Consider the following 227046-nt stretch of genomic DNA (forward strand, 5'->3'; position numbering starts at 1 on the left):
TGCTTCAAAGCCGCGAATCCGCCCGTCGGCAATGGCCACCTGTGGCTGATAGACCAGGTTGAAATCGCGGTTCTCGATAGCATCGCGCACGCTTTCTTCAAGCATCAGCCGTGAGCGGGCCCGGCCATTCATTTCATGATCGTAAAAACGATACTGCTGGCGACCGGCGCGCTTGGCTTCGTACATCGCGATGTCAGAAGCCCGCAGCAAACCGTCCAGATTGGCACCGCAATCCGGAAACGTGGCAATGCCGATGCTCGCGCCCAGCGCGATATCCAGACCGTCGATCTGCTGGCAGATCGATACCCGCTCAATCAACTTCTCGGCAATCTTGGCCGCTTGCTCGGGGAACTCCAGATCCAGCAACGCGGTGAATTCGTCGCCGCCCATGCGCGCCAGGATGTCAAAGGGCCGCAAGCAGGCCTTCAGCTGCTCGGATACCCAGCGCAACACCCGATCACCGGCATCGTGGCCGAGGGAATCATTGACCCGTTTGAAACCATCGAGATCGAGGTACATCAGGACCCATGCACTGTCGGTTCGCTCGCCACGCAACAGCAGGTTTTCCACCGTCTGATAGAAACCCCGGCGGTTGAGCAACCCGGTCAGCGGATCGGTGACCGCCTGGAATTCAAGTTGCTGGTGCAAGTGGCGCACCACGGACATGTCCAGCACGGTGACCACCATTGCATGCTGCTCGGCAGACAAGGGTGCGCAGGACAAAGCTACCGGCACCTGTTGGCCGGGGGCGGTTCGCAACAACGCGTCGTGCAGGCGCAATGTCTCACCGCGTTTGTAGCCGGCCAGCAAGTCCGAATCGGCCCACACCGGAATGTGCGGTTTTTGCAGGTAATCCAGAAACTCCTTGCCTTGCAGCTCCTGCACCGTGGCACTGAGCAGGCGCGACATCGCCGGGTTGGCGAAGCGGATCAGACCGTCCTCGTCCACCACCAGAATGCCTTCGGCGGCGTTGTCCAGCACCGAGGCGTTGAAGGCGCGCGCGACCTCCAGATCGTGGCTCAGGCGCTGCAAGGCCCGACGATTGCGCTGGTGCTCCAGCAACGCCTGGACCTTGGGCTTGAGAATCTGCGGATCGAACGGTTTGAACAGGTAATCCACGGCGCCACTGGCATAGCCCTTGATCACGGCGTCCTGGGACTGTTCGTTGGCGGTCAGGAAAATAATCGGCGTCAGCCGTGTCCGTTGGCTGCCGCGCATCAGGCGCGCGACTTCGAAACCGTCCATGCCCGGCATCTGCACATCCAGCAGCACCAGGTCGACATCGTGTTCAAGCAACAGACTTAGCGCCTCGAAACCCGAGGCCGCCGTGATGACGTGCCAGTCCTGGCGCTGCAACAATGCGCGCATGCTGATCAGGTTTTCAGGATAATCGTCGACGATTAATAACGTTGAGTTGCCTTCAATTGGCGGGGTGCGCGCGCATTCCATGCTGCTTCTCTATTCGGGACGTCAGGCCGGTTTCTCGTGAAAACCGGACAAATACTGTGCCTTCACTCTAGACCGGGATCAACAAAATCAGAAGCTGTCAGTACGCCATCATCTAACCAAAGGGTTAATTCGCCGACTAACGGTCGTCTCTGCAGGCCGCTAAAAACGGGAAAGATGGCCTTTTAACAGGATTTTGACGTCATCCATTTGTCGGTCCGACATTAACAAAGCGTCCACCTACGATTATAAAGACCGCCCTCCAAGGCACGTGCTAGAGCTTCTGGCACGTGCGTGCAGCACAATTTGTGGAAGCTATTTTATGATCGACCTCGCAACGTGGAACCTCAGCGTACCCGTCGGCAGCCCGCCGTACACTGTTGAAACCTCCAAACTGGTGAACGGCTTCAAGGATCAATACTTCCATTCAAATACTGGTGTGCTGTTTTTCTGGTCGCCCGTGACCGGCTCCAAAACCGAAAACGCAATCTACCCACGCACCGAACTGCGCGAAACCTACAGCAACGGCACGCTGCGCAACTGGTATTACCCGGACGCCGACAACTTGCTGCGCGCCACCCTCACGGTGAACCAGGTGCCGAGTTCCGGAAAAATCGTCATCGGCCAGATCCATGCTTACAACAGCCAGAAACCGATGGTCAAACTCGAATACCAATACAAAACCAGCACCGAAACCGGCAACCTTGTCATTAAAGTCAGAATGCACCCGACCGACTCAGAAAGCCGGGTCATCACCCTCGCCACCGGCATCAAGCTCAACCGTGAATTCAATTACCTTATTCACTTGAGCCCCGGCGGCGCGCTCGGTGTCAGTGGCGCGGGCTACCAGTGGGACACCAAAATCAGCGCTACATGGCGGGACAAACCGCTGTATTTCAAAGCCGGGGTGTACGTTCAGGATAACACCGGGTACACCAGTGAAGGCGGGAAAGTGACATTTAGCAAGCTGGATATCGATCACGATAAATAGGCAGACCTGCGCCCACAAAAAAACCCGCCTCTCGGCGGGTTTTAATGCAACTCAAACGTCGAAGTCTTAGTTGACCTTGGCGTTCAACTCACCTTTGAGGTAACGCTGATACATACCTTCCAGCGAGATCGCCTTGATCTTCGAAGCGTTGCCGGCGGTGCCGAAGGCTTCGTAGCGAGCGATGCACACGTCGCGCATGGCGGTGACGGTGGCGCCGAAGAATTTACGTGGGTCGAATTCGCTCGGGTTGGTGGCCATCAGACGACGCATTGCGCCAGTGGACGCCAGACGCAGGTCGGTGTCGATGTTGACCTTGCGCACGCCGTGCTTGATGCCTTCAACGATTTCTTCAACCGGCACGCCATAGGTTTCTTTGATGTCGCCGCCGTACTGGTTGATGATCGCCAGCCACTCTTGCGGGACCGAAGACGAACCGTGCATCACCAGGTGAGTGTTCGGAATGCGCTTGTGGATCTCTTTGATGCGGTCGATCGCCAGCACGTCGCCGGTAGGCGGCTTGGTGAACTTGTAAGCGCCATGGCTGGTGCCGATGGCGATGGCCAGGGCATCCACCTGGGTACGTTTTACGAAGTCAGCGGCTTCTTCCGGGTCGGTCAGCATCTGGCTGTGATCCAGAACGCCTTCGGCGCCGATACCGTCTTCTTCACCGGCCATGCCGGTTTCCAGCGAACCCAGGCAGCCCAGCTCGCCTTCTACCGAAACGCCGCAGGCGTGAGCCATCGCAACGGTTTGCTGGGTAACGCGGACGTTGTAGTCGTAATCGGTCGGGGTCTTGCCATCTTCGCCCAGGGAACCGTCCATCATCACCGAGCTGAAGCCCAGTTGAATGGAGCGCTGGCAAACGTCAGGGCTGGTGCCGTGGTCCTGGTGCATGCACACCGGGATGTGCGGGAATTCTTCGATGGCTGCCAGGATCAGGTGACGCAGGAACGGCGCGCCGGCGTATTTGCGAGCACCGGCCGAAGCCTGGACGATCACCGGGGAGTCAGTCTTGTCAGCGGCTTCCATGATGGCGCGCATCTGCTCAAGGTTGTTGACGTTGAAAGCTGGAACGCCGTAGCCGAACTCGGCTGCGTGATCCAACATCTGGCGCATGCTGATAAGTGCCATTGTGTGTGTCTCTCCCGGTTGAGGGTCGTTAATCGTGCCAGCCTGCCGGAGCGGCGGCGGCTATTCAAGTTATTGCAGATCGGGGGTTAAACCCGGCTGCGAATCCGGTGGTGCAAAATCTCAAGAACAACGCAGGTCCCCGTGGGAGCGAGCCTGCTCGCGAAAGCAATCTTGCGGCCAACATTGCAGCGCCTGTCAGACCGCTATCGCGAGCAGGCTCGCTCCCACATCAGGCCTGCGGTGTGTCAATTACTGCGCTTTACAGCCACGCCCAATCAAATCATTGGTGGCGACCCAGTAAACCAGGCCTTCCTCACCTTTAATGTGAAACGCCAGCATGTTGTCGCTGTACAGCGAACCCGAAGCACCCGGTTCTTCCTTCAGGCGATAGACCTGATCGGCGCCACCCAGGCGCACATCGACTTGCGTGCGGCTGTCATCGGTATAACGCCAGAGCACTTTGGCCTGACTGTCGCAGGTCCACGTGGTCCAGTTATCCGCCGGAGCGGATGACTGGAACGGGTTCAAGTTGGCGCATCCTGCCAGCAGTGCCAGCGCCGCAACGGCGATAAAACCTTTCATCCGTGTTCCTCGGCTGACGGCGCACGCCAACAGCCCTGAGTAAAGAGTCAGACCCATCAAGGACAACCATGTTCCTTGGCGGGGGTCTGTGTCTCGTATTTGTCCAGACCATCAGGCCCTGAGCGCTTGTTGAGCACCGGATTGGTTTCCGCCTGCCAGTCGGCCTGGTAGCAACCGTTCCGGGGCGCGGCCGGCACAGGCTCCGGGGTAGCTTTCGGGTTACTCCCGCAAGCCGCCAGCGAACCCGCGACGATCAACAACGCTAACGACTTGACCATAAGAACACTCCCTTGCCTGGCCAAACGGGCGACCTCAGGCCTTGGCCCGGCTTTCCAGGACTTCAACGGCCGGCAACACTTTGCCTTCGACGAATTCGAGGAACGCGCCGCCACCGGTAGAAATGTAGGAGATCTGCTCAGCAACGCCATACTTATCAATGGCGGCCAGGGTGTCGCCGCCACCAGCGATGGAGAACGCCGCGCTGTCGGCAATGGCCTGGGCCAACACTTTGGTGCCGTTACCGAACTGGTCGAACTCGAACACGCCGACCGGGCCGTTCCACAGGATGGTTTTCGACGATTTGAGCAGCTCGGCGAAATTCGCTGCGGTCTGCGGGCCGATGTCGAGGATCATGTCGTCGGCGGCGACGTCAGCGATCAGCTTCACCGTGGCTGTAGCGCTTTCGGCGAATTCCTTGGCAACCACCACGTCGACCGGCAGCGGCACGCTGACTTTGGCGGCGATGGCGCGAGCGGTGTCCAGCAGGTCCGGCTCGTACAGCGATTTGCCGACCGGGTGACCGGCAGCGGCCAGGAAGGTGTTGGCAATGCCGCCGCCGACGATCAACTGGTTGCAGATCTGGCTCAGGCTGTTCAGCACGTCGAGTTTGGTCGACACCTTGGAGCCGGCAACGATGGCAGCCATAGGCTGGGCCGGGGCGCCGAGGGCCTTGCCCAGTGCGTCCAGCTCGGCCGCCAGCAGCGGACCTGCCGCAGCGACTTTGGCGAACTTGGCCACGCCGTGGGTCGAACCCTCGGCACGGTGAGCGGTACCGAAAGCGTCCATCACGAATACGTCGCACAGGGCGGCATATTGCTTGGCCAGGTCGTCGGCGTTCTTCTTCTCGCCCTTATTGAAGCGCACGTTTTCAAACAGCACGATGTCGCCGGCCTTGACGTCGACGCCACCGAGGTAGTCGGCCACCAGCGGTACTTCACGGCCCAGGGCCTTGCTCAGGTAGTCGGCGACTGGCTTGAGACTGTTCTCGGCCGAGAACTCGCCTTCGGTCGGACGGCCAAGGTGCGAGCAGACCATCACGGCTGCACCTTTTTCCAGGGCCAGCTTGATGGTCGGCAGCGAAGCCAGGATTCGCGCATCGCTGGTGACAACACCGTCCTTGACAGGGACGTTGAGGTCTTCGCGGATCAATACGCGCTTACCTTGCAGATCGAGGTCGGACATCTTCAACACGGTCATGGGTCGCATTTCCTGAGTAGCTGATCTTAGAGAGCAGGTTTTTTTGAAGTCGCTGTTTGCAGATAGTGATCTGCAACGTCCAGCATTCGGTTGGCAAAACCCCATTCGTTGTCGAACCAGGCCAGGATGTTCACCAGCCTTGGGCCGGAAACACGGGTCTGACTGGCATCGACGATCGCCGAATGTGGGTCATGGTTGAAATCACAGCTTGCATGGGGAAGCTCGGTGTAGGCCAACAGGCCTTTGAGCGGGCCGCTGGTAGCCGCCTCGCGCAGGATCCGGTTGACCTCGGCGGCGTCGGTATCGCTCACCGTCTGCATCGTAATGTCGAGGCAAGACACGTTCACCGTCGGCACACGTACCGCTTTGGCCTGAATCCGCCCGGCAAGTTCCGGCAGCAGACGCTCGATGCCACGCGCCAGACCAGTGGACACCGGGATCACCGATTGGAACGCCGAACGGGTACGGCGCAGGTCTTCGTGGTGATAGGCATCGATCACCGGCTGATCGTTCATCGCCGAGTGGATGGTGGTGATCGACACATATTCCAGGCCAATCGCCTGGTCCAGCAGACGCAACAGCGGCACGCCGCAGTTGGTGGTGCAGGACGCGTTGGAGACCAGCAGTTCGTCGCCCGTCAGGCAATCCTGGTTCACACCGTAGACGATGGTGGCGTCGACATCCGCCTCGCTGGCCATCGGCTGGGAAAACAGCACTCGCGGGGCACCAGCGTCGAGGAAGCGCTGGCCGTCTTCGCGGGTGTGGTAGGCGCCTGAGCACTCCAGCACCAGATCGACGTTCAACGACGCCCAATCGATGCCTTCGGGAGTGGCGCTGCGCAGGACCTTCACGCAGTCGCCATTAATATGCAGACAATCGCCGTCGACCTTCACCTCTCCGGGGAAACGCCCGTGAGTGGAGTCGAAGCGTGTCAGGTATTCGATGCTGGCCATGTCGGCCAGATCGTTGATCGCGACAATTTCAAACCCGGCCGACGAGCCTCGCTCGAACAACGCACGCAAGACGCAACGACCAATCCGGCCGTAGCCGTTGAGTGCAACTTTGTAGGGACGCGGTTGAGGCATGGGGTTCTCGATTACCGTGGTGAATCTGTCATTGCAGCGTTGTCTGAACCACCGCTTTCGCAAGCAGGCTCGCCCCCACATGGACAATGTAGATCCCTGTGGGAGCGAGCCTGCTCGCGAAGGCGGAAGTCCAGACGACGCGACTTCTGGATCAGTCTTCCAGCAGCTCTTCAGCCTGACCCAGGATGTTTTCCAGGGTGAAGCCGAACTCTTCGAACAAGGCAGGCGCAGGCGCCGACTCGCCGTAGGTGGTCATGCCGATGACGCGACCTTCCAGGCCCACGTACTTGTACCAGTAGTCCGCGTGAGCGGCTTCGATGGCGATACGGGCGCTGACCTGCAACGGCAGAACCGATTGCTTGTAGCCGGCATCCTGGGCATCGAACACGCTGGTGCACGGCATGGAAACCACACGTACCTTGCGGCCTTGCTCGGTCAGCTTGTCGAAAGCCTGAACAGCCAGACCCACTTCCGAACCGGTGGCAATCAGGATCAGCTCAGGCTCGCCTGCGCAGTCCTTGAGCACATAACCGCCACGGCTGATGTCGGCGATCTGGCCAGCGTCACGGGTCTGGTGCTGCAGGTTCTGGCGCGAGAAGATCAGGGCCGAAGGACCGTCCTTGCGCTCGATCGCGTGTTTCCAGGCCACGGCCGATTCGACCGCATCCGCTGGACGCCAGCAATCCAGGTTCGGTGTGGTGCGCAGGCTGGTCAGTTGCTCGACCGGCTGGTGCGTCGGGCCGTCTTCGCCCAGACCGATGGAGTCGTGGGTGTAGACGTGGATCACACGCTGCTTCATCAGCGCCGCCATGCGTACCGCGTTGCGGGCATATTCCATGAACATCAGGAAGGTCGCGCCGTAAGGCACCAGGCCACCGTGCAGTGCGACACCATTCATGATGGCGCTCATGCCGAACTCGCGCACGCCGTAGTACATGTAGTTGCCGCTGGCATCTTCGGCGGTGACGCCCTTGCACCCTTTCCACAGGGTCAGGTTGGAGCCGGCCAGGTCAGCCGAACCGCCCAGTAGCTCAGGCAGCAACGGACCGTAGGCATTCAGGGCATTCTGGCTGGCTTTGCGGCTGGCAATGGTTTCGCCCTTGGCGGCCACTTCGGCGATGTACTCGTCGGCCTTGGCCGAGAAGTCCAGCGGCAGATCACCGTTGAGGCGGCTCATCAGCTCAATGGCCAATGCCGGGAATTCGGCGGAGTAGGCTTCAAAACGCTGGTCCCACTCGGCTTCTGCGGCACGGCCGGCTTCCTTGGCGTCCCACTCGGCGTAGATGTCGGCCGGGATTTCGAACGGGCCGTGGTTCCAGTTCAGCGCAGCGCGGGTCAGGGCGATTTCCGCGTCACCCAATGGGGCGCCGTGGCAGTCTTCCTTGCCTTGCTTGTTCGGCGAACCGAAGCCGATGGTGGTCTTGCAGCAGATCAGGGTCGGCAGCTCGCTCTTGCGCGCGGTCTCGATGGCGGTCTTGATCTCTTCCGGGTCGTGACCGTCGACATTGCGGATCACTTGCCAGTTGTAGGCTTCGAAACGCTTCGGCGTGTCGTCGGTGAACCAGCCTTCGACTTCGCCGTCGATGGAAATGCCGTTGTCATCGTAGAAGGCAATCAGCTTGCCCAGGCCCAAGGTACCGGCCAGGGAAGCGACTTCGTGGGAAATGCCTTCCATCATGCAGCCATCACCCAGGAACACGTAGGTGTGGTGGTCGACGATGTTGTGGCCAGGACGGTTGAACTGCGCCGCCAGGATTTTTTCTGCCAGCGCAAAGCCCACGGCGTTGGCCAGGCCTTGGCCCAGGGGACCGGTGGTGGTCTCGACACCTGGGGTGTAACCGAACTCCGGGTGACCAGGGGTACGGCTGTGCAGTTGGCGGAATTGCTTCAGGTCTTCGATCGACAGGTCGTAGCCGGTCAGGTGCAGCAGTGAATAGATCAACATCGAGCCGTGACCGTTGGACAGCACGAAGCGGTCACGGTCGGCGAACGATGGATTGCTCGGGTTGTGCTTGAGGTAGTCGCGCCAAAGCACTTCGGCGATATCTGCCATACCCATAGGGGCACCGGGATGGCCGCTGTTGGCTTTTTGCACGGCATCCATGCTGAGGGCACGAATGGCGTTGGCACGCTCACGACGGCTAGGCATCGCTGTTCTCCTGCGGGTTCTGAATCGAGAGTGATAAAAATGAAACGGAAAAAAGGCGAGCATTTTCCCTCACACGGACGCCTCGGGGCAATGACAGATAGTCATCTGGAGACGTTTTTCCAATGGATTGCCAGGGTTTCGCTTGGTGAAACCTTTCCGCCGTTCGTTTGTTGACTGGAGCTAACGCTAAGAAGTGCCATCTATCGTGCAATATCAAAACTTTTTGATATTGCACTTGCGATGCGTCAAGTGCGTGACTAGACTGCCGGCCTTATGAACTTACGCATGCCTTCCATCCGACATGACGACTGCGATGAGCTGGCGGCCCTGTGCAAGGCCGGCGGCGATCCTCTGCGTCTGAATGTTTTGCGCGCGCTGGCCAACGATTCGTTTGGCGTGCTGGAACTGGCTCAAATCTTTGGCATTGGCCAGTCGGGCATGAGTCACCACCTCAAGGTACTGGCCCAGGCCGACCTGGTGGCGACCCGCCGTGAAGGCAACGCGATTTTTTACCGGCGTGCCCTGCCCCACACCGAGCTGCTGGGGGGCAAATTGCACGCGGCGTTGCTCGAAGAAGTGGATGAGCTGAGCCTGCCGATCGAAGTGCAGGCACGGATCGCCCAGGTACATGGGCAACGAGCGGCGGCCAGCCAGGACTTTTTCGCCCGGGTTGCGGAGAAATTTCGCGCCCAACAAGATTTGATCGCCGGCCTGCCACAGTACCGCGACAGCGTGCTGGCGTTGCTCGACAAGCTGGGTTTCGGTGAAGGCAGCACGGCCATCGAAGTCGGCCCCGGCGACGGTGCATTTCTACCGGAACTGGCGCGTCGCTTCTTCCAGGTCACCGCTGTGGATAACAGCCCGGCGATGCTTGAGCTGGCACGCGAGGTTTGTGAGCGCGAATTGCTGACGAACGTCAACCTGCAACTCGCCGATGCATTGAACGGTGTCAGCCTCAAGGCTGATTGCGTTGTATTGAACATGGTGCTGCATCATTTTGCCGCACCGGCCGATGCGCTCAAGCACATGGCCAAATTGCTGCAACCAGGCGGCAGCCTGTTAGTGACAGAGTTATGTAGCCACAACCAGAGTTGGGCCAAGGAGGCCTGCGGTGATCTCTGGCTGGGGTTTGAACAGGACGATCTGGCCCGCTGGGCCACCGCTGCGGGACTCGTTCCCGGGGAAAGCCTGTATGTAGGCTTACGTAATGGTTTCCAGATTCAGGTCCGCCATTTTCAGCGACCGCCTGGCGACACTCACCATCGGTAAATTCAGGAAAACATCGAGATGAGCGAATACTCCCTCTTCACCTCCGAGTCCGTGTCTGAAGGGCATCCGGACAAAATCGCCGACCAGATTTCTGATGCGGTGCTGGACGCCATCATTGCTGAAGACAAGTTCGCCCGTGTGGCGTGCGAGACTCTGGTGAAAACGGGCGTTGCCATCATCGCCGGCGAAGTCACTACCACGGCCTGGGTCGACCTGGAGCAGATCGTTCGTGACGTGATCACCGACATCGGCTACAACAGCTCCGACGTTGGTTTCGACGGCGCGACCTGCGGCGTGATGAACATCATCGGCAAGCAGTCCCCTGACATCAACCAGGGTGTCGACCGTGCCAAGCCTGAAGATCAGGGCGCCGGCGACCAGGGCCTGATGTTCGGCTACGCCAGCAACGAAACCGACGTGCTGATGCCTGCACCGATCACCTTCTCGCACCAGCTTGTTCAAAGGCAAGCCGAAGCCCGCAAATCCGGCCTGCTGCCATGGCTGCGTCCGGACGCCAAGTCGCAAGTGACCTGCCGTTACGAAGGCGGCAAGGTGGTCGGTATCGACGCCGTTGTTCTGTCGACCCAGCACAACCCGGACGTGTCGTACAACGACCTGCGCGAAGGCGTGATGGAGCTGATCGTCAAGCACGTGCTGCCTGCCGAACTGCTGTCCAAGGACACCCAGTTCCACATCAACCCGACTGGCCAGTTCATCATCGGCGGCCCGGTGGGCGACTGCGGCCTGACCGGTCGCAAGATCATCGTCGACAGCTACGGCGGCATGGCTCGCCATGGTGGTGGCGCGTTCTCCGGTAAAGACCCATCGAAGGTTGACCGTTCGGCCGCCTACGCCGGTCGTTACGTGGCCAAGAACATCGTCGCTGCGGGCCTGGCCGAGCGTTGCGAGATCCAGGTTTCCTACGCGATCGGTGTTGCTCAGCCGACTTCGATCTCGCTGAACACCTTCGGTACCGGCAAGATCAGCGACGACAAGATCATCAAACTGGTCCGCGAAGTGTTTGACCTGCGTCCATACGCGATCACCACCATGCTCGACCTGCTGCACCCGATGTACCAGGAAACCGCTGCGTACGGCCACTTCGGTCGCACCCCGGCTACCAAGACCGTGGGTGACGACACGTTCACCACGTTCACCTGGGAAAAAACCGACCGCGCCGAAGACCTGCGCTCCGCAGCCGGCCTGTAAGTCTTCCCTGGCGGTACCAAAAGCCCCGCACGGTTCGCCGTGCGGGGCTTTTTTCTCGGCGACGCCTACCTGTAAGAGCAGTCGAAGGCTTTGACCGCGTCCGGACGATCTTTCGGCCCTCCAGCATCGAAACACACTGAAAAACACCTGTACGAGCAACCTCGCAAATCCTTCCTAATCTTCAGGCAACTCATTGAGCAAGGAAGCTCGCGATGCCTTTAAACCTGCCCCTGTTCTGCACTTCTGTACTGGTCTTTGCCAGCTTGGGTGCGGACGCCGCTGTATGCCCCGACTGGCTTCCCGAACGCGCCTCAAACGAAATCACCGCACTGCAAAAGCAAATAGACCTCTGGGACGACAACTATCACCGCCAAGGTCGCTCCCTGGTCGCCGACGAACTCTACGATCAGTCCCGTGCACGGCTGAATGACTGGCGCCAATGCTTCGATGCGAGCGCCACTGCAAACCCGCTAAGCACTGCGCGCGGAACGCTGGCGCACCCCGTCGCCCATACCGGCCTGAACAAATTGCACGATACGCAAGCTGTCGAAAACTGGCTGCGCGGCCGTAAGGATGTCTGGGCACAGCCCAAGGTAGACGGCGTGGCAGTGACCCTGATTTATCGCCAGGGCTTGCTGACCCAAGCCATCAGTCGCGGCGACGGTACGCAGGGCCAGGACTGGACCTCTTCAGTACGCCAGATGCCTGCTATCCCCCAACAATTGGCCCAACCGCTGGATCTGTTGGTACAAGGCGAACTCTACTGGCGCCTGACTGATCACGTGCAGTCCCGGGCCGGCAGCCTCAACGCACGTGCCACGGTCGCCGGGTTGATGGCTCGCAAACGGTTGAGCGCTGAACAAGCCGCCGGGGTCGGTCTGTTTGTCTGGGAGTGGCCTGAAGGCCCTGCGCACTTGCCGGATCGAATCACGAAGCTCCATGAGCTGGGTTTTGCGGATATCGCGGTTTTTAATCAGGTGATCGGCGCCTTCTCCGACGCCGAACGCTGGCGAGAGCACTGGTACCGCTCGCCCCTGCCCTTTGCCAGCGATGGAATCGTCTTGCGCCAGGGCAAACGCCCGTCTGCTGATCGTTGGCAGGCCAAACCGCCTGACTGGAGCGTCGCCTGGAAATATCCCTTCGCCCAGGCCTTGGCTGAGGTCCGCAAGGTGAACTTCAAAATTGGCCGGACCGGGCGGATCACCCCCGTGCTGGAGCTTTCGCCAGTGATGCTCGATGACCGACAAATCCAGCGAGTCAGCGTGAGTTCTTTGCAACGCTGGCAGGCAATGGACATCCGCCCCGGGGATCAGGTCGCCATCAGCCTGGCAGGCCTGACCATCCCGAGGCTCGACAGTGTGGTGTTACGCAGCAGCGAACGGCTGGAAATCCGCGTGCCGCAGGCGCAGGACTTTCACTCGTTGAGTTGCTGGTTGCCGTCACCAGACTGTGAGCAACAGTTTCTCGCACGCCTCACCTGGCTCAGCGGCAAACAGGGTCTGGCCCTGCCCCATGTCGGTCCTGGTACTTGGGAAAAACTTCTTGCAACAGGTCGCCTGAACAGTCTTCTGGATTGGTTGACCCTCGATGTTCAAGAGCTTGCTAACATTGACGGTTTCGGCGAGCGCAGCGCTGCTCGACTGATGGACAGTTTTCACACTGCCCGGCAACGTCCATTTGCCCGCTGGCTGAAGGCCTTGGGGCTTCCGCCTACAGGGCAGGCGCAATTGGGCGGCTCATGGCAGGCACTGGCACAACGGGACATTCAACAATGGCAGGCCGAACCGGGCATCGGCCCGGGGCGTGCGGCGCAGTTAAGTGCGTTTTTTCGCGATCCGCAGGTCCTGGCGTTGAGCGCAACACTGGGTGAGGCAGGCATTGAAGGGTTCAGGCAGCCGCCGACACCAGCCGACCCGGGAACCCAATAGTACCGATGGGCTCAAACAAGCCATCGCCGCATCGACAAGATTGCCTTTTCACATGGAGCTTTTATGAAATTTCTTTCACCGCTGGCCCTGTTGACCCTTTGCAGCGTAATGGCCGCTCCATTGATGGCCGCCGAAGACGCGCCAGGCCTGACCGGCTGCGCGGCCAAGAAACAAGGCATCATCAACCAGATCGAGCTGGCCAAATCCCACGGCAATGCCGATCAGCAGGCCGGCCTGGAAAAAGCCCTCAGCGAAGTCACTGCCCACTGCACCGATGCCTCGCTGAAAAAGGAACGGGAAAACAAGGTGCTCGAAGCCAAGCACGAAGTCAGCCAGCGTCAGGCCGACCTCGACAAGGCCATGAAAAAAGGCGACCCCGAGAAGATCAACAAGCGCAAGGACAAGCTCGCCGAGTCCCGTAAGGAGTTGCAGGAAGCCGTGGACGAGCTGGATAAGTAAGACGCTCCGGGCTGATGGCGTGAAGCGCATTTTGTGGCGAGGGAGCCAGCTCCCTCGCCACACTTGTGTCAATCAATGATCCCGAAACTCTTTATGACAGGCACTACAGGCGTCTTCGACCTTCTGCACCGCCGGCCCCAGGTTACTGGCCTTGTAGGGCTGGACCTTGCTGGCAATCACCAATTCACCGGTGGCGGCTTCGAGGGTGCGAGCCATCTCCTGAAAGCGGGCCTGTTTTTCCCAGACATCGCTTGTGGCGCTGGTATGGTCTTCTTCACGCACTTGTGGAAAGTGCTTCCACGGCTCATGGGACAACGCGTCGAGCTTCACCGCGCCGTCCGCGAATTTCGCCCCGTCGAACGGAATACGGCCACGCAACATGCCACCCAGGTCTTCGCCGGTCTTGAGCATTTGCTTGAAAATGGCCTTGCGCTGACCCAGCGGCGAATTCGGGTCGACACCGCCACAAGCGGACAACGTCAGGCAGGCCAGCAATACAACAGAAAGTCTTTTAAGAGTCATGGTGGCTTCAGGTCACGGGAAACGGCGGCCAGTATCCCCGCGTCCTCGGCAAACACCAATAGCCCTATTATCAATATGGGTTGTATGAGCGCATGGAGCACTCACGCAACCGGCAAAGGAATCACTCCATGAACAGCCGTTTCAAGGCATGGCGCCACAGCTTGACCTGGACCCTGCCGATGGTGGCCCTGCTCGCAGGCTGCACCGGTGGCGACAAGCAACAACCGAAAACCCATGCGTTGGCCACTTACTCCAGTGCCACATGGGACGCCCTGCCGGCGGTGTCCGATAGCGACCTCGTCGCCGGTTTCGGTTCGTGGCGCAGCGCGTGCAACCGGCTCAAGGCCGACCCGGTCTGGGGCGGCACCTGCGCCGCGGCCGCCAATGTGCCGCAAACCGCCAGTGAGATTCGCGGCTTTCTCAAGCAGAACCTCGATGTCTACGGCCTGCGCGCTGCCAATGACAATCCCGACGGTTTGATCACCGGTTACTACGAACCGGTCTACCCCGGCAGCCTGACCCAAACCAGCGTTGCCAATGTGCCGGTGTATGGCGTCCCGGAAGACATGATCATCGTCTCCCTCGACAGCATTTACCCGGAACTCAAAGGCAAGCGCCTGCGCGGTCGACTCGAAGGCCGCGTGCTCAAGCCGTACGACGATGCCGCGACAATCGAATCCAAAGGGGTCAAGGCCCCCGTAGTGGCCTGGCTGACCGATCCGATGAACCTGCAATTTCTGCAAATCCAGGGTTCCGGTCGCATCCAGCTCGACAGTGGCCGCCAACTGCGCATCGCTTACGCCGACCAGAATGGCCACCCGTATCGCCCCATCGGCCGCTGGCTGGTGGAACAAGGCGAACTGAAGAAAGAAGACGTGACCATGGGTACGATCAGCGACTGGGCGAAAGCCAATCCTTCGCGCATTCCGGAACTGCTCGGCAGCAACCCGAGCTACGTGTTCTTCACCCGTAATCCGGACAGCAATGAAGGCCCTCGCGGCTCGCTCAACGTACCGCTGACGGCTGGCTACAGCGCCGCCGTGGATCGCAAAGTGATTCCGCTGGGCAGCCTGCTGTGGTTATCGACCACCAAGCCGGACGGTACCGCGCTGGTTCGGCCGGTGGCGGCACAGGACACCGGCGGTGCGATTGCCGGCGAAGTGCGCGCGGATCTGTTCTGGGGCACTGGCGAGGCCGCCGGGCAACTGGCTGGGGACATGAAGCAACAGGGGCAGATCTGGATGCTGTGGCCAAAGGGCGCGGCGTTGCCACAAGTGCCGCAGGTCCCGGATGCAGAAAAATAACCCGTGAACCCGTGAGATTTGCAGGAGCCGGCAAGCCGGCTCCTACGGGTCTACTTTTTCAGCGCCGCTCTTTCAGACCGACACCACAAAAAAGCTGACGATCAAGCCCATCCCCACAAACCACACCAACGAGCGCAAAATCGCCCAGTCCGCCAGATAGCAAATGATGTACAACAGCCGACTGGTGATGAACAGCACCGCCAACACATTGATCGTCACCAATTCCGCATTGCCCACCAGGTGCGCAACGATCACTGCCGCCGCGAACGCCGGAGTCACTTCAAAACTGTTCAGTTGCGCCGCATGCGCGCGCCGGGCCAAACCATTGAGCGACTCGAGAAAGTCCCGGGGATCATGGTTGTCACTCAGACGATATCCGCCACTGGCCTTGGCGATGCCCGTGCAGATGTAGGGCAGGAAAATCGCGATCAAAATGCACCACAGAGCAACATTCATAAAACAGTCCCTTTTCCACGTTTCAGAACAGTCAAAACTTCATGACCAATAGGCCGATCAACACCAGCCCACAAGCTAAGAGGCGCGGTCCGCCAAAAGGTTCTTTCAGGTAGCGCATGCCAAACAACACGACCAGTATCACGCTGATCTCGCGCAGCGCCGCCGCTTCTGCAATCGACCCCAACTGCATGGCCCACAGCACCAGAGCGTAGCTGAACAACACGCAAAAACCGACAGCCAACCCCAGCCGCCACTGCTCGCGCCAGAACAACCTGAACGCCGGCCGTTTCCGCACCCAGGCCAGCAAAGGAAACGGCCAGACGCTGAGCAGCGTCACCCAGACCAGATAATCGAGCGGGTGTGACCAGCGCCGCAACGCCTGACCGTCGATGAAGGTGTAGCAACCGATGCACAGGCCGATCAACGCCACCAACGGCAGCATCGACCACGGCAGGCGGGGCCCGCCGCCGCCCTGCCAAAGCAGGCACAGCATGCCGAGCGGGATCAACAGAATTCCGAAGATCTGCTGGTTGGTCAGCACCTCACCCGCAAAGATCAGCGTCAGCGCCAGCACCACCAGGGGGGACAGCCCGCGCATCAGCGGATAGACCAGCCCGAGGTCACCGACCCGATACGCCTGGATAAGCAAATAGCGGTAGAGCAACTCGAATGCCGCCGAGGCCAGAATCCACGGCCACATATCCAGCGGCGGCAACGCCACGAACGGCAGCATCACCACGACAAACAGCAGAGCCACGCTGTCCATGCAGGCCACGACCAACAGCCGTTCGGCACTGAATTTGATCAGGGTATTCCACGCCGCATGCAACAGCGCCGCCACCAACACCAACGCCGTCGCAAGCACGGCACACTCCTTATTGACAGGAAATTGATTCGCCATATGTCAGTGGCTGTTTATAGTGCAAGCGAGCGCGCCGCACTCAGTTGCACACAGACTCATTCCAATAAAATAAAAACCGCCTTGGCCTGCTCTCATCGAGAACGGCCCCCTGCATGCGTATGCCTGATCAAAGCATCAAGACTAACGACAGAGACCTTGCGCATGCCACTCGCTTTGCTCGCCCTCGCTGTTGCCGCGTTCGGCATCGGCACCACTGAATTCGTCATCATGGGCCTGTTCCCCGATGTCGCCCGCGACCTTGCCGTGAGCATTCCCCACGCCGGGCAGCTGATCACCGGCTATGCCCTGGGCGTAGTGTTCGGGGCGCCGATCCTCGCGGTCGGCACCGCCAACATGCCACGCAAAGCAAGGCCAACGTGCTGTTGGCCCTGTTTTTCATTTATCCGCAGCGGCGCAATGCCGCTGCGCCAGAAATGGCCGGTGAAATAGCGACGAGAAAACCGGAATGAGAGGCCCGGGCAATTCAGACGCGAGTCGTATGAAGTTTCCTCAGCCCCTGACACCGACTTTTTATCCCCAACTAGAAGGCTCATTCCAGAGCCTTTTCAGTCTTTCCCCGTCGATTCGACACGCATCTTCAGATCTTTGTCTCAGGCCGTTAACCCGCGCCCTTCCCCCCTCGAATCTCGTAAAGTGCCTCTTCTGCAATCGTTCTCAAAGGAAGAGACGGCCATGATCAGTATCAACTCTGCAATGCCCACACCCAGTTCTCCAGCCATCCCGGGAAGTCACACACCGACAGAAACGAACGACATTGATTGGGGTGATTTCAAGCGGGATAACATTCGAATCGGCCAAGGCAAATCTGAAACGCTGGTGCAATCCCTCGGCGACCGGGGCCTGACGATCCGTCGCTTTGAAAATGCGGTGGTCGAAATGGACCTCAACCTCCCCGACATCGAACATCTGGTGCTTAGCGGCGGTGGAGCAAAGGGCGTGGCGTTCTCAGGGATGGTGAAAGCCATGGAAGATCATGGGGCGCTGGGCAAAGTAAAAAGCATTTCCGGTTCATCGGCCGGCGCTATTTCGGCAGCGTTCCTGGCCAGCGGCATGACTCACGCGGACTTCGACAAGATGTCCGACGAGACCAACCTCGTAGCGCTGCTCGACAGCCACAACAAGGTTCTGGGACCGATACAGCATGTCAGTTCCGCGATTGGCAAAGGCATCGCCAGGATCCCGGGAAAGACGGGCACCATAGGACGGCTGTTGTTCGATCTGATGCCTCGCCTTCAGTCCAAAGCCGTGCCGCTGGAACAACTGCTTCAAGAGAAAATGGTGGAATCGATTCAGTCGCGCGCCAAACAGGCTCCTGGCGACCCACAACGACAGCTTTCGCAGGAAAGCAGAGACTGCGTAGAACACATAAAAACCAAAGGCTTCGTGACATTCGGTGATCTGGCGACACTGAGCAAGGAAATGCCGGAAATCAAGCTACTGCATATCACCGGAACGGCCATGTTCGACGGCCGGCCACAAATGGTGGTGTTCAACGCCAGCCTGACTCCGGACAGGGACGTGGCCCGCGCCGCCCATATTTCAGGCTCGCTGCCCGTCGTTTTCCAACAGCCTTCGGAACAGGGATTGCCCTTCCAGACTGACGCAGAGCTGACCGCCTTCCAGGACGGCGGAATCATGCTCAACACCCCGGTCGCGGATCTTTACGAACTGCAATTTCCGATGAGCCCGATTCCCGAACGCGATCAATTGATTCTCATATTCGAGGGCGGGAATGACGGCACAAAAAAAGCTCGCGGAACCTTTGGCTCGAAACTGGCCGATAAATTCGTCGGCGTGGACTACTCAGCTCGATATGCCTATGAAACGAGCGGCATCAAACGCTTTGAAGAGCAGACCGTCATCGTTCCATTGAATACTGTGAAAGGTGACTTTACCGGGACACTCAACGGCACCGTCAACTTCAGCATGCCGCTGAAACATAAAAACCACCTGCAACAAAAACTGGAGGTTGCAGTGGGTGATCACCTGAGGCGCCATGAACACAGCGAAACCTACACGTTCAATTCAATCGGCGGTGCCCTGCTCGCCCTCGATGACCGATTGTTCGACGCAGTGGCAACCGAGTTGAACAGTGATCCGGGTTGCGCGCAGGCCATTGAGTTTCGCCAGACGGCGCAACAGACATTGGCCGAGTTGCGCAAGGCGCTGATCGAAGCGAAAGCCATTGGCTCTGAAAGGCTCGAACTCACTGCGCCACTGAAAGATGCCATTGGCCGTCTCGATCAACTCGCCGACAGGCCGGGGAAAATTGAATGGCTGGCAAAGAAACTCAACCATGGCAACGCTGCAGATTTCATGGAGCTGCTACAAGCCGTTAAACGCATGGATGCCCAGCTGGCAGGACCAAAATCCGTGGTGATGACGCCGGCGATCGAGGAAATGGGTGTGCGCGACATCAAGACCAAGGCCGAAAACTTCATCCGTGAAGTGATCTATCCTTCCCTATACCGTCAGGGCCAGCCTGATTCGAACGTCAAGCTGCTAAACAAGGCAATACTCGAATTGCGCGAGTCGACGAATCCCGCGGGCTTTAACGCTGTACTCAATCGGATTGCTGAACGATATATCTCGCGCAGCCTTCTGAATTCGTCGATCCCATTCAATTCGATCACCATCACTCAAGCACGGGCATGGCTGATTCCGGCCCAGTAAACGTCACACAGGACCGAGTCGGGCGAGCAATAACCTATTACCTCGCTCGACCTTACAGCCCATGGGTTTCATCGGGAGAGTCCGGGGCAGTCTTGGTGCCGTCGTCTTTCGGTGCACCGCTTTCACTGCGAATCTGCGCGTGACTGATCAACGCGAAGATAAAGCTGCCACCCACAATGTTCCCCGCCAGAGTCGGCCCGGCAAACACCAGCCAAAAATCTTTCCACGGCAGCTCGCCGGCAAACACCAGATAACCGACCTCCAGCGAACCGACCACGATGTGCGTGAAATCCCCTAAAGCCATGAGATAGGTGATGAGGATGATAATCCACATCTTTGCACTCTCCATGGACGGGATCATCCAGACCATGGTGGCGATCATCCAGCCCGAGATGATGCCCTTGGCGAACATCTGACTGAGATCGTTTTCCATGACCTTGCGACCGATGTCGAGAAAGGCCACGTCGGTCTTGCTGTCGAAAATCGGCAACTCCAGCATGACGTAAGCCACCAACAAGGTGCCGCAGAGGTTGCCCACCAGAACAACCCCCCACAGCCGCAGCAAACGACCGAAGTTTCCAAGCGTGGGCTTGCTCATGATCGGCAGCACGGCGGTCAGGGTGTTTTCGGTGAAGAGTTGCTGACGCGCAAGAATCACCGCGAGAAATCCGGCGCAATAGCCGAAACTGGCGATCACCTTGAACCCTTCGCCGTCCGGCAGTCGGGAGTTGAGCAACCCCATGCCCATGAGCGAAAGCCCCATGGTCAGACCGGCGGCCAATGCTGACCACCAAAGCGCAGCGACGCTACGCTCCAGTTCCTGATCACCCTGGGTACGGATGATTTCGTGCAACACCGCCGCCCGTGGCGGCTGGTTTTTTTCGACCTCGTGCTGTTCTTTGGCCGAGAGGTCGGGGGTCTTGCCGTCTTTTTTAGTGTCCATGGAACTCCTGAACCGCTGGTGTGCGATGTAGTTACGACCCGCGCGGCTCAGATTCCGTTCGTCGTCCTCACATTATTCGACGGCGCCTTCATCCTTGAACTGGTCTTTGACGTATTTGATCTCGGTCCGACCGTGTGCCGCCGGCAGTCCGTCCTCACCCAGATTGACGAAGACAATCTTCTCCACCGTCAGGATGCTTTTGCGGGTGATCTTGTTCCTCACTTCGCACTTGAGGGTGATCGAGGTGCGACCGAACTCGGTGGCGGTGATGCCCAGCTCGATGATGTCGCCCTGGCGCGAGGCGCTGACAAAGTTGATTTCGGAAATGTACTTGGTCACCACACGCTGGTTACCCAACTGGACGATGGCGTAGATCGCCGCTTCCTCGTCGAGCCAGCGCAACAGGCTGCCACCGAACAGCGTACCGTTGGGGTTGAGGTCTTCGGGTTTAACCCATTTGCGGGTGTGGAAATTCATGGTCACTCCTGAGCGTCTTGCCGAATGATGCTGACCATCATGTCAGAGCCCGACCTGGAGCTCTATCAGACATCGTCTATGACCTCGATTACCGTTCGGACAATGACCAACAGAAAGGCTTTGGAAGATCAGCATAGCCCGCTATAATCGCCTCCGTTTCAAAACGGTAACGATCCATTGATACCGTTTTCCCGCCACCTGTCCGAGGGGCGCTGCAGCAGGCTAGACCTGTCAGGCTCGGATGGGGCGTTGCCCGGCTTTTCATGGCCGGACACTAAACGCACAACGGCGCCCATTCGCATACATTACGAATGGAGGCTCTTCATGAGCGCTGTTATCACGCCTGCAGATTTTAACGACTACAAAGTTGCCGACATGTCCCTGGCTGCCTGGGGCCGTCGCGAGACCATCATCGCCGAATCCGAAATGCCGGCACTGATGGGCCTGCGCAACAAGTATTCCGCCGAGCAGCCGCTCAAGGGCGCGAAGATCCTCGGCTGTATCCACATGACCATTCAGACTGCCGTGCTGATCGAAACCCTGGTTGCCCTGGGTGCCGAAGTACGCTGGTCGTCCTGCAACATTTTCTCGACTCAAGACCAGGCTGCTGCTGCCATCGCCGCTGCCGGCATCCCGGTTTTCGCCTGGAAAGGTGAAACCGAAGAAGAGTACGAGTGGTGCCTGGAGCAAACCATCCTCAAAGATGGCGCGCCTTGGGATGCCAACATGATCCTCGACGACGGCGGCGACCTGACCGAGCTGCTGCACAAGAAATACCCGCAGGTTCTGGATCGCGTCCACGGCGTGACCGAAGAAACCACCACCGGCGTACACCGTTTGCTGGACATGCTGGCCAAGGGCGAGTTGAAAATCCCGGCCATCAACGTCAACGACTCGGTCACCAAGAGCAAGAACGACAACAAGTACGGCTGCCGTCACAGCCTGAACGATGCGATCAAGCGTGGTACTGACCACCTGCTGTCCGGCAAGCAAGCGCTGGTCATCGGTTACGGCGACGTGGGCAAGGGCTCGGCTCAGTCCCTGCGTCAGGAAGGCATGATCGTTAAAGTCTCCGAAGTCGACCCGATCTGCGCCATGCAAGCCTGCATGGACGGTTTCGAAGTGGTTTCGCCGTTCATCGACGGTATCAACAACGGCACCGAAGCCAGCATCGACAAGGCACTGCTGGGCAAGATCGACCTGATCGTGACCACCACCGGCAACGTCAATGTTTGCGACTCGAACATGCTCAAAGCCCTGAAGAAGCGTGCTGTTGTCTGCAACATCGGCCACTTCGACAACGAAATCGACACCGCTTTCATGCGCAAGAACTGGGCATGGGAAGAAGTGAAGCCTCAGGTTCACAAGATCCACCGTACCGGCGCTGGCGCATTCGATGCCCAGAACGACGACTACCTGATCCTGTTGGCTGAAGGCCGTCTGGTTAACCTGGGCAACGCCACTGGCCACCCAAGCCGCATCATGGACGGTTCGTTCGCCAACCAGGTTCTGGCACAGATCTTCCTGTTCGGCCAGAAGTACGCCGACCTGTCGCCAGCCCAGAAAGCCGAGCGCCTGACCGTTGAAGTACTGCCGAAGAAACTCGACGAAGAAGTGGCCCTGGAAATGGTCCGTGGCTTCGGCGGCGTTGTGACTCAACTGACCAAGACCCAGGCCGACTACATCGGCGTGACCGTCGAAGGTCCGTTCAAGCCGCACGCTTACCGCTACTGATTCGCGGACCGGGGATGCGGTGTTCTGATACACCGCGTCGCCTGTTTCGCCAGCGAGCCGGCTCCTACAAGGGAGCGGTCGTATGCGAATAACCCGTACGACGTCAATCTTGTAGGAGCCGGCTTGCTGGCAATTGCGGACAACATGGCCCCACAGGCTTACGCGTTTCCAAGGATATGACCATGTCCCAAGATCGTCGCTACAGCTTCGAGTTCTTCCCTACGAAGACCGACGCTGGGCATGAAAAGCTGCTTGCCACTGCTCGCCAGTTGGCCACTTACAACCCTGATTTCTTCTCCTGCACCTACGGCGCTGGCGGTTCGACCCGTGATCGCACGCTGAACACCGTTTTGCAGCTGGAAAGCGAAGTCAAAGTTCCTGCCGCTCCACATCTGTCTTGCGTAGGCGACAGCAAGGACGACCTGCGCGGCCTGCTGAGCCAGTACAAGGCGGCCGGCATCAAGCGTATCGTTGCCCTGCGCGGTGACCTGCCTTCCGGCATGGGCATGGCCAGCGGCGAAATGCGCCACGCCAATGACCTGGTTGAATTCATTCGTGAAGAGACCGCCGACCATTTCCACATTGAAGTCGCCGCTTACCCGGAAATGCATCCGCAGGCGCGCAATTTCGAAGACGATATCGCCAATTTCGTGCGTAAGGCCAACGCCGGCGCCGACAGTGCGATCACCCAGTACTTCTTCAACGCCGACAGCTATTTTTATTTCGTCGAGCGTGTGCGGGCGCTGGGCGTGAATATCCCGATCGTGCCGGGGATCATGCCGATCACCAACTACAGCAAGCTGGCGCGCTTTTCCGATGCCTGCGGCGCGGAAATCCCGCGCTGGATCCGCAAGCAACTGGAAGCGTACGGCGACGACACCCAGAGCATTCAGCGCTTTGGTGAGCAGGTCATCACCGAAATGTGTGAGCGCTTGTTGCAAGGTGGCGCACCAGGCCTGCATTTCTATACTCTGAACCAGGCAGAAGCCAGCCTGGCCGTGTGGAACAACCTGAAGCTACCACGCTGATTGTCTCCACACAGGTACACAGGCCCTCTTCGGAGGGCTTTTTACATTTAAACGAATCCACGGAACGCTGTAGTTCAATGATGACCGCGCCCTCGACGTCACGCCCACAACTCGTCTACCTGGTTTTCGGCTCCGAAACTTACCATCAGGAAGCCGTGTTCAGTATCTCCAGTGCCCTGAGCTGGTTGCGTGAAACACCCGATGCGGCGCTCGATATCCAAGTTTTCAGCGACAACCCGCAGCCCTATAAACACCTGCCTGTGCGCGTGCGAGCCCTCGACGAGGAGACACGCCGACGCTGGAACGAACCCCACGGCTATCATTTCCGCGCCAAGCACGTCGCTCTGCGCACGGTGCTCGAAGAGGCCGAAACGGCGCTGCTGATCGACACCGACACGTTCTTCCACTGCTCGCCGCTCAAGCTGTTTGAACGCGTGCATCCTGGCACGCTGCTATGTAATGACTACTACACCCACTACGGCAACAATAAAGAAAACGTGCTCTACAGCGCACTGTCGGCCACGCTCATGGAAAAAGGCCTGGCTGACGACCAGATGATGCTGCTCAACTCAGGCGTCATCGGTTTGCATCGCCAGGATGCTCATGTGCTGGATCGCTCGATCGCGCTGATCGACGAGTTGTTCCCGTCCGCGCAAGGTGCCTACACCCTCGAAGAGTTCTGCCTGTCGGTGGCGGCCTATCGGACACTGGAGGTCAAGAAGTGTCCGGACCTGATCCATCACTACTGGAGCCGCAAGCAGTTGTTCAGGGCCAAGATCAAGGCCTGGGGGGTCAAACACGCCGCGCAACCGATCAGCCAGGAAGCGTTGGATGACACCCGTCACGTATCGGCCCAGCTTCCTCGGCCACCACGATCCCAGCGGATGCTTTACAAGATCATCACCCTGGCACTGCCCGCACACCTGCGTCAGTTCATTCGTGAAATTCTCTATGGCTGCTACGAGCATCCCAACGAATTCGACAGAGCCTGCGGGCCGGTCTGGTGGGAAAAAGCCCTGCAAAACCAGCAGGAACGCCTTGGCACCCCGGTTTGCCAACATTTGCTTGAGCAGTGGCTCACCAATGGCCTGGTCAAACTGATTCTTGGGCAGCGGCGCACAGCGATACACGAACATTTGCTCAACTTACCAAGCAAATAGAGAAATCGCGCGCAATCTGCTCAACACAGCGGTTAAACATGCACGCCAGAGCTTCTCATTAGGCGATAGGCATACTAACCTCAGGCCATGCCCGTCATTGCCCAGTTGCTCACCGTTGTGCTTTTTACTTGCCTGAGCTTCGCCGCTCGAGGCGAGAAGCTGCGCATTGTCACTGAACCCTGGGCTCCTTACGTGTACGAGGAAAACGGCAAATCCCTGGGCCTGGACTACGAAACCACAGCCATTGTCTTCAAGCGCCTGGGCATCGAAGTGGAATGGCAATTCCTGCCATGGAAGCGCTGCCTGTCGATGCTGGAAACGGGTCAGGCGGATGGTGCGCTGGACATTTTCCACAGCGATGAGCGCGATGCGACCCTGCTCTACCCTAGCGAACCGTTGTCGCAAGTGCAGTTCGTGATGTTCTACGCCAACGACCGACCTCATCCATTTAGCACCCTCGACGAACTGCGCGGCCTGACCATCGGCACCTCGCCGGGTTACCTGTACAGCCAGGACTTCCGGGAGTCGACGCTGTTCACTCGCGAACCGGCCCCCAGTCATGAAGCGAATTTCGGCAAGCTGGTACGCGGCCGGATCGACCTGTTGATCACCGACCGCCGGGTCGGCCAGCATTTGCTCGATGAACTGAACATCCGCGACAAGATCACCGAAAACCCGGCCATCATCAGTCAGCAGAGCCAGTTTCTGGCGGTACGCCGCAATGCCGGCATGGACTTGCTGGTGCAGCGCTTTGGCGCCGAACTCAAGCGCTTCAAGCGCGAACCGGCCTACGCGGAGCTGAGTGCCCGCTATGGCGCGGCGCCGCCGAACGCCTTGAACTCCGCAAGGTCCACGGCCACCACCGCCAAAACCGTTGAGCAGCAGGAAAGCGGCGCGCAGTGATTGCTCTGTTATACTCCGGCGTTCCCGCCAGGCTCACGCCCGGACGCTCGGAATCGTAAAGGTATCTCGGCCCCGCTACAGCGCAGCTTTTCAGCCCGCGCGAGCGCTCCAGACGAGCCTTCGTGACCGAAGCAGGACCGGACGGGATTGCGTTCCTCTTAAACGCTATTCGCGCCAGGCAAGACTCCCATTGGGCCAAGCCCTAACTTAGAACAGGATTACTCATGTCCTTTGCTTCCCTCGGTCTCTCCGAGGCTTTAGTCCGCGCCATCGAGGCAGCGGGCTATACCGAGCCTACTCCGGTGCAACAGCGGGCCATTCCCGCCGTGTTGCAAGGTCGCGACCTGATGGTTGCGGCACAGACAGGTACCGGTAAAACCGGCGGTTTCGCCCTTCCGATCCTGGAGCGGTTGTTCCCCAACGGTCATCCGGACAAATCCCAGCGTCACGGCCCGCGCCAACCGCGTGTACTGGTCCTGACCCCTACTCGCGAACTCGCGGCGCAAGTGCATGAGAGCTTCAAGGTCTATGCCCGTGACCTGAAGTTCGTCAGCGCCTGCATCTTCGGCGGCGTCGGCATGAACCCGCAGGTTCAGGCCATGTCCCGTGGCGTAGACGTACTCGTCGCTTGCCCTGGCCGTTTGCTCGACCTGGCCGGCCAAGGCAGCGTCGACCTGTCCCACGTGGAAATCCTCGTGCTGGACGAAGCTGACCGCATGCTCGACATGGGCTTTGTCCATGACGTGAAGAAAGTCCTGGCCCGTCTGCCGGCCAAGCGCCAGAACCTGTTGTTCTCGGCGACCTTCTCCAAAGACATCACCGACCTCGCCGGCAAGCTGCTGCACAACCCGGAGCGCATCGAAGTCACGCCGCCGAACACCACGGTCGAGCGAATCGAACAGCGCGTGTTCCGCCTGCCGGCCAGCCACAAGCGTTCGCTGCTGGCGCATCTGATCACCGCAGGCGCCTGGGAACAGGTGCTGGTGTTCACCCGCACCAAACACGGCGCCAACCGCCTGGCCGAGTACCTGGACAAACACGGCCTGAGCGCCGTCGCGATCCACGGCAACAAGAGCCAGAACGCCCGCACCAAAGCCCTGGCCGACTTCAAGGCCGGCACCGTGCGCATCCTGGTTGCCACCGACATCGCCGCTCGCGGCCTGGACATCGACCAGCTGCCTCACGTGGTCAACTTCGAGCTGCCGAACGTCGATGAAGACTACGTGCACCGCATCGGCCGTACCGGCCGTGCCGGTCGTTCGGGCGAGGCGATTTCGCTGGTCGCCCCGGACGAAGAAAAACTGCTGAAAAGCATCGAACGCATGACCAGGCAGAAAATCGCCGACGGCGACCTGATGGGCTTCGATGCCAGCGCCGTAGAAGCCGAGAAGCCTGAAGCACGCGAGCGTCCGGACATGCGCAACCCGCGCAATCCACGTGGCCCGCGCGGCGACGGTCCGAACGGCGGTGGCGGCGGTGGCGGTCGTAAAGACAAGGGCAAGGACAAGGGCAAGGAAAAACCGGCGTCGGGCGAACGCGGCGAGCGTCCAGCCCGTCAGCAAAAGCCACGCGAAGGCACCCCGGCCCGTGATCAGCGTCAGCCAAGCCAGCCGCCGCGCGCTGCCGCTGACCGTGCTCCAGACGAGTTCCTGGACGACGATATCGATAACTTCGGTAACCGCGTCGACTATGTGCCGCAGCAAAAACCGGCTCAAGGCCGTGGCCGCCGTCCGGGTGCTCCGGCACAAGGCGCGGCAGCGGGCTCCGGCGCACCACGCGGCGGCAAGCCACAGGGCCGTCAGAACGGTCCACGCAACAGCGATGGCGCCAGCACCGGCACACCACCTGCCAAGCGCAGTGGCCCACGCAATGGTGCGCCACGTGACGGCCAGGCCCGTCGCGAAGACTCGCGCAACCGTCGCCCGGCCCGTGACGACCAGCCGCGTTCCGAACCGGCCGTGCAGAACCCGCGTGGTCCGGCGCCGAAGATCATGCACAAGGAGTCGAAGGCTGACCGCTTCCCGACCCCTGAGCAGCTCGATCAACTGCCAAGCCGTCCTCGTGGTGAAAAGCCGGCGTTGCTGACCCGCAATCGCTAAGTAATTGCTGCAATAAAAAATGCCCCGGTTCGTGAGAACCGGGGCATTTTTTTATGGGCTGTAGGAGCCGGTTTGCTGGTGATTGGGGCGACTCGGTTTCTGCTGTGTTGCAAAAAACGCTATCGCCAGCAAGCCGGCTCCTACATTCTCAGTATTACTTCGCCTTCACACCTTCAAAGGATACGTACAGCTCAACTGCATCGGACGCTGGGCCCAGGTCTTTCTGCTTGCCGAAATCGGCGCGCTTGATGGTGGTGGTGCCTTCGAAACCGGCACGGTAGCCGCCCCATGGATCCTTGCCTTCACCCAGGAAAGTGGCCTTGACCACGACTGGCTTGGTCACGCCTGCGATGGTCAGGTCGCCAGCCACGTCGGCAGTGTCTTTACCAGCGGCGTTCTTGCCGGTGGATTTGACGCTGGTGGAAACGAAGGTGGCTTTGGCGAACTTGCCCGCGTTGAGGAAATCACCGCTGGCGATGTGCTTATCGCGCTCGGCATGATTGGTGAACACGCTGGCGGTGTTGACGTTGAACTCGATCTTGCTGTCTTCAGGCTTGGCAGCGTCGAAGCTGAACTTGCCGTCGATGTCCTTGAAAGTACCGGTGATGTAGCTGTAGCCCAGGTGGCTGATTTTGAAGTCAACGAAGGCGTGCTGGCCCTCTTTGTCGACGACGTAGTCAGCGGCCATAACGTTACCGGCGGACAACAGGGCGGAGCCGATTGCCAGAGCGGCCAGAGTCTTTTTCAACATGCTTTGTTTTCCTTTGGAGTCGAGGTTGAACTTCAGGCTTTGCGACCCAGCATGCGCTTGAGGGTCACATCACGGTCAATAAAGTGGTGCTTCAATGCTGCCAACGCATGGAGGCCGGAAAAAATTACCAACACCCACGCCAGGTAGAAGTGAATCACGCCAGCGGTATCTGCCTGGTCCGGCAGTCCGGAGACCAGCGCAGGTACTTCAAACAAGCCAAACACCGGAATACCGACACCGTCCGCGGTGGAAATCAGGTAGCCGGCAACCATCACAGCAAACAGACTGAGATACAGAAAGCCATGGCCGAACTTGGCGCCGAGGCGCGTCATGCGGCTGTAGCTGGACAGGGTCGGTGGCGGCGGACTGATAAAACGCCACAACACCCGCAGCACCATCACACCCAGCAACACCAGGCCAATACTCTTGTGCAGGTCCGGCGCGTCTTTACGCCAGGTGCTGTAGTAGTCGAGCCCGACCATCCACAGTCCAAGCGCGAACAGACCAACGACCACCAGCGCCACGCCCCAGTGCATGAAAATGCTGACCCAGCCGTAGCGGGAAGTAGAGTTACGTAGCTGCATTGCCTAGATCCTGTAAGTGCTGGCCCAAGACTATCGATTTATCTATCGAATTAAAGCGGAAAATTTCGCTCTGAAATATCGATAAATACGATCAAGAGCCTGGAGCAAGCAAGTTAAGGAAAGATTAAAACTCAAATTGTGAAAAAAAGTGAATACAAAACGGTGAACACCTGTATCGAAAGGTTTATTCGATTTCGCTCTCGATTTTTTCAGGCGTAAAAAAACGCGGTCCTGAGCCGCGTTTTTTTTACGCCTGTACGTTAACGATCCCCGGGACCATTGTCTTGCACACTGCCTAGTTGTGGTACACGGGGGGTGGCTGTAGACAGTCAGGATCGTACGGATTGATCTGGCATGTATAGGCCAGGCCATGGGTGTACCCCCTACCCCATCCAGGAAACAGCTCGGCATTTGCACAACCGAACAGGCTTATCAAAAGGATGATCACTATCAGTTTTTTCATGTTCTCTCCCGTTTCTGAAGAGCATAGAACTCAAGGCCAAGCGTTACCTATCATTACCTTCCGATTCGCTTGTGGGAACGCTCTGATGTATCGCTGAGGCCTGTAGGACCTGACAGATTTGGTCGCAATGTCTCATGTCTGACGGCAAAAAAAAGCGCGACCCTCGGGCCGCGCTTTTTTACACCGGGGCTTTACTGAGCCTTGGTCTCAGTAGTCGCCGCCGGTTTGGCCGCTGGCTTCTTCGCCGGCTCGGCCTTCTTTGCCGGAGCCTTGGCCGGCGCTTTTTTGGCCTCGGCTTTGGCCGCCGGTTTGGCTGGGGTTTTAGCCGGGGCCTTCTTCGCAGGCTCGGCTTTTACCGGGGTTGCAGGCTTCGGCGCTGCAACCGGTGCCGGGGCAGCGACCGGGGCTGGAGCAGGCGCCGGAGCTGGCGGTGCAACAGGCTCTGGCGCCTTGACCGGTTCTGGCTTTTTCTCGTCATCCGAGCCGCCGAACAGGTTGGTGAAGAAGTTACCCTTCTTCGCCGCCACCGCACCGGCTGCAGCGGCAGCGGCTACCGGAGCGGCCTTCGCCGGTTCAAAGGATTTGCCCGCCGCCAGATCTTCAACCTGGCTGGCCGCGCGCTGACCGGAACGCAACGCACCTTCCAGAGTGCCCGGGTACAGGGCGTCAGTGTGTTCGCCAGCAAAGGCTACGCGTTGAATCGGGCGTTCCCACAGGCGCCAGAACTTGCTGATCTGGCCCGGGCCAAAGGCCAGGTAAGCGCCGCCCATCGAGGGGTCGGTGCTGTAGCGACGGATTTCATAACCGGTGAACGAGCCACGCGCCTGTGGATAAAACGCGTGCAGGCGAATCAGCACCTGGTCAACCATCTGCTTGTCGCCGAACGCCTGCATCACCCGCGCGTTGTCGCCGGACAGGTTGATCACCACGTTGGCGCCACCCTTCAAGGCCGGTTCGATCCACAGCATGCCCAGACCGGTGTTGCTGTAGATTTCACCGGACATGCGAGCCTTGGGCTCCCATACCGGCGTTTTGAACTTCAGCATGATCTGGTCGCGCCAACCGTAGTTGGTGCCCTTGATTGCCGCCAGGTGCTGGGCGTCCAGCGCCGGAGTCATCTGGATCTTGTTCAGGGCGCGTAATGGCACGGCCAGCACCACGTAGTCCGCCTGATAACCGACGCTGCCGACTTTGACGGTGACGCTGTCCTTGTCCTGGACAATCGCCGAGACAGGCGAGCTGGTCTTGATGGTTTTCAGTTGTTTGACGAAGGCCTGGGCCAGCACCGGACTGCCACCGACCAGACGCGACGCACGCAGGTCACGGTCGGACACGCCACGATACACGCGGCTCTGCTGCGCGAAGTACAACAGCGAGATGCGCGAAGGTTCGTCGTAACGGGTACGAATCTGCTGGTTCACCAGCTGACGGGCAGTGGCCGGCAGGCTCAGGCGATCCAGCCAGTTGGAGACGTTGATCTGGTCCAGAGCGTGCAGGGTGCTGTTGGCCGACGGGTTCGTCGGATCGTCGATCGAGCGCGCGAGGTCGTCAACGGTCTTTTCGTAGCGTTTGAGCGCTTCGGCAGTGGTCGGATCCTTGGTGGCCAGGTCGGCAGCGGTGTAATACACGCCGTCGATCAAGTAGCCGGGAGTCCGCACGAACTCAGGGGCCGGTGTGGTGCTCAGCTTGAACGTCGAGACGTACTTGTTCAGGACCGGTTGAGCCTTGTCGTTGCCGATCCACTCGCTGGTGGCCATGCCGGAACGACCGCCCAGGCTCGATTTGGCTTCCAGCAGCGTGACCTGCCAGCCTTTGTTCTGCAGCTCATACGCCGCCGTGAGGCCCGAGACCCCGCCGCCGATCACGATCGCGGTTTTATCCTTGGCCAGCGCAGACACGCTGAACAGCCCCAACATCACCAGCGCACAGGCGCGCAGCCAACCGACAGACATTCAGCGAACTCCGGAAATACACGAAAAATAGCGATTTGTGCGAGCCAGACGACTCAAGAGCCGTGAAGGATACGTCAGGCTTCAGACGCCCGCCAGCAACGTCTATCGGCCTGTACAAAGTAGCTCAATCGACACAATGGGTTGTCCCGGTGGCGTGCATTGCATAGGCTTGCGCGATTGTTTGTTCGCGCCTGCCGCGGACCGCCTCGAGGAGAGAAGAAATGGGCCTGAATAACCAGTGGATGCAACGCGATCTCGCGGTGTTATGGCATCCCTGCACCCAGATGAAAGATCACGAGCAACTGCCGCTGATCCCGATCAAGCGCGGTGAAGGCGTCTGGCTGGAGGATTTCGAAGGCAAGCGCTACCTCGACGCGGTCAGTTCCTGGTGGGTCAACGTGTTCGGCCACACCAATCCGCGGATCAACCAGCGCATCAAGGACCAGGTCGATCAACTGGAACACGTGATCCTTGCCGGTTTCAGTCATCAACCGGTGATCGAGCTGTCCGAACGCCTGGTGAAGATGACGCCGGAAGGCCTGACCCGATGCTTCTACGCCGATAACGGGTCGTCCTGCATCGAAGTCGCGCTGAAAATGAGCTTTCACTACTGGCTCAACCGCGGCCAGCCGAACAAGAAACGTTTTGTCACCCTGACCAACAGCTACCACGGCGAAACCATGGCGGCGATGTCGGTGGGCGACGTGCCGCTGTTCACCGAAACCTACAAGGCGCTGTTGCTGGACACCATCAAGGTGCCGAGTCCGGATTGCTACCTGCGTCCCGACGGCATGAGCTGGGAAGAACACTCGCGCAACATGTTCGCGGCGATGGAACAGACCCTGGCAGAGAACCACGACAGCGTCGCTGCCGTCATTGTCGAGCCGTTGATCCAGGGCGCCGGCGGCATGCGCATGTACCACCCGGTGTACCTCAAGCTGCTGCGCGATGCCTGCGATCGCTACGGCGTGCACCTGATTCACGACGAAATCGCCGTCGGCTTCGGTCGCACCGGGACCATGTTCGCCTGCGAACAGGCCGGCATCCGCCCGGATTTTCTCTGCCTGTCCAAGGCCCTGACCGGCGGCTACCTGCCGCTGGCAGCGTGCATCACCACCGACGAGGTCTACAGCGCCTTCTACGACGACTACCCGACCCTTCGCGCGTTCCTGCACTCGCACAGCTACACCGGCAACCCGCTGGCGTGCGCGGCGGCGTTGGCGACGCTGGACATCTTCGAAGAAGACAACGTCATCGAGAACAACAAGGCTCTGGCCCAGCGCATGGCCTCCTCCACCGCGCATCTGGTCGATCACCCGAACGTCTCGGAAGTGCGCCAGACCGGCATGGTGCTGGCAATCGAGATGGTCAAGGACAAGGCGACCAAAGAAGCTTATCCGTGGCAGGAACGTCGCGGTCTGAAGGTGTTTCAGCATGCGCTGGGGCGTGGTGCCTTGCTGCGGCCGTTGGGCAGCGTGGTGTATTTCCTTCCGCCGTACGTGATCACCCCGGAACAGATCGACTTTCTGGCCGAAGTGGCAAGCGAAGGGATCGACATCGCGACCCACGACAGCATGAGTGTTTCAGTGCCCAAGGATTTCCATCCGGGGTTCCGTGATCCGGGCTGACAGTCATTGCACAACCCCTGTGGCGAGGGAGCAAGCTCCCTCGCCACAAAAAGCGACTCCGATCGAATTGAGTAGAGACCCAACATGAGACTGTCCCGCTTCTTCATCGATGCCCCCCTGAGCACCGGCGAACACGAATTGCCCGAAGCCCAGGCCCACTACATCAGCCGCGTGCTGCGTATGGCCGAGGGCGATGCGTTGCAGTTGTTCGACGGCTCGGGCCAGGAGTTTCGCGCCCGGCTGCTCGAAGTCGGCAAGAAGCGCGTGGTGGTGCAGATCGATGAAAGCTTCGCCGGCCAGGTCGAATCGCCTTTGCAGATCCACCTCGGCCAGGGCTTGTCCCGTGGCGAGCGTATGGATTGGGCGATTCAGAAAGCCACTGAACTGGGTGTCACTGAAATCACGCCGATTTTCAGCGATCGCTGCGAAGTCCGGCTCAAGGACGAGCGCGCCGACAAGCGTCTGCTGCATTGGCGGCAGGTGGCGATCAGCGCGTGCGAACAGTGCGGGCGTTCGCGAGTGCCTTTAATTCATCCGCCGCTGTTGTTGGCGGATTGGTTGAAGCAGACGCAGGCTGAGTTGAAGCTCGTCTTGCATCCGGTGGCTGAGCCGCTGGTGAGTCATGCCAAGCCTGCGACATTGGCCTTCCTGATCGGCCCTGAAGGCGGATTGTCGGATGCCGAAGTCGAACAGGCCAAGGCCAACGGTTTTCATGCCGCCCGCCTTGGTCCGCGGGTGTTGCGGACCGAGACCGCGCCGGTAGTGGCGTTGGCGGTGGCCCAGCAACTTTGGGGTGACTTCTAAGGCCCCATCGCTGGCAAGCCAGCTCCCACAGTTTTTTTGTCGAACACATTATCCGTGTTCCAACCACAATCCTGGGGGAGCTGGCTTGCCAGCGATTGGCCGCGACTCGGTTTACAAAACGTAGAAGAAAATCGCTACAAAGTGCAGCAAACTCCCCGCGATCACAAACAAATGCCAGATCCCATGGGCATGGCGCAGGCGATGATCGAGGGCAAAAAAGATAATCCCCACGGTGTACAACACACCACCCGAAGCCAGCCAGGCAAACCCGGCGCTGCCCAATGCCGCCAGCAATGGCTTGACCGCCACCAACACGATCCAGCCCATCACCGCGTAAATCACGATCGACAGAATCCGTGCCTCCGAACGTGGCTTGATCTCTTGCAGGATGCCGATCAGCGCCAGCCCCCAGACGATCCCGAACAACGTCCAGCCCCAAGGCCCACGCAGCGTTACCAGACAGAACGGCGTATAGCTGCCGGCAATCAGCAGGTAGATCGAAAAGTGATCGACCTTCTGCATGATCGCTTTCTTGCGCCCGCGCACACTGTGGTACACGGTCGAAGCGCTGTAGAGCGACATCAAAGTAAAACCGTAAATCGCCACGCTGACGATTTTCCATGGGCTGCCGTCCATGCTGGCGATCACCAACATCCATACCACCCCGACCATCGCCGCCAGCGCCCCGACCAAATGCGTCCAGGCGTTCAATCTTTCCCCGTGATACATGTCTCGCTTACCTCAAGATGCTTTACCGCCATGCGCAAGGCTCAGGCTTCAAGCGTAAAAGCGCAATGTTTCCGAACGACGCGCCCAGTTGAATTGGGCACAATCGGGTCATTCCAAAAAGAGTCCGCCCCCATGCTGATCGATGAAGAGTTGACCCTGAAAAAACTAGAGGTGTTCCTGGCCTTCATGCGCACCGGTAACCTGGCCCGGGCCGCCGTCGAGTTGCAGACCAGCAACGTCAGCGTTCACCGCGCCATCCACTCTTTGGAAAGTGCCCTGCGCTGCCCGCTGTTCAAGCACGAAGGCCGCAACCTGACGCCGCTGGAGAGTGCCTATGTGCTGGAAGAGCGGGCGCAAAAGCTGATTCAGGACGTCGTCGAAAGTGTGCGCCTGACCCGCGAAGCCGCCGGCTTTTCCGCCGAGCGCTTCAAATTGGGTTCGCTGTATTCGCTGACGGTGAAGACCGTGCCGCAACTGATCATGGGCCTGAAAATCCGCCGCAGCGAGCTGAACATCGATCTGATTCTCGGCTCGAATTTCGACCTGCTGTACAAACTCAAGAACATGGAAGTCGACGCGATCCTGGTGTCGCTGGACGACAGCATCATCGACCCGGACCTGGAACACATCCCGCTGTTCTCCGACGACATTTTCCTCGCCACACCGGCCGATTCGAAGTTCGCACAACGGACTGAAGTCGACCTCGCCGAGGTCCGCGATGAAACCTTCATCACCCTGACCCAGGGCTTTGCCACGCATCAGGATGGCAAGCGGGTATTCGAGCAGGCGGGGTTCGAGCCGAAGGTGGCCATGCAGGTCAACGACATCTTCACGCTGTTGAGCATGGTCAGCTCGGGCGTGGGTTATGCGCTGCTGCCGGGGAGGATTGCGGCGGTGTACGAGAACCGGGTGAAGCTGATTGCGTTGCAGGAAAAGTATCGGTTGCAGCAGCACATTGGCGTGGTGTTCCTCAAAGCCAAGGAGCGCGACCCGAACCTGCTGGCGTTGCTGGCGGAATGTCGGATGTATGCCAATCGGCAGGTCTGAGACCTTGTGGCGAGGGAGCTTGCTCCCTCGCCACAAAAGCATTAGCTCATCAACCAACAATCCCGCGAATAATCAAGTACAGCAGCGATGGCCCGAGCAGGCAACCCAGCGCGGTGTAGAACGCCGCCGTCAGGCAACCATAAGGCACCAGTTTCGGATCAGTCGCCGCCAACCCGCCGGCCACACCACTGGAAGTCCCCATCAATCCGCCGAAGATCACTGCGCTGCGCGGATTGTTCAAGCCGATCAGCGGCGCCACGAACGGTGTCATCACCATCACCAGAATCGCCTTGATCAAGCCCGCCGCAATCGACAGCGCCATGACTTCGGAACTGGCACCGATGGCCGCGCCGGTCACCGGCCCGACAATGTAGGTCACCGCACCGGCACCGATGGTGGTCAGGCTCACCGCATCGGTGTAACCGAACGCCATCGCCACTGCGACACCCGCGATGAATGAAGTGCCCACACCGACGAACAGTGCCAGCACGCCGACAAACCCGGCACGCTTGAGCTCATCGACACTGACGCCAAATGCCGTTGCCACGATGGCAAAATCCCGCAACATCGCCCCGCCGAGCAGGCCGATCCCGGACAATAACGGAATGTCCACCACGCCTTTTTGACCCCCTGTCAGCGCACCACCAACATAGGACAGCAGCAGCCCCAAAAGAATGGCAATGGCCGAGCCGTGCAGGCGACCTTTGGTGAACGTATTGGAAATCCAGTAGGACACCCACATGGTCACGCCGACAATCAGAAAGCCACTGATCAGCCCGTAACCGGTAATCACCTTCATCATCGATTCGTACATGGCGATTACCCCACTGTCTTCGCAGGATTGATCGCAGACGGCTCTTTGTTACCGATACGCACCAGCACCGGCACCAGGGCGAAGGCAATCACCACCGCCGCCGTCCCCGCCAGGATCGCCATCGGCCCACCCTTGAGCGCGCCATACACGTTTTGCTGGGCCGCCATGGCGACGACAATCGGAATATAGACCGCACTCCAGAACTCCACGCCCTGTTCGGTCTTGCCTTTGAACCAACCGTTTTTATTGAGATAGCTGCCCAGGCCAATCAGCAGCAGCATCGCAATCCCGACGCCGCCGACGTTGGCCGGTACGCCAATCAGTTTGCCGAGCAGTTCGCCAATGAAAATACCCACTAGGGTACAAAAGCCGAGAAATGCCACACCGTAGATAATCATTGTTGTTGTCCTCAAAGTGCATCGTCGAATGTTGTTTTTGTTGTTCGAAGCCTTAAGTCGGGTGGTCTAGGATTGGCGGCTTCCCTCCTCACGCATCAGCGCCTGCAGGGTATCGAGGCGTGCACCGTCGAAGGCCATCACGGTGCCTTGCTCGAACACCCGGCGCGCCAGCCCGGTCAGCACCGCACCGGGCGGCAGTTCGATCTGTAGACGTACGCCACGCTCGTAGGCGCTTTGCACGGTGCCGCGCCAATCCACCACGCGGCACATGTTAAAGGCGAGGTCGTCGCGCAGGGCATCGACGCGGGCCACTGGCCGCGCGCGACTGCCGCTCAGGTAGCCGATCCGGGGTGTTTGCAGCGGCACCTTGGCGAAGGCTTCGGCAAGGGTTTTCGCTGGCGCGTCCAGCAGCGGACAATGCGACGGCACGCTCACTGCCAGACGCTTGGCCAGCCCTGCCCCGCAAGCTCGTGCCAACTCGGCCACGGCTTTCATTGCGCCCTCACTGCCGGCAATCACCAGTTGGTTATCGGCGTTGATGTTGGCCAGGTAAACCGGCGTGTCGACACTGTGAACCTGCGCCAGCAAACCTTCCACGGTGGCCAGGTCGAGACCGATGATCGCGGTCATGCCGTAGCCCTGTGGATACGCCCGCTGCATCAGTTCACCGCGCAGGCTGACCAGCTGCAGTGCATCGCTGAATTCCAGTGCACCAGCCACCACCGCTGCCGGATAGGCGCCGATGGAAAGCCCTGCGACGTAATCCGGAGCCATCGCCAACTGCCGTGAAGCCGCCACGCCAGCGATCAACAGGCAAAGCTGCACCGCCCTTGTCGACTGCAGTGCCTCGGCGCAATCGAGCAGCAAAACGTCTTCACCGAGTACGTCGCTCGCCTCGCTCAAGGTATGCGCAGGCAAACGCTGAAGCATGCCCGGCTGCTGCGCGCCCTGCCCCGGGAACACCAGCAAGCTGCTCACGCCGCTTGCTCCTGCGGGTTCCACGGATCCGTCACCAGAAGGGCTTCGCAGGTGTTTTTCAGCAGTACCCGATGCGAAGTGCCAGCCCATTCGCGCAAGGCAACACCGCCCAACGGCGTCTGCAGTTGCATGTCGACCACGCAGGGCGCCGCGTCCAGCAACGCCAACAGTTCACGAGCCTGATCCCGCGCCAGCGGTTGCGGCGTGCGCAGGATCAGGTCCAGGTCGCTGCCCTGATGAAGGGCTGCAAAACCGCTGGCCAGTTCGAACCCGGCGCTGCCGCTGACACCCCAGACCCAACCGCAGGCATCCAGTGCAGGCCGCAATTGAGCCAAGGCTTCAAGGGCCGGCAAATGACGCTCAGCGTCGAGGTGACAGAGTTCTTCCGGCGTGACGCGACGGGTGATCGCGGCAATCGCCATCGACGTCGCAAAACGCTGCTCACGCAAACGGCCACGCACGCCAACCGCGATCCGACCCGCCGTCGACATCGCGCGCCGCACCACCACCGGTTGCCCGGCACTGAGCGACTCGACCGCCCACGCAGGCGCGTCCGCGGGCAACTGCGCCGGGGTCATGCCCCAGAGCAGGTCGTGGGCCGGAAACGTGTTCACCACTGCTCTCTCAGCAATTGGCGAACCTTGCTCGAAGCCGCACGGTTCGTCGCACCGAGACGACCGCTGAGATCGGCCCCCTTCTGCGCCACATCGCCAATCGCTTGTGTCAGGCAGTCAGTCACCCGCGCCAGATCCGCCGAAGTCGGCTGTTCGATCTGCTCCACCGACAAGATTTCCCACAGCAACCCAAGGCTGGCATAGCTGTCGATGTCATAGGCCATTGGCGGCACGCTGGCGGCCAGGGTTTCCAGCTCTTCGACGCTGCGCAAGGTTACCCGCGCCGCCGAGGCCTTGCCCATGGCATGCACCATCACCCCCGGATCACGCAGGGCAATCAAACGGTTGGCTTGATAACCGTGAGCGAGAAATGCCCCGGACATCGCCTTGCCCACCAGCAGACCGATCACCGCATGACCCGCCAGACGTGCACGGGCATAGCTGTCCGCCGCGCCGGCCAGGGCCTGATGGATACCGAGGGCTTCTTCGCGCCGACCATAGGCCTGACTCGGCACATCGACGATAGCGATCAAGGCGCGTTTCTGCGGTTTGTCCTGGTCAGCGGCGATGACTTCATCCACCGCCCTGGCCAGACCCCAGCCTTCGAGCAGACCGACCTCACCATGACGAGCGCGGACGAAACGGTTTTCCGCGTCGGCCACCACGGCGATAAACCGCACCGGTTGCCCGGCCAATAAACCATCGGCGACTTTCAGCGAGGCCGGCAAACCGGCGACCGGTCCGGCATCGGCGCTCAAGGCGTTGAACCAGTTCAAGCCTCTGAGGGAATTCGCACTCATGAGCGCTCTCCTTGGTACAGGTCGCGAACCACGGAGGGTTCGATTTGCGGTTCAGCATTCAGACGCGCCAAGCGTTGCAGGAACAGGTCGGCCTGTCGGCTGCGCGGCTGCGCCGGCAAGCCTTGCTTGAGCAACTCACCGACCTGCTGCTGGATCTGCGCAACGTCATCCGCGACATAACGATCCACCAATCCACTGGCGAAGCGCTGTTCGCCACCGGTCAGGCTCCAGATGAACGGACGATCCCGGGAGTCGTACTCCTCAAGCCCGGCCTCCTGCTCGATCACCTGCGGACCGTTGAGGCCAAGCCGCGCTTCCTGGGTCACCAGCAAGTAGCTGCACAACCCGGCGGCAATCGACATGCCGCCGAAGCAACCGACGCTGCCCGCCACCACTGCAACCACCGGTTGGTACTGCTGCAAGTCGACAATCGCCGCGTGGATATCGGCAATCGCCGCCAGGCCCAGGTTGGCCTCCTGCAAACGCACGCCGCCGGTTTCCAGCAGCAACACGGCGCGGGTCGGGATGCCTTTGCGGTTATCTTCGGCGGCCAGTTCCAGCGCACCGGCAATTTTTGCCCCGCCGACTTCACCGAGGCTGCCGCCCTGGAAAGCGCCTTCGATGGCGGCGATCACCACCGGCAGGCCATCGAGGCTGCCTTTGGCGATCACCACACCGTCATCGGCTTGCGGCACCACGCCCTGGCGGGACAACCACGGCGACATGATCCGCTGAAACGGGTCGAGCAACTCGCGAAAGGTGCCGGCATCGAGCAAGGCTTTTGCCCGCTGCCGCGCCCCGAGTTCGACGAAGCTGTGTTTGGTCAGCAACGCTGCGCTGTCAGTCATGGCCGATCTCCTCGAAGCCTTGTTCCAGACGCAGGCGGACTACGCCGGGGGTGGCGCCGAAATCGTGGATGTCGATGTGCATGGCCGCTGGCGTCTGGCCGTCGAACATCCGTGCAAACAGATGCTGCCAGCGCTGTTCACTGCCGTTGACCGAGGTCTGCACGGTGATGGTCAATTTGCCCGCCTGCCCCGGTTCGATCATGACTTCGAGATCGCCGGAGCCGACACAACCCACCAGCGTGCGACCGCGTGGTGGCTGCCCGGCCGGGAATTCAAAGGATAAGGTTTCCATCAGAAAGCTCCCTGTATAAGGCTTTCGCCCGACTCGACACGGTCGATAAACAGGCAGGCTGCGAGCAAGTCGGCAGCACCGCCGGGCGAGGCGTTCAATGCGATGAGTTGCTGGTCCAGCTCGTGCAGGCGACGACGTCCGGCGAGGCTGGCACTGCCACCGGCATCGAGCACCGCTTGGGCGCCGAGTTGCATGGTGCGCAAGCCTTCTTCTCCGGCGCGGTACAGCACGCAGGTGTCGGCCAGATTCGTCATGATCGCGAGCAAGGCATCGAGCCGTGCGTTCTGTTCGCCATGCCCGTCGGTGCGGCTGCGTTTGAGCTGCGGCAGCGCGCGCTGGGTCACGGCCGGGAAAGCCAATTGCGCTTCTTCACGAGCACCCCGCGCACCGTAGCGTTGGGCGACTTGCGCGCCGTGGCTGAGTGGTCGCGGTGCGTAGCGATCGTCGAGCAAGGCCAGCCTCGCCGCGCGCACCGCGATGGCACTGGCGGCGCTGGAGTCCGGCTCCAGGGCGGCGGCAGCGACCAACAGGCCCAACGCCCAGATCGCCCCGCGATGGGTATTCACGCCATGGGTGGTGGCGAGCATCGCTTGCTCGCCGTCACGGCCGATACGGCCAACGGCTTCGCGCAGCGGCAATCCGATTTCACCGAGTTCGATCGCCACTTCAGCCATTTCCTTGAACGCCGGCCACAAGGCCAGCGCCGAGGCGTGCATCAGCCCGAGGTGCAAATCGGTATGGGCACCATTGCCGCGACGGTCGACCAGTGCCGGTTTCGGCGACAGGTCCGCTTCGTCGATCAGTGCGTCCACTGCCAGGTCCGCCAGCCTTTCGGCCAGACTCAGGGTTTTCGGTTGCAGGTTGAGTGCGTGCATTACCAGCTCCTGAACTTGGCGGGCGGGTTGTAGAGGCCACCCGACCACTCGACCAGATCGGCCACGCTTTTCGCGGCGAGCAGTTCACGGGTGGCATCGGTGCGGCGGATACCAAGGTCTTCGGGCAAGGCGATCAGGCCTTCGCGGCGCATACGCGCAGTGTCTTTGGGGTTGTGACGCAGGCCGATGGCGGTCACGCCCGCGACGGCAGCAATCATTGCCTGCCGCTCCTCAAGCGAGCGCGCCTTGTACAGATAGGCGATGCCTTCTTCAGTCAGCAGGTGGGTAACGTCGTCGCCGTAGATCATGATCGGCGCCAGCGGCATACCGCTTTTCTTCGCCACTTCAACGGCGTCCAAGGTTTCGACAAAGGTTGGTTTGCCACCCTCCTGGAAGGTCTCGACCATTTGCACCACCAGTTTTTTGCCGCGTTCGAGCATCGGTTCGGCGGCGTCGGCGTGGCGCATATCCAGCCAGGCGGGCGTGCCGTGACGACGACCGCGCGGGTCGTGGCCCATGTTCGGCGCCCCGCCGAAACCGGCCAGCCGCCCGCGGGTCACGGTGGAAGAATGCCCATCGCCATCGACCTGGAGCGTGGCGCCGATGAACAGATCGACCGCGTACTGCCCAGCCAACTGACTGAACATCCGGTTGGAACGCAGGGAGCCGTCGCGCCCGGTAAAGAACACATCGGGTCGGGCGGCGATGTAATTTTCCATCCCCAGTTCGGTGCCGAAGCAATGCACGCTTTCAACCCAGCCGCTTTCGATGGCGGGGATCAACGTCGGGTGCGGATTGAGTGTCCAGTTGCGGCAGATCTTGCCCTTGAGGCCGAGGGATTCACCGTACGTGGGCAAGATCAACTCGATGGCGGCCGTGTTGAAACCGATGCCGTGGTTGAGCGACTGCACGTTGTGTTTTTCGTAGATGCCGCGGATCGCCATCATCGCCATCAACACGTGCACAGGCTTGATGTGCCGTGGGTCGCGAGTGAACAACGGTTCGATGTAGAACGGCTTGTCGGCCACCACCACAAAATCGACCCACGACGCGGGAATGTCGACCCGAGGCAGATCGCTGACGTCGTCCACCAACTGGTTGACCTGAACAATCACGATGCCGTCGCTGAACGCCGCCGGCTCGATCAGCGCCGGGGTGTCTTCGGTGCTTGGCCCGGTATAGATGTTGCCGGCGCGGTCGGCCATGAATCCGGCCGAGAGCACGACGTTGGGAATCAGGTCCACCACCAGCCGTGCGTAGAGTTCGATGTAGGTGTGAATCGCGCCGATTTCCAGCAGGCCGTCTTCAAGCAGCTGGCTGATGCGCAGGCTCTGGGTGCCGGCGAAAGAGAAATCGAGCTTGCGGGCGATGCCGCGTTCGAACAGGTCCAGGTGCTCAGAGCGGCCGACGCTGGGCATGATCATGTGCAGGTCGTGGAGCTTGGCCGGGTCAACCTTGGCCAGGGACCGGGAAAGGAAATCCGCCTGTTTCTGGTTGTTGCCCTCCAGCACCACGCGATCGCCCGGCAGGATCAACGCCTCGAGCGCCGCGACGATGTTGTCGGTAGGCAACACCACACCGTCGGCAAGACCTCGCACCTGTTCGAGACGCCGCTGCTTTTCGCTGCGTCGCCGCGTCCAACGCGCGTCGGGGGATATTGTTGTAGTCATGACCACTCCACGGGTTCGCTGTCGTGGAGCTACCTTAGGAGTGTTGGGTGTGGGGCATCAATCAAGCAGAGTGGTGGATAGTTACGGTCACCGTAACGAACAACCCCAATGTAGCGAGGGAGCTCGCTCCCGCTCGGCTGCGACGCAGTCGTCAATCTGCCCCATGAGGTGTCTCTGAAGCAACCCGGTCGCCTGGATTTAGGGCCGCTCCGCGCCCCAGCGGGAGCAAGCTTCCTCGCCACGGGGGCCAGTCAGGACAACCCGGCAGTCACAAGCAACTCCTCCAGCGCCAGCAAGTCCGGCACTTTGGCCACTTGATCCGCCACCTGCACCGCCGCTTTTTCCAGTGCACACAGCGGCACGTCGACATAGCTCAATTGACTGTCGAGCTTGTATGAGCGTGGAATCCCCTGCACCAGCATCGCAATGAATTTAAGCCCCGGCCGCCCGCCCAGCGCATTGAGAATGACGATCCGCGCCCGCTCGCCAATGACGATTTTCTGCCCGCAGGCCGACTCGAAACTGAGCAGTGGAATCTGCCGGTTGCGCCACGTCACCCGGCCCAGATACCACGGCGGCGTGTCCAGATCGAACGCCGCAGGCTGGTAGTCAATCAGCTCGGCGACCGCGACGTTGGGCAAGATCAGGTTACGGTCGGCCAGAGGCAGCAACAGGCCGGTAAGGTGGCTGGTGCGCTGGCTGATCAGCCGCTCAAGCATGGGTTTTGCTCCATAGGGCAATGCTTTCAAGCAATACCGATTCCTGGTACGGCTTGCCGAGGTAGTCGTTGACGCCGATGGCCATCGCCCGGTCGCGGTGTTTCTGGCCGGTGCGCGAGGTGATCATGATGATCGGCAAGTGCTGCAAGCGCTCATCGTTGCGCACCTGGGTCGCCACTTCGAAGCCGTCCATGCGCGGCATTTCGATGTCCAGCAGCATCAGGTCCGGCATGTGTTCTTCCAGCAGCAGCATGGCGTCGACGCCGTCCTTGGCGGTCAGCACGTTCATGCCGTGACGTTCGAGCAAACGGCTGGTGACCTTGCGCACCGTGACCGAGTCGTCGACCACCATCACCAGTAACGGACGCTGCGGCTCGGCCTCGACTTCATGACTTCCCGGACGTTGTGGCACCCGGGCCTGCAGGGCGCGGATCGGCGCCAACAGATCCAGAATCAACACCACCCGGCCATCCCCCAGAATCGTCGCCCCGGACACCCCCTGCACGGCAGCGAATTGCGGCCCAAGGCTCTTCACCACGATCTCGCGGGTGCCGGCCATGGCGTCGACCTGCACCGCGATGTGCCGATCGTTGCATTGCACCAGCAACACCGGCAGCGGCAGGCCCTGGCCCAGGAGTTTGGGGCGGGGACTGGTTTTCAGCAGCTCGCCCAGATAGCACAGTTCGTAGCGTTGCCCGGCGTACTCGTAGGTGGGCGGATCGAGACGGAAATGCCCTTCGAGCTCGTTGGGCAAGACGCGGACGATGCCGTCGATGGTGTTCAGCGGGATCGCATATTGATCTTCAGCGCATTGCACCATCAGCGCGCGGTTGACCGACACCGTGAATGGCAGGCGAATGCGGAAATGCACACCCTGCCCCGGCACCGAATCGATGCTCATGGTGCCGCCCAGTTGCCGCACCTCTTCGTGCACCACGTCCATGCCGACACCACGACCGGAAATCTGGGTGATTTTCTCAGCCGTGGAAAACCCCGGTTGCAGGATAAATTGCAGGACGTCGCGGTCGCTGATGTCGCTGTCCGGATCGAGCAGGCCGCGCTTGATCGCCTTGCGCCGCACCGCGTCCAGCGGCACACCGGCACCGTCGTCACGAATATCGAAAATGATGTCTCCGCCTTCGCGCAACAAGTCCAGAGTGATTCGCCCTTGCGCCGGTTTCCCCGCCGCGACACGCACTTCGGCGGATTCAAGGCCATGGTCCACGGCATTGCGCAGCATGTGTTCGAGCGGTGCGGCCATGCGCTCAAGCACGTTGCGATCCATCTCGCCTTCGGCGTTGCCGACGATGAACTCGACGTCCTTGCCCAACTCGCCGGCCACCTGACGGACAATGCGCTTCAAGCGCGGCAGCATCCGCTCGAACGGAACCATGCGCGTGCGCATCAGGCCTTCCTGCAACTCGGTGTTGATGCGGCCCTGCTGTTGCAGCAGGTTTTGCGCATCATGGTTGCGCCGGTCGAGGGTTTCCTTGAGATCCAGCAAGTCAGAGGCGGACTCGAACAGTGCCCGCGACAGTTGCTGCAATTGCGAGTGACGGTCCATCTCCAGCGGGTCGAATTCTTCGTAGCCCTGGCGTTCGCCGTCGACTTGCTGACGGCTGAGGATCCGGCCCTGGGTTTCGGTGTCGAGGCGGCGCAATTGATCACGCATCCGCTCGATGGTGGTTTCCATTTCGTTGAGCGCTATCTGCGCATCGCTGACCTGCTGTTCGATCCGGCCACGGAAAATCGAGGTTTCGCCGGCCAGGTTGACCAGGTCGTCGAGCAGTTCTGCCGAGACCTTGACCATGTCCGCGCCAGCATCGGGCGGCAGCACTGGCGCTTCGGTTTTTGCAGCAGGCAGAGCGACCGGTGCGGGGGGCTCAGGCACGGCCGGATGGCTGAAGTTCTTGATCGCGTCCAGCAGTCGGTCGGCGGGCGGCAGCGGCTCACCGGCACGGGCGGCATCCAGCATTTGCGCCAGCCGGTCGTGGCTGCGCTGCAGCAATTCAAACAACGCCCCGGTGGGTTTCAGGTCGCCGCTCGCCACGCCTTCGTAAAGAAACTCCAGCTCATGGGCCAAGTCACCGATCGGCGCGATTTCGACCATGCGCGCACCGCCCTTGAGGGTGTGCAAGTCGCGCAGCAGGGTTTCCACTTCCTGACGATTCGAAGGCTCAGCCTGCCAGCGCACCAGTGCCGCGCTGGAGCTTTCGATGATGTCGAAACCTTCCTCGAGGAAGATGTCCAGCAGTTCGCTGTCGTGATGGGCAGAGTCGTTGCTGGCCGCAGGTTCGATCACCTCGGCGTGAGCGGCATGACCTTGGCGGAACGCGCGAATCGCCTCGATCAACTCCCCCGGGTCGCCCAGTGCTTGATGGTTCTGCAATTGCTCAAGCAGTTGCGCCAAGCGGTCATGACTGTTTTGCAGCAATTGCACCAGCACATCGCTGTGGCTGTAGCGGCGATCCACCAACCCTTCGTAAAGGCTTTCCAGCTCATGGGCCAGGTCACCGACCGGTTCGACCTCGGCCATCCGTGCGCCGCCCTTGAGGGTGTGCAAGTCGCGTTGCAGCGATGACAGCGGTGCGGCGTTTTGCGGGTCGTTCAGCCATCGCTGCAAGGCTTGGTTCGCGCTGTCGAGGATGTCCACCGCCTCTTCGAGGAAGATGGAGACAATTTCGTCGTCCAGCGCCACTGTGGTCGGTGCCAGGTCTGCCAAAGTGCTCTGTGCCAGTTCGGCGGTGGCATCGGACAAGTCGCGAATGCTCAAGGTGCGGCTGCCGTCACTGCGAATCAGGCCCATGGCCGATGGATCGAGGCTCTGGTCGAGCAAGGCGTGCAAGGCGCGAATCCGCTCCGGCTGCGGGCTCACTTCCTGGCCGGCGGCCAGTTCATCGAGCATGTTGATCAACGCTTCGTGGGCACTTTGCGCCTCGTGAAAAAACGTCTCGCTGACCGCCAGACTGCTTTCTTCCACCGCGCCATAAAGATCAAGCAACGCCTCGCAGAGTTCGTCCACCGGATGCAGGTCAGCCAGGTGCGCGCCTTCGCCGAGGGTGGTCAACTCGTCCAGCAGCGCGCTGAGTTCCTGGCGTTCGCCGGGATGATGCTGCCAGCGCTGCAACAGGCTTTCAGCATCCAGGAGGATGTCCATGCCCTGGGCCAGGAAGTTGTTGATCAGCTGCGGATCACGCTTGATCCGCAGCCCGGCGCTCGGCGCATTCGAGAGGTTTTGCAGACGCTCGGCCAGCATCGCCTGAGCCCGCTCGATCAATGCTTTGGCGTTTGGAATTTCCCCCAGCGGATCAGTTCTCAGTTGACGCAAACCCAGTCGGAACAAGCCTTCGGCTTCGAGCAACAGGTCGACTTCATCCAGATCCAGCGCCACCTGATGCGCCTTGTACTCGCGCGCCAGTTGATCCAGCGGCGCGGCCAGTTCGGCTATCGGCAACACCCCCGCCATCGACGCGCTGCCCTTGAGGGTATGCAAGGCTCGCTGCAACTCGTCACTGGCTGGGAGCGGCAGGTGCTCGGCTGCCTGATCCAGATAGCGATTGAGACTGCTCAAATGGCTTTCGGCTTCTTTGCGAAAGATCTCCAGCAACAGCGGGTCGAGGGCCGAGACGTCCTGGGTGTCTTCGTCGCTGGCCGGTTCCTCCCCCTTGGCCAAGGCATGGGCACGCGCGGCCAATTGGTCGACATCGTAGCGCTGACGCTGCGCATTGGCGGCGTATTCGGCCACCAGTTCCGGCAACAGGTTGAGCACATCGCCGAGCAATTGCTGCACCGTGGCACCAGGCTCAACACTGTGTTCGAGCACACGGTTGAGCAGGTTTTCCATCGCCCAGGCCAGTTCGCCCAAGACCAATGCGCGAACCATGCGACCACTGCCCTTGAGGGTATGAAATGCCCGGCGCAATTCACTCAGAGCCGAACGGTTGTCGGGGTTGATCGACCAGCGCGGCAGGTATTCGCGAAGCACTTCCAGGACTTCATCGGTTTCTTCGAGGAAGACTTCCCGCAACTCATCGTCCACCGGTTCTTCGCCAGACGGCGGCGGCAACAGGCTGCCGGGGGTACTGAGGGCGGGCGGGTTAAGGGCCGACACCGGGCTGGCCAGCACATCGGCGAGGGTCTGGACGATGGCCGGCGCATCCCGCTCCTGGCGTTGTTGCATGAGCTGCGCTTCGCCGGGGCTCAGCACATCGTCAAGCACCGGCACCTGCTGCTCACTGGAATGTTCATTAGGATAGAAACCGAGCGATGCCAGGCTTTTTTCCGCGATGTCGAGCAGCTGTTCGCCAAGCGCTTGCGGATCATCGCTCAGGCGTTCCAGATAGTATTCGAGACTGGTGATGACGTCGGCCAGGCTATCGAGCTTTTGCCAGCCCGGCTGTCCCGGATCAAGCAGCAGGTGTTCGCGGATGAAGTGATTGCAGGTTTCGATCAGGCTCGCCGCCCGGCTCAACGGAATCATCGCCAACGCGCCACGCACCTGGGTCAGCAGCGCCGGCAGAGGTTGTAAGTGCTGACGGTCCCAGTCGGCGTCGATGTAGTCGACGATCATGTCCTTGGCCTGTTGCAGGCAGATGCGGGCTTCCTTGATCACGATCTGGTGGATCTGCGTCAGGTCGGTGGTCGGCAGGCGGCTGTCTTCCTGGCTTTCGGGCTCCACCGTGCCGACCATGCCGGCCAGCGTGGCTTCCACATAAAGCAAGGCGCCGGCGACATCCATGAGGATCGCATCGTCAGGTTCGCGCTGGCCCTGGGCGAGGCTCAGCACCACCGCCAGTTGATCAATGATGACCTTGCGCGGCTGCCCAAACCCCAGCACCGCCAGGGTATCGGCGATTTGCCGCAAGGGTGCCAACAGGCTTTCGAGATCGGAGGCGTGTTGCCGGTCGCTGCGCACGAACAGATCAAGGCGCTCCTTGACCCGCACCAGTTCTTCGCACAACGCGGCCAATACCGAACGCATCGCATCGCGGTCGGGACCGGCCAGCCGTGCGCGTTCTTCATCGACCATCGCGCTGTCGGGCAGCGCGTCGTCCAGTCCGTAGCGATCTTTCATGGTCAGCATCTGCCCGGTGGGGTGTTCGGCCTTGGCAATGTAGAACAGCAAACTCTTGAACAACTCGGCGGGCGGTGGCTGATTGACGCCGTGCATGCCCTGTTCGAGCAGGCGCTTGAGTTCTTTGTCGGCCTGCTTGAACAGGCTGCGCAAGGCCGGACTGTTGGCGATGGCACCACCGCGCATGCCTTCGACCAGTGCCGAAGTGACCTGCCACAGCGGGCTCAGCGGCGCGTTACCGCACAAGCTTTCGAGACGGCTGAAGACTTTGGCCAGATAACCGAGATGGGTGTCGTCATCCTGCTCGCGCAACAGACCGACCAGCGCCATCTGCAACATCTGCCGCAACTTGCGCAGCACGCTTGGCAATTCAGCCGGTTCCAGCAGTGCCAGGGTGTCTTCAGACAGGGGCGGCAGGTCTGGCAACTGCGGGCTGAACAGACTGGTTTCCGACAACAGACTCTCGCCCCGGGCACTGCGCAAATCATTGATCAACGGCAGCACCACTAAAGGCAAATCACGGCGGGCGCCTTGCACGCGGTCCAGGTAAATCGGCAGTTGCCCCAGTGCCTGCAGCATCAGGTGCAGCGCTTCGTCGAGATGACTGACGCGACCCTCTTGCAATGCAATGACCAGTTGCTCCATTTCTTCGGCGAGCAGGGCCGCGCCGTAGAATTCGACCATCTGCAGACTGCCATGCACCTGGTGGATGCACGCCAGGCATTCGCTCAGGGCGTGTGTCGCCTGCGGGTCATCAAGCCGGGTTTCGATCGCGTGATGAGCCTGCTTCAGCGTTTCGGCAATTTCGCCTTTGACCCACTCGAGGGCCACGTAGTCGTGCCGATCACCCATAACCACTCCAGTCACCACTTCTTTCAAGATGCCCTGCCCCTTGGGCCGGTTCACGCTTTGTCCGCCACCTGCGCCCTGGTGGCGGGCAAGGTGAACCCGGACACCGAGCGCCGCAACTGGCTGGCCATTTTCGCCAGGTTGCCGATGCTCTCGGCCGTGGCGGTAGAACCGGACGAGGTCTGCGTGGTGATCTGCTGGATCACGTTCATCGTCAGGGAAATCTGACCGGCAGACGACGTCTGTTGTTGTGCCGCGTTGGAAATACTCTGGATCAGTGCCGCCAGGGTTTTCGAGACCCCTTCGATTTCTTCCAGGGCCACACCGGCATCCTGCGCCAGACGGGCACCACGCACCACTTCGGTGGTGGTCTGCTCCATGGAAATCACCGCTTCATTGGTGTCGGTCTGAATCGCCCGCACCAGGGTTTCAATCTGGCGTGTGGCCGCCGATGAGCGTTCGGCCAGGCGCTGCACCTCGTCCGCGACCACTGCGAAACCGCGCCCGGCATCACCGGCCATGGACGCCTGGATCGCCGCGTTGAGCGCGAGGATGTTGGTCTGGTCGGCAATGTCATCGATCAGGCTGACGATGTCGCCGATTTCCTGGGACGACTCGCCCAGGCGTTTGATCCGCTTGGCGGTGTCCTGGATCTGTTCACGGATGTTGTCCATGCCGTGGATGGTGTTGTGCACCACCTCGTTGCCCTTGTTGGCGATTTCCACCGAACGCTCGGCCACCGCCGAAGATTCAGCGGCGTTGGCCGACACCTGATCGATGGACTGGGCCATGTCGTTGATCGCGGTGGACGCTTCGGAAATCTGCTGCGCCTGATGCTCGGAAGCCTGCGCCAGGTGCATGGCGGTGGCCTGGGTTTCCTGTACGGCGGCGGCGACCTGTCCGGCAGTGAGGTTGATCGTGGCCACCAGATCACGCAGCTGGTCCACGGAATAGTTGATCGAGTCGGCGATGGTGCCGGTGAAATCCTCAGTCACCGAAGCGCTCACGGTCAGGTCGCCGTCGGCCAGGTCCTCGATCTCATCGAGCAAACGCATGATCGCGTTCTGGTTACGTTCGTTTTTCTCGGCGGTTTCCCGCAGCTGCCGATTGGTTTCCCGCACCATCACCAGGCCGATGAGGATGATCGACATCAGTGCCGCCAGGCCCAGTACATAGCCGCCGATGGTATCGGTGTCGCGCCCACCGGCGAGGTTTTCGAAACCGCTGGCCAGGTGCGAAGCTTCATCGAGCAGGGTTTGCGACAGGCTGAAAATATGGGTGGCCGACTCTCTGACCTTGAACAGTTCGGGCGAGGTTTCGAGGATTTCATCGACGGAACCGGAGACAAATTCGAACAGCTCGGAAATCTCGATCAGCCGCGCGCGCGCATCACGGTCCTCGACCTGACTGACTTTCAGCGCCGGGTTGCCCTGGAGCATGCCATTGAGCACCTGGCCGAAACGCGCGGCATCGCGACCGAACGCGTCGGCCGCCTGCTGCGAATTTTCATCGCCCGACAGCACCGTGTTGACGGCGCCGAGAATTCGCTCGGCCAGCAACGATTGACGCTGGGCCATCGCCACCTGTGCCGCAGGCGCGCCGCGCTGCAGGAGAATTTCCACCACTTTCTCGTACTCGACCTGCAACTGCGGGACGGTTTCGGCCAGCGTCGCGGCGACCTGATGCAGTGACAGCACGGTCTGTTCGCTCGAGAGAATGGCATCGGTGTTTTTCAGCAGGCGTTCCCAGTCCAGCTGCACGGCGCGCATTTCCGGGCGCACGGTAGCCGGTGCAGGAGGCAGGCCGGTGGACGGGTCGCCTTTCTTCAGATAGCCCCAGCGCTGGGCAAAATCGTTGCGCGCATCGCTGAGCAACTTGAATGCCGCAGCCTTGCCGGCGGCGGCTTCGGTGGCGTTCTTGGCAATGCGCTGGGACAGCACGCGCAGCTCACCGGCGTGGCCGATGTACTGTTTGTCGTAGGTGGCCTGGGTGTTGAGGTACGCGAAGTTGGCGAACAACAGCATGATGAAGATGATCAGTGCGATGAACAGCACGATGATCTGCGACCGACTGCGCGACCCTTCCATTGGCTTGCCTGTTTTTGCTTTTATCATCGGTCTTCGCCTGTTAAACCACACCATTCAGCATTACCGAAGAACCACTGGGAGTGAGTTTGCTCGCGATAGCGGTGTATCAGTCGACATCAGTGCTGGCTGTCAGTCCGTCACCGCGAGCCAGCTCGCTCCCACAGGGTTCTTTGCTGTTACCGTTACACCGCGATATTCATGAACCCCTGCGACCGCACCAGCGCAAACGGGCTGAACACCCACCAGTTCTGCTCGCCCTCAAAGCAGCCTTCGACAAACGCCGCCATGGGGCCTTGAACCGCATTGGCCGCAACGGGTTCCAGACTCCCCTGGGCGAAGTGCTGAAGGCCGAACACCTCATCGACCATCAGCCCGGCGAACACGTCCTGATGCTCCACCACCAGCACCCGCCGCTGGCGGCGCGCCACCGACAGTTCGTGGCCAAGGAAGGCACACAGGTCCATGATCGGCAGCAGGCGTCCACGCAGATTGGCGACGCCCTTGACCCAAGGCTTGACCCCCGGCACCTGGGTGAAGCGCGGCTCATGCAACACTTCACTGACCTCGCCCATCGGCGCGACATACCCGTATTCACCCAGGCGAAAACCGATGCCGCTCCAACTGTTCTGCCGGGTCGGCTGGGACGGCAGGTCCGCCGCCAGCAAGCGACAGCGCTGGTCGATCTGCAGCAGCAATTCAAAAGCCGTCAGCGACTCGGTCATGGCCGGACGATCAACCGGCCAGCACGTTGTTCAGGGTTTTAAGCAGGGTTTCTTCATCCACCGGTTTGGTCAGGTAATCCTTGGCCCCTTGGCGCGTGCCCCAGACCTTGTCGGTGTCCTGATCCTTGGTGGTGATGATGATCACCGGGATGTGCCCGGTTTCCGGATCTTTGGTCAGCTGACGGGTGGCCTGGAATCCGTTGAGGCCGGGCATGACGATATCCATCAGCACGGCGTCGGGTTTTTCCTGGCGGGCCAGGGCCACGCCGTCGGCGCCATTTTCAGCTTTCAATACTTCATGGCCGTGCTTTTCCAGCATGCCGGTCAATTTGTACATTTCAGTCGGCGAATCATCGACGATCAGAATACGTGCCATGGTCTTCCCCATTCTTGTCGACGCAAGGCCCGTTGGCCGAGCGTCACTGTAGGTGTCTTACTGCGGCAAAACGGCGGCGAAGCCCGGTACATGGGCCTGGATCGCGTTCAGCAGTTCTTCCTTGCTGAAAGGCTTGGTCAAAAACTGGTCGGAGCCGACGATGCGCCCCTTGGCCTTGTCGAACAGCCCGTCCTTGGACGACAGCATTATCACTGGCGTGGACTTGAAAGCACTGTTGTTCTTGATTAAAGCGCAGGTCTGATAGCCATCCAGACGCGGCATCATGATATCGACAAAGATGATGCCGGGATGATTGTCGGCGATCTTGGCCAGAGCATCGAAACCGTCGATGGCCGTGATGACTTCACAACCCACGTTTTTCAGCAGCGTTTCGGCGGTGCGGCGAATCGTCTTCGAATCGTCGATCACCATGACCTTCAAGGCGCTGGGGTGCTGTTCCATAAATGCTCTACCGTCGCCTTTGTGAATCAATTTGTCCGTTTGCCGGTTAACGGCGGCTCGAAACCCTTGATACGCAAGGGCCAGCATCACTAGGCAGTCTTTTTAGCACAGTCTCCAGCACCAATCTATCGGCCGACCGGCGCGGTGGTTTTTCCTTGACCGGGAACCCGCTCAGCGCCACTCTGACGCCACTTTTTGATCGCTATCAAGCCACCCCCATTTCGAGGAAAACCCCATGAGCGTTCGCGTCGGGATTGTCATGGACCCTATCGCCAGCATCTCCTATAAAAAGGATAGCTCGCTGGCCATGCTGCTGGCTGCGCAGAAGCGTGGCTGGGAACTGTTCTATATGGAGCAGCGTGACCTGTACCAGGCCGAAGGCCAGGCTCGGGCGCGGATGCGTCCGTTGAAAGTGTTCGCCAACCCGGAAAAATGGTTCGAGCTGGATGCCGAGCAGGACGCCCTGCTGAGCGATCTGGATGTGATCCTGATGCGCAAGGATCCGCCATTCGACATGGAATTCATCTATTCCACCTATCTGCTGGAACAGGCCGAAAGCGCTGGCGTGCTGGTGGTCAACAAACCGCAGAGCCTGCGCGACTGCAACGAAAAACTGTTCGCCACGCTGTTCCCGCAGTGCACGCCGCCAACCATCGTCAGCCGCCGCCCGGACGTACTGCGTGAATTCGCCGACCATCACGGCGACGTGATCCTCAAGCCGCTGGATGGCATGGGCGGCTCCTCGATCTTCCGTCATACCGCCGGTCATCCGAACCTGTCGGTCATTCTCGAAACCCTGACCCTGCACGGTCAGCAGCAGATCATGATCCAGGGCTACCTGCCGGCCATCGTCGATGGCGACAAGCGCATCCTGATGATCGACGGCGAGCCGGTGGACTATTGCCTGGCGCGTATTCCCGCTGCCGGCGAAACCCGTGGCAACCTCGCTGCCGGGGGGCGCGGCGAAGCCCGTCCGCTGACCGAAAAGGATCGCTGGATTGCGGCGCAAGTCGGCCCGACCCTGCGCGAAAAAGGCCTGCTGTTTGTCGGCCTCGACGTAATTGGCGAGCACTTGACGGAAATCAACGTCACCAGCCCGACCTGCATCCGCGAGATCGACAATGCCTTCGGCACCGACATTGGCGGCATGCTGATGGATGCCATCGATCAGAAGCTCAAGGCACGTTGATTAGCCAAACCAACATTGCGTTATCATGCCCGGCCTGTAAAAACGCGATGTTGGTTTTTTTGCCATGACCCTCCCGTCCGATCTGCCTGCAGAGCTCGCCCACCGTGGCGTGCGCCCGGCCGATCGCCTCGGTTTTACCCTGTTTCTGGCGGCTTTGATTCACTTGGCCCTGCTGCTGGGCGTCGGGTTCGCCGTAGTCGAGCCCAAGCAGATCAGCAAAACCCTGGAAATCACCCTCGCCACGTTCAAAAGCGAAAAGAAACCTGAAAAGGCTGACTTCCTCGCCCAGGAGAATCAGCAGGGCAGCGGCACACTGGATAAAAAGGCGATTCCCAAGACCACCGAGGTCGCGCCTTTCCAGGACAACAAGGTGCAAAAAGTCACGCCACCGCCAGCAGCCAAGCCTGAACAGCAGGAAGCCCCACCCAAGGCTGCCGTGACCACCGTCGCGCCGAAGCCGAAGAAAGCCCCAGCCAAAACCGAAGAACCCAAGCCTGTCACCAAACCTGCGGTGGCCGCGCCGACGTTCGACACCGAACAGCTGTCCAGCGACATCGCCAGCCTGGAAGCGGAACTGGCCCAGGAACAACAGCTGTACGCCAAACGCCCGCGCATCCACCGCCTGAGCGCCGCCTCGACGATGAAAGACAAAGGCGCCTGGTACAAGGACGAATGGCGCAAGAAGGTCGAGCGCATCGGCAACCTCAATTACCCCGACGAAGCCCGGCGCAAGCAGATTTATGGCAACTTGCGCCTGATGGTGTCGATCAACCGCGATGGGTCGCTTTATGAAGTGCTGGTGCTGGAGTCTTCCGGCCAGCCGCTGCTAGATCAGGCAGCCCAGCGCATCGTGCGGCTGGCAGCGCCGTTCGCACCGTTTACCGGGGATCTGTCGGATATTGACCGGCTGGAAATCATTCGCACCTGGAAGTTTGCCCGAGGGGACAGGCTTTCCAGTAATTGACCACCACAAATCCCCTGTGGGAGCGAGCCTGCTGGCGAAGGCATCAGGCCAGTCGACATTAATGCTGGATGTGCCGACGTCTTCGCGAGCAGGCTCACTCCCACAAGGTTGCGCATCGATTCCAGACATTTGCGGCATTTCCTACACATCCCCAGCTTGTCAGTTCGCCCCTCCAACGCCACACTAGCGCTCATGAAAAACGTCAGCCCCAGCTACCTCAAGCATCAATTTCTGATCGCCATGCCTCACATGGCCGACCCGAACTTTGCGCACACCCTGACCTACATCGTCGAGCACACGGCCAACGGTGCCATGGGGCTGGTGATCAACCGTCCGCAAGACCTGAACCTGGCCGACATCCTCGAGCAATTACGCCCCGATATCGAACCGCCGGTCCTCTGCCAGCATGTGCCAATCTTCATCGGTGGGCCGGTGCAGACCGATCGCGGCTTTGTCCTGCATCCGTCGGGAAAGACCTTTCAGGCGACCGTTGATCTGGAAGGCGAGCTCTCGCTGTCGACGTCACAGGACGTGCTGTTCGCCATCGCCGATGGCGTCGGCCCGGCGAAAAGCCTGATCGCCCTCGGTTATGCCGGCTGGGAAGCCGGGCAGCTGGAAGCCGAACTGGCGCAAAACGCCTGGCTGACCTGCCCGTTCGACGCCGACATCCTGTTCAACACCAGCAGTGAACTGCGCCTGGAGGCCGCCGCCAGGCACCTGGGCGTCAACCTCAGCCTGTTGACCAGCCAGGCGGGGCACGCCTGATGGCCCTGCGGCTGATTCTCGGCTTCGACTACGGCACCAAACAGATCGGCGTCGCGGTCGGCCAGGTGATTACCGGCCAGGCCCGCGAGTTGTGCACATTGAAAGCGCAGAATGGCATTCCCGACTGGGATCAGGTCGAAGCCCTGATCAAAGAGTGGAAGCCCGACGCCGTGGTGGTCGGCCTGCCGTTGAACATGGACGGCACCCCCAGCGACATGTGCGTACGCGCGGAAAAATTCGCCCGCCGCCTCAACGGCCGCTTCAACCTGCCCTTCTATACCCACGATGAGCGCCTGACCACTTTCGAAGCCAAAGGTGAACGACGTGATCGCGGAGGACAAAAAGGCAGTTACCGCGACAACCCGGTCGATGCCATCGCCGCCGCCCTGCTACTGCAAGGCTGGCTCGACGAAAATGCCGCGCTGTTCGAATCCTGACATACCCAATCCTGAAGAGTCGCGAAGCGGCTCTTTTAGTAACAACCCGAGCCACCTCAAGCAAAAGCCGCCTCGGGCCCAAGAAGGAGCAACCATGAGCCTGCCCAATCCCGCCGAACTGATCAGCCAGATGGCATCTGATCTCAAGGCACACCTGGAACACCGTGGTATCAGCGAACCGCGCTACATCGGTATCCGTACCGGCGGCGTCTGGGTCGCCCAAGCCTTGCTCAAAGAGCTGGGCAGCGCGGAACCTCTTGGCACACTCGACGTTTCCTTCTACCGCGACGATTTCAGCCAGAACGGCCTGCACCCACAGGTGCGCCCATCGGCCCTGCCCTTCGAAATCGAAGGCCAGCATCTGGTGCTGATCGATGACGTACTGATGAGCGGCCGCACCATCCGCGCCGCCATGAACGAACTGTTCGACTACGGCCGCCCGGCCAGTGTGACGCTGGTGTGCCTGCTGGACCTGGACGCCGGCGAGCTGCCGATCCGCCCGAACGTGGTCGGCGCAACCCTGTCCCTGGCCGCCCACGAGCGCGTGAAACTGTCCGGCCCGGAGCTTGCGCTCGAACTGCAAGATCTCGCCCTTTAATCCGCCCTATTGAGAGTCCCCCTCGCGATGACGCCTCTAGACACCAAGCGCCCGCTGCAGCTCAATGATCAGGGCCAGCTGCGCCACTTCCTCTCGCTCGACGGTCTGCGCCGCGAGTTGCTGACGGAAATCCTCGACACCGCCGATTCCTTCCTCGAAGTCGGCGCCCGGGCCGTGAAAAAAGTCCCGTTGCTGCGCGGCAAGACCGTGTGCAACGTGTTCTTCGAGAACTCGACCCGCACCCGCACCACCTTCGAACTGGCGGCCCAGCGCTTGTCGGCAGACGTGATCACCCTGAACGTGTCGACATCGTCGGCGAGCAAGGGGGAAACCCTGCTCGACACCCTGCGCAACCTCGAAGCCATGGCTGCCGACATGTTCGTCGTGCGTCACGGTGATTCCGGTGCCGCGCACTTCATCGCCGAGCATGTCTGCCCGCAAGTGGCGATCATCAACGGCGGCGACGGCCGTCACGCGCACCCGACCCAGGGCATGCTCGACATGCTGACCATCCGCCGGCACAAGGGCGGCTTCGAAAACCTTTCGGTGGCCATCGTCGGCGACATCCTGCACTCGCGGGTCGCACGCTCGAACATGCTGGCCCTGAAAACCCTGGGCTGCCCGGACATCCGCGTGATCGCCCCCAAAACCCTGCTGCCGATCGGCATCGAGCAATACGGCGTGAAGGTCTACACCGACATGACCGAAGGCTTGAAGGACGTGGACGTGGTGATCATGTTGCGCCTGCAGCGTGAACGCATGACCGGCGGCCTGTTGCCAAGCGAAGGCGAGTTCTATCGCCTGTTCGGCCTGACCACCGCACGCCTGGCCGGCGCCAAACCCGATGCCATCGTCATGCACCCGGGGCCGATCAATCGGGGGGTGGAGATCGAGTCAGCGGTGGCCGACGGTCCGCATTCGGTGATTCTCAATCAAGTGACCTACGGCATCGCGATTCGCATGGCCGTGCTGTCCATGGCCATGAGCGGGCAGACGGCCCAGCGCCAATTCGAGCAGGAGAACGTTCAGTGAAGCTCAGCATTCTCGGCGCACGCGTCATCGACCCGGCCAGCGGCCTGGATCAAGTCACCGATATTCATATTGAAGCCTGCAAGATCGTCGCCCTTGGCGCCGCACCGGCTGGTTTTGTCGCAGTCGACACCATCGATGCCACAGGCCTGGTGGCCGCTCCGGGCCTGGTCGACCTCAACGTCGCCCTGCGCGAGCCGGGCTACAGCCGCAAAGGCTCGATCATCAGCGAAACCCGTGCCGCAGCGGCCGGCGGTGTCACTAGCCTGTGCTGCCCTCCGAAAACCAGACCGGTGCTGGACACCTCGGCCGTGGCCGAACTGATCCTCGACCGCGCCCGCGAAGCCGGAAACGCTAAAGTGTTCCCGATTGGTGCACTGAGCAAAGGCCTGGACGGCGAACAACTGGCCGAGCTGGTCGCGTTGCGCGATGCCGGTTGCGTCGCCTTCGGCAATGGCCTGGAGAGCTTCCGCAACACCCGCACCCTGTGCCGGGCGCTGGAGTATGCGGCGACCTTCGACCTGACAGTGATTTTCAACTCCCAGGATCATGACCTGGCCGAAGGGGGCCTGGCCCATGAAGGCCCGACCGCCAGCTTCCTCGGTCTCCCGGGCATTCCGGAAACCGCCGAAACCGTGGCCCTGGCCCGCGACCTGTTGCTGGTCGAGCAAAGCGGCGTGCGCGCACACTTCAGCCAGCTGACCAGCGCGCGCGGTGTGGCCTTGATCGCCCAGGCGCAGGCACGTGGCCTGAAAGTCACGGCGGATGTGGCGTTGTATCAGCTGATCCTGACCGACGAAGCGCTGATCGACTTCAGCAGCCTCTATCACGTCCAGCCACCCCTGCGCACCCGGGCCGACCGCGAGGGTCTGCGTGCGGCCGTGAAGTCGGGCGTGGTTTCAGCCATTTCCAGCCATCACCAACCCCACGAACGCGATGCCAAACTGGCGCCGTTCGGCGCGACCGAGCCGGGCATCAGCAGTGTTGAATTGCTGCTGCCGCTGGCGATGACACTGGTGGAAGATGGTTTGCTGGACTTGCCGACGCTACTGGCGCGCTTGAGTGCTGGCCCTGCCGAGGTCTTGCGCCTGCCAGCGGGCAAGCTGGCAGTCGGTGGCGCAGCGGACATCGTGCTGTTCGACCCGGCGGCCTCGACCGTGGCCGGTGAAACCTGGTTGTCCAAAGGCGAGAACTGCCCGTTCATTGGGCATAGCCTGCCGGGCGTAGTGCGTTACACCTTGGTGGATGGTCGGATCAGCCACCAGGCTTAAGACCCTGTGGCGAGGGAGCTTGCTCCCGCTAGGGCGCGCAGCGGCCTCAAGATGGGCCTGCTACGCAGTCCAGCGGGAGCAAGCTCCCTCGCCACAACTTACTGAAAGGCGCCTCTGTTTTGCGCGTTACGCACCGACACTTGATCGTTCAGCGTCCAGAAGTCATAGAGCACCCCAAGAAAGAACAACCCGCCCGTCAACAAGTACAGCAAACCGCTGATCCACTTGCCCTGATACATCCGGTGCACACCGAACACACCCAGGAACGTCAGCAGAATCCACGCCACGTTGTATTCGATTGGCCCGGCGGCAAAACGCAGATCCGCTTCACGGTCCATGGCCGGGATCAGGAACAGGTCGATCAACCAGCCGATGCCCAGCAACCCGAAGGTGAAAAACCAGATCGTACCGGTCACCGGCTTGCCGTAATAAAACCGGTGAGCGCCGGTAAAACCGAAAATCCACAGCAGGTAACCGATCACTTTGCTGTGGGTGTCCTGATGCGGAACGGGGGGGTGATAGGTGTTCATGGATGACCTCGATTCATACGATAGATAAATATTCTTGAATTCTTTGTGACTTTTTTACGGGCGCCCGACATTCGGCAAATGCTACCTTCACTCCCGTCAAAGCCTTATTACACCTGACTTCTGTCCGACAATTGCGTGCAATTGCCGCTTATTTGGTTCCGTTGACCCCCAGGTTGAATCGACCAACGGCCTCGGAACGACAAAAAAAGCTGTTATAAAGTTGCGCGTTCACCTATTCGAGCCTTGCCTAATGCGTTCATTTTTCAAGACATGGCTAACCATTTGCCTTTTGATGCCACTGGCCGCCCACGCCACCAATCGTGAGCAACGTCTTCCAAACGTTAATGGTTACACCCCAAAATCCCATGCTTCTGCTCCTTCGAGCAAAAGCAAAAAAGCAGTCAGAACCGCTCCTGAACTGGCCAGCAAAAGCAGCCTGGTGCCGCCAATGGCCACCAAGGAAAGCAGCAATGTGCTGAGCCGCGCCGTCAACGTCCTCGGTACACCGTACCGTTGGGGCGGCAGCAGCCCGAGCAAAGGCTTCGACTGCAGCGGCCTGGTGAAATACGCGTTCAACGACGCTACCTTTGACCTGCCACGCACGTCCAATGCCATGGCCAGTGGTCATGGCGAGAAAGTCGATCGCAAGGACCTCAAGCCCGGCGACCTGATTTTCTTCAACATCAAGAGCCGTCGAGTCAACCACGTTGCCATCTACCTGGGCAACGACCGCTTCATCCACGCACCGCGCCGTGGCAAGTCGGTGACCATCGACACCCTGAAGAAACCGTACTGGGAAAACCACTACGTGGTTGCCAAGCGGGTTCTGCCGAAAGAACAGAATGCGTTGCGGGTTGTTCAGCGCTGATCTGAAACCGCCCGTCCTCTGAGGGTACTTGTGGCGAGGGAGCTTGCGCCCTCGCCACAGGCAGCATTTCAATCCTCAAAACCCATCCGGTGACCGCGCCTTCTCCCGCGCATGCTCCCGACTGACCAAGCCCTTGGTCACCAAATCCTTCAAGCCCATATCCAGCGTCTGCATCCCCAGCGACCCACCCGACTGGATGGACGAATACATCTGCGCCACCTTGTCTTCGCGGATCAGGTTACGGATCGCCGATGTCCCCAGCATGATTTCGTGAGCGGCAATGCGCCCGCCGCCGATCTTCTTCACCAGTGTCTGCGACACCACTGCCAGCAACGACTCGGACAACATCGAGCGCACCATGGATTTCTCGTCCCCCGGAAATACGTCGACGATCCGGTCGATGGTCTTCGCCGCCGAGGTGGTGTGCAGCGTGCCGAACACCAGGTGGCCGGTTTCGGCAGCGGTCAGTGCGAGGCGAATGGTTTCAAGATCTCGCATCTCCCCCACCAGAATCACGTCCGGGTCTTCACGCAGCGCCGAACGCAGCGCCGTGGCGAAGCTGCGGGTGTCGCGGTGCACTTCCCGCTGATTGATCAGGCATTTGCGCGATTCGTGGATGAACTCGATCGGGTCTTCGATGGTGAGGATGTGGTGATGGCGATGGTTGTTCAGGTAATCGATCATCGCCGCCAGCGTGGTGGACTTGCCGGAACCGGTCGGGCCGGTGACCAGCACCAGGCCGCGAGGCGCATCGGTCATCTTGCGGAACACCTCGCCCATGCCCAGTTCATCCATGGTAAGAACTCTGGACGGGATCGTGCGGAAGACCGCGCCGGCACCGCGACTCTGATTGAACGCGTTGACCCGGAAACGCGCCACGCCGGGTACGTCAAAGGAAAAGTCGGTTTCCAGGTGTTTTTCGAAGTCGACGCGCTGGGTGTCGTTCATGATGTCGTAGATGAGCGCCTGTACTTGCTTATGATCCAGCGCCGGCAGGTTGATGCGTCGCACGTCGCCATCAACGCGGATCATCGGCGGCAGGCCAGCGGACAGGTGCAGATCGGATGCGCCCTGTTTGGCGCTGAACGCGAGCAATTCAGTGATATCCATAGCGTCTCTCAATTCCAGTAGAATGCCGCGAACCTTCAGACCGCTGGCGCCTCTTGATGTCCACCATAGCAGACAACATTCTCGACGTTAGTTCTCGCATACATGCCGCAACACTCGCCGCCAACCGCGCCGAAAACAGCGTCCAGTTGCTGGCCGTGAGCAAGACCAAACCCGCACAAGCCCTGCGCGACGCCTATGCCGCCGGCCTGCGCGATTTTGGCGAGAACTATCTGCAAGAGGCCTTGGGCAAACAGCTCGAACTGGCCGACCTGCCCTTGATCTGGCACTTCATCGGCCCCATTCAATCGAACAAGACTCGCGCTATTGCCGAGCATTTCGATTGGGTGCATTCCGTGGACCGTCTGAAAATCGCACAACGCTTGTCCGAACAGCGCCCTGCCGATTTGCCGCCGCTGAACATCTGCATCCAGGTCAACGTCAGTGGTGAAGCCAGTAAATCCGGCTGCACCCCGGCCGATCTGCCAGCCTTGGCCAACGCCATCAGCGCCCTGCCGCGCCTGACGTTGCGCGGGCTGATGGCGATCCCCGAGCCGACTGAAGATCGCGCCGCCCAGGATGCCGCTTTTGCTGCCGTGCAACGCCTGCAAGCCAGCCTGAACCTGCCACTCGACACACTATCCATGGGCATGAGCCATGACCTTGAGTCGGCCATCGCCCAAGGCGCCACCTGGGTGCGGATCGGTACCGCACTGTTTGGCGCCCGCGACTACGATCGGCCATAACCCATGGCTGACTCTCTTCTTTATAAGGACCTGACATGAGCAAGACGCGTATTGCCTTTATCGGTGCCGGCAACATGGCCGCCAGCCTGATCGGCGGCCTGCGGGCCAAAGGTCTGGACGCGGCGCAGATCCGCGCCAGCGATCCGGGCGAAGAAACCCGCGCCCGCGTGAGCGCCGAGCACGGCATCGAAGTGTTCGCCGACAATGCCCAGGCCGTCGAAGGTGCCGACGTCATCGTGCTGGCGGTCAAGCCACAGGCAATGAAAGCCGTGTGCGAAGCCCTTCGCCCGAACCTGAAGCTAGGGCAACTGGTGGTTTCGATTGCTGCCGGCATCACCTGCGCCAGCATGAACAACTGGCTCGGTGCCCAGCCAATCGTACGTTGCATGCCCAACACGCCAGCCCTGTTGCGCCAGGGTGTGAGCGGCCTGTTTGCCACCGCCGAAGTGACGGCCGAACAGCGCCAGCAAGCCCAGGAGTTGTTATCTGCGGTCGGCATCGCCCTGTGGCTGAACGAAGAGCAGCAACTGGATGCGGTCACTGCCGTTTCCGGTTCCGGCCCGGCGTACTTCTTCCTGCTGATCGAGGCGATGACCGCCGCTGGCGTGAAACTCGGCCTGCCAGCCGACATCGCCGCGCAGTTGACCCTGCAAACCGCTCTGGGCGCCGCGCACATGGCCGTATCCAGTGACGTCGACGCCGCTGAACTGCGCCGCCGCGTGACCTCGCCCGCGGGCACCACGGAAGCCGCCATCAAATCTTTCCAGGCCAACGGCTTCGAAGCTCTGGTAGAACAAGCACTGGGCGCCGCCGCACACCGCTCCGCCGAGATGGCTGAGCAACTTGGCCGCTAATCAGCACTAAATAAGGAATCAATAATGCTCGGACTCAATGACGCTGCCATTTTTGTGATTCAAACCCTGGGCAGCCTGTATCTGCTGATCGTGCTGTTGCGCTTCATCCTGCAACTGGTGCGCGCCAACTTCTACAACCCGCTCTGCCAGTTCGCCGTGAAGGCCACTCAGCCGCTGCTCAAGCCACTACGCCGGGTAATCCCGAGCATGTTCGGCCTGGACATGTCGTCGCTGGTGCTGGCGCTGCTGGTGCAAATGGTGCTGTTCGCCGTCATCCTGCTGCTCAGCGGCTACTCGGTCGACGTTTTGTTCCTGGTGCCTTGGGCACTGATCGGTATCTTCGCGCTGTTTTTGAAGATCCTGTTCTGGGCGATGATCATCAGTGTGATCCTTTCCTGGGTTGCTCCTGGCAGCCACAACCCGGGCGCGGAACTGGTCCAGCAGATCACCGAGCCGGTCCTCGCGCCATTCCGCCGGATCATCCCGAACCTGGGCGGCCTGGATATCTCGCCGATCTTCGCGTTCATTGTGCTGCAATTGCTGCAAAGCTGGCTGATCCCGCGCCTGGCTTACTACGCGCTGATGCCGAAGGAACTGTTTGGGCTGATCTAAACCGCATCATCGTTCTTCGCGAGCAGGCTCGCTCCCCCATTGGAATGCGTTCCCCCTGTGGGAACGAGCCTGCTCGCGATGGCTGCGCCTCGGTCTGACTGAATGAAAATCAGGCCGGACCTTTGCTTGCCGCTAAACCCACCGGTCTTTAGACTTACGCCTCATTTCAACGAGAGCAGGGTCGATGCCAGCTGCCTTTCCCCCCGATTCTGTTGGTCTGGTGACGCCGCAAGTGGCGCACTTCAGCGAACCCCTGGCATTGGCCTGCGGTCGTTCGCTTCCAGCCTATGACCTGATTTACGAAACCTACGGCACGCTGAACGCCACGGCGAGCAACGCCGTGCTGATCTGCCACGCCTTGTCCGGCCACCACCACGCGGCTGGCTATCACAGCGTCGACGACCGCAAACCCGGTTGGTGGGACAGCTGCATCGGCCCCGGCAAGCCCATCGATACCAGCAAATTCTTCGTGGTCAGCCTGAACAACCTCGGCGGTTGCAATGGCTCTACCGGCCCTAGCAGCATCAACCCGGACACCGGCAAGCCGTTCGGTGCCGACTTCCCGGTGCTGACCGTGGAAGACTGGGTGCACAGCCAGGCGCGTCTGGCCGATCGCCTCGGCATCGCCCAATTCGCAGCCGTGATCGGCGGCAGCCTCGGCGGCATGCAGGCGATGCAATGGAGCATCACCTACCCTGACCGCATCCGTCATTGCCTGGCCATCGCCTCGGCTCCCAAACTGTCGGCGCAGAACATCGCCTTCAACGAAGTGGCACGCCAGGCGATTCTCACTGACCCTGAGTTCCACGGCGGTTCATTCCAGGAACATGGCGTGATCCCCAAGCGCGGGCTGATGCTGGCGCGAATGGTCGGGCACATTACGTACCTGTCCGACGACTCCATGGGCGAAAAATTCGGTCGCGGCCTGAAAAGCGAGAAGCTCAACTACGACTTCCACAGCGTCGAGTTCCAGGTCGAGAGCTACCTGCGTTATCAGGGCGAAGAGTTCTCCGGACGCTTTGATGCCAACACCTATCTGTTGATGACCAAAGCGCTGGACTACTTCGATCCAGCGGCCAACTTCGACGATAACCTGGCAAAAACCTTCGAACACGCCACAGCAAAATTCTGCGTGATGTCGTTCACCACCGATTGGCGCTTCTCGCCTGCCCGCTCGCGGGAACTGGTGGACGCGCTGATGGCCGCGCGCAAAGACGTCTGCTATCTGGAAATCGACGCGCCGCAAGGCCACGACGCCTTCCTGATTCCGATCCCGCGTTACTTGCAGGCATTCGGCAACTACATGAACCGCATTACGTTGTGAGAGAGCCATGAGAGCTGATCTGGAAATCATCCAGGAATGGATCCCCGCCGGTAGCCGCGTGCTCGACCTCGGTTGCGGCGACGGCGAACTGCTGACCTGGCTGCGCGACAACAAGCAAGTCACCGGCTACGGCCTGGAAAACGACGCGGACAACATCGCCGAGTGCGTGGCCAAGGGCATCAACGTCATCGAACAGGACCTGGACAAGGGCCTGGGCAACTTCGCCAGCAACAGCTTTGATGTCGTGGTCATGACCCAGGCGCTGCAAGCAGTGCATTACCCGGACAAGATCCTCGATGAAATGCTGCGGGTTGGCCGCCAGTGCATCATCACCTTTCCCAACTTCGGTCACTGGCGTTGCCGCTGGTACCTGGCGAGCAAAGGACGGATGCCGGTCTCCGAGTTCCTGCCCTACACCTGGTACAACACGCCGAACATCCACTTCTGCACCTTCGCAGACTTTGAAGCCTTGTGTCGCGAACGTGAAGCCAAGGTCATTGATCGGCTAGCCGTGGATCAACAGCATCGGCACGGGTGGGCCAGTAAGCTATGGCCTAATCTGTTAGGTGAGATCGGTATTTACCGCGTCAGCAGCCCGGGGCTTGCAGACCATAAGGTCGCGGTCTGATTCAGCACATTTCCAGGAGAACAATCATGGGTCGTCTAGCGCTGTTTTTACTCACTGCCTGCCTCAGCGTCACCGCCGTGGCCGCCGACGCCATCAAAGGCGAGCGCAAGGAAACGTTTGGCGACGTCACCGTGCACTACAACACCTTCAACTCCACCTTCCTGACGCCGGACATCGCCAAGTCGGCTGAACTGATCCGCAGCAAGCATCAGGGGGTGATCAACATTTCGGTGATCAAGGACGGCAAGCCGCTGATCGCGCAGGTCAGCGGTACAGTCAAAGACCTGACCAGCCAAAGCGTGCCGCTGAACTTCAAACAGGTCACCGAGCAAGGCGCGATTTACTACATCGCCCAGTACCCGGTGCCCCAGCAGGAAACCCGCACCTTCGAAATCAAGGTGCAGACCGGTGACAAAATCAACACCATCAACTTCAACCAAGAGCTTTTCCCCGGCCAATGATCAACTTCACGCAACTCGTATTGGCCAGCCATAACGCCGGCAAACTCAAGGAACTCCAGGCCATGCTCGGCCAATCGGTGCATCTGCGCTCGATCGGCGAATTCAGCAGCATCGAGCCTGAAGAAACCGGTCTGTCGTTCGTCGAGAACGCCATCCTCAAGGCCCGTAATGCCTCGCGCATTTCCGGCCTGCCGGCGCTGGCCGACGATTCCGGGCTGGCGGTGGATTTCCTCGGTGGCGCGCCGGGTATCTACTCGGCCCGTTATGCCGACGGCAAAGGCGATGCAGCAAACAACGCCAAGCTGCTGGACGCGCTGAAAGACTTGCCGGAAGCCGAACGCGGCGCTCAGTTTGTCTGCGTGCTGGCGCTGGTGCGTCACGCCGATGATCCACTGCCGATCCTCTGCGAAGGCTTATGGCACGGGCGCATCCTGACCCAGGCCAGCGGCGAACACGGTTTTGGCTACGACCCGCTGTTCTGGGTGCCGGAGCGCGATTGCTCCAGCGCCGAGTTGACCCCGGCCGACAAGAATCAGATCAGCCACCGCGCCCGTGCAATGGATCTGCTGCGCCAGCGCCTGGGCTTGAAATGACCCGTGAATCGTCTGCATCGCCCCTGATTTTCGGCGGCGATGCGCAATCGCCTCGGGCGGCCCTGCCGGTGCTGCCGCCCCTGGCGCTCTACATCCACATTCCGTGGTGCGTACGCAAATGCCCTTATTGCGACTTCAACTCCCACACCGCCAGCCCCGTGCTGCCGGAAGAGGCGTATGTCGAGGCGTTGCTGGCCGACCTCGATCAGGACCTGCATGCCGTTTACGGGCGAGAGCTGAGCTCGATTTTTTTCGGCGGCGGTACGCCGAGCCTGTTCAGCGCCCAGGCCTTGGGCCGATTGCTCAAGGGCGTGGAACAGCGCATTGCGTTTGCCAGCGATATCGAAATCACGCTTGAAGCCAACCCCGGCACGTTTGAACAAGACAAGTTCGTGGCGTATCGGAAACTGGGGATCAATCGCCTGTCGATCGGCATCCAGAGCTTCCAGCAGGAAAAACTCCAGGCTTTGGGCCGCATCCACAACGGTGACGAAGCGGTGCGCGCCGCCGGCATGGCACGTCAGGCCGGGTTCGATAATTTCAACCTGGACTTGATGCACGGTCTGCCGGATCAGTCCCTGGACGACGCCCTCGCGGACCTGCGCACCGCGATTGCCCTGAAACCGACGCACCTGTCCTGGTATCAGCTGACCCTGGAGCCGAACACCGTGTTCTGGAACCAGCCGCCGACGCTGCCCGAAGACGACACGCTGTGGGACATTCAGGAAGCGGGTCAGGCGCTGCTCGCCGAACACGGTTACGCACAATACGAAGTCTCGGCCTATGCCCTGCCCGGTCGCCCGGCGCGGCATAACCTCAATTACTGGAGTTTTGGCGACTTCATCGGCATTGGCGCCGGCGCCCACGGCAAGCTCAGTCATCCGGACGGGCGCATTGTCCGCACCTGGAAGACGCGCTTGCCGAAGGACTATCTGAATCCGGCGAAAAGCTTCAAGGCCGGCGAGAAAGCGCTGGGCAACGATGAGATGCCGTTCGAGTTCCTGATGAACGCACTGCGACTGACCGAAGGCGTCGAATCACGACTGTACCCGGAACGTACCGGCATGACCCTGGAAAGCCTTGCCGAAGGCCGCCGTGAAGCCGAACAAAGCGGCCTGTTGCAGGTCGAACCGTCACGTCTGGTAGCCACGACGCGCGGACAACTTTTCCTCAACGACTTGCTGCAGAAATTTCTGACATAAGGAAATCGAATGGATTTGGTACTCGACCTGCTTGCCACCGTGTCTCGCTGGAGCCGCAGCAACCTCTCGGAAATCGCCCTGGCCCTGGTGGGTTGTCTGCTGGTGCTGTTCGGTGCAGATTTCAAAGGTTGGGTCGAGCAACGCCTGGGCAGCATCGCCGGCGCCCTGCGCGTTCCCCTGATGGCCCTGCTGTGCATGATCGGCAGCGGCGCTGCGCTGATCTACGCTACGCCATGGATCGTCAAAGGCTTGAGCCAGTTCAACAACTACAGCCTGGCGCCGGTGTTGCTGGTGGTGTTGGTGCTCATCGGTGTAGTTGCTGACCGCCGCTGATCTCAGCAACCCCCACAGTTTGCAGGGTGTGAGCTTAGGACTGTTTTTCGAACTTCAAATCCCACACGCCATGCCCAAGACGCTCGCCGCGGCGTTCGAACTTGGTGATCGGCCGCTCGGCCGGGCGTGGCACGCACTGGCCGTCTTCGGCGAGGTTGCGATAACCCGGCGCAACATTCATCACTTCCAGCATGTATTCCGCGTACGGCTCCCAGTCGGTGGCCATGTGCAAAATGCCGCCGACCTTCAGCTTGCTGCGCACCAGCTCGGCAAACGATGCCTGAACGATACGACGCTTGTGGTGACGGCTCTTGTGCCAAGGGTCCGGGAAAAACAGCATCAGGCGATCAAGGCTGTTGTCGGCGATGCAGCGGTTGAGCACTTCGATCGCATCGCAATCGTAGACTCGCAGGTTGGTCAAACCCTGGGTCAGCACGCCATTGAGCAGCGCGCCGACACCCGGACGGTGAACCTCGACGCCAATGAAATCCTGCTCCGGCGACGCCGCTGCCATTTCCAGCAACGAATGGCCCATGCCGAAACCGATTTCCAGCGAGCGCGGCGCCGAGCGACCGAACACCTGGTCGAAGTCCACTGGCGCGTCCGCCAGCGGCAACACGAATTTCGGTGCGCCCTGGTCCAGGCCGCGCTGCTGGCCTTCGGTCATGCGCCCGGCGCGCATCACGAAACTCTTGATGCGGCGGTGTTGGCGCTCGTCGCCTTCTTCCGTCTGGATTGGCGTGTCGTTTGATTCAGTCATCAATGGCTCTTACTTGATCAGACCATCCAGCGGCGAGGAGGCGCTGGCATAGAGTTTTTTCGGCATGCGGCCGGCGAGGTAGGCCAGGCGGCCCGCGACGATCGCGTGTTTCATGGCTTCAGCCATCATGATCGGCTGCTGGGCGTGGGCGATAGCCGAGTTCATCAGCACCGCGTCGCAGCCCAGCTCCATGGCAATGGTGGCGTCGGAAGCGGTACCGACACCGGCATCCACCAGCACCGGGATCCTGGCCTCTTCAAGGATAATCTGCAGGTTGTAGGGATTGCAGATCCCCAGGCCAGAACCGATCAGGCCGGCCAACGGCATCACGGCGATGCAGCCGATTTCCGCCAACTGACGGGCAATGATCGGGTCATCGCTGGTGTAGACCATCACGTCAAAACCTTCCTTGACCAGTGTTTCAGCCGCCTTGAGGGTTTCGATCACGTTGGGAAACAAGGTTTTCTGGTCGGCCAGCACTTCCAGCTTCACCAGGTTGTGACCATCGAGCAGCTCACGGGCCAGGCGACAGGTGCGCACGGCCTCGATCGCGTCGTAGCAACCGGCGGTGTTCGGCAGGAAGGTGTAGCGATCCGGCGACAGTACTTCGAGCAGGTTCGGCTCGCCCTCGATCTGGCCAAGGTTGGTGCGGCGCACGGCAAAGGTGACGATCTCGGCACCCGAAGCTTCGATGGCGGTGCGGGTTTCTTCCATGTCACGGTACTTGCCGGTACCGACCAGCAAACGCGACTGGTAAGTACGACCGGCCAGGACGAAAGGCTTGTCGCTACGAACGATGCTCATGGGAAATCCTCTGTAGGGCTTGCTGAATGCTGTGGCCATTCGGCCGGGGCGACTAGCCGCCGCCGATGGCGTGCACGACTTCGACGTTGTCGCCGTCGTTCAATGCAGTAACTGCGTGCTGACTGCGCGGGACGATATCCAGATTGAGTTCGACCGCCACCCGCCGTCCGGTCAGGTCCAGACGGGTCAGCAGGGCCGCAACGGTTTCACCGTCGGGCAGTTCAAAGGATTCGCCGTTCAACTGAATGCGCATGCCGGATGCCGCCATCATTTTTAGGGGCTGGCATTCTAGCCCGATCAGACTGGGCGACCCAAGCCATTCGTCATGAAATGGACCGCGCAGTCAGCTCAACCGCCAGGCGGCGAGCCCCAGGCAGAACCAGCCCACCAGAAACGCCAGCCCGCCAAAGGGCGTGATGATGCCGAGCTTGCTGACACCGGTCAGCGTCAGCACATACAGGCTGCCGGAGAACAGCAGGATGCCGATGGCGAACGATGCGCCGGCCCACGTCACGAGGCGTCCGGGAATCTGCGTGGCCAGCAATGCAACACCCAATAACGCCAATGTGTGCACCAGTTGATAGGTGACGCCGGTATGGAAAATCGCCAGGTACTCGGCGCTCAGGCGACTTTTCAGACCGTGGGCGGCAAAGGCCCCAAGGCCGACACCGGTGAAACCGAAAAAAGCGGCCAGCATCAGAAAGCCACGCAGCATGAAGAACTCCAGTCAGACTCGATCAACAGGGTCTGTATAATGGCCCGCTCCACGGGTTCGGCCAAGCCATCTCTATGCTGCGTATCTATTTCCGTCGTTTCATCAAGGCCGTGCTCTGGTTCATGGGCGGCAGCGTCTTGCTGGTTCTGATCTTCCGCGTGGTGCCGCCACCAGGAACGGCGCTGATGGTCGAGCGCAAGATCGAATCCTGGATCGATGGCGAGCCCATCGACTTGCAACGCTCATGGAAGCCGTGGGATGAAATCTCCAACGACCTGAAAGTCGCGGTAATTGCCGGCGAAGACCAGAAATTCCCCGAGCATTGGGGCTTCGACGTCAATGCGATCAAGGCGGCGCTGGCCCACAACGAACTCGGCGGCTCGATTCGCGGCGCCAGCACCCTCAGCCAGCAAGTGTCGAAAAACCTGTTCCTGTGGTCCGGCCGCAGCTGGCTTCGTAAAGGCCTGGAAGCCTGGTTTACCGGACTCATCGAGGTGTTCTGGCCCAAGCAGCGGATTCTTGAGGTGTACCTCAACAGCGTGGAGTGGGACGACGGTGTATTTGGCGCCGAGGCGGCGGCCAGGCATCACTTTGGCGTGAGCGCCAAAGGTCTCAGCCGCCAGCAGTCGAGTTTGTTGGCGGCCGTTTTGCCCAACCCGCGCGTGTGGAGTGCCAGCCATCCGACCCCGTACGTGGCGCGTCGCGCAGGCTGGATTCGGCGGCAGATGAGTCAGTTGGGTGGGGACAGTTATCTGGTAGGGCTTAATGATTCGCGGCGGGCACCTTGGTCCCAATAACACCGCAAATCCCCTGTAGGAATGAGCCCGCGCGCGATTGCGGTCCATCATTCAATGTTGATATGGCCTGACCCATCGCTTTCGCGAGCAGGCTCGCTCCCACATTGGCCTTGTGGAGACCTGAAACAAAAACGCCCCGATCAATGATCGGGGCGTTTTTTATTGCCTGTTCGCCGATTAGGCGGCAATCGACAACTTGAGCTTGTTCATCGCGCTCTTTTCCAGCTGACGGATACGCTCGGCCGAGACGTTGTACTTTTGCGCAAGGTCGTGCAGCGTGGCTTTTTCTTCTGCCAGCCAGCGCTGGTAGAGGATGTCACGGCTACGGTCGTCCAGCACTTCCAGCGCTTCGTGCAGGTTGTGGTTGGAGTTGTCGCTCCAGTCGGCATCTTCCAGCTGACGCGCCGGGTCGTACCGGTGGTCTTCCAGATAGTTGGCCGGCGACTGGAAAGCACTGTCGTCGTCGGCTTCGGCTGCCGGGTCGAAGGCCATGTCGTGACCGGTCAGGCGACTTTCCATCTCGCGCACTTCCCGAGGCTCCACGCCGAGGCTTTCTGCCACGCGATGGACTTCCTCGTTGTTCAACCAGGCCAGACGCTTTTTCTGGCTGCGCAGGTTGAAGAACAGCTTGCGCTGGGCCTTGGTGGTCGCGACTTTCACAATGCGCCAGTTGCGCAGGATGAACTCGTGGATTTCCGCCTTGATCCAGTGCACCGCAAAGGACACCAGGCGCACGCCCATTTCCGGGTTGAAGCGCTTCACGGCCTTCATCAAGCCGACGTTACCTTCCTGGATCAGGTCAGCCTGAGCCAGACCGTAGCCGGAATAGCTACGGGCGATATGTACGACAAAACGCAGGTGGGCGAGCACCATCTGCCGAGCCGCCTCAAGATCCTGCTCATAATAGAGACTCTCGGCCAGTTCACGCTCCTGCTCCGGCGTCAGCAATGGAATGCTGTTGACGGTGTGCACATAGGCTTCCAGGTTTGCACCCGGAACCAACGCGTACGCAGGTTGCAAAGAATTGGTCATACGAAAAAACCTCCGACTTACAGACTCGTGCCAGTGGCACTGCGAAAATTGACCGGAAACCGAAAGACAAGTTCCCCTTGAAAATGCAAGGTCAATCACGCGCAAAAAAGATTCTACTTCGGCGCCAGCTCCCTGAGGTGCCGTGCGACTGCAATCCATGCACCGATATAACCCAACAGCACCGCGCCAAGCAAGAGAGATAGACCATCGGCTACCGGTACGCCGGCCAGTGCGAAATCACTGCCATACAAACCGGCCAGCCCGACGACTGCATCGTTCAGCCAGTCCAGGCCGAACGCCAGCACTCCCCAGGACAGAAGTCCCGCACCGAAGCCATACAGCGCGCCCATATACAGGAAGGGCCTGCGCACATAGCTGTCAGTGCCGCCCACCAGTTTAATCACTTCTATCTCTGTGCGGCGGTTTTCAATATGAAGACGAATGGTATTGCCTATCACCAAAAGTAATGCGGAAACCAGAAGCACGGTCAGCCCGAAGACAAACCGGTCGCCCAGCTTGAGGATGGCTGCCAGACGCTCGACCCAGACTAGATCAAGTTGTGCCTGCTGTACCTTGGGCAATTCGGAAAGTTTTTGTCTTAATGCTTCAAGCGCGGGCTTGTCGACTTCGTTCGGTGTTACCAGGACCACGCCGGGCAGCGGGTTCTCCGGCAATTCCTTGAGCGCATCGCCCAGACCGGATTGCTGCTGGAACTCTTCCAGCGCCTGATCGCGCCCCACGTACTCGGCATCCGCCACGCCAGGCATGCCCTTGATCTGCTCACGCAGAGACTCGCCTTCCGCCGGGCTGGCTTCGAGTTGCAGGTACAGGGAAATCTGCGCCGCACGCTGCCAGGAACCGCCCAGACGCTCGACGTTACTTAGCAAAAGTGACAGCCCCATGGGCAAACTCAGGGCAACAGCCATCACCATGCAGGTGAAAAAGCTGCCAATCGGCTGCTTGCCCAGACGGCGCAGGCTATCCAGCAAACTGGCACGATGGCTTTCAATCCAGGCGCGCAACAGCGTGGCGAAATCCGGGCCGTCATCGTCATCGCGTTTTTTCTTCTGCGGCTGCGGATCGGCGGCCTTGGGGGCCACGCGCTCGGAAACCTTCGGACTGCGCGTCGCACTCATACGCCGGCCTCCCCGTCGCCGATCAATCGGCCGCGTTGCAGGGTCAGCATGCGGTGGCGCATGCGGGCGATCAGCGCCAGGTCGTGACTGGCGATCAGCACGCTGGTGCCGAGGCGGTTGATGTCTTCGAACACACCCATGATTTCCGCCGCCAGACGCGGGTCGAGGTTACCGGTCGGTTCGTCCGCCAGCAGCAAGGCCGGGCGATGAACGATGGCACGGGCGATGCCGACGCGCTGTTGCTGACCGGTGGACAGATCACCCGGGTACAAATCGGTCTTGTCCGACAGCGCCACACGCTCGAGCGCCGAATCCACGCGCTTGGCGATTTCAGCCTTGGACAGGCCAAGGATCTGCAACGGCAGCGCGACGTTGTTAAACACCGTGCGATCGAACAGCAACTGGTGGTTCTGGAACACCACACCGATTTGCCGCCGCAAGAAAGGAATCTGTGCGTTGCTGATGGTGCTCAGGTCTTGCCCGGCAAGCAGCAACTTGCCGCTGGTCGGACGCTCCATGGCCAGCAACAACCGCAACAAGGTGCTTTTACCGGCGCCGGAATGACCGGTGACAAACAGAAACTCGCCCCGACGGACTCGAAAGCTCAGCTCATGCAAGCCGACGTGACCGTTCGGGTAGCGTTTACCGACCTGTTCGAAACGAATCATGAACGCTCCCGCTCGGCAAACAGCGCCTGGACAAAGGGTTCTGCTTCAAAAGTGCGCAAATCGTCGATGCCTTCACCCACGCCGATATAGCGAATCGGCAGGCCAAATTGTTTGGCCAGGGCGAAAATGACGCCGCCCTTGGCGGTGCCATCGAGCTTGGTCAGAGCCAGTCCGGTCAGTTCGACGGTCTGGTTGAATTGTTTGGCCTGGTTGATAGCGTTCTGGCCGGTGCCGGCGTCGAGCACCAGCAGCACTTCGTGCGGCGCGTCGGCATCGAGCTTGCTGATCACCCGACGAACCTTTTTCAGCTCTTCCATCAGGTTGTCTTTGGTGTGCAGGCGACCGGCGGTGTCAGCGATCAGCACGTCGATGCCACGGGCCTTGGCGGCCTGCACGGCGTCGAAGATCACCGAAGCCGAATCCGCGCCGGTGTGCTGGGCGATGACCGGGATCTTGTTGCGCTCGCCCCAGACCTGCAATTGCTCGACTGCTGCGGCACGGAAGGTGTCACCGGCGGCGAGCATGACTTTCTTGCCTTCCAGTTGCAGCTTCTTCGCCAGCTTGCCGATGGTGGTGGTCTTGCCGGCGCCGTTGACGCCAACGACCAGAATCACGAACGGCTTGTTCTGCGAGGTGATTTTCAGCGGCTGCTCGACAGGCTTGAGCATCGCCGCCAACTCAGCTTGCAGGGATTTGTACAGTGCATCGGCATCGGCCAGTTCTTTGCGCGCGACCTTCTGGGTCAGGCGCTGGATGATCACCGACGTCGCCTCCACCCCCACGTCGGCGGTCAGCAGACGGGTTTCGAGGTCATCGAGCAGTTCGTCATCGATGGCTTTCTTGCCCAGGAACAGGCTGGCCATGCCTTCGCCGATGCTGGCGCTGGTCTTGGACAGGCCTTGCTTGAGGCGGGCGAAGAAACCAGCCTTGGATTCTTCGGTGCGTACCGGCTCGACCGGCGCTTCGACAACTGGAGCAATAACAGGTGCAGGTGCTGGCTCGGGCGTTTGAACAACGGGTGCAACGAATGCCGGAATGACCGGCTCGGGCACAGCTTCAACTTCAACGACCGGTTCAACAACCGGAACTGGCTCAGGGGCAAAAGCCGCCGGAGCAGGAATCGGTGGCGTCACATGCGGCGCCAGCGCGTCTTCGACCAGCGCCACCGGCTCTTCGGCCACCGGCAAGGTCAGCCACGGTTCGGCGGCCGGGGTCAGCGGCAGTTTGGCCGTGATTTCAGGCTCAGGTTCGACGGCCGGTTGCAGCACCGGCTCGGCGATTGGCAAGACAACCGGCGCTGGCGCTTCTTCTAGTAACGGCGCCGGGGCTGGCTCAGGAAGTGGCTGTGGCTGTTCGACGACGGGTTCCTGCGGTTTTTTGCGCAGCCATCCGAACAGGCTTTTCTTCTCGCCAGCCGCAGCTGGAGTCTTCTTGTCGTCGTTGGAACCAAACATGGAGGACGGCTATCTCACGGTAGCGACGCGCCAATGGCGCCTCGGCAATTAAAATTTCGATGCAGAACAGACTGCGATTGACCCAGCTTGTTCACGCGCAACATTTTGTCGAGGTGCGAATGGCACCTTACAAAAACGATTTCACTAAGGACTGATGCGGAAAAATCGGCGAAAAAGCAGAGTCTAGTTGATAAACCACAGCCTTCTGCCGCAAACCCAAACAACCTGATCAAACGTAAAGGCCTGATAGGCGTGGCCGCCAGTAAAACGGATCAGTATCCTAGCACCCTCTCGCCCGCCGACGCTAAGACCTAGCGGGCAGCCCCAAAGGTTTAAACACGAATGAATGTTCTAGCCCGCCGCGCCGCAGGCCTGCTGCTCAGCACAGTTTGTCTGCCCCTCTCGGCCTTGGCTGCCGACCCACAACCCACCCACGAATTTACCCTCGACAATGGCTTGAAGGTCGTCGTGCGCGAAGATCATCGCGCGCCAGTGGTGGTTTCACAGGTCTGGTACAAGGTTGGCTCCAGCTACGAGACACCGGGTCAGACCGGTCTGTCCCACGCCCTGGAACACATGATGTTCAAGGGCAGCGAGAAAGTCGGCCCCGGCGAAGCGTCGCTGATCCTGCGCGACCTCGGTGCCGAAGAGAACGCCTTCACCAGCGACGACTTCACCGCGTACTATCAGGTGCTGGCCCGCGACCGCCTGGGCGTGGCCTTCGAGCTGGAAGCCGACCGCATGGCCAGCCTGCGCCTGCCGCCGGACGAGTTCGCCCGCGAGATCGAAGTCATCAAGGAAGAACGTCGCCTGCGTACCGACGACAAACCCATGTCCAAGGCCTATGAGCGCTTCAAGGCCATGGCCTACCCGGCCAGCGGCTATCACACGCCGACCATCGGCTGGATGGCGGACCTGGAGCGCATGAAAGTCGAAGAGCTGCGCCACTGGTATCAATCCTGGTACGTGCCGAACAACGCCACGCTGGTGGTGGTCGGCGACGTGACGCCCGAGGAAGTCAAAACCCTGGCCCAGCGCTACTTCGGCCCGATCGCCAGACGTGACGTGCCCGCCGCGAAAAAACCGCTGGAACTGGCCGAGCCCGGCGAGCGCCAGATCACCCTGCACGTGAAGACCCAATTGCCCAGCCTGATGCTGGCATTCAACGTGCCGAGCATCGCCACCGCTGAAGACAAGCGTTCGGTGAACGCCTTGCGCCTGATTTCCGCGCTACTGGATGGCGGCTACAGCGCACGCATCCCGACGCAACTGGAGCGCGGCGAAGAATTGGTGTCCGGCGGTTCGTCGAGCTACGACGCCTACACCCGTGGCGACAGTCTGTTCACCCTGTCGGCAACGCCCAACAGCCAGAAAAACAAAACCATCGCCCAGGCCGAAGCCGGTTTGTGGAAGTTGCTTGAGCAGTTGAAAACCACCGCGCCGACCACCGAAGAACTGGAACGCGTGCGGGCACAGGTCATCGCCGGCCTCGTTTACGAGCGCGATTCGATCACCAGCCAGGCCACGGCCATCGGTCAACTGGAAACCGTCGGCCTCTCCTGGAAACTGATGGACACCGAACTCGCCGATCTGGAAAGCGTGACGCCGCAAGACATCCAGAAAGCCGCCAGGCTGTATTTCACCCGCGAACGTCTCAGCGTCGCCCATGTACTGCCAGAGGAGACGACTCATGAGTGAGCGTAAAAAACCGCGCCTGGCCCTGTTCGCCCTGATCGCCGTCGCGCTGATCGGGTCTGCCGCGTTCTATTTTTCGAAAACCGGCGAAACCAGCGCCAGCGAAGCGCTGGACAAGGCCAAAGCCAGCCAGAAGCTGCAATCGCTGACCGAACTCAACGGCAAGGCGCCGAGCCACCGCACACTCGACGTGCAAACCTGGAATACCGCCGAAGGTGCCAAGGTGTTGTTCGTTGAAGCACGCGAATTGCCGATGTTTGACATGCGCCTGATCTTTGCCGCCGGCAGCAGCCAGGACGGCAATACACCGGGCCTGGCACTGCTGACCAATGCCATGCTCAACGAAGGGGTGGCCGGCAAAGACGTCAGCGCCATCGCCCAGGGCTTCGAAGGCCTGGGGGCCGATTTCGGCAATGGCGCTTACAAAGACATGGCGGTTGCTTCGCTGCGCAGCCTCAGTGCTCCGGACAAGCGTGAACCGGCGTTGAGGCTGTTCGCTGACGTCGTCGGCAAACCGACCTTCCCGGCCGACTCGTTCACCCGCATCAAGAACCAGATGCTCGCCGGTTTCGAGTACCAGAAACAGAACCCCGGCAAGCTGGCCAGCCTGGAATTGATGAACCGGTTGTATGGCGATCACCCGTACGCGCACGCCAGTGATGGCACGGCGAAATCCGTTCCGACGGTGACCCTCGCGCAACTGCGCGCCTTCCACGAGAAAGCCTATGCAGCGGGCAACGTGGTGATCGCGCTGGTCGGCGACTTGTCCCGCGCCGAAGCCGAAGCCATCGCCGCACAGGTTTCCTCGGCTCTGCCCAAGGGCCCGGCCCTGCCGAAAATCGCCCAGCCGACCGAACCCAAGGCCAGCATCGGCCACATCGAGTTCCCGTCCAAACAGACCAACCTGATGCTCGCGCAATTGGGTATCGACCGTGACGATCCGGACTACGCCGCGCTGTCCATGGGCAACCAGATCCTCGGCGGTGGCGGCTTTGGTACTCGATTGATGAGCGAAGTGCGCGAGAAGCGTGGTCTGGCCTATGGTGTGTATTCGGGTTTCAGCCCGATGCAGGCGCGCGGCCCGTTCATGATCAACCTGCAGACCCGCGCTGAAATGAGCGAAGGCACCCTGAAACTGGTGCAGGACGTTCTGGCGGACTACCTTGAAACCGGCCCGACCGAAAAAGAACTCGACGACGCCAAGCGCGAACTGGCCGGCAGCTTCCCGCTGTCTACCGCCAGCAACGCCGACATCGTCGGCCAACTGGGCGCCATCGGCTTCTATAACTTGCCGTTGAGTCATCTGGAAGACTTCATGCAGCAGTCCCAGAGCCTGACCGTCGATCAAGTCAAAGCGGCCATGAACAAACATCTGAGCACGGATAAAATGGTCATCGTCAGCGCTGGCCCGACCGTGCCGCAAAAGCCGTTACCGGCCCCTACTGATAAACCTGCCGAGCAACCGCTCGGGGTTCCGGAGCATTAATGGCCACTTCCCGTCCTAAAAAACCTGTTCACAACGTGCACAACGGCGTGAACCAGTTGCGCATCATCGGCGGCGAATGGCGCAGCCGAAAGTTGAGTTTCCCTGACGCCCCGGGCCTGCGCCCGACGCCGGACCGCGTGCGTGAAACCCTGTTCAACTGGCTCGCGCCTTACGTGCCAGGCGCCAAGGTGCTCGACCCGTTCACCGGCAGCGGCGCGCTGTTCCTCGAAGCCTTGTCCCGTGGCGCAGCCATGGGCCAGGCGCTGGACGCCAGCAGCCTTGCGGTGTCGAGCCTCAAGGAGCATCTGGGCACATTGCGCTGCACCACCGGCCAGGTTCAGACCGCCGACGCCCTGCGCTACCTGGAAACCCAGACTGCCACAGCTTACGACCTGGTGTTCCTCGACCCGCCGTTCAATCAGAACCTGCTGCCCGCCGTTTGCGCCCTGCTCGAAGAACGCCAATGGCTGGCCGAGGATGCCTGGGTGTATACCGAAAGCGAAAGCGCACCGTCGACCCTCGGCTTGCCGGAAAACTGGCGCCTGCACCGTGAGCAAAAGTCCGGGCGGGTCTACTACTCGTTGTGGCAACGCAGCGCCTGAAACCCTGGCGACATGACGGCCCCAAAATCGCTGTCGGCATGCACTACATAATTACCGCCAGACACCTCATCGGATGATCCACAGTGGTTTGCGCAAATTCCTGAAAACCACTGAGGATGTACACGGATGAACATCTCCCGCAGCACTTGTCTGTTGCTCTGTATCGGGTGGCTGCCACTTATGGCAGTCGCCGCATCACCCCCTTCGACACATGCCTTCACCCTGGATAACGGCCTCAAGGTGGTCGTGCGTGAAGACCATCGCTCTGCCGCCGTCACCGCTCAGCTATGGCTCAAAGTCGGCGCAAGCTACGAACCGCCCGGCCAATCCGGCCTGTCCCATGCCCTTGAACACATGGTCTACAAAGGCAGCAGCAAAGCCTGCGCCGGAGAGTTCAGCACGGTACTGAAAAAACTCGGTGCCAGCGAAAACGCCTTCACCGGAAAGGACTTCACCGTCTATCACCAGACGCTTTCCCCTGGTCGACTTGGCGTCGCGTTCGAGATCATGGCCGACCTGATGAGTACGGCCGAGTTGAGTGAGCGAGACTTCACGACGGAGCTGAATGTCATTCAGGAGGAGCGACGCGATATCGTCGACGACCAATTATTAGCGCAGAGCATCGAACGACTGGAGAGCCTTGCCTACCTGAGCAGTGCCTATCGCAGCCCGACCATTGGCTGGATGCACGACCTGCAGCGCATGAGTGCCCTTCAACTGCAGCACTGGTATCAAGCCTGGTACGCGCCGAACAACGCGACCCTGGTGATAGCAGGCGATGTCACGCCTGACGCGGTCAAAGCGCTGGCGCAGAAATACTTCGGTCACCTGGAGCGTCGCGCGACGCCTGCCGCCGTCGCGCCTGTCGAATTATCCGCACCCGGTGAAAGATCATTGATCCTGCGTGCCCCGATCTCGGCCCCACGTCTCATCATGAGCTTCAACACACCCAGCCTGGCCACCGCGCAAGACCGCCGGACCGCATACGCACTGCGCCTGCTCGAAACGCTATTGGCAGGTTCCGAAAGCGCCCGCATCAAACAACAACTGCAGCTGGGTGAAGCGATATTTTCCGACACTCAATCCGAGTACGACGCCTTCAATCGCGGCGACTCACTACTCACCATCAACACCCAACTCAATCTCGACAAGATTAAAAGCACCGATCAAGCCCTGGTGCGCCTTTGGCAAGTGATCGATGAACTGAAAAACAAGGCGCCGGAAAAGGCAGAGCTGGATCGGGCCAAGACCCTGCTGATCGCCAACTCGGTGTACGCGCAGGATGATCTGGAAGGGCAAGCCTTTATCTTGGGCCTATTGGAAAGTATTGGCCTGGACTGGCGTCTGTCGGATCAGGACGCAGCTGAACTGAACAAGGTCACCCCACAGGATATTCAAAACGCTGCCATCACTTACCTGACGCGCGAACGCCTGAGTACCGCCACAATCCTGCCGGAGAAAAACCATGAATAAGGTCAAATCAGTCATCAAGGGCGCGTGGATGGTACTGGCCGGCGTGTTGCTGGGTGGGCAGCTTTTTACCCCCTGCGCCGCCACGCAGGCCACGCCTCAAAAAGCCACGCTGCAATCACTGAGTGAGCCTCAGCGTCCGTCGGCGCGTCGGGCGCTACCGATTAAAGGTTACAAATCTCATTCCGGGACCAAGATCCTGTTCATTCGCAACCCGGGCCTGCCCATGTTCGACGTCCATGTCAGCTTTGCCGCCGGCAGCGCCCACACCCACCATCAACCCGGCCTCGCCGCGCTGACCTTCAGCCTCTTGAACGAAGGGGTCGACGGCAAGGACATCAATGCCATCCAGGAAACCTTCGACCAACTCGGTGCGAGGCTGGGCATGGGGATCACTGCGGATCGGGCCAGCTTCTCGTTACGTAGCCTGAGCGATGAGGCCCGACGTGCCCCAGCCCTCGAGCTGTTCGCCCAGATGCTGGGCAAACCGTTGTTGCCGGAGCAGTCCCTGTCTCTCGCGACATCCCAGTTACTGCACTTTCTCGATACCGAGCAAGCGTCCCATGCAACCCAAGCCGATCAGGCCCTCCATGGCTTGATGTTCCCCAAACACGGCTATTCGCAGTCCGTGTACGGAACCAGGGTCGGGCTTGCCTCAGTCACCCGCGATCAGGTGCAGGACTTCCATCGCTCAGCGTACGCCGCAGGCAACGCACTGATAATACTGGTCGGAGACCTTACGGAAGACGAAGCCCAGCGCATCGGCGCGCAGATTTCCAATGCATTGCCTCAGGGGCCAGCCGTCGCCGCGATCCCATCACCCGGCAGCCCGGACGCTCAACAGCTTCTGCGACCGGTAAAGTCTTCAAGCCAAGCCTATTTACGCCTTGCCCAGCCAGGCGTACTGCGAAACAGTCCCGATTCTGCTGCGCTGCAAATAGCGAACCGGATATTCACCGCCCGCCTGATGGAAGAACTTCGTGAACGCCGAGGAATGACCTATGACGTTCAAGCCAGGCTCTCTACCCTTCAAGCGCAAAGCACGCTGGTCATTGAACTGCAGACTCGGCCGGAGCTGGCCGATGCAGCACTGGCGCACATAAAAGGGATGTTTCGTGACTTCCTCATCCACGGCCCCACACAGAAAGAGCTTGATGACACAAAAACGTGGCTGGCAGGCAGCGCACCATTAAGAAGTGCGAGCAATGCACAGATCGTGAGGCGACTGCTCGACATCGGTGTCCATGACTTGCCATTGGACCTCGACTTTTCTACTCAAAGGGCCCAGGAATTGAATCTCGATGCCGTCAAGAAAGCACTCAACCAGCATCTCGATGCCGAGCGGTGGAACACGGTCATCCTGGGACCCACAACGAACCAGCAACCATTGCCCAACCCAGTCCAAAGCGAAGCCAATACGATGTGTCGCGCAACAACCGAGTTTGTGGCAAGTTAGTTTTCCATGACGACGCGGTCGCGGCGCAGGCATGCCGCGGCCCGGTGCGGCTTCACGACTACCTTGACCGAGAATTGATGTGCAACCGCGCTCCACGATGATTCCATCGCCCGCCTTCCGGCCGGCCTTTGGCCTTGGCAATCCACACTTGCAGACCTTGTGGGGACCGCTTTGGCGCAAAACCACGCACCTCGAACGCGAACGCGAACGCCTGTGGCTTGAAGATGGCGATTTTCTCGACCTCGACTGGCATGGCCCGCACAGCGTCGATGCGCCATTGGTGCTGGTGTTGCACGGGCTGACCGGTTCGTCGAATTCGCCTTACGTGGCCGGGGTGCAAAAAGCCCTGGGCGACCAAGGTTGGGCCAGTGTCGCGCTGAACTGGCGCGGCTGTTCCGGTGAACCCAACCTGTTGCCCCGCAGCTACCATTCCGGCGCCAGCGAAGACCTGGCCGCAGCCATCAGGCACTTGAAAGCCAAACGGCCGCTCGCACCGTTGTATGCGATCGGTTACTCCCTGGGCGGCAACGTGCTGCTCAAGCATCTGGGTGAAACCGGCAGTGCCAGCGGCGTGCTTGGCGCCGTTGCGGTGTCGGTACCGTTCCGCCTGGACCAGTGCGCCGATCGCATCGGCCAGGGTTTCTCCAAGGTCTATCAGGCACATTTCATGCGCGAGATGCTGGCCTACATCAAGAACAAGCAACGGCAATTCCAGCATGACGGCCGCGAGGATGGCCTGGCGGCATTGGCCGCACTCGGCTCGCTGGAAAACATGCGCACGTTCTGGGATTTCGATGGCCGGGTGACCGCGCCGCTGCACGGCTTCGTGGATGCCGAGGATTACTATCGACGCGCTTCAAGTCGCTACTTCCTCGGAGAAATTCGAACGCCGACCCTGATAATCCAGGCCGCGGACGATCCCTTCGTTTTTCCCCACAGCCTGCCGCAAGCCGATGAGTTATCGGCCTGCACGCAATTCGAACTGCAAGCCAAGGGGGGGCACGTCGGGTTTATCGACGGCTCGGTCAAGCAACCGGGTTACTACCTGGAACGGCGCATCCCCCAGTGGCTGGCTAACGCAGGCAGCAACTGAGCCGTGGAGACCCATCAGGGCGAATCGATCCATTTCTGGCAAACCCCGCCACTGGCCGGAGTCGAGTTACTGTCGGCCCGTTACATCGATCATCGTTTCGCGCCCCATGTGCATGACGGCTATGTGATCGGCATGATCATGGCCGGTGCCCAGCGTTACCGCTATCGCGGCGCCGAGCACTTGGCAGGCAGCGGCACGCTGGTGCTGATCAATCCCGACGAGTTGCACACCGGCCACAAGGGCACTGAGGACGGCTGGCTGTACCGCGCGTTTTATCCGGACAGCGGGCAGATCCTGTCACTGCTGGCCGAACTTGAACTGCCGACCCACAACTTGCCGGCATTCGGTGCCACGCTGTATCGCGATCCGGATCTGGTGAACGGTTTCTGCCAGTTGCATCGATTGCTGGAAAGTCCTTCCACAGCGCTGCAACAGCAAACGGCCTGGCGTGAGCTGATGCTGTCGCTGCTGCAGCGCCATGCCGCGGTACCGGACGCAGGAAAACCCGGGAAGGAACATCGCGCGGTGACAATGGCCAAGGAGTTGCTGCACGCACAACTCGCTGCACCGCCTTCGCTCGAAGCGCTGGCGGCGGCGGTTAACCTTTCACCTTTTCACTTCGCCCGGGTCTTTCGCCGTGCCACCGGCATGCCGCCGCACACCTGGCTGATGCAGCGGCGCATCGCCCAGGCTCGTGCCCTGTTGCAGAACGGTTGTTTACCGCTGGAGGTGGCCACGCAGTTGGGATTTGCCGATCAGAGTCATCTGAGTCGGCAGTTCAAGCAGGTGTACGGGGTGGGGCCGGGGGCGTATCGCAGCGCTCGGCTGTTTTAAGCCCTTCCCACCTGTTCACTCGCCTTTGGCGACGCCCCGCGCCGGATCATTGATCCACTCGCTCCACGACCCGGCATACAACGAGCCCAGCGGATAACCCGCCAGGCACAACGCAAACAGGTTATGGCAAGCTGTCACGCCGGAACCGCAGTACGCCACCAGATCATTGGGCGAACGATTCCCCAGTTTCGCGGCGAAGCGCTGCCTGAGCTGATCAGCCGGCAGAAAACGTCCGTCCGCGCCCAGGTTGTCGGTAAACGCCGCGCATTGCGCACCGGGGATGTGCCCGGCAACCGGATCGATCGGCTCCACTTCACCCTTGAAGCGCGGCAGTGCGCGAGCGTCGAGCAAGGTCAGCGCTGGTTGTCCGAGGCGTTTTTGCAGGTGTTCGGCATCGAGCAGCAACGAAGCATCAGCGGTGCCGGTAAAAGTCCCGCCGGTAATCGACGGCGCATCAAGGCTCAACGGCAAACCCGCCGCGTGCCAGGCCTTGAGCCCGCCATCGAGGATGAACACGCCATCGCGCTTGCCCAGCCAGGCCAGCAACCACCAGGCCCGCGCCGCGTAAGCGCCCGGACCATCGTCGTACAAAACCACTTCACTGTCGTTATTGATGCCCCAGGCTCGCAGGCGCTCGATCAGCTCGGCTGGCTCAGGCAGCGGATGACGCCCGGTCACGCCCTTGACCACTTTACCGCTGAGATCACGCTCCAGATCGGCAAAGCTCGACCCGGCGATATGTCCTTCGGCGTAGCTGCGCTGACCATAATCCGGGTCTTCGAGGGCAAAACGACAATCCAGAATCACCAGCCCCCGCTGGTCCTTTTTCAGGTCCAGTGCTTGCGGGCTAATCAGTTGCGCAATGGGCATAACGGGCTCCTGTGATGGGCGAAATTCGGTCCTGCAGCATTCGTTGATTCAGATTTCTTCCAGCGCCTGGGCCAGTGGCACGTAAAACTCTTCGAACAAGGCGTTGACGGCGTCGCGCGCCTGGTCCGTGACGAATCCGGCTTCCAGCACCAGCACCTGATAGACCCCGCGTTTAATCGCTTGCTCGCTGAGGTGGCTGGAATTTTCCCGCGTGGTGCACAAAAAACGCACCCACGAGGTCAGGATGATCCAGGCATTGAGGGTCAGGGATTCAATCTGCACGCGGTCCATTTTCAGGATGCCGGCGGCGACGAAACCTTCGTAGATCGCCATGCCCTGGATGACGCAGCGCTGGGAGAAGCGCCGGTAACGGGCAGCCAGTTCCGGATCGCTGTCGAGCAGATGCTCAAGGTCACGGTGCAAAAACCGGTAGCCCCACATCGCCGAAAGCAATTCCTTGAGATAGAAGCGCTTGTCTTCGACTGTGGCGGCACGCCCCTGTGGCGGACGCAGGAAGCTGTCCACCAGGGTTTCGTATTCGCTGAACAGCACGGCGATGATCGCCTGCTTGTTCGGGAAGTGGTAGTACAGGTTGCCCGGAGAAATTTCCATATGGGCAGCAATGTGGTTGGTGCTGATGCTGCGCTCGCCCTGTTGATTGAACAGCTCCAGGCTGTTCTGCACGATGCGCTCGCTGGTTTTGATCCGTGGGGCCATGGCTTGAGCTTTAATTCAGAGTGCGTTGGCGGGCATCTTACGACCTATCCGCAAGAGGATGGAACATCGCTGCGCGAGGAAGGCATTTGACTTTTTAGAGCACTGACTCTAAAAAGTGCTTCATTACAATAAATCCGGAGCTGACCATGACTGCTGATATTTCCTACCTGCAAAACCTGCAGCAGCCTCTGGACGAGCTTCACGCGCTGTTTGATGCGCAACGCGCAGCCTACGCCGCCAACCCGATGCCCCCAGCCGCCCAGCGCCAGCAATGGCTCAAAGCGCTGAGCGACCTGCTGAACAGCGAGCGTCAGGCCTTGATTGACGCGATCAGCCAGGATTTCAGCCATCGCAGCGCCGATGAAACCCTGCTCGCCGAATTGATGCCCAGCCTGCACGGCATCCATTACGCCAGCCGGCACCTCAAGGGCTGGATGCGTGCGTCGCGGCGCAAGGTTGGTGTCGCCTTCCAGCCAGCCTCGGCCAAAGTGATTTACCAGCCGCTGGGCGTGGTCGGGGTCATCGTGCCATGGAACTACCCGCTGTATCTGGCCATCGGCCCGTTGGTGGGCGCACTGTCGGCGGGCAACCGGGTGATGCTCAAACTCAGCGAATCCACCCCGGCCACCGGTTTGCTGATGAAGCAATTGCTGGCGCGAATCTTCCCCGAAGACCTGGTCTGCGTGGTGCTTGGCGAGGCCGACATCGGCGTGGCGTTTTCCCGCCTGCGTTTCGATCACTTGCTGTTCACTGGCGCCACCAGCATCGGTAAGCACGTGATGCGCGCGGCGGCGGAGAACCTGACACCGGTGACCCTGGAGCTGGGTGGCAAGTCCCCGGCGATTGTCTCCCACGATGTGCCGCTCAAGGACGCCGCCGAACGCATTGCGTTCGGCAAAACCCTCAACGCCGGACAGACCTGCGTGGCCCCGGATTACGTGCTGGTGCCGGAGGATCGTGTCGGCGGTTTCGTTGAAGCCTATCGCTCAGCCGTGCGCGGTTTCTATCCGACGCTGGCGGACAACCCGGACTACACGGCCATCATCAATGATCGGCAACTGACGCGACTCAACGGCTACGTCAGCGATGCCACCAGCAAGGGCGCGTTGCTGATTCCATTGTTCGAGCAGGGCCAGGGGCGCCGCATGGGCCATAGCCTGCTGCTCAATGTCAGCGATGAGATGACGGTGATGCAGGACGAAATCTTCGGCCCGCTGCTGCCGATCGTGCCGTACAAGGATCTCGACCAGGCGTTTGCCTACATCAACCAGCGCCCTCGCCCACTGGCGTTGTATTACTTCGGCTACGACAAGCGCGAACAAAACCGCGTCCTGCATGAAACCCACTCCGGCGGCGTTTGCCTCAACGACACGCTGTTGCATGTGGCCCAGGACGACATGCCATTTGGCGGCATCGGTGCTTCGGGCATGGGCCACTACCATGGCCACGAAGGCTTCCTCACATTCAGCAAGGCCAAGGGTGTGCTGATCAAACAGCGTTTCAACGCGGCAAAACTCATCTACCCGCCGTACGGCAAATCCATTCAGAAACTGATCCAGAAACTGTTTATCCGCTAACGATCGCCATCCTCGGGTAATAACAATAATGAACCCAAGCCTGTCCGATACTCCCGCGTTTTCACGGCGCGGTCTGCTCAAGCTCAGCCTCGGCGCCAGTGCTTTTCTCGCCACCGCCGGGTTGGGCGCCAGCCTGAGCGGCTGCTCGACGGATGTCGCGCAAAGCGGATTCGCGACGCTGCGCAGTGGCGACCTGCTGTTTTTGCGGGCGCTGCTGCCGGTGATGCTCGACGGTGCGGTCGCCACCGAGCACATGCCCGCCGCCGTCGACGGCACGCTCAAAAGCCTGGATTACAACCTCGATCACCTGTCGCCGGAAATGCTCAAGCTGACCCGGCAACTGTTTGATGTGCTGGGCATGGCCGTCACCCGCGGCCCGCTGACCGGGATCTGGGGCAGTTGGGAAAACGCCAGCGCCGACGAGCTCCGGCACTTCCTCGATCGCTGGGAAAACAGCTCGTTGAGCTTATTGCGCATGGGCCACAGCTCTTTGCTGCAACTGGTGATGATGGCCTGGTATGGGCGCAAGGAGTCGTGGGCGCATTGCGGGTATCCCGGACCGCCCACGGTTTGAAACCGAGTCGCCCGCTTCGCGAGCAGGCTCGCTCCCACATTTGACCGTGCCCTCCAATAACAAAAAGAGAATCTTAAGATGCCCGTACCCGACCCGTTTCGCGAAGGCATGGCCCGAGGCTGGAAAACCCATAATGGCTCGCAACTGAGCCAGGACCTGACCCTCGAAGCGGACGTCGCAATCATCGGCAGCGGTGCCGGCGGCGGCACCACGGCCGAAATCCTCAGCGCCGCCGGCTACAGGGTGCTGCTGATCGAGGAAGGCCCGCTCAAGACCAGCAGCGATTTCAAGCTGCTCGAAGACCAGGCCTACGCCAGCCTTTATCAGGAAGGCATCGGGCGCATGAGCAAGGACGGCGCGATCACCATACTTCAGGGCCGTGCGGTGGGCGGCACCACGCTGATCAATTGGACCTCGAGTTTCCGCACCCCGGAACCGACCCTGGAACACTGGGCCAAGGAACACAACGTCAAGGGCCACAGCCCGGCGGAAATGACGCCGTGGTTCGAGAAAATGGAGCAACGCCTCGGCGTCGCGCCGTGGAGGGTTGCGCCCAACGCCAACAACGACGTGATCCGTAAAGGCTGCGAAAAACTTGGCTACAGCTGGCACGTCATCCCGCGCAACGTGCGTGGTTGCTGGAACCTCGGCTACTGCGGCATGGGCTGCCCGACCAACGCCAAGCAATCGATGATGGTCACGACCATTCCGGCGACCCTGGAAAAGGGTGGCGAGTTGCTTTACCTGGCCCGCGCCGAAAAACTCATCATCAGCGGCGACAAGGTGACCGGCCTGCAATGCTCGGCGATGGACGAGCGCTGCGTCGAACCCACTGGTCGCCAGATCACGGTCAAGGCGCGGCATTACGTGCTGGCGGGCGGCGGTATCAACACCCCGGGACTGCTGATGCGTTCCGCAGCACCCGATCCGCATAAACGCCTGGGCAAGCGCACATTCCTGCATCCGGTGAACATGTCCGCCGCGTTGTTCGACGACGTGGTCAACCCGTTCTATGGCGCACCGCAGTCAATTTATTCCGACCATTTCCAATGGCAGAACGGCACCACAGGGCCAATGGCCTACAAACTCGAGGTCCCGCCGCTGCACCCGGCGCTGGCAGCGACATTGCTCGGTGGCTTCGGCCAGGAAAACGCGCAGCACATGGCCCGCTTGCCGCACACCCATGCCATGCTGGCGCTGCTGCGCGACGGGTTTCATCCGGACAGCCAGGGCGGCAGCGTCGAATTGCGCAGTGATGACACGCCAGTGCTCGATTATCAGGTATCGCCTTATGCCTGGGATGGATTGCGCCGGGCATTTCATACAATGGCCGAGATCCAGTTTGCCGGCGGCGCCCGGGCGGTGATGCCAATGCACGCCGATGCGCGTTATGTAAACACCCTCGCCGAAGCGCGCACGCTGATCGACAGCCTTAGCCTGGAGCTGTACCGCACACGGTTGGGCAGCGCTCATGTGATGGGCGGTTGTGCAATGGGCGAAGACCCGAAAAACGCCGTGACCGACAGCCTCGGCCGACACCATCAATTGGCCAATCTGTCGATTCACGACGGCTCGCTCTTCCCCACCAGCATTGGCGCAAACCCGCAGTTGTCGGTCTACGGCCTGACGGCGCAACTGGCGACTTCCCTGGCCGAACGTTTAAAAAATCCATGAAAAGAGCGACTATTCCCATCGTCTATAGTGCTTTCTTACCCAACAGGCGACTTGGCCGACCGGGAAGGCTGCGATACCATCCGACTCCCCAACGGATTCCCGCCAGGACGACGCGATGAACCGAGTGTTGTACCCAGGTACCTTCGACCCTATTACCAAGGGCCATGGCGATCTGGTCGAACGCGCCTCGCGCCTGTTCGATCACGTAATCATTGCCGTCGCTGCCAGCCCGAAGAAAAACCCGTTGTTTCCCCTGGAACAGCGCGTGGAGCTGGCCCGCGAGGTCACCAAACATTTGCCGAACGTTGAAGTCGTCGGTTTCTCGACCCTGTTGGCGCATTTCGCCAAGGAGCAGAACGCCAACGTGTTCCTGCGTGGCTTGCGCGCGGTGTCGGACTTCGAATACGAGTTCCAGCTGGCCAACATGAACCGCCAGTTGGCCCCGGATGTGGAAAGTCTGTTTCTTACCCCGTCCGAGCGTTATTCGTTCATTTCCTCGACGCTGGTCCGTGAAATTGCTGCCTTGGGCGGCGATATCACCAAATTCGTCCACCCTGCGGTGGCGGATGCATTGACCGAGCGTTTCAAAAAGTAGATAGAACGTGGCGCTGGACGGTTTTTCGCGAGCACGCTCGCTCCTACAGCGCCAATGCGGCACAATTACGCGCATTGATTTATTGCGCCCGGGCCTGCCGCCCCGGCTGGAGTTAGCATGTCCCTGATCATCACCGACGATTGCATCAACTGCGACGTCTGCGAACCCGAGTGCCCGAACGCCGCCATTTCCCAAGGCGAAGAAATCTACGTGATCGACCCGAACCTGTGCACCCAGTGTGTCGGCCACTACGACGAACCGCAGTGCCAGCAGGTTTGCCCGGTGGATTGCATCCCGCTGGACGAAGCGCATCCGGAGACTGAAGAGCAGTTGATGGAGAAGTACCGCAAGATTACCGGTAAGGCTTGAATCTTCGATATCCGTTACGCAGCCGTCGCGGACGAGCCCGCTCCCACAAGGATCCCTGAACCCTGTGGGATGGGGCTTGCCCGCGATGACACCATCAGAGGCACCGAAGAATCAACTGACTCACTCCTGCCGCTCAAATCCCTCCCCGACACATCCCAGGCACCGCACAAAAGCGGCCTTCGCCGGGTCAACCACCAAGGCCTGCCCGGCGTCGCCCACCCCGCCGCCCAATGCGGTAAACGGCAACGACACGACGAACACCCCCGCGCCGATCACTGTTGCCGCGACCAATAAAGGCCGGGCAATCAACAGATCGCCGATCATCGCGTAAGCCGGTGGATTCTGGATGGTGTAGAGCGGATCACCGCTGCCGCTGCTGGCGCCGGCTACAGCTGCGAAGCTCAGCATCGACGCGACGACAAGGGTTCGAAGCAGGTTCATGGCGCGGTCCTTCGGCTAGACAGTCAGAACACTGACTATAGACCGTTGGCGTCTTAACTCTGGCAGCGTGGGCAGAAAACGCTGGCGCGCTGCCCGAGTTTCACTTCCCGCAACAGCGTGCCACAGACCTTGCAAGGCTCAGCGCCACGACCGTAGACAAACAATTCCTGCTGGAAATATCCCGGCTGACCGTCACCGCCAATAAAGTCCCGCAGCGTGGTGCCGCCGCGCTCGATGGCAGCGCCAAGAATGCGTTTGATCTCGATGGCCAGCTTCAGATAACGCGCCCTGGAAATGCTCTTGGCTTCGCGGCGAGGGTCGATCCCGGCGGCGAACAACGCTTCGGTCGCATAGATGTTGCCGACGCCGACCACCACTGCGTTGTCCATGATGAACGGCTTGACCGCCATCGAACGACCACGGGACAGCTGGAACAGACGCTCACCGTCGAACAGGTCGGTCAACGGCTCCGGCCCCAGGCGAATCAGTAACTCATGATTAAGCGGGTCGAGACTCCAGAGCATCGCGCCAAACCGTCGCGGGTCGGTGTAGCGCAGGGCCAGGCCTGACTCCAGCTCGATATCGACATGCTCATGCTTGGCCGCCGGCAGGCCGACTTCCACCAGACGCAAATTCCCCGACATGCCCAAGTGGCTGATCAAGGTGCCGACCTCGGCGTTGATCAGCAAGTACTTGGCGCGCCGCTCCACCAGCACGATGCGCTGGCCGGACAAGCGCACGTCCAGGTCCTCCGGAATCGGCCAGCGCAGGCGCCGGTCACGCACGATTACCCGGCTGACTCGCTGGCCTTCCAGGTGCGGCGCAATCCCACGGCGGGTGGTTTCGACTTCTGGCAGTTCAGGCATGGTGCTCTCTAGGGTAAATAAAATCCGCCCATCAGCGGTGCGCGCCGAGGTCGCGGATCGTCTGCTTGAGGGTCTCGAAGTCATAGTCCGAAAGACCGACATAATCGAGCACCAGCGCCGAGATGCTGTTCCACTCGTGATCTTCGGCCTGGTTGCCCAGCACGCGGCAGGAAGCACAAATATGCTCGGCCATCTTCAGGATCGCCAGCAGGTTCTTCAACGAGCTATTGCGTGACGAGTCATCGCTGAAAATCGCCAGGGCGTTGTGGTGATTGGCGATAGCGGTGCTCACATGCTCCGGCAGGCGCCAGGACTTGGCCGTGTAGTAACCCACCACGGCATGGTTGGTGTTGAACTCGCGATTCTCCGTGTCCACCACCCGGCACTCGGCACTGGCACTGGCATACGCCTGTTCCAGAACGCCCATGTAGTTGGGGAAACGCTGCAGCATCAGCGGCACGCCACAGTCATGGAACAGGCCCAGGGCGTAGGCTTCGTCACCATTCTCGATACCGATGCGCTTGGCCAGGGTCAGGCAGGTCATCGCCACATCCTGGGCGGTGTCCCAGAAGCGGTTCAAGGTGACGATGGTGTCGTCGTTCATCTCACCCTTGATCGACTGCGCGTTGATCAGGTTGATGATCGAGCGGCTGCCCAGCAGATTCACCGCTCGCTGGATCGAGGCAATCTTGTTGCTCAATCCGTAATACGGCGAATTGACGATTTTCAACAACGATCCAGAGAGGCCGGGGTCTTGAGAAATCAGCTTCGCGATCACCTCCAGATCCGGGTCGGGCATGTACTGCTCCATCTGCAGATCCACCATGATCTGCGGTTGGGCCGGCACGCTGATGCCTTGCAGGGACTGCTGGATTTGTTCGGGAGTCAGCTCTTGGGACATAAGTACACACTCTGGGTCAGGCGCAGATTCTAGCTTCTAAAAGTTGGATCCGACACCCGGGACGGCCCATTGACTGAAGTTTCATCCAATCGCTGGCCGAGCACCGCATGTCCATCCGTCGCGCCGAGGCCATGCGCAACACGCTATACTCCCGCTCTTTTTTCCGGAGCGACGACATGTCCCTGCCTAGCCTGCGCCTCAAAGCCAACGCCGACCGTCGTCTGCGCAACGGTCATTTGTGGGTCTACAGCAACGAAATCGATGTAGCCGCTACGCCTTTGCACGGTTTCAAGGCCGGCGACCAGGCGATCCTCGAAGCCGCCGGCGGCAAGCCGCTGGGCATCGTTGCGATGAGCCCGAACAACCTGATCTGCGCCCGCGTGCTGTCGCGTGACATCAAGCTAGCGCTGGACAAATCGCTGCTGGTGCATCGCCTGAACGTGGCCCTGTCGCTGCGTGACCGTCTGTTCGACAAGCCGTTCTATCGCCTGGTCTACGGCGACTCCGACTTGCTGCCAGGCCTGGTCGTCGACCGTTTCGGCGACATCCTGGTGGTGCAGATTGCTTCGGCGACCATGGAAGCCCACAAGGACGACGTGATCGCGGCGCTGACCCAAGTGCTCAAGCCAAGCGGCATCCTGTTCAAGAACGACTCCGCTGCCCGTGATGCCGAAGGCCTCACCCGCTACGTCGAAACCGTATTCGGCCTGGTGCCGGAGTGGGTTGCCCTCGAAGAGAACGGCGTGAAGTTCGAAGCCCCGGTCATTCAGGGTCAGAAAACCGGCTGGTTCTACGATCACCGCATGAACCGCGCACGCCTGGCTCCGTATGCCAAAGGTAAACGCGTACTGGATCTGTACAGCTACATTGGCGGCTGGGGCGTGCAAGCGGCGGCGTTCGGCGCCAGTGAAGTATTTTGCGTCGACGCATCGGCCTTCGCCCTCGACGGCGTCGAGCGCAACGCTGCACTGAACGGCTTCGCCGAAAAAATGACCTGCATCGAAGGCGATGTGTTTGAAGCCCTGAAAGAGCTGAAAGCCAGCGAAGAGCGTTTCGACGTCATCGTCGCCGACCCGCCCGCGTTCATCAAACGCAAGAAAGACATGAAGAACGGTGAAGGCGCCTACCGCCGCCTGAACGAGCAAGCCATGCGCCTGCTGACCAAGGACGGCATCCTGGTCAGCGCATCGTGCTCGATGCACCTGCCGGAAGACGATCTGCAAAACATCCTGCTGACCAGCGCCCGCCATCTGGACCGCAACATCCAGATGCTCGAGCGCGGCGGCCAGGGCCCGGATCATCCGGTGCACCCGGCCATCGCCGAAACCCGCTACATCAAGAGCATCACCTGCCGCCTGCTGCCAAACAGCTAAAAACCGCCAGCCACTGCAGGACCGAGCTCGCGAAGAACGCATAAACACCGCGGATGACCAGACACACCCGCGTTATTGTTGACGTTTTTCGCGAGCGAGATTGTTCCTACAACAGATTCAGAAGGGCCCCACGCCCACGCGCATTGACTTGTTTCGTCATCAAATCAATTCTCGTCCTTCCCTCACGGAACGAGAGAACTGACTGATGCACGCTGCCCATAACACCAACGAAAAGCCGTTGATCATCGTGTTGCTGATGACAATGACGCTACTGGGTGTTTTTCCGTTGGACGTCGTTCTCCCCTCCTTTCCTGACCTGTCAGCCTGTTTCCAGATATCGCCGCCTGAAGTTGCCCTGTCTGTCAGCCTGTTCGCCGTCAGCCTGGCGTTTTCCGTGATGCTGGTGGGGCCGCTGTCGGACATGTGGGGGCGCAAGAAGCTGTTGCTGGGCGGTATCGCCCTCGCGGCGATTGGCGCGATTGGGTGTGCAGCGTCCAGCGAGTACAGCTGGTTTCTGGGTTTTCGTGTGGTCCAGGCGCTCGGTTGCGGGGCCTTTTCGCTGTCACAGGCGCTGGTGCAGGATTTATTCATCAGCCATGAAAGGCAGCGACTCAGGATCTGGATGGTGACCGCGGGCGGCGTATTCATTTCAATTTCCCCGCTGCTGGGGACCTGGCTGCAATTGCAGTTCGGCTGGCAGGGCAGTTTCCATGTGTTTGTCGCCCTCGCCGTTTTAGTCTGGTCAAGCGCCTGTTGGCTGCTCAAGGAATCCTCATCACATCGCACAGCATCGCGTGGGGGAATCTTCCGTGCTTACTGGCATGTCTGTTCCGATGCACGCTTCATGGGGTACTGGCTGATTTCCGCGCTGGCCTTCGCCTGTCATTTTTCGTTCATCGTCACTTCACCCATTCTTTTCATGGGGCATCTGGCTTTTTCACCGTACGAATACGCCTGGGCGTTATTGCTGTACGGCGTTGCGTATGTAAGCGGCGGCGCAGTTGCCAACGTCCTGCACCAACGCCTGCAAGCCAATACGCAAATCATGGCTGGCCTGGGGTTGATCGCGGTTTCGGGCGTGGTGATGCTGTGGCTGACTCGCCACTTCGGTCTCTCTGCTGGGACGGTGCTGATTTCCATGCTGATTTGTACGATCGGCACCACCATTACCAGACCCGTCGTCAACTCCAAGGCCATGAGCGTTCATCCGGAATATGCCGGGACCTCGACCTCGGTCGGCGGTGTGCTGATGTTCCTCTGCGGTGGCGTGATCAGCACGGTGATCAACCGGGCACCTGAGGACCTGACCACCGCTCTGGCCATTGGCTTCCTGACGTTGAGCGTCGCTGGCCTTGGACTGAATGCAGTGATCAACCAACGGAATAAACAGGCACTCGATATCGGCTGACACCTGCCGGTCGTCCTCCTGATCGCTTCGTCAACACGGGATCGACGCTTCCCGGCATTCCCTCCAGCCGCCAGCCGTGTAGAATCGCGACATTCATCGCCAGTCATCCCCGGCGGGTTTATGAGCTCAAGCTGAAGCGCGCGGCGATCCCGCAAAGTTATCGGCAACTTCCGGACACACGGCCATTTCTGAGTGTTCCAGACGTCACTAGAAGCTCACTTCCCTTTTGATACCTGATTAGCCGCCCGGAGTGCTTCATGCCTGATTACCGCTCGAAAACATCCACCCACGGCCGCAACATGGCCGGTGCCCGCGCACTGTGGCGCGCCACGGGGATGAAAGATGACGACTTCAAAAAGCCGATCATCGCCATTGCCAACTCCTTCACCCAGTTCGTACCGGGCCACGTCCACCTCAAGGACCTGGGCCAACTGGTCGCCCGCGAAATCGAACGCGCTGGCGGCGTGGCAAAAGAATTCAACACCATCGCTGTCGACGACGGCATCGCCATGGGCCACGATGGCATGCTGTATTCGCTGCCGAGCCGCGAGATCATTGCCGACTCCGTCGAGTACATGGTCAACGCCCACTGCGCCGACGCGATTGTCTGCATCTCCAACTGCGACAAGATCACCCCTGGCATGCTGATGGCCGCCCTGCGCCTGAACATCCCGGTGATCTTCGTTTCCGGCGGCCCGATGGAAGCCGGCAAGACCAAACTCGCCTCCCACGGCCTCGACCTGGTCGACGCCATGGTGATCGCCGCCGACTCCAGCGCTTCTGACGAGAAAGTCGCCGAGTACGAGCGCAGCGCCTGCCCGACGTGCGGTTCGTGCTCCGGCATGTTCACCGCCAACTCGATGAACTGCCTGGTCGAGGCCCTGGGCCTGGCATTGCCGGGCAACGGTTCGACCCTCGCCACCCACAGCGACCGCGAACAGCTGTTCCTGCAGGCCGGCCGCACCATCGTCGAGCTGTGCAAGCGTTACTACGGCGAGAACGATGAGTCGGTGTTGCCGCGCAACATCGCCAACTTCCAGGCCTTCGAAAACGCCATGACCCTGGACATCGCCATGGGCGGTTCCACCAACACCATCCTGCACCTGCTGGCCGCGGCCCAGGAAGCCGAGATCGATTTCGACCTGCGCGACATCGACCGTCTGTCCCGTCACGTACCGCAACTGTGCAAGGTTGCGCCGAACATCCAGAAGTACCACATGGAAGACGTGCACCGTGCCGGCGGGATCTTCAGCATCCTCGGTTCGCTGGCCCGTGGCGGCTTGCTGCACACCCAACTGCCGACCGTTCACAGCCGCAGCATGGAAGAAGCCATCGCCAAGTGGGACATCACCCAGACCAACGACGAAGCGGTGCATCGCTTCTTCAAAGCCGGTCCGGCGGGCATCCCGACGCAAACTGCGTTCAGCCAGTCGACCCGTTGGGACACCCTGGACGACGACCGTGAAAACGGCTGCATCCGCAGTGTCGAACACGCTTACTCGCAAGAAGGCGGCCTGGCTGTGCTGTACGGCAACATCGCGCTGGACGGTTGCGTGGTGAAAACGGCCGGTGTCGACGAGTCGATCCATGTGTTCGAAGGCAACGCGAAGATCTTCGAAAGCCAGGACAGCGCCGTGCGCGGCATCCTCGCCGATGAAGTGAAGGAAGGCGACATCGTCATCATTCGCTACGAGGGCCCGAAAGGTGGCCCGGGTATGCAGGAAATGCTGTATCCGACGTCGTACCTGAAATCCAAAGGCCTGGGCAAAGCCTGCGCCCTGCTCACCGACGGTCGTTTCTCCGGCGGTACTTCCGGTCTGTCCATCGGCCACGCTTCGCCTGAAGCGGCTGCCGGCGGCGCAATCGGTCTGGTGCAGGACGGCGACAAGGTCCTGATCGACATTCCGAACCGCTCGATCAACCTGTTGGTCAGCGACGAAGAACTGGCCGCGCGCCGGGTCGAGCAGGACAAGAAAGGCTGGAAACCGGTTGAAGTGCGTCCACGTAAAGTGACCACTGCCCTGAAAGCCTACGCACTGCTGGCGACCAGCGCCGACAAGGGTGCTGTGCGTAACAAGGCAATGCTCGACGGGCTGTAAGCGTCAATCGCAGAAACAAAAATGCCCCGCCAAAGTGCGGGGCATTTTTTTGCAGCCAACTCGGTCAACAGTGGGAGCGAGCCTGCTCGCGAAGGGGCCGTCACATCCAACAGTGATACCGACTGACCCGACGCTTTCGCGAGCGGGCTCGCTCCCACATGGGATGTGTGTCGATCACAATATTGTGACCTTACCCCAATCCTATGGGAGCGCCGCGGTCTTATTGAATCTCTTGCGGTGTAACGACCACCCAGTTCTTGTCCGCCGTCACCGGTAGCCCTTCCTTGGCCTGGGCCGCGGCGTGTTTGGCCATCATGCCCTGGATCTGAGTCATGTATTTATCCTTGCGGTTGATCCACAGGTGGATGCCGCCCTTGGCCACGTCGACATCGTGGAACAGCATGTAGCCGTCGCTGGTTGGCGTATCACCGCCCACCAGCACCGGTTTTTTCCACTCATCGATGTAGGTCAGGATCGCGGCGTGCTTGCCAGCCATCCAGGTTGCCGGGGTCCACAGGTACGGGGTCAGTTCGAGGCCGAGGTTTGCCTTTTCGTCATACTTGCCGGCGGTGATCTGCTTGCGTGCGGTGGTCAGCTCACCCGTCTTCGGGTCCTTGAGCAACAGCGACACGCCAATCACGTTCTGCGGTTTGACGTTGTAGCCGTACTTCGGATCGGCCGCGACCATGCGCACCAGTTCTTCGGAAGCGGCGGTCATCACGTAAACCTCGATGCCGTTCTCCATCAGCTTGTTGTACAGCTCTTGCTGGCCGGTGAAGATCTTCGGCGGGTTGACGTCGAGCTTCTTGACCACATCGCCTTCGTAATAAGTCGCCGGCACCGGTTTGCCGGACGCCATCAACTCGTCGACATAGCCCTTGAGTTCCTGCAGCGTGAAGCCGGAGAACACTTGGGCGACCCATGGGTAACACACCATGTCATCGACTTCGCACAGACGGTAGTAGTAACTGAACAGGCTTTCCTTGTGGTCGGCGGTGTCCTTGAACGGCATCAGTTTCAGGGAGGGGTCGAGTTTGTCGCGGGTGATCAGGCCCTTGTTCTCCATGAACGGCAGCAACGACTCTTCGAGGTCGTAGCGGTAACTGGTGTTGTCCATGTCGAACACCGCGTAGTTACCCTTGTTGGCATTGGCCGCGATCATCGCGTCCAGTGCCTTGGCCTGATCGGCCGGCCAGTGCTTCAGATCCGTGGCGAGTACCTGACCGGCGAGGCCCAGGCAAAGTGCTGCTACCAGAAATTTCGGTGCGAACTTCATCGACGCTGCTCCCTGATTCAAAGACATCGACGCTAACAAATACGTATGACAGTCCTCGTCTGTCAGCGACCGCTAACGAGCCTATCGCGCCAGATGCATCCCAGAGAACGACAGCGGCTTATTCCAAAAACGACAGTTACCAGACGTTTTTGATATTAATTCTTTAGATTTCAAGCTGTTAGGATTTCCGGTTCGCAGCTGCCCCGGAAGGTGGCTGGCACAAGTCACTTTCGGAGTCCTTATGAATCTGCCGCTGATTCTCAATCTGCTGGTGTTCCTCGCGTTACTTTTCGGTCTCGCGCAAACCCGCCACACCCACTGGAGCCTGGCGAAAAAAGTCCTGCTCGCGCTGGTGCTGGGCGTGGCGTTTGGTGTGTCGCTGCACACTGTGTATGGCGCCGGTAACCCGATCCTCAAAGCCTCGATCGGCTGGTTCGACCTGGTGGGTAACGGTTACGTGCAGTTGCTGCAAATGATCGTGATCCCGCTGGTGTTCGCCTCGATCCTCAGTGCCGTGGCCCGTCTGCACAATGCTTCGTCCCTGGGCAAGATCAGTTTCCTGACCATTGGCACGCTGTTGTTCACCACCGCCATCGCGGCGCTGATCGGCATCGGCCTGACCAACCTGTTCGGCCTGACTGCCGAAGGCCTGGTCGCCGGCACCCAGGAAATGGCCCGTCTGCAAACCATTCAGACCGACTACGCCGGTAAGGTCGCCGACCTGAATGTGCCGCAACTGCTGCTGTCGTTCATCCCGCAAAACCCGTTCGCCGATCTGGCGCGGGCCAAGCCGACTTCGATCATCAGCGTGGTGATTTTCGCCGCGTTCCTCGGTGTCGCGGCGCTGCAACTGCTCAAGGATGATGTCGAGAAGGGTCAGAAAGTGATCAACGCCATCGACACCCTGCAAGCCTGGGTGATGCGTCTGGTGCGCCTGGTGATGAAGCTGACCCCGTACGGCGTGCTGGCGCTGATGACCAAAGTGGTCGCCGGTTCCAACCTGCAAGACATCATCAAGCTCGGCAGTTTTGTCGTGGTGTCCTACATCGGCCTCGGTCTGATGTTTGTGGTTCACGGCGTACTGGTATCGGCCGCCGGGGTCAACCCGCTGCGCTTTTTCCGTAAAATCTGGCCGGTGCTGACGTTCGCTTTCACCAGCCGCTCGAGCGCGGCGACGATCCCGCTGAGCATCGAAGCGCAGACCAGCCGTCTGGGTATTCCACAATCCATCGCCAGTTTCGCCGCTTCGTTCGGCGCGACCATTGGCCAGAACGGCTGCGCCGGCCTGTACCCGGCAATGTTGGCGGTGATGGTGGCGCCCACCGTGGGCATCAACCCGCTCGACCCACTGTGGATCGCGACGCTGGTGGCGATTGTGACGCTGAGTTCGGCCGGTGTGGCCGGTGTTGGCGGTGGTGCGACGTTTGCTGCGCTGATCGTGTTGCCGGCGATGGGTTTGCCGGTTTCACTGGTGGCGTTGCTGATCTCGGTCGAGCCGCTGATTGATATGGGTCGTACGGCGTTGAACGTCAGTGGTTCGATCACGGCGGGTGCGATTACCAGCCAGGTGATGCAGCAGACGGATAAAGCGTTGCTGGATGCGGATGAGCATTCGGCGTTGGCGCAGGCTTAAGTCTTTCAACGACTGAGCGGGCCTATTCGCGAGCAGGCTCGCTCCCACAGGGTATAGCGGTGTCCACAGCATTTGTGATTCACCGCAAACCCATTGTGGGAGCGAGCCTGCTCGCGAAGCTTTTAAGCTTTTTCCCAGACTTCAAAGGTGTACGCCGGTTTGTCGCCTTCGGCCGGATTCGGCACTTTCGACACCAGTTTCCACTGGTTCACATCAAACGCCGGAAACCACGCATCCCCTTCCGGGCTCAACGCCACGCGGGTCAGGTACAAGCGATCGGCCTGGACCATCCCTTGCGCATACAACTGCGCGCCGCCAATCAGCATCAGCTCATCGACGCCTTGTTCCTTCGCCCATTCCTCGGCGCGAACCACCGCGGCTTCCAGCGACGAATAAACCTCAGCGCCTTCGAGCACCAGGTCCGCCTGACGGCTGACCACGATGTTCAAGCGCCCCGGCAACGGGCGACCGAGGGAGTCCCAGGTCTTGCGCCCCATGATGATCGGCTTGCCGAGCGTGGTGGCCTTGAAGTATTTGAAGTCCCCCGGCAAGTGCCAGGGCATGCTGTTGTCGACGCCGATCACGCGGTTTTCACCGAGGGCTGCGATCAGGCTGAGGGGGAGTGATTTAGTCATGTTGGCGAGGATACCAGAGCCTCGCTTTCGCCGATAAGCGCCACAACGGTTATGCTCACAGCTCATTTAAGCGACGGGATGCCGCGTGACTGAACTGAATAACCTCTGGCTGACAGAAACCATCCGCCTGCGCGAAGAACACGCAGGTCCCCTGGAAGATCTGCAAGCCAACCGACTGGCCCGCAGCGCAGGCGGCGATTTGCCGTCGCGCATTCAACGCCGAGCCCTGTGGCTGGCGGATCGCGATGGCTTGAGCGATGCGCTCAAACACTGGCTGCAAGGCGCAAGACTGGCGCTGATCGTCATGGTGGTGCTGGCCGTGGTCAGCGGCGCCGGTCTGGCTTTTGCCGCCATGGGCGACGGCCTGCACCCGGTCAATGTGTTCTGGGCGTTGGGCAGCTTGCTCGGGCTCAATCTGATGCTGTTGCTGAGCTGGGTCGTGGGCCTGGTGTTTGCCGGCGAACACGGCGCCAGCCTGGGGCGCGTGTGGCTGTGGCTCAGTGAAAAACTCGCCCGCGACGCCAAAGCCGCGCAATTGGCGCCGGCCCTGATGTTGTTGCTGCAACGCCAGAAACTCACGCGTTGGGCCGTCGGCGTACTGGTTAACGGCTTGTGGCTGCTGGCGATGCTCAGCGCGCTGGTGATCCTGCTGACGTTGATGGCGACCCGGCGTTACGGCTTCGTCTGGGAAACCACCCTCCTCAGCGCCGACACGTTTATTGCCGTGACCCAGGCCCTCGGCGCGCTGCCTGCCCTGCTGGGTTTCAACGTGCCCACCGAAGAAATGATCCGTGCCAGTGGCGACGCCGCACTCAACATCGAGAGCGCCCGCCAGGCCTGGGCCGCGTGGCTGGTGGGCGTGGTGCTGGTCTATGGCGTGATGCCGCGCTTGTTGCTGGCGCTGTTTTGCCAGTGGCGCTGGAAAACCGGCCGAGCGGCGTTGCGTCTGGATTTGAACCTGCCCGGCTACGCCCAGCTTCGCCAACGGTTGATGCCCACCAGTGAACGTCTGGGCATCAACGATGCGGCGCCTGAGCAACTGCACCGGGTCGAAAGTGGCGTCAGTGAACAGCAAAGCGACGGTGCGTTATTGGTTGCCATCGAACTGGACGACGACCGCCCGTGGCCGCCGAAATTGCCCAACAACATCAGCAACGCCGGCATTCTCGACAGCCGCGAATCGCGGACCAAACTCCTCGAACAACTGGGCCGCTTCCCCCCGGCGCGTCTGGCGATCGCCTGCGATCCACGGCGCTCGCCGGATCGCGGCAGCCTGGCGCTGATCGCCGAACTGGCTCGCAGCGCCAGCGCCACCCGCGTCTGGTTGCTACAAGCACCGCCCGGTGAAGCCCTGGATGCCGAACGCCTTGGTGACTGGCATGCGGCGTTGCAACAGCTGGAGCTGCCGTTTGCCGATTGCGCACCTTTGAGCTGGCTGGAGACCGGTCATGACTAAACCTCTCAAGCTCGCCGTGGTCGGCCACACCAACGTCGGAAAAACCTCGTTGTTGCGCACCCTCACCCGCGATGTCGACTTTGGCGAAGTCTCCCATCGCCCCAGCACCACGCGTCATGTGGAGGGTGCTCGCTTGTCGGTGGACGGCGAACCGCTGCTCGATCTCTACGACACACCAGGCCTGGAAGACGCCATCGCGCTGCTCGACTACCTCGAACGCCTGGAACGGCCCGGCGAAAGACTGGACGGCCCGGCGCGACTGGCCCGCTTCCTCGAGGGCAGCGAAGCCCGACAGCGTTTCGAACAGGAGGCCAAAGTCTTGCGCCAGCTATTGGCCTCGGACGCCGGTCTCTATGTGATCGATGCCCGGGAACCGGTGCTGGCCAAGTATCGTGATGAGCTGGAAGTACTCGCCAGTTGCGGCAAGCCTTTGCTGCCGGTGCTGAATTTCGTCAGCAGCGCCAACCATCGCGAACCGGCGTGGCGTGAAGCGCTGGCGCGACTGGGTTTGCATGCATTGGTGCGCTTCGACAGCGTCGCGCCGCCGGAAGACGGCGAACGCCGGCTCTATGAAAGCCTCGCCCTGCTGCTGGAAACCGCACGGCCGCAACTGGAACGCTTGATCGCCGATCAACAGGCCCAGCGTCTGGCCCGTGAGCAAAGTGCTGCGCGGCTGATTGCCGAATTACTGATCGATTGCGCAGCCTGCCGACGCAGCGTGGTCAGCGAAGCCGAGCAGGAACAGCAAGCCATCAGCGAACTGCGCAAAGCGGTGCGCCAACGGGAACAACGCTGCGTCGAGTCCCTGCTCAAGCTGTACGCCTTCCGCCCACAGGACGCCGCAGCCAGCGATTTACCACTGCTTGATGGCCGTTGGGGCGATGACCTGTTCAACCCCGAAACCCTCAAGCAGCTGGGCGTGCGTGTCGGTGGCGGGATCGCCGCAGGGGCCGCCGCCGGAGCGGGAGTCGATCTGCTGGTCGGCGGCATCACCCTCGGTGCCGCCGCGCTGGCCGGTGCCATCGCCGGCGGCGCCCTGCAAACCGCGCGCAGTTATGGCAGCCGCTTGCTCGGCAAGCTCAAGGGCCAGCGTGAACTGACGGTCGATGACAACGTGCTGCGACTGTTGGCCCTGCGCCAACGGCAACTGCTGCAAGCGCTCAATGCCCGCGGGCATGCGGCGATGGACAGCATCCAGGTGGCCACGCCTGAGGACAAGTCCTGGCGCGAGGGCAAGTTGCCCGAAGCCTTGAACAGGGCCCGGGCGCATCCGCAATGGTCGTCGCTCAATGCCCATGCGAAGCTGAATCAGGCGGAGCGGCAGGAGCAGGTTGAGGTTCTGGCAGCAAAATTGTAGCGTTCGATCCCGCCTCATCGCGGGCAAGCCCGCTCCCACAGGTTTTGTGGTTGCCACAAATCCAGGGCAACACAGGGACACTGTGGGAGCGGGCTTGCCAGCGATGGACGCACCTCGGTCTCACATTTCTATGCAGCCAACAGGCGCAACGCCTTTTCCTTCAAAAGTCCCAGGTCAATCAGCGGCACATGCCTCTCTTTCGCCATTTCATCCCACTGCCGCATGCGCAGACTGACCTCGCACAACGGGTCCTGCTCGAACGCGTCAGCTTCGGCTTCGCTCATTACGCCCCCCTGATACTCCAGCGTGCGACGGCTGGCTTCGCTCAGGCGCTCGTAGTAACCCGGCTCGCGCAGTGTCAGGTAGCGCTTGGCCTGGACGTGATACTCCACTAACCGCGCCATGCGTTCGCTGAAGCCGGCACTGCGCAGGTAGTCGGCGCCCAGGCGTTCATGGCTGACCACGCCTAAACCGCCCATGTTCTCGGCACCTTCTGCGCAGATGTGCCCGATGTCATGGAAAAATGCAGCGAGTACAACTTCGTCATCGAAACCTTCGGCCATCGCACATTGGGCGGCCTGGGACATGTGTTCGATCTGCGACACCGGCTCGCCGATGTAGTCGCTGTCGCCGAAGCGTTCGTACAGCCCGAACACCTCGGCGACCACTGGTTCGTTGCGGCCCATCGAATATTCCCCCAATCAGTGAAATGTGTGGTGAAGGGTAGACCGCCATCGCTGGCAAGCCAGCTCCCACAGGGTGCACGGGTGCTCACACATTTTGCGGTTCACCTCGTCCTTTGTGGGAGCTGGCTTGCCAGCGATGAGGCCCTGTCAGCCAACGAAGGGCTTACTTGGCCGCCACTTTCTCGGACTTGCCGTCATAGCGCTTGCGCCATTCGGTCAGGATTTCGTCGCGGTTCTTCGAGGCCCAGGCAAAGTCGTTCTTGATCAAACGCTGCTCGTAGTCGGCCGGCAGTTCGGTCTGCGGCTTGGCGATGCCAGGCTGGGCGAGCACGGCGAAGTTTTCTTTATAGAGTGCCATTGCCTCAGGGCTGGCCGAGAAGTCAGCCAGTTTCTTCGCGGCTTCTTCGTGTGGCGTGCCCTTGATCACGGCAGTCGCCTCGATTTCCCAGCCCAGGCCTTCCTTCGGCAGGATGATGTCCAGCGGCGCGCCCTGGCGTTTAAGCTGTACTGCCGGGTATTCGAAGGAAATACCAATCGGGAACTCACCTGCCGCCGCCAGTTTGCAAGGCTTGGAACCGGAATGAACGTACTGGCCGATGTTCTGGTGCAGGCCGTCCATGTACGCCCAGCCCTGCTTCTCGCCGAAGGTTTGCAGCCAGGCGCTGACGTCGAGGAAACCGGTGCCGGACGACGCCGGGTTCGGCATAACGATCTTGCCTTTGTACTCAGGCTTGGTCAGGTCCTGCCAGCTCACTGGCTTGGTCAGACCCTGCTTCTCGGCTTCGACGGTGTTGAAGCAAATGGTTGCGGCCCACACGTCCATGCCGACCCAGGCTGGAGGGTTGGCGGCGTCGCGGTAGTTAGCGCCAATCTTGCCCAGGTCCTTCGGTGCATAGCTTTGCAGCATGCCTTGCTGGTCGAGGATCGCCAGGCTCGAAGCGGCCAGGCCCCACACGGCGTCAGCCCGCGGGCGGGCTTTTTCGGCCAGCAGTTTGGCGGTAATGATGCCGGTGGAGTCACGCACCCACTTGATCTCGACGTCCGGGTTGGCCTTTTCGAAAGCCTCTTTGTAGGTCTTCAGTTGTTCGGCTTCGAGAGCGGTGTATACCGTCAACTCGGTTTTCGCCGCGAAGGCGTTCAGGCTGAAAGCGGTAAGGACAGCAGCGGCCAGGGCCATAGGCTTGAACATGATCTTTTCCTGTTTTGAGTTGAGTGGGTTGTGCAGAGATCAGTGACCGGGCGCGGTCTGCCGCCAGGCCTGTGAGCGGCGCAGCAAACCGCGCAAAGCCCAGGCCAGCAGCAGGGACACGCCCGCCGAAGTGAACAGAATCAGGGTCGACATCGCCGCCGCGCCGCCGACATTGCCGGCGTCGTCCATGTTCAGCACCGCCACCGCCGCGAGGATGGTGTCGGGGCTGTAGAGGAAGATCGCCGCCGAGACAGTGGTCATGGCCGAGACGAACAGGTAGCGCACGATGTCCAGCAGCGCCGGCAGGCAAATCGGCACGGTAACGCGCAGGTAGTGCCGATACAGCGGCGCCTTGAGCGACAGCGCGGCGGCTTCGAACTCGGCATCGAGTTGGCGCAGCGCGGTGGTGGCGGTCATTTGCGCAGTGGTCAAATAGTGCGCAATGGTGCAGACCACCAGCAGGGTCATGGTCCCGTAGAGCACGTGCAGCGGGTTGCCGGTGAGGTTGAAGAAGAAGACGTAACCCAGCCCCAACACCAGGCCTGGCACCGCCATCGGGACGAAACTGAGCATGCGCAGTGTCAGATTCAGGCCGCGCTGGCCACGGGTTTTTTCCATCAGATAGGCGCCCGTGAAGATCAGTACGCTGCCGATCAACGCGGTGCACAACGCCATCTTCACGCTGTTGCCATAGGCCAGCCAGCCACCACCGGCGGTGTCATTGAACTGGTAATGGTTGAGCGACAGCGACAGGTTGTAAGGCCAGAACTTCACCAGCGACGAAAACACCGCCATACCGAACACCAGCAACAACGTGGCGCAGATCAGCAGCACGATGGCTAGATAGCAGCTGTCGCGCAGCGTCGACGGCAACGGTTTGAACACTTGGGCGCGACCGCTCATTGAATCGCCATGACGACGACGCAGCCAGGCATCAACCCCGAAGCTGAACAACGCCGGCAGCAACAGCACCATGCCGATCAGCGCGCCGCGACCGAATTGCTGCTGGCCGACCACGGCTTTGTAGGCTTCCAGCGCCAACACCTGATAGTCACCGCCGACCACCACGGGCACACCGAAGTCGGTGATGGTCAAGGTGAACACCAGACAGAACGCAGCGAACACCGCCTGACGCGTTGCCGGCCAGGTGATGCTGCGGAACGCTTTGGCGGGACTGGCGCCCATGCTCGAAGCGGCATCGAACAGTCGCGCATCCGCCAGGGACAACGCCGACAGCAGAATCATCAAGGCGTGTGGAAAGGTGTAGATGACCTCGCCCAGCACAATGCCCCAGAAGCCATAGATGTTGTCCGAGAGCAGGCCGCGCAGCATGCCCTGGTTACCGAACAGGTAAACCAGTGCAATCCCCGGCAACATCGATGGCGCCATCAATGGCAGCAACGAGATACCACGCCAGATGCCTTTGCCGGGAATCAATGTACGTTGCAGGGCGTAGGCAAACAGGTAGGCCAGCGGTACGACGATGGCCGCGACGCTGAGGGAAACCTTCAGGCTGTTACCCAGCAACCAGTGGAAGTTCTCGCTGGTCACCAGATCTTTCGCAGCGAGCCAGCCACCGCCCTGCCCGGCCTCGGTGCTGAAACCGCGCCAGAAGATCGCCAGCAACGGCATCAACACGGCAACGCCGAGCAACACCAGCAGGAGGACTTTGCCGCCGACCACGAAGATCCGGTCGCCCAGCTCGGCTCGGGAAATCTGCCGGACCTGCTTTTGCGGCAGCGGCAGCGCGATGTTCGCGCTCATCAGGCAAACACCTGCAAGCTGCGTGGCGGCAAGGCGACCATGATCTGCTGTGCGCCAAGCCGCGGCATGGCTTCCGGTGCCAGTTCAGCCAGCAACGCATGGCCCGGCAGTTGATCGAGTTCGAAGCTCATGCGGCAGCGGTTGCCGAGGAAGGTGATTTCGCGAACCTTGGCCGGGAACAGGTTTTCCTCGTGCACCAGCGGGTTGACGTTGATCGCTTCCGGGCGGCAGAACAAACGGCCCGAGGCGGTTTTGGCGCTGCCATCGGCCAGGCGCATGTTCATCCCGCCGACCTGGGCGTGGCTGTCACTGCTGCGCTGGAACGGCAACCAGTTACCCTGGCCGACGAACTCCGCCACGAACGGCGTAGCCGGGCGGTTGTAGATTTCCTGTGGCGTGGCGTACTGCTCGACCTTGCCGTTGTTCATCACGGCGATGCGGTCGGCCATCAGCATGGCCTCGTCCTGATTGTGGGTGACCATCAGGGTGGTGATGCCGAGGCTGCGTTGCAGTTGGCGCAGTTCGGTGCACAGGTGCTCGCGGACCCGGGCGTCGAGGGCCGACATCGGTTCGTCGAGCAGCAACAGTGACGGTGCCGGGGCCAAGGCGCGGGCCAGGGCAACACGCTGCTGCTGGCCGCCGGACAACTGGCCCGGGTACTTTTTCTCGCTGCCGCTCAGGCCGACCAGTTCCAGCATCTGCCCGACGCGCTGACGCATCTGATCGCGACCACTGCCGGCCAGGCCGTAGGCAATGTTCGCTTCGACGGTGAGATTGGGGAACAACGCGTAGGACTGGAACAGAATGCCGTAGTCCCGCGCCTGCGGTGCCAGGTGGGAAACGTCGCGATCGCCCAGGTACAACTCGCCGCTGTCCTGTTTTTCCAGGCCGGCGATGCAACGCAACAAGGTGGTCTTGCCGCAGCCCGACGGGCCGAGCAGGCACACCAGCTCGCCCGCCGCTACGTCGAGGGACACGTTGTCCAGCGCGGTGAACGCACCAAAGCGTTTCTGTACGCCGCGCACCTTCATCGGTGCGCCGGGGTGGGTCAGGGCTGTTGCGATCGAATTGTTCATGGATGGGCCTCATCTGGCAGATGGGGCCATCCTAGGGTTGTAATACGTCCGTCATGTGGCAGTAAGGCAAAAACTGCCGATAGTGGTATTCAGGGATTTGGGTTGCACGGACTGGCTTCTTCGCGAGCGGGCTCGCTCCCGCAGTTGATCGCACTCCCCTGTGGGAGCGAGCCTGCTCGCGAAGAGGCCGGCAGAGACATCAGAGATTCAGGCTGGAGACATTTCCTGCGCCAGCCCCAGAAACGCCGCTGGCAGCCGCGCGTTCTTGCGCTCCTTGAGGCAATACAGGTATTCGGGAATCTGCGGCGCATTTTCGATGGTCAGCACCCGCAAATGCGGATCATGGGGCACTTCCTGGCGGGCAATGATGCTGATGCCGATGTTGCGCAGCACCGCCTCGCGAATCGACTCGCGACTGCCGATCTCCAGCAGCGGCCCGAAACACACGCCGGCGCTGGCCAGCAATGCTTCGGTCAGACGTCGGGTAGTCGAGCCTGATTCGCGCATCAGCAGGGTATGCCCGGCCAACGCGCTGAGCGGCACATGACCGTGAACCGCCAGCGGATGATTACGATGCACCGCCAACACCAGCGGATCGCTGCCGAGCACCCGCCGAATCAGCCGTGCATCGTTGAGCAACTGCGAGGATGCCGCGACGTCGACGCGGTACTCCTCCAAAGCTTCGAGCACTTGCTGGGAGTTGCCGATTTCCACCGACACTTCCACCTGCGGCAAGCGCTGGCGAAAGGTCTTCACCAGGTCGAGGATGTAATAAGGCGCCGTCGCGGCAATGCGCAGCGTGCCCTGCACCTGGCCGCAATTGCGCAGGAAGAATTCGATATCGGCTTCCTGCTGCATCAGCGCTTTGACCATCGGCAACAGCCGCGCGCCTTCATCGCTGACACTGAGGCGCCGGCCACCACGGTAGAACAACTCCACCGAATACTGGCTTTCGAGGTTGCGAATCTGCGTCGTCACCGTCGGCTGGCTCAGGCCGAGCTTTTTCGCCGCCTGGGTGATACTGCCCAAGCGGGCCACCATGTAAAACGCCTTCAGCTCGGCACTCAGCACAACCCATCCTCATCCTTTATTTGCGCAGCAGGCGCAAACCGTTGAACACCACCAGCAAGCTCACGCCCATGTCGGCGAAGACTGCCATCCACATAGTAGCGAGCCCGGCGAAGGTTACCCCAAGAAAGATCGCCTTGATGACCAACGCCAGGACAATGTTCTGTTTGAGGATGCTGGACGTCTGGCGCGACAAGCGGACGAAAGCCGGGATTTTGCGCAGATCATCGTCCATCAAGGCGACATCAGCGGTCTCGATGGCGGTATCCGTACCGGCGGCCGCCATGGCGAAACCGATCTCGGAACGCGCCAGCGCCGGCGCATCGTTGATGCCATCACCGACCATCCCGACGATATGCCCCTTGGCATACAGCGCTTCAATCGCCTGCAGTTTGTCGGTGGGCAACAGGTCGCCCCTGGCTTCGTCGATACCCACTTGCGCTGCAATCGCCTGGGCGGTGTGAGCATTATCGCCGGTGAGCATCAAGGTTTTGATGCCCAACTCATGCAACTGTTGGATCGCTTCGCGGCTGGATTCCTTCACCGTATCGGCTACGGCAAACAGCGCCAATGGGCCGGACGGGGCGAGCAGCAGTACCACCGACTTGCCCTGTTTCTCCAGAGCGAACAACTGCTCTTCCAGCGCCGGCGAGCACAGGCCCAGGTCTTCAACCAGACGGTGATTGCCCAAGTGGTAGAGCTGGCCGTTGATCTCGCCACGCACCCCGCGCCCACTCAGCGCCCCGAAGTTATCCACAACGAGTGGGGCGAAGTGTTTATCCACAGCCGCATCGGCGATGGCCCGCGATACCGGGTGATCGGATCGACCGGCCAGCGCAGCGGCAATCGCCGGAGCTGAAGTTTCGGCGGCAGGGTCAAGCGACAGGTAATCGGTCTGCACCGGTTTGCCGTGGGTGAGGGTGCCGGTCTTGTCCAAAGCAAGGTAGTCGAGCTTGTAACCGCCCTCCAGATAAACCCCGCCTTTGACCAGAATGCCTTTGCGCGCGGCAGCAGCCAGGCCGCTGACAATGGTCACGGGTGTGGAGATCACCAACGCACAAGGGCACGCGACCACCAACAATACCAACGCCCGGTAGATCCAGTCGAACCACAGCGCATTCATGAACAATGGCGGGATGACCGCGACAGCCAGCGCCAGGATAAACACCGCCGGCGTGTAGATTTTCGAGAAACGGTCGACGAAGCGCTGGGTCGGCGCCCGCGCGCCCTGGGCCTGCTCGACAGCATGGATGATCCGCGCCAGGGTCGAGTTGTTTGCTGCCGCCGTCACGGCGTACTCCAGGGAGCCTGCCTGATTGATGGTGCCGGCAAATACCTTGTCGCCGACGGTTTTTTCCACTGGCAGGCTTTCGCCGGTGATCGGTGCCTGATCGATGGTCGAGTGACCCGCGAGCACCTCGCCATCCAGCGCAATGCGCTCGCCGGGACGCACCCGTACCCGCGCGCCCAGCTCGATGGCCTTCACCTCCCGTGTGACCCAACTGCCGTCAGTCTGCAAGACTGTCGCCTGTTCCGGCGTCATCTGCATCAGGCCGCTGATGGCGTTGCGCGCACGGTCCAGGGATTTGGCTTCGATCAGCTCGGCCACGGTGAACAGGAACATCACCATTGCCGCTTCCGGCCATTGCCCGATCAGGATCGCGCCGGTCACTGCGATGCTCATCAGCGCATTGATGTTCAGGTTGAGGTTCTTCAGGGCAATCCAGCCCTTTTTATAGGTGGTGAGGCCACCACTGAGAATCGAGATCAGTGCAATAAGCGCGACCACCCAATTCGGCGCAGCGGCAGTGAAGTGGATCACTTCGGCCAGCAATGCACCGACGCCGGACACTGCCAGCGGCCACCAGGACTTTTTCTCGGGCGCCGGCGCCGGTGCTTCGACGCCCTGCTCCAGGGGTTCGGCGTGCATGCCGAGGGATTTGATGGCGTCGATGATCGGTGTGGTGCTTGGCAGATTGTGGGTGACGCCCAGCACCCGGTTGATCAAATTGAACTCCAGTTGCTGCACACCGGTCAGTTTTCCTAGCTTGTTTTGAATCAGCGTCTGCTCGGTCGGGCAATCCATGGCTTCGATTCGGAAGTTGCTCAGCCGCGCATCGGCGCTTGGTGCTTCGCTCAACTGGACCAGCACCGGCGCCGAGACTTTCGACGAGCAGCAGGAATCACCATGGCCGCCATGTGCATGTTTGGGCACGGGCTTCAGCTTGCTGGCGCAGCAGGCGTCTTCGGGTTTGTGGCTGTGCAGGGAATCGCTCATTGGTCGCGTCCATAAGAGTACCTGTTGCCAAGTAAAGACCCTGTAGCCACTATAGGGTCAAGCACCCTTTTTGGAGATCCTCGTCATGAAGATCGGAGAGCTGGCGAAACTCACGGATTGCGCAGTTGAAACGATCCGCTATTACGAGCGCGAAAACCTCCTGCCGGAGCCGGCCCGCAGCGACGGCAACTACCGCGTCTACACCCAGGCCCACGCTGAACGCCTGACCTTCATCCGCAATTGCCGCACCCTCGACATGACCCTCGAAGAGATCCGCAGCCTGCTGGCCTTGCGTGACAGTCCGCAGGATCAGTGCGAAAGCGTCAATGCGTTGATCGACGAGCATATCCACCATGTGAAAGCACGGATCGATGGTTTGCTGGCGCTGCAAGCGCAACTGCTCGACCTGCGCCAACGCTGTGGCGAAGGGCCGGATGTCGATCAATGCGGGATTTTGCAGCGGCTGGAAGTGAGTGGCGGGGTTGTGGCGACGGAGGTGGAGCATTCCCATGTGGGCCGTAGTCACGGCCACTGACCCCACCGCAGAAACCAATGTGGGAGCCAGCCTGCTGGCGATAGCGGTTTTTCAGTCACATCATTGTTGGATGTGCCGTCGCTATCGCTAGCAGGCTAGCTCCCACAGGGTATTGCGTGCAGATTGTCACACCGCCATCGGCGCGGTCATGGGTGCGTGGTGCTCGTAGCCTTCCAGCGAGAAGTCGCCCGGCTCTACCAACTCCAGCCACTCCGGCTGATACACACCGGTCTTGGCAAACTCAGGCACACGATCACTGATCACCAGTTTCGGCATCGGGAACGGCTCGCGCTTGAGCTGTTCGTTGAGCATGTCCAGGTGGTTCTCGTAGACGTGGGCATCACCGATGAAATAGGTGAACCAGCGCGGCGTGTAGCCGGTCAGGCGACCGATCAGGCTCAGCAGCGCGGCGCCCTCGGTGAGGTTGAACGGCGTGCCCAGGCCCAGGTCGTTGGAGCGGATGTAGAGCGTCAGGGAAATCTCCCTGGTCTCGACATTCGGGTGGAACTGGTACAGCAAGTGGCACGGCGGCAGGGCCATTTCATCAAGCTGGGCAACGTTCCAGCCGTGGAACAGAATGCGGCGACTGCCCGGGTCCTTGATGATGGTGTCGATGCATTGGCGAACCTGGTCGATGGCTTTGTACAGCACCACATAGGCCTGGCCGTCTTCTTCACCTTCAGCGATCTGGCGGTAACCCTGGCTCAGGGTCTGCTCGATGGCGGCCGGATTGCTCAGCGGGATCTGCTTGTACGCTGGCCATTTGCGCCATTGCACGCCGTAGATCTCGCCGAGGTCGTCTTCACCCTGGCGGAACGGGTTGGCCAGCCACTGGGCGTTTTCGTTGGCGTTCTGGTCCCAGACTTTGCAGCCCAATGCGCGGAATTCAGCGGCGTTGTTCACGCCACGCAGGAATCCGCACATCTCGCCGATGGCCGATTTGAACGCCATTTTGCGGGTGGTGATCGCCGGAAAACCTTCCTGCAAGTCGTAACGCAGCATCGCGCCGGGGAAACTGATGGTGTTCACGCCAGTGCGGTTGGCCTGCTTGGTGCCGTTCTTGATGACGTGGGCGACCAGTTCGAGATATTGCTTCATGAATTACCTGTGTCCTTGAACCCGCAGCCGTCGCTGCGGGGTTCGAATTTTATACCGCTGCCGCTGGAGTCGCCGGGGCGCGGTGATATGCCAGCCAGATCAGGAACAGCCCGCCAAGAATCATCGGCACGCACAGCACCTGACCCATGGTCAGCCAGTTCCAGGCCAGGTAGCCCAGTTGGGCGTCCGGCACGCGGACGAACTCGACGATGAAACGGAAGATGCCGTAGAACAGCGCGAACATCCCCGATACCGCCATGGTGGGCCGCGGCTTGCGCGAGAACAGCCAGAGGATCAGGAACAGCGCCACGCCTTCGAGGGCGAACTGATACAGCTGCGACGGATGACGCGCCAGTTGCGCCGGGTCGGTCGGGAAGACCATCGCCCACGGCACGTCGGTGGCCTTGCCCCACAATTCGGCGTTGATGAAGTTGCCGATGCGCCCCGCACCCAGGCCGATCGGCACCATCGGTGCAACAAAGTCCATCAGCTGGAAGAACGACTTGTTGTTCTTCTTTCCGAACCACAAGGCTGCCAGCATCACGCCGATGAAACCACCGTGGAACGACATGCCACCCTTCCACACCTCAAAGATCAACAGCGGGTTGGCGATATAGGCACTCAGATCGTAAAACAACACGTAGCCCAGGCGACCACCGACAATCACCCCCATCGACATCCAGAACACCATGTCGGAGAGCTTCTCCTTGGTCCAGGTCGGATCGAAGCGGTTCATCCGGCGGGAGGCCAGCAGCCAGGCGCCGCCGATGCCGATCAGGTACATCAGACCGTACCAGTGGATTTTCAGCGGACCGATGGCCAGGGCCACCGGGTCGATCTGCGGGTAAGGCAGCATTGCGACTCCTCATGAGTTCAAATCAATTCCCGGGCGACGCTGCCACCTCAGGATTAAGCCAGGATTGTGCCGTGCGTCAGAGCAGGAAACTCAGGCCAACGCAGAACAGCAAAGCGGCAAACAGTCTTTTCAGCAACTTCGGCGACAACCGATGGGCCAGCTTCGCGCCGAGACGGGCAAAAACCATGCTGGTCAGGGCAATGCCCAGCAGCGCCGGTAAATAAATAAAACCGAGACTATGGGCCGGTAACAGCGGATCGTGCCAGCCCAGAATCATGAAACTTAATGCACTTGCCAAAGCGATCGGCAGGCCGCAGGCCGAAGACGTGGCGACGGCTTGCTGCATTGGCACGCTGCGCCAGGTCAAAAACGGCACGGTCAACGAACCGCCGCCAATCCCGAAAATCGCCGAAGCCCAGCCGATCACACTGCCAGCCACGGTCAGACCGAATTTACCCGGCACCGTTCGGCTGGCCTTGGGTTTGACGTCCAGCGCCAGTTGCACGGCGATCACCAGAGCAAACACACCGATGATTTTTTGCAGGTTCGGCCCGGAGATCGCTTCGGCGGTCAGTGCGCCGAAACCGGCGCCGATCAGGATACCGACGGTCATCCAGACGAAGATCGGCCAGCGCACAGCGCCGCGACGGTGATGTTCACGCACCGCATTGACCGAGGTGAAAATGATCGTCGCCAGCGATGTACCCACCGCGAGGTGGGTGAGGATCGACGCATCGAAACCCTGCAAGGTAAAGCTGAACACCAGCACCGGCACAATGATGATGCCGCCGCCGACGCCGAACAGCCCGGCCAGCACCCCGGCACAAGCGCCGAGCGCCAGATAGAGCAGAAATTCCATGACGCTTCCCCACCCAACCCCAAAACCGGAGCGGCATGGTAACGGATGCATGGCATCGGGCTCCACTGGATGGCGATGGATACCCGCACCTCGACTGCGTAGAGTGGGCAAAAAAACACACAAGGATCACCTTATGTGCCTGATTGTTTTTGCCTGGCAGCCGGACCATGCCCAGCCGCTGATCGTGGCGGCCAACCGCGACGAATTCTACGCCCGCCCCAGCCTGCCGCTGGCGCAATGGCCTGAAGCCCCCCACGTCTACGCCGGTCGCGATCTGGAGGCTGGCGGCACGTGGCTCGGTGTTGGCGTCAACGGCCGCTTTGCTGCGCTGACCAATATTCGGGATCCGCATCAGCCGCCGGGGCGCAAGTCCCGGGGCGAGTTGGTGGCGCGCTTTCTCACCGGCGATTTGTCGATTGACGACTATTTAACCGACGTTGTCGCCCGTTCGCCGGAATATGGCGGGTTTAATCTGCTGGTCGGCAACAAAAATGAGCTGTGGCATTTCAATGCCCGGGAAACGGAAGCGGTGATGCTGCCACCTGGGTTGTATGGGCTGTCCAACGCCGGGCTGGATACGCCGTGGCCGAAATTGCTCCGGGCCAAGGCAGCGTTGAGCGAGGTGCTGGGCGATCCACAGCCTCAGGCACTGCTGGCCTTATTGAGTGACGCGCAGACCGCGCCGTTTGCCGAATTGCCGGATACCGGGGTCGGGTTGGCCACCGAGGCGTTGTTGTCGAGTGTGTTTATTGCCAGCCAGAGTTACGGGACGCGGGCGAGTACGGCGTTGATTGTTCAGGCGGACGGGGCGCGGCACTTGGTCGAAAGAAGTTTCGGGCCGTACGGCGGGCATCTTGGGGAAGTGGAGATCAGGATTTGATTTTTTTGCTGACCGCACTGGCCTCATTGCTGGCAGGCCTGCTCCCACAAGATAGGAGTCGATCACAAACCAGTGAGCCGACCCAAACCCTGTGGGAGCGGGCTTGCCAGCGATGAGCCCGTCAGCCTTTCAGACGGCTTTGACTGCCGCCGGATTGATCATCCGCGCCAGCCCGAGGTTCTTCAGCGTCAATTGCAGCGAGCTGTGGATAACTTGCGGATTGTCGATGGTCATCAGTTCGGCGAGCAATTCCTTGGCCTTGCTCAGGTTGATCTGACGCAGCATCCACTTCACCTTCGGCAGGTTGGTGGCGTTCATCGACAGGCTGTCGAAACCCATCGCCATCAACAGCACCGCAGCCGCCGGATCACCGGCCATCTCGCCACAGATACTCACTGGCTTGCCTTCGGCATGGGCGTCGCGCACCACATTCTGCAAGGCTTGCAGCACCGCAGGATGCAAGTAGTCGTAGAGATCGGCGACCCGCGGGTTGTTGCGGTCCACGGCCAGCAGATACTGAGTCAGGTCGTTGGAGCCGACCGACAGGAAGTCCACCTGCCGCGCCAGTTCCTTCGTCTGGTACACCGCCGCCGGAATCTCGATCATCACGCCAATCGGCGGCATCGGCACATCGGTGCCTTCGTCGCGCACTTCACCCCAGGCACGGTGAATCAGGTGCAGGGCTTCTTCGAGTTCGTGCGTGCCGGAGATCATCGGCAGCAGAATCCGCAGGTTGTTCAAGCCTTCACTGGCCTTGAGCATGGCGCGGGTCTGCACCAGGAAGATTTCCGGGTGGTCGAGGGTGACGCGAATCCCGCGCCAGCCGAGGAACGGGTTGTCTTCCTTGATCGGGAAGTACGACAGCGCCTTGTCGCCGCCAATGTCCAGGCTGCGCATGGTCACCGGCTGCGGATGGAACGCGGCCAGCTGCTCGCGGTAGATCGCCAGTTGTTCTTTTTCGCTCGGGAATCGCTGGTTGATCATGAACGGCACTTCGGTGCGGTACAGACCAACGCCTTCGGCGCCGCGCTTCTGTGCGCGAGCCACGTCCGCCAGCAGGCCGGTGTTGACCCACAACGGCATGCGGTGACCATCGACCGTGATACACGGCAGATCACGCAGCGCATCGAGGCCCAAGGCCAGTTGTTTCTCTTCTTCCACCACGTCCGCGAACTGCTTGCGCAGCACGTCGCTGGGGTTGGTGTAGACCTCGCCGCGGTGACCGTCGACGATCATGCCGATGCCGTCGACCTTGGAATACGGCAGATCGACCAGGCCCATCACCGTCGGAATGCCCATGGCCCGGGCCAGAATGGCGACGTGAGAGTTACCCGAACCCAGTACCGACACCAGCCCCACCAACTTGTCTTCCGGCACCTCGCCGAGCATGGCCGGCGTCAGTTCCTCGCTGACCAGAATGGTGTTGTCGGGGTAGACCAGGGTTTGCTGGCGCTCTTCCTGCAAGTAGGCGAGCAATCGGCGACCAAGGTCTTTGACGTCCGACGCGCGCTCACGCAGGTAGGCATCGTCCATCAGTTCGAAACGGTTGACGTGATCGGTGACCACCTGACGCAATGCGCCCTGCGCCCACTGGCCGGTCTTGATCACGGTGGTGACTTCGTTACCCAGCGCGGCATCGTCGAGCATCATCAGGTAGACGTCGAACAACGCCCGCTCTTCCGGGCGCAACTGGGTGGCGAGCTTGGCCGACAATGCGCGCATGTCGGCGCGCACGCCTTCGATGGCGGTTTTGAAGAGCCCGAGTTCAGCGTCGATATCGGTGATGGTCTTGTCGGGTACCACGTCCAGATCGGCCGGTGGCAACATGACCACCGCCGTACCGACCGCCGCCCCCGGTGAACCCGGGACCCCGACGAACTTGGCTTCCTGGATGCCCTTGCCCTGGCGGCCCAGGCCACGGATCGAACCGGTCGCCTCGGCATGGGCGATAACGCCGGCGAGCTGCGCGCTCATGGTCACGAGGAAGGCTTCTTCACCTTCGTCGAACTGGCGACGTTCTTTTTGCTGGATGACCAACACGCCGACGACGCGGCGGTGGTGAATGATCGGCGCCCCGAGGAACGAGGCGTAACGCTCTTCACCGGTCTCGGCGAAGTAACGGTAGCGCGGGTGATCCGCGGCGTTTTCGAGGTTCAGGGGTTCTTCACGCGTGCCGACCAGGCCGACCAGACCTTCATTGGGCGCCATGCTGACCTTGCCGATCGAGCGCTTGTTCAAGCCCTCGGTGGCCATCAGCACGAAACGGTTGGTCTCCGGATCAAGCAGGTAGACCGAGCAGACCTGGCTGCCCATGGCCTCTTTGACGCGCAACACAATAATCCCCAACGCCGCCTTGAGATCCTTGGCGGAGTTAACTTCCTGGACGATCTTGCGCAGCGTATTGAGCATGGCTCGGGGTCGAACTCCGTCGTCAGTCGCGCGATAAAAGGCGCGGGGCAAGCTCTTTGAGAGCGCGTCGATACACCTCGCGCTTGAATGTCACCACCTGGCCCAACGGATACCAATAGCTGACCCAGCGCCAGCCATCGAATTCCGGTTTACCGGTCAAATCCATCCGCACCCGCTGCTCATTGGAGATCAGGCGCAGGAGAAACCATTTCTGTTTCTGGCCGATGCACAGCGGTTGGCTGTGCGTGCGGACCAGACGTTGCGGCAAACGATAGCGCAACCAGCCCCGGGTGCAGGCGAGTATTTCAACATCTTCGCGCTCCAGCCCGACTTCTTCGTTCAGCTCGCGGTACAAGGCGTCTTCCGGCGTCTCCTGGGGGTTGATCCCGCCTTGAGGAAACTGCCAGGCATCTTGATTGATTCGGCGAGCCCATAGCACCTGGCCGGCATCATTCGTGAGAATGATCCCGACATTAGGACGGAAACCATCGGGGTCGATCACGGCAACAACCTCGCAAACGCATGTCGCCGCATTGTTCCACAAAGGTTGTGAAGGCAGCAACGCGCCGGCCTACCTTATGTGCACTCTTGTGAAAAGTACGTATTCTGGAGGCCTTTCTACAGACTTTTCAGCGAGTAACTGCAATGCGGCTGGCTTTATTCGACTTGGACAATACGCTTCTGGGCGGCGACAGCGACCACGCCTGGGGCGATTACCTGTGTGAGCGAGGCTTCCTCGATCCCATCGCCTACAAGACTCGCAACGACGAGTTCTATCAGGACTACCTGGCGGGCAAGCTGGACAACGCCGCTTACCTGAACTTCTGCCTGGAAGTCCTCGGCCGTACCGAAATGGCGACGCTGGATCTCTGGCACAGTGAATACATGCGCGATTGCATCGAGCCGATCATGCTGCCCAAGGCCATCGAGCTGCTGGACAAGCACCGCGAAGCTGGCGACAAGCTGGTGATCATCACCGCCACCAACCGCTTCGTCACCGGGCCGATTGCCGAGCGCCTGGGCGTCGAAACCCTGATCGCCACCGAGTGCGAAATGCAGGACGGCCGTTACACCGGGCGCAGCACCGACGTGCCGTGCTTCCGCGAAGGCAAGGTGACACGCCTGAATCGCTGGCTGGAGGAGACCGGGCACACGCTGGAAGACAGCTACTTCTATAGCGACTCGATGAATGACCTGGCGTTGCTGGAGGAGGTGGCGAACCCGGTGGCCGTCGATCCGGACCCCAACCTGCATGCTGAAGCCAAAAAGCGTGGCTGGCCGGTGATTTCGTTGCGCGATTGATTACGCCTTCGCGAGCAGGCTCGCTCCCACAGTGTTCTGTTGTGAGGCACAGCCACATTCACACCAGAGATTCCTGTGGGAGCGAGCCTGCTCGCGAATGGGTCGATGCGGTTTCAAGCGTTAAACAGGCTTGGCACCCATCAACCCGGCAATCGCGATAAAACAGACAAAACTGAACAACGCCAAGGCAAAGGTAAATCTGCCCGCGCCACCCGGCGCCTTGCGCAGCTTGTTCAGCCGCACCAGCAGCCAGAACCACGCCAGTGCCGCCACGGTGTACAGCACGCTCGATGCCAGCAACCAGGTCTGCCCCAGCGGCCACCCCACCAGGTGCACCATCCACCAACCGGTGAACGGCATGCTCAGCAACGCAATGCCCATCAGCAGCCAAACGTACACCCTTGGCCGCTGCAGCGTACGTGCCCCGGCAGTCGCATCGCCGTTGCGCCGCGCTTGCCAGACCCATATGCCCAGGCCCAGCGCACAGCCCAACAATATTGCCGTCGCCGCAGTGTGCGCCATTTTCAGGGCCGCTAACGTTTCCATGGTTCGATTTCCTTATGCCTTGCCCATCAGCGTAGCCGCTCAGCCAAGAAACAGCTGATAGGCCGGGTTGTCGCTTTCATCCCAGTATGGGTAACCGATTTCTTCCAGCGCCGCCGGCACCAGATGACGCTCATCGCGAGGCACTTGCAGCCCCGCAACGACACGACCGTCCGCCGCACCATGGTTGCGGTAGTGGAACATCGAAATGTTCCAGCGCCCGCCGAGCTTGTTAAGGAAGTTGAACAACGCCCCCGGACGCTCCGGGAACTCGAAACGCAGGATCACTTCGTCAACCACATGCGCCGCGCGCCCACCGACCATGTGACGGATGTGCAACTTGGCCAATTCGTTGTCGGTCAGGTCGACCACGGGGAAGCCCTGCTCGCCCAGGCTGGCAATCAGCGCGCTGCGTGGGTCGGTTTCCGGGTGCGTCTGCACGCCAACAAAGATGTGCGCTTCGCTTCCGGTGTTGTAGCGATAGTTGAATTCAGTGATCTGGCGCTTGCCAATGGCTTCGCAGAACGCCTTGAAACTGCCCGGTTTCTCGGGAATGGTCACCGCGATGATCGCTTCACGGCCTTCGCCCAACTCGGCACGCTCGGCGACATGACGCAGGCGGTCGAAGTTGACGTTGGCACCGGAGTCGATGGCCACGAAGGTCTGCCCGGTCATGCCACGCTGCTCGACGTACTTCTTGATACCGGCCACGCCCAACGCGCCGGCAGGCTCGGTGATCGAGCGGGTATCGTCGTAGATATCCTTGATGGCCGCGCAGATTTCGTCGGTGCTGACGGTGATGACTTCATCAACGTAGTCTTTGCAGATCTCGAAGGTGTGCTGGCCGATCTGCGCCACCGCCACGCCGTCGGCGAAGATACCCACCGTCGGCAGCACCACGCGCTCGCCCGCCGCCATGGCCGCTTGCAGGCAGTTGGAGTCGTCCGGCTCGACGCCGATGATCTTGATGTCCGGGCGCAGATACTTCACGTACGCCGCGATGCCGGCGATCAGGCCGCCACCGCCGACCGGGACGAAAATCGCATCCAGCGGCTGCGGGTGCTGGCGCAAAATCTCCATGGCCACCGTGCCCTGCCCGGCAATGGTGTGGGGATCGTCGTAGGGGTGAATGTAGACGTAGCCTTTTTCGTCGACCAGTTTCAGCGAGTAGGCCAGGGCCTCGGGGAACGAATCCCCGTGCAGCACCACTTTGCCACCGCGGGAACGGACGCCTTCGACCTTGATCTCGGGGGTGGTCTTGGGCATGACGATGGTCGCTTTCACGCCCAATACCTTGGCCGCCAGGGCCAGGCCTTGCGCATGGTTACCGGCCGACGCCGTGACCACGCCGCGAGCACGCTCTTCATCGCTCAGCTGGGTCAGCTTGTTGTAGGCGCCGCGAATCTTGAACGAGAACACCGGCTGCAAGTCTTCACGCTTGAGCCAGATATCGTTGCCCAACCGCTCAGAGAGCTGGCGGGCAGACTGCAATGGGGTTTCAACGGCGACGTCATAAACGCGCGAGGTGAGGATCTTTTTGACGTACTGTTCAAGCATCGGAAAGCATCACTGAGCGAGTTGGGCAGGACCACGGAGTCTAACCCGGCTTTTGGGCACACGACCACACGAATGCAGAGGTTTTAGCCCTGTGGCGAGGGAGCTTGCTCCCGCTCGACTGCGCAGCAGTCGTGAAATCTGCGCCCGCGTTTTATCTGAAAGATTGCAAGGGACCGCTTCGCGCTCCAGCGGGAGCAAGCTCCCTCGCCACAGGAGAGTTTCCCCCTCCACCACCGTGAAGCCTATAATGCCGGCCTTTCGTTCCCTCCTCTTCGGCACCTCGGAGCCCGCATGACCCAGGATCAACTCAAACAGGCAGTGGCTCAGGCCGCCGTCGACTTCATCCTTCCGAAACTCGACGACAAGAGCATCGTCGGTGTCGGCACCGGCTCCACCGCCAACTGTTTCATTGACGCCCTGGCCCAACACAAGGGGGCTTTCGATGGCGCGGTAGCCAGCTCCGAAGCCACCGCCGCGCGCCTCAAGGGCCACGGGATTCCGGTGTACGAACTGAACACCGTCAGCGACCTGGAGTTCTACGTCGACGGCGCCGATGAAAGCGATGAGCATCTGAACCTGATCAAAGGCGGCGGCGCAGCCCTGACCCGCGAGAAGATTGTCGCGGCCGTGGCCAAGACCTTCATCTGCATCGCTGACGCCAGCAAGCTGGTGCCGGTCCTCGGCGCATTCCCGCTGCCGGTCGAAGTGATCCCGATGGCCCGCAGCCACGTGGCCCGCCAACTGGTGAAACTGGGCGGTGATCCGGTCTACCGCGAAGGCGTACTGACCGACAACGGCAACATCATCCTCGACGTGTACAACCTGCAGATCACCCATCCGGTGGAGCTGGAGACGCAGATCAATGCGATCGTCGGCGTGGTGACCAATGGCCTGTTCGCGGCGCGTCCTGCGGATCTGCTGTTGCTGGGCACCAGCGAAGGCGTGAAGACCCTGCGCGCTCAGTAACAAATACGCAAAACCCTGTGGGAGCGGGCTTGCCCGCTCCCACAGTGGATTTGTGGTGCTGTTAGTTTTGCAGTGGCTTCTTGAACACGTAAAACAGATTCGGCTCGCTCACCAGGTACATCGTGCCATCGTCGTCCATGGCGATCCCCTCCGCTTGCGGAACCGTCTTTTGCAGCCCCTGACGCCCCTTGCTCAGCGACATGGTGCTCAACGGTCGACCGTCCACATCCAGCTCCAGAATCAACCGTGACTCGTCGGACAGCGCCATCAAGTGGCCGCTGCGTTCGTCGTATTGCAGGCTCGACAGATCACGCACGAACATCCCGGCATCGCGCTTGGGGTTGTTGATGACGTGCACCGCGTAGGATTTTTCCGGATTGAAGTGGGGAAACCCGTGCACTTCATAGATCAGCATCGGGTCGCGCTCCTTGGCAACGAACAGACGCTTGCCCACCGAATCGTAAGCCAGGCCCTCAAACCCCTTGTTGCCGCTCATGTGCACACCCAGGGTCATCTGCTCCGCATCTGCCGAGTCAAGGAAGGTGGTGTCAGGTTCCAGCCGGATCTTGATCAGACGCTGCTCACGCTCGTCGGTGATCACGTAGGTGTCGGCATTGATGAACTCAACGGCTTCCGGATCGCCAAAGCCGATCAGCGCAATGCGGCGCAAGATCTTGCCATCGAGGGACAGTTCGATCAGCTCCGAGTTTTTATTGGTGACGGTGAACAGGCTTTTGCGCACCGGATCATAGGTCAACGCAGACACGTCATCATCAAGCCCCTCGATGACCTGCGCTTCCAGGACCACCTGGTACTGATCAAGCGCAATGGACTGCGCACTCAACGGCTGCCACAGCGAATGCAGGTTGAACCAGGTACGTTCAAACAGACGCAGGTACTGGCCGACCGCAATCAACACGATCAACGCAATTACCGACAGCATGAGAATCAGGGGTTTGGGACGGGCAAATCGACGCATTGGAGGCGGGCTCGGAATTAGATCAGGCGGATGAAATATCACGGCTGTCTGAATTAAAGCTTAATGGCCACTTGCCCGTTCCTACAATCGCCTCTCTAAATTCCTACATAAAATGTTCAACGCTGTTTTTCGAAACGGTAAAACAGGTTCGGCTCGCTCACGAAGTACAGGCTGCCGGCCTCGTCCATGGTCACGCCTTCGGCACGAGGGATGGTCTTTTTCAGGCCATTGAAACCGCGCAACAGCGTCATGAAACTGACCTGCTCGCCTTTTTCGTCGAGCTCCAGCAAAAGGTGCGAGTCAGCAGATAACACCAGGGTGTGGCCGGTCCTCGGGTCGATGGCGAGGGCTGACAGATTGCGGATGTCCAGTTCTTCACTGGCCAGTGCCTGCTTGTCGCCGATCAGTTTCTGGCCATCACTTTTCCAGGTGAACAGCGCCGGAGGGCGCTCCTCGCCGAGCAACAACTGCTGATTGCGCGCATCCCAGGTGATGGCTTCGAACGCCTTGTTCTGGTCTTTCGACGGCCCGAGGTCGTATTTCGGGAAATCGGCGATGTTCAGCTCGCGGGTATTGGCATCGACCTTGACGATCGTAATCACATGATCGCGCTCATCGACGATGGCCAGCAAACCGTTGCCCATCACGGTCACGCCTTCAGGGTTGCTCCAGCCCAGCAGCGGAATTTTACGCAGCACATCCCCCTGCAATGTCAGTTCGACCAGGAACGGGTTTTTGCCCATGACTGAAAACAGGGTTTTGGTCTGTTGGTCATAGGCCAGGTCCGAAGCCTCGTCCTTTTCCATGCCGGGCAGCGGCTTGGCATCGATGACCGCCTGGTAATCCGGCAGCCAGATACTCTCTTGGCGCTCGGCCGGACTTTCAAAACGCTCCTGCAGCCAAAGCACCCCGCGGTCGTCCCAATGCATGGCAAACGCGAGGCCATAGGCGGCGGCGACCAACAACAAGAGCCAGGAATACCAACGCAAGGCGAAGCGCGAGCGGCGAGCGGTTTTCAGCGTGGGCAGCGGTGGGGTGGCCATCGAGTGAATGCATCCAGAAATTCAGGCTATGGGTAATAGCACAATTGGGATCGGCTCAGACGCCGAAAGCCCTGGAATTATCCAGACAAGATGTGAAAAAAACGGGAAATGGCGGGATAGCCGTATCTTGGGTAAAAACGCCGCCCTGAAGAAGCCGGCCTGCCGACTCCTGCAGGGTTAGCGTTTAGTCAGCGAACGCTGCTGGTGAAGCGGCTGGCGCCCGGCAGTTCCAGAACGATTTCGTCGCCGACGTTCAGCGGACCGACGCCCACTGGCGTGCCGGTGAGGATCACGTCCCCGGCCTGCAACGAGAAGCAGCCGGCCATGTGCTGGATCATCGGCACGATCGGGTTGAGCATCGCGCTGCTGTTGCCGTCCTGGCGCACTTCGCCGTTGATGCTCAGGCGGATGCCGATGTCGGTCAGGTCAGCAAACGTGCCGCCTGACACGAACGGGGCGATCACCGCCGCGCCGTCGAAGGACTTGGCGATTTCCCACGGCAAGCCCTTGGATTTCAGCTCGGCCTGCTTGTCCCGCAGCGTCAGGTCCAGGGCCGGTGCGAAGCCGGAGATGGCGTCGAGCACTTCTTCGACACTCGGCTTGGTCGACAAGGGCTTGCCGATCAACACCGCGATTTCCGCTTCGTAATGCACCGAACCGCGTTCGGTCGGAATGCTGAAACCGCCTTCCAGCGGCACCACACAACTGCCTGGCTTGATGAACAGCAGCGGCTCGGTCGGTACCGGGTTGTCCAGTTCCTTGGCGTGTTCGGCGTAGTTACGGCCGATGCACACCACTTTCCCTAGCGGGAAGTGAATGCGCGTACCGTCGACATACTGGTGCTGATAGCTCATTACCGACTCCTGCTTCGTTGGCTCTTAAAGTTCGAAAATCAAACAGCGAAAATCTTGCCCGGGTTCATGATGCCGTTCGGGTCGAACACCGCCTTGACCGCTTTCATGTACTCGATCTCGACCGGGGAACGACTGTAGGTCAAGTAATCCCGCTTGGTCATGCCCACGCCGTGTTCGGCGGAAATCGAACCGTTGTACTTCTCGACGGTTTCGAACACCCACTTGTTAACGGTCGCACATTTGGCGAAGAACTCGTCCTTGCTCAGGTTATCCGGCTTGAGGATGTTCAAGTGCAGGTTGCCGTCGCCGATGTGGCCAAACCAGACGATCTCGAAGTCCGGGTAGTGTTCGCCGACGATCGCGTCGATTTCTTTCAGGAATGCCGGGACTTTCGACACGGTGACCGAAATGTCGTTCTTGTACGGCGTCCAGTGGGAAATGGTTTCGGAGATGTATTCGCGCAGCTTCCACAGGTTCTGCAGCTGGGTTTCGCTCTGGCTCATCACGCCGTCCAGCACCCAGCCCTGCTCAACGCAATGCTCGAAGGTTTCCAGGGCGTGGTTGGCCACTTCTTCCGTGGTCGCCTCGAACTCCAGCAGCGCGTAGAACGGGCAATCGGTTTCGAACGGCGCCGGAACGTCGCCGCGGGCCATGACTTTGGCCAGGGCTTTGTCGGAGAAGAACTCGAAAGCGGTCAGATCAAGCTTGCTCTGGAAGGCGTGCAGCACCGGCATGATCGAGTCGAAATCGGCGGTGCCGAGAACCATGGCGGTGAGGTTTTTCGGCGCGCGATCCAGACGCATGGTCGCTTCAACGACGAAACCGAGGGTACCTTCGGCGCCGATGAACAGCTGACGCATGTCGTAGCCAGTGGCGTTCTTGATCAAATCGCGGTTCAGCTCCAGCACGTCGCCCTTGCCGGTCACGACTTTCATGCCGGCGACCCAGTTACGGGTCATGCCGTAGCGAATCACCTTGATTCCGCCGGCATTGGTGCCGATATTGCCGCCAATCTGGCTCGAACCGGACGAGGCGAAGTCCACCGGGTAGTACAGGCCTTTTTCTTCAGCGACGTTCTGCAATTGCTTGGTGACCACGCCCGGCTGACAAACAGCGGTGCGGTCGGTGAGGTTCACGTCAAGAATCTGGTTCATGTAGTCGAACGACACGACCACTTCGCCATTGGCTGCCACGGCAGCGGCCGACAAACCGGTACGACCGCCGGAAGGCACCAGCGCCACTTTGTGTTTGTTGGCCCACAGGACGATGGCCTGCACCTGCTCGGTGGTCTTGGGAAACACGATGGCAGTCGGTGCCGGGGCGAAATGCTTGGTCCAATCCTTACCGTAAGCATTCAGGGAGTCGGCATCGGTCAGCACCTTGCCAGGCTCAACCAGGGTCTTCAGCTCATCAATCAGGGCAGGATTGGTCATCGACAGAACTCTCGAACAATTCATGGTCATCCTGAGAACGCTTCACGTCGCAGGAATGAGTGTTTAGCGGGGTGCATATGCTAGCATACCGACCCCGCAGCATAGTGCCCAACGGCTGTTCTGCGGCGACGGCATTCTTGTCGTCCGGGTCAGCGTCTGTTGACCATTTCCTGCCATTTTTCTCCGGGATACAGGTTTACGCAGATGAGCAAGACTTCTCTCGATAAGAGCAAGATCAAGTTCCTTCTTCTCGAAGGCGTCCACCAATCGGCTGTCGACGTCCTCAAGGCGGCGGGCTACACCAGCATCGAGTACCTCACAGGGTCTCTGCCGGAAGCCCAGCTCAAGGAAAAGATCGCTGATGCTCACTTCATCGGCATTCGCTCCCGCACGCAGCTGACCGAAGAGATCTTCGATCACGCGAAGAAGCTCGTGGCGGTTGGGTGTTTCTGCATCGGCACCAACCAGGTCGACCTGGACGCGGCTCGCGAGCGCGGCATCGCCGTGTTCAACGCCCCGTACTCCAACACCCGTTCCGTAGCGGAGCTGGTCCTGGCCGAAGCGATCCTGTTGCTGCGCGGTATCCCTGAGAAGAACGCTTCCTGCCACCGTGGCGGCTGGATCAAGAGCGCGGCCAACTCCTTCGAAATCCGTGGCAAGAAGCTGGGCATCGTCGGCTACGGCTCGATCGGTACTCAACTGTCGGTCCTGGCCGAAGGCCTGGGGATGCAGGTGTACTTCTACGACACCATCACCAAGCTGCCTTTGGGTAACGCCACTCAGGTAGGCAATCTACACGAGCTGCTGGCGATGTCCGACATCGTTTCGCTGCACGTACCGGAAACCGCCGCCACCCAGTGGATGATGGGCGAGAAGGAAATCCGTGCCATCAAGAAAGGCGGCATCCTGATCAACGCCGCCCGTGGCACCGTGGTCGAGCTGGACCACCTGGCTGCCGCCATCAAGGACAAGCACCTGATCGGCGCGGCCATCGACGTATTCCCGGTGGAGCCACGCTCCAACGACGAAGAGTTCGAAAGCCCGCTGCGTGGCCTGGACAACGTGATCCTGACCCCGCACATCGGTGGTTCCACTGCTGAAGCCCAGGCCAACATCGGTCTGGAAGTGGCAGAAAAACTGGTCAAGTACAGCGACAACGGTACTTCGGTATCGTCCGTGAACTTCCCGGAAGTGGCCCTGCCGGCTCACCCTGGCAAGCACCGCCTGCTGCACATCCACGAGAACATTCCGGGCGTGCTCAGCGAGATCAACAAGGTCTTCGCCGAAAACGGCATCAACATCTCCGGTCAGTTCCTGCAGACCAACGAGAAGGTTGGCTACGTGGTCATCGACGTCGACGCCGAGTACTCGGACCTGGCGCAAGAGAAGCTGCAACACGTCAACGGCACCATCCGTAGCCGCGTGCTGTTCTAAAAGCGACTTGAGCGACAAAAAAGGGAGCCCCTCGGGGCTCCCTTTTTTTATTTGACGTTGACGGTGATTTTCTCGGAGACGATCGGTGGATCGAACGGCATGTGGCCGCTGTCGCCGAGCATCAGTTGCAACGTGTGCTCGCCCGGCGTCAGTGTCACTTCAGCCTGGGTCTGTGCCTTGCCAAAATGCACGTGGTTGGCATCGGTCGGAATCGGCTGGTTGGCAACCGGCAGCTTGTCGACGTCAATCAGCAAATGGTGGTGGCCGGTGTTCTTGGTCACATCACCGGCGGGTGCCAGCGCAATATTCTTGACCGCGAACTTGACGACGAACGTCTTCGGGACCGTGGCGCCGTCCGCAGGAGAAACAATGGACACTTCAGCGCCCATGGGTGCCGGTGTAGCCGCACTGGCCATTACCGAAACGCCCATCAGCAGGCCAGCAAAAGCAGCGCGCAACATAAAGGTTTTCATTCTCTTCTCCAGTTTTTCCGTAAAATCCGCGTGACCATGACAACTTCATGGTCAATCGTTGTCGAAGGCACTCGACAACCATAGCAAAGCGAGCCTGAATCAAGGGGCCGCTATAAAAAATTCAAAGGAGTGACCATGCGCCTTCTGCCTGGCCTGATCTGCCTGCTACCCCTTTTGAGCCCATTGGCTCATGCCGAACTGATTGATGACGTGAACGACCGCGGTGAATTACGCATCGCCGTTGAGGCTAATACACCCCCCTTCAATTTCAAGGAGGGCGACAAACTCACGGGATTCGAAGTCGAGTTGGGTCAAATGCTCGCCCAGGAACTGGATGTGCGACCCGACTTTGTCGTCACCGACGCCAGCGATCTGCTCAATGGCGTGGAAAGCGGTAAATACGACGTCGCCATCAATCACATTACACAGACCCCGGCGCTGACGGATCGTTTCGACTTCAGCGAGCCTTACATCAAGACCAATGCGCAAGTGATCGCGCAGAAAGATGAGCCGCAATCCATTTTGCTGGTGCAGTCGCTGACAGAAGAAAAGCCCAAGGCCAACCCGGCCGTTGACCTGGCGATTCCGTTTCAGAAGGGTAATCCGGCGTTTCATGCCAGCCTGGAAAATGCGCTGCAACGGATCAAGACCGATGGCCGAATGGAAAAGCTGGTGGAGAAATGGTTTGGCGCGGAGTCCGGGGCGATGCCCAAACCCTGAAGTCATGGGATAACCCTGTGTGCGAGCTTGCTCGCGATTGCAGTCTGTCAGTTGAAACCATTGCTGACTGAAGCACCGCTATCGCGAGCAAGCCCGCTCCTACAGTGGTTGTGTGCGAGATCAGTTGAGTGCCGCCAGCGCCTGCGCCGCTTGCGCCAACTCCAGCTCACTGAACACCAACACCCCATGACGCTTGAGCAGCGCCGCCGTCACACCTTCACCACGGACTTTCACACCACTGAACGTGCCGTCATAGGTCAGCAGATTGCCGCATGACGGGCTGTTGGCTTTGAGCACGGCTATGCGGATGCCGTGTTTTTGTACCAGTTCCAGCGCCTGATAGGCCCCGGACAGGAACTGCGCGCTGACGTCCTCACCCTCGGTGGTGATCACCGAAGTACGCCCTTCAAGCACTTCACTGCCCTGCCCACCCGGAATCTCCGCAGCCGCCCGTGGCGTCGGCAGCCCTCCAGCGACTTCCGGGCACAACGGCACCACCCGCCCCTCATCGAGCCATTGTTGAAGCTGATCGAACGGCCCGCTGGCGCCGCCGTCGTAGCGAACGCGGTGCCCCAGCAGACAGCGGCTTACCAATATCTTCTGCATGATCAGAATGGCTCATTGCCCCGACGCCGGAACCAGCCGGTCAACGACAGGCGCTCCCGGGTCGCCGGCAGGACTTCATGGGGGACTTCACCCGACAGGAACACCACAAGGCAGCCACCGACGGGTACCACATCGTATTGCGCGCTGTCGTCCAGGTACATGCGCAACTGGCCGCCATGCTCAGGCAACCACGCGTCATTGAGATAGACCACCGCCGATACCATGCGCCGATCGTCATCGCGAAAACGGTCGACGTGCCTCAGGTAAAACGCGCCGGGCGGGTACAGTGCGAAATGGCTTTCGAAGTCTTCGAGCCCCAGAAACAGACCGCGATTCATCGCCTCGCGCAGGCTGTCCATCAACCCCAGGTAACTGTCGCACGCCTCGGCCTGGCCGGGCTCGATCCATTGGATGTGATCGCCGCGAATGCCCTCGCGGACCTCCGATGTCAGCCCACGCCCTACCGCCGCCGGGGCCAGCTCACCCTCGGCCGCACGTTTACGGCACTCGGCCGCCAGTGCTCGGGTCAGATCCAGAGGCAGGAAAATATTCTGCTGCGACCAGCCATTAACAGCCAGGTCGTCGACGATACGTAACAGCAGCGGGTGATCAGAAGGTATTTGCATGGCGCGCATAGTATTCCTGCGCCTGAAAATCCGACAGAGCCACGCAGCGGGTTGATACGAATTCTCGACAAGTCCTGATGCCACACGGAGAATAGTCGCCTGCCGACAGGAGTCCCTATGCGCCGTTTGCTTTTCTCACTGCTGATGTTCTGCGTATTGCCCGCCTGGGCAGACGGCCACGACCAGTTGTACAAGGTCGCCGGCTGGCCAGAACAACGCGCGCATTTCAACGACGCCCTTTCGGCCGCGCAAAAACGCTACGAAAGCAGCCTGCCACCGGCGGTGTTCCAGGCACTGGTCAACAACAGCAATCAACGTTTCTCCCCCAACGCCGTGGACCAGCGTGCCGAAGCGCAGCTGCGCAAAAACCTCGCCGATCCGAAACCGGCCCTGGTGTTCTTTCAATCGCCGCTGGGCAAGAAAATCGTCGCCGCCGAATTACTCGCCACCCGCCGTGACCAGTTGGCAAAAAATGCCAAGGGTTTGCCGAAGATGCAGGCCAGCGACAGCCGCCTGCTGATCATCGGTCATCTGGCCCAGGCCCTGCCCGCCCGCGAGGCCGGTGCCGAGGTCAGCCTCGCGATTGCCGGTGTCGCCGCCGACAGCCTGAGTTCGATGATCCCCGGCCTGCTCGGTGCCGGTCAGGCGCAAGGCATGTTGAACGGGCAACGTCAGCGCTTGATGGACCAGATCGGCAGCGACCTGAACAACACGCTGCTGTATGTCTATCGCGACCTGTCGGATGAAGAGTTGGAAGAGTTCGCCACATTTGCCGAGTCGGCGGAGGGCAAGGCGTATTACCAGGCGGCGCTGGCGGCCATCAAGGCGGGGTTGGCGGTGGGGCAGAGTTCTTCGAATCTGGCTCAGTGAAATTTGATGCCTGCATGATCGCCATCGCGGGCGAGCCCGCTTCCATAGGTTTTGGGTTAGTTGCAGATTTGTGAGCTCACACAGCCCAATGTGGGAGCGGGCTTGCCCGCGATGGGGCCGCAAGCGTCACTGGGGATTCCTGCCCTTGATCCGCTTGCTCAGAAACCCGAAATACTCCTCGCGCAACACCTGCGCCTCATTCGCCAGATGATGCCGCGCCTGCGGCAACATCAACACCTGTGGCCGGTCGAACTTCGCACGCAACACCTCGAGGTTGTGCGGCCAATCCACCGTCATGTCGGCCTGCCCTTGCACAATCAATGGCCGGCGGGGGCTGCCCGGCGCTGCTTCGATGCGTTTGATCCACTGCGCCAGTGCCCCGACCCAGGCTGTGGGCAGTCGAAGCGGTTGCAAAGGATCGGCCTGCAGGAACGCTAGAAAATCCGCATCGTTGGAGTTCTCGCTGAAACGCCGCGCAATCGCTTTGACGAACGGCCGGAGCAGGTAATAGCTGAAATGCGACCAGCCCCAGGCCCGCGGTCGCACCAGCGGCGCCAGGAGAATCACCTGGCCCTGCGCCGGACTGTTCGCCCCGTCATTCAACACATGATCGATCACGATCGCCCCGCCGGTACTCTGCCCGCACAAGTGCCAGGGTTGCGGCAAATCAAGGGAATGCGCTTCGGCAAACAGCCCTTGCAAGGTGTCCTGGTACTCGGCGAAATCCTTGATACTCGCCCGCTCGCCACTGGACAGCCCGTGGCCTGGAAGGTCGCAGGCAATCACCGCGAAACCCTGGTCCAGCGCCCACTCGATCACATGCCGATAGAGCCCGGTGTGATCATAAAAACCGTGAAAGACAAACAAGGTCGCTTTCGCCCGCTCCGGCCACCAGACCTGGCTGACCACCTCATAACCATCGACTTGAAAACGCCCCAGCCCGCTGCGCACGTTACGCGCGGAAAAATCCAGTCCGTAAAAACGCTGATACGCCTGCGCCTGCGCTGACAACGGCTGACCCTCGGCCAGTGGCCGCAGGCTGGCACGCAGATCGTTGGGGTCAAAGGTGGCGGGCATGAACGATTCCACTGCACAAAACGGACTTTATGGACCTGCGATATTCATCTGTCGCGGCAAGCATGGCAAGCTAGCCGACCTTCGAGGATTGAACCGATGCGCTCGCCCCTTCGCGCCACCCTGTTTGTCAGCCTGCTCGCCCTGCTGTGTGCCGGAGTGCTGTGGGCGGCATACGACTGGTTTCAGGGACGCTACCTGCGCGCATTCAGCGAACATACGGCTTTGTTCTCCGGTGACCCGCTGCGCCTGCCCGACGTGCTTGCCGGACCGGGCGCCATCCGTCTCGTGCACTTCTGGGATCCGGCCTGCCCGTGCAACGTCGGCAATCAACAACACCTCAGCGAACTGGTCGAGCAGTACGGGCCAAAAGGTGTCGAGTTCTATGCGGTGCAAAAAGCCGGCAGCCACGGCCAGTTGCCGAGCACCCTGAGCCACCTCAAAACCCTCACGGTCCTGCCCGGCTCCGAACAAATCCCCGCCAGCCCCGCCGTGGCGATCTGGGACCGCAGCGGCAAACTGGCGTACTTCGGCCCCTACAGCGAAGGCCTGACCTGCAACTCCAGCAACAGCTTTATCGAACCCATTCTGCAAGCGCTGGACGAAGGCCGCGCAGTGAGTGCCACGCACACACTGGCCGTGGGGTGTTACTGCCCGTGGCCTGCCGATACGACCAAGTAGCGACAAACGCCGCAATACGAATCCCTCCTACGGGCGATGCTTGTTCGCGGTGAGCCGTGTTAAACAATGGCATCAGGGATCTGCTGCCACCATAACAACAAGGAGTCACCATGAAACGTAGCCTGAACGTACTCGGTTTGCTGGTCGTCGCAATCGCCGCCGCCGGCGGCTGGTACGTCTACAGCAAGCAGCCGACACGCCAGGGCATGGTCGAACTGCAACACCTGCAAGGGTCGGTCACCGTGCGCTACGACGAACGTGGCATCCCGCACATCCGCGCCGAAAACGAAACCGACCTGTACCGCGCCCTCGGCTACGTTCATGCCCAGGACCGACTGTTCCAGATGGAGGTCCTGCGTCGCCTTGCCCGCGGTGAACTGGCCGAGGTACTGGGGCCAAAACTGCTCGACACTGACAAGTTGATGCGCAGCCTGCGCATTCGCGAGCGCGCCGAAACCTACCTCGCCAACCTGGACAAACAATCGCCGGCCTTCATCGCCATGCAAGCCTATCTGGACGGCATCAACCAGTATCAGGACAGCCACGCCAAACCCGTGGAGTTCGATGTACTGGGCATCCAGAAGCGTCCGTTCACGGCCCAGGACACCATCAGCATCGCCGGTTACATGGCCTACAGTTTTGCCGCGGCGTTCCGTACCGAACCGCTGCTGACCTACGTACGTGACCAGCTCGGCGCCAACTACCTGAACGTGTTCGATCTCGACTGGCAGCCCAAAGGCGTGCTCGCGAAGCAGCACGACGGCACCGCGCCGACCCTCGCCAGCGCGGACTGGAAAGACCTCAACGCCCTCGCCCGTCTCAGTGAGCAAGCCCTGGCCGACAATGGCTTGCCGCAGTTCGAAGGCAGCAACGCCTGGGTCGTGGCCGGCAATCGGACCAAAAGCGGCAAGCCGCTGCTGGCGGGCGATCCGCACATCAGATTCTCCGCGCCTTCGGTGTGGTACGAAGCGCAACTTACGGCACCGGGTTTCGACCTGTACGGCCACTATCAAGCCTTGATGCCATTCGCCTCGCTGGGCATGAACCGCGACTTCGGATGGAGCATCACCATGTTCCAGAACGATGACCTCGACCTGATCGCCGAGAAGGTCAACCCCGACAATCCCAACCAGGTCTGGTATCGCGGCAAGTGGGTCGACATGGTCAGCAGCGAACAGCAGATCGCGGTCAAGGGCCAGGCACCGGTCACCCTGGTACTGCGTCAGTCACCCCACGGTCCGATCGTCAACGATGCGCTGGGTAACAGCGTCGGCAAAACACCGATCGCCATGTGGTGGGGCTTTCTCGAAAGCCAGAACCCGATCCTCGAGGGTTTCTATCAGCTCAACCGCGCCGATACCCTGGCCAAGGCCCGCAGTGCTGCGGCCAAAATCCACGCGCCCGGGCTGAACGTTGTCTGGGGCAATGCCAAGGGCGACATCGGTTGGTGGGCGGCAGCGCAGTTGCCCAAGCGTCCTGCCGGTGTGAAACCGTGGTTCATCCTCGACGGCAGCAGTGCCGAGGCGGACAAGGATGGTTTCTACCCATTCAGCGCCAACCCGCAGGAAGAGAATCCGGCGCGGGGCTATATCGTCTCCGCCAACTTCCAGCCCGTGTCGGCGACAGGCATGGAGATTCCCGGGTACTACAACCTGGCCGACCGAGGCCAGCAGCTTAATCAACAGCTCAGCGACAAGGCCATCAAGTGGGATCTGGAGTCCAGCCAGAAGCTGCAACTGGGCACTACCACCGGTTATGGCCCCCGCTTGCTGGCACCGCTGCTACCGGTGTTGCGAGACGTGGTGAGCGATCCGGCTGAACTCAAGCTGGTGGAGCAACTGGCGCAATGGAAAGGCGATTATCCGCTGGAGTCCACCAGTGCCACCGTGTTCAACCAGTTCCTGTTCAACCTGGCCGATGTGGCGATGCACGATGAGCTGGGCAATGATTTTTTCGAGACGCTGCTTTCGACCCGGGTGATCGACGCAGCACTCCCGCGCCTGGCGGCGAACCCGGAGTCGCCGTGGTGGGACAACCGCAACACCCTCGGCAAGGAAACCCGGGCCGACACGGTCAAGGCTGCCTGGCAGGCCAGCATCGCCCACCTCACAACCACCCTCGGTGCGGATTTTGCGCAATGGCAGTGGGGTAAGGCGCATACGCTGACCCATGGCCATCCAATCGGACAACAGAAGCCGCTGGACCGGATCTTCAACGTCGGCCCGTTCGCGGCACCCGGCAGTCATGAAGTGCCGAACAACCTGTCGGCCAAGATCGGCCCGGCACCCTGGCCAGTCACCTATGGCCCGTCGACACGCCGCTTGATCGACTTCGCCGACCCGACCCACAGCCTGACCGTCAACCCGGTGGGCCAGAGTGGTGTGCCGTTTGACCGTCACTACGAGGATCAGGCCGACGCGTATATCGAAGGAATTTATTACCAGGCGCACCTCAATGATGAAGAGGTGACGGCCAATACCCGCAGTACGTTGAAGCTGTTGCCGGCGCGGGGTGCTCAGTAGATTTGTATTGGATGGACTGACGCTATCGCTAGCAGGCTAGCTCCCACAATGGATCTGCATGCACCGGACCCATGTGGGAGCTAGCCTGCTAGCGATAGGCCCGCAAGACCAACGCAAATCCCGGCTCAGACCATCGCCGCAAAATTCAGCCTGAACTGCTGCGGCGTCACTCCCAACCTGCGGTTGAATACGCTGCGCATATGCTGGGCATCGCGAAAGCCGCACTGATAGGCCACGGTCTTGAGCGGTGCGCGGGTGCTTTCCAGCATCACCCGCGCCGCATCCACCCTTGCCCGTTCAACGAACTCGGCGGGGGTGATTTTCGCCTCCTTGGCGAACACCCGGGAGAAGTTGCGAGCGCTCATGTTGGCGGCATTGGCCAGGTCAGCGATGGCCAGGTCGCCAGTCAGGTTGGCCAATACATAATGCTGGACCATCGCCACCGCCGACGTCGGCTCGGCGTGGGGCGTCAGGAACGGGCTGAATTGTGATTGCCCACCCGAACGCTGGGTAAACACCACCAACCGCTTGGCCACACTCAGTGCCACTTCCGGCCCGTGATCGCGCCCGAGCAAATACAGCGACAGGTCGATCCCCGCCGTCACACCGGCCGAGGTGAAGAGCTCGGCATCCTGCACGTACAAGTGATCGGCCTCGACCTGGGTCGACGGACACAACGCCGCCAGCGCCGCGGCATCGCCCCAGTGCGTTGTCACGGTCTGCCCGTCCAGCAACCCGGCCCGGGCGAGCATGAACGCGCCGTTGCAGATCGAACCAAAGCGCCTCGACCGTGCGCAAGCATCCCGCAGCCAGGCATCGAATGCGGCGCCAAAGTCCATGAACGGCAACTGCGGACCACCGGCGACCAACAGCAAATCGTAGGCCTGCAGCGCTTCGCCGAAATGCCGGTGGGCGATCAGAGCCAAGCCGTTGGAACAGGCCATCACCCCGCGCTCCACGCCGATCACCTCCAGACGGTAGTGATCCTCGGGCGCAAGGAAACGATTGGCCTCGGAAAATACATCCATGGGCCCGGTGACATCCAGCGCCTGAACGCCGGCAAATACCACGATGGCGATGGTTTTCTGCATGGTCAAGAAGGCCTCTATGGGATCACGCGTACCTGGGGCGAGAGAGCTTGCTCCCTCGCCACGAAAGCAGAGCTGCCGCGACCAACCGTAGCCAATCCGTGCCCAACAAGCGAGGCTGGCGCGATATGCAGGTTCATTGGCAAGGATCGCAGCCATGGATCGATTGTCCGTTTCGGGGGGGTACGAACAGACTTGAATCCTCAGCGCCGCCACGGCGCTCACTGTGAGGCATCTTCCATGAGCACCGCCATCGCCGGTATCAAAATCCCCGACAGCGCACTGGCCAAGGCCACCACCGAATACATCCGCGACATCGAATCCGACCTGCTCTATCACCACTCGCGTCGGGTATTTCTGTTCGGCGCAATGACCGGCGAGCGCAAGCAACTGGCCTACAACCCCGAGCTGCTTTACGTCGGTGCGATGTTTCATGACCTGGGCCTGGTGGAAGGGTATCGCAGCGACAACGAACGCTTCGAGGTCGATGGCGCCAACGCGGCGGCGGCGTTCCTCAAACCTTACGGGTTCAGCGATGACGATATCGAGCAGGTCTGGTTATCGATTGCCCTGCACACCACGCCGGGCGTACCGCAACACCTGCGCCCGACGGTGGCACTGGTGACCGCTGGCGTCGAGATGGATGTGCTGGGGATGGACTACGCGGCCTTTTCCACCGAGCAGCGTGAAACGGTGGTGCATGCGCATCCACGGGGTGAGGGGTTCAAGGAGTGCATCATCTGCGCCTTTGCCGACGGCTTGCGCCATCGCCCGCAGACCACGTTTGGCAACGTGAAAACCGATGTGCTGGTGGATCAGGAACCGGGGTTCAAGCCGATGAACTTCGTCGACGTCATCCGCACATCCCCTTGGGTCGCGTGAACGCCAGATAACCCTGTGGGAGCGAGCCTGCTCGCTCCCACAGCGAAAATGGGCTGGCCACAGCGTGGTCAACCCGACCTCAGGTTTACACCGCTTCCGGCTGCGCGCGACGCACGTCCGGTTGCTTCCACGAGTCGGCAGCGCTTTCTTCGATGGCCTGCTGGATTGCCCGCTTGCGGTTTTCTTCGGCGCGACGGCTGAAGAACCAGACCAGGAAGGTCACGATCGAAACGGCCAACAGGATCAGACTGGCCACGGCGTTGATCTCGGGCTTCACGCCCAGACGCACCGCCGAGAACACTTCCATCGGCAGGGTCGTGGAACCCGGGCCGGAGACGAAGCTCGCCAACACCAGGTCATCCAGCGACAGGGCAAACGACATCATGCCGCCGGCCGCCAACGATGGCGCGATCATCGGGATGGTGATCAGGAAGAACACCTTCCACGGCCGCGCACCGAGGTCCATGGCCGCTTCTTCGATGGACAGGTCCAGCTCACGCAAGCGCGCCGACACCACCACCGCCACATACGCCGCACAGAACGTCGTGTGGGCGATCCAGATGGTGACAATGCCACGTTCCTGCGGCCAACCAATCATCTGCGCCATGGCCACGAACAGCAGCAACAGCGACAGACCGGTGATCACTTCAGGCATTACCAGTGGCGCAGTGACCAGGCCGCCGAACAGCGTGCGGCCCTTGAAGTGGGTGATGCGGGTCAGGACAAACGCGGCCAGCGTCCCCAGTGCAACAGCGGCAATCGCCGTGTAGCAGGCGATTTCCAGCGAGCGCACCACCGAGCCCATCAGTTGCGAGTTATCCATCAGGCCGACGTACCACTTGATCGACCAGCCGCCCCATACCGTCACCAGTTTCGACGCGTTGAACGAGTAGATCACCAGGATCAGCATCGGCAGATAGATAAACAACAGACCCACGACCAGCATCAGGCTGGAGAAACGGAAGCGCTTCATTCTTTACCCTCCATTTCCTTGGCCTGACTGCGGTTGAACAGAATGATCGGCACAATCAGGATCGCCAGCATCACCACCGCCAGGGCGGACGCCACCGGCCAGTCACGGTTGTTGAAGAACTCTTGCCAGAGCACTTTACCGATCATCAGGGTTTCCGGACCGCCGAGCAGTTCCGGGATCACGAACTCACCCACCACCGGGATGAACACCAGCATGCAGCCGGCGATGATGCCGTTTTTCGACAGCGGCACGGTGATTTTCCAGAAACTGTTGAAGGTGCTCGAACCCAGGTCGGAAGCGGCTTCCAGCAAACTCGTATCGTGCTTCACCAGGTTGGCGTACAGCGGCAGGATCATGAACGGCAGGTACGAATAAACCACGCCGATGTACACCGCCAGGTTGGTGTTGAGGATCTGCAGCGGTTCGTCGATCAAACCCATGCTCATCAGGAAGCCATTGAGCAGGCCGTTGTTGCTGAGGATGCCCATCCACGCATAGACGCGGATCAGGATCGCGGTCCAGGTCGGCATCATGATCAGCAGCACCAGCACCGTTTGCAGTTCTTTGCGGGCGCTGGCAATGGCGTAGGCCATCGGGTATCCAATCGCGAGGCAGAGGATGGTGCTGATCAGCGCCATCTTCAGCGAGCCGAGGTACGCGGCGATGTACAGCTCGTCGTCGCCCAGCATCGCGTAGTTGCCCAGGTTCAGCAGCAACTGCAGCTTCTGCTCGGCGTAGCTGTAGATCTCGGTGTATGGCGGGATGGCCACATCGGCTTCGGCGAAGCTGATCTTCAGGACGATGAAGAACGGCAACATGAAGAACAGGAACAGCCAGATGAAAGGAACCCCGATGACCAACTGGCGGCCACCGGGAATTATTCGATTGAGGCGGCGTTTGAATTTGCGCATGTTCATGAGCGAAGCACCACGCCGCTGTCGTCTTCCCAATAGACGTAGACCTGATCACCCCAGGTCGGACGAGCACCACGACGTTCGGCGTTGGCCACGAACGACTGCACCAGCTTGCCGCTTGGCAACTCGACGTAGAACACCGAGTGCCCGCCCAGGTAGGCGATGTCGTGAACCTTGCCGCTGGACCAGTTGTACTGGCAGGTCGGCATGTCGGCGGTGACCAGCAGTTTTTCCGGACGGATCGCGTAAGTGACCGACTTGTCCTGCACCGAAGTGCTGATGCCGTGGCCGACGTAGATCTGACGATCCAGGTCTTTGCAGGTGATGATCGCGTGGCCTTCGGCGTCGTCGATCACTTCGCCCTCGAAGATGTTCACGTTACCGATGAATTCGCAGACCAGGCGGCTGGTCGGGGTTTCGTAGATGTCGATCGGGCTGCCGATCTGGGCGATCCAGCCCAGGTGCATGATCGCGATGCGCTCGGCCATGGTCATGGCCTCTTCCTGGTCGTGGGTCACCATGACGCAGGTTACGCCCACGCGCTCGATGATCTCGACCAGTTCCAGCTGCATTTGCGAACGCAGTTTTTTATCCAGCGCCCCCATTGGCTCGTCGAGCAACAGCAACTTCGGACGCTTGGCCAGCGAGCGGGCCAGTGCCACACGCTGACGCTGGCCACCGGACAACTGATGCGGCTTGCGCTTGGCGTACTGGCTCATCTGCACCAGCTTGAGCATGTCGGCCACGCGGGCATCGATTTCAGCGGCAGGCAGCTTGTCCTGCTTGAGGCCGAAGGCGATGTTCTGGGCCACGGTCATGTGCGGGAAGAGAGCGTAGGACTGGAACATCATGTTGATCGGCCGCTCGTACGGCGGCATGTCAGTGATGTCCACGCCATCGAGAAAAATGCGCCCCTCCGTGGGCCGTTCGAAACCTGCGAGCATGCGCAGCAAGGTGGATTTGCCCGATCCCGAACCGCCGAGCAGGGCGAAAATCTCGCCCTTCTTGATTTCCAGGGACACATCGTCCACGGCAATCGTCTCGTCGAACTTCTTCGTGACCCGGTCGATTTTGACCAGTACCTGTTTAGGTGACTGGTCGCCCTCGAGGGCTTTCTTATAGGCGCCGGAGGCAACTGCCATTTACGAAACTCCCAGAAAAAAAGAGTGCAGTTCGCTCAAGGTGAGCCAACCTTGGATAGTTTGAGCCTTGAAGCTATTTGCCCGACTTGACCTTGGTCCAGCTGCGGGTCATCAAACGTTGAATATTGGGTGGTAACTCGATGGACACGTAGGTCTTGTCGAGCACTGCCTGCGGTGGGTAAACCGCTTCGTCGGTGCGTATGGATTGTTCCATCAGCTTATCCGCCCCCGGATTAGGGTTGGCGTAGCCGACGTAATCACTGACCTGAGCGATAACTTCAGGTTTCAGCAAATAGTTGATGAAGGCGTGAGCTTGCTTGACGTTGGCCGCATCCTTGGGGATTGCCAGCATGTCGAACCACAGCGCACCGCCTTCCTTGGGAATCGAGTAGGCGATGTTCACGCCCTTCTTGGCTTCATCCGCACGGTTGCGCGCCTGGAACATGTCGCCGGAGAAACCGATCGCAATGCAGATATCGCCGTTGGCCAGATCCGCGATGTATTTGGAAGAATGGAAGTAGGTCACGTAAGGCCGTACCGCCAGCAACTTGGCTTCAGCCTTCTTGTAGTCTTCAGGGTTGGTGCTGTTCGCATCGAGGCCCATGTAGTTGAGGACCGTCGGCATCATTTCGTCGGCGGAGTCGAGGAACGCCACGCCGCAGCTTTGCAGCTTCTTGATGTTTTCAGGTTCGAAGACCGCGGCCCACGAATCGATCTTGTCGACCCCCAGCACGGCCTTGATCTTGTCGACGTTGTATCCGATGCCGTTGGTGCCCCACAGGTACGGCACGGCGTAAAGGTTGCCCGGATCGTTTTGCTCCAGGCGCTTGAGCAGCACCGGATCAAGGTTCGAGTAGTTCGGCAGCTGCGACTTGTCGAGCTTCTGGAAAGCCCCGGCCTTGATCTGTTTGCCGAGGAAGTGGTTCGACGGCACGACGACGTCGTACCCGGTACGCCCGGCGAGCAGCTTGCCTTCCAGGGTCTCGTTGGAATCGAACACGTCGTAAACCGGTTTGATGCCGGTCTCTTTCTGGAAGTCGGCCAGCGTGTTCTCGCCGATGTAGTCCGACCAGTTATAAATATGCACAGTACCGGCGGCCTGGACACTGACGGCAAGCGTCAGCCCGGCGCCGACCAGCAGGGCATTGCGCAACAAAGAAAAAATAGGCAAGTGGAGGTCCTCTAAAATGAGATGGGCCCAAGTTGCCCCGCGTGACATGACAGCCATGGCTGCCTGGCAACAAAACCGGCGCGCAACTTACCCTCGAAAAACCGTTCCAGCAAAACTTTTGTCATTTAATTCAACCTGTTGCCGCTATCGCCTTGATGACGACAACAGGTTATTGCATCAAACCGGCTTATTTACCCGATTTGATCTTGGTCCAGCTGCGGGTCAGGATCCGCTGGGTCGCGGCCGGCAAGTCGGCGATCGCGTACAGCTTGGCCAGCACGTCCGCCGGCGGATAGATGCCTGGGTCGGCGGTGATTTCTTTATCAACCAACGGTGTGGCAGCCGCGTTACCGTTCGGGAAGCGGACGGCGTTGGTGATTTCAGCCATGATTTCCGGTTTCTGCAGGAAGGTCATGAACTTGTAGGCGCCTTCGACGTTTTCGGCATCTTTAGGGATGGCGACCATGTCGTAGAAGCTGCCGGCACCTTCTTTCGGAATGTTGTAGCTGACTTTGACCTTGTCACCGGCTTCTTCAGCGCGGGACTTGGCCTGGTAGATGTCACCCGAGTACCCCACGGCCACGCAGATGTTGCCGTTGGCCAGGTCGGAGATGTACTTGGACGAGTGGAAGTAGCCTACCGAAGGACGGATTTTCAGGAACAGCGCTTCGGCTTCGGCCAGTTGTTTTTTGTCCTGGCTGTCGGTTGGATAGCCCAGGTAGTGCAACGCCACCGGAATCATCTCGGTTGGCGAATCGAGGAAACTGATACCGCAGGATTTCAACTTCGCGGCGTTCTCAGGTTTGAACAGCAGGTCCCAGGAGTTGGTCGGTGCGTCGGCACCCAGTGCAGCCTTGACCTTCTCGGCGTTGAAACCAATACCGATCGAGCCCCACATGTACGGGAAGGCGTGCTCGTTGCCCGGGTCGCTGACCGATACCGCTTTGAGCAGGTCGGTGTTCAGGTTCTTCCAGTTAGGCAGCTTGGACTTGTCCAGCTTCTGGTAGACGCCAGCCTTGATCTGCTTGGCCAGGAAGTTGTTCGACGGTACGACGATGTCGTAGCCGGATTTGCCTGCCAGCAACTTGGCTTCCAGGGTTTCGTTACTGTCGAAAACGTCGTAGACCACTTTGATGCCCGACTCGTCTTCAAACTTCTTGATGGTGTCCGCAGCGATGTAATCGGACCAGTTATAGACGTGCAACACCTTGTCGTCCGCCTGAACCGCGCTCGCCATAATGCCCATCAGGGACATGGCGAGAAGAGTCTTGCCAGCAAGCTTTTTGCCTAATGCCTTCATGCGTAATGCTCCAAATTTTTCTTTTTTGAACCACTGTGTTCAGCGGTCGAACCCCGACAACTGGAACCGCGGCTAGTCTGGCAAGATCCGAGGCGGTCTTTCAAGAAAAGGCCAACCTTTCTACTGCCCCAAGCGAAGGTGCCGCGGCGCCCTCGCTCAGAGCCTAGCACTTAGCCCTGCAACGCACTCAGGGTGAGGTCCAGGCACTTGCGTGCCTTTGTTACCAGCTCATCGATTTCCGCCGGTGTAATCACCAGTGGCGGTGCGATGATCATGGTGTCCCCGACTGCGCGCATGATCAGGCCATTATCGAAGCAGAACTGCCGGCAGATCATGCCCACACCCTTGCCTTCGTAGCGTTTGCGCGTGGCCTTGTCCTGAACCAGTTCGATGGCCCCCAACAGACCCACTCCGCGAACTTCACCCACCAGTGGATGATCGTTCAGTTCCCGCAGACGTTTCTGCAAATACGGTGCCGTTTCTGTCTTCACCCGCTCGACAATTTTTTCGTCGCGCATGATGCGGATGTTTTCCAGCGCCACTGCGGCAGCCACCGGGTGACCGGAATAGGTGAAGCCGTGGTTGAAGTCGCCGCCCTCGTTGAGGACCGCCACCACTTCGTCTCGCACGATCAGGCCACCCATTGGGATGTAGCCGGAGGTCAGGCCCTTGGCGATGGTCATCATGTCGGGCTTGAGGTCGTAGAAATCGGAGCCGAACCACTCACCGGTGCGGCCGAAACCGCAAATCACTTCATCGGCCACGAACAGGATGTCGTACTTGGCGAGGATTTCCTTGATGCGCGGCCAGTAGCTGTCTGGCGGAATGATCACGCCGCCGGCACCCTGGATCGGCTCGGCAATAAAGGCACCGACGTTGTCGACGCCGACTTCCAGAATCTTCTCTTCCAGCTGATTGGCGGCCCAGATCCCGAACGCTTCCGGGGTCATGTCACCGCCTTCGGTGAACCAGTACGGCTGCGCGATGTGAACGATGCCCGGGATCGGCAAGTCGCCCTGTTCGTGCATGTAGGTCATGCCGCCCAGGCTCGCGCCGGCCACGGTGGACCCGTGATAGCCGTTCTTGCGGCTGATGATGACTTTCTTGTTCGGCTGGCCCTTGATCGCCCAGTAGTGGCGAACCATGCGCAGCATGGTGTCGTTGCCTTCGGAGCCGGAACCGGTGAAGAACACGTGGTTCATGCCTTGCGGCGCGATGTCGGCAATGGCCTTGGCCAGTTCCAGTACCGGTGGGTGCGCGGTCTGGAAGAACAGGTTGTAGTACGGCAGTTCGCGCATCTGTTTGCTGGCGGCGTCCGCCAGTTCATCACGACCGTAACCGATCGCCACACACCACAGGCCGGCCATGCCGTCGAGGATCTGGTTGCCTTCGCTATCCCACAGGTACACGCCCTTGGCATGGGTGATGATCCGCGGGCCTTTCTCTTTCAGCTGCTTGAAATCGCTGAACGGGGCCAGATGGTGATCATTGCTCAGGGTTTGCCATTCGCGGGTTTGCGGGTTGTTGCTGGTCATGTGAATCTCCTAAAAAATCCAGGTGAAGGCGTGCCGCTGGACAACGGCGGCGCCCCGCATATCAGACGGCAAAGAGCAGGAATTCCCGTTCCCACGAACTGATCACACGCTTGAAGTTTTCATGCTCGGCCCGCTTGACCGCCACGTAGCCAGTGATGAAGTTCTTGCCCAGGTACTTCTCGACGGTTTTGCTGTTTTCCATGCGTTCCAGCGCGTCTTCGATGGTCAGCGGCAAACGCAGGTTGCGGCGTTCATAACCACGGCCCACCACCGGTGCACTCGGGTTCATGCCTTCGACCATGCCGATGTAACCGCAGAGCAGGCTCGCGGCAATCGCCAGGTACGGGTTGGCATCGGCGCCCGGCAGGCGGTTTTCCACCCGGCGGCTTTGCGGGCCAGCGTCCGGCACGCGCAGGCCCACGGTGCGGTTCTCTTCGCCCCACTCCACGTTCACCGGTGCCGAAGTGTCCGGCAGGAAGCGGCGGAACGAGTTGACGTTGGGTGCGAACAGCGGCAACAACTCGGGAATCAGTTTCTGCAAGCCACCGATGTGGTGCAGGAACAACGGGCTCATGGTCCCGTCTTCATTGGAGAAGATGTTCTTGCCGGTCTCGATGTCGATGATGCTCTGGTGCAAGTGCATGGCACTGCCCGGCTCTCCCGTCATCGGTTTGGCCATGAAGGTCGCGGCCACGTCGTGCTTGAGCGCGGCTTCGCGCATGGTGCGCTTGAACACCAGGATCTGGTCGGCCAGGGACAGGGCATCGCCGTGACGGAAATTGATTTCCATCTGCGCCGTGCCGTCCTCGTGGATCAGCGTGTCGAGATCCAGCTCCTGCAATTCGCACCAGTCGTAGACGTCCTCGAACAACGGATCGAATTCGTTCGCCGCTTCGATGGAGAACGACTGACGACCGGTTTCCGGGCGCCCGGAGCGGCCGATCGGCGGCTGCAATGGATAGTCCGGGTCGTCACTGCGCTTGGTCAGGTAAAACTCCATTTCCGGCGCCACGATCGGCTGCCAGCCCTTGTCGGCATAGAGTTTCAGGACCTTCTTGAGCACGTTGCGCGGCGACAGCTCGATCGGGTTGCCTTGTTTGTCGTAGGTGTCGTGGATGACGATGGCGGTAGGCTCGATGGCCCATGGCACCACATACACCGCGCTCTGGTCGGGTCGGCAGATCATGTCGATGTCGGCCGGGTCGAGCAGCTCGTAATAGATGTCGTCTTCGACGTAATCGCCGGTCACGGTCTGCAGCAGCACACTCTCTGGCAGGCGCATGCCTTTTTCGGCGATGAATTTGTTGGTCGGCGAAATCTTGCCCCGGGTGATCCCGGTCAAGTCGGCGATCATGCATTCGACTTCTGTGATCTTGTGGTCTTTCAACCAATCGGTGAGCTGGTCGAGGTTGTTACTCATAAATGCCTCTAGGCTTTGAGTTTCCTGACTCTCGGGAGTCAGGCGATATTTGACGCATCGGCGTCGCGTTGAAATACGGGTTTGCGACAGGCTATCGTGTTCTTCGCGCTCCGCAAGGCAAATGCCAGGCGTGCAGAATCGCGAGCGGTGCCCAGAGCGATGGCTGAGCCACTATTGTGAATCGGTTCTATATTGAATGGAGTAACCGTAATGGGGGTGCCATCGAAGCCGTCCAGAATATCGGACAGCAACAGCGCAACCGTCATCGACGTGAGATTCGCCGGCAGCGGCGAAGCTGCCAGGACCGCGGTGCGCACGCACGTGTCGCCACTCATGTGATAAGCATGCAGACCGATCTGTCTTGAGCAGTCGGTGACGCCGATTATCGGCAGGCGAGACATGAAGCACCCCGGTATTATTGCTGTTATGGGTTTGATTCGAGCTTAGCCTTGTTCATTTTTTTACACAACACCCCCGTAAAAAATACAACACGGCCCGCTCAAGCCTGCGGGCGGCATCAGCGCCAAGGGCATAAAAACGCCCCAAAGTGCCTCAAAAAAGCCATACGAGCGCTTTTTTAGGGCAAAAAAGGCCTCGCTTGACTTCGGCATGCCGTTCGGGTTGACTGGAAACCGAAAAGATCAATGATTGATATTTTTAACAACAAAGGTGTTGCATCATGTCGGTACCCCCGCGTGCCGTTCAGCTTAACGAAGCGAACGCGTTCCTTAAGGAACATCCTGAGGTTCTGTACGTTGACCTTCTGATTGCGGATATGAATGGTGTGGTGCGCGGCAAGCGCATCGAACGCACCAGCCTCCACAAGGTTTACGAGAAAGGCATCAACCTGCCGGCCTCTCTATTTGCTCTGGATATCAATGGCTCTACGGTGGAAAGCACCGGTCTGGGCCTGGACATCGGTGATGCTGACCGAATCTGCTATCCAATCCCCGATACCCTGTGCAACGAGCCATGGCAAAAGCGCCCGACCGCGCAACTGCTGATGACCATGCACGAACTCGAAGGTGATCCTTTCTTCGCCGACCCGCGCGAAGTTCTACGACAAGTTGTTACCAAGTTCGATGAGCTGGGCCTGACTATCTGCGCCGCGTTCGAACTGGAGTTCTACCTGATCGACCAGGAGAACGTGAACGGTCGCCCACAACCGCCTCGCTCGCCGATCTCCGGCAAACGCCCGCACTCGACACAGGTCTACCTGATCGACGACCTCGACGAATACGTCGACTGCCTCCAGGACATTCTGGAAGGTGCCAAAGAGCAAGGCATCCCGGCCGACGCCATCGTCAAGGAAAGTGCCCCGGCGCAGTTCGAAGTGAACCTGCACCACGTGGCCGACCCGATCAAGGCCTGCGACTACGCAGTACTGCTAAAGCGCCTGATCAAGAACATCGCCTACGACCATGAGATGGACACCACCTTCATGGCCAAGCCTTATCCAGGTCAGGCTGGCAATGGTCTGCACGTCCACATTTCGATTCTCGACAAAGATGGCAAAAATATTTTTGCCAGTGAGGATCCCGAGCAGAACGCCGCACTGCGTCACGCGATCGGCGGTGTGCTCGAGACCCTACCGGCGCAGATGGCTTTCCTCTGCCCGAACGTCAACTCGTACCGTCGTTTCGGCGCACAGTTCTACGTGCCGAACTCTCCCTGCTGGGGCCTGGACAACCGTACCGTCGCGATTCGCGTGCCGACCGGTTCTTCCGACGCCGTGCGCATCGAGCACCGTGTTGCCGGTGCCGACGCCAACCCGTACCTGCTGATGGCTTCGGTCCTGGCAGGCGTGCATCACGGCCTGGTCAACAAGATCGAGCCGAACGCACCGGTGGAAGGCAACAGCTACGAGCAGAACGAGCAGAGCCTGCCGAACAACCTGCGTGATGCCCTGCGCGAGCTGGACGACAGCGAAGTCATGGCCAAGTACATCGATCCGAAATACATCGATATCTTCGTCGCGTGCAAAGAGAGCGAGCTGGAGGAGTTCGAACACTCCATCTCCGACCTTGAGTACAACTGGTACCTGCATACCGTTTAAGCGGTTGTAGTGAATAAGAAACGCCGCCGGCCTCACCGCCTGCGGCGTTTTTTTTATGGCCGCCTGCGGCGGATCGCTGGCAGGCGAGCTCCCACAGTGGATATCTAGCGAATACAGATCTTGTGGGCGACACATAACCTGTGGGAGCTAGCCTGCTAGCGATGGCGTCCAGGCAGACAACACACAACCCTGCTCGTACAATGCCCGCTGCCCCGCAGGAGACTTCAATGACACGCGTAGCCACTCCCCGCAAACCCCGCGCCCGCAGCCAGGCGCGAATCGATTCGATCCTCGATGCCGCTCGCACTTTGCTGGCCGCCGAGGGCGTGGCCAGCCTGTCGATCTACAGCGTTGCCGAGCGCGCGGAGATCCCGCCCTCCTCCGTCTACCACTTTTTCGCCAGCGTACCGGCCCTGCTCGAAGCATTGACGGCCGACGTCCACGCCGCCTTCCGCGCCTGCCTGCAAGCACCCATCGACCACGACGCGCTCAGCGGCTGGCGTGACCTGTCGCGTCTGGTGGAACAACGCATGCTCGACATCTACGGCGCGGATGCCGCCGCGCGCCAACTGATCCTGGCCCAGCACGGCCTGACCGAAGTCACCCAGGCCGACCGCCAGCACGACATCGAACTGGGCGACCTGATGCACAAACTGTTCGACCACCATTTCGAACTGCCGACGCTGCCCAATGATGTCGATGTGTTTGCGTTGGCGATGGAACTCGGTGACCGGGTTTACGCGCGCTCGGTGCAGCAGCACGGGCAGATCACGCCGCGCATGGCCGAGGAAGGGATGCGGGTGTTTGATGCGTATCTGGGGTTGTACCTGCCGCCCTACTTACCCAAGCGCGCTGTACCTGGCTGATCTTCATCCGCCACCCTGGCCTCATCGCGAGCAGGCTCGCTCCCACAGTGGATTGGTGTGGCCAATCCAATAACCTGTGGGAGCGAGCCTGCTCGCGAAGGCCGCACCGCCGATCTCACTGACTGTCCACGCCCTTACAACTTGGCGATCGACACCTCGGTGGACTTCACGAACGCGATCACCTCGCTGCCCACAGCCAATTCCAGCTCTTTCACAGAGCGGGTGGTGATCACCGACGTGACGATGCCGGAGGCGGTCTGTACGTCGATTTCCGAGAGCACGTCACCCAGGACGATTTCCTTGATGGAGCCTTTGAACTGGTTGCGTACGTTGATGGCCTTGATAGTCATGATGTTGATTCCTGTCGTTGATGAGGCTTGAGTTATTGAGCCCAACGCAACTGCGTAGGCAAGGGTGAAACGGGCTCCGGCTCCGGCGGTTGGCCGGGCAGTGACAGCACGCGATTAAGGACTTCGGTTTCCAGCGCCGCCAGCCGATGCGAGCCGCGAGCCCGAGGGCGCGGCAGCTCCACAGGCAGGTCGAGGCCGACTTCGCCGTCTTCGATGAGAATCACCCGGTCGGCAATCGCCACGGCTTCGCTGACATCGTGGGTCACCAGCAACACGGTGAAGCCGTGCTGTTGCCAAAGTCGTTCGATCAGTTGCTGCATCTCGATTCGGGTCAGGGCATCCAGCGCGCCCAACGGCTCATCCAGCAACAGCAGGCGCGGTTGATGAATCAGCGCGCGGGCCAGGGCCACCCGCTGCTTCTGCCCACCGGACAACGCGGCCGGCCACTCGCTGGCGCGATCCGCCAGACCGACCGCTTCCAGCGCTTCCAGAGCCTTGGGACGCCAGTTGCCCTTGAGCCCCAGAGCGACGTTGTCGATGATCTTTTTCCACGGCAGCAGCCGCGCTTCCTGGAACATCAGGCGAGTGTCTTCCCGCGCCTCACTGAGCGGCGCAGAACCGGCCAGCAGTTCACCGCCGGTAGGCTGATCGAGACCGGCCAGCAAGCGCAGCAAGGTACTTTTGCCACAGCCGCTGCGACCGACCACGGCAACGAATTGCCCCGCCGGAATATGCAGGTCGATCTCGCGCAACACCTGCCGCGTGCCGAAAGTTTTTTGCAGTTTGCGCACCGCCAGCGGAATCCCGCGCAGCAGGCGTGGAGGTTGTTGAGCGGTCATACGGCACCTCCTTTGACAACCTGGTAGGCCGGATGCCAGCGCAACCACACGCGCTCAAGTCCAAGGGCCGCGAGGTCGGCCAGCTTGCCGAGCACCGCGTACATCAGGATCGCCAGTACCACCACGTCGGTCTGCAAGAACTCCCGGGCATTCATCGCCAGATAGCCGATGCCGGAGCTGGCGGAAATGGTTTCCGCGACGATCAACGTCAGCCACATGAAGCCCAGGGCGAAGCGCACACCCACCAGAATCGAAGGCAGCGCGCCCGGCAAAATCACCTGACGGAACAGGCTGAAACCGGACAAACCGTAGCTGCGTGACATTTCCACCAGCGCCGGGTCGACGTTACGGATGCCGTGATAGGTGTTGAGGTAGATCGGGAACAAGGTGCCCAGCGCCACCAGGAAAATCTTTGCCGACTCGTCGATGCCGAACCACAGGATCACCAATGGAATCAGCGCCAGGTGCGGCACGTTGCGGATCATCTGCACCGAGCTGTCGAGCAGGCGTTCGCCCCATTTCGACAGACCGGTGATGAAGCCCAGGGCCAGGCCGATGCCGCCACCGATGGCGAAGCCCAGCGCGGCACGCCAGCCACTGATCGCCAGGTGCGTCCAGATCTCGCCGCTGCTGACCAGGCTCACACCGGCTTCGATCACCGCGATCGGTGCCGGCAGAATCCGTGTCGACAACCAGCCCGCCGATACCGACAACTGCCACACCGCCAGCAGCAACAATGGCAAGGCCCAGGGCGCGAGGCTGTGGATGATTTTCTTCATGGCGCGCCTCAGCTCTGGGACGCGGCTTTAGGGAGGATGTCGTTGGCGACCATCTCACCAAACGGGCTGACGTAGCCGGCGCTTTTCGGCAGTTCGGGACGTTCGATGTCCAGGTGCGGGAACAGCAGCTCGGCCACGCGATACGACTCTTCCAGGTGTGGATAGCCCGAGAAGATAAAGGTGTCGATGCCCAGGTCCGCGTATTCCTTCACGCGTGCCGCCACGGTCGGTCCATCGCCCACCAGCGCCGTACCGGCACCGCCGCGCACCAGGCCGACACCGGCCCAAAGGTTAGGGCTGACTTCCAGGTTGTCGCGGCTGCCACCGTGCAGCGCGGCCATGCGTTGCTGGCCGACGGAATCGAAGCGCGCAAGGGACGCCTGGGCCCGGGCGATGGTCTCGTCGTCCAGGTGCGAGATCAGGCGGGCCGCCGCTTGCCAGGCCTCGGCGTTGGTTTCACGCACGATGACATGCAGGCGAATACCGAAGCGCACGGTACGGCCGAGCTTCGCCGCCTTGGCCCGCACCTGTTCGATCTTCTCGGCCACCGCGGCCGGTGGTTCGCCCCAGGTCAACACCATTTCGACCTGTTCTGCCGCGAGGTCCTGCGCCGCCTCCGACGATCCACCGAAGTACAGCGCTGGACGCGGTTGCTGGATGGGCGGATAGAGCAATTTGGCGCCCTTTACGCTGATGTGCTGACCGTCGTAATCGACGGTCTCGCCTTCCAGCACGCGGCGCCAGATGCGGGTGAATTCCACCGAAGCCTGGTAGCGTTCTTCGTGACTGAGGAACAGACCGTCACCGGCCAATTCTTCCGGATCACCACCGGTGACCAGGTTGAACAGCGCACGTCCGCCGGACAAGCGATCCAGCGTGGCTGCCTGACGCGCCGCCACCGTCGGGGAAATGATCCCGGGGCGCAGGGCGACAAGAAACTTCAAACGCTGGGTCACCGGAATCAGCGATGCCGCCACCAGCCACGAGTCTTCGCAGGAACGGCCAGTGGGAATCAGCACGCCGCCGAAGCCCAGTCGATCCGCCGCTTGCGCGACTTGTTGCAAGTAACCGTGGTCGACGGCGCGAGCGCCTTCGGCGGTGCCAAGGTAATGGCCGTCGCCGTGGGTCGGCAGGAACCAGAAGATATTGAGGCTCATGGAGTGGTCTCCTTGGGGAATCGAATTTTGCAGGGCGTTGGTTACTGAGCTTTGGCAACGGCAGCTGGTGGCGTCCAGATCACGTCTTTGATGCTCAGCGCCTTCGGAATCAGCTTGAGCTGGTAGAAGCTGTCGGCAATTTTCTGTTGCGCCGCGACCACGTCCGGGGTGAGGAACAGCGCGCCGTAACCCTGGCGTTTCACCGAGGTCAAAGTGATGTCCGCTGGCAGGCCGAGCAGTGGCGACACTTGTTGGGTCACCTCTTGTGGATTGGCCTTGGACCACTCGCCGACGGCGCGCACCTCTTCCACCAGGGTTTTGATCACCTCAGGATTTTTCTGCGCGTAAGGCTTGGTCGCCAGATAGAACTGGTGGTTGTCGACGATGCCTTTGCCATCACGCAGGGTGCGGGCTTGCAATTGCTGTTCGGCGGCCGCCTGGTACGGGTCCCAGATCACCCAAGCATCGACGCTGCCACGTTCGAACGCTGCGCGGGCATCGGCCGGCGGAAGGAATACGGTCTGGATGTCGGTGTATTTGAGGCCGGCATCTTCCAGCGCACGCACCAGCAGGTAGTGCACGTTGGAGCCTTTGTTGAGGACGACTTTCTTGCCCTTGAGTTCGGCCACCGATTTGATCGGCGAGTCCTTCGGCACGAGGATCGCTTCGCTATGAGGCGCTGGTGGTTCGTAGGCGACATAGAGCAAATCTGCACCGGCCGCCTGGGCAAACACCGGAGGGGTTTCGCCGGTCACGCCGAAGTCGATGGAGCCGACGTTCAGGCCTTCAAGCAATTGCGGGCCACCGGGGAATTCAGTCCATTGCACGTCCACGCCTTGGGCGGCGAGGCGTTTTTCCAGGGTGCCTTTGGCTTTGAGCAGCACCAGAGTGCCGTACTTCTGATAGCCGATTCGCAATGTCTCGGCTTGAGCTTGAGTAATGGCGCCGAAGGCTACAGCCGCTGCAAACAGAGCGGCCAGACCACGACGCAAAATGACAGGGCGCATGGCGCTCTCCTTTTTGCAGTTGGGTTTTTGGCTGCACCTGCTTGCCCGTTAGCGGGCGAGTAAGGCCAGTACTTCAATTTGGGGTGTGACTTTGTGCGGCTTAAATACTCCAGCGAGCACTCAACAAACGTTCGTTCAACAGGTTCGGATCGAGCGGCTTGGGCCGTCGCGCCATGGCGCTGAAAAACAGCGCAAGGGATTCATTCAGGCGTTGTTCCAGCTCCGGTGCCAGCTGCGCCAGGGCACTGCCTTCGCCGTAGGCAATCTGGCTGTCGACCGCGAAAATCCCCTGCAGCAGTTCCTGGGCTTTCAACGCCGACAACACTGGCTTGAGCGCGTAATCCACCGCCAGCATGTGAGCGATGCTGCCGCCCGTGGCCATGGGCAAAACCACTTTGTGCGCCAGTGCACGCTCGGGCAGCAGGTCCAGCACGGTTTTCAGTGCACCGGAAAACGAAGCCTTGTACACCGGCGTCGCAATCAGCAGGCCATCGGCGTTTTCAATCTGTTGCAGCAGGTCGACCACCTTGGGGCTGTCGAAACGTGCGTGCAGCAAGTCTTCGGCCGGGAAGTCCCGTATCTGGTAACTCACCACTTCCACGCCCTGCTCTTGCAGCCAACGTTTGGAGCGATCCAGCAGGACCCCGGATCGGGAGCGTTGACTGGGACTGCCACCGAGTGAGACGACCAGCATTCAGACAATTCCTTGATGGGTGCAGACGATTCGCGGTTTGCGATCTCGCTTTGATGGAATGACCTTAACAGGTGATTTATATATCCATAAATCATATTTATTCATTTGGTTATTCCCTATTGAAATATTAAAGATCTGTTCACTGGACGCGCGAGCGCAACCCGCCGAACATCGGCCTCAAGGTTCGAGAAGGCCTTGAGTTGCTGCAAAAAGAGGGAATTTCACGGCGGGATTACGGGGGTGACCCCGCCTTGAAACGCAAAAGCCCCGCCCGGCGTAATGCCGGGCGGGGCTTTTTTTGTCACCTGCGGACGCTGTTACAACAGCGGGATCGAGTAGCTGACGATCAGGCGGTTTTCGTCCTGGGAACGGGTGTTCGGCAGGTCGGTGCGCCACATGGCGTTTTTCCACATCAGGCCGAGGTTCTTCAACGCGCCGGACTGAACAACGTAACCCACGGTCACGTCGCGTTCCCACTCGGAAGCGCCGTTTGCGAGTTGACGACCGGAAGAGTTCACCGTGTCGATGTCGTCGCCGTGCAGGTAAACCACACCCGCCGTCAGGCCAGGTACGCCAACCTTGGCGAAGTCATAAGAGTAGCGAGCTTGCCAGGTTTTCTCGCCGGCACGACCGAACTTCTGGATTTGTGCGTCGGTGATGGTGTAGTTCGACGAACCGTCGCCCTGGTTCAGCCAAGGGAAGTCACTGCTGCCGTTGCTGACTTGGTAACCGCCGCCAAAGGTATGGCCGGCAACGGTGTACAGGAACAGGCCGCTGTACAGGTTGTTGTCGACTTTGCCTTTACCGTTAGGCGCGTTGTAATTACCGGTGGTGTAGTACGACGAATCGTGACCGTTGGCGCCGTCATCTGAGCTGTTGAAATAACGGAAATCGGACTTCAACACGCCCGGGCCGATTGCCCAGTTGTGCACCAGACCCAGGAAGTGCTGCTTGTAGAAGTCTTCCAGGTTGCCGTAGTAGTACTGGGCAGTCAGGTCCTTGGTGAGTTTGTAGTCACCACCGGCATAGATGAACTTGTTGCTGTCGCGCGCGGTTGCGGAACGACCGTTGGCACCCGAGATCGACAGCTGCTGGTTGTTGCTCGAGTTACGACCTTTAACCTGCTCGATCTGACCGCCGACCAGGGTCAGGTCCTTGATGTCGCCGGAAGTGATCTGGCCGCCCTGCCAGGTCTGTGGCAACAGACGACCGTCGTTGGTCACGATGACCGGGTTTTTCGGCTGCAAGGTGCCCAGTTTCAACTCGGTCTGGGAAACCTTGGCCTTGGCGGTCAGGCCCAGGCTGGAGAAGTTATCAACCGCTTCACCGTTGGACTTGGTTGGGAACACAGTGCCCCCGTAGGCATTACCGCTACCACCGTTGGTGCCGCCGCCCGAATCCAGGCGCACGCCCAGCAGGCCGATCGCATCAACACCGAAACCAACGGTGCCCTGGGTGTAACCGGAGATGAAACGCAGATCGAAGCCTTGGCCCCATTCTTCGTTCTTGTTCGGCTCGGCGCTCCCGTCACGGAAGTCCTGGTTGATGTAGAAGTTGCGCAGCCCCAATGTTGCCTTGCTGTCTTCGATGAAACCGGCGGCGCTTGCTTGCTGCGCCAAAACCCCTACGGCCACTGCCAGGGCCAAGGTGGACTTGTTCATTGTTTCGCTCCTATCGTTCTCTAATGCTTGTGTTGCTGGTCCTGGGTCGAATGCCCTGGATCCGCAGACGCGTCGTTCGCGCCTATTTTTTCGGGCGCGCAGCATACCTCTTCATAATCCTGAAAAGAATTACCGAGTTACGTTTAATCGCTTTGGGATATAAGCCACGACAACACAGATTCGGGGTATCGGCACGAACGCCGTTTCCTGAATTGCTTTATCGCGAGGGGTTTTGCAGCTCGATCCGCGGCTTACGGTGCGTGTCGGATGGCCTTACTGTAAGCGCCAGAGAAAAAAGCTAAAAAGAATAAAAAATGATCACGACTAAACATTATGGAATATTGAATCACGGTTAAAAAAAACCTCACCGAGTGATGAGGTTTTTTTGATCGAACCGCTATTACATAAAGCTGTAGGTGTAGTTGAAGATCAGACGGGTCTGGTCTTTGTCGGCAAGGCCAGCTGCGTCGCCACGATAAACGCCATGGCGAACGGTTGCGCCCAAACCTTTGAGCGTACCCTGCTGAATGGTGTAGTCCACGCGCATGTCACGCTCCCACTCGGAGGCGTCGCTGCCGCCTGTTGCGGACTTGATGTTTTCGCCTTTCAAATACGCCACGGACGCTTTCAGACCAGGTACACCCGCAGCGGCGAAGTCGTACGAGTATTGACCAAAGGTAGTGTTCTCACCGGCACGAACGAAGCCGTTGATCATGGCGTCAGTGAAGAGGTAGAAACTGGCGCCACCATTAGCTTCTGGACGACCGTTGCCGTCAACTACGTTGCCTTGGTTCAGGTAAACGAAACCACCATCATCATTGACACGCTGATGACCGAGGAGGAAAGCGTTGCCACCCAGGGTGTAGGTGAACATGGCGCTCCAGGTCTTGTTATCGACCTCGCCCGGGGTCTTGGCGAAACCACCGTTGTTGTTGAAACGATAACCGGCGTCACCGTTCTTGCCGTCAGAGCTGCTGTCAAAATAACGCAGGTCACTCTTGAAGGACTGGTTCGGAGCAATCTGGAAAACGTGCACAAGACCGAGGAAATCCTGTTTGTAGTAATCCTTCAGATTCGAGTGATAGTACTGCAGCATCAAGTCTTTGGTGACTTTCCAGTCCGCACCGGCATACCGGAACTGATTACTGTCTTGAGTACCGCCAGCGACTGCCAGTCCAGTGGAGTTAGACGAGGCGCGACCAGCCGAGTGTTCCAGCTGGCCTACGTTGAAGGTCACATTGTCGATTTCCTTCGAGGTGATAGTCCCACCGTCAAAGGTCTGTGGTAACAGACGGCTGTCGTTCGCTACCAGAATCGGCATGTTTGGCTGCAAAGCGCCGCCCAAGTGAGCCTCAGTCTTAGAAAAGCGGGCTTTGACGTTGGCCGCCGCACGACTCCACTGGTCTACGGCAGAACCGTCGGTGTCGCTAGGGAAGAATGTATTGTTGTTGGCTGGATGATGACCTTTGCCACCGTCCAAATGGATGCCAACCAGTGCCTGGGCATCTATACCGAAGCCTACAGTGCCTTGGGTGAACCCCGACAGGTAATCAAACTTAAGACCTTCTGCGGTCTCACGCTGATCCGAACCGCCTGAGTCACGGTTATCGTCGTTGTAATACATGGTGCGCGAACTAACCGAAGCCTTGCTGTCTTCGATGAAACCGGCGGCGCCTGCCTGCTGCGCCAATACCCCTACGGCCACGGCCAGAGCCAAGGTGGACTTATTCATGGTGAAGCTCCTCTCGATTCTAATTCTTGTATTCCTGGTCTCGGGTCGTTGCCCGAAATCCTAAGATGCGCGATTAGCGCCGGTCGGTGACTCACAAGTCAATCGTAACCATGTGTGTCTACGACCATAGTCTAATCCCCAGTTTTTTGGTCCATGCAGGGTCATGAGCTCGTCATAAACCTGAAAAGAATGGATGGATTCTTTTCTCATACCGTTTAGGAATTTAGCTCGCTGCTATCGGCACCCCGGATTAGAGAGGAGCGCTCATAGCTTAATTCCTAAAAGGTATTGATTTTGTTCTTTTTAGATCGATCAGCCTTTGACATAAATTCGAAACAAAACCTGTCGAAAAAGCCCCCGCCATCACGACCAAGCGCGCACTATCCAAACCATTTGTTACAGTTTGTGTATCGCTGTGAATTTCTTTTACCGCGCGTGAGGACTACCCCCGGATGCACCGTGGCGGCCGGGACGGCGACACGGGAGCGAAGGCCCGAAGTGTTTGAAGGAACAAGGGAAGGTCGAAACAGTGCGGGCGGATTACTCGCCATCTGTCAGCGTAAAATTCGTGCGGGCGAAATGCAGCCGCTGTGGCGAGTGAGCTTGCTCCCTCGCCACAAAAGCATCGCGATTTACAACGCTTTTTCGAAGATCTTCGAATTACGCTGATAGTTGTACAGCGACGCCCGGGCCGATGGCAGGCGGTCGACGCTGCTCGGCACGAAACCACGCTCGCGGAACCAGTGCGCGGTGCGGGTGGTAAGCACGAACAGCGTCTTCAAGCCTTGGGCGCGGGCGCGGGTTTCAATGCGCTCCAACAGCTCATCGCCGCGACCGCCGTGACGATACTCCGGGTTAACCGCCAGGCACGCCAGCTCTCCGGCATCCGAATCGGCAATCTGATACAGCGCCGCGCACGCGATGATCATCCCTTCGCGCTCGACCACGCTGAACTGCTCGATCTCGCGCTCCAGCACCTCGCGGGAACGGCGCACCAGAATACCCTGCTCTTCCAGCGGGCTGATCAGATCCAGCAGTCCACCGACGTCTTCGATGGCCGCTTCGCGCACCACTTCGAACTGCTCTTGCGCGACCAACGTACCGCCACCGTCACGGGTGAAGAGTTCGGTCAGCAACGCGCCGTCTTCGGCATAACTGACGATATGGCTGCGGGCCACGCCGCCACGGCAAGCCTCAGCGGCGGCATCCAGCAGTTCCGCCTGATAATTGCTGCCCAGGCGCTGCAAATGCGCCGGCACCTGCTGTGGACGCAACTCGCGCACCAGGCGCCCGTTCTCATCGATCAAACCCAGGTCGGCACCGAACAGCAGCAGCTTGTCCGCCCCCAGATCGATGGCCGCACGCGTGGCAACGTCTTCACAGGCGAGGTTGAAGATTTCACCGGTCGGCGAATAACCCAGCGGCGACAGCAGCACGATGGAGCGCTCGTCCAGCAGGCGGTTGATGCCTTTGCGGTCAACCCGGCGCACTTCACCGGTGTGGTGATAATCGACACCTTCGAGCACGCCGATCGGCCGCGCGGTTACCAGGTTGCCGCTGGCCACTCGCAGGCGCGAGCCCTGCATCGGCGAGGACGCCATGTCCATGGACAGCCGCGCTTCGATGGCGATGCGCAACTGGCCCACCGCATCGATCACGCACTCCAGCGTCGCGGCATCGGTGATGCGCATGCCATGGTGGTAATGCGGGGTCAGGCCGCGAGCGGCGAGGCGCGTTTCAATTTGCGGACGGGACCCGTGCACCAGCACCAGCCGCACACCCAGGCTGTGCAACAGCACCAGGTCGTGGACGATGTTGCCGAAGTTCGGGTGTTCAACGCCGTCGCCGGGCAGCATGACGACAAAGGTGCAATCGCGGTGAGCGTTGATGTAAGGCGAAGCGTGACGAAGCCAATTGACGTATTCGGGCATGAACCTGGGCCTGTAATAAATAGCAGCCGATAAAAGGGCGAAACGGAAAACGCACAGCGGGCTGATGGTTATCGTCGGAACAGGCTTGGCGACACGCGCGCTCTCCTCATGAATACGGGTTTGAACATCGGCAATTTATACATGAAACCTGTAGGAGCCGGCTTGCTGGCGATGCAAGCGCTGCGGTCTGTCAGATGAACCGCGTCATCCTTCATCGCCAGCAAGCCGGCTCCTACAAGTCGTGTTGGGTTCAGGCCGGTGTCAGGCAGTAATGTTCAATCAACTGTCGTAATAGATGCACCGTAGGCTGCAAACGTGACATTTCGAGGAATTCCCCCGGTTGGTGGGCGCAGGCGATGTCGCCCGGGCCAAGTACCAGTGTTTCGCAGCCAAGGCGCTGAAGATAAGGTGCTTCGGTGCCGAACGCCACTGCTTCGGCGCGATGGCCGGTGAGCTTTTCGGCGATACGAACCAGTTCTGAATCTTCTGCCTGCTCGAACGGCGGTACTTCAGGGAACAGCGGTGCATAGTCGATCTTGACTTGATGCCGCTCGGCAACCGGCTTGAGTCGCTGCAGGATCTCGGCACGCAGGGCCTTGGGGTCCATGCCCGGCAACGGCCGCAGATCGAACTCCAGCGAACACTGCCCACAGATGCGATTGGGATTGTCGCCGCCATGAATGCAGCCGAAATTCATCGTCGGCGTCGGCACGCCGAACTGCATATTGCGGAATTCACGTTGCCACAACAGCCGCAGGCCGCGCAGTTCACCCATGGCATCGTGCATGGCTTCGAGTGCGCTGTGACCCAGGCGCGGATCGGAGGAATGGCCACTTTGCCCGAGGATGTCGATGCGCTCCATCATGATGCCTTTGTGCATGCGGACCGGCTTGAGCCCGGTCGGCTCGCCGATCACGGCGGCACGTCCCAGCGGTCGCCCCGCTGCAGCCAGCGCCCGGGCACCGGACATCGAGCTTTCTTCATCACAGGTGGCAAGGATCAGCAGCGGTTGCTTGAAGGGTTGGTCGAGCAACGGTTTGACCGCTTCGATGGCCAGGGCGAAAAAACCCTTCATGTCGCAACTGCCCAACCCGACCCAACGCCCATCGACCTCGGTCAACTTCAGTGGATCGGTCTGCCACAACGCGCCATCGAACGGCACGGTGTCGCTGTGACCGGCCAGCACCAGACCGCCAGGGCCGGAACCAAAACTGGCCAGCAGATTGAATTTGCCCGGGCTGACCTGCTGGATATCGCAGGCGAAACCCAGGTCACCGAGCCACGCTGCCAGCAGATCGATCACCGGGCGATTGGACTGATCGAGGCTTGCCTGGGTGCAGCTGACGGACGGTGCAGCAATCAGCGCAGCGAATTGATCTTTCATGGACGGCAAAGGCATCGCTGACTCCAACTCCCGAATTGAAGACCATCATAGAACCATCCGGCGACAGGAATAAACCGTCGCGCGGCGGAGCAAGGTCGAGTCCTGTACACTGCACGACCTTGGCAGCCACCTATTCCCCCCGGCTGCGCTCCCGATCCTGGATTTTCCGGCCATGCAGAAAGAAACCGAAATCAAACTCCGCGTCAGCCGCGAAACCCTCGCCGCCCTGCGCGAGCACCCTCTTCTTAAAAAACGCAACAAAAGTGGCTGGGAACGCCGTGAGTTGATGAATCAATACTTCGACACCCCGGAGCGCGATCTGGCCCAGGCCAAAGTTGCCCTGCGCCTGCGCAAGGATGGCGAAGACGTGATCCAGACCCTCAAGACCCGTGGCCAGAGCGTCGCCGGTCTGTCGGTGCGTAACGAATACGACTGGAACCTGCCCAAAGCCAAGCTCGACCTGAAAAAACTCGACGGCGAATGCTGGCCCGAGGCACTGGCCGAACTCGACAAGAAAACCCTGAAACCGATCTTCACCACCGATTTCGTGCGCGAGCGCGCGGAAATCGCCTGGGGTCGCGGCAAGACCAAAGTGGTCATCGAAGCCGCTCTGGACCTGGGCCACGTCGTGGTCGGCAAGCAGAAAGAAGAAATCTGCGAGCTGGAACTGGAACTGCGCGAAGGCGAGCCGGCCGCGCTGCTGGAACTGGCCGCCGAGCTGGCGGAAAAACTGCCGCTGATGCCCTGCGATATCAGCAAGGCCGAGCGCGGTTATCGCCTGTACGACGCCCACAGCTACTCGTTGAGCCTGCCGGCGCCGCAGATCACCGCCGAAACGCCGCTGGACGACGCGTTCGCCGCGCTGAGCTGGCACTTGCTGGGCAGCAGCCAGCGTCTGGCCGAGCAGTATCGCTTCAACGGTCACTGGCGCCTGCTGCAGGACTGGGTCGAAAGCCTGGCGGAACTGCGTGCACTGATCAGCAGCCTTGGTCAAGCCGCACCGCGTCAGTCGACCCACGACCTGCGCGTTGCACTCGATGCCCTGCTGGAGGACTGGCGTCCGCTGGTGCAAGCCGGCCTGGACGATGAAGACGTGCGCAAAGCCGCGCCGGAGCAGTTCCTTGAGGAACTGGAAGACCCGCGTTGGGGCCTGTTCTCCCTGACCACCTCACGCTGGTTGCTGGCCCGCACCTGGACCGCCGAGCGCAACACCCGTGGCAACCGCCAGGGCGCTGCGCAATTGGGTAGCTGGTTGCCACGTTTGCTGGGCGAAGAAGCCACGTCGCTGCAATTGCAGCGTTACCAGCAACAGCCGGAAGATCTGGCGGAACAGTTGCCGCGCATCGAGCGCATCCAGGTCTGGCTGCACCATGCGCGCAATGTGCTGGAAGTTCCGGAAATGGATCGTCTGTACGGTGAGTTGAACAAACTGGCGCAACTGGCCAACGAACCGACGATCACTGACGAGCTGCTCGATGCGCGCAAGCAGCAGGCGATTGCGGTCTATCAGAACCGTGCCTGGAAAATGCTTCTGCGCCTGTAATACCGCCATCGCCAGCAGGCTGGCTCCCACATTGGTTTTGTGTTCGCCACAAATCCCCTGTGGGAGCCAGCCCTGCTGGCGATGGGGCCGCAGAATTAGCGCATAACTTCAGACGGGCAAACTGGTGGTCGACTTGATCTCCGACAACGCCACAACCGAATTCACCTCCTGAATCCCCGGCACCAGCGACAGCTTCTCGAAAAAGAAGCGCTCATAGGCCTCGATGTCCGCCGCGACAATCCGCAGCATGAAGTCCACCGCCCCCATCAGCACATAACACTCCAGCACCTCGGGAAACCCGCGAATCGCTTCGGTAAATTCGGTGAAGTTCGAACGCCCGTGGGCGTTGAGTTTCACCTGGGCGAATATCTGCGTATTCAGGCCGATTTTCTTGCGGTCGAGCAACGTCACCTGCCCGCGAATGACCCCCTCCTCCTTCATTCGCTGAATCCGCCGCCAGCACGGCGACTGCGACAGCCCGACCTGTTCGGCGATCTGCGCACTGGAGAGCGAAGCGTCTTCCTGCAGCAACGCGAGAATCTTACGGTCGTAGCTATCCAGCTCGCTCTGCATAAAAAAACCTTTAAGTGGTGGTTTTGTGGATTACTCGATTCGGCAACCCTTGAATACGCCCAATCATAGATAAGAAAAACCCCTCACCGAATGTAAAAATTTCTCCACTCAGCCTGGAGACCGATCATGCCGCATCTGGAAGCCGTAACCACCTCGCCCACCCGCGCCGACGTCTGGAATGCCGGCAATACCCAGTGTCGTGTGCAATACCAATTGCTGGCCGAAGCCGAGCCGGACGTGCTGTGCCGCGCGCTCAACCTGTTCGCCCTGCAATTTCTCACGCCGGACCAGGTAAACGTGCAGCGCCAGGACGACCTCCTGGCCATCGAAATCGTCATGGACGGGTTGAGCTGGCACCGGGCCCAGGTGATTGCGCAAAAACTTCGCAACCTGATCAGCGTGTGCTCGGTAGCGCTGCAAACCGCCGATTCGGCCTGGGTTGAAGCGGCTCAGGCGGCTGGCTGAAAAGACTGGATACGGCTTCGTCGGGTAGTGGCCCAACGGTCCGTAAGGCGGCGGCTATCCTTTGCGGACTGTTGTTAAAAAGGAGCCCGCATGTCCGTTCAATTTGTCACTCAGGACCGCTGGCTGGATCTCAACGATGTGCTGCGTGAGCTGGTGGCCCAAGGGTTTATTAACCAGGACGCGGCCGAGCAGGCGCTCAATGCCCGTCGTCGTCATGCTGCCCACGGTCAGATGCACCCGTTAGAGTTCATTGCCAGCCAGCAGCTGGACGACCTCAGCCGCCCGGGCAAACACCTCGATCTGGAAAATCTGACCCTGTGGCTGTCCCAGCAGGCCGGCCAGCCTTACCTGCGCATCGACCCGTTGAAAATCAACGTCGCGGCCGTGACGCCGCTGATGTCCTACGCCTTCGCCCAGCGCCACAAGATCCTCGCGGTGTCCATCGACCGCGACGCCGTGACCGTCGCCAGCGCCCAGCCTTACGTCAACGGCTGGGAAGCCGACCTGACCCACGTACTGAAGCTGCCAATCAAGCGTGTGGTGGCCAACCCGGTGGATATCCAGCGCTTCAGCGTGGAGTTCTTTCGCCTGGCCAAGTCGGTCACCGGCGCGAACAACGCCGACCAGCAGGTCAACACCCTGGGCAACTTCGAGCAGCTGCTCAACCTCGGCGCCAGCGATCAGGAGCCGGACGCAAACGACGCGCACATCGTCAACATCGTCGACTGGCTGTTCCAGTACGCCTTCCAGCAGCGCGCCAGCGATATCCACATCGAGCCCCGGCGCGAGCAGGGCACGGTGCGTTTTCGCATCGATGGCGTGTTGCACAACGTCTACCAATTCCCACCGCAAGTGACCATGGCCATCGTCAGCCGCTTGAAAAGCCTGGGCCGCATGAACGTTGCAGAGAAGCGTAAACCTCAGGATGGCCGGGTGAAAACCAAGACCCCGGACGGCGGTGAAGTGGAACTGCGGCTATCGACGCTGCCAACGGCCTTTGGCGAAAAAATGGTCATGCGGATCTTCGACCCCGAAGTACTGCTGAAGGATTTTGACCAACTGGGTTTCTCTGCCGACGACCTGCGGCGCTGGCAGGACATGACCCGCCAGCCCAACGGCATCATTCTGGTCACCGGCCCGACCGGTTCGGGCAAGACCACCACGCTCTACACCACGCTGAAAAAGCTGGCGACGCCGGAGGTCAACCTCTGCACCATCGAAGACCCGATCGAAATGGTCGAGCCGGCGTTCAATCAGATGCAGGTCCAGCACAACATCGACCTGACATTCGCCGCCGGCGTGCGCGCATTGATGCGGCAAGACCCGGACATCATCATGATCGGCGAGATCCGTGACCTGGAAACCGCCGAAATGGCAATCCAGGCCGCCCTCACCGGGCACTTGGTGCTGTCGACGCTACACACCAACGATGCGCCCAGCGCCATCAGTCGCCTGCTGGAACTCGGCGTGCCACATTACCTGATTAAAGCCACAGTGCTCGGCGTCATGGCCCAACGCCTGGTGCGCACCTTGTGCCCGCACTGCAAGGCGCCACAGGCCTTGAATGAAGAGGACTGGCAAACCCTGACCCGGCCCTGGCAAGCACCACTGCCGACCAACGCGCAACGCGCCATCGGTTGCCTGGAATGCCGCGACACCGGTTATCACGGACGGGCGGGCGTCTACGAAATCATGCAGCTCACTGACGGCATCAAAACCCTGATCAACGCGGACACCGACTTGCTGGCGGTGCGGCGCCAGGCGTTCAAGGAAGGGATGCGCAGCCTGCGATTGTCCGGGGCGCAAAAGGTGGCCGCCGGGTTGACCACCGTCGAAGAAGTCTTGCGCGTGACGCCGCAGAGCGAGCAAAAGTAGCGGGGCGGTGAAGGAACTCGATTGGGGAAATGGTAATCCAACGCCGTAGTTAAAACCCCTGTGGAGTCACCCCTATGCGTTTCAAACTTGCTGTCGCCACTATGGCCTTGTTGTCCCTGCCAGTTGGTTCGGCGATGGCTGATACCTTTTGGCGTAACGTCATTTCGTCCGGTGCGACCACCGGTTCGACCTACCTGACCTTCAAGGATCACAAGCTGATCGTTGCGGCCCAGGACGACGCCGGCAGCTTCGTTGCCAGCGACGGCGGCATCCGCGGCCCGTATCTGGAAGCGGCCATGCAGAAAGTCCGCGCCGACAATCCGGGCCTGCAGGCTACGGATATGGAACTGGCGAACGCGATTCTGGCGAAGAATGCCGTGGCTGGCGAATAAGCCCGGTTGCTGAACATAAAATGCCGCTCATAGAGCGGCATTTTTTTGCCTGAAGATCCGGCACGAATGACCGGCTTACTGAAGCCCCATGTGGGAGCGAGCCTGCTCGCGAAGACGGCATCAGCTTCAACCTCTATGACGACAGACGTACCGCCATCGCGAGCGGGCTCGCTCCCACAGGGGTTTAATGTGCACCGGTGTTTCAGCGGTACTCATCCAGCGGCACACACGCACAAAACAGATTCCGGTCCCCGTAGACGTTATCCACGCGGTTCACCACCGGCCAATATTTGTGGGCCTTGGTATGCGCATCCGGTGTCACCGCTTGTTCGATGCTGTAGGGACGCTCCCAGATCCCGGTGATATCGGCCAGTGTGTGCGGTGCACGTTTCAAGGGGTTGTCCTCGGCCGGCCAGTTGCCATTTTGCACTTCGGTAATCTCTGCGCGGATGCTCAGCATGGCCCCGATGAACCGGTCCAGTTCCGCCTTCGATTCACTTTCCGTAGGCTCGACCATCAACGTCCCCGGCACCGGGAACGACATGGTCGGAGCATGGAAGCCATAGTCCATCAGGCGCTTGGCCACATCCTCTTCAGTGATTCCGGTCAGCGCTTTTAATGGTCGAAGATCAAGAATGCACTCATGGGCCACCCGCTCGTTACGCCCGGTGTAGAGCACCGGGAACGCGCCGGACAAATGCTGCGCCAGGTAATTGGCCGCCAGGATCGCCACTTCACTGGCGTCCGCCAGTTGCGGCCCCATCATGGCGACGTACATCCAGCTGATCGGCAGGATACTGGCGCTGCCCCAGGGCGCCGCGCTGACGGCGCCGTTCTGCGCCAATGGCCCGTTGATCGGCACCACCGGGTGGTTGGCCACGAACGGCGCCAGATGCGCGCGCACGCCAATCGGTCCCATGCCCGGCCCACCGCCACCGTGGGGAATGCAGAAGGTTTTATGCAGGTTCATGTGGGACACGTCGGCGCCGATGTCCGCCGGGCGCGCCAGTCCGACCTGGGCATTGAGATTGGCGCCATCCATGTACACCTGACCGCCATGTTGGTGGATCACCTCGCAAATTTCGCTGATGCCTTCCTCGTAAACGCCATGGGTCGAAGGATAAGTCGCCATCAGGCAGGCCAGTTTTTCCCCCGCCTGCGCAGCCTTTTCCTTCAAGTCATCCAGATCGACGTTACCGGCGTCATCGCATTCAACGATCACCACGCGCATTCCGGCCATCTGCGCTGACGCCGGGTTGGTGCCATGGGCCGATGACGGGATCAGGCAGATATCCCGCCCACCCTGCTGGCGGCTCTCGTGGTATTTGCGGATCGCCAGCAACCCGGCGTATTCGCCCTGGGCACCGGAGTTGGGTTGCATGCAGATCGCATCAAAACCGGTGATCGCGCAGAGCCAGCGCTCCAGCTCTTCAATCATCAACGAATAGCCGACGGCCTGTTCCTTCGGCGCGAACGGGTGCAGATTGGCGAACTGCGGCCAGGTGATCGGGATCATCTCGCTGGTAGCGTTGAGCTTCATGGTGCACGAGCCCAGCGGGATCATCGATTGATTGAGTGCCAGATCCTTGTTTTCCAGTTGCTTGAGGTAGCGCAACATCTCGGTTTCGCTGTGATGGGCGCTGAACACCGGATGACGCAGATACGGCGTGGTGCGCGCCAGACTGGCGGGAATGCCGCAAGCCAGCGTTTGCCCGTCAAGTTCGTCGACGATGAGCCCATGATCGGCACCCAGGAACACATCGAACAGTTTTGCCACAGTGGATTCGTCACAGCTTTCGTCGAGGCTCAAGCCCAATCGTCCACGCCCCAGGATGCGCAGATTGATTTTCGCGGCCACCGCACTTTCAATGATCGCCGTCTGGGTGCCCCCGACTTCCAGCGTGAGGGTGTCGAAGAACTGCTGGTTCAGGCGCTTGATGCCCTTGCGCTCAAGTCCCTCGGCGAGGATGCAGGTCAGCCGGTGCACACGCTGGGCAATGCGCTTGAGCCCCTCCGGCCCGTGGTACACCGCGTAGAAACTGGCAATGTTGGCCAGCAACACCTGGGCCGTGCAGATATTGGAGTTGGCCTTCTCGCGACGAATATGTTGTTCGCGGGTTTGCAGGGCCATGCGCAAGGCGACATTGCCTCGGGCATCTTTCGACACGCCGATGATCCGCCCGGGAATCGCCCGCTTGTATTCGTCCCGACTGGCAAAAAACGCTGCGTGCGGACCGCCATAACCCATCGGCACACCGAAACGCTGGGAAGAACCGAACACCACGTCAGCGCCGAGTTCTCCCGGCGGGGTCAGCAACAGCAGGCTCAGCAAATCCGTGGCGACACACGCCAGTGCCTGTTGAGCATGCAGATGGCCGATCAACGGACGCAGGTCGCGGATCTCGCCGTGGGTGTCGGGATATTGCAGCAGCGCACCGAACACCTGGTGCTGCTTCAAGTTATCCACCGCATCGATGATCAACTCGAAACCGAAGCCTTCGGCGCGGGTCTGCACCACGGAAATGGTTTGTGGATGGCAGTTTTCATCGACGAAGAACAAATTGCTTTTCGATTTGGCAACGCGCTTGGCCAGGGCCATCGCTTCCGCCGCGGCGGTCGCTTCGTCCAGCAGTGAGGCGTTGGCCAGTTCCAGCCCCGTGAGGTCGATGGTCAATTGCTGGAAATTCAATAACGCTTCGAGCCGACCCTGGGCGATCTCCGGTTGATAAGGCGTGTAAGCGGTGTACCAGCCGGGATTTTCCAGCACGTTGCGCAAGATGACGGCCGGCGTGAGGGTGCCGTGATAGCCCATGCCAATCAGGCTGGTCCAGACCTGATTCTGCTCGGCATAGCCGCGCAGCTTGGCCAGCGCCGCTTCTTCGTCCAGTGCCGGTGGCAGATCGAGCGGCCGGTTCAGGCGAATTCCCGGCGGTACGGTCTGTTCGATCAGTTCGACCCGACTGCCAAGACCGAGGCTGTCGAGCATCGCTTGTTGCTCGGCGGCATCCGGCCCGAGGTGACGGCGGAGAAAGGCATTGGGGTCGCGTAACTGGCTCAGGGACGGCAACTGGGACATGACGGGCTCTCTCTTGACTGGCGCTCAGCGTCGATGCAACACGGTCAAACCAGCATAGCAGTCGATGCACACTTCCCCCTGTGGGGGCGAGCCTGCTCGCGATTGCGCCATTTCTGCCAATAGAGATGTTGAATGCGAAGCCCTCATCGCGAGCAGGCTCGCTCCCACAATGGATCTTGCGCGCAAATAACAAAGCCCCGACAAGTCGGGGCTTTGGGGATGACGCTTGAAGGCTTATTCGCCGATGGCGGCCTTGTAAGCGGCTGCGTCGAGCAGCTTGTCCAACTCGGCTTTGTCGCTTGGCTTGATCTTGAAGATCCACGCGCCGTACGGGTCGGAGTTGAGCAGCTCTGGAGAAGCACTCAGGTCTTCGTTGATCGCAATCACTTCACCGCTGATCGGAGCGTAGATATCGGAAGCAGCCTTGACCGATTCCACCACACCGGATTGATCACCGGCGGCGAAGGTTTTTCCGACTTCGGTCAGCTCGACAAACACCACATCACCCAGCGCTTCCTGCGCGTGATCGCTAATGCCCACGGTGACGGTGCCATCGGCTTCCAGACGTGCCCATTCGTGACTTTCGGCAAAACGCAGGTCGGCAGGGATATCGCTCATGTTCTGTGTCCTCAAGATGTTATTAGCGGACAAAGTCCGCCGGAAAAGGTTAGATCAAGGTTTTGCCATGGCGTACGAAGGTCGGTTTGACCACTCGGACCGGGTACCACTTGCCACGGATTTCCACTTCTGCGCGGTCGGCAGTTGCCATCGGCACGCGCGCCAGTGCAATCGACTTGCTAAGCGTAGGAGAGAAACTACCACTGGTGATCTCCCCTTCGCCAACATCAGCGATGCGGACCACTTGATGAGCGCGCAAAACACCGCGTTCCTCAAGGACCAGCCCCACCAGTTTGTGCTGTACACCGCCGGCCTTCTCGGCTTCGAGCGCCTTGCGCCCGATGAACTGGCGCGAGGCCGGCTCCCAGGCAATGCTCCAGGCCATGTTGGAGGCCAGCGGGGAAACGTCCTGATTGATGTCTTGCCCGTAGAGGTTCATCCCGGCCTCGACCCTTAGCGTATCGCGCGCACCGAGACCGATCGGGGAAATACCCGCGCCTACCAGATCGTTGAAAAAGCCCGGTGCCTGATCGGCCGGCAAGATGATTTCCAGGCCGTCCTCACCGGTATAACCGGTGCGCGCAATGAACCAGTCACCGTCGGGCTGGCCTTCAAAAGGCTTGAGAAGCTGAATCAGGTTGCCGCGGGACTGGTTCACCAGTTCGGCAATCTTGTGCCGGGCGTGAGGCCCCTGAATGGCCAACATTGCCAGTTCGGCCCGTTCGTTGAGCTGCACCTCGAAACCGTCGAGATGGGCCTGCATCCACGCCATATCCTGATAGCGAGTGGACGCGTTGACCACCAGGCGATAACCCTCATCGAGGCGGTAGACGATCATGTCGTCAACGATGCCGCCACGCTCATTGAGCATGGTGCTGTACAACGCACGGCCAGAACTGTGCAGGCGTTCGACATCGTTGGCCAACAAGTGCTGCAGCCAGGCCTTGGCCTGGGGGCCGCCGACATCGATCACGGTCATGTGGGATACATCGAAGACACCGCAATCGCGGCGCACCTGATGGTGTTCCTCGACCTGCGATCCGTAATGCAGAGGCATATCCCAACCGCCAAAATCGACCATCTTCGCGCCAAGGGCGAGGTGAAGGTCATACAGAGGCGTACGCTGTCCCATGGGTTTCTCCTTCCGGGCGTGGCGAAGGTGCGGGCGAGTGATAACCGTGTGCAAACCTTGAAATAAAAGGCTTCCAGCCGATTTTTACTACCTTGTCTGTCAGACGGACCGCACCGAATGCCGCGCATTGTAGCCGCAAGGTGTAGGACTGACACCTAGCTGTTTCGATGCGCCGAACGTCGTATCAATCCGATTACCGGTAGCAGCCCGACCAAAACCAGGGTCAACGCCGGTAAAGAAGCCCTCGCCCACTCGCCCTCACTGGTCATCTCGAAGATCCGCACCGCCAGCGTGTCCCAGCCAAACGGGCGCATCAGCAGGGTCGCGGGCATTTCCTTGAGCACGTCGACGAACACCAGCAACGCCGCGCTCAAAGAACCGGGCAGCAACAACGGCAGATACACTTTGAAAAACAGTCGCGGCCCACTGACACCCAGGCTACGTGCCGCTTCGGGCAAAGAGGGCCGTATACGCGCCAGGCTGCTTTCCAACGGCCCATAAGCCACAGCGATGAAGCGCACCAGATAGGCCAGCAACAGCGCCGCCAGACTGCCCAGCAGCAGCGGCTTGCCGGCACCGCCGAGCCAGCCGGAGAGTGGAATCACCAGTTCGCGGTCCAGATAACTGAACGCCAGCATGATCGACACCGCCAGCACAGAACCGGGCAAGGCGTAGCCAAGATTGGCCAGGCTGACACCCGCATGGATGCCTGGCGTCGGTGCCAACCGTCGGGCAAACGCCAGGATCAAGGCGACACTGACCGTGATCAACGCCGCCATCGCGCCCAGGTACAAGGTGTGAATGATCAGCCCGGTGTAACGCTCATCGAGATCAAAGCGCCCACGCTGCCAGAACCACACCACCAGTTGCAGCATCGGAATGACGAAGGCGCAGGCAAACACCAGGCCGCACCAGCCGCTGGCCAGCAGCGCTTTGCCTCCACGCAGGTGGTACAGCGCCTTGGCCCGTGGCCGTTCATTGCTCGCCCGATTGGCGCCACGGGCACGACGCTCGCCGTACAGCACCAGCATCACCACCAGCAGTAGCAGGCTGGCCAGTTGGGCGGCGGTGGAGAGGCTGAAAAAGCCGTACCAGGTCTTGTAGATGGCGGTGGTGAAGGTGTCGAAGTTGAACACCGAGACGGCACCGAAATCCGCCAGGGTTTCCATCAACGCCAAGGCCACGCCAGCGCCAATGGCAGGACGCGCCATGGGCATGGCCACCCGCCAGAATGCCTGCCATGGCGATTGCCCAAGCACCCGCGCGGCCTCCATCAGGCCTTTGCCCTGCGCCAGGAACGCCGTGCGCGCCAGCAGGTAAACGTAGGGATAGAACACCAGCACCAAGACCAGAATCACCCCGCCCGTGGAACGCACCCGCGGCAGGCGCAACCCCGTACCGAACCATTCACGCAACAGCGTTTGCACGGGACCGGCGAAATCCAGCAAGCCGACAAAGACGAACGCCAGGACGTAGGCCGGAATCGCAAAAGGCAGCATCAATGCCCAGTCCAGCCAGCGTCGGCCGGGAAATTCGCAGAGACTGGTGAGCCAGGCGAGGCTCACGCCAAGAACCGTCACGCCGACGCCAACCCCGAGCACCAGAGTCAGGGTGTTGCCCAGCAGCCGCGGCATCTGCGTTTCCCAGAGATGGGACCAGATCTGTTGATCGATGCTTTGCCAGGACAGCAGCAACACGCTCAAGGGCAGCAGGACCAGCGCAGCGATGGCGAAGACCAGGGGATACCAGCGGCGTTGGGCGGGGTGGGCCAAAGGAAAAGCTCTCTGGAGAAAAATCAACGAAAATGTACGTGAAACGCGAAAAGATCGCAGCCTCCGGCAGCGCCTACAGTGAATGGGTGATCACCCTGTAGACGCTGCCGAAGGCTGCGATCTTTTACTCTTTAAACCAGCTGGTGTCAGTTCCAGCCAGCCCGATCCATCAAGCGAATCGCTTCAGCCTGACGCTTGCCCGCGACTTCCACCGGCAAGGTGTCCGCAACGAACTTGCCCCATGCGGCCACTTCAGCGGATGGCTGCACAGCCGGGTTGGCCGGGAACTCCTGATTCACGTCAGCGAAGATCTTCTGCGCTTCAGGCGTGGTCATCCACTCCACCAGGGCCTTGGCGGCTTCCGGATGCGGCGCGTGCTTGGTCAGGCCGATGCCCGACAGGTTGACGTGCACGCCGCGATCCGCCTGGTTCGGCCAGAACAGCTTCACCGGCAGCTCCGGTTTCTGCTTGTGCAGGCGACCGTAGTAGTAAGTGTTGACGATACCCACGTCGCATTGGCCGGCGTTGATGGCTTCAAGCACCGCAACGTCGTCGGAGAACACGTCGGTGGACAGGTTGTTGACCCAGCCCTTGAGGATCTTCTCGGTTTTCTCGGCACCGTGCACTTCGATCATGGTGGCGGTCAGGGACTGGTTGTACACCTTCTTCGCCGTGCGCAGGCACAGGCGACCCTCCCAGTTCTTGTCGGCCAGTGCTTCGTAGGTGGTCAGCTCACCCGGCTTCACCCGCTCGGTGGAATAGGCGATGGTCCGTGCGCGCAGGCTCAGGCCGGTCCAGGCATGGGACGCGGCGCGGTATTGCAGCGGGATGTTGGCATCGATGGTCTTCGAGGTGAATGGCTGGAGGATGCCCATTTGCTCGGCTTGCCAGAGGTTACCGGCATCCACCGTCAACAGCAGGTCGGCCGTGGCGTTCTCGCCCTCGGCCTTGATCCGCTGCATGAGCGGCGCTTCCTTGTCGGTGATGAACTTCACCTTTACGCCGGTTTTTGCGGTGTAAGCATCGAAGACCGGCTTGATCAGCTCGTCGATACGCGAGGAGTAAACCACCACCTCGTCGGCGGCCTGGGCGACGGTGCTGCCAATCAGGGTCAAGGCCAGTGCGGTCAGTAGACGCTTCGGTGCCAGCATGGGAGCGATCTCTCGATTGAAAAATTGAAGCCAAATGATAAGGACTCACATTTGCCTTCTCAATCGAACAGTTGGCGGAGGCGTTACCAAATGTTGCATAGCCGAAAAAGGATGTGAATGTGCCGACGCATTCGCGAGCAGGCTCGCTCCCACAGTGGAAGGTATTTCAAATGCCGGAGCGAGCCTGCTCGCGAAGAGGCCAATCAGCCCCGACGAAAATCTCAGTGCTTGGCGAGTGCCGGGAGATCGCCCGTCAGTCCGAGGGCTTCGCGCACAAACAACGCTTTGGCCTCGGGCATCTGGTCGACCAGCTTCAGCCCGGTATTGCGCAACCAGCGCACCGGCAACGGGTCGGCCTGGAACAAGCGTTCGAAGCCCTCCATTGCCGCCATCAGCGCCAGGTTATGGGGCATGCGGCGACGTTCGTAGCGACTGAGCACTTTCACATCCGCCAGCCGCTCGCCACGGCCTGCCGCTTGCAACAACACCTCGGCCAGCACGGCGGCATCGAGGAACCCGAGGTTCACGCCCTGCCCGGCTAGCGGATGGATGGTGTGGGCCGCATCGCCAATCAGGGCAAGGCCTTCAGCCACGTAACGCTTGGCATGACGCTGACGCAGTGGCACGCACAGGCGCGGGTCGGCGTTGAGCACAGTCCCGAGCCGGCCTTCGAAGGCGCGTTCCAGTTCGCGGCAAAACGCCTCGTCATCCAGCGCCATCAAGCGTTCGGCTTCGCTCGGTGTGGTCGACCAGACGATCGAGCACCAGTCCTGCTGACCATCACGCGCCAGGGGCAGGAACGCCAGGGGCCCGGTATCGGTAAAGCGCTGCCAGGCGGTCGATTGGTGGTTTTTCGAGCAACGCACGCTGGTGACGATGGCGTGATGCAGATAATCCCACTCCCGTGTCGCAACGCCCGTCAGGCGACGCACCGCCGAGTTGGCGCCATCGGCCGCAATCACCAGCGGCGCACGCAGGGTACGGCCGTCGGCCAGGGTCAGCAGCCAATCGTCGCCGGAACGACGCATCTGTTCTAGGCGGGCATTGGCCAGCATCCCCAAGTCGCAATCGTGCAAGCGCTCGAGCAAGGCGTCCTGCACCACGCGGTTCTCGACGATATGCCCCAGCACCTCGGCATGCACACTGGCCGCCGAGAAGTGAATCTGCCCCGTGCCGCTGCCGTCCCAGACCTGCATGTCGCTATAGGGACTGCTGCGCCGGTTGGCGATGCCGTCCCAGACACCCAGGCGTTCGAGAATCCGCTGGCTGGCGATGGACAGCGCACTCACCCGCGGTTCGAACGGGGCTTGAGCGTCAAACGGTTTGACGCTCATCGGGCTGCCGTCGAGCAACAGGACTTCCAGCCCGCTGTCCTGCAACGCCAGCGCCAGGGCGCTGCCGACCATTCCGGCTCCGACAATCAGCAGATCTGCGCGCATTTCCATGCTTTAAACCTGTCTCGCTTGCGGCTTGAGCCGCACGTAAAGGGTTTTTCCGACGCGTGCTACGAGGTTGCCAGCGCCGTCATGAATATCGACCTGCAGTTGCGGCAGGTATTTTTCGCCACCCGCCGTCTGCCGCCGGATTTCGTCGAGCAAGGTGTCGTCAATGTTGAAACGGGCGAAAACCGGGCCTTTGCCCGGCGCGATGAAATCGATGTCTGCAGCCTTGTCCCAGACGATGTAGTTGCGCCCCAGGTTCTCCATCAGCATCAGCATGAAAAACGGGTCGACCATCGAATACAGGCTGCCACCAAACTGGGTGCCAACGTAATTGCGGTTGTACCAGCTCAGGCCCATCGAGACCCGTATGTCGCGGAAATCATCGCTGATGTGCTGCACCTGAACGCCGGCGCCAAGGTACGGCGGATAGAAGCTCATGAATCGGCGCATCAACCGCGCCTTGCCGAACTTGCGCGTCAGCCACTTAAGCATCAGGTCGAGTACCCAGGCCCATGGCCTGCCGAGCGAACCAGCGTTTGGCCGGCGGCAGCAGATCCAGACCCAGCAGCCCGAGATTACGGCCCAGCGAAACCAGCGGCTGGGTGCTGCCGAACAGGCGCGTGACCTGATCGGAAAAACCGACGGTGAGGTTCTGGTCCAGACGCTGACGCTCGCGATAGGCCTGCAAGGTCGCAAACTCGCCCGGTGACTGCTCGCTGGCGAGCAACGCATCGGCCAGCGCCTGGGCATCACGCAACGACAGGTTGAAACCTTGCCCGGCAATCGGGTGCAAGCTGTGGGCAGCATTGCCCAGCACCGCCAGATGTGAACGCACCTGTTCTTCGGCCTCGACCAGCGCCAACGGGTACAGATGTCGAGCGCCAACCTGTTTCAACGTGCCCAGGCGATAACCGAACACGCCCTGCAATTCGCGGAGAAAACTGCGCTCATCCAGTGCGGCCAGGCGTTGCGCGTCCATCCCCAGACGGGTCCAGACCAAGGCGCAACGGTTGTCCGGCAATGGCAACAACGCCATCGGCCCATCGTCGGTAAAACGCTCGAACGCCATGCCGTTATGCGCTTCGCTCGGCGTGATGTTGGCGATCAGTGCGCTCTGATTGTAAGGCCGCTTCTTGATGCCGATCCCCAGTTGCTCGCGCAGGCCGGAGCGGCCACCATCAGCCAACACCGCAAGGTCGCACTCCAGGGTGGTTTCGTCATTGAGGGTCAGGCGATAGCCATCGGTGAGCGGCTCCATGCGGGTGACTTCCGCCGGGCAACGCCAACTGATGACGTCTTTGTCCAGGCCTCGCCACAGGCATTGGCCGAGCCAGGCGTTTTCCACCACGTAGCCCAGCGCCGGAACGCCTTCTTCCATGGCCGACAGCCGCGCCGTGGAAAAACGCCCGCGATCGGAAACGTGAATCTGTTTGATCGGCTCGGCACGGCGAGAGATCTCCTGCCAAACGCCCAGCCGCTGATAGATCTGCCGAGCGCCATAGGATAATGCCGTGGAGCGCGCGTCATAACTCGGCTGATAGGTATCGCCGGGCGCGAAAGGCTCGATCAGTACGATCTTCCAGCCCCGGGCCTTGGCCCCGGCCTGCAACGCCAAAGCGAGGCTGGCACCGACCAGCCCCCCACCGATGATTGCCAGATTGACTCGACTCATGCCGCTTGTGTCCGCGCTTGCGCCATCAAGGCTTCGATTTCGGCGACCGTTTTCGGTACGCCTTTGGTGAGGATTTCACAGCCGGTTTTGGTGACCACTACGTCGTCCTCGATGCGCACGCCAATGCCGCGCCATTTCTTCGCCACGCTCTGATTGTCCGGGGCGATGTAGATCCCCGGCTCCACGGTCAGCGCCATGCCGACTTCCAGCACGCGCCACTCGCCGCCGACCTTGTATTCGCCGACGTCATGCACATCCATGCCCAGCCAGTGACCGGCGCGGTGCATGTAAAACGCCTTGTAGGCTTCGCCGGCGATCAATTCGTCAACATTGCCCTGGAGCAAACCCAATTCGACCAGGCCCGAAGTGATCACCCGGACCGTCGCTTCGTGGGCCTGATTCCAGTGTTTGTTCGGCGCGATTTCGGCAAACGCCGCTTCCTGCGCCGCCAGCACCAATTCGTAGATCGCCTTCTGCTCCGCCGAATACTTGCCGTTCACCGGCCAGGTGCGGGTGATGTCGCTGGCGTAGCAGTCGATCTCGCAACCGGCGTCGATCAGCACCAGCTCACCGTCCTTGAGCACGGCGTCATTCTGCTGGTAATGCAGGATGCAGCTGTTGCGCCCCGTGGCGACGATCGAACCGTAGGCCGGCATCTTCGCGCCACCCTTGCGGAATTCGTAATCGAGCTCCGCTTCGAGACTGTACTCATACAACCCGGCACGACTGGCCTGCATCGCACGCACATGCGCCTGGGCAGAAATCCGTGCAGCCTCGCGCATCACCTTCACTTCTGCCGCCGATTTATACAGGCGCATGTCGTGCAGCAGATGATCCAGGGCAACGAATTCGTTCGGTGGCTGGGCGCCGAGGTTGGCCTTGGAGCGAATCACGTTGATCCACTCCATCAAGTGCCGGTCAAATTCCGGGTTGCTGCCCATGGCCGAATACACCCGGTCACGGCCTTCGATCAGGCCAGGCAGGATGTCGTCGATATCCGTGATCGGGAAAGCGTCGTCGGCACCAAAGTCGCGAATCGCGCCTTCCTGCCCGGCCCGCAGTCCGTCCCACAGTTCACGCTCGGCGTTGCGTTCGCGGCAGAACAGGATGTATTCGCCGTGCACTCGCCCTGGCATCAACACCAGCACGGCCTGAGGCTCGGGAAAACCGCTGAGGTACTGGAAGTCGCTGTCCTGGCGGTAGACGTGCTCGACGTCACGATTGCGAATGGCGACCGCGGCGGCGGGCAGGATGGCGATGCTGTTGGGTTCCATCTGCGCCATCAGGGCCTTGCGGCGACGGCTGTACTCCGATTTCGGGATATGGATCATGGGCAGATGGCGTTCCCTGGCTTTGATCAGTGCAGCGACGGTTTGGCGGCAGCCGCCACGTCTTTCTTGGTTTCCGAGAACAGCAGCAGTGGCGCGACGCGCAGGTACTCCATGACTTCCATGTAATCGGACTCGCCGTCTTCGGACTCTTCCAGCGCGTCTTGCACTTGGGAAATGGCTGCCAGGTCCTGCAGCACTTCGGTGGCCTCGGCGCTAAGGGCGCTGCTGTCACGGCAATTCAAGCCGAAGCCGCTGAGGAAACCCTGGCACCACTCGCCCAGTGCGGCGGCACGGTCGGTGAGCGGGGCATCGTCGGTTGGCAGCAGCAGGACGACGGTCACGTCATCGCCGGTGAGCTCGCCTTTTACCATCTCTTGCAGGCCGATCAAGGCGTTGCGAACGTTGTCCTGCGGCTCGTTTTCCAGCAGCTCAGCGGCGTCGATCAGCCAGCCTTCGGCATCGAAACCGGCGCCGGCGCAGCTGCGACCGAGCAGCAGGCCGTGCAATTCGGCAGGCGATACATTGTGACCGCTGGACGTCAGCAGGGTGGCGAAGGCTTGGTACGGGGAATTCTGAATGGTCATGGGCAGCTAGGCGCCAGACGGCGCTATGTCTAGAATGAAGGCCTTGTATCCTACATCGACAGACTCGCCAAGACTATTAAAGGCTGTCCAGCTGTTACCGCTCATCAGACACACACTCAGTGGACAATATGGAAGACACCGACCTGCAAGCGCTGATGGCCAGACTCGAACTGCTGATTACCCGAGTCGAGCAACTTAAGAGCCAAAACGGACTCTTACTTGCTCAGGAAAAGACCTGGCGCGAGGAACGCGCGCACCTCATTGAAAAAAACGAAATCGCCCGGCGTAAGGTCGAATCGATGATTTCGCGCCTCAAGGCCCTGGAGCAAGACTCATGAGTTCAAGCAATAGCGTCACCGTGCAGATCCTCGACAAAGAGTATTCCATCATCTGCCCCCAGGAAGAACGCAGTAACCTGGTGAGCGCCGCCCGCTATCTGGACGGCAAGATGCGCGAGATCCGCAGCAGCGGCAAAGTCATCGGTGCCGACCGTATCGCCGTGATGGCCGCGTTGAACATCACCCACGACCTGCTCCACAAGGAAGACCGGCCGGATGTGCAGGTCAGCGGCTCGACCCGTGAGCAGGTGCGCGACCTGCTTGATCGCGTCGATCTGGTCCTCGCTACCGATCCGGACGTCACCAAAGGCTGATTCGGCTCACCGCTTGGGGTATACTCCCCTCACTCCCTGGGGTGTTTGCCAGTTGGCGATGTCCCTGAGCCGATTTGCTATACCCTGGAGGTTGCACGTTGGGCTGGTGTGCATGTCCGCTAGACGGAAAGCCTTAAAGCCTACTGCAACTTCCACCTTGAACTTTCGGGTTCAAGGGCTAAGTCGACAGCGACACATTCGGGGAGCCTGATTCCAGTCCGATGCCGGTTTAAATACCGGCATCGGCGTTTTTACGGGTACGCTTTACGTATCCGTACTTTCGAAGCCCGAATTCATGACCGAACCTGCGCTGCTACCCCGCCCGCAACTTCGACGCATGCTGCGCAAGGCCCGCCGCGCACTGACACCCAGTCAGCAGCGCCAGGCCGCACGCGGGCTTTACAAGCAATTGGCCCAGCAACCGCTGTTTCGCCGCGCCAGACACATCTCTCTCTATCTGCCCACCGACGGTGAAATCGACCCGCGCCTGCTGCTGCGTGCAGCTCAGCGGCGAGGCAAGGCTACCTATCTGCCGGTGCTCAGCGCCTGGCCACGAACCAAAATGGTGTTCCAGCGCATCCGCCCCGGTGAAAAGCTCAGGCCCAACCGCTTCCGGATTCTCGAACCCCGGCACAACCTTGCCCGACAACGCAAAGTCTGGGCGCTGGACCTGGTGCTGCTGCCGTTAGTGGGGTTTGACGATGTCGGCGGTCGGCTGGGGATGGGCGGCGGTTTCTACGATCGCAGCCTGGCTTACCTGGCGCGTCGAAATGACTGGCGCAAGCCGACGCTGCTGGGGCTGGCCCATGAATGTCAGAAGGTCGAGCGATTGGCTCAAGCGAGCTGGGATGTGCCGTTGCAGGGAACGGTCACGGACAAGGCCTGGTATTACGTAGGCTAGACGCCACTGCAATCAGCAGCGTCGATAAGACAGCTTAGCGTTTGAACGCCGTCGACTGTTGCTGCAACTGGGCAACCTCAACCGGCGCATCGGTCTTGTTGGCCCACAGGCTTTGGGCATAGCCAGTGGTCACGACGCCGAGGCCGAACAAAATAACCAATATCCATAGTAAATCCGGTTTGCGTTTCATCGATTGCCCCCCAAAGGCATATCAACACGATGACAGCAGCGGTTTCCGTTTTGTAGGCCGTGCAGCAGCGTCAAGCTTTAAAGGCCGGCATTTTGCGGCAACGTGAACCGCTGCGCAAATGCTGGCGTCAACCGACTGTCGGTTTGTCATAAGATTGCCCGACAACCTGCCCACTGACCTCGCAAGGAGCAAAAAACATGGCCTATTGGCTGATGAAATCCGAGCCCGACGAACTCTCGATCAAAGGCCTGGAGAAGCTTGGCAAAGCGCGCTGGGATGGGGTTCGCAACTATCAGGCGCGTAACTTCCTGCGGGCCATGGCGGTGGGGGATGAGTTTTTCTTCTATCACTCCAGCTGCCCGGAGCCAGGGATTGCCGGGATCGGCAAGATTATCGAAGCCGCGTATCCCGACCCAACGGCGCTGGAGCCTGAAAGTCATTACTATGATCCCAAAGCCACACCGGAGAAAAACGCCTGGAGCGCGATTGATGTCGCGCATGTCGAGACGTTTTCCAAGGTACTGAAGCTGGACTATCTCAAGCAACAGACGGCACTGGCCGAGATGCCGTTGGTGCAGAAGGGCTCGCGGCTGTCGGTGATGCCGGTGACGGCCGAGCAGTGGGCGGCTGTGATGGAGCTGCGTTGAAATGCTTTTTTAGGAGCTGGCTTGCCAGCGATGGCGATCTTGAGGGCGCTATCGCTGGCAAGCCAGCTCCTACAGGATCCAGCATTACTGGATGATCAGGTTGTTGAACAACAAATCCTCAACCACCGGCTTACCGGTTTCATCGTTCATGATCTGCTGGGTCTGCTTCAACGCTTCCTGACGCAGCTTCTCTTTGGCCTCAACGTTGTTCATCGTCTCGGTAGTCTGCTGGGCAAACAACGCCACGAGCTGATTACGAATCAGCGGTTCGTTGGCCTTGACCGCTTTGGTCGCCTCTTCGCCGGTCACCCGCAACGCCACGTCGGCCTTGTAGACCTTGAGTTTCGGTGTGCCATCCAGCCCGTAATTACCCACGAACGGCGGGCTCAGGGTGATGTAATTGACCTTTGGTGCTTCACCTTCTTTGGCTTCTTCGGCCACCGCTGCCACAGGCAGAGACAGGGCCAGCATCAACATGATCCACGCTTTCACAATTCGCTCCTTATTCGGTTTGCGGCCTAGCATAACGACCCGCCGCGCAAGCACAAGCTTATGGCTGACTATCAGGGCCGGGCATGCTCGTTGACCCATCGACTCACACACCTACACTTATCGGCCATCACTCCCAAAGGAATAGCCTTGATGAAAGCCGTGCTGTGCAAAGCCTTCGGCCCTGCCGAATCGCTGGTGCTGGAAGACGTCGCCAGTCCTGTCGCGAAGAAGAACGAAATCCTGCTGGACGTGCACGCCGCGGGGGTCAACTTCCCCGATACGCTGATCATCGAGGGCAAGTACCAGTTCAAGCCGCCCTTCCCGTTTTCACCGGGCGGTGAAGCGGCCGGCGTGGTCAGTGAAGTGGGTGAAAAGGTCAGCCACCTGAAAGTCGGTGACCGGGTCATGGCCCTGACCGGCTGGGGCAGTTTCGCCGAGCAGGTCGCGGTGCCGGGCTACAACGTGCTGCCGATTCCACCCTCGATGGACTTCAATACCGCCGCCGCCTTCAGCATGACCTACGGCACCTCGATGCACGCACTCAAGCAGCGCGGCAACCTGCAACCGGGTGAAACCCTGCTGGTACTCGGCGCCTCCGGCGGTGTCGGCCTCGCCGCTGTAGAAATCGGCAAAGCCATGGGTGCCCGGGTAATCGCCGCCGCCAGCAGCGCCGAAAAACTCGCCGTAGCCAAGGCTGCGGGGGCCGATGAACTGATCAACTACAGCGAAACCAGCCTCAAGGACGAAATCAAACGCCTGACCGATGGTCAGGGCGCCGACGTGATCTACGACCCGGTGGGCGGTGACCTGTTCGACCAGGCCATCCGCGCCATCGCCTGGAACGGCCGCCTGCTGGTGGTCGGCTTCGCCAGCGGGCGCATTCCCGAACTGCCGGTAAACCTGGCATTGCTCAAGGGCGCAGCGGTACTGGGCGTATTCTGGGGCTCATTTGCCCAGCGCCAGCCGCAGGACAACGCCGCGAACTTCCAGCAACTGTTTGGCTGGTTTGCCGAAGGCAAGTTGAAACCGCTGGTGTCGCAGGTGTATCCGCTGAGCAACGCAGCTCAAGCCATCAATGATCTCGGCCAGCGCAAGGCGGTCGGGAAGGTGGTGGTGCAGGTTCGCTAAATCCGCGCTGGACATATTGAGAAGGCCAAAGCAACTCACAAGCTGCTCTGGCCTTCACTTCCAATACACAAATTGTTTCTATTCAGTATCAACATCAACAGCGAAATATTTAGCGGTAAATATATAAATCCCCCTTCCAAAAAATTGCGTTAACTTCCCAATTACAGATCAATGCGCCGGCAAACTCTAAAACCTACAAGCCAAGCATATGAGATGTTCTGCTATCAGCCTCGCTCTCAATTGGAAAGCGTAATCTGAATTCGGGAATAATTGACATGGAGTCGTCATATGTCTAACGCAAACAAATATTTAGGTCCCCATATAAAAACCGGGCCAAACTCATACGAATTAGCCCCCATACCAGTCAAAGCAGAAAGATTAAACCCAGGGATAGAAGGATTTTTTTCAGGCGCCTGGGGTTTAAATGAAGGTCCCCATAGAGGCACTAGCAGTGGGCCAGTAAAGCTCAGCCCGCTTACACCTTTCATATGGGATGACTTGATGCATGAAAGAAGCATTAACAGCACATACATTGATAGTGAATACGCCGGATTATATAACAACCTTTTCGCTTCCACAATTGCCGAACTGGATTACGCGAAACAAGTGGCCGGCGCCAACCATCCTCTATCACCAATTGAAAAAACAAAGGTCGAGCAAAAGGCGGCGTTGAAACTTATTCAGAATAAATCAATAGAGTATGAGGCACGTAAGCCGAGCGCCTATTCACTTTACGGCCACAACCAATTTTTCCTAATGAAGGAGCTGTCCTTTAGAAAAATTTTCGAAAGCTTACACACCTCTCCTCCTGACGCGTCCGTGGCCTATACCGCGATAGATACTGCTTATCGATCAGCATTAGACCTAAAACGCATTTCGCTACAAATGAATATTTTAGCTAAACAGCTCGAGCATTTAGCAAACAAGCGAGATCAATCTGAAATCGAAGCCCAGATTGCAAACTCAACATCTACTGTGGACGAAAAATTTCGGTCATTAAAGATGAAATAAACGTTCATTTTGACCTTTTGCCGCATTTTATTCTCGAAAAAATTATTGCTGCGACGGGAGCTACAATTGGCGCGACGCTCGCCCAATCGCTGACAAGTTATAAAATCACAATAAACAACCTAATCGCGTCCGAGCAATCAGCTGTAAGGCCTTATGCGATAGCAAACCCGGCAATTAAATCGCCACTGAGCACTCCAGAAATTGAAGCGCTCAACAACCTCGTTGATCTACAGGCAAATACCAATTTAGGCAGGCGATGGCAGGACTATCACTTATCCCTCCTTCACACTGAAATTGCGCGCCATCTAACTGAGACAAGTAGCGCTTTTTCTGGACTGATCGCTCGCTCTCTAGCAGTCGAACGGCAGCAGGAACAGGTACGTATTGAAACTGAGCGGCAGCTAGAGCGGCTACGTATTGAAGCTGAGCAGTAAAGGGAGCAGCTGCGCGTTGCAGCAGAACAGGAGGCATACCAGCAAGCCCTTGCTTTGGAAAAAATACAAAAAGACGCATTAAGGGAAAAGTACCAGATTGAGAATGTGAACCTATCCACAGCTAGCGGAGATGCAGCATCTGTAAGGCCGCTAGTGGTCACACCAGATGGCTTGATTGCAGGATTTGAAGGCTCGCCTTTTTCTCTGGCCCGATCTGTCGAGTCCCTAAGTGTGCGCTCGAACCCGCTGGGTGTTTTCTTGGCCTCTATCTTCTATACGCCAACTCTCGGAAACGGTGAACTACAGCGTAACCCTGTGGTTGTGTCGATACCGCTCTCTCAATTGGGTGATGGATTCGACAACCAGATCAACTTAAAAAATCAGAGCGAAACAAATTTACCGATACGAGTACTATCTTCCTCAAGAGGTGAGCATACTCAACTTTACTTATCTCAAACGGGTGATAATCTATCCGCACGAGTTAGAGTCCGAACTGCGAAATTTGAGCCGACCACAAATTTTTACACGTTCACCACTGAAGGTTTTCTACCAAGAACACTTACATGGACGCCAAATAGCGCGCCTGGAAAAGATGGTATTGGCTCCACGGAATTACCCTCCGATCAAAACGGCATCGAGATCTATCCAGGGGCCAGAGTCACTCAACTTGATGGAAGAACTGACGAACATCCCTCATACGACGATTTCGATCTAGACGACTACGTCCTGATTTTTCCGACTGATTCAGGCATTGATCCCATCTACATCATGCTAAGCCGAACCGGCCCACGATACGAACCGGGGACGGTAAACGGGGACGGACAAATCTTTGGTGAAAACTGGTTAGAGAGCGCGACAGAATCAGATGGAGTTCCGATTCCCGCTCAGATAGCAAATCAATTGCGCGGTAAAGACTTCAGAAATTTTGATAAATTCAGAGAGAGTTTTTGGGTCGCGGTATCAAATGATCCGAAGTTAAGCATGGAACTGAGTCCGCTGAATAAAGCGATAATGAAGAACGGGCACTCACCCTATGCCCCTCAAAGCGAGCAGGTGGGGAGAAGGGAAAAATTTGAAATCCACCATATAATTCCAATTCAAAAAGGTGGAGAGGTTTATAATGTTGACAACATGCTTATTACAACTCCTAAATCTCATATTGCAATACACTCAAACAACAACGGTGAGACGCTATGAATCCAGTAAAAAAATATGAACAATATACTGAATCAGAGTTTCTAGAGACAATTAAAAGATTGTTCGACGGAAATTATGCTTCGGAAGAAGAACTGGATACCATAGTTCGCAACATAGTGCTTGCATCCGAGCATCCCGACGGAACGGATATTCTTTTTTATCCTAAAGCAGGCGTTGAGAATTCACCTATTGGAATACTTAACAGCATCAAGGAGTGGCGTAAAACAAACGGAAAACCTGACTTTAAATCAGACTAATGACCAATGGCGCTGCACCTTATGCCGCACCTCTCGACAGTGTCGGCGGCAGGGAAAAATTGAGATCCATCATAAGCAAAGAATCACCGATGCCGGAGCGGTACGATTTGGATAACCTAAGCATTCTAACTCCAAAGGCACACATAGAACTACACAAAAAGGTGATCTACAATGATTCTCAAAGATAAGTTAGAGGATTATACAGAGGCGGAATTTTTAGTTTTTTTAAGAGGCTTTTTCGAGAATGACAGCGGCCTATCGGGGGAAGCATTTAGCGAGTATTCGGTTAAGCGGATGCGTCATTTTGAGAAAATCACGGAACACCCTAGAAAACGACTGGTTTTAACCCGACCTATTGGGCGCGTAGATAGTCCAGAAGGAGTGCTCGAAGAAATTAAAGAATGGCGGAAAGTTAACGGCAAACCCGGCTTCAAGCTAGAGTAAATATCAGCGAACAAAACAGCGTCACCGGCCTAAGCGGTGACGCTGTCGATTCAAGCTAAAGCATCTTGCGAATGTCCTCCGGCAAATACCGCACATACCGCGAAACCGGGTTGTTCAGGCATTGCCTGACAATGATCGGCACCTTTCTGTTGAGCTTGGCGATCAGCGCCAGACGCTGCTCATTCGTCAGCGCTGTCGTAGAGAATGAGTTCGACAGGTAGGCGCGGGTGAAATGGAATACAGGAGAATCGATCCACGATTGCTCTGCGACATGAACAACTGCTTCGTTCAGATCGCGACATTTCAACTCCTTCAGCCATTTATTGGTGTGGAGCGGCAAAGACGAATTGAACCTGAACTGCATGGGCACGACCACTTCCTGCTCTGCAGGCCTGCCCTCTTCCACCATCCACGGTTTGAACCGCCACTGCTCTATGGCAACCCGAGTCGCCTCGGCCAGTTCAGGGTGATCGCTTTGCAGGATGTTCACCTGGCTGACAGAGCCATCGGAGTGGACTACGAAGCTGACTCGAACATCACCAATGATTCCGGCCCTTTGCAGCGCAACCGGGTAAATAGGCCGAGGGTTGTTTTCGGGTATAAGAAAAAACTCCGCTGCCCGGGTCTCGCCAGACAACGCCAACCCCAGCATCAACAAAAACCACCGCATAACCACTCCCCTCTACACCTCAAATGCCAAGCCTGGCAGCCGGACAAAGGTTAAAGAGAGAGCGTCTTGAGCTGAAGATCATGACTTCCGGTAACGACGCAGGACATTTCCCAAAGACTTGCCTTATTCCTGCCAGCCCCCCGCGTAAAAACGAAAGCGGTAAAACCTCCTACAACGCCCTTCATTTATATCTGAGCGACATGTTCATAAAGGAATGCTCGAATTCCAACATTTCCGCTGTTTGGTCGATGAGAACCGGTGCTTTTTTCGGTAATGAAACTGTAACATTCACATCCGCAGTCAAAACAAGAAAACTGGAGCTACTGAATGTTTGCTTTCTTTCGTCCAGCCGCACATCAGGCGCCATTGCCTGAAGAAAAAATAGACAGCACCTACCGCCGCCTGCGCTGGCAAATCTTCGCCGGTATCTTTATCGGCTACGCCGGCTATTACCTGCTGCGCAAAAACTTCTCCCTGGCCATGCCTTACCTGATCGACGAGGGCTACACCCGGGGTGAGCTGGGGGTGGCGCTGTCGGCAATTGCCATTGCCTACGGCTTGTCCAAGTTCCTCATGGGCATCGTTTCCGACCGCTCCAACCCGCGCTTCTTCCTGCCGTTCGGCCTGATAGTTTCGGCTGCTGTGATGTTCACGTTCGGTTTCGCGCATTGGGCAACGTCCAGCGTGACCATCATGTTCGTCCTGCTGTTCATCAATGGCTGGGCGCAGGGCATGGGCTGGCCGCCAAGTGGCCGGACCATGGTGCACTGGTGGTCGCAGAAGGAACGCGGCGGCGTGGTGTCGCTGTGGAACGTCGCGCATAACGTCGGCGGCGGCTTGATCGGCCCGCTGTTCCTGATCGGCATGGGCCTGTTCAATGACTGGCATGCCGCGTTTTACGTGCCGGCAGCGGTCGCCATGGCGGTCGCGGTGTTCGCCTTCATCACCATGCGCGACACCCCGCAATCGGTCGGCCTGCCGCCCATCGAGAAGTACAAAAACGACTATCCGGAAGGCTACGACGCCAGCCACGAAGAAGAATTCAGCGCCAAGGAAATCTTCGTCAAGTACGTGCTGCGCAATAAAATGCTCTGGTACATCGCAATGGCCAACGTCTTTGTCTATCTGCTGCGCTACGGCGTACTGGACTGGGCACCGACCTACCTCAAGGAAGCCAAGGGTTTCACCGTGGACAAGACGTCCTGGGCGTACTTCTTCTACGAGTGGGCAGGCATTCCGGGCACGCTGCTGTGCGGCTGGATGTCGGACAAGATCTTCCGCGGCAACCGTGGCCTGACCGGCATGGTGTTCATGGCGCTGGTGACCGTGGCAACGCTGGTGTACTGGCTCAACCCGGCCGGCAACCCGACTGTCGACATGATCGCCCTGGTGTCCATCGGCTTCCTGATCTACGGCCCGGTGATGCTGATCGGCTTGCAGGCACTGGAGTTGGCGCCGAAGAAAGCCGCCGGTACGGCAGCGGGTTTCACCGGCCTGTTCGGTTATCTGGGTGGGTCGGTCGCGGCCAGTGCAGCGATGGGCTACACCGTGGACCATTTTGGTTGGGATGGCGGTTTCATTCTGCTGATCGGTGCCTGCCTGCTAGCGATGGCCTTCCTTGCGCCAACGCTGTGGCACAAGCAAGTCGCCAGTCAGAGCCGCGAAGCCATCGCCTGATCAACCTTTGATTTGCAGCGCTTGAGCCGCGCCTCCAGATTCCGGTCTGGCATGGCGTGGCTACGCAGGGCGTGAGCGGTCTGCTCGACATAATCGCGAGTCGTGCCGTAACGCCCGCAAGCGTTTTCAAACACGTGGCTCAGCACATGATCCGGCAAGTTGCCGGCATAGCTGGGCAAATGCCGCTCCAGAACAAAGCCCAATGCCTGAACCCGGCTTCCGTCTTCAAGACGGCAGTTGAGCCAGTGTGGACGATAGGAAGGGAACGGCATCTCGCGTTGCCAAAGTGCATACAGCGACGCCTCAAGTTGTTCTTCAGGCAGACGATAAGCAAAGCCGCTGCATGAACCCCCGCGATCCAGACCGAAGACCAGGCCGGGCATTTCCGGTGTGCCGCGATGTTCGTGGGACCACAGGTACAAACCGCGATGATAGCCATGCACCCGCCCGCGAACCCGCTCAACTGCCGTGCACTCGGGACGCCAGATCAGCGAACCGTAAGCGAACAACCACACCGGCCCACCCTTGTGGCGGGCCATGGTCGATTGCATCGAGCTGAGTAATTGTTCGTGCGTGAGCTGCGGCCCCAGATCGAGCTGCGGAGGGTAAGCCAGATTCAAGATCGAAGATTCAATGACGCTCATGGCGAATAGCGTTCAGCTCCCCGCGAGTAAAGAGTTACTTAATAGAACGCACCGCTGTAACAATAAGGCACATATGTTTTTCAAAGCAATTCAAGTGCCATGGCACTGTTGTTAATTAATTACCTGAAGACAATATAACCTACCGGTATTTATATGATTTTATAAATACCGATAGGCTATATAGGGGGTTATAACCTGTAGGGGCAGCCTCAAGAGCGAGGGGCGTAGGCAAATACGTCAGCGCGCATTTGATGGGCATCCATCCCGGCTTCGACCAGTGCATCCAGCGTGCCGTAGACCATGGCCGGCGAGCCACTGGCATACACGTGAAGGGTCTTGAGATCAGGAAAGTCTTCGCAAACGGCTTCATGCAGCATGCCGCAACGCCCCGGCCAGCCACATTGATCGCTGACGACCTTGTGCAGGAACAGGTTGGGCAACTTCAGCCACTCATCCCAATGTTCAACTTCATAGAAGTCTTCTGGACGGCGCACGCCCCAATATAAGTGCACGGGGTGCTTGAAGCCTTCGGCGCGGCAGTGTTCGATCAGGCCGTGGACCTGGCCCATGCCCGTGCCCGCGGCAATCAACACCAGCGGACCGTCCGGCAGTTCGGCCAGGTGCGTGTCGCCGAATGGCATGTCGACCCGCACCATTGTGTTGCCTTGCAGTTGCTTGATCAGGTTTATTGCACTGGCTTCGCGCGCCAGGACGTGGATTTCCAGATCGCGCCCACCTGAGGGCGCCGAGGCCAGGGAGAAGGATGACTTCTCGCCATTGTCCCGGTGGATCATCAAGTACTGGCCAGCGTGATAACGCGGAGGCTTGCCGGCCGGCGCCCGCAGCCGTACCCGCCACGTATCACCACCGACCTCGGTGCAACTGGTGACCTGACACGACAGAGTGCGCACCGGTAACTCTCCCAGCGCGAGCACGCCATCCCACAGCACGATGCAGTCTTCCAGCGGCTCTGCTATGCAAGTGTAGAACTCGCCATGGTCACGCACATTACCCGCCTGTTCGACGCGCCCTTCCACCAGCAACGCGGCACACACGTGGCAGTTGCCGTTGCGACAGCTTTGCGGGCAGTCATAGCCCAGACGACGGGCGCCATCGAGAATCCGCTCGCCGGGCAGAATCTCAAGCACTGCTCCGGAGGGCTGCAAGGTTACACGCATCAATCTATTCCTAACTGATTCCAGATGGCATCGATCCGCTGGGTCACGGCGTCGTCCTTGACGATCACCCGGCCCCACTCGCGCGTGGTTTCGCCAGGCCATTTATGCGTGGCATCGAGCCCCATCTTCGAACCCAGGCCGGAAACCGGCGAGGCGAAGTCGAGGTAGTCGATCGGCGTGTTTTCGATCATCACCGTGTCGCGCTTGGGGTCCATGCGCGTGGTGATGGCCCAGATCACGTCGTTCCAGTCCCGCGCGTTGATATCGTCGTCAGTGACGATAACGAACTTGGTGTACATGAACTGTCGCAAAAACGACCAGACACCCAGCATTACCCGCTTGGCATGCCCCGGATAGGACTTTTTCATGGTCACGACGGCCATGCGGTACGAGCAGCCTTCGGGCGGCAAGTAGAAGTCAGTGATTTCCGGGAACTGCTTCTGCAGGATCGGCACGAACACTTCGTTCAACGCCACGCCGAGGATCGCCGGCTCATCCGGCGGCCGGCCGGTGTAGGTGCTGTGGTAGATCGGCTTGATCCGATGGGTGATGCGCTCGACAGTGAACACCGGGAAGCTGTCGACTTCGTTGTAGTAACCGGTGTGGTCGCCGTAGGGACCTTCATCGGCCATCTCGCCTGGATGGATCACGCCTTCAAGGATGATCTCGGCGGTGGCCGGCACTTGCAGGTCATTGCCGCGGCACTTCACCAGTTCGGTGCGGTTGCCGCGCAGGAGGCCGGCGAAGGCGTATTCGGAGAGGGTATCGGGCACCGGCGTCACGGCACCGAGGATGGTCGCCGGGTCTGCACCCAGCGCCACGGCGACCGGGAACGGCTGGCCCGGGTGCTTCTCGCACCACTCGCGGTAATCCAGCGCGCCGCCACGGTGGCTGAGCCAGCGCATGATGACCTTGTTGCGGCCAATGACTTGCTGGCGGTAGATACCGAGGTTCTGCCGATCCTTGTTCGGGCCTTTGGTGACGGTCAGGCCCCAGGTAATCAGCGGCGCAACGTCGCCCGGCCAGCAGGTCTGCACCGGCAGCGTCGAAAGATCGACGTCGTCGCCTTCGACGACCACTTCCTGGCAGATCGCATCTTTGACGACTTTGGGCGCCATCGAGATGATCTTGCGAAAGATTGGCAGCTTGGACCAGGCGTCCTTCAATCCTTTCGGTGGCTCGGGCTCCTTGAGGAACGCCAGCAATTTGCCGATCTCGCGCAGCTCGCTGACCGCCTCGGCGCCCATGCCCAGCGCCACGCGCTCGGGGGTGCCGAACAGGTTGCCGAGCACGGGAATGTCATAACCCACAGGCTTTTCGAAGAGCAGGGCCGGGCCTTTGGCGCGCAAGGTGCGGTCGCAGACCTCGGTCATTTCGAGCACTGGGGACACCGGAACCTGGATGCGCTTGAGTTCGCCGCGCTGTTCCAGCCCGCTGATAAAGTCGCGCAAGTCGCGATACTGCATGCGTAAGCCTCGTGTTGGCCGTGGCGTTCGGGGCAGGCAGTTTAGCGCCGAACCCTTCGGTTCAGAACCACGAACTGCCACTTGATCAAAATTCAGATAGCAAAAAGCCGGGTTTCCCCGGCTCAGGTGCCCTGTATGGCTGTCTCTGTTAGTCAACTTCGGCGCCGCTGGCTCATATCCTGCGTTGCTGCTCCTCGCCATAGCGGGCTATGACTCGTCGCAGCGCCGTGGCTATGAGCCAGCGGCATCCGAATTTGAACTAACGAAACAGCCACACAGGGCACAGCCCTGCTCGACTTACTTGCGTTTCATCGACAGGAAGAACTCATCGTTGGTCTTGGTCGTTTTCAGCTTGTCGATCAGGAACTCGATGGCAGCGACTTCGTCCATCGGGTGCAGCAACTTGCGCAGGATCCACATGCGCTGCAACTCGTCGTCGGCGGTCAGCAACTCTTCGCGGCGGGTACCGGAACGGTTGATGTTGATGGCCGGGAACACGCGTTTTTCAGCGATGCGACGATCCAGAGGCAGTTCCATGTTGCCGGTGCCTTTGAATTCTTCGTAGATCACTTCGTCCATCTTCGAGCCGGTTTCAACCAGCGCGGTGGCGATGATGGTCAGAGAGCCGCCTTCTTCGATGTTTCGCGCAGCACCGAAGAAACGTTTCGGTTTCTCCAGGGCGTGAGCATCGACACCACCGGTGAGTACCTTGCCGGAGCTCGGGATCACGGTGTTGTAGGCGCGGGCCAGACGGGTGATGGAGTCGAGCAGGATCACCACGTCCTTTTTGTGTTCGACCAGACGCTTGGCCTTCTCGATCACCATTTCGGCAACCTGCACGTGGCGGGTCGGCGGCTCGTCGAACGTCGAGGCAACCACTTCGCCGCGCACGGTGCGCTGCATTTCGGTGACTTCTTCCGGACGTTCGTCGATCAGCAACACGATCAGGTGAACTTCAGGATTGTTACGAGCGATGTTCGCCGCGATGTTCTGCAGCATGATCGTTTTACCGGCTTTCGGCGGTGCAACGATCAGACCGCGCTGGCCTTTGCCGATCGGGGCGCACAGGTCGATGACACGACCGGTCAAGTCTTCGGTGGAACCGTTACCGGCTTCCATCTTCATGCGCACGGTCGGGAACAGCGGGGTCAGGTTCTCGAAGAGAATCTTGTTTTTCGCGTTTTCCGGACGGTCGAAGTTGATCGTGTCGACCTTGAGCAGCGCGAAATAACGCTCGCCTTCCTTCGGAGGGCGGATCTTGCCAACGATGGTGTCACCGGTACGCAAGTTGAAGCGACGGATCTGGCTCGGCGAGACGTAGATATCGTCTGGGCCGGCGAGATAGGAAGCGTCTGCAGAGCGGAGGAAGCCGAAGCCGTCCTGGAGAATCTCCAGCACGCCATCACCGGAGATTTCCTCGCCGCTTTTCGCGTGCTTTTTCAGCAGGGAGAAAATCACGTCCTGCTTGCGCGAACGGGCCATATTTTCTATGCCCATCTGTTCGGCCAATTCGAGCAGTTCGGTAATCGGCTTTTGCTTGAGTTCAGTCAGATTCATATAGGAATGACGTAATCATTTATGGAGGGGGGAAATTAAGCTTTTGGCTTAATGAGGCCGCGCCGCGGAGAAGGCGACAGGATCGCGTACTTATTCGAAAAGGAGAGCGTCGGCGACGGCTAGCAGGGGGCACTGGAGAAACCAGCGCGGGGCCGAATGTAACACCTGAGTTTCGGAGCGTCTAGCCCTCAATAACGAAAAAGGCCCCGCTATTTGCGGGGCCTTTTTTTGACACGCTACGACGACGCTTAGATGTTGGCGTCGAGGAAAGCGGCCAGTTGCGACTTCGACAGTGCGCCGACCTTGGTCGCTTCAACGTTGCCGTTCTTGAACAGCATCAGGGTCGGGATACCGCGCACGCCGTGCTTGGCCGGGGTTTCCTGGTTTTCGTCGATGTTCAGCTTGGCAACGGTCAGCTTGCCTTTGTAGGTCTCGGCAATTTCGTCCAGAACAGGGGCGATCATTTTGCAAGGGCCGCACCATTCAGCCCAGTAGTCGACCAGTACAGCGCCTTCAGCCTTGAGTACGTCGGCCTCGAAGCTAGCGTCGCTAACGTGTTTGATAAGATCGCTGCTCATGGAATTCTCCAGGGTTGTAAGCAAAAAAACGTGGCCCATCATAGCTGCCCTTCCCTCGTTCAGGAAGGTGCTGATGATTGAGTCTCGCTATGGTGGTCCATGAGTTTGGGTATAGCCCAAGTCACGCCGTGGCGGGAGCGACGAATGCAATGCCGGTACGCAGCGCAGCGTTGCGCACGTGTTCGTGCATGGCTTTTTGTGCCGCAGCAGAGGCTCTCCGAGCCAGTGCACGGAGGATTTTGCGGTGTTCCTGCCAGGTTTCCATGGCACGCTCGGCCCTGATGAACGGTAGCTTCTGGCTCTCGAGAAAGATGTCGGCGCTGTTAGTAAGGATGCTCAGCATCGCCTGATTGCCGCTGGCCAACAGGATTCGGCGGTGGAATTCGAAATCCAGCCGCGCCGCTGCGTCAAAATCGCCGGCCTTCAATTCGTTGCGCATGGCGGCGACATTGTCTTCCAGCGCATCGAGTTCCTCGGTACTCAACGTCACGGCGGCCAACCCTGCGGCGAACCCCTCCAGCGCATAGCGCAACTGAAAGATGTCCAGCGGCGACGCCTGCGCCGCGAACGGCCAGCCCGGCGCCGCATCGCCGCGCGGCAGTTCCACTGGCGACTGCACGAACACGCCTTTGCCTGGCTGGATACTGATGACTCCCAGCGCGCTCAGCGATGACAACGCTTCACGCAACGACGCCCGACTGACCCCCAATTGCACCGCCAGGTCTCGTTGCGAGGGCAAGGCATCACCCGGCCCGAAGCCCTGTTCGGTGATCAGTTTGCGGATGGCTTGCAGCGCCACTTCGGGTACGGCACGGGAGATCGAGTTCATGGTTTTCCAGACGAACCAGGCCAATGTGCGGCCAGTTGTAAAGCTATTCGCGGCGCCCGGCAAGTCGTGCCCCATGGGAGTTCGGGAATTTTCACGGCTGCGCTATCGAGGTGCGAAACGCAACCTGACTGTTCAGACCAGTAAGACCGTCCAACACCAGTAAAACCGCGCTCTGGCGCCCCAGAGTCCCCGGGTTGGCATGGCCCGTGCTCTGTCGATCCGCAGAAAACACTTCTTGCCGATCCGGAGATTTGCCATGACCCAGCGTTACAGCGCCCTCCTCGCCGCCTTGTTCGCCAGCCTGATGCTGAGCCAGGCACCCGCCCACGCCGACGGTCTGGAGGATGTGGTCAAGCGCGGCGTCCTCAAGGTTGCCGTACCTCAGGACTTCCCGCCGTTCGGCTCGGTCGGCCCGGACATGAAACCACGCGGCCTGGATATCGACACCGCCAAACTGCTGGCCGACCAGCTCAAGGTCAAACTCGAACTGACCCCGGTCAACAGCACCAACCGCATCCCGTTCCTGACCACTGGCAAGGTCGACCTGGTGATCTCCAGCCTCGGCAAAAACCCCGAGCGCGAAAAAGTCATCGACTTCTCCCGCGCCTACGCACCGTTCTACCTCGCCGTGTTCGGCCCGCCAGACGCCGACGTCAAAGGCCTGGACGACCTCAAGGGCAAGACCATCAGCGTCACCCGGGGCGCCATTGAAGACATCGAGCTGACCAAGGTCGCCCCCGAAGGCGTGACGATCAAGCGTTTCGAAGACAACAACTCGACCATCGCCGCGTACCTGGCCGGGCAAGTCGATCTGATCGCCAGCGGCAACGTGGTGATGGTCGCCATCAGTGAGAAAAACCCGAAACGCGTGCCGGCGCTGAAAGTGAAGCTCAAGGATTCGCCGGTCTACGTCGGCGTAAACAAGAACGAGCCGGCCCTGCTGGATAAGGTCAACCAGATCCTCGTCACCGCCAAGGGCGACGGCGCGCTGGAGAAGAACGCCATGACCTGGCTCAAAGAGCCGCTGCCGGCCGACCTCTGATCCGGCGCGCAGGAGACACGTTATGGCTTATCAGTTCGATTTCTTGCCGGTGGTACACAACACCGATCTATTGCTGCGCGGTGCGTTGTTCACCCTTGAGCTGACGGCCATCGGCGCGGTGCTCGGCGTTGGGCTGGGCATCGTCGGGGCGCTGGTACGGGCGTGGAACATTCGCCCGTTCGCCGGGATCTTCGCGGTCTATGTCGAGTTGATCCGCAACACGCCATTCCTGGTGCAGTTGTTTTTCATCTTCTTCGGCTTGCCGTCACTGGGGGTGCAGATTTCCGAGTGGCAAGCGGCCGTGCTGGCGATGGTGATCAATCTCGGGGCCTATTCCACCGAGATCATCCGCGCCGGCATCCAGGCGATTCCCCGGGGTCAACTGGAGGCTGCGGCAGCATTGGCGATGACTCGCTTCGAGGCGTTTCGCCACGTGGTGCTGCTGCCGGCGCTGGGCAAGGTCTGGCCGGCCCTGAGCAGCCAGATCATCATCGTCATGCTCGGCTCAGCCGTCTGCTCGCAGATCGCTACCGAAGAGCTGAGCTTCGCCGCCAACTTCATTCAGTCGCGCAACTTCCGCGCCTTTGAAACCTACGCGCTGACCACTTTGCTCTATCTGTGCATGGCGTTGCTGATCCGTCAGTTGCTGAACTGGATCGGCAATCGCTACATCGCGAGGAACAGCCGATGAGCGATTTCACCTTCTGGGACATCGTGCGCAACCTGCTCACGGGCCTGCAATGGACGCTGGCGTTGTCGCTGGTGGCGTTCATCGGCGGTGGTGTGATCGGTTTGCTGATCATGGTCATGCGCATTTCGAAAAAAACCCTGCCGCGCAGCTTCGCCCGCACTTACATCGAGCTGTTCCAGGGCACGCCGCTGTTGATGCAGTTGTTTCTGGTGTTCTTCGGTGTGGCGCTGGCCGGGATCGAGATTTCCCCGTGGATGGCCGCGGCGATTGCCCTGACGCTGTTCACCAGTGCCTATCTGGCGGAGATCTGGCGCGGTTGCGTCGACTCGATCCCCAACGGCCAGTGGGAAGCCTCGTCGAGCCTGGCGCTTAACCCGCTGGAGCAGTTGCGCTACGTGATCCTGCCGCAAGCCCTGCGCATCGCCGTGGCGCCGACCGTGGGCTTTTCGGTGCAAGTGGTCAAAGGCACAGCGGTGACCTCGATCATCGGCTTCACCGAACTGACCAAGACCGGCGGCATGCTCGCCAATGCCACCTTCGAACCGTTCATGGTCTACGGCCTCGTCGCCCTCGGCTATTTCCTGCTGTGTTACCCCTTGTCCCTTAGTGCGCGCTACCTGGAAAGGAGACTGCATGCCTCTGCTTAGAATTTCCGCCCTGCATAAATATTACGGCGACCACCATGTGCTCAAAGGCATCGATCTGAGCGTGGAAGAAGGCCAGGTGGTGGCGATCATCGGCCGCAGCGGCTCGGGCAAGTCGACCTTGCTGCGTACCCTCAACGGGCTGGAGTCGATCAACGACGGCGTGATCGAAGTCGACGGCGAATACCTCGACGCCGCCCGGGCTGACCTGCGCAGCCTGCGACAGAAGGTTGGCATGGTGTTCCAGCAGTTCAACCTGTTCCCGCACCTGACGGTCGGCGAGAACGTGATGCTGGCGCCACAGGTGGTGCAGAAAGTGCCCAAGGCCAAGGCAGCGGAGCTGGCGCGACAGATGCTGGAGCGCGTAGGCCTGGGGGAGAAATTCGATGCCTTCCCGGATCGCTTGTCCGGCGGGCAGCAACAGCGCGTGGCGATTGCCCGCGCGCTCGCGATGTCGCCGAAGGTTTTGTTGTGTGACGAAATCACCTCGGCGCTGGACCCGGAGCTGGTCAACGAAGTGCTGAGCGTGGTTCGGCAACTGGCCAGGGAAGGGATGACGCTGATCATGGTCACCCACGAAATGCGCTTTGCCCGGGAGGTTGGGGATAAGTTGGTCTTCATGCACATGGGCAAGGTGCATGAGGTGGGTGATCCGAAGGTTTTGTTTGCCAATCCGCAGACCGCGGAGCTTGCCAACTTCATTGGCACTGTTGAAGCGACAGCCTGAAACAACCTCATTGTCTTTAATGCCCTCATCGCTAGCAGGCTAGCTCCCACAGGGGTACGCATTCCAATGTGGGAGCCAGCCTGCTGGCGATTGACCGCGTAGCGGGCACCGACTTTCCTGCACTGGATCAAGGCTTTGTACACTGCGCGTTGGCGCCAGCCTTTGATCGTGGCACGATGTCGAGGTTATCGACCGAGACCCCCTGACCATGCCGCAATCTCAAGCCAAGAATCTGTCCCTGATCGCCGCAATCGACCTGGGCTCCAACAGCTTTCACATGGTCGTGGCCAAGGCCCAGAACGGCGAAATCCGTATTCTCGAGCGTCTCGGGGAGAAGGTTCAGCTGGCGGCCGGCATCGACGATGAGCGCAAGCTCAGCGAAGAATCCATGCAACGCGGACTCGATTGCCTCAAGCGTTTTGCGCAACTGATCAACGGTATGCCGCTCGGCGCCGTACGGATTGTTGGCACCAACGCCCTGCGTGAAGCCCGCAACCGCGCTGAGTTCATCCACCGCGCCGAAGAAATCCTCGGTCACCCGGTGGAAGTCATCTCTGGCCGTGAAGAAGCGCGCCTGATCTACCTCGGCGTGTCCCACACCCTCGCCGACACCCCGGGCAAGCGCCTGGTGGCCGACATCGGTGGTGGCAGTACCGAATTCATCATCGGCCAGCGCTTCGAACCGCTGCTGCGCGAAAGCCTGCAAATGGGCTGCGTCAGCTACACCCAGCGCTATTTCAAGGACGGCAAGATCACCCCGGCCCGCTACGCCCAGGCGTACACCGCGGCGCGGCTGGAGATCATGAGCATCGAGCACGCCCTGCATCGCCTGAACTGGGATGAAGCCATCGGCTCCTCCGGCACCATCCGCGCCATCGGCCTGGCGCTGAAGGCCGGTGGTTACGGCGCGGGCGAAGTGAACGCCGAAGGCCTGGCCTGGCTCAAGCGCAAGCTGATCAAGCTCGGCGATGTCGAGAAAATCGACTTCGAAGGCATCAAGCCGGACCGTCGGGCGATCTTTCCGGCGGGCCTGGCGATCCTCGAGGCCATCTTCGATGCCCTCGAACTGCAACGCATGGATCACTGCGAAGGTGCCCTGCGTGAAGGCGTGCTGTATGACCTGCTCGGTCGCCATCATCACGAAGACGTGCGCGAACGCACCCTGACTTCGCTGATGGAGCGCTATCACGTCGATCTGGAACAGGCGGCGCGGGTCGAGCGCAAAGCCCTGCATGCCTTCGATCAGGTGGCCAGGGACTGGGACCTGGAAGACGGCGTCTGGCGCGAACTGCTCGGCTGGGCGGCCAAGGTCCACGAGGTGGGCCTGGACATCGCTCACTACCAGTACCACAAGCATGGCGCCTACCTGATCGAGCACTCGGACCTGGCCGGGTTCTCCCGCGAAGACCAGTTGATGCTCGCACTGTTGGTGCGCGGCCATCGTCGCAACATCCCCAAGGACAAGTTCGCCGACTTCGGTGATGACGGCATCAAGCTGATTCGCCTGTGCGTGCTGCTGCGTTTCGCGATCCTGTTCCACCACATCCGCGGCACCCAGCAAATGCCCCAGGTCGAGCTCAACGCCAATGGCAACCAACTGGAAGTGGTGTTCCCGAAAAACTGGCTGGATGAAAACCAGCTGACCCAGGCCGACTTCGAAATTGAAGCGCAGTGGCTGACGCGGGTCGATATCGTCCTGAGCGTGCGCTAAATCCGCCGTCAGGTGCTTTTGTGGCGAGGGCGCTTGCTCCCTCACCACAAAAAGCCAATCACCACAAAGGCGGCTTGCCACAGGTAATGGGTTGCACAGGCGAAAAAAAATGGCGATCCGCAGGGATCGCCATTTTTTACAACTGGCCGGCGTTACCGCACAGCCAGAATCGGACTGCCCAACCGCTCCAGCAATGTAGCCTGGGCGCTGCGCGGGTTCTGGTTGCCGGTCGGCGTGTTACGGATGTAGCGACCGTCCGACTGCAAGCTCCAGCTGTGGGTGTTATCGGTGAGATACAACTCCAGCTCCTTCTTGACCCGCATGATCAGCTTCTTGCCTTCTACCGGGAAGCACGTCTCGACGCGCTTGTCGAGGTTGCGCTCCATCCAGTCGGCACTGGAGAGGAACATCTGCTCGTCGCCGCCATTGAGGAAGTAGAAGACCCGGGTGTGTTCCAGGAAACGACCGATGATCGAGCGCACGTGAATGTTGTGCGAAACCCCGGCAATGCCCGGCCGCAGGCAGCACATGCCACGAACGATGAGATCGATGCGTACGCCCGACTGACTGGCCTTGTACAACGCGCGGATGATCTTCGGATCGGTCAGCGAATTGAACTTGGCAATGATGTGCGCCGGTTTGCCGTCGAGGGCGAACTGGGTTTCGCGGGCAATCATGTCGAGCATGCCCTTCTTCAGGGTGAACGGTGCATGCAGCAACTTCTTCATGCGCAGGGTTTTACCCATGCCGATCAACTGGCTGAACAGTTTGCCGACGTCTTCGCACAAGGCGTCGTCGGAGGTCAGCAGGCTGTAGTCGGTGTACAGCCGCGCGTTGCCAGCGTGGTAGTTACCGGTGCCGAGGTGCGCGTAACGCACGATTTCACCGGCCTCGCGGCGCAGGATCAGCATCATCTTGGCGTGAGTCTTGAAGCCGACCACACCGTAGATCACCACCGCACCGGCCGCTTGCAGGCGGCTGGCCAGCTGCAGGTTGGACTCTTCGTCGAACCGCGCACGCAGTTCGATCACCGCTGTGACTTCCTTGCCGTTACGCGCCGCATCCACCAGCGCATCGACGATTTCCGAGTTGGCGCCGGAACGGTACAACGTCTGGCGCACCGCCAATACGTGCGGGTCCTTGGCGGCCTGGCGCAGCAGGTCGACCACCGGCGTGAACGACTCGAACGGGTGCAGCAGCAGGATGTCCTGCTTACTGATCACGCTGAAAATGTTCTCGCTGTTTTGCAGCAGTTTCGGGATCTGCGGCGTGAACGGCAGGTATTGCAGCTCGCGCTGGCTGTCCAGACCGGTAATGCTGAACAGACGCGTCAGGTTCACCGGACCGTTGACCTGATACAACTCGGTCTCGCTCAGATTGAACTGCTTGAGCAGGTAGTCGGACAGGTGTTTCGGGCAGGTGTCAGCGACTTCAAGACGCACCGCATCACCGTAGCGACGCGAGAACAGCTCACCGCGCAGGGCGCGGGCCAGGTCTTCCACGTCTTCGGAATCGAGCGCCAGGTCGGCGTTTCGGGTCAGGCGGAACTGGTAGCAGCCCTTGACCTTCATGCCCTGAAACAGGTCATCGGCGTGAGCATGGATCATCGACGACAGGAACACATAGTTGTCGCCGGCGCCGCCGACTTCTTCCGGGACCTTGATGATACGCGGCAGCAGGCGCGGTGCCGGGATGATCGCCAGACCGGAGTCGCGACCGAAGGCATCGATGCCTTCGAGCTCGACGATGAAGTTCAGGCTCTTGTTCACCAGCAACGGGAACGGGTGCGTCGGATCGAGGCCGATCGGGGTGATGATCGGTGCGATCTCGTCGCGGAAGTAACGGCGTACCCAGGTTTTGAGCTTGGTCGTCCAGTGGCGACGACGGATGAAGCGGACCTGATGTTTTTCCAGCTCCGGCAGCAGAATGTCGTTGAGAATCGCGTACTGGCGGTCAACATGACCGTGCACCAGTTCGCTGATGCGCGCCAGGGCCTGGTGCGGCTGCAAGCCATCGGCCCCGGCCTGCTCACGGGCGAAGGTGATCTGCTTTTTCAGGCCGGCGACGCGAATTTCGAAGAACTCGTCCAGGTTGCTGGAGAAGATCAGCAGGAACTTCAGCCGCTCCAGCAACGGGTAGGACTCATCCAGCGCCTGTTCCAGCACGCGGATGTTGAACTGCAGTTGCGACAACTCGCGATGGATGTACAGGCTGCTGTCATCCAGGCCGGGGATGGCAATCGCCGGCGCCGCCGGGGCGGGCTCGGTCACCGTCGCGGGTGGAGCAGGCTCCAGCTCCGGCGGGGTTTCGGCGATTGGCTCCACCACAGGTTGAGCGTCTTGTACGGCAACTTCCGTGAGTCCTTCGGTATTCATCACATGTTCCTGGGAGGGCTATTTTTGCTCTCGTAACAATTGAGCGGCACGAACGGCAAAGTACGTCAGGATGCCATCAGCGCCTGCACGTTTAAAGGCGGTCAGGGATTCGAGGATAACCCCTTCGCTCAACCAGCCATTCTGGATCGCGGCCATGTGCATGGCGTACTCGCCACTGACTTGATAAACAAACGTTGGCACTTTGAATTCTTCTTTGACCCGGCAAAGGATGTCCAGGTAAGGCATGCCTGGCTTGACCATGACCATGTCTGCGCCTTCTGACAAGTCCGCCGCCACTTCGTGCAGGGCTTCGTTGCTGTTGGCCGGGTCCATCTGATAGGAGGCCTTGTTGGCCTTGCCCAGGTTCAGCGCCGAACCGACCGCATCGCGGAACGGGCCGTAATAGGCGCTGGCGTACTTCGCCGAGTAGGCCATGATCCGCACGTTGACGTGACCGGCCACTTCGAGGGCTTCGCGGATCGCCTGGATGCGACCGTCCATCATGTCCGACGGGGCCACCACCTGAGCACCGGCTTCGGCGTGGGACAGGGCTTGCCTGACCAGTGCGTCGACGGTGATGTCGTTCTGCACGTAGCCTTCTTCGTCGAGGATGCCGTCCTGGCCGTGGGTAGTGAACGGGTCGAGGGCAACGTCGGTGATCACCCCCAGCTCGGGGAATTGCGCACGCAGGGCACGGGTCGCGCGTTGGGCGATGCCTTCAGGGTTCCATGCCTCGGCGGCGTCCAGTGACTTCAGTTCTGCCGGGGTCACCGGGAACAGGGCCAGCGCCGGAATCCCCAGCTCGACCCACTTGGCTGCTTCTTCGAGCAACAGGTCGATGGTCAGGCGCTCCACGCCCGGCATCGAAGCCACCGCTTCACGACGGTTTTCGCCGTCCAGCACAAATACCGGCAATATCAGGTCATCGACGGTCAATACGTTTTCACGAACCAGTCGACGCGAGAAATCATCGCGGCGGTTACGGCGCAGGCGGGTTGCAGGGAACAAACGGTTGGCGGGGGTGAAGCTCACGGCAGACTCCTGAGCCCGCAGACGTGCGAGCGTGACAGTTATAAGCGGCCATTATGACGAACGTGTGACAGTTGTGCGCACACCGCGACATGTAGCCGCATTCCATTGTCGTTGTAGGAAATGTTCACGTCGAGACACATTTGGACACTTTCCTGAATGTGTACGAAGGGTTAGGCTGCGCGTTCATTTCGCCAGCACCCAGACAATGCTCCAACAATTTCTGCATGACTTCGGCTACTTTGCCTTGTTCCTCGGCACGTTTTTCGAAGGCGAAACCATTCTGGTGCTCGCAGGCTTCCTCGCGTTCCGTGGATACATGGACATCAACCTGGTGGTGGTCGTGGCGTTCTGTGGCAGTTATGCCGGCGATCAGCTGTGGTACTTCCTGGGGCGCAAGCACGGGCGCAAGCTGCTGGCGCGCAAACCGCGCTGGCAAATGATGGGTGACCGGGCGCTGGAACACATCCGCAAGCACCCGGACATCTGGGTCCTGAGCTTCCGCTTCGTCTACGGACTGCGCACGGTGATGCCGGTAGCGATCGGCCTGTCGGGTTATCCACCGGGACGCTACCTGTTGCTCAACGGGATTGGCGCGGCGATCTGGGCCACCGCGCTAGCGGCCGCCGCCTATCACTTTGGCGCGGTGCTGGAAGGCATGCTCGGCAGCATCAAGAAATACGAGCTGTGGGTCCTCGGCGCCCTGCTTATCCTGGGCCTGGGCCTGTGGCTGCGCCGGCGCTTCAAGAATGCCCGCCTGGCCAGACAGATCTACGCCGACGAGCAGGCCCTGAAAGCCGAACAGGCCAAGACCGGCGAAACTAAGCCAGTCGAATGAAGCGGTTTCTGCAACAGTAGAGACCGATACCGCTCAGCAGGCTGTAACTGAGCAGGCCGATCCAGCCCACCGCGCTGGCCGGCCACAGCCCCACCATCGGCGCCAGCCACACCAGCGGCACGTTAGACGCCAGCCGAAGCAACTCCAGCTTCAACGCCCACGGGCGATTCTCCAGGGCCACGCCCAGCACGAACAACCCCAGCGCCACGGCCACCCAACCGAGCACCAACGCGGCGGTTGGCAGGCTCGGCTCCAGGTTCATCAAATAGCTGCCCAAGGCGATGTAGACACAGAACTGCATCAGCACGTAAAGCTGCTGGCGTCCGTCCAGCGGCACCTCGAATTTACGGAACTGGCTTAAGTCCGGCTTGTTAATCGGGTATTTGGCCGCCACGTCCGCCGGCCGCCAACCGGTGCGCATAAACCAGATTCGCAGCTTGTCCCGAACGCTTTGCGCGCGCCGCGCATCCGCCCATAACTGCGCGTAGAACTGCACGTTCGCCCAGAGTGGGTTCCAGCTCGCCAGCGGCGTGGTCACGCCGAAAATCACCGGTTCGTTGTCGTCCTCTTCCTGGAACGAGCCGAATAGACGGTCCCAAATAATGAACACCCCGCCGTAGTTGCGATCCATGTAGAGAGCATTCTGTGCATGGTGAGCCCGATGATTGGATGGCGTGACGAAGAACCACTCGAACCAGCCGAGCTTGGGAATGTGCCGCGTATGCACCCAGAACTGGTACAGCAGATTCAACGCAGCGACGCTGACGAACACCAGCAACGGCACCCCGACCACGGCCATGGGCAGGTAGAAGACCCAGCTCAGCAAAAAACCGGTGCTGGTCTGGCGCAGGGCGGTGGAGAGGTTGTAGTCCTCGCTCTGGTGATGCACCGAATGCGCAGCCCAGAGAATGTTGCGCTCATGGCCCATGCGGTGCAGCCAGTAGTAGCAGAAGTCATAGAACACGAAGGCGAATACCCAGACCCAGACGCTATCCGCCGAGAGTTCGAACAGCGCGAGGTGCTTGAGGGCAAACGCGTAGGTGACCAGCCCCACGCCTTTGGTCAGCAGACCCGTGGTGGTCGACAACACACCCGTGCTGATGCTGTTGATCGCGTCTGCCAGCCGATAGTGACTGACCCCGCGCCAACGGTCGGCCGCCAGCTCAATGGCAATCAATACAAAGAAAAACGGCACCGCATACAGAATGAAGTCCATGACGCGCCCTGATCGGAATCTTGAGGACAGATGCTAGGTGTAGCCGCGAATTAACCCTATGGCAACGAGTGACAAATTAGTGGACATTTAACGCCATGAATCTGGAGAAAAGCCCATGAGCAAAAAAGTTGCAGTGATCCTTTCCGGCTGCGGCGTGTACGACGGCGCCGAGATCTACGAGAGCGTCATCACCCTGCTGCGCCTGGACCAGCGCGGCGCGCAGGTGCAGTGTTTCGCACCGAATATTGCGCAGCTGCATGTGATCAACCACCTGACCGGCGAAGAAATGCCCGAGTCGCGCAATGTGCTGGTGGAGTCGGCGCGCATTGTCCGTGGCGAGATCAAGGACATCCGCGAAGCAGATGCCGAGGACTTCGATGCGCTGATCATTCCAGGCGGTTACGGCTCGGCCAAGAACCTCTCCAACTTTGCCATCGAAGGCACCGGCTGCACCGTGCAACCCGACGTCCTGGCGTTGACTGAAGCCTTTGCCGAAGCGGGCAAACCGGTGGGGCTGATCTGCATCTCACCGGCGCTGGCGGCGAAGATCTACGGGCCGGGCGTGACCTGCACCATTGGCAACGATGCCGATACGGCGACGGCGCTGGACAAGATGGGCGCCACCCACCAAGAGTGCGCCGTCAGCGACATCGTTGAAGACAAGGCCCGTAAACTGGTGAGCACCCCGGCGTACATGCTGGCGCAGTCGATCAGTGAGGCGGCGGCGGGGATCAATAAGCTGGTGGACCGCGTCCTCGAACTGACCCACGAGAACGACGCCTGATCCCTCGCGGTGATTGATTCCTGTGGCGAGGGCGCTTGCTCCCTCGCCACAGAGGCTGCATTTGCTCAGGGTTTTCGCGATAACCGCGTCAGAATCCGGTCCAGCGCATTGGCAAACGCCTGCTTCTCACGCTCGCCAAACGGCGCTGGCCCGCCGCTCATCTGACCTTGCTCACGCAAGTCAGTGAACAGGTTGCGCACTGCCAGCCGGTCGCCCATGTTCTGCGCATCGAACTCCTTGCCCCGCGGGTCCAGCGCCGCAACGCCCTTCTTCACCAAACGGTCGGCCAGCGGCACATCGCTGCAAATCACCAACTCACCGGGGACCGCGTGTTCCACCAGATAGTCATCGGCCGCGTCCGGGCCGCTCGGCACCACGATCAGCTTCACCAGCGCCAGACCCGGTTTGATCTGTGGCTGCCCTGCCACCAGCACCACCTCGAATTGTCGCTTGAGAGCGAACTTCACCACCAGGTCCTTGGCCGCCCGCGGGCAGGCGTCGGCATCGATCCATACGCGCATCTGTTTTTCCTCTTCCAAAAAGCATCGCGGGCAAGCCACTCCCACAAGGTTAACGCTAAACCTGTGGGAGCGGGCTTGCCCGCGATGATGAGCGCAGTGAATCTGATTAAGAAACAGCCACCCGCCGTTTCTCAGCCACCCAACTACGGCCATACAACACAACAATCGCAGCAATCGCCACCGCCTGGGCCGTCAGCGAATACGCATCGGCATGAATCCCCAACCAGTCAAACTCAAAGAACGGCAGCGGCCTGGTACCGAAGATCCCGGCCTCCTGCAACGCCTTCACGCCATGCCCGGCGAACACCACCGACAGCGCGCACAACAGGGCCGCGTTGATGCTGAAAAACAGCGTCAATGGCAGTTTTGCCGAACCACGCAAAATCACCCAGGCCAGGCCCACCAGCAGCACCAACGCCGTGGCGCCACCGGCCAGCACGGCATTGTGACCGGCAGGGCCGGCCTGCAGCCACAGGGTTTCGTAGAACAGAATCACTTCGAACAGCTCGCGATACACCGAAAAGAACGCCAGGATCGCGAAGCCGAAACGCCCGCCACCGCCCACCAGGCTGCTCTTGATGTAATCCTGCCAGGCCGCCGCGTGACGACGGTCGTGCATCCACACGCCCAGCCATAGCACCATGACGCTGGCGAACAATGCCGTTGCACCTTCAAGCAGCTCACGCTGGGAGCCGCTGACATCGATCACGTACGCCGCCAGCGCCCAGGTCCCCAGACCCGCCAACAGCGCCAGGCCCCAACCGACGTTAACGCTGCGCACCGCCGATTGCTGGCCGGTGTTACGCAGGAAAGCGAGAATCGCCGCCAGTACCAGAATCGCTTCCAGCCCTTCGCGCAGAAGGATCAGCAAACCGGAAATGTAGCTCAGGGACCCGCTCAAACCATCGCTGCCCAACAAGCCGGCAGAGACTTTCAGTTTGGCCTTGGCCGCCTCCAGACGCTGCTCGACCTGCGCCACCGGCAAGCCATCCTGCAACGACTGACGGTAAGCCATCAGCGATTTTTCCGTGTCTTTGCGCACGTTGGCGTCGACGTTGTCCAGGGAGCTTTCGACCAGTTCGAAACCTTCCAGGTAGGCCGCTACCGACAGGTCATAGGCCTGATCGTGCTCGCCGGCACGGTAAGCCGCGACGCTTTTGTCCAGGGTCGCGGCGGTGTAGTCGAGCAATTGCGCCGGGCCGCGCTTGACCTGCGGCGGCTGCGCCCGTTGTGCGCGGAAGGTCGCTGCGGCTTGCGGGCCGTCGACGGCCTGCACTTCGGCCGGGGTCTGACGGGCCAGATCGGCAATGCTGTAGACCTTGTCGCTGCCGGCAGACGCCAGATCGGCGCTGAAGCTGGCGATGTAAGTGGCCAGGTCCCAACGCTGGCGATCATCGAGCTGATCGGCGAAGGCTGGCATGTCAGTGCCTTCCACGCCCAGGCTCAGGGTGTTGTAGATTGCGTAGAGGCTCAGGTGATCCAGGCGCGCGTTATCACGCAGATTGGCCGGGGCCGGCGTCAGGCCCACGCCCGCCGGACCATCGCCCGCGCCGGTGTCGCCATGGCACACCGAGCAATGCTGGGCGTAGAGCGGCGCGCCTCGGGTCGGGTCCGGGGTGATGATCGGGGCTTGGCTGACTTCATAAGCCACCGCCAGTTTTGCACCCAGTTGTCGCGCCTGACGAGCCACCTCGGCCCCCTCCCGACGCGCAGCAATCGCGCTGTGCAGCGTGCCGATGCCCTGCTCCAGCGCAGCCTTTTCCGGTTTCGCCGGCATGGCAGCCACCATTCCCTGCAGGGCCTGGACGAACTCCAGTTGTTCGCGGTACTCGGACTCGTTGACGACCTTGCCTGCCTGTACCGCTGCCGGGTAGTCCGCGCCGATGTAGTCGAGTAAATGCAGTGCTTGCGGTGCACCTTCCACGGTGTCGGCCAGCAGATTGAAACTGCACAGGGCGAACACCGGCGCTAGCAGCCAGGCCAGGAAACGGGACGGGGCAATCATGAACGAATCTCAATTGGAAACACGAAGTAACATATTGTTCACTCCCAATCAGTTTCACTCAAGCTTTGTTGTGCTTTGGTCGCAAGGTCGCCCATTTGGCTGATGGCACTAATTAGAAAAAACAAATCAAAAAGCCATTACATGGCCATCACTCCCACCTATAATGCCGCGCCTTCGTTATCGCGATACGGCATTTAAGCTCCTTTTTTTATGAGGAATTGGCAGGACGCCCGCGCGCCCGTCAGTGGGTCTCCATCAGCCCGACCAGCAAGTGCGGCTGCTCAAACTTTCAGGGAAGAAACCCCCATGGCATACCGCGCCCTTGCTTTGATTGCGCTCTGCGCCGTCACCTTGTTGTCCGGCTGTTCGGTTTTTCGCAACTATGACGCCGAGCTGGCCCAAACCAATCAGCAACTCGCTTCGGGCAATGTCGATGCCGCGCTGAGCCTGCTGGAAAAGAACAACAACGGCGCCGATAAAGACCTGCTCTATTACTTCGAGAAAGGCGAGTTGCTGCGCGCCAAAGGCGATTTTTCCGGCAGCCAGATTGCCTGGAGCAGCGCCGATCAAGTGGTCACCCAATGGGAAGACTCGGTCAAGTTCGACTCGGCCAAGTACCTGGCCCAGTTCGGCAGTTTCCTGGTCAACGACAAAGTCCGCCGCTATGAAGGCTACGACTACGAAAAGGTCATGCTGACCACGCAAATGGCCCTCAACCTGTTGGCAGCAAATGACTTCGACGGCGCACGCACCGCGATCAAGCGGACGCACGAACGCGAGGCGGTGATCGCCGATCTGCGCGACAAGGAATACCTCAAGAGCGAGGAAGAGGCCGAGAAGCAAGGCATCACCACACAGTACAAGGATTTGCAGGGTTACCCGGTTGCCAGCCTCGATGCGCCGGAAGTGGTCAGCCTGAAAAACAGTTACCAGAGTGCGTTCAGCCACTACCTGGCCGGCTTCGTCTACGAAGCCCTGGGTGAGAAAGACCTGGCGGCACCGGGCTATCGCAAAGCGGCCGAACTGCGCCCGAACACCCCGCTGCTGGAACAGGCGCTGGTAAACCTCGACAAGCCAGGCGCCAGGAACGATGACAGCGACATCCTGATCGTCGTGCAAAGTGGCCTGGCCCCTGCCCGAGACTCGATCCGGGTTCCCCTGCCACTGCCTATCAGCGGCAACGTGGTGATCACACCGCTGTCGTTTCCGATCATCAAGCCTGACACCTCGACCGCAGCAATCGCCCAGATCGGCGTGGACGGCCAGCAGCTGAACCTGACCCAACTCAATAGCACCACCGCCATGTCCCGCCGCGCCCTGCGTGACGACATGCCCGGCATCATCGTGCGCACCACGGTTCGCGCGGTCACCCGTGGCGTGGCGCAGAAGCAGATCAACGAAACCAACCCTCTGGCAGGCCTGGCAGTCGGTCTCACCTCCGCGGTCCTTGAGGGTGCCGATACCCGCACCTGGCGCACGCTGCCGGACAACACCCAGGTGGTGCGTCTGCGCTTGAAGAAAGGTGAGCACCAGGTGTCGCTGCCGAGCGCAGTGGGTGGTTCGGTGATCAAGGTCAACATTGACCAGCGTTACCAGGTCATCAGTCTGCGTGCCGTGGGCAATCAGGTTTTCGCCGGTGGTGTCGCCGCCCAAGTGATCCCTCGTGTCAGCCCGAACGCCGTCGCCAGCCTCACCCAACCTTAAGAACGGAGTCTTCCCATGCGATTCAAATTCATCGCCGTCCTCGGCCTGGCGCTGCTGGCCGGCTGCGCCACCCCGCCACCACCGGAGCCGGGCAGCGCCGCCAGCAAAGTCGTGGCGCAAGGCAAGCTAAAAAACATCGTGGTCGGAGCCATGCGCGTCGCGCGTGAAAACGGCTTCATGACGGTCAACGCTCAACTGAGCAACACCAGCTTCAACAACAAGACCTTCTACTACCGCTTCGCCTGGCTCGGCCCTGAGGGTTTCCCGATTGCTGAAGAAGAAGTCTGGAAGAGCCAAATGATGTACGGCGAGCAGACCCGCTTCATTCAAGCCATTGCGCCGACCGCCAAAGCCGTGGACTTCCGTCTGGAAATCAAGACGCCGTAACGCCACCCAACCTATCGCAGTTCCAGAGAGCACTCCCATGTTTGCACGCTTTTCTTTCATCGCCGTCATCGCCCTTTTGGCCAGCGGATGCGCCAACACTTCGCCGACCCTGGGCAACAAGAACATCAGCTACGGCAATACCAAAGCGGTTGAAACCGTGACCAACGAGTTCGGCTCCACCGACTTGCAAATGATCGCCGAGTCCATGACCCGCTCCCTGGCCCAGTCCGGGATTTTGCAGGGTCGTCCGGTGGTGCAGGTCTACGACGTGAAGAACAAGACCAGCGAGTACATCGACACCCGCGAGATCACCACCAGCATCAAGACCCAACTGATGAAAACCGGTACCGCGCGCTTTGCCAGCGACAACACCCAGATGCAGAGCCAGGTTGACCAGCTCAAGCTGCAGAACCAGAGCGGCCTGTACAAGAAAAGCACCGTGGCCAAGACCGGCAACATGATCGCCGCCCAGTATCGCCTCGAAGGCTCGATCAGCTCGATCGTCAAGCGCAGTGCCGATTACAAAGACGTCTTCTACAAATTCAGCCTGCAATTGATCGACGTTGAAAGCGGTCTGGCCGAGTGGATGGACGAAAAAGAGATCCGCAAGACCACGGAGCGTTAATCAATGCGCGCATGGATTGGCATGATGGCTTTGGCGGGCGCGTTCAGCGTGCACGCGGCGCCGAAAGTGGCGGTGACGGACCTGGCGTACCAGGAGCGCGTGGAACAATACATCCACATCGTCTCGGCCCAGAACAACTTCCAGGCAAACCGCTACAGTGCCAGCGGGTCTTCGAGCTACAACGAGATCGAAGCCACCAGCAGTTACATCGAGCAGGGTGAGCTGCGCAAATTCACCGGCGACATCAAGGGCGAAATCCTTCGCACCGGCCTGTTCCAACTGGTGCAGGGCACGCCTTACACGGCGTCTTCCAAGGGTGACGTGTATGACGTGATCAAGCGGATCAAGGCCGGTCACTTCAAGGGCGCCGACTACGTGCTGTTCGGCACCGTGTCGGACATCGATTTCACCCGCGATGTCACCGAACTGGCCAACACCGACAGCCATTCCGCTGTGCTGGGGTTGTCCCTGGTGGCCGATTTCAGCCTGATCAACACCCGCACCTATGAAATTACCTCAGCCTTCACGGCGATGGGCGAAGGCCAGGACACCAAACTGGTGAATGGCCGGGACATCAAAGTCTCTCTGAACCGCCCGCGCGTCGTGCGTGAAGTGTCCAGGGCATTGGGTGAGGATGTGGCTGCGCAGTTGAGCCAACAGCTGGGCGGCGGGAGTGAAGAACAGCCTGGGCAAGCCAGACAGCGCAATAACCTGCCGGCGGATACCGCGCCGGTGATTCTGCGCTGATGCCCGATACGAAAAAGGCGCCCTGAAAAGGTCGCCTTTTTTGTGCCTCACGAGCGGTACGGGGGAGGCTTTATGTGGCGAGCAAGCTCGCTCGCCACCATGGAACGCCTTGGTTTTAAACCGCGGCTTTACGCAAGGTTGCCATGAACGCCGCCGCGCCAATGAAAAGGCCGGCAAAGGTACGATTCATGCGTTGTTGCTGCTTGGGTGTGCGCAACAGGCGCAGCACTTTGGAGGCCAGCCCGGTGTATCCGGCCATGACGATCAGATCGACGCAGATCATGGTCACACCGATGATCACGTACTGGATCAGCAACGGCGCGTGCGGATCAATGAACTGTGGCAACACCGCCAGCATGAACACCAGCGCCTTGGGGTTGCTGATGTTCACCAGGAAGCCACGGAACACAAGCGCCATCGGCTTGCCAATCTGACGCACCGCCGCGTCGTCGCTCATGTCGCTGGGCAGCGCGCGCCATTGTTTGATCGCGAGAAACACCAGGTACGCCACACCGAACCATTTGATCGCATAAAAGGCCGTGGCTGAGGCGGTAAGAATTGCGCCGACACCGGCACCCACAATCGCAATCTGCACCGCAAGACCCAGTTGCAGACCGAGGGCGTTCCAGTAACCGCGCCAGAAACCGTATTGCAGACCGCTGGACATCGACGCAATGGCACCGGCGCCTGGGGACAGACTGATCACCCAGCACGCGGCAAAAAACGCCAGCCATGTTTGAAGCTCCATTGCACACCTCGACTCAGACTCGTGACAGACATCTAAGCTAATGCGGCTTTGGACCGATGACTATCGATTTTTTGTAGGACTTGGCGACTGACGACCAACGATTGCGCCTACTTCTCAAAACCGCTCGACGGGAAAACATCCGTCCCGCGCCAGCGCCGCACCGAGCGCTGGAAGAACAGACTGTTCGGTACCTGCACCATGGCGCTGCCGGTGCCGAGCTCTTCGGCCTCGATCAACGTGGTGTAGAGGAGATTGATCGCCACCACCCGGCCCTTGACCCCGGGTTTGTCGGTGGTATCCACCAGTTCGACCACATCGCCAAGGCGGAACGGGCCGACGGTGAAAATCAGGATCGCGCAGAGCAGGTTCGACAGCACGCTCCACATGGCGAAAAACGCCACCGCCGCGACCGCGACAAAACCGGACAACGCGGTCCAGAGCACCGTCGCCGAAACCCCGAGGCGCTCCAGGACGAAAATCAGCGCACTGCCCATGATCAGCCAGCGCAGGCCACCGCGCAGCGGCATCAGCAGCTGTGGCGGAAACGGATAGCGCTCACCGAGGCGAGTCAGGCACTTGGCGACGAAACGCTGGGTGATGTAACCGGCCAGCAGGATCAGCAGGATTTGCACGCCGAGCAAGATCGGCTCGACCCACATGGCCGGCAGCGGCAACTTGAAGGCGTCCATCAGGACAGCGCCTCCAGCTCCGCCTGCATGCTTTCGAGCAGTTCCAGCGCTTCCATCCAGGCCTCTTCCAGCTCTGCTTCACGCACCTTCAACCTGGCTTGCTCGGCCAGCAGATCGCGCAGGTCGTTCTTGCGTGCCGGCTCGTAGATGTCGCTGTCGCCGAGGCTGGTATCGATCTTCGCCAGCTTTTCGTGCAGCTTGCCCAGTTCAGCTTCGAGTTTTTCCGCTTCGCGCTTGTGCGGCGCCAGTTGCTGCCGCAACGCAGCAGCGGCCTGACGCTGGGCTTTCTTGTCGGTCTTGTCCGGGTTGACCGGGCTATTGCTGACCGGCGCATTGCGCTGGCGATAATCCACCAGCCAACGGGTGTAGTCCTCCAGGTCGCCGTCGAACTCTTCGACCTTGCCATCCGCTACCAGATAGAAATTGTCGGTGGTGCTTTTGAGCAGGTGACGGTCGTGGGAGACCACCAGTACCGCGCCACTGAATTCCTGCAGGGCCATGGTCAGCGCCAGGCGCATTTCCAGGTCCAGGTGGTTGGTGGGTTCGTCGAGCAGCAACAGGTTCGGTCGGTCCCAGGCGATCAAGGCCAGCGCCAGGCGCGCTTTCTCGCCACCGGAGAAATTCAGCACGGGCTCGTCGATCCGCGCACCACGGAAGTCGAAACCGCCGAGGAAATCGCGCAGGGTCTGCTCGCGCTCGGTCGGCGCCAGTCGCTGCACGTGCAGCAACGGGCTGGCCTTGGAGTCCAGCGAGTCCAACTGATGCTGGGCGAAATAACCAACGACGGTGTTCTCGCCACGGGTCAACCGACCCGCCAGCGGCGACAACTCACCGGCAAGGTTTTTGATCAGGGTCGATTTACCGGCACCGTTCGGGCCGAGCAAGCCGATCCGCGCACCCGGGGTCAGCTGCAGCTTGACCTTCTCCAGCACGGCTTTGTCGCCGTAACCCAGGCGAGCGTCGGACAGGTCGATCAGCGGGCTGGAGATCTTCTGCGATTCACGGAAAACAAAATCGAACGGCGAATCGACGTGGGCCGCGGTCAGCTCTTCCATCCGCTCCAGCGCCTTGATCCGGCTCTGGGCCTGGCGGGCCTTGGTGGCCTGGGCCTTGAAACGGGCGATGTAGCTTTCCATGTGCGCACGTTGCGCCTGCTGCTTCTCGTAGGCCTGCTGTTGCTGGGCCAGACGTTCGGCACGGGCACGTTCGAAGGCGCTGTAGCCACCGCGATACAGGGTGATCTTGCGCTGATCAACGTGGGCCACATGATCGACCACGGCATCGAGGAAATCCCGGTCGTGGGAAATCAGCATCAAGGTGCCGGGATAGCTTTTGAGCCACTCTTCAAGCCAGATGATGGCGTCGAGGTCCAAGTGGTTGGTCGGTTCGTCGAGCAGCAGCAGGTCCGATGGACACATCAAGGCCTGCGCCAGGTTCAGACGCATCCGCCAGCCACCGGAGAAATCCCCGACCTGACGATCCATCTGCTCGTTGGTGAAGCCCAGCCCGGCCAGCAACTTGCGCGCCCGGGCGTCGGCGGTGTAACCATCGGCGCTGTCGAGCTCGGAGTGCAGGCGGGCCTGCGCGGCACCGTCATGGGCCGCTTCGGCTGCCGCCAGGTCACGTTGCACCTGGCGCAGGCGCAGGTCGCCATCGAGCACGTAGTCGACCGCCAGGCGTTCGAGCGTGTCGACCTCCTGGCGCATGTGGGCGATACGCCAGTCGGCCGGCAGGAAGCAATCACCCGAGTCCGGGTGCAGCTCGCCCCGAAGCAAGGCGAACAGGCTCGATTTGCCGGCGCCGTTGGCACCGATGAGGCCGGCTTTCTGGCCGGCGTGCAGGGTCAGCTCGGCGTCTTCTAGCAGACGTTGCGGGCCACGCTGTAAAGTCAGGTTCTGAAGTCGAATCATAATGGCGGCGGAGTCTACCAGCTTCGCTCGCAACTGGCGCGAGTAGCACTATGTCCTCTGACCTGTGGAGCTTTTCCCTGACCACTTATGCCCGCCCGGGCGTGGAGCAGGCGTGCCTGCAATTACAGGCGACGGGCGTCAATGTGTGCCTTTTGCTGTGCGCGGCATGGCTGGGCGAGCGAGGCATTGCCTGCAACGAACAACGCTTGCAGCAACTTCGCAACGTGGCCCGGACCTGGGACGCTGATGTCGTGCGACCGCTACGGGCGTTGCGCATGCAATGGAAAGACGCGGCCGCGAAGGACGCCGGGTTGCGCTCATTGCGCGAACAAGTGAAGACGCTGGAGCTGGAAGCCGAACGGCATCTGTTACAGCAACTGGAGCGATCGGCGCAAAATTGGCCGCAAGAAGAGACGACCGATCTATCGGCCTGGCTGGAAGGTGTGGCGGCAGACGCCGCCGACCTCGACCGCAACGCGCTGCATCAGCTGCGCGTTGCGGTAACCGGCACTTAGGAAGCGCTGGTTGGGGTGGTGGTTGCTGCACTCGGAACAGTGGCCGGCGTTGGCGCTGGCGAAGCTGTCGAGGTGGTAGCCGTCGAAGCAGGTGCTGCGGCTGGAGCCGGGGTGGCTGGCTTGGCAACAGGGGCAGTCGCTGGCTTGACAGCAACCGGCTTTTTCACGGCTGGTTTGGCGGCTGGTTTAGTAGCAGGTTTGGCCGCTGGTTTTGCAGCAGGTTTGGCTGCGACTGGCTTGGCAGCGGGTTTGGCTGCGGCAGGTTTGGCTGCACTGGCAGTGGCCGGTTTGGCAGCAGCGGCAGGCTTGGTAGCAGCCGTTTTAGCGGCTGGTTTAGCCGGTGCTTTTGCAGCAGGTTTAGCCGCTGGCTTGGCTGCGATTTTAGCCGCAACCGGTTTGGCTGCCGGCTTGGCAGCAGACTTCGCCGCGGCGGTTCGGGCAGCAGGTTTTGCGGCGGTTTTAGCGGCCGGCTTGGCAGCGGGTTTTGCGGCGGTTTTTACCGCAGGTTTTGTTGCTGGTTTTGCTGCAGCGGTTTTCGCCGCGGCAGGTTTTGCAGCTGCGGTTTTTGCAGCAGCAGGTTTGGCAGCCGCAGTTCTTGCAGCAGGTTTAGCGGCTGGCTTGGCAGCAGCCGTTTTAGCGGCAGGTTTCGCAGCAGGCTTGGCGGCGGCTTTCACCGGAGCTTTGGCAGCCGGTTTGGCGGCAGACCTGGCCGGTGCTTTTGCAGCAGCCGGCTTGGCAGCGGCTTTCTTCGCAGGGGCCGCAGCGGGCTTGGCCGCACGCAAGGACAACGCCTTGCCGACAGCCTCTTGTACACGACCAATGCCCTGCGCCAGTTTCAGGCTTTCCTGAGCGTCGCGCTTGAGTTGCAGAATGTAGCCACGAGTGTCCGACTGGCGCTCTTTGAGAGCATCAAGCAGGTCTTCGAGTTCTTTAACTCCATCCTTGGCTTTGGCCTGTGCCTTGGCCTTGCCGGCCGCCGCAGCGTCCTGCAATTTGGTACGGGACTTGTGCAGTTTTTCCTGCGCTTTTCCGCGCTGCTTTTCCAGCTTGGCGAGCAATTTTTCAGCATCAGCCAAGGCTTCGGAACAAGCGGTTTCCAGATGCTCGAGCAAGCTGCCCGAGAGTTGTTGAAGCAGGTGCAACGGAGTGTTTACTGGCTTCTTGGTGGCCGACATGGTTTACCTCCTGGCTGAAGTGAGTTGCGGCTCATACTAGACCTCTGCTGCAACTGCCGCTAGGGCATGTTGACACTATCGAAAGCGGTGCGTTGCAAACCAACGAAAATCTTCTTCATCGACGCAAAAAGCAGTTCACCATTCAGCCTGTTCACACTGGCATAATCGCCCGCATCTCAGGTCGGAGAGTGCCCATGTCGCGCTACTTTTTTTTATCGTTGTGCGTAGTTTTTTCCGTGTCCCAGGCCGCAGAAAAAAACCAGGAAAACGACGCCCACGATCTCGCTTACAGCCTCGGCGCGAGCCTCGGCGAACGCTTGCGCCAGGAGGTTCCCGACCTGCAACTCAAGGCGCTGGTCGAAGGCCTGCAGCAAGCCTACCAAGGCAAACCATTGGCACTGAAAGACGAACAGATCGAGCAGATTCTCACCGAGCATGAAGCGCGGGTGGCCACGCAATCACCGGCACCGCAAAGCGAACTGGCACTGGAAAACGAGCAACGCTTTCTCGCCGCGGAAAAAGCCAAACCCGGTGTCCGGGAATTGGCCGATGGAATCCTGCTGACAGAGCTGGCCCCCGGCACTGGCGCCAAGGCCGGACCGAACGGCAAGGTGCAGGTTCTGTACATCGGCCGCCTGCCTGACGGTTCAGTGTTCGACCAGAACAGTCAGCCGCAGTGGTTCAGTCTCGATAGCGTCATCAGCGGCTGGCGCAGTGCATTGCAGCAAATGCCGGTCGGCGCGAAATGGCGCCTGGTGATTCCTTCGGCGCAAGCCTATGGAGTGGATGGTGCCGGTGACCTGATTGCGCCTTACACGCCCCTGGTGTTCGAGGTCGAATTACGCGGCGCTACCGGCTGAAAGCACAATGAAAAACGGCGTGCCTGGGCACGCCGTTTCGGGGGCTTGCGGGGAGCGATTCAGGCCTGGACCGAATCGGTTTCCTTGTGAGCGGTGTGCAGCACTTCGATCAGGCAGTCCTCCAGTTCGAAGCGCTCATGCAACAGGCCGCCAAGTTCCTTGAATTTCTCCGCGACACACTTCCCTTCATCACACAGGTCGTTGAACGCGAGAAGTTTCTCGGTGATGACATCGATGCGCGGGTAAATGGTCTCGGCAAGTTCCAGACCACGCTTGTCGTTGAAGGCCTTGGCCTCGCCCGTCAGCTGTTCGTAGATCTCGAAGTGCCCGGCGGATACGTAGTCGACCAGCACGCCGCAGAATTCCTGCAAAGGCTTTCGGTTCTCACCCAGCGCTTCAGGTTTTGCACCGAGCTTGTCGTAGGCGTCGATCAGCTCTTTGCGCTCCTGCAACCAGCGATCGATCAGCAGATGCACTCCACCCCAGCGTTCCTGAGCATTCTGACAACTTTCGAGCATGGTGATCTCTCTTCCCTTGTGGGTCAGCTGCTCTATGCCCGCTCGCCTCTTGTAATGGGCGGTCAGGCAGAGCGTCATCGAGCAACATGATTCCAATGACACGTGCGGGCCAGATTATGCCCGCACGACTGTGGCTTCAAGGTACGCAGGCGATAAAGTTCATACAAGTGTTTAATCACCCACCAGGGCCCGGTGCGACGAATCGCCGCCGAGCGGTCGCTGCAAGCTGTTGCGCACAAGTCGCAATAACTGAAATATCCCGAAAATCATCATCGCCATGAAGAACAGCAGGCTCCATTCGGGCAGGCTCAGGTCGAACAATGTCCAGGCGATTTGCCCACAGTCAATCGTGCCCTTGAACATCAGTCGCACGACACACGACCAGGGCGCGCTGGCGAACAGGTCAGTCAGATCCGGCACGCAGGTCGATAGCTGACGCGCCGGGTCGCTTTGCAGCAAGACCTGCCGCCACGCCGTCACTGTGCCGGCCAGACTGCAAGCAAGACCCAGCAACCAATACAGGAACGACCCCAGGCGCCCCGGACCATGCACTGCCGCGATCAGGCAGACGCCCATCAGCAACGCCAGGCAAAACCGCTGCAACAGACACAACCCGCAAGGCTTGAGGCCGACGGCGTATTCCAGGTAGTAAGACACGCCCAGCACCAGGGCACCCGCGATGAAAAGCGTAAAAAACAAGGAGCGTGAACAGGCCAACGACATGGCTTTTCCGTAACAATTAAGGACAGACAGCTACGGTAGAGGAAAGCGCGCCAGCCTTTCAAGGCAGGGGGACAGCGACACTTCAGCAGGAACGTAGGGAATTCCCGACAGGAGTTAGAGGATTGGATGTAGTCGCTTGTAGGACTCTGCTTAAGTTGCGACAGGAAGACAAAAACAGGGTGATTTTCGCCACCCTGAGCTGCCTTCCGTGCAGCTTCCTGTAGGGGCTGCTCCTACAGCGTTAAACCATCAAGCGCGAGCGAGGACCGGCAACGGAGCCGCCAACAGGCGCTCATCCAGCATGCCCAGGCCTTCCTGGAACAGCTGATTGCTGCGTTCGGTGTCGCCCATTTGCGCCAGCAGCCGCGCCAGCTCGGCACAGGCTTCCGGGTTGCGCTGCACTCGCAGACTGCTTTCCAGGTAGTCCCGGGCCTTGCCCCACAGGCTGGCTTGCAGACACAAGCGCCCCAGGGTCAGCAACAGGCTCGGATCGGCAGGATGTTCCTTGAGCCAGCTTTCGGCGAGTTGTAGCTGACGCGCCGGATCACTGCCACGCACCAACCCGTAGAGGCGCGCCAGATGGCTGTCGTAGCTGCGCTTGAGTGCAGTGCGCAAGACGTCTTCGGCCTCGGCCTGAGCGCCGAGTTGGCGCAGTTGCTCGGCGTAAGCCAGCACCAGTTGCGGTTCCTGACGCTGAGCAGACGTCAGCTGCTGCCAGGCGCGTTCGAGGGCCTGCAAACCGACGGCTCCATCCGCGTCCTGATGCGCTGCCAGGGACAGATTCTCACCCCAGGCGCGGCGCTCCAGTTCAGCCAGTTCGGCCTTGGGCAGGACTTTATCCTTGCGCAACTCAGGCAGCAGGCGGATTACCGCCGACCAATCGCCCCGTTGTTGATGCAGGCGTTGCAACTGGCGCAGCGTCTGCGCGTTATGCGGGTGACGCTCGTGCATCGCTTGCAGGGTGGCGAGGGCACCCTCGGTATCGCCACGGTCGGTCTGCAATTGCGCATGACTCAAGGCTATCGCCAATTCGGCCTGAGGTTGACGCTCCAGTGCACGCTCCAGAAGGTTGTCACTCTCTTCGTAATGACCCTGTTCGTTCGCCGCGCGGGCAGCGCCGAGGTAGTACAGCAGCGGTTGACGCTCGGCTTCCGCGGCGCGATGCAGATGACGCTGCGCACTGGCCCAGCGACCTTCGGCCAGGTCCAGTTGCCCGTGCTCGATGGCCACCTGTACCCGACGACTGCGATTGCGCCGCGACCAAGGATTGACCACGCCGCTGGATGTCATCACCAACTCGATCAACGCCTTGATCCCCCAGAACACCAGCCAGAGCACCGCCACCAACGCCAGTGTGGCCCACAGGCTCGACTCGAAGCGGAAGCTCTTGTAAGCAATCAGCACGTAACCGGAATGCTCGGCGATGGCCAGACCCAGTGCGGCCGCGGCCGCGATGACCAGGAACACGATCACATAGAGGCGTTTCATGGGGTAGCCTCCTGCGCGGCATTCGCAGCAGGCTTGGCCAGCGGCTTGACCGAGTCCTCGGCATTGACGTTACGCCGTTCCAGATAACCTTGCACCGCACTCAGGGTGCCGGTCAGGTCCGGGGTGACCACGGTGACTGGCTGCTTGCTGAGTTCGGCCACCTGCTCGAGCATCACTTTGCTCTGCGGGTTGTCCGGGTTGAAGTTGCCCTTGAGCACATCCCGCGCCTCGTCCAGCGCTTGGGTATACACCGCGGCCTGACCATTGAGCGCAGCCCATTGCGCCTGCTCCAGCGCCAGGCTCAGCGCCAGCCGTACTTGGCTCAGGCTCTGTCCGGCCAGCAAGGGACGGACATTCTTGTCGGCGTTGAAATCGATGCGGATGTAGCGCGAAATCTGCTCCCACCATTGTGCCCAGCGGCTGGCGCCGTCGCCATCGGCAGTCAGCCCCAGCAGGGATTCGCCGCGATCCTTGTACTCGGGCGCGAGCTCGGTGAGGCTGATGACCTGGTCACGCAGCGCTCCCAGTCGAAGGAACAAACCGGTGCGATCCGGCTGCTCGGTGCTGCGCAAGGCCACCAGGGTTTTTGCCACTTGCTCGCGAGCGGCGAAGGCACCGGGGTCATTCTGTTCGCGGAGAATTTCGTCGGCGCCTTGCACCAACGCCTGGGCGCTGCTGATGTCCTGCAATGCCGACAATCGAAGACTGGCCAGACGCAATAAATGCTCGGCCTCGGCCAGACGCCAATCCTTGCGGCTCGCGCCGAGGATCGTTTCCAGGCGTTGATTGAGTTTCTGTTGATCCCCCTGCAACTGGACCACCAGGCGGCTGCGCTCTTCCAGCACATCGGCGCCCGGCAGTTGCTCCAGACGTGCACTCAAGCGTTGTTCATTGAGCTTCAGGCTTTGCGCCTCGTCGCCCAACGCCTGCACCTGGCTCAGTTGCTGTTGATGGGTCGCCTGCAGGTGACGCACCTGCCAGACACCCCATCCACCGACCGCGACACCGGCGGCGCCCAGCAGCAGCGCGACGATTGCCAGCCCATTGCCTCGGCGCTGCTCTGCAGCAGGGGGAAGCGGCGCTTCATTAACAGGCACATCAACCGGCGCATCAAGCACAGGCCGCGAGTCATCTTTAGGCAAGGCTGTTTCGCTCACGTATCCATCCTTTGCATTAGAGAACGGGCTCGGGATGCTCCCGTAGCGCCGTCAGCAATGCCGCGGCACTGGCGCCACGACAATCCACAACTGTTATGGCCCCGGCGGCACGAGCCAGCTCGGCGACCCTGGGGCTTGGTACAAACAACGGCAACCGCGCCAACTGCGGCCAGGCATCGCCGGCCAACTGATGCAGGTGCTCGAAACCCTGTCCACTGCTGACCACCAGCGCGTTCAGGCGTTCCGCTTCAATCCGCTGCGACAACGCTGCCGGCGGGTACTGTGGCAGTTCGCGACGATACAATTCCAGATATTCGACACTAGCACCTCGCTCACGCAAGCGCTCGGCCAGCAGCTCGCGCCCACCCTCGCCACGAAGAATCAGTACCCGTGGATCAGGCAGCGCGATCACCTCGCGCAACCGTGGCAATTCAAGCAAGGCCTCGCTGTCATCGCCGGTCTCGGGGAAGCTCACGCCCAGGCCGCGCGCCTCGAGGATCTGCGCAGTGGCCGCACCGACACTGAACCACTTCACATGCCCTGGTTGCAGGCCGAGCCGGTCGAGCAATTCGACGCCTCTTCGTGCAGCAGGTTTACTGACTACGATCACGGCGCAATAGCGGTCCAGTTCCCGAATCACGTCGAGCATTGTCTCAGAGGCCGGGATCGGCACTATGTCCAAAAGCGGCAGACTGCTGCTGAAAATCCCCTGCTCGGCCAGGCAGCGGCTCAGCGCCGCCGAGTCATCCGCCGGACGCGTCAGCAGCAGGCGCCAACCCGTCACTCGTGACCTGCCTCGCCGTAGACCGCCTTGAGAATGTCAGCGGCGCCCTGGCTCAAAAGATCTTCGGCCACTTGCACGCCCAACGCTTCGGCAGCGCCATGTGACGCGCGGGCATCGGCACTGAGCAGCAGGCCGCCACTCGGGTCGCCCACCAGGCCTCGCAGCCAGACCTGCTCGCCTTCAAGCACGGCGTAGCAGGCGATTGGCACCTGGCAGCCGCCATTGAGGTGTTTGTTGAGGGCTCGTTCGGCGGTCACGCGGATGGCGGTGTCCTGATGATGCAGCGGCGCCAGCAGCGCGTGAATCTCGCTGTCGGCAGTACGGCATTCGATCCCCACAGCACCCTGGCCACCAGCCGGCAAGCTGTCGTCGACACTGATGGCCGAGGTGATGCGATCTTCAAAGCCCAGCCGGATCAAACCGGCAGCGGCGAGAATAATGGCGTCGTATTCGCCCGCGTCCAGTTTGGCCAGACGGGTGTTGACGTTGCCGCGCAGGAAACGGATTTCCAGGTCCGGCCGACGGGTCAGCAACTGGGCCTGACGGCGCAGGCTCGACGTGCCGACGATACTGCCTTGCGGCAACTCATTGAGACTGGCGTAAGTATTGGAGACGAACGCATCGCGCGGGTCTTCGCGCTCGCAGATGCAGAACAGGCCGAGCCCTTCGGGGAAGTCCATCGGCACATCCTTCATGGAATGCACCGCGATGTCGGCTTCGTTCTCCAGCAGCGCGGTTTCCAGTTCCTTGACGAACAGGCCCTTGCCACCGATTTTCGACAACGGCGAGTCGAGCAGCTTGTCGCCCCGACTGACCATCGGGACCAACGTCACGAGCAGCCCCGGATGGGCCTCTTCCAGACGGGCTTTGACGTATTCGGCCTGCCACAGGGCGAGAGCACTTTTGCGGGTGGCGATGCGGATCTGGCGAGAGGACATGGATCAATCCGTGCTGAAAAGATACGACGGATAATAACAGCTCAGCCAAATCCACTTTGACTTGTATCAGAAACTACTCGGCCTCCCTGGCCCCGGATATCCGGCAATCGGGTGTGACACTCGTCTGCGGACAGCGAATTAAAGCTGTTGCATCATTTTCCGCACGCCGGCTACATGACGTCGACTGACGATCAATGCGTCACCGTTCAGGCCTTTGAGGAACAGCTGGAAATGCCCAAGCGGAGTGCGTTGCAAGCGCTCGATACGCTCACGAGCCACCAGCGCGTTGCGGTGGATACGCACAAAACGGTCACCGAATTCGTCTTCGAGGGCCTTGAGTGGCTCATCGAGCAACACTTCGCCCGCTTCATGACGCAAGGTCACGTATTTGTGATCCGCGATGAAGTAAACCACCTGATCCAGCGGAATCAGCTCGATCCCTTTACGAGTTCGGGCGCTGATGTGGCTGCGGGGACCACTGCCACTTTCGGCGGCGGGGCGGGTCAGGGCCGAGAGTTGAACGCGATTGGGGCGTTCGGCTTTTTTTAACGCGTCATGTAAATGTTCAGTTCTCACAGGTTTCACCAGATAGCCTACGGCGCTGGCCTGTAAGGCTTCCACGGCAAATTCATCGGGCCCGGTGCAAAACACCACGGCGGGCGGAGTTTCGCGTTCGCACAATCGCGCAGCCACTTGCAGGCCATCGAGGCCCGGCATCCGGATATCGAGCAGCACGATGTCCGGCTTGTGGCTGTCGATCAGTGCCAACGCTTCTTCGCCATTCGTGGCGCTGGGCTCCAGGACACTGTATCCCTCGAGTTCGCCAACCATTCGGCTCAGGCGCTCGCGGGCTAGGGGGTCGTCATCAACGATCAGGACATTCATATTGCGCTGGATTCCTGCGTGAGTCTCGCACAAGGATAGCGTAGACAGGTGAAGTGACGTCCGTCACCGCGATCCACGCTAAGACTAGCGCGAGCGTCAAAAAGTGCCGCTGGTCGGGCAGCTAAATTTTCATCTGCCGGGCGATTAGCGGCCCAGGCCCGCTTTGGCGACACATCGCCACAGGGTTTGCTGATACGCAATATGAACACCCCCTCTTCTTCTAGTCAGCCTTGGCACCGGGAAGTGCGCTGATCCTACTGTCCAACTGTAGACGGTTGCCGAGACGATATTGCTCAATTGAAAAATATCGTTATGCAATTTGCACAAGGTCTGTATCCGTCACGACTTACGACATGAAAAACCAGTCGACCAGTGTCACCGACACGATTGGCAACCCTGTTATTATCCGCGCCAGCTTTCAACGCCATCTTTCTTCAGCCGATACGAGCGAATTCATGAGCACTGACAAGACCAATCAGTCCTGGGGCGGCCGCTTCAGTGAACCCGTCGACGCCTTCGTCGCCCGCTTCACCGCCTCCGTCACCTTCGACCAGCGCCTGTATCGCCACGACATCATGGGCTCCATTGCCCACGCGACCATGCTGGCCAAGGTTGGCGTGCTCACCGATGCCGAGCGCGACAGCATCATCGATGGCCTGAAGACCATCCAGGGTGAAATCGAGGCCGGTCAGTTCGATTGGCGCGTCGACCTCGAAGACGTGCACATGAACATCGAGGCGCGTCTGACCGACCGCATCGGCGTGACCGGCAAAAAGCTGCACACCGGACGCAGCCGCAACGATCAGGTCGCCACCGACATCCGCTTGTGGCTGCGCGACGAGATCGACCTGATCCTGAGTGAAATCACGCGCTTGCAAAAAGGCTTGCTGGAGCAAGCCGAGCGTGAAGCCGCCAGCATCATGCCCGGCTTCACCCACCTGCAAACTGCCCAGCCGGTGACCTTCGGGCACCACATGCTGGCCTGGTTCGAAATGCTCAGCCGCGACTATGAGCGCCTGGTCGACTGCCGCAAGCGCACCAACCGCATGCCTCTTGGCAGCGCCGCGCTGGCGGGCACCACCTACCCGATCGACCGCGAATACACCGCACAACTGCTGGGCTTCGACGCCGTCGGCGGCAACTCGCTGGACAACGTGTCCGATCGCGATTTCGCCATCGAATTCTGCTCCGCCGCCAGCATTGCAATGATGCACCTGTCGCGTTTCTCCGAGGAACTGGTGCTGTGGACCAGCGCGCAGTTCCAGTTTATCGATCTGCCGGACCGTTTCTGCACCGGCAGCTCGATCATGCCGCAAAAGAAAAACCCGGACGTCCCGGAGCTGGTGCGTGGCAAGACCGGCCGTGTGTTCGGCGCGCTGATGGGCCTGCTGACCCTGATGAAAGGCCAGCCGCTGGCCTACAACAAGGACAACCAGGAAGACAAGGAACCGTTGTTCGACGCCGCCGATACCCTGCGCGACTCGCTGCGCGCCTTCGCCGACATGATTCCGGCGATCAAGCCCAAGCACGCGATGATGCGTGAAGCGGCACTGCGCGGCTTCTCCACTGCCACTGACCTGGCCGACTACCTGGTGCGCCGTGGCCTGCCGTTCCGTGATTGCCACGAAATCGTCGGTCATGCCGTGAAGTACGGCGTGGAAAGCGGCAAGGACCTGGCGGAAATGAGCCTTGATGAACTGCGCAAGTTCAGCGACCAGATCGATCAGGACGTGTTTGCCGTGCTGACCCTGGAAGGCTCGGTCAATGCCCGTAACCACATCGGCGGCACCGCGCCGGCGCAGGTGAAGGCAGCCGTGGTGCGTGGCCAGGCGTTGATCGCCAGCCGCTAGATCGCCAAAAGCTTCGCGAGCAGGCTCGCTCCCACAGTTGACCGAGTTCTTTCAGAAAGAATGTGCTCGAATGTGGGAGCGAGCCTGCTCGCGAAGGCGGCCTT

217 protein-coding genes, 1 other RNA gene, 1 pseudogene and 1 riboswitch (1 of these 220 only partly in view) are annotated in these 227046 nt (G+C 60.2%); of the genes and pseudogenes, 95 read left to right on the top strand and 124 right to left on the bottom strand.

Annotation, left to right across the window (positions count from 1 at the left end; genetic code table 11):
• Positions 1-1449 carry the 5' portion of a putative bifunctional diguanylate cyclase/phosphodiesterase gene (locus tag BVK86_RS09860; protein WP_075946257.1) on the bottom strand. It extends 675 nt beyond the left edge of the window, so only the first 1449 of its 2124 coding nucleotides appear in the window; it begins with the start codon at positions 1447-1449; its stop codon lies beyond the left edge, outside the window.
• A 319-nt stretch (positions 1450-1768) separates the two neighbouring features.
• Between BVK86_RS09860 and BVK86_RS09865 the strand changes: the two genes are divergently transcribed.
• Positions 1769-2437, top strand: coding sequence for a polysaccharide lyase family 7 protein (locus tag BVK86_RS09865; protein WP_075946258.1), 669 nt, complete (start codon positions 1769-1771; stop codon positions 2435-2437).
• A 66-nt stretch (positions 2438-2503) separates the two neighbouring features.
• Here the strand turns inward: BVK86_RS09865 and fba are convergent, their stop codons facing one another.
• The 6 genes from fba to tkt form a co-directional block, all read right to left on the bottom strand.
• Positions 2504-3568, bottom strand: a complete 1065-nt coding sequence (gene fba / locus BVK86_RS09870) for a class II fructose-bisphosphate aldolase (RefSeq protein ID WP_007981624.1) — start codon at positions 3566-3568, stop codon at positions 2504-2506.
• A gap of 249 nt (positions 3569-3817) precedes the next feature.
• Complete coding sequence (locus tag BVK86_RS09875) at positions 3818-4150, bottom strand: MliC family protein (protein ID WP_075946259.1); 333 nt, start codon at positions 4148-4150, stop codon at positions 3818-3820.
• 56 nt (positions 4151-4206) lie between these two features.
• Positions 4207-4428, bottom strand: coding sequence for a hypothetical protein (locus BVK86_RS09880; RefSeq protein WP_075946260.1), 222 nt, complete (start codon positions 4426-4428; stop codon positions 4207-4209).
• A gap of 34 nt (positions 4429-4462) precedes the next feature.
• Entirely contained in the window at positions 4463-5626 is a 1164-nt protein-coding gene (locus BVK86_RS09885; protein ID WP_075946261.1) for a phosphoglycerate kinase, read from the bottom strand.
• A gap of 26 nt (positions 5627-5652) precedes the next feature.
• Entirely contained in the window at positions 5653-6711 is a 1059-nt protein-coding gene (gene epd / locus BVK86_RS09890) for an erythrose-4-phosphate dehydrogenase (RefSeq protein ID WP_075946262.1), read from the bottom strand.
• 151 nt (positions 6712-6862) lie between these two features.
• Positions 6863-8860, bottom strand: coding sequence for a transketolase (tkt, locus tag BVK86_RS09895; protein ID WP_075946263.1), 1998 nt, complete (start codon positions 8858-8860; stop codon positions 6863-6865).
• Between the two features lie 273 nt (positions 8861-9133).
• Here tkt and BVK86_RS09900 point away from each other — a divergent pair, with 273 nt between their 5' ends.
• The 4 genes from BVK86_RS09900 to BVK86_RS09915 all read left to right on the top strand — a co-directional run bounded on the left by BVK86_RS09900 (position 9134) and on the right by BVK86_RS09915 (position 13725).
• Positions 9134-10129, top strand: a complete 996-nt coding sequence (locus BVK86_RS09900; protein WP_075946264.1) for an ArsR/SmtB family transcription factor — start codon at positions 9134-9136, stop codon at positions 10127-10129.
• Positions 10130-10147: 18 nt separating this feature from the next.
• Entirely contained in the window at positions 10148-11338 is a 1191-nt protein-coding gene (gene metK / locus BVK86_RS09905; RefSeq protein WP_075946265.1) for a methionine adenosyltransferase, read from the top strand.
• Between the two features lie 212 nt (positions 11339-11550).
• Entirely contained in the window at positions 11551-13266 is a 1716-nt protein-coding gene (ligB, locus tag BVK86_RS09910) for an NAD-dependent DNA ligase LigB (protein ID WP_075946266.1), read from the top strand.
• Between the two features lie 63 nt (positions 13267-13329).
• On the top strand, positions 13330-13725 hold the full coding sequence (locus BVK86_RS09915; protein WP_075946267.1) for a DUF1090 domain-containing protein: 396 nt from the start codon (positions 13330-13332) through the stop codon (positions 13723-13725).
• Between the two features lie 72 nt (positions 13726-13797).
• Here the strand turns inward: BVK86_RS09915 and BVK86_RS09920 are convergent, their stop codons facing one another.
• The gene (locus BVK86_RS09920) at positions 13798-14247 is read right to left on the bottom strand and encodes a c-type cytochrome (protein WP_075946268.1); all 450 of its coding nucleotides are present in this window, start codon (positions 14245-14247) and stop codon (positions 13798-13800) included.
• 128 nt (positions 14248-14375) lie between these two features.
• On the opposite strand from BVK86_RS09920, the gene mltA reads away from it, so the two are divergent.
• Positions 14376-15551: a murein transglycosylase A gene (gene mltA / locus BVK86_RS09925; RefSeq protein WP_075946269.1), complete on the top strand. Its 1176-nt coding sequence runs from the start codon at positions 14376-14378 to the stop codon at positions 15549-15551.
• Between the two features lie 72 nt (positions 15552-15623).
• On the opposite strand, the gene BVK86_RS09930 is transcribed toward mltA, so the two are convergent.
• Together BVK86_RS09930 and BVK86_RS09935 are read right to left on the bottom strand one after the other, a co-directional pair.
• Positions 15624-16007 (bottom strand): MAPEG family protein, encoded by a 384-nt coding sequence (locus BVK86_RS09930; protein WP_075946270.1) that lies wholly within the window; start codon positions 16005-16007, stop codon positions 15624-15626.
• A 31-nt stretch (positions 16008-16038) separates the two neighbouring features.
• Entirely contained in the window at positions 16039-16872 is an 834-nt protein-coding gene (locus BVK86_RS09935; RefSeq protein WP_075946271.1) for an EamA family transporter, read from the bottom strand.
• A 198-nt stretch (positions 16873-17070) separates the two neighbouring features.
• On the opposite strand from BVK86_RS09935, the pseudogene BVK86_RS09940 reads away from it, so the two are divergent.
• Both BVK86_RS09940 and BVK86_RS09945 read left to right on the top strand, forming a co-directional pair.
• A pseudogene (locus BVK86_RS09940) lies at positions 17071-17277 on the top strand (MFS transporter); the annotation flags it as partial.
• 324 nt (positions 17278-17601) lie between these two features.
• Positions 17602-19602 (top strand): patatin-like phospholipase family protein, encoded by a 2001-nt coding sequence (locus tag BVK86_RS09945; protein WP_083659317.1) that lies wholly within the window; start codon positions 17602-17604, stop codon positions 19600-19602.
• Positions 19603-19654: 52 nt separating this feature from the next.
• Here BVK86_RS09945 and BVK86_RS09950 read toward each other — a convergent pair whose 3' ends face one another.
• Both BVK86_RS09950 and BVK86_RS09955 read right to left on the bottom strand, forming a co-directional pair.
• Entirely contained in the window at positions 19655-20545 is an 891-nt protein-coding gene (locus BVK86_RS09950) for a formate/nitrite transporter family protein (RefSeq protein WP_075946273.1), read from the bottom strand.
• Between the two features lie 72 nt (positions 20546-20617).
• Positions 20618-21022: an acyl-CoA thioesterase gene (locus tag BVK86_RS09955; RefSeq protein WP_075946274.1), complete on the bottom strand. Its 405-nt coding sequence runs from the start codon at positions 21020-21022 to the stop codon at positions 20618-20620.
• 198 nt (positions 21023-21220) lie between these two features.
• Positions 21221-21323, top strand: a riboswitch (S-adenosyl-L-homocysteine riboswitch).
• 23 nt (positions 21324-21346) lie between these two features.
• On the opposite strand from BVK86_RS09955, the gene ahcY reads away from it, so the two are divergent.
• From ahcY to rhlE2, 5 genes are all read left to right on the top strand, one after another.
• Positions 21347-22756: an adenosylhomocysteinase gene (ahcY, locus tag BVK86_RS09960; RefSeq protein ID WP_075946275.1), complete on the top strand. Its 1410-nt coding sequence runs from the start codon at positions 21347-21349 to the stop codon at positions 22754-22756.
• Between the two features lie 182 nt (positions 22757-22938).
• Complete coding sequence (gene metF, locus BVK86_RS09965; RefSeq protein ID WP_075946276.1) at positions 22939-23784, top strand: methylenetetrahydrofolate reductase [NAD(P)H]; 846 nt, start codon at positions 22939-22941, stop codon at positions 23782-23784.
• A 77-nt stretch (positions 23785-23861) separates the two neighbouring features.
• Positions 23862-24944, top strand: coding sequence for a hypothetical protein (locus BVK86_RS09970; RefSeq protein WP_075946277.1), 1083 nt, complete (start codon positions 23862-23864; stop codon positions 24942-24944).
• A gap of 87 nt (positions 24945-25031) precedes the next feature.
• Positions 25032-25847, top strand: a complete 816-nt coding sequence (locus BVK86_RS09975) for a substrate-binding periplasmic protein (RefSeq protein ID WP_075946278.1) — start codon at positions 25032-25034, stop codon at positions 25845-25847.
• A 224-nt stretch (positions 25848-26071) separates the two neighbouring features.
• Entirely contained in the window at positions 26072-27946 is a 1875-nt protein-coding gene (gene rhlE2 / locus BVK86_RS09980; protein WP_075946279.1) for an RNA helicase RhlE2, read from the top strand.
• A gap of 154 nt (positions 27947-28100) precedes the next feature.
• Here the strand turns inward: rhlE2 and BVK86_RS09985 are convergent, their stop codons facing one another.
• From BVK86_RS09985 to BVK86_RS09995, 3 genes are all read right to left on the bottom strand, one after another.
• On the bottom strand, positions 28101-28697 hold the full coding sequence (locus tag BVK86_RS09985; protein WP_075946280.1) for a YceI family protein: 597 nt from the start codon (positions 28695-28697) through the stop codon (positions 28101-28103).
• Positions 28698-28729: 32 nt separating this feature from the next.
• Positions 28730-29281, bottom strand: a complete 552-nt coding sequence (locus tag BVK86_RS09990) for a cytochrome b (RefSeq protein WP_075946281.1) — start codon at positions 29279-29281, stop codon at positions 28730-28732.
• Positions 29282-29935: 654 nt separating this feature from the next.
• Positions 29936-31696, bottom strand: a complete 1761-nt coding sequence (locus tag BVK86_RS09995; protein WP_075946282.1) for a flavin monoamine oxidase family protein — start codon at positions 31694-31696, stop codon at positions 29936-29938.
• A gap of 221 nt (positions 31697-31917) precedes the next feature.
• Here BVK86_RS09995 and BVK86_RS10000 point away from each other — a divergent pair, with 221 nt between their 5' ends.
• Positions 31918-33324 (top strand): adenosylmethionine--8-amino-7-oxononanoate transaminase, encoded by a 1407-nt coding sequence (locus BVK86_RS10000; RefSeq protein WP_075946283.1) that lies wholly within the window; start codon positions 31918-31920, stop codon positions 33322-33324.
• A gap of 84 nt (positions 33325-33408) precedes the next feature.
• Complete coding sequence (locus BVK86_RS10005; protein WP_075946284.1) at positions 33409-34128, top strand: 16S rRNA (uracil(1498)-N(3))-methyltransferase; 720 nt, start codon at positions 33409-33411, stop codon at positions 34126-34128.
• 111 nt (positions 34129-34239) lie between these two features.
• Here BVK86_RS10005 and trhA read toward each other — a convergent pair whose 3' ends face one another.
• The gene (gene trhA / locus BVK86_RS10010) at positions 34240-34857 is read right to left on the bottom strand and encodes a PAQR family membrane homeostasis protein TrhA (RefSeq protein ID WP_075946285.1); all 618 of its coding nucleotides are present in this window, start codon (positions 34855-34857) and stop codon (positions 34240-34242) included.
• Positions 34858-34989: 132 nt separating this feature from the next.
• Between trhA and BVK86_RS10015 the strand changes: the two genes are divergently transcribed.
• Positions 34990-35904 (top strand): LysR family transcriptional regulator, encoded by a 915-nt coding sequence (locus tag BVK86_RS10015; protein WP_075946286.1) that lies wholly within the window; start codon positions 34990-34992, stop codon positions 35902-35904.
• A gap of 49 nt (positions 35905-35953) precedes the next feature.
• Here the strand turns inward: BVK86_RS10015 and madM are convergent, their stop codons facing one another.
• The 15 genes from madM to pilG all read right to left on the bottom strand — a co-directional run bounded on the left by madM (position 35954) and on the right by pilG (position 53482).
• Entirely contained in the window at positions 35954-36718 is a 765-nt protein-coding gene (madM, locus tag BVK86_RS10020; RefSeq protein WP_075946287.1) for a malonate transporter subunit MadM, read from the bottom strand.
• A 5-nt stretch (positions 36719-36723) separates the two neighbouring features.
• Positions 36724-37116 carry a malonate transporter subunit MadL gene (gene madL, locus BVK86_RS10025; RefSeq protein WP_075946288.1) on the bottom strand — a complete coding sequence of 131 codons (393 nt, stop codon included), beginning with the start codon at positions 37114-37116 and terminating at the stop codon, positions 36724-36726.
• Between the two features lie 66 nt (positions 37117-37182).
• Entirely contained in the window at positions 37183-38094 is a 912-nt protein-coding gene (gene mdcH / locus BVK86_RS10030) for a malonate decarboxylase subunit epsilon (protein ID WP_075946289.1), read from the bottom strand.
• Positions 38091-38711: a malonate decarboxylase holo-ACP synthase gene (locus BVK86_RS10035; protein ID WP_075946290.1), complete on the bottom strand. Its 621-nt coding sequence runs from the start codon at positions 38709-38711 to the stop codon at positions 38091-38093. Before BVK86_RS10035 ends, mdcH begins: the two co-directional genes overlap by 4 nt.
• Positions 38705-39508 carry a biotin-independent malonate decarboxylase subunit gamma gene (gene mdcE / locus BVK86_RS10040; protein ID WP_075946291.1) on the bottom strand — a complete coding sequence of 268 codons (804 nt, stop codon included), beginning with the start codon at positions 39506-39508 and terminating at the stop codon, positions 38705-38707. The genes BVK86_RS10035 and mdcE overlap by 7 nt, the downstream gene beginning before the upstream one ends.
• Complete coding sequence (locus BVK86_RS10045) at positions 39505-40356, bottom strand: biotin-independent malonate decarboxylase subunit beta (RefSeq protein WP_075946292.1); 852 nt, start codon at positions 40354-40356, stop codon at positions 39505-39507. Before BVK86_RS10045 ends, mdcE begins: the two co-directional genes overlap by 4 nt.
• A complete protein-coding gene (locus BVK86_RS10050; RefSeq protein ID WP_075946293.1) occupies positions 40349-40648 on the bottom strand; it encodes a malonate decarboxylase subunit delta in 300 nt (99 codons plus the stop codon). Before BVK86_RS10050 ends, BVK86_RS10045 begins: the two co-directional genes overlap by 8 nt.
• The gene (locus BVK86_RS10055) at positions 40648-41523 is read right to left on the bottom strand and encodes a triphosphoribosyl-dephospho-CoA synthase (RefSeq protein WP_075946294.1); all 876 of its coding nucleotides are present in this window, start codon (positions 41521-41523) and stop codon (positions 40648-40650) included. Before BVK86_RS10055 ends, BVK86_RS10050 begins: the two co-directional genes overlap by 1 nt.
• Positions 41523-43193 (bottom strand): malonate decarboxylase subunit alpha, encoded by a 1671-nt coding sequence (gene mdcA / locus BVK86_RS10060; protein WP_075946295.1) that lies wholly within the window; start codon positions 43191-43193, stop codon positions 41523-41525. Before mdcA ends, BVK86_RS10055 begins: the two co-directional genes overlap by 1 nt.
• 251 nt (positions 43194-43444) lie before the next feature.
• A complete protein-coding gene (locus tag BVK86_RS10065; protein ID WP_075946296.1) occupies positions 43445-43912 on the bottom strand; it encodes a chemotaxis protein CheW in 468 nt (155 codons plus the stop codon).
• Entirely contained in the window at positions 43905-49838 is a 5934-nt protein-coding gene (locus BVK86_RS10070) for an Hpt domain-containing protein (protein WP_075946297.1), read from the bottom strand. The genes BVK86_RS10065 and BVK86_RS10070 overlap by 8 nt, the downstream gene beginning before the upstream one ends.
• A gap of 50 nt (positions 49839-49888) precedes the next feature.
• Complete coding sequence (locus BVK86_RS10075; protein WP_075946298.1) at positions 49889-51949, bottom strand: methyl-accepting chemotaxis protein; 2061 nt, start codon at positions 51947-51949, stop codon at positions 49889-49891.
• 155 nt (positions 51950-52104) lie between these two features.
• Complete coding sequence (locus BVK86_RS10080; RefSeq protein ID WP_075946299.1) at positions 52105-52644, bottom strand: chemotaxis protein CheW; 540 nt, start codon at positions 52642-52644, stop codon at positions 52105-52107.
• 10 nt (positions 52645-52654) lie between these two features.
• A complete protein-coding gene (pilH, locus tag BVK86_RS10085) occupies positions 52655-53020 on the bottom strand; it encodes a twitching motility response regulator PilH (RefSeq protein ID WP_075946300.1) in 366 nt (121 codons plus the stop codon).
• Positions 53021-53077: 57 nt separating this feature from the next.
• Positions 53078-53482 (bottom strand): twitching motility response regulator PilG, encoded by a 405-nt coding sequence (gene pilG, locus BVK86_RS10090; protein WP_056854372.1) that lies wholly within the window; start codon positions 53480-53482, stop codon positions 53078-53080.
• A 235-nt stretch (positions 53483-53717) separates the two neighbouring features.
• Between pilG and gshB the strand changes: the two genes are divergently transcribed.
• The 7 genes from gshB (at position 53718) to BVK86_RS10125 (ending at position 59735) form a co-directional block, all read left to right on the top strand.
• Positions 53718-54671: a glutathione synthase gene (gene gshB / locus BVK86_RS10095; protein ID WP_075946301.1), complete on the top strand. Its 954-nt coding sequence runs from the start codon at positions 53718-53720 to the stop codon at positions 54669-54671.
• A 64-nt stretch (positions 54672-54735) separates the two neighbouring features.
• Complete coding sequence (locus BVK86_RS10100; RefSeq protein ID WP_075946302.1) at positions 54736-55635, top strand: energy transducer TonB; 900 nt, start codon at positions 54736-54738, stop codon at positions 55633-55635.
• Positions 55636-55827: 192 nt separating this feature from the next.
• Positions 55828-56400 carry a YqgE/AlgH family protein gene (locus tag BVK86_RS10105; protein WP_075946303.1) on the top strand — a complete coding sequence of 191 codons (573 nt, stop codon included), beginning with the start codon at positions 55828-55830 and terminating at the stop codon, positions 56398-56400.
• Positions 56400-56837: a Holliday junction resolvase RuvX gene (gene ruvX / locus BVK86_RS10110; RefSeq protein ID WP_075946304.1), complete on the top strand. Its 438-nt coding sequence runs from the start codon at positions 56400-56402 to the stop codon at positions 56835-56837. Before BVK86_RS10105 ends, ruvX begins: the two co-directional genes overlap by 1 nt.
• A gap of 94 nt (positions 56838-56931) precedes the next feature.
• On the top strand, positions 56932-57435 hold the full coding sequence (gene pyrR / locus BVK86_RS10115) for a bifunctional pyr operon transcriptional regulator/uracil phosphoribosyltransferase PyrR (RefSeq protein WP_075946305.1): 504 nt from the start codon (positions 56932-56934) through the stop codon (positions 57433-57435).
• A gap of 27 nt (positions 57436-57462) precedes the next feature.
• Entirely contained in the window at positions 57463-58467 is a 1005-nt protein-coding gene (locus BVK86_RS10120) for an aspartate carbamoyltransferase catalytic subunit (protein ID WP_020797380.1), read from the top strand.
• Complete coding sequence (locus BVK86_RS10125) at positions 58464-59735, top strand: dihydroorotase (protein ID WP_075946306.1); 1272 nt, start codon at positions 58464-58466, stop codon at positions 59733-59735. The genes BVK86_RS10120 and BVK86_RS10125 overlap by 4 nt, the downstream gene beginning before the upstream one ends.
• 98 nt (positions 59736-59833) lie before the next feature.
• Here BVK86_RS10125 and BVK86_RS10130 read toward each other — a convergent pair whose 3' ends face one another.
• A complete protein-coding gene (locus BVK86_RS10130; protein ID WP_075946307.1) occupies positions 59834-60265 on the bottom strand; it encodes an NINE protein in 432 nt (143 codons plus the stop codon).
• A gap of 250 nt (positions 60266-60515) precedes the next feature.
• On the opposite strand from BVK86_RS10130, the gene BVK86_RS10135 reads away from it, so the two are divergent.
• Complete coding sequence (locus tag BVK86_RS10135) at positions 60516-61133, top strand: C40 family peptidase (RefSeq protein WP_075946308.1); 618 nt, start codon at positions 60516-60518, stop codon at positions 61131-61133.
• A gap of 75 nt (positions 61134-61208) precedes the next feature.
• Here the strand turns inward: BVK86_RS10135 and BVK86_RS10140 are convergent, their stop codons facing one another.
• Entirely contained in the window at positions 61209-62243 is a 1035-nt protein-coding gene (locus BVK86_RS10140; protein ID WP_075946309.1) for a type IV pilus twitching motility protein PilT, read from the bottom strand.
• Between the two features lie 56 nt (positions 62244-62299).
• On the opposite strand from BVK86_RS10140, the gene BVK86_RS10145 reads away from it, so the two are divergent.
• The 9 genes from BVK86_RS10145 to BVK86_RS10185 all read left to right on the top strand — a co-directional run bounded on the left by BVK86_RS10145 (position 62300) and on the right by BVK86_RS10185 (position 68993).
• Entirely contained in the window at positions 62300-62986 is a 687-nt protein-coding gene (locus tag BVK86_RS10145; protein WP_075946310.1) for a YggS family pyridoxal phosphate-dependent enzyme, read from the top strand.
• 35 nt (positions 62987-63021) lie between these two features.
• Positions 63022-63840 carry a pyrroline-5-carboxylate reductase gene (gene proC / locus BVK86_RS10150; RefSeq protein ID WP_075946311.1) on the top strand — a complete coding sequence of 273 codons (819 nt, stop codon included), beginning with the start codon at positions 63022-63024 and terminating at the stop codon, positions 63838-63840.
• A 24-nt stretch (positions 63841-63864) separates the two neighbouring features.
• Positions 63865-64452, top strand: a complete 588-nt coding sequence (locus tag BVK86_RS10155) for a YggT family protein (RefSeq protein ID WP_075946312.1) — start codon at positions 63865-63867, stop codon at positions 64450-64452.
• Between the two features lie 184 nt (positions 64453-64636).
• Positions 64637-65776: a homoserine O-succinyltransferase MetX gene (metX, locus tag BVK86_RS10160; protein WP_075946313.1), complete on the top strand. Its 1140-nt coding sequence runs from the start codon at positions 64637-64639 to the stop codon at positions 65774-65776.
• Positions 65777-65783: 7 nt separating this feature from the next.
• Positions 65784-66404: a methionine biosynthesis protein MetW gene (metW, locus tag BVK86_RS10165; RefSeq protein ID WP_053163314.1), complete on the top strand. Its 621-nt coding sequence runs from the start codon at positions 65784-65786 to the stop codon at positions 66402-66404.
• A gap of 26 nt (positions 66405-66430) precedes the next feature.
• Positions 66431-66865, top strand: coding sequence for a DUF4426 domain-containing protein (locus BVK86_RS10170; protein ID WP_075946314.1), 435 nt, complete (start codon positions 66431-66433; stop codon positions 66863-66865).
• Positions 66862-67458, top strand: a complete 597-nt coding sequence (gene rdgB, locus BVK86_RS10175; RefSeq protein WP_075946315.1) for an RdgB/HAM1 family non-canonical purine NTP pyrophosphatase — start codon at positions 66862-66864, stop codon at positions 67456-67458. The genes BVK86_RS10170 and rdgB overlap by 4 nt, the downstream gene beginning before the upstream one ends.
• The gene (gene hemW, locus BVK86_RS10180; RefSeq protein ID WP_075946316.1) at positions 67455-68660 is read left to right on the top strand and encodes a radical SAM family heme chaperone HemW; all 1206 of its coding nucleotides are present in this window, start codon (positions 67455-67457) and stop codon (positions 68658-68660) included. Before rdgB ends, hemW begins: the two co-directional genes overlap by 4 nt.
• A gap of 9 nt (positions 68661-68669) precedes the next feature.
• Positions 68670-68993, top strand: a complete 324-nt coding sequence (locus tag BVK86_RS10185) for a DUF3392 domain-containing protein (RefSeq protein ID WP_075946317.1) — start codon at positions 68670-68672, stop codon at positions 68991-68993.
• A 34-nt stretch (positions 68994-69027) separates the two neighbouring features.
• On the opposite strand, the gene trmB is transcribed toward BVK86_RS10185, so the two are convergent.
• The 4 genes from trmB to BVK86_RS10205 form a co-directional block, all read right to left on the bottom strand.
• Positions 69028-69753, bottom strand: a complete 726-nt coding sequence (gene trmB / locus BVK86_RS10190; protein ID WP_075946318.1) for a tRNA (guanosine(46)-N7)-methyltransferase TrmB — start codon at positions 69751-69753, stop codon at positions 69028-69030.
• 9 nt (positions 69754-69762) lie between these two features.
• Positions 69763-70557: a thiazole synthase gene (locus BVK86_RS10195; protein WP_075946319.1), complete on the bottom strand. Its 795-nt coding sequence runs from the start codon at positions 70555-70557 to the stop codon at positions 69763-69765.
• Positions 70558-70609: 52 nt separating this feature from the next.
• Complete coding sequence (gene thiS, locus BVK86_RS10200) at positions 70610-70810, bottom strand: sulfur carrier protein ThiS (protein ID WP_162279045.1); 201 nt, start codon at positions 70808-70810, stop codon at positions 70610-70612.
• 90 nt (positions 70811-70900) lie between these two features.
• Positions 70901-71272, bottom strand: coding sequence for a DUF423 domain-containing protein (locus BVK86_RS10205; protein WP_075946320.1), 372 nt, complete (start codon positions 71270-71272; stop codon positions 70901-70903).
• Positions 71273-71346: 74 nt separating this feature from the next.
• Between BVK86_RS10205 and mtgA the strand changes: the two genes are divergently transcribed.
• Positions 71347-72069, top strand: a complete 723-nt coding sequence (mtgA, locus tag BVK86_RS10210) for a monofunctional biosynthetic peptidoglycan transglycosylase (protein ID WP_075946321.1) — start codon at positions 71347-71349, stop codon at positions 72067-72069.
• A gap of 177 nt (positions 72070-72246) precedes the next feature.
• Here the strand turns inward: mtgA and rpoH are convergent, their stop codons facing one another.
• From rpoH to ftsY, 4 genes are all read right to left on the bottom strand, one after another.
• Entirely contained in the window at positions 72247-73101 is an 855-nt protein-coding gene (gene rpoH, locus BVK86_RS10215) for an RNA polymerase sigma factor RpoH (protein ID WP_047534555.1), read from the bottom strand.
• A gap of 113 nt (positions 73102-73214) precedes the next feature.
• Positions 73215-74237: a permease-like cell division protein FtsX gene (gene ftsX / locus BVK86_RS10220; protein ID WP_075946322.1), complete on the bottom strand. Its 1023-nt coding sequence runs from the start codon at positions 74235-74237 to the stop codon at positions 73215-73217.
• Positions 74234-74905 carry a cell division ATP-binding protein FtsE gene (ftsE, locus tag BVK86_RS10225; protein ID WP_003229148.1) on the bottom strand — a complete coding sequence of 224 codons (672 nt, stop codon included), beginning with the start codon at positions 74903-74905 and terminating at the stop codon, positions 74234-74236. Before ftsE ends, ftsX begins: the two co-directional genes overlap by 4 nt.
• Entirely contained in the window at positions 74902-76359 is a 1458-nt protein-coding gene (ftsY, locus tag BVK86_RS10230; RefSeq protein WP_075946323.1) for a signal recognition particle-docking protein FtsY, read from the bottom strand. The genes ftsE and ftsY overlap by 4 nt, the downstream gene beginning before the upstream one ends.
• A gap of 342 nt (positions 76360-76701) precedes the next feature.
• Between ftsY and BVK86_RS10235 the strand changes: the two genes are divergently transcribed.
• From BVK86_RS10235 to BVK86_RS10265, 7 genes are all read left to right on the top strand, one after another.
• Positions 76702-78057 (top strand): M16 family metallopeptidase, encoded by a 1356-nt coding sequence (locus BVK86_RS10235; RefSeq protein WP_075946324.1) that lies wholly within the window; start codon positions 76702-76704, stop codon positions 78055-78057.
• On the top strand, positions 78050-79540 hold the full coding sequence (locus BVK86_RS10240; RefSeq protein WP_075946325.1) for a M16 family metallopeptidase: 1491 nt from the start codon (positions 78050-78052) through the stop codon (positions 79538-79540). The genes BVK86_RS10235 and BVK86_RS10240 overlap by 8 nt, the downstream gene beginning before the upstream one ends.
• Positions 79540-80142 carry a 16S rRNA (guanine(966)-N(2))-methyltransferase RsmD gene (rsmD, locus tag BVK86_RS10245; RefSeq protein ID WP_075946326.1) on the top strand — a complete coding sequence of 201 codons (603 nt, stop codon included), beginning with the start codon at positions 79540-79542 and terminating at the stop codon, positions 80140-80142. Before BVK86_RS10240 ends, rsmD begins: the two co-directional genes overlap by 1 nt.
• A 126-nt stretch (positions 80143-80268) precedes the next feature.
• Positions 80269-81615, top strand: a complete 1347-nt coding sequence (locus BVK86_RS10250) for a M16 family metallopeptidase (RefSeq protein ID WP_075946327.1) — start codon at positions 80269-80271, stop codon at positions 81613-81615.
• A complete protein-coding gene (locus tag BVK86_RS10255) occupies positions 81608-83068 on the top strand; it encodes a M16 family metallopeptidase (RefSeq protein ID WP_075946328.1) in 1461 nt (486 codons plus the stop codon). The genes BVK86_RS10250 and BVK86_RS10255 overlap by 8 nt, the downstream gene beginning before the upstream one ends.
• A gap of 97 nt (positions 83069-83165) precedes the next feature.
• Positions 83166-84161 carry a hydrolase gene (locus BVK86_RS10260; RefSeq protein WP_075946329.1) on the top strand — a complete coding sequence of 332 codons (996 nt, stop codon included), beginning with the start codon at positions 83166-83168 and terminating at the stop codon, positions 84159-84161.
• 3 nt (positions 84162-84164) lie between these two features.
• Complete coding sequence (locus BVK86_RS10265) at positions 84165-84995, top strand: AraC family transcriptional regulator (RefSeq protein ID WP_075946330.1); 831 nt, start codon at positions 84165-84167, stop codon at positions 84993-84995.
• 15 nt (positions 84996-85010) lie between these two features.
• On the opposite strand, the gene BVK86_RS10270 is transcribed toward BVK86_RS10265, so the two are convergent.
• Together BVK86_RS10270 and BVK86_RS10275 are read right to left on the bottom strand one after the other, a co-directional pair.
• Positions 85011-85865 (bottom strand): sulfurtransferase, encoded by an 855-nt coding sequence (locus BVK86_RS10270; protein WP_075946331.1) that lies wholly within the window; start codon positions 85863-85865, stop codon positions 85011-85013.
• A 48-nt stretch (positions 85866-85913) separates the two neighbouring features.
• On the bottom strand, positions 85914-86582 hold the full coding sequence (locus BVK86_RS10275) for a TetR/AcrR family transcriptional regulator (RefSeq protein ID WP_075946332.1): 669 nt from the start codon (positions 86580-86582) through the stop codon (positions 85914-85916).
• A gap of 146 nt (positions 86583-86728) precedes the next feature.
• Here BVK86_RS10275 and BVK86_RS10280 point away from each other — a divergent pair, with 146 nt between their 5' ends.
• The 5 genes from BVK86_RS10280 to BVK86_RS10300 all read left to right on the top strand — a co-directional run bounded on the left by BVK86_RS10280 (position 86729) and on the right by BVK86_RS10300 (position 91371).
• The gene (locus BVK86_RS10280; RefSeq protein ID WP_075946333.1) at positions 86729-88159 is read left to right on the top strand and encodes a coniferyl aldehyde dehydrogenase; all 1431 of its coding nucleotides are present in this window, start codon (positions 86729-86731) and stop codon (positions 88157-88159) included.
• Between the two features lie 28 nt (positions 88160-88187).
• Positions 88188-88733 (top strand): twin-arginine translocation pathway signal protein, encoded by a 546-nt coding sequence (locus BVK86_RS10285; RefSeq protein WP_075946334.1) that lies wholly within the window; start codon positions 88188-88190, stop codon positions 88731-88733.
• Between the two features lie 78 nt (positions 88734-88811).
• A complete protein-coding gene (locus BVK86_RS10290) occupies positions 88812-90407 on the top strand; it encodes a GMC family oxidoreductase (RefSeq protein WP_075946335.1) in 1596 nt (531 codons plus the stop codon).
• A gap of 115 nt (positions 90408-90522) precedes the next feature.
• A complete protein-coding gene (gene coaD / locus BVK86_RS10295) occupies positions 90523-91002 on the top strand; it encodes a pantetheine-phosphate adenylyltransferase (protein ID WP_007975368.1) in 480 nt (159 codons plus the stop codon).
• Positions 91003-91119: 117 nt separating this feature from the next.
• Positions 91120-91371, top strand: coding sequence for a YfhL family 4Fe-4S dicluster ferredoxin (locus BVK86_RS10300; protein ID WP_003195146.1), 252 nt, complete (start codon positions 91120-91122; stop codon positions 91369-91371).
• Between the two features lie 120 nt (positions 91372-91491).
• On the opposite strand, the gene BVK86_RS10305 is transcribed toward BVK86_RS10300, so the two are convergent.
• The 3 genes from BVK86_RS10305 to BVK86_RS10315 are packed head-to-tail and all read right to left on the bottom strand — an operon-like array spanning position 91492 to position 93525.
• Positions 91492-91812 carry a multidrug transporter gene (locus BVK86_RS10305; protein ID WP_075946336.1) on the bottom strand — a complete coding sequence of 107 codons (321 nt, stop codon included), beginning with the start codon at positions 91810-91812 and terminating at the stop codon, positions 91492-91494.
• A 53-nt stretch (positions 91813-91865) separates the two neighbouring features.
• On the bottom strand, positions 91866-92678 hold the full coding sequence (gene mutM / locus BVK86_RS10310; protein WP_075946337.1) for a bifunctional DNA-formamidopyrimidine glycosylase/DNA-(apurinic or apyrimidinic site) lyase: 813 nt from the start codon (positions 92676-92678) through the stop codon (positions 91866-91868).
• A gap of 31 nt (positions 92679-92709) precedes the next feature.
• Positions 92710-93525: an HDOD domain-containing protein gene (locus BVK86_RS10315; RefSeq protein ID WP_162279061.1), complete on the bottom strand. Its 816-nt coding sequence runs from the start codon at positions 93523-93525 to the stop codon at positions 92710-92712.
• Positions 93526-93755: 230 nt separating this feature from the next.
• Between BVK86_RS10315 and BVK86_RS10320 the strand changes: the two genes are divergently transcribed.
• From BVK86_RS10320 to ilvD, 3 genes are all read left to right on the top strand, one after another.
• Positions 93756-94952, top strand: coding sequence for a class I SAM-dependent rRNA methyltransferase (locus BVK86_RS10320; protein WP_075946339.1), 1197 nt, complete (start codon positions 93756-93758; stop codon positions 94950-94952).
• A gap of 205 nt (positions 94953-95157) precedes the next feature.
• Positions 95158-96360 carry an MFS transporter gene (locus BVK86_RS10325; protein WP_075946340.1) on the top strand — a complete coding sequence of 401 codons (1203 nt, stop codon included), beginning with the start codon at positions 95158-95160 and terminating at the stop codon, positions 96358-96360.
• 257 nt (positions 96361-96617) lie between these two features.
• Positions 96618-98459: a dihydroxy-acid dehydratase gene (ilvD, locus tag BVK86_RS10330; protein WP_075946341.1), complete on the top strand. Its 1842-nt coding sequence runs from the start codon at positions 96618-96620 to the stop codon at positions 98457-98459.
• Positions 98460-98679: 220 nt separating this feature from the next.
• Here ilvD and BVK86_RS10335 read toward each other — a convergent pair whose 3' ends face one another.
• Positions 98680-99735 (bottom strand): HAD family hydrolase, encoded by a 1056-nt coding sequence (locus tag BVK86_RS10335; protein ID WP_075946342.1) that lies wholly within the window; start codon positions 99733-99735, stop codon positions 98680-98682.
• Between the two features lie 241 nt (positions 99736-99976).
• Between BVK86_RS10335 and BVK86_RS10340 the strand changes: the two genes are divergently transcribed.
• On the top strand, positions 99977-101368 hold the full coding sequence (locus BVK86_RS10340; RefSeq protein ID WP_075946343.1) for an L-cystine transporter: 1392 nt from the start codon (positions 99977-99979) through the stop codon (positions 101366-101368).
• 122 nt (positions 101369-101490) lie between these two features.
• Here the strand turns inward: BVK86_RS10340 and BVK86_RS10345 are convergent, their stop codons facing one another.
• Complete coding sequence (locus BVK86_RS10345; protein ID WP_075946344.1) at positions 101491-102003, bottom strand: dihydrofolate reductase; 513 nt, start codon at positions 102001-102003, stop codon at positions 101491-101493.
• A gap of 85 nt (positions 102004-102088) precedes the next feature.
• Here BVK86_RS10345 and BVK86_RS10350 point away from each other — a divergent pair, with 85 nt between their 5' ends.
• Both BVK86_RS10350 and BVK86_RS10355 read left to right on the top strand, forming a co-directional pair.
• Entirely contained in the window at positions 102089-103459 is a 1371-nt protein-coding gene (locus BVK86_RS10350; protein WP_075946345.1) for a DUF2868 domain-containing protein, read from the top strand.
• Positions 103452-104816, top strand: a complete 1365-nt coding sequence (locus BVK86_RS10355) for a GTPase/DUF3482 domain-containing protein (protein ID WP_075946346.1) — start codon at positions 103452-103454, stop codon at positions 104814-104816. Before BVK86_RS10350 ends, BVK86_RS10355 begins: the two co-directional genes overlap by 8 nt.
• 128 nt (positions 104817-104944) lie before the next feature.
• Here the strand turns inward: BVK86_RS10355 and BVK86_RS10360 are convergent, their stop codons facing one another.
• The 6 genes from BVK86_RS10360 to BVK86_RS10385 form a co-directional block, all read right to left on the bottom strand.
• Positions 104945-105502 carry a phosphonate degradation HD-domain oxygenase gene (locus tag BVK86_RS10360; protein WP_075946347.1) on the bottom strand — a complete coding sequence of 186 codons (558 nt, stop codon included), beginning with the start codon at positions 105500-105502 and terminating at the stop codon, positions 104945-104947.
• A 163-nt stretch (positions 105503-105665) separates the two neighbouring features.
• A complete protein-coding gene (locus BVK86_RS10365) occupies positions 105666-106691 on the bottom strand; it encodes a putative 2-aminoethylphosphonate ABC transporter substrate-binding protein (protein ID WP_075946348.1) in 1026 nt (341 codons plus the stop codon).
• Between the two features lie 39 nt (positions 106692-106730).
• The gene (locus tag BVK86_RS10370) at positions 106731-108455 is read right to left on the bottom strand and encodes a putative 2-aminoethylphosphonate ABC transporter permease subunit (RefSeq protein ID WP_075946349.1); all 1725 of its coding nucleotides are present in this window, start codon (positions 108453-108455) and stop codon (positions 106731-106733) included.
• Positions 108455-109531, bottom strand: coding sequence for a putative 2-aminoethylphosphonate ABC transporter ATP-binding protein (locus BVK86_RS10375; protein WP_075946350.1), 1077 nt, complete (start codon positions 109529-109531; stop codon positions 108455-108457). Before BVK86_RS10375 ends, BVK86_RS10370 begins: the two co-directional genes overlap by 1 nt.
• 207 nt (positions 109532-109738) lie before the next feature.
• Positions 109739-110602 carry a LysR family transcriptional regulator gene (locus tag BVK86_RS10380; protein WP_075946351.1) on the bottom strand — a complete coding sequence of 288 codons (864 nt, stop codon included), beginning with the start codon at positions 110600-110602 and terminating at the stop codon, positions 109739-109741.
• Positions 110603-110618: 16 nt separating this feature from the next.
• Positions 110619-112877, bottom strand: coding sequence for a heavy metal translocating P-type ATPase (locus BVK86_RS10385; RefSeq protein WP_075946352.1), 2259 nt, complete (start codon positions 112875-112877; stop codon positions 110619-110621).
• Between the two features lie 85 nt (positions 112878-112962).
• Here BVK86_RS10385 and cadR point away from each other — a divergent pair, with 85 nt between their 5' ends.
• On the top strand, positions 112963-113412 hold the full coding sequence (gene cadR, locus BVK86_RS10390; RefSeq protein WP_075946353.1) for a Cd(II)/Pb(II)-responsive transcriptional regulator: 450 nt from the start codon (positions 112963-112965) through the stop codon (positions 113410-113412).
• A gap of 126 nt (positions 113413-113538) precedes the next feature.
• On the opposite strand, the gene BVK86_RS10395 is transcribed toward cadR, so the two are convergent.
• The 3 genes from BVK86_RS10395 to BVK86_RS10405 all read right to left on the bottom strand — a co-directional run bounded on the left by BVK86_RS10395 (position 113539) and on the right by BVK86_RS10405 (position 116225).
• Positions 113539-114510 (bottom strand): thymidylate synthase, encoded by a 972-nt coding sequence (locus BVK86_RS10395; RefSeq protein ID WP_075946354.1) that lies wholly within the window; start codon positions 114508-114510, stop codon positions 113539-113541.
• Positions 114511-114559: 49 nt separating this feature from the next.
• A complete protein-coding gene (gene lgt / locus BVK86_RS10400; RefSeq protein WP_075946355.1) occupies positions 114560-115366 on the bottom strand; it encodes a prolipoprotein diacylglyceryl transferase in 807 nt (268 codons plus the stop codon).
• 76 nt (positions 115367-115442) lie between these two features.
• Positions 115443-116225, bottom strand: a complete 783-nt coding sequence (locus tag BVK86_RS10405; protein WP_075946356.1) for a sulfite exporter TauE/SafE family protein — start codon at positions 116223-116225, stop codon at positions 115443-115445.
• 133 nt (positions 116226-116358) lie between these two features.
• On the opposite strand from BVK86_RS10405, the gene BVK86_RS10410 reads away from it, so the two are divergent.
• Positions 116359-117105, top strand: a complete 747-nt coding sequence (locus BVK86_RS10410) for an NRDE family protein (RefSeq protein ID WP_075946357.1) — start codon at positions 116359-116361, stop codon at positions 117103-117105.
• 129 nt (positions 117106-117234) lie between these two features.
• Here the strand turns inward: BVK86_RS10410 and ptsP are convergent, their stop codons facing one another.
• Together ptsP and BVK86_RS10420 are read right to left on the bottom strand one after the other, a co-directional pair.
• Entirely contained in the window at positions 117235-119514 is a 2280-nt protein-coding gene (gene ptsP, locus BVK86_RS10415) for a phosphoenolpyruvate--protein phosphotransferase (RefSeq protein ID WP_075946358.1), read from the bottom strand.
• A gap of 22 nt (positions 119515-119536) precedes the next feature.
• Positions 119537-120016: an RNA pyrophosphohydrolase gene (locus BVK86_RS10420; protein ID WP_028623697.1), complete on the bottom strand. Its 480-nt coding sequence runs from the start codon at positions 120014-120016 to the stop codon at positions 119537-119539.
• A 143-nt stretch (positions 120017-120159) separates the two neighbouring features.
• Here BVK86_RS10420 and BVK86_RS10425 point away from each other — a divergent pair, with 143 nt between their 5' ends.
• Positions 120160-120816, top strand: a complete 657-nt coding sequence (locus BVK86_RS10425; protein WP_075946359.1) for a histidinol-phosphatase — start codon at positions 120160-120162, stop codon at positions 120814-120816.
• Between the two features lie 120 nt (positions 120817-120936).
• Here the strand turns inward: BVK86_RS10425 and BVK86_RS10430 are convergent, their stop codons facing one another.
• Positions 120937-121362, bottom strand: a complete 426-nt coding sequence (locus BVK86_RS10430) for a DUF2269 domain-containing protein (protein ID WP_075946360.1) — start codon at positions 121360-121362, stop codon at positions 120937-120939.
• 39 nt (positions 121363-121401) lie between these two features.
• On the bottom strand, positions 121402-122916 hold the full coding sequence (ilvA, locus tag BVK86_RS10435; protein ID WP_075946361.1) for a threonine ammonia-lyase, biosynthetic: 1515 nt from the start codon (positions 122914-122916) through the stop codon (positions 121402-121404).
• A 291-nt stretch (positions 122917-123207) separates the two neighbouring features.
• On the opposite strand from ilvA, the gene rpiA reads away from it, so the two are divergent.
• On the top strand, positions 123208-123882 hold the full coding sequence (rpiA, locus tag BVK86_RS10440; protein ID WP_075946362.1) for a ribose-5-phosphate isomerase RpiA: 675 nt from the start codon (positions 123208-123210) through the stop codon (positions 123880-123882).
• 61 nt (positions 123883-123943) lie between these two features.
• Here rpiA and BVK86_RS10445 read toward each other — a convergent pair whose 3' ends face one another.
• The 4 genes from BVK86_RS10445 to BVK86_RS10460 all read right to left on the bottom strand — a co-directional run bounded on the left by BVK86_RS10445 (position 123944) and on the right by BVK86_RS10460 (position 128191).
• Positions 123944-124861 carry an SdiA-regulated domain-containing protein gene (locus tag BVK86_RS10445; RefSeq protein ID WP_075946363.1) on the bottom strand — a complete coding sequence of 306 codons (918 nt, stop codon included), beginning with the start codon at positions 124859-124861 and terminating at the stop codon, positions 123944-123946.
• A gap of 116 nt (positions 124862-124977) precedes the next feature.
• Positions 124978-125904, bottom strand: a complete 927-nt coding sequence (locus BVK86_RS10450) for an SdiA-regulated domain-containing protein (protein ID WP_075946364.1) — start codon at positions 125902-125904, stop codon at positions 124978-124980.
• 188 nt (positions 125905-126092) lie between these two features.
• Positions 126093-126758 (bottom strand): fumarylacetoacetate hydrolase family protein, encoded by a 666-nt coding sequence (locus tag BVK86_RS10455; protein WP_075946365.1) that lies wholly within the window; start codon positions 126756-126758, stop codon positions 126093-126095.
• Between the two features lie 38 nt (positions 126759-126796).
• The gene (locus tag BVK86_RS10460) at positions 126797-128191 is read right to left on the bottom strand and encodes an FAD-binding oxidoreductase (RefSeq protein WP_075946366.1); all 1395 of its coding nucleotides are present in this window, start codon (positions 128189-128191) and stop codon (positions 126797-126799) included.
• 204 nt (positions 128192-128395) lie between these two features.
• Between BVK86_RS10460 and serA the strand changes: the two genes are divergently transcribed.
• The gene (gene serA / locus BVK86_RS10470; RefSeq protein WP_075946368.1) at positions 128396-129625 is read left to right on the top strand and encodes a phosphoglycerate dehydrogenase; all 1230 of its coding nucleotides are present in this window, start codon (positions 128396-128398) and stop codon (positions 129623-129625) included.
• A 47-nt stretch (positions 129626-129672) separates the two neighbouring features.
• Here serA and BVK86_RS10475 read toward each other — a convergent pair whose 3' ends face one another.
• Complete coding sequence (locus BVK86_RS10475) at positions 129673-130098, bottom strand: DUF4399 domain-containing protein (RefSeq protein WP_075946369.1); 426 nt, start codon at positions 130096-130098, stop codon at positions 129673-129675.
• 135 nt (positions 130099-130233) lie between these two features.
• On the opposite strand from BVK86_RS10475, the gene BVK86_RS10480 reads away from it, so the two are divergent.
• Complete coding sequence (locus BVK86_RS10480) at positions 130234-130818, top strand: transporter substrate-binding domain-containing protein (protein ID WP_075946370.1); 585 nt, start codon at positions 130234-130236, stop codon at positions 130816-130818.
• A gap of 120 nt (positions 130819-130938) precedes the next feature.
• Here BVK86_RS10480 and BVK86_RS10485 read toward each other — a convergent pair whose 3' ends face one another.
• Positions 130939-131424: a 2-thiouracil desulfurase family protein gene (locus BVK86_RS10485; RefSeq protein ID WP_075946371.1), complete on the bottom strand. Its 486-nt coding sequence runs from the start codon at positions 131422-131424 to the stop codon at positions 130939-130941.
• 2 nt (positions 131425-131426) lie between these two features.
• Complete coding sequence (locus BVK86_RS10490; protein ID WP_075946372.1) at positions 131427-132059, bottom strand: 2OG-Fe(II) oxygenase; 633 nt, start codon at positions 132057-132059, stop codon at positions 131427-131429.
• A 108-nt stretch (positions 132060-132167) separates the two neighbouring features.
• Here BVK86_RS10490 and BVK86_RS10495 point away from each other — a divergent pair, with 108 nt between their 5' ends.
• Positions 132168-132920 (top strand): DUF2059 domain-containing protein, encoded by a 753-nt coding sequence (locus tag BVK86_RS10495; RefSeq protein WP_075946373.1) that lies wholly within the window; start codon positions 132168-132170, stop codon positions 132918-132920.
• A gap of 126 nt (positions 132921-133046) precedes the next feature.
• Here the strand turns inward: BVK86_RS10495 and bipL are convergent, their stop codons facing one another.
• The gene (gene bipL, locus BVK86_RS10500) at positions 133047-133997 is read right to left on the bottom strand and encodes a phospholipase BipL (protein ID WP_075946374.1); all 951 of its coding nucleotides are present in this window, start codon (positions 133995-133997) and stop codon (positions 133047-133049) included.
• A gap of 96 nt (positions 133998-134093) precedes the next feature.
• Here bipL and BVK86_RS10505 point away from each other — a divergent pair, with 96 nt between their 5' ends.
• Complete coding sequence (locus tag BVK86_RS10505; protein ID WP_075946375.1) at positions 134094-134675, top strand: DUF6436 domain-containing protein; 582 nt, start codon at positions 134094-134096, stop codon at positions 134673-134675.
• Between the two features lie 110 nt (positions 134676-134785).
• Positions 134786-137197 carry a penicillin acylase family protein gene (locus BVK86_RS10510; RefSeq protein WP_075946376.1) on the top strand — a complete coding sequence of 804 codons (2412 nt, stop codon included), beginning with the start codon at positions 134786-134788 and terminating at the stop codon, positions 137195-137197.
• Between the two features lie 125 nt (positions 137198-137322).
• On the opposite strand, the gene BVK86_RS10515 is transcribed toward BVK86_RS10510, so the two are convergent.
• Complete coding sequence (locus tag BVK86_RS10515; RefSeq protein ID WP_075946377.1) at positions 137323-138288, bottom strand: GlxA family transcriptional regulator; 966 nt, start codon at positions 138286-138288, stop codon at positions 137323-137325.
• 237 nt (positions 138289-138525) lie between these two features.
• On the opposite strand from BVK86_RS10515, the gene BVK86_RS10520 reads away from it, so the two are divergent.
• The gene (locus BVK86_RS10520; RefSeq protein ID WP_075946378.1) at positions 138526-139167 is read left to right on the top strand and encodes an HD domain-containing protein; all 642 of its coding nucleotides are present in this window, start codon (positions 138526-138528) and stop codon (positions 139165-139167) included.
• An 85-nt stretch (positions 139168-139252) separates the two neighbouring features.
• Here the strand turns inward: BVK86_RS10520 and BVK86_RS10525 are convergent, their stop codons facing one another.
• The 8 genes from BVK86_RS10525 to BVK86_RS10560 all read right to left on the bottom strand — a co-directional run bounded on the left by BVK86_RS10525 (position 139253) and on the right by BVK86_RS10560 (position 148023).
• Entirely contained in the window at positions 139253-140140 is an 888-nt protein-coding gene (locus tag BVK86_RS10525; RefSeq protein WP_075946379.1) for an ABC transporter permease subunit, read from the bottom strand.
• A complete protein-coding gene (locus BVK86_RS10530; protein WP_075946380.1) occupies positions 140137-141057 on the bottom strand; it encodes an ABC transporter permease subunit in 921 nt (306 codons plus the stop codon). The genes BVK86_RS10525 and BVK86_RS10530 overlap by 4 nt, the downstream gene beginning before the upstream one ends.
• The gene (locus tag BVK86_RS10535) at positions 141054-142196 is read right to left on the bottom strand and encodes an ABC transporter ATP-binding protein (RefSeq protein ID WP_075946381.1); all 1143 of its coding nucleotides are present in this window, start codon (positions 142194-142196) and stop codon (positions 141054-141056) included. Before BVK86_RS10535 ends, BVK86_RS10530 begins: the two co-directional genes overlap by 4 nt.
• Before the next feature lie 73 nt (positions 142197-142269).
• Positions 142270-143367, bottom strand: a complete 1098-nt coding sequence (locus tag BVK86_RS10540; RefSeq protein ID WP_075946382.1) for a polyamine ABC transporter substrate-binding protein — start codon at positions 143365-143367, stop codon at positions 142270-142272.
• A gap of 187 nt (positions 143368-143554) precedes the next feature.
• Positions 143555-144667: a polyamine ABC transporter substrate-binding protein gene (locus BVK86_RS10545; RefSeq protein ID WP_075946383.1), complete on the bottom strand. Its 1113-nt coding sequence runs from the start codon at positions 144665-144667 to the stop codon at positions 143555-143557.
• Between the two features lie 170 nt (positions 144668-144837).
• Positions 144838-146202 carry an aspartate aminotransferase family protein gene (locus BVK86_RS10550; RefSeq protein WP_075946384.1) on the bottom strand — a complete coding sequence of 455 codons (1365 nt, stop codon included), beginning with the start codon at positions 146200-146202 and terminating at the stop codon, positions 144838-144840.
• Between the two features lie 61 nt (positions 146203-146263).
• Complete coding sequence (locus tag BVK86_RS10555) at positions 146264-147622, bottom strand: glutamine synthetase family protein (protein ID WP_075946385.1); 1359 nt, start codon at positions 147620-147622, stop codon at positions 146264-146266.
• Positions 147623-147660: 38 nt separating this feature from the next.
• The gene (locus BVK86_RS10560) at positions 147661-148023 is read right to left on the bottom strand and encodes a gamma-glutamyl-gamma-aminobutyrate hydrolase family protein (protein WP_075946386.1); all 363 of its coding nucleotides are present in this window, start codon (positions 148021-148023) and stop codon (positions 147661-147663) included.
• 278 nt (positions 148024-148301) lie between these two features.
• Here BVK86_RS10560 and BVK86_RS10565 point away from each other — a divergent pair, with 278 nt between their 5' ends.
• Positions 148302-149678 carry a glutamine synthetase family protein gene (locus BVK86_RS10565; protein ID WP_075946387.1) on the top strand — a complete coding sequence of 459 codons (1377 nt, stop codon included), beginning with the start codon at positions 148302-148304 and terminating at the stop codon, positions 149676-149678.
• Positions 149679-149905: 227 nt separating this feature from the next.
• Complete coding sequence (locus BVK86_RS10570) at positions 149906-150544, top strand: TetR/AcrR family transcriptional regulator (protein ID WP_075946388.1); 639 nt, start codon at positions 149906-149908, stop codon at positions 150542-150544.
• 134 nt (positions 150545-150678) lie between these two features.
• On the opposite strand, the gene BVK86_RS10575 is transcribed toward BVK86_RS10570, so the two are convergent.
• From BVK86_RS10575 to argE, 10 genes are all read right to left on the bottom strand, one after another.
• Entirely contained in the window at positions 150679-150894 is a 216-nt protein-coding gene (locus tag BVK86_RS10575) for a TOBE domain-containing protein (RefSeq protein WP_007967989.1), read from the bottom strand.
• Between the two features lie 32 nt (positions 150895-150926).
• A complete protein-coding gene (gene ssuB, locus BVK86_RS10580) occupies positions 150927-151733 on the bottom strand; it encodes an aliphatic sulfonates ABC transporter ATP-binding protein (protein WP_075946389.1) in 807 nt (268 codons plus the stop codon).
• Positions 151730-152512 carry an aliphatic sulfonate ABC transporter permease SsuC gene (gene ssuC, locus BVK86_RS10585; protein ID WP_075946390.1) on the bottom strand — a complete coding sequence of 261 codons (783 nt, stop codon included), beginning with the start codon at positions 152510-152512 and terminating at the stop codon, positions 151730-151732. The genes ssuB and ssuC overlap by 4 nt, the downstream gene beginning before the upstream one ends.
• Positions 152513-152520: 8 nt before the next feature.
• On the bottom strand, positions 152521-153669 hold the full coding sequence (gene ssuD, locus BVK86_RS10590) for an FMNH2-dependent alkanesulfonate monooxygenase (RefSeq protein WP_075946391.1): 1149 nt from the start codon (positions 153667-153669) through the stop codon (positions 152521-152523).
• Between the two features lie 41 nt (positions 153670-153710).
• The gene (locus BVK86_RS10595; protein ID WP_075946392.1) at positions 153711-154676 is read right to left on the bottom strand and encodes a sulfonate ABC transporter substrate-binding protein; all 966 of its coding nucleotides are present in this window, start codon (positions 154674-154676) and stop codon (positions 153711-153713) included.
• A 100-nt stretch (positions 154677-154776) separates the two neighbouring features.
• Positions 154777-155370 (bottom strand): NADPH-dependent FMN reductase, encoded by a 594-nt coding sequence (gene ssuE / locus BVK86_RS10600; protein ID WP_075946393.1) that lies wholly within the window; start codon positions 155368-155370, stop codon positions 154777-154779.
• 317 nt (positions 155371-155687) lie between these two features.
• Complete coding sequence (locus BVK86_RS10605; protein WP_075946394.1) at positions 155688-157031, bottom strand: OprD family porin; 1344 nt, start codon at positions 157029-157031, stop codon at positions 155688-155690.
• A 400-nt stretch (positions 157032-157431) separates the two neighbouring features.
• Entirely contained in the window at positions 157432-158763 is a 1332-nt protein-coding gene (locus tag BVK86_RS10610) for an OprD family outer membrane porin (RefSeq protein WP_075946395.1), read from the bottom strand.
• 632 nt (positions 158764-159395) lie between these two features.
• Entirely contained in the window at positions 159396-160694 is a 1299-nt protein-coding gene (gene argA / locus BVK86_RS10615) for an amino-acid N-acetyltransferase (RefSeq protein ID WP_075946396.1), read from the bottom strand.
• A 250-nt stretch (positions 160695-160944) separates the two neighbouring features.
• On the bottom strand, positions 160945-162093 hold the full coding sequence (gene argE / locus BVK86_RS10620) for an acetylornithine deacetylase (protein ID WP_075946397.1): 1149 nt from the start codon (positions 162091-162093) through the stop codon (positions 160945-160947).
• A gap of 157 nt (positions 162094-162250) precedes the next feature.
• On the opposite strand from argE, the gene BVK86_RS10625 reads away from it, so the two are divergent.
• Complete coding sequence (locus tag BVK86_RS10625) at positions 162251-163621, top strand: CYTH domain-containing protein (RefSeq protein ID WP_075946398.1); 1371 nt, start codon at positions 162251-162253, stop codon at positions 163619-163621.
• A 108-nt stretch (positions 163622-163729) separates the two neighbouring features.
• Here BVK86_RS10625 and BVK86_RS10630 read toward each other — a convergent pair whose 3' ends face one another.
• A complete protein-coding gene (locus BVK86_RS10630) occupies positions 163730-164194 on the bottom strand; it encodes an Lrp/AsnC family transcriptional regulator (protein ID WP_075946399.1) in 465 nt (154 codons plus the stop codon).
• Positions 164195-164320: 126 nt separating this feature from the next.
• Here BVK86_RS10630 and BVK86_RS10635 point away from each other — a divergent pair, with 126 nt between their 5' ends.
• The 3 genes from BVK86_RS10635 to BVK86_RS10645 all read left to right on the top strand — a co-directional run bounded on the left by BVK86_RS10635 (position 164321) and on the right by BVK86_RS10645 (position 166926).
• Positions 164321-164659, top strand: a complete 339-nt coding sequence (locus tag BVK86_RS10635; RefSeq protein WP_075946400.1) for a hypothetical protein — start codon at positions 164321-164323, stop codon at positions 164657-164659.
• A gap of 90 nt (positions 164660-164749) precedes the next feature.
• A complete protein-coding gene (gene tfpB, locus BVK86_RS10640) occupies positions 164750-166534 on the top strand; it encodes a type IV pilus assembly ATPase TfpB (protein ID WP_075946401.1) in 1785 nt (594 codons plus the stop codon).
• A gap of 74 nt (positions 166535-166608) precedes the next feature.
• A complete protein-coding gene (locus BVK86_RS10645) occupies positions 166609-166926 on the top strand; it encodes a DUF2388 domain-containing protein (RefSeq protein ID WP_075946402.1) in 318 nt (105 codons plus the stop codon).
• A 202-nt stretch (positions 166927-167128) separates the two neighbouring features.
• On the opposite strand, the gene gcvP is transcribed toward BVK86_RS10645, so the two are convergent.
• The 10 genes from gcvP to BVK86_RS10695 form a co-directional block, all read right to left on the bottom strand.
• Positions 167129-170002 carry an aminomethyl-transferring glycine dehydrogenase gene (gene gcvP / locus BVK86_RS10650; protein WP_075946403.1) on the bottom strand — a complete coding sequence of 958 codons (2874 nt, stop codon included), beginning with the start codon at positions 170000-170002 and terminating at the stop codon, positions 167129-167131.
• Positions 170003-170236: 234 nt separating this feature from the next.
• Positions 170237-170620, bottom strand: a complete 384-nt coding sequence (gcvH, locus tag BVK86_RS10655; RefSeq protein ID WP_075946404.1) for a glycine cleavage system protein GcvH — start codon at positions 170618-170620, stop codon at positions 170237-170239.
• A 49-nt stretch (positions 170621-170669) separates the two neighbouring features.
• Positions 170670-171752: a glycine cleavage system aminomethyltransferase GcvT gene (gene gcvT, locus BVK86_RS10660; RefSeq protein WP_075946405.1), complete on the bottom strand. Its 1083-nt coding sequence runs from the start codon at positions 171750-171752 to the stop codon at positions 170670-170672.
• Between the two features lie 155 nt (positions 171753-171907).
• Positions 171908-173524 carry an ABC transporter permease gene (locus BVK86_RS10665; RefSeq protein WP_075946406.1) on the bottom strand — a complete coding sequence of 539 codons (1617 nt, stop codon included), beginning with the start codon at positions 173522-173524 and terminating at the stop codon, positions 171908-171910.
• A 146-nt stretch (positions 173525-173670) separates the two neighbouring features.
• Positions 173671-174675, bottom strand: a complete 1005-nt coding sequence (locus tag BVK86_RS10670; RefSeq protein WP_075946407.1) for an extracellular solute-binding protein — start codon at positions 174673-174675, stop codon at positions 173671-173673.
• A gap of 221 nt (positions 174676-174896) precedes the next feature.
• Positions 174897-176114 carry a 2-octaprenyl-3-methyl-6-methoxy-1,4-benzoquinol hydroxylase gene (locus BVK86_RS10675; RefSeq protein WP_167371502.1) on the bottom strand — a complete coding sequence of 406 codons (1218 nt, stop codon included), beginning with the start codon at positions 176112-176114 and terminating at the stop codon, positions 174897-174899.
• A gap of 9 nt (positions 176115-176123) precedes the next feature.
• Positions 176124-176609 carry a DUF4442 domain-containing protein gene (locus tag BVK86_RS10680; protein WP_075946409.1) on the bottom strand — a complete coding sequence of 162 codons (486 nt, stop codon included), beginning with the start codon at positions 176607-176609 and terminating at the stop codon, positions 176124-176126.
• Entirely contained in the window at positions 176602-177789 is a 1188-nt protein-coding gene (gene ubiH, locus BVK86_RS10685; protein WP_075946410.1) for a 2-octaprenyl-6-methoxyphenyl hydroxylase, read from the bottom strand. The genes BVK86_RS10680 and ubiH overlap by 8 nt, the downstream gene beginning before the upstream one ends.
• Positions 177786-179120, bottom strand: a complete 1335-nt coding sequence (gene pepP / locus BVK86_RS10690) for a Xaa-Pro aminopeptidase (RefSeq protein WP_075946411.1) — start codon at positions 179118-179120, stop codon at positions 177786-177788. Before pepP ends, ubiH begins: the two co-directional genes overlap by 4 nt.
• Before the next feature lie 26 nt (positions 179121-179146).
• A complete protein-coding gene (locus tag BVK86_RS10695) occupies positions 179147-179704 on the bottom strand; it encodes a YecA/YgfB family protein (RefSeq protein ID WP_075946412.1) in 558 nt (185 codons plus the stop codon).
• 128 nt (positions 179705-179832) lie between these two features.
• On the opposite strand from BVK86_RS10695, the gene BVK86_RS10700 reads away from it, so the two are divergent.
• The 4 genes from BVK86_RS10700 to BVK86_RS10715 all read left to right on the top strand — a co-directional run bounded on the left by BVK86_RS10700 (position 179833) and on the right by BVK86_RS10715 (position 181257).
• Complete coding sequence (locus BVK86_RS10700; protein WP_007982902.1) at positions 179833-180042, top strand: TIGR02449 family protein; 210 nt, start codon at positions 179833-179835, stop codon at positions 180040-180042.
• Positions 180039-180356 carry a cell division protein ZapA gene (locus BVK86_RS10705; RefSeq protein WP_007978902.1) on the top strand — a complete coding sequence of 106 codons (318 nt, stop codon included), beginning with the start codon at positions 180039-180041 and terminating at the stop codon, positions 180354-180356. Before BVK86_RS10700 ends, BVK86_RS10705 begins: the two co-directional genes overlap by 4 nt.
• 30 nt (positions 180357-180386) lie before the next feature.
• Positions 180387-180565, top strand: a non-coding RNA gene (gene ssrS / locus BVK86_RS10710) — 6S RNA.
• A gap of 86 nt (positions 180566-180651) precedes the next feature.
• Positions 180652-181257: a 5-formyltetrahydrofolate cyclo-ligase gene (locus BVK86_RS10715; protein WP_075946413.1), complete on the top strand. Its 606-nt coding sequence runs from the start codon at positions 180652-180654 to the stop codon at positions 181255-181257.
• 34 nt (positions 181258-181291) lie between these two features.
• Here the strand turns inward: BVK86_RS10715 and BVK86_RS29790 are convergent, their stop codons facing one another.
• On the bottom strand, positions 181292-181447 hold the full coding sequence (locus tag BVK86_RS29790; RefSeq protein WP_008048702.1) for a hypothetical protein: 156 nt from the start codon (positions 181445-181447) through the stop codon (positions 181292-181294).
• A gap of 197 nt (positions 181448-181644) precedes the next feature.
• On the opposite strand from BVK86_RS29790, the gene BVK86_RS10720 reads away from it, so the two are divergent.
• Positions 181645-182094 carry an EVE domain-containing protein gene (locus tag BVK86_RS10720; RefSeq protein WP_075946414.1) on the top strand — a complete coding sequence of 150 codons (450 nt, stop codon included), beginning with the start codon at positions 181645-181647 and terminating at the stop codon, positions 182092-182094.
• An 84-nt stretch (positions 182095-182178) separates the two neighbouring features.
• On the opposite strand, the gene BVK86_RS10725 is transcribed toward BVK86_RS10720, so the two are convergent.
• Complete coding sequence (locus BVK86_RS10725) at positions 182179-182586, bottom strand: flagellar basal body-associated protein FliL (RefSeq protein WP_075946415.1); 408 nt, start codon at positions 182584-182586, stop codon at positions 182179-182181.
• Positions 182587-182736: 150 nt separating this feature from the next.
• Here BVK86_RS10725 and BVK86_RS10730 point away from each other — a divergent pair, with 150 nt between their 5' ends.
• From BVK86_RS10730 to BVK86_RS10750, 7 genes are all read left to right on the top strand, one after another.
• Positions 182737-183714, top strand: a complete 978-nt coding sequence (locus BVK86_RS10730) for an NADPH:quinone oxidoreductase family protein (RefSeq protein WP_046053779.1) — start codon at positions 182737-182739, stop codon at positions 183712-183714.
• A 288-nt stretch (positions 183715-184002) separates the two neighbouring features.
• Positions 184003-184725, top strand: coding sequence for a hypothetical protein (locus tag BVK86_RS10735; RefSeq protein WP_139315759.1), 723 nt, complete (start codon positions 184003-184005; stop codon positions 184723-184725).
• Between the two features lie 17 nt (positions 184726-184742).
• Entirely contained in the window at positions 184743-185159 is a 417-nt protein-coding gene (locus tag BVK86_RS29305; RefSeq protein WP_139315760.1) for a hypothetical protein, read from the top strand.
• Between the two features lie 54 nt (positions 185160-185213).
• On the top strand, positions 185214-186356 hold the full coding sequence (locus BVK86_RS10740; protein ID WP_075946417.1) for an S-type pyocin domain-containing protein: 1143 nt from the start codon (positions 185214-185216) through the stop codon (positions 186354-186356).
• Positions 186353-186613 carry a bacteriocin immunity protein gene (locus tag BVK86_RS10745; protein ID WP_075946418.1) on the top strand — a complete coding sequence of 87 codons (261 nt, stop codon included), beginning with the start codon at positions 186353-186355 and terminating at the stop codon, positions 186611-186613. Before BVK86_RS10740 ends, BVK86_RS10745 begins: the two co-directional genes overlap by 4 nt.
• Positions 186613-186801, top strand: a complete 189-nt coding sequence (locus BVK86_RS30510; protein ID WP_408002974.1) for a hypothetical protein — start codon at positions 186613-186615, stop codon at positions 186799-186801. Before BVK86_RS10745 ends, BVK86_RS30510 begins: the two co-directional genes overlap by 1 nt.
• Positions 186785-187057 (top strand): bacteriocin immunity protein, encoded by a 273-nt coding sequence (locus BVK86_RS10750; RefSeq protein WP_075946419.1) that lies wholly within the window; start codon positions 186785-186787, stop codon positions 187055-187057. Before BVK86_RS30510 ends, BVK86_RS10750 begins: the two co-directional genes overlap by 17 nt.
• A 55-nt stretch (positions 187058-187112) precedes the next feature.
• On the opposite strand, the gene BVK86_RS10755 is transcribed toward BVK86_RS10750, so the two are convergent.
• Positions 187113-187727, bottom strand: coding sequence for an energy transducer TonB (locus BVK86_RS10755; RefSeq protein ID WP_075946420.1), 615 nt, complete (start codon positions 187725-187727; stop codon positions 187113-187115).
• A gap of 327 nt (positions 187728-188054) precedes the next feature.
• On the opposite strand from BVK86_RS10755, the gene glpT reads away from it, so the two are divergent.
• Complete coding sequence (glpT, locus tag BVK86_RS10760; RefSeq protein ID WP_075946421.1) at positions 188055-189404, top strand: glycerol-3-phosphate transporter; 1350 nt, start codon at positions 188055-188057, stop codon at positions 189402-189404.
• Here the strand turns inward: glpT and BVK86_RS10765 are convergent.
• The 6 genes from BVK86_RS10765 to BVK86_RS10790 form a co-directional block, all read right to left on the bottom strand.
• Positions 189380-190048 (bottom strand): gamma-glutamylcyclotransferase, encoded by a 669-nt coding sequence (locus BVK86_RS10765; protein ID WP_075946422.1) that lies wholly within the window; start codon positions 190046-190048, stop codon positions 189380-189382. The two genes, glpT and BVK86_RS10765, sit on opposite strands and share 25 nt — an antisense overlap.
• A 209-nt stretch (positions 190049-190257) precedes the next feature.
• The gene (locus BVK86_RS10770; protein ID WP_075946423.1) at positions 190258-191226 is read right to left on the bottom strand and encodes a CDP-6-deoxy-delta-3,4-glucoseen reductase; all 969 of its coding nucleotides are present in this window, start codon (positions 191224-191226) and stop codon (positions 190258-190260) included.
• Positions 191226-192692, bottom strand: a complete 1467-nt coding sequence (gene ubiD / locus BVK86_RS10775; protein WP_075946424.1) for a 4-hydroxy-3-polyprenylbenzoate decarboxylase — start codon at positions 192690-192692, stop codon at positions 191226-191228. The genes BVK86_RS10770 and ubiD overlap by 1 nt, the downstream gene beginning before the upstream one ends.
• A 297-nt stretch (positions 192693-192989) precedes the next feature.
• Positions 192990-194249, bottom strand: a complete 1260-nt coding sequence (rho, locus tag BVK86_RS10780; protein WP_017845130.1) for a transcription termination factor Rho — start codon at positions 194247-194249, stop codon at positions 192990-192992.
• A gap of 248 nt (positions 194250-194497) precedes the next feature.
• The gene (trxA, locus tag BVK86_RS10785; RefSeq protein ID WP_003206727.1) at positions 194498-194827 is read right to left on the bottom strand and encodes a thioredoxin TrxA; all 330 of its coding nucleotides are present in this window, start codon (positions 194825-194827) and stop codon (positions 194498-194500) included.
• 121 nt (positions 194828-194948) lie between these two features.
• On the bottom strand, positions 194949-195656 hold the full coding sequence (locus tag BVK86_RS10790; RefSeq protein WP_075946425.1) for a FadR/GntR family transcriptional regulator: 708 nt from the start codon (positions 195654-195656) through the stop codon (positions 194949-194951).
• Between the two features lie 256 nt (positions 195657-195912).
• On the opposite strand from BVK86_RS10790, the gene BVK86_RS10795 reads away from it, so the two are divergent.
• The 5 genes from BVK86_RS10795 (at position 195913) to ppx (ending at position 200471) form a co-directional block, all read left to right on the top strand.
• A complete protein-coding gene (locus tag BVK86_RS10795) occupies positions 195913-196698 on the top strand; it encodes a transporter substrate-binding domain-containing protein (RefSeq protein ID WP_075946426.1) in 786 nt (261 codons plus the stop codon).
• A gap of 22 nt (positions 196699-196720) precedes the next feature.
• Entirely contained in the window at positions 196721-197389 is a 669-nt protein-coding gene (locus BVK86_RS10800) for an amino acid ABC transporter permease (RefSeq protein WP_075946427.1), read from the top strand.
• A complete protein-coding gene (locus tag BVK86_RS10805) occupies positions 197386-198036 on the top strand; it encodes an amino acid ABC transporter permease (protein ID WP_075946428.1) in 651 nt (216 codons plus the stop codon). Before BVK86_RS10800 ends, BVK86_RS10805 begins: the two co-directional genes overlap by 4 nt.
• Complete coding sequence (locus tag BVK86_RS10810; RefSeq protein WP_075946429.1) at positions 198023-198760, top strand: amino acid ABC transporter ATP-binding protein; 738 nt, start codon at positions 198023-198025, stop codon at positions 198758-198760. The genes BVK86_RS10805 and BVK86_RS10810 overlap by 14 nt, the downstream gene beginning before the upstream one ends.
• A 208-nt stretch (positions 198761-198968) precedes the next feature.
• Entirely contained in the window at positions 198969-200471 is a 1503-nt protein-coding gene (gene ppx / locus BVK86_RS10815) for an exopolyphosphatase (RefSeq protein ID WP_075946430.1), read from the top strand.
• A 152-nt stretch (positions 200472-200623) separates the two neighbouring features.
• Here ppx and ppk1 read toward each other — a convergent pair whose 3' ends face one another.
• The gene (gene ppk1 / locus BVK86_RS10820) at positions 200624-202846 is read right to left on the bottom strand and encodes a polyphosphate kinase 1 (protein WP_075946431.1); all 2223 of its coding nucleotides are present in this window, start codon (positions 202844-202846) and stop codon (positions 200624-200626) included.
• 18 nt (positions 202847-202864) lie between these two features.
• Entirely contained in the window at positions 202865-203878 is a 1014-nt protein-coding gene (gene hemB, locus BVK86_RS10825; protein ID WP_008015467.1) for a porphobilinogen synthase, read from the bottom strand.
• Between the two features lie 205 nt (positions 203879-204083).
• On the opposite strand from hemB, the gene BVK86_RS10830 reads away from it, so the two are divergent.
• The gene (locus tag BVK86_RS10830) at positions 204084-204713 is read left to right on the top strand and encodes a DedA family protein (protein ID WP_075946432.1); all 630 of its coding nucleotides are present in this window, start codon (positions 204084-204086) and stop codon (positions 204711-204713) included.
• Here the strand turns inward: BVK86_RS10830 and BVK86_RS10835 are convergent.
• A complete protein-coding gene (locus BVK86_RS10835) occupies positions 204697-205929 on the bottom strand; it encodes a sterol desaturase family protein (protein ID WP_075946433.1) in 1233 nt (410 codons plus the stop codon). The genes BVK86_RS10830 and BVK86_RS10835 overlap by 17 nt on opposite strands.
• 115 nt (positions 205930-206044) lie before the next feature.
• On the opposite strand from BVK86_RS10835, the gene elbB reads away from it, so the two are divergent.
• On the top strand, positions 206045-206713 hold the full coding sequence (gene elbB / locus BVK86_RS10840; RefSeq protein ID WP_075946434.1) for an isoprenoid biosynthesis glyoxalase ElbB: 669 nt from the start codon (positions 206045-206047) through the stop codon (positions 206711-206713).
• 65 nt (positions 206714-206778) lie between these two features.
• Here elbB and BVK86_RS10845 read toward each other — a convergent pair whose 3' ends face one another.
• Positions 206779-207234 (bottom strand): YaiI/YqxD family protein, encoded by a 456-nt coding sequence (locus BVK86_RS10845; protein WP_075946435.1) that lies wholly within the window; start codon positions 207232-207234, stop codon positions 206779-206781.
• A 106-nt stretch (positions 207235-207340) separates the two neighbouring features.
• Entirely contained in the window at positions 207341-209239 is a 1899-nt protein-coding gene (locus BVK86_RS10850; protein ID WP_075946436.1) for an FTR1 family protein, read from the bottom strand.
• A 306-nt stretch (positions 209240-209545) separates the two neighbouring features.
• Between BVK86_RS10850 and BVK86_RS10855 the strand changes: the two genes are divergently transcribed.
• Genes BVK86_RS10855 through BVK86_RS10870 form a run of 4 tightly spaced genes read left to right on the top strand, consistent with a single transcriptional unit; the run spans position 209546 to position 212702 of the window.
• The gene (locus tag BVK86_RS10855) at positions 209546-210943 is read left to right on the top strand and encodes a COG3014 family protein (protein ID WP_075946437.1); all 1398 of its coding nucleotides are present in this window, start codon (positions 209546-209548) and stop codon (positions 210941-210943) included.
• Positions 210944-210958: 15 nt separating this feature from the next.
• On the top strand, positions 210959-211330 hold the full coding sequence (locus BVK86_RS10860) for a YcfL family putative periplasmic lipoprotein (RefSeq protein WP_075946438.1): 372 nt from the start codon (positions 210959-210961) through the stop codon (positions 211328-211330).
• A gap of 37 nt (positions 211331-211367) precedes the next feature.
• A complete protein-coding gene (gene lpoB, locus BVK86_RS10865; RefSeq protein WP_075946439.1) occupies positions 211368-211955 on the top strand; it encodes a penicillin-binding protein activator LpoB in 588 nt (195 codons plus the stop codon).
• A gap of 3 nt (positions 211956-211958) precedes the next feature.
• Positions 211959-212702, top strand: coding sequence for a penicillin-binding protein activator LpoB (locus BVK86_RS10870; RefSeq protein WP_075946440.1), 744 nt, complete (start codon positions 211959-211961; stop codon positions 212700-212702).
• A 115-nt stretch (positions 212703-212817) separates the two neighbouring features.
• Here the strand turns inward: BVK86_RS10870 and BVK86_RS10875 are convergent, their stop codons facing one another.
• The 3 genes from BVK86_RS10875 to BVK86_RS10885 all read right to left on the bottom strand — a co-directional run bounded on the left by BVK86_RS10875 (position 212818) and on the right by BVK86_RS10885 (position 216049).
• A complete protein-coding gene (locus BVK86_RS10875; protein WP_075946441.1) occupies positions 212818-213450 on the bottom strand; it encodes a LysE family transporter in 633 nt (210 codons plus the stop codon).
• 107 nt (positions 213451-213557) lie between these two features.
• Entirely contained in the window at positions 213558-214139 is a 582-nt protein-coding gene (locus tag BVK86_RS10880; protein WP_075946442.1) for a mechanosensitive ion channel family protein, read from the bottom strand.
• Positions 214139-216049: an ATP-binding cassette domain-containing protein gene (locus BVK86_RS10885; RefSeq protein WP_075946443.1), complete on the bottom strand. Its 1911-nt coding sequence runs from the start codon at positions 216047-216049 to the stop codon at positions 214139-214141. The genes BVK86_RS10880 and BVK86_RS10885 overlap by 1 nt, the downstream gene beginning before the upstream one ends.
• A gap of 50 nt (positions 216050-216099) precedes the next feature.
• Here BVK86_RS10885 and BVK86_RS10890 point away from each other — a divergent pair, with 50 nt between their 5' ends.
• Positions 216100-216564 carry a TIGR02444 family protein gene (locus tag BVK86_RS10890; RefSeq protein WP_075946444.1) on the top strand — a complete coding sequence of 155 codons (465 nt, stop codon included), beginning with the start codon at positions 216100-216102 and terminating at the stop codon, positions 216562-216564.
• On the opposite strand, the gene BVK86_RS10895 is transcribed toward BVK86_RS10890, so the two are convergent.
• On the bottom strand, positions 216561-217739 hold the full coding sequence (locus BVK86_RS10895; RefSeq protein ID WP_075946445.1) for an AlgP family protein: 1179 nt from the start codon (positions 217737-217739) through the stop codon (positions 216561-216563). The two genes, BVK86_RS10890 and BVK86_RS10895, sit on opposite strands and share 4 nt — an antisense overlap.
• Before the next feature lie 194 nt (positions 217740-217933).
• Between BVK86_RS10895 and BVK86_RS10900 the strand changes: the two genes are divergently transcribed.
• A complete protein-coding gene (locus BVK86_RS10900) occupies positions 217934-218599 on the top strand; it encodes an FKBP-type peptidyl-prolyl cis-trans isomerase (RefSeq protein ID WP_075946446.1) in 666 nt (221 codons plus the stop codon).
• Positions 218600-218658: 59 nt separating this feature from the next.
• Here BVK86_RS10900 and BVK86_RS10905 read toward each other — a convergent pair whose 3' ends face one another.
• The 7 genes from BVK86_RS10905 to BVK86_RS10935 all read right to left on the bottom strand — a co-directional run bounded on the left by BVK86_RS10905 (position 218659) and on the right by BVK86_RS10935 (position 225092).
• Positions 218659-219117 (bottom strand): Rsd/AlgQ family anti-sigma factor, encoded by a 459-nt coding sequence (locus tag BVK86_RS10905; protein WP_075946447.1) that lies wholly within the window; start codon positions 219115-219117, stop codon positions 218659-218661.
• Positions 219118-219288: 171 nt separating this feature from the next.
• Positions 219289-219840, bottom strand: a complete 552-nt coding sequence (locus BVK86_RS10910) for a disulfide bond formation protein B (protein ID WP_075946448.1) — start codon at positions 219838-219840, stop codon at positions 219289-219291.
• Between the two features lie 249 nt (positions 219841-220089).
• Entirely contained in the window at positions 220090-221328 is a 1239-nt protein-coding gene (locus tag BVK86_RS10915) for a heme biosynthesis protein HemY (RefSeq protein WP_075946449.1), read from the bottom strand.
• A complete protein-coding gene (locus tag BVK86_RS10920) occupies positions 221325-222485 on the bottom strand; it encodes a uroporphyrinogen-III C-methyltransferase (RefSeq protein ID WP_075946450.1) in 1161 nt (386 codons plus the stop codon). The genes BVK86_RS10915 and BVK86_RS10920 overlap by 4 nt, the downstream gene beginning before the upstream one ends.
• 16 nt (positions 222486-222501) lie before the next feature.
• Positions 222502-223269, bottom strand: coding sequence for a uroporphyrinogen-III synthase (locus tag BVK86_RS10925; RefSeq protein WP_075946451.1), 768 nt, complete (start codon positions 223267-223269; stop codon positions 222502-222504).
• Complete coding sequence (gene hemC, locus BVK86_RS10930; protein ID WP_075946452.1) at positions 223266-224207, bottom strand: hydroxymethylbilane synthase; 942 nt, start codon at positions 224205-224207, stop codon at positions 223266-223268. The genes BVK86_RS10925 and hemC overlap by 4 nt, the downstream gene beginning before the upstream one ends.
• Positions 224208-224345: 138 nt before the next feature.
• Positions 224346-225092, bottom strand: coding sequence for a LytR/AlgR family response regulator transcription factor (locus BVK86_RS10935; RefSeq protein ID WP_075946453.1), 747 nt, complete (start codon positions 225090-225092; stop codon positions 224346-224348).
• A gap of 455 nt (positions 225093-225547) precedes the next feature.
• Between BVK86_RS10935 and argH the strand changes: the two genes are divergently transcribed.
• Positions 225548-226942 (top strand): argininosuccinate lyase, encoded by a 1395-nt coding sequence (argH, locus tag BVK86_RS10940; RefSeq protein WP_075946515.1) that lies wholly within the window; start codon positions 225548-225550, stop codon positions 226940-226942.
• Positions 226943-227046 lie beyond the last annotated feature (104 nt).

Source organism: Pseudomonas reinekei (genome assembly GCF_001945365.1).
Lineage (GTDB): Bacteria > Pseudomonadota > Gammaproteobacteria > Pseudomonadales > Pseudomonadaceae > Aquipseudomonas > Aquipseudomonas reinekei.

Excerpts from the sequence above, each read along its gene's own strand:
- BVK86_RS09995 (WP_075946282.1), bottom strand. The coding sequence starts at position 31,696 with ATGTCTGTCGGTTGGCTGCGCGCCTGTGCGCTGGTGATGTTGGGGCTG.
- ssuC (WP_075946390.1), bottom strand. The coding sequence starts at position 152,512 with ATGAAGAAAATCATCCACAGCCTCGCGCCCTGGGCCTTGCCATTGTTG.
- BVK86_RS10755 (WP_075946420.1), bottom strand. The coding sequence starts at position 187,727 with ATGCGGTGGTTTTTGTTGATGCTGGGGTTGGCGTTGTCTGGCGAGACC.
- mtgA (WP_075946321.1), top strand. The coding sequence starts at position 71,347 with ATGCTGCGTATCTATTTCCGTCGTTTCATCAAGGCCGTGCTCTGGTTC.
- elbB (WP_075946434.1), top strand. The coding sequence starts at position 206,045 with ATGAGCAAAAAAGTTGCAGTGATCCTTTCCGGCTGCGGCGTGTACGAC.
- BVK86_RS10240 (WP_075946325.1), top strand. The coding sequence starts at position 78,050 with ATGAGTGAGCGTAAAAAACCGCGCCTGGCCCTGTTCGCCCTGATCGCC.
- ilvA (WP_075946361.1), bottom strand. The coding sequence starts at position 122,916 with ATGCTTGAACAGTACGTCAAAAAGATCCTCACCTCGCGCGTTTATGAC.
- BVK86_RS10510 (WP_075946376.1), top strand. The coding sequence starts at position 134,786 with ATGAAACGTAGCCTGAACGTACTCGGTTTGCTGGTCGTCGCAATCGCC.
- BVK86_RS10790 (WP_075946425.1), bottom strand. The coding sequence starts at position 195,656 with ATGAACTCGATCTCCCGTGCCGTACCCGAAGTGGCGCTGCAAGCCATC.
- BVK86_RS10280 (WP_075946333.1), top strand. The coding sequence starts at position 86,729 with ATGACTGCTGATATTTCCTACCTGCAAAACCTGCAGCAGCCTCTGGAC.
- rpoH (WP_047534555.1), bottom strand. The coding sequence starts at position 73,101 with ATGACCAATTCTTTGCAACCTGCGTACGCGTTGGTTCCGGGTGCAAAC.
- BVK86_RS10570 (WP_075946388.1), top strand. The coding sequence starts at position 149,906 with ATGACACGCGTAGCCACTCCCCGCAAACCCCGCGCCCGCAGCCAGGCG.
- BVK86_RS10515 (WP_075946377.1), bottom strand. The coding sequence starts at position 138,288 with ATGCAGAAAACCATCGCCATCGTGGTATTTGCCGGCGTTCAGGCGCTG.
- fba (WP_007981624.1), bottom strand. The coding sequence starts at position 3,568 with ATGGCACTTATCAGCATGCGCCAGATGTTGGATCACGCAGCCGAGTTC.
- ruvX (WP_075946304.1), top strand. The coding sequence starts at position 56,400 with ATGGCCCTGCGGCTGATTCTCGGCTTCGACTACGGCACCAAACAGATC.
- BVK86_RS10445 (WP_075946363.1), bottom strand. The coding sequence starts at position 124,861 with ATGCGTCGATTTGCCCGTCCCAAACCCCTGATTCTCATGCTGTCGGTA.
- BVK86_RS10155 (WP_075946312.1), top strand. The coding sequence starts at position 63,865 with ATGCTCGGACTCAATGACGCTGCCATTTTTGTGATTCAAACCCTGGGC.
- mdcA (WP_075946295.1), bottom strand. The coding sequence starts at position 43,193 with ATGACTACAACAATATCCCCCGACGCGCGTTGGACGCGGCGACGCAGC.
- pilH (WP_075946300.1), bottom strand. The coding sequence starts at position 53,020 with ATGGCACGTATTCTGATCGTCGATGATTCGCCGACTGAAATGTACAAA.
- BVK86_RS10565 (WP_075946387.1), top strand. The coding sequence starts at position 148,302 with ATGTCGGTACCCCCGCGTGCCGTTCAGCTTAACGAAGCGAACGCGTTC.
- pyrR (WP_075946305.1), top strand. The coding sequence starts at position 56,932 with ATGAGCCTGCCCAATCCCGCCGAACTGATCAGCCAGATGGCATCTGAT.
- ftsY (WP_075946323.1), bottom strand. The coding sequence starts at position 76,359 with ATGTTTGGTTCCAACGACGACAAGAAGACTCCAGCTGCGGCTGGCGAG.
- BVK86_RS09885 (WP_075946261.1), bottom strand. The coding sequence starts at position 5,626 with ATGACCGTGTTGAAGATGTCCGACCTCGATCTGCAAGGTAAGCGCGTA.
- BVK86_RS10555 (WP_075946385.1), bottom strand. The coding sequence starts at position 147,622 with ATGAGTAACAACCTCGACCAGCTCACCGATTGGTTGAAAGACCACAAG.
- metF (WP_075946276.1), top strand. The coding sequence starts at position 22,939 with ATGTCCCAAGATCGTCGCTACAGCTTCGAGTTCTTCCCTACGAAGACC.
- BVK86_RS10005 (WP_075946284.1), top strand. The coding sequence starts at position 33,409 with ATGAGACTGTCCCGCTTCTTCATCGATGCCCCCCTGAGCACCGGCGAA.
- BVK86_RS10745 (WP_075946418.1), top strand. The coding sequence starts at position 186,353 with ATGAATCCAGTAAAAAAATATGAACAATATACTGAATCAGAGTTTCTA.
- BVK86_RS10255 (WP_075946328.1), top strand. The coding sequence starts at position 81,608 with ATGAATAAGGTCAAATCAGTCATCAAGGGCGCGTGGATGGTACTGGCC.
- bipL (WP_075946374.1), bottom strand. The coding sequence starts at position 133,997 with ATGCCCGCCACCTTTGACCCCAACGATCTGCGTGCCAGCCTGCGGCCA.
- BVK86_RS10050 (WP_075946293.1), bottom strand. The coding sequence starts at position 40,648 with ATGGAAACCTTATCCTTTGAATTCCCGGCCGGGCAGCCACCACGCGGT.
- BVK86_RS10305 (WP_075946336.1), bottom strand. The coding sequence starts at position 91,812 with ATGAACCTGCTTCGAACCCTTGTCGTCGCGTCGATGCTGAGCTTCGCA.
- BVK86_RS10345 (WP_075946344.1), bottom strand. The coding sequence starts at position 102,003 with ATGACTAAATCACTCCCCCTCAGCCTGATCGCAGCCCTCGGTGAAAAC.
- metK (WP_075946265.1), top strand. The coding sequence starts at position 10,148 with ATGAGCGAATACTCCCTCTTCACCTCCGAGTCCGTGTCTGAAGGGCAT.
- BVK86_RS10625 (WP_075946398.1), top strand. The coding sequence starts at position 162,251 with ATGCAGAAAGAAACCGAAATCAAACTCCGCGTCAGCCGCGAAACCCTC.
- BVK86_RS10205 (WP_075946320.1), bottom strand. The coding sequence starts at position 71,272 with ATGCTGCGTGGCTTTCTGATGCTGGCCGCTTTTTTCGGTTTCACCGGT.
- BVK86_RS09930 (WP_075946270.1), bottom strand. The coding sequence starts at position 16,007 with ATGAATGTTGCTCTGTGGTGCATTTTGATCGCGATTTTCCTGCCCTAC.
- BVK86_RS10260 (WP_075946329.1), top strand. The coding sequence starts at position 83,166 with ATGATTCCATCGCCCGCCTTCCGGCCGGCCTTTGGCCTTGGCAATCCA.
- BVK86_RS10300 (WP_003195146.1), top strand. The coding sequence starts at position 91,120 with ATGTCCCTGATCATCACCGACGATTGCATCAACTGCGACGTCTGCGAA.
- BVK86_RS10900 (WP_075946446.1), top strand. The coding sequence starts at position 217,934 with ATGTCGCGCTACTTTTTTTTATCGTTGTGCGTAGTTTTTTCCGTGTCC.
- ppk1 (WP_075946431.1), bottom strand. The coding sequence starts at position 202,846 with ATGAATACCGAAGGACTCACGGAAGTTGCCGTACAAGACGCTCAACCT.
- BVK86_RS10750 (WP_075946419.1), top strand. The coding sequence starts at position 186,785 with ATGATTCTCAAAGATAAGTTAGAGGATTATACAGAGGCGGAATTTTTA.
- BVK86_RS10595 (WP_075946392.1), bottom strand. The coding sequence starts at position 154,676 with ATGCGCCCTGTCATTTTGCGTCGTGGTCTGGCCGCTCTGTTTGCAGCG.
- BVK86_RS10045 (WP_075946292.1), bottom strand. The coding sequence starts at position 40,356 with ATGACTGACAGCGCAGCGTTGCTGACCAAACACAGCTTCGTCGAACTC.
- argH (WP_075946515.1), top strand. The coding sequence starts at position 225,548 with ATGAGCACTGACAAGACCAATCAGTCCTGGGGCGGCCGCTTCAGTGAA.
- BVK86_RS10475 (WP_075946369.1), bottom strand. The coding sequence starts at position 130,098 with ATGAAAACCTTTATGTTGCGCGCTGCTTTTGCTGGCCTGCTGATGGGC.
- epd (WP_075946262.1), bottom strand. The coding sequence starts at position 6,711 with ATGCCTCAACCGCGTCCCTACAAAGTTGCACTCAACGGCTACGGCCGG.
- BVK86_RS09970 (WP_075946277.1), top strand. The coding sequence starts at position 23,862 with ATGATGACCGCGCCCTCGACGTCACGCCCACAACTCGTCTACCTGGTT.
- BVK86_RS10065 (WP_075946296.1), bottom strand. The coding sequence starts at position 43,912 with ATGCTTGAGCGGCTGATCAGCCAGCGCACCAGCCACCTTACCGGCCTG.
- BVK86_RS10695 (WP_075946412.1), bottom strand. The coding sequence starts at position 179,704 with ATGACCATTCAGAATTCCCCGTACCAAGCCTTCGCCACCCTGCTGACG.
- BVK86_RS10360 (WP_075946347.1), bottom strand. The coding sequence starts at position 105,502 with ATGGGCCGCAACGAACCAGTGGTCGCCGAGGTGTTCGGGCTGTACGAA.
- rpiA (WP_075946362.1), top strand. The coding sequence starts at position 123,208 with ATGACCCAGGATCAACTCAAACAGGCAGTGGCTCAGGCCGCCGTCGAC.
- gshB (WP_075946301.1), top strand. The coding sequence starts at position 53,718 with ATGAGCGTTCGCGTCGGGATTGTCATGGACCCTATCGCCAGCATCTCC.
- BVK86_RS10140 (WP_075946309.1), bottom strand. The coding sequence starts at position 62,243 with ATGGATATCACTGAATTGCTCGCGTTCAGCGCCAAACAGGGCGCATCC.
- BVK86_RS10645 (WP_075946402.1), top strand. The coding sequence starts at position 166,609 with ATGCGTTTCAAACTTGCTGTCGCCACTATGGCCTTGTTGTCCCTGCCA.
- ahcY (WP_075946275.1), top strand. The coding sequence starts at position 21,347 with ATGAGCGCTGTTATCACGCCTGCAGATTTTAACGACTACAAAGTTGCC.
- BVK86_RS10795 (WP_075946426.1), top strand. The coding sequence starts at position 195,913 with ATGACCCAGCGTTACAGCGCCCTCCTCGCCGCCTTGTTCGCCAGCCTG.
- glpT (WP_075946421.1), top strand. The coding sequence starts at position 188,055 with ATGTTTGCTTTCTTTCGTCCAGCCGCACATCAGGCGCCATTGCCTGAA.
- BVK86_RS10520 (WP_075946378.1), top strand. The coding sequence starts at position 138,526 with ATGAGCACCGCCATCGCCGGTATCAAAATCCCCGACAGCGCACTGGCC.
- BVK86_RS10170 (WP_075946314.1), top strand. The coding sequence starts at position 66,431 with ATGGGTCGTCTAGCGCTGTTTTTACTCACTGCCTGCCTCAGCGTCACC.
- BVK86_RS10185 (WP_075946317.1), top strand. The coding sequence starts at position 68,670 with ATGGATTTGGTACTCGACCTGCTTGCCACCGTGTCTCGCTGGAGCCGC.
- BVK86_RS10545 (WP_075946383.1), bottom strand. The coding sequence starts at position 144,667 with ATGAAGGCATTAGGCAAAAAGCTTGCTGGCAAGACTCTTCTCGCCATG.
- BVK86_RS10000 (WP_075946283.1), top strand. The coding sequence starts at position 31,918 with ATGGGCCTGAATAACCAGTGGATGCAACGCGATCTCGCGGTGTTATGG.
- BVK86_RS10890 (WP_075946444.1), top strand. The coding sequence starts at position 216,100 with ATGTCCTCTGACCTGTGGAGCTTTTCCCTGACCACTTATGCCCGCCCG.
- tfpB (WP_075946401.1), top strand. The coding sequence starts at position 164,750 with ATGTCCGTTCAATTTGTCACTCAGGACCGCTGGCTGGATCTCAACGAT.
- BVK86_RS10895 (WP_075946445.1), bottom strand. The coding sequence starts at position 217,739 with ATGTCGGCCACCAAGAAGCCAGTAAACACTCCGTTGCACCTGCTTCAA.
- rho (WP_017845130.1), bottom strand. The coding sequence starts at position 194,249 with ATGAATCTGACTGAACTCAAGCAAAAGCCGATTACCGAACTGCTCGAA.
- thiS (WP_162279045.1), bottom strand. The coding sequence starts at position 70,810 with ATGCGCATTCAGTTGAACGGCGAATCCTTTGAACTGCCCGACGGTGAA.
- BVK86_RS10675 (WP_167371502.1), bottom strand. The coding sequence starts at position 176,114 with ATGCGCGCAGATCTGCTGATTGTCGGAGCCGGAATGGTCGGCAGCGCC.
- ilvD (WP_075946341.1), top strand. The coding sequence starts at position 96,618 with ATGCCTGATTACCGCTCGAAAACATCCACCCACGGCCGCAACATGGCC.
- BVK86_RS10325 (WP_075946340.1), top strand. The coding sequence starts at position 95,158 with ATGCACGCTGCCCATAACACCAACGAAAAGCCGTTGATCATCGTGTTG.
- BVK86_RS10610 (WP_075946395.1), bottom strand. The coding sequence starts at position 158,763 with ATGAATAAGTCCACCTTGGCTCTGGCCGTGGCCGTAGGGGTATTGGCG.
- BVK86_RS10250 (WP_075946327.1), top strand. The coding sequence starts at position 80,269 with ATGAACATCTCCCGCAGCACTTGTCTGTTGCTCTGTATCGGGTGGCTG.
- BVK86_RS10290 (WP_075946335.1), top strand. The coding sequence starts at position 88,812 with ATGCCCGTACCCGACCCGTTTCGCGAAGGCATGGCCCGAGGCTGGAAA.
- BVK86_RS09865 (WP_075946258.1), top strand. The coding sequence starts at position 1,769 with ATGATCGACCTCGCAACGTGGAACCTCAGCGTACCCGTCGGCAGCCCG.
- BVK86_RS10765 (WP_075946422.1), bottom strand. The coding sequence starts at position 190,048 with ATGAGCGTCATTGAATCTTCGATCTTGAATCTGGCTTACCCTCCGCAG.
- BVK86_RS09950 (WP_075946273.1), bottom strand. The coding sequence starts at position 20,545 with ATGGACACTAAAAAAGACGGCAAGACCCCCGACCTCTCGGCCAAAGAA.
- BVK86_RS10080 (WP_075946299.1), bottom strand. The coding sequence starts at position 52,644 with ATGACCGAGTCGCTGACGGCTTTTGAATTGCTGCTGCAGATCGACCAG.
- lpoB (WP_075946439.1), top strand. The coding sequence starts at position 211,368 with ATGTTTGCACGCTTTTCTTTCATCGCCGTCATCGCCCTTTTGGCCAGC.
- serA (WP_075946368.1), top strand. The coding sequence starts at position 128,396 with ATGAGCAAGACTTCTCTCGATAAGAGCAAGATCAAGTTCCTTCTTCTC.
- BVK86_RS10805 (WP_075946428.1), top strand. The coding sequence starts at position 197,386 with ATGAGCGATTTCACCTTCTGGGACATCGTGCGCAACCTGCTCACGGGC.
- proC (WP_075946311.1), top strand. The coding sequence starts at position 63,022 with ATGAGCAAGACGCGTATTGCCTTTATCGGTGCCGGCAACATGGCCGCC.
- BVK86_RS10630 (WP_075946399.1), bottom strand. The coding sequence starts at position 164,194 with ATGCAGAGCGAGCTGGATAGCTACGACCGTAAGATTCTCGCGTTGCTG.
- mdcE (WP_075946291.1), bottom strand. The coding sequence starts at position 39,508 with ATGAGTGCGAATTCCCTCAGAGGCTTGAACTGGTTCAACGCCTTGAGC.
- BVK86_RS10335 (WP_075946342.1), bottom strand. The coding sequence starts at position 99,735 with ATGAAGTTCGCACCGAAATTTCTGGTAGCAGCACTTTGCCTGGGCCTC.
- BVK86_RS10355 (WP_075946346.1), top strand. The coding sequence starts at position 103,452 with ATGACTAAACCTCTCAAGCTCGCCGTGGTCGGCCACACCAACGTCGGA.
- ftsE (WP_003229148.1), bottom strand. The coding sequence starts at position 74,905 with ATGATTCGTTTCGAACAGGTCGGTAAACGCTACCCGAACGGTCACGTC.
- BVK86_RS10870 (WP_075946440.1), top strand. The coding sequence starts at position 211,959 with ATGCGCGCATGGATTGGCATGATGGCTTTGGCGGGCGCGTTCAGCGTG.
- BVK86_RS10485 (WP_075946371.1), bottom strand. The coding sequence starts at position 131,424 with ATGCAGAAGATATTGGTAAGCCGCTGTCTGCTGGGGCACCGCGTTCGC.
- BVK86_RS10505 (WP_075946375.1), top strand. The coding sequence starts at position 134,094 with ATGCGCTCGCCCCTTCGCGCCACCCTGTTTGTCAGCCTGCTCGCCCTG.
- BVK86_RS10450 (WP_075946364.1), bottom strand. The coding sequence starts at position 125,904 with ATGGCCACCCCACCGCTGCCCACGCTGAAAACCGCTCGCCGCTCGCGC.
- BVK86_RS09915 (WP_075946267.1), top strand. The coding sequence starts at position 13,330 with ATGAAATTTCTTTCACCGCTGGCCCTGTTGACCCTTTGCAGCGTAATG.
- BVK86_RS10560 (WP_075946386.1), bottom strand. The coding sequence starts at position 148,023 with ATGTCTCGCCTGCCGATAATCGGCGTCACCGACTGCTCAAGACAGATC.
- BVK86_RS10525 (WP_075946379.1), bottom strand. The coding sequence starts at position 140,140 with ATGAAGCGCTTCCGTTTCTCCAGCCTGATGCTGGTCGTGGGTCTGTTG.
- BVK86_RS10715 (WP_075946413.1), top strand. The coding sequence starts at position 180,652 with ATGACCGAACCTGCGCTGCTACCCCGCCCGCAACTTCGACGCATGCTG.
- BVK86_RS10195 (WP_075946319.1), bottom strand. The coding sequence starts at position 70,557 with ATGAGCATCGTTCGTAGCGACAAGCCTTTCGTCCTGGCCGGTCGTACT.
- trxA (WP_003206727.1), bottom strand. The coding sequence starts at position 194,827 with ATGAGCAGCGATCTTATCAAACACGTTAGCGACGCTAGCTTCGAGGCC.
- hemC (WP_075946452.1), bottom strand. The coding sequence starts at position 224,207 with ATGTCCTCTCGCCAGATCCGCATCGCCACCCGCAAAAGTGCTCTCGCC.
- BVK86_RS10320 (WP_075946339.1), top strand. The coding sequence starts at position 93,756 with ATGTCCCTGCCTAGCCTGCGCCTCAAAGCCAACGCCGACCGTCGTCTG.
- ssuE (WP_075946393.1), bottom strand. The coding sequence starts at position 155,370 with ATGCTGGTCGTCTCACTCGGTGGCAGTCCCAGTCAACGCTCCCGATCC.
- BVK86_RS10575 (WP_007967989.1), bottom strand. The coding sequence starts at position 150,894 with ATGACTATCAAGGCCATCAACGTACGCAACCAGTTCAAAGGCTCCATC.
- BVK86_RS09990 (WP_075946281.1), bottom strand. The coding sequence starts at position 29,281 with ATGCAGCTACGTAACTCTACTTCCCGCTACGGCTGGGTCAGCATTTTC.
- rhlE2 (WP_075946279.1), top strand. The coding sequence starts at position 26,072 with ATGTCCTTTGCTTCCCTCGGTCTCTCCGAGGCTTTAGTCCGCGCCATC.
- BVK86_RS10070 (WP_075946297.1), bottom strand. The coding sequence starts at position 49,838 with ATGGGTGATCGGCACGACTACGTGGCCCTCGAGTGGGTCAAAGGCGAA.
- mutM (WP_075946337.1), bottom strand. The coding sequence starts at position 92,678 with ATGCCTGAACTGCCAGAAGTCGAAACCACCCGCCGTGGGATTGCGCCG.
- BVK86_RS30510 (WP_408002974.1), top strand. The coding sequence starts at position 186,613 with ATGACCAATGGCGCTGCACCTTATGCCGCACCTCTCGACAGTGTCGGC.
- BVK86_RS10275 (WP_075946332.1), bottom strand. The coding sequence starts at position 86,582 with ATGGCCCCACGGATCAAAACCAGCGAGCGCATCGTGCAGAACAGCCTG.
- BVK86_RS10130 (WP_075946307.1), bottom strand. The coding sequence starts at position 60,265 with ATGAACACCTATCACCCCCCCGTTCCGCATCAGGACACCCACAGCAAA.
- BVK86_RS10410 (WP_075946357.1), top strand. The coding sequence starts at position 116,359 with ATGTGCCTGATTGTTTTTGCCTGGCAGCCGGACCATGCCCAGCCGCTG.
- BVK86_RS09975 (WP_075946278.1), top strand. The coding sequence starts at position 25,032 with ATGCCCGTCATTGCCCAGTTGCTCACCGTTGTGCTTTTTACTTGCCTG.
- BVK86_RS10910 (WP_075946448.1), bottom strand. The coding sequence starts at position 219,840 with ATGTCGTTGGCCTGTTCACGCTCCTTGTTTTTTACGCTTTTCATCGCG.
- BVK86_RS10605 (WP_075946394.1), bottom strand. The coding sequence starts at position 157,031 with ATGAACAAGTCCACCTTGGCCCTGGCAGTGGCCGTAGGGGTTTTGGCG.
- trhA (WP_075946285.1), bottom strand. The coding sequence starts at position 34,857 with ATGTATCACGGGGAAAGATTGAACGCCTGGACGCATTTGGTCGGGGCG.
- BVK86_RS10720 (WP_075946414.1), top strand. The coding sequence starts at position 181,645 with ATGGCCTATTGGCTGATGAAATCCGAGCCCGACGAACTCTCGATCAAA.
- BVK86_RS09920 (WP_075946268.1), bottom strand. The coding sequence starts at position 14,247 with ATGACTCTTAAAAGACTTTCTGTTGTATTGCTGGCCTGCCTGACGTTG.
- BVK86_RS10100 (WP_075946302.1), top strand. The coding sequence starts at position 54,736 with ATGACCCTCCCGTCCGATCTGCCTGCAGAGCTCGCCCACCGTGGCGTG.
- cadR (WP_075946353.1), top strand. The coding sequence starts at position 112,963 with ATGAAGATCGGAGAGCTGGCGAAACTCACGGATTGCGCAGTTGAAACG.
- ubiH (WP_075946410.1), bottom strand. The coding sequence starts at position 177,789 with ATGAGTCGAGTCAATCTGGCAATCATCGGTGGGGGGCTGGTCGGTGCC.
- BVK86_RS10700 (WP_007982902.1), top strand. The coding sequence starts at position 179,833 with ATGGAAGACACCGACCTGCAAGCGCTGATGGCCAGACTCGAACTGCTG.
- ftsX (WP_075946322.1), bottom strand. The coding sequence starts at position 74,237 with ATGAGTGCGACGCGCAGTCCGAAGGTTTCCGAGCGCGTGGCCCCCAAG.
- BVK86_RS09955 (WP_075946274.1), bottom strand. The coding sequence starts at position 21,022 with ATGAATTTCCACACCCGCAAATGGGTTAAACCCGAAGACCTCAACCCC.
- BVK86_RS10770 (WP_075946423.1), bottom strand. The coding sequence starts at position 191,226 with ATGCGTGTAACCTTGCAGCCCTCCGGAGCAGTGCTTGAGATTCTGCCC.
- BVK86_RS10135 (WP_075946308.1), top strand. The coding sequence starts at position 60,516 with ATGCGTTCATTTTTCAAGACATGGCTAACCATTTGCCTTTTGATGCCA.
- coaD (WP_007975368.1), top strand. The coding sequence starts at position 90,523 with ATGAACCGAGTGTTGTACCCAGGTACCTTCGACCCTATTACCAAGGGC.
- BVK86_RS10055 (WP_075946294.1), bottom strand. The coding sequence starts at position 41,523 with ATGCACGCACTCAACCTGCAACCGAAAACCCTGAGTCTGGCCGAAAGG.
- gcvP (WP_075946403.1), bottom strand. The coding sequence starts at position 170,002 with ATGTCCCAGTTGCCGTCCCTGAGCCAGTTACGCGACCCCAATGCCTTT.
- BVK86_RS10365 (WP_075946348.1), bottom strand. The coding sequence starts at position 106,691 with ATGTTCAAGCCTATGGCCCTGGCCGCTGCTGTCCTTACCGCTTTCAGC.
- BVK86_RS10015 (WP_075946286.1), top strand. The coding sequence starts at position 34,990 with ATGCTGATCGATGAAGAGTTGACCCTGAAAAAACTAGAGGTGTTCCTG.
- BVK86_RS10490 (WP_075946372.1), bottom strand. The coding sequence starts at position 132,059 with ATGCGCGCCATGCAAATACCTTCTGATCACCCGCTGCTGTTACGTATC.
- BVK86_RS10235 (WP_075946324.1), top strand. The coding sequence starts at position 76,702 with ATGAATGTTCTAGCCCGCCGCGCCGCAGGCCTGCTGCTCAGCACAGTT.
- BVK86_RS09945 (WP_083659317.1), top strand. The coding sequence starts at position 17,602 with ATGATCAGTATCAACTCTGCAATGCCCACACCCAGTTCTCCAGCCATC.
- BVK86_RS10935 (WP_075946453.1), bottom strand. The coding sequence starts at position 225,092 with ATGAATGTCCTGATCGTTGATGACGACCCCCTAGCCCGCGAGCGCCTG.
- madL (WP_075946288.1), bottom strand. The coding sequence starts at position 37,116 with ATGATTATCTACGGTGTGGCATTTCTCGGCTTTTGTACCCTAGTGGGT.
- BVK86_RS10730 (WP_046053779.1), top strand. The coding sequence starts at position 182,737 with ATGAAAGCCGTGCTGTGCAAAGCCTTCGGCCCTGCCGAATCGCTGGTG.
- BVK86_RS10850 (WP_075946436.1), bottom strand. The coding sequence starts at position 209,239 with ATGATTGCCCCGTCCCGTTTCCTGGCCTGGCTGCTAGCGCCGGTGTTC.
- BVK86_RS10270 (WP_075946331.1), bottom strand. The coding sequence starts at position 85,865 with ATGCCCATTGCGCAACTGATTAGCCCGCAAGCACTGGACCTGAAAAAG.
- BVK86_RS10735 (WP_139315759.1), top strand. The coding sequence starts at position 184,003 with ATGTCTAACGCAAACAAATATTTAGGTCCCCATATAAAAACCGGGCCA.
- BVK86_RS10075 (WP_075946298.1), bottom strand. The coding sequence starts at position 51,949 with ATGATAAAAGCAAAAACAGGCAAGCCAATGGAAGGGTCGCGCAGTCGG.
- BVK86_RS10915 (WP_075946449.1), bottom strand. The coding sequence starts at position 221,328 with ATGAAACGCCTCTATGTGATCGTGTTCCTGGTCATCGCGGCCGCGGCC.
- BVK86_RS10680 (WP_075946409.1), bottom strand. The coding sequence starts at position 176,609 with ATGCTTAAGTGGCTGACGCGCAAGTTCGGCAAGGCGCGGTTGATGCGC.
- ligB (WP_075946266.1), top strand. The coding sequence starts at position 11,551 with ATGCCTTTAAACCTGCCCCTGTTCTGCACTTCTGTACTGGTCTTTGCC.
- BVK86_RS09900 (WP_075946264.1), top strand. The coding sequence starts at position 9,134 with ATGAACTTACGCATGCCTTCCATCCGACATGACGACTGCGATGAGCTG.
- madM (WP_075946287.1), bottom strand. The coding sequence starts at position 36,718 with ATGTACGAATCGATGATGAAGGTGATTACCGGTTACGGGCTGATCAGT.
- BVK86_RS10340 (WP_075946343.1), top strand. The coding sequence starts at position 99,977 with ATGAATCTGCCGCTGATTCTCAATCTGCTGGTGTTCCTCGCGTTACTT.
- trmB (WP_075946318.1), bottom strand. The coding sequence starts at position 69,753 with ATGACTGAATCAAACGACACGCCAATCCAGACGGAAGAAGGCGACGAG.
- BVK86_RS10385 (WP_075946352.1), bottom strand. The coding sequence starts at position 112,877 with ATGAGCGATTCCCTGCACAGCCACAAACCCGAAGACGCCTGCTGCGCC.
- argA (WP_075946396.1), bottom strand. The coding sequence starts at position 160,694 with ATGCCCGAATACGTCAATTGGCTTCGTCACGCTTCGCCTTACATCAAC.
- BVK86_RS10835 (WP_075946433.1), bottom strand. The coding sequence starts at position 205,929 with ATGGACTTCATTCTGTATGCGGTGCCGTTTTTCTTTGTATTGATTGCC.
- BVK86_RS10885 (WP_075946443.1), bottom strand. The coding sequence starts at position 216,049 with ATGATTCGACTTCAGAACCTGACTTTACAGCGTGGCCCGCAACGTCTG.
- BVK86_RS10845 (WP_075946435.1), bottom strand. The coding sequence starts at position 207,234 with ATGCGCGTATGGATCGATGCCGACGCCTGCCCGCGGGCGGCCAAGGAC.
- BVK86_RS10830 (WP_075946432.1), top strand. The coding sequence starts at position 204,084 with ATGCTCCAACAATTTCTGCATGACTTCGGCTACTTTGCCTTGTTCCTC.
- BVK86_RS10375 (WP_075946350.1), bottom strand. The coding sequence starts at position 109,531 with ATGAACAATTCGATCGCAACAGCCCTGACCCACCCCGGCGCACCGATG.
- ppx (WP_075946430.1), top strand. The coding sequence starts at position 198,969 with ATGCCGCAATCTCAAGCCAAGAATCTGTCCCTGATCGCCGCAATCGAC.
- BVK86_RS10800 (WP_075946427.1), top strand. The coding sequence starts at position 196,721 with ATGGCTTATCAGTTCGATTTCTTGCCGGTGGTACACAACACCGATCTA.
- BVK86_RS10285 (WP_075946334.1), top strand. The coding sequence starts at position 88,188 with ATGAACCCAAGCCTGTCCGATACTCCCGCGTTTTCACGGCGCGGTCTG.
- BVK86_RS09880 (WP_075946260.1), bottom strand. The coding sequence starts at position 4,428 with ATGGTCAAGTCGTTAGCGTTGTTGATCGTCGCGGGTTCGCTGGCGGCT.
- BVK86_RS10905 (WP_075946447.1), bottom strand. The coding sequence starts at position 219,117 with ATGCTCGAAAGTTGTCAGAATGCTCAGGAACGCTGGGGTGGAGTGCAT.
- pepP (WP_075946411.1), bottom strand. The coding sequence starts at position 179,120 with ATGATCCATATCCCGAAATCGGAGTACAGCCGTCGCCGCAAGGCCCTG.
- BVK86_RS10460 (WP_075946366.1), bottom strand. The coding sequence starts at position 128,191 with ATGACCAATCCTGCCCTGATTGATGAGCTGAAGACCCTGGTTGAGCCT.
- BVK86_RS10395 (WP_075946354.1), bottom strand. The coding sequence starts at position 114,510 with ATGAAGCAATATCTCGAACTGGTCGCCCACGTCATCAAGAACGGCACC.
- mltA (WP_075946269.1), top strand. The coding sequence starts at position 14,376 with ATGAACAGCCGTTTCAAGGCATGGCGCCACAGCTTGACCTGGACCCTG.
- ptsP (WP_075946358.1), bottom strand. The coding sequence starts at position 119,514 with ATGCTCAATACGCTGCGCAAGATCGTCCAGGAAGTTAACTCCGCCAAG.
- BVK86_RS10370 (WP_075946349.1), bottom strand. The coding sequence starts at position 108,455 with ATGAGCGCGAACATCGCGCTGCCGCTGCCGCAAAAGCAGGTCCGGCAG.
- gcvT (WP_075946405.1), bottom strand. The coding sequence starts at position 171,752 with ATGGGACAGCGTACGCCTCTGTATGACCTTCACCTCGCCCTTGGCGCG.
- BVK86_RS10425 (WP_075946359.1), top strand. The coding sequence starts at position 120,160 with ATGCGGCTGGCTTTATTCGACTTGGACAATACGCTTCTGGGCGGCGAC.
- BVK86_RS10880 (WP_075946442.1), bottom strand. The coding sequence starts at position 214,139 with ATGGACGCCTTCAAGTTGCCGCTGCCGGCCATGTGGGTCGAGCCGATC.
- BVK86_RS10535 (WP_075946381.1), bottom strand. The coding sequence starts at position 142,196 with ATGGCAGTTGCCTCCGGCGCCTATAAGAAAGCCCTCGAGGGCGACCAG.
- BVK86_RS10405 (WP_075946356.1), bottom strand. The coding sequence starts at position 116,225 with ATGGAATTTCTGCTCTATCTGGCGCTCGGCGCTTGTGCCGGGGTGCTG.
- metX (WP_075946313.1), top strand. The coding sequence starts at position 64,637 with ATGCCAGCTGCCTTTCCCCCCGATTCTGTTGGTCTGGTGACGCCGCAA.
- BVK86_RS10635 (WP_075946400.1), top strand. The coding sequence starts at position 164,321 with ATGCCGCATCTGGAAGCCGTAACCACCTCGCCCACCCGCGCCGACGTC.
- tkt (WP_075946263.1), bottom strand. The coding sequence starts at position 8,860 with ATGCCTAGCCGTCGTGAGCGTGCCAACGCCATTCGTGCCCTCAGCATG.
- metW (WP_053163314.1), top strand. The coding sequence starts at position 65,784 with ATGAGAGCTGATCTGGAAATCATCCAGGAATGGATCCCCGCCGGTAGC.
- rsmD (WP_075946326.1), top strand. The coding sequence starts at position 79,540 with ATGGCCACTTCCCGTCCTAAAAAACCTGTTCACAACGTGCACAACGGC.
- BVK86_RS09875 (WP_075946259.1), bottom strand. The coding sequence starts at position 4,150 with ATGAAAGGTTTTATCGCCGTTGCGGCGCTGGCACTGCTGGCAGGATGC.
- BVK86_RS10855 (WP_075946437.1), top strand. The coding sequence starts at position 209,546 with ATGGCATACCGCGCCCTTGCTTTGATTGCGCTCTGCGCCGTCACCTTG.
- BVK86_RS10705 (WP_007978902.1), top strand. The coding sequence starts at position 180,039 with ATGAGTTCAAGCAATAGCGTCACCGTGCAGATCCTCGACAAAGAGTAT.
- hemW (WP_075946316.1), top strand. The coding sequence starts at position 67,455 with ATGACCCGTGAATCGTCTGCATCGCCCCTGATTTTCGGCGGCGATGCG.
- ssuD (WP_075946391.1), bottom strand. The coding sequence starts at position 153,669 with ATGAGCCTCAATATCTTCTGGTTCCTGCCGACCCACGGCGACGGCCAT.
- BVK86_RS10530 (WP_075946380.1), bottom strand. The coding sequence starts at position 141,057 with ATGAACATGCGCAAATTCAAACGCCGCCTCAATCGAATAATTCCCGGT.
- BVK86_RS10145 (WP_075946310.1), top strand. The coding sequence starts at position 62,300 with ATGTCCACCATAGCAGACAACATTCTCGACGTTAGTTCTCGCATACAT.
- pilG (WP_056854372.1), bottom strand. The coding sequence starts at position 53,482 with ATGGAACAGCACCCCAGCGCCTTGAAGGTCATGGTGATCGACGATTCG.
- BVK86_RS10495 (WP_075946373.1), top strand. The coding sequence starts at position 132,168 with ATGCGCCGTTTGCTTTTCTCACTGCTGATGTTCTGCGTATTGCCCGCC.
- BVK86_RS10810 (WP_075946429.1), top strand. The coding sequence starts at position 198,023 with ATGCCTCTGCTTAGAATTTCCGCCCTGCATAAATATTACGGCGACCAC.
- BVK86_RS09985 (WP_075946280.1), bottom strand. The coding sequence starts at position 28,697 with ATGTTGAAAAAGACTCTGGCCGCTCTGGCAATCGGCTCCGCCCTGTTG.
- lgt (WP_075946355.1), bottom strand. The coding sequence starts at position 115,366 with ATGCTGCCTTACCCGCAGATCGACCCGGTGGCCCTGGCCATCGGTCCG.
- BVK86_RS10480 (WP_075946370.1), top strand. The coding sequence starts at position 130,234 with ATGCGCCTTCTGCCTGGCCTGATCTGCCTGCTACCCCTTTTGAGCCCA.
- BVK86_RS10430 (WP_075946360.1), bottom strand. The coding sequence starts at position 121,362 with ATGGAAACGTTAGCGGCCCTGAAAATGGCGCACACTGCGGCGACGGCA.
- argE (WP_075946397.1), bottom strand. The coding sequence starts at position 162,093 with ATGCCTTTGCCGTCCATGAAAGATCAATTCGCTGCGCTGATTGCTGCA.
- BVK86_RS10120 (WP_020797380.1), top strand. The coding sequence starts at position 57,463 with ATGACGCCTCTAGACACCAAGCGCCCGCTGCAGCTCAATGATCAGGGC.
- BVK86_RS10670 (WP_075946407.1), bottom strand. The coding sequence starts at position 174,675 with ATGCTGGCACCGAAGCGTCTACTGACCGCACTGGCCTTGACCCTGATT.
- BVK86_RS29790 (WP_008048702.1), bottom strand. The coding sequence starts at position 181,447 with ATGAAACGCAAACCGGATTTACTATGGATATTGGTTATTTTGTTCGGC.
- BVK86_RS10875 (WP_075946441.1), bottom strand. The coding sequence starts at position 213,450 with ATGGAGCTTCAAACATGGCTGGCGTTTTTTGCCGCGTGCTGGGTGATC.
- BVK86_RS10550 (WP_075946384.1), bottom strand. The coding sequence starts at position 146,202 with ATGACCAGCAACAACCCGCAAACCCGCGAATGGCAAACCCTGAGCAAT.
- BVK86_RS10860 (WP_075946438.1), top strand. The coding sequence starts at position 210,959 with ATGCGATTCAAATTCATCGCCGTCCTCGGCCTGGCGCTGCTGGCCGGC.
- ubiD (WP_075946424.1), bottom strand. The coding sequence starts at position 192,692 with ATGCAGTATCGCGACTTGCGCGACTTTATCAGCGGGCTGGAACAGCGC.
- ssuB (WP_075946389.1), bottom strand. The coding sequence starts at position 151,733 with ATGACCGCTCAACAACCTCCACGCCTGCTGCGCGGGATTCCGCTGGCG.
- rdgB (WP_075946315.1), top strand. The coding sequence starts at position 66,862 with ATGATCAACTTCACGCAACTCGTATTGGCCAGCCATAACGCCGGCAAA.
- gcvH (WP_075946404.1), bottom strand. The coding sequence starts at position 170,620 with ATGAGCGATATCCCTGCCGACCTGCGTTTTGCCGAAAGTCACGAATGG.
- BVK86_RS10455 (WP_075946365.1), bottom strand. The coding sequence starts at position 126,758 with ATGAGCTATCAGCACCAGTATGTCGACGGTACGCGCATTCACTTCCCG.
- BVK86_RS10105 (WP_075946303.1), top strand. The coding sequence starts at position 55,828 with ATGAAAAACGTCAGCCCCAGCTACCTCAAGCATCAATTTCTGATCGCC.